210 protein-coding genes, 1 tRNA gene and 1 riboswitch (2 of these 212 cut by a window edge) are annotated in these 224574 nt (G+C 65.9%); of the genes, 115 read left to right on the forward strand and 96 right to left on the reverse strand.

From position 1 onward, the window contains the following. The 3 genes from AXYL_RS06320 to AXYL_RS06330 form a co-directional block, all read left to right on the forward strand. On the forward strand, window positions 1-818 hold the 3' portion of the coding sequence (locus AXYL_RS06320) for an alpha-hydroxy acid oxidase (protein ID WP_013391960.1). 358 nt of this gene lie to the left of the window's left edge; only the last 818 of its 1176 coding nucleotides appear in the window; its start codon lies beyond the left edge, outside the window; it ends in the stop codon at window positions 816-818. Between the two features lie 100 nt (window positions 819-918). Beyond that, on the forward strand, window positions 919-1908 hold the full coding sequence (locus AXYL_RS06325) for a Bug family tripartite tricarboxylate transporter substrate binding protein (RefSeq protein ID WP_013391961.1): 990 nt from the start codon (window positions 919-921) through the stop codon (window positions 1906-1908). A 157-nt stretch (window positions 1909-2065) separates the two neighbouring features. Then, window positions 2066-2150 (forward strand) — tRNA-Leu (locus tag AXYL_RS06330). 109 nt (window positions 2151-2259) lie between these two features. Here AXYL_RS06330 and AXYL_RS06335 read toward each other — a convergent pair. Both AXYL_RS06335 and AXYL_RS34835 read right to left on the reverse strand, forming a co-directional pair. After that, window positions 2260-3510: a flavin-containing monooxygenase gene (locus AXYL_RS06335; protein ID WP_013391962.1), complete on the reverse strand. Its 1251-nt coding sequence runs from the start codon at window positions 3508-3510 to the stop codon at window positions 2260-2262. 215 nt (window positions 3511-3725) lie between these two features. Beyond that, the gene (locus AXYL_RS34835) at window positions 3726-3920 is read right to left on the reverse strand and encodes a hypothetical protein (protein WP_148260584.1); all 195 of its coding nucleotides are present in this window, start codon (window positions 3918-3920) and stop codon (window positions 3726-3728) included. Between AXYL_RS34835 and AXYL_RS06340 the strand changes: the two genes are divergently transcribed. The 5 genes from AXYL_RS06340 (at window position 3919) to AXYL_RS06360 (ending at window position 8211) form a co-directional block, all read left to right on the forward strand. Then, window positions 3919-5040 (forward strand): ABC transporter ATP-binding protein, encoded by a 1122-nt coding sequence (locus tag AXYL_RS06340; RefSeq protein WP_041652541.1) that lies wholly within the window; start codon window positions 3919-3921, stop codon window positions 5038-5040. The genes AXYL_RS34835 and AXYL_RS06340 overlap by 2 nt on opposite strands. Window positions 5041-5129: 89 nt before the next feature. Next, entirely contained in the window at window positions 5130-6128 is a 999-nt protein-coding gene (locus tag AXYL_RS06345) for an NAD(P)H-quinone oxidoreductase (RefSeq protein ID WP_013391964.1), read from the forward strand. 15 nt (window positions 6129-6143) lie between these two features. After that, a complete protein-coding gene (locus AXYL_RS06350) occupies window positions 6144-6758 on the forward strand; it encodes a glutathione S-transferase (RefSeq protein WP_013391965.1) in 615 nt (204 codons plus the stop codon). Window positions 6759-6768: 10 nt separating this feature from the next. Further along, window positions 6769-7239: a type II 3-dehydroquinate dehydratase gene (locus AXYL_RS06355; RefSeq protein ID WP_013391966.1), complete on the forward strand. Its 471-nt coding sequence runs from the start codon at window positions 6769-6771 to the stop codon at window positions 7237-7239. A 12-nt stretch (window positions 7240-7251) separates the two neighbouring features. Beyond that, a complete protein-coding gene (locus tag AXYL_RS06360) occupies window positions 7252-8211 on the forward strand; it encodes a 2-hydroxyacid dehydrogenase (RefSeq protein WP_013391967.1) in 960 nt (319 codons plus the stop codon). A 578-nt stretch (window positions 8212-8789) separates the two neighbouring features. Here the strand turns inward: AXYL_RS06360 and AXYL_RS06365 are convergent. The 8 genes from AXYL_RS06365 to AXYL_RS06400 form a co-directional block, all read right to left on the reverse strand. After that, window positions 8790-9611: an ABC transporter permease gene (locus tag AXYL_RS06365; RefSeq protein WP_013391968.1), complete on the reverse strand. Its 822-nt coding sequence runs from the start codon at window positions 9609-9611 to the stop codon at window positions 8790-8792. A gap of 1 nt (window position 9612) precedes the next feature. Next, window positions 9613-10467, reverse strand: coding sequence for an ABC transporter permease (locus AXYL_RS06370; RefSeq protein WP_013391969.1), 855 nt, complete (start codon window positions 10465-10467; stop codon window positions 9613-9615). A gap of 72 nt (window positions 10468-10539) precedes the next feature. Beyond that, on the reverse strand, window positions 10540-11565 hold the full coding sequence (locus tag AXYL_RS06375) for an ABC transporter substrate-binding protein (RefSeq protein WP_013391970.1): 1026 nt from the start codon (window positions 11563-11565) through the stop codon (window positions 10540-10542). Window positions 11566-11590: 25 nt separating this feature from the next. Continuing rightward, a complete protein-coding gene (locus tag AXYL_RS06380; RefSeq protein WP_013391971.1) occupies window positions 11591-12376 on the reverse strand; it encodes an amino acid ABC transporter ATP-binding protein in 786 nt (261 codons plus the stop codon). Window positions 12377-12414: 38 nt separating this feature from the next. After that, window positions 12415-13104, reverse strand: coding sequence for an ABC transporter permease (locus tag AXYL_RS06385; protein ID WP_013391972.1), 690 nt, complete (start codon window positions 13102-13104; stop codon window positions 12415-12417). Continuing rightward, window positions 13094-13807, reverse strand: a complete 714-nt coding sequence (locus AXYL_RS06390; RefSeq protein WP_013391973.1) for an ABC transporter permease — start codon at window positions 13805-13807, stop codon at window positions 13094-13096. The genes AXYL_RS06385 and AXYL_RS06390 overlap by 11 nt, the downstream gene beginning before the upstream one ends. Window positions 13808-13893: 86 nt before the next feature. Further along, the gene (locus AXYL_RS06395) at window positions 13894-14685 is read right to left on the reverse strand and encodes a transporter substrate-binding domain-containing protein (RefSeq protein WP_013391974.1); all 792 of its coding nucleotides are present in this window, start codon (window positions 14683-14685) and stop codon (window positions 13894-13896) included. A 43-nt stretch (window positions 14686-14728) separates the two neighbouring features. Next, window positions 14729-15526 carry an Asp/Glu racemase gene (locus AXYL_RS06400; RefSeq protein ID WP_013391975.1) on the reverse strand — a complete coding sequence of 266 codons (798 nt, stop codon included), beginning with the start codon at window positions 15524-15526 and terminating at the stop codon, window positions 14729-14731. 373 nt (window positions 15527-15899) lie between these two features. Between AXYL_RS06400 and AXYL_RS06405 the strand changes: the two genes are divergently transcribed. The 6 genes from AXYL_RS06405 to AXYL_RS06430 all read left to right on the forward strand — a co-directional run bounded on the left by AXYL_RS06405 (window position 15900) and on the right by AXYL_RS06430 (window position 20370). Continuing rightward, complete coding sequence (locus tag AXYL_RS06405) at window positions 15900-16313, forward strand: RidA family protein (protein WP_013391976.1); 414 nt, start codon at window positions 15900-15902, stop codon at window positions 16311-16313. Window positions 16314-16333: 20 nt separating this feature from the next. Then, window positions 16334-17005: a DUF1028 domain-containing protein gene (locus AXYL_RS06410; protein ID WP_013391977.1), complete on the forward strand. Its 672-nt coding sequence runs from the start codon at window positions 16334-16336 to the stop codon at window positions 17003-17005. A 176-nt stretch (window positions 17006-17181) separates the two neighbouring features. Beyond that, the gene (locus tag AXYL_RS06415; RefSeq protein WP_013391978.1) at window positions 17182-18147 is read left to right on the forward strand and encodes a LysR substrate-binding domain-containing protein; all 966 of its coding nucleotides are present in this window, start codon (window positions 17182-17184) and stop codon (window positions 18145-18147) included. 46 nt (window positions 18148-18193) lie between these two features. After that, on the forward strand, window positions 18194-19369 hold the full coding sequence (gene argE, locus AXYL_RS06420; protein ID WP_013391979.1) for an acetylornithine deacetylase: 1176 nt from the start codon (window positions 18194-18196) through the stop codon (window positions 19367-19369). Window positions 19370-19495: 126 nt separating this feature from the next. Then, window positions 19496-19762: a hypothetical protein gene (locus AXYL_RS06425; RefSeq protein WP_013391980.1), complete on the forward strand. Its 267-nt coding sequence runs from the start codon at window positions 19496-19498 to the stop codon at window positions 19760-19762. Next, window positions 19759-20370 carry a GrpB family protein gene (locus AXYL_RS06430; RefSeq protein WP_013391981.1) on the forward strand — a complete coding sequence of 204 codons (612 nt, stop codon included), beginning with the start codon at window positions 19759-19761 and terminating at the stop codon, window positions 20368-20370. The genes AXYL_RS06425 and AXYL_RS06430 overlap by 4 nt, the downstream gene beginning before the upstream one ends. Before the next feature lie 31 nt (window positions 20371-20401). Here the strand turns inward: AXYL_RS06430 and AXYL_RS06435 are convergent, their stop codons facing one another. Beyond that, window positions 20402-21610 (reverse strand): NAD(P)/FAD-dependent oxidoreductase, encoded by a 1209-nt coding sequence (locus tag AXYL_RS06435; RefSeq protein WP_013391982.1) that lies wholly within the window; start codon window positions 21608-21610, stop codon window positions 20402-20404. A gap of 154 nt (window positions 21611-21764) precedes the next feature. Continuing rightward, window positions 21765-21944 (reverse strand): hypothetical protein, encoded by a 180-nt coding sequence (locus AXYL_RS06440; protein WP_013391983.1) that lies wholly within the window; start codon window positions 21942-21944, stop codon window positions 21765-21767. A 272-nt stretch (window positions 21945-22216) separates the two neighbouring features. Here AXYL_RS06440 and AXYL_RS06445 point away from each other — a divergent pair, with 272 nt between their 5' ends. From AXYL_RS06445 to AXYL_RS06475, 7 genes are all read left to right on the forward strand, one after another. After that, window positions 22217-23356, forward strand: a complete 1140-nt coding sequence (locus tag AXYL_RS06445; protein ID WP_013391984.1) for a CaiB/BaiF CoA transferase family protein — start codon at window positions 22217-22219, stop codon at window positions 23354-23356. Between the two features lie 41 nt (window positions 23357-23397). Beyond that, a complete protein-coding gene (locus AXYL_RS06450; protein WP_013391985.1) occupies window positions 23398-24039 on the forward strand; it encodes a TetR family transcriptional regulator in 642 nt (213 codons plus the stop codon). Between the two features lie 95 nt (window positions 24040-24134). After that, window positions 24135-24905, forward strand: coding sequence for a crotonase/enoyl-CoA hydratase family protein (locus AXYL_RS06455; RefSeq protein ID WP_013391986.1), 771 nt, complete (start codon window positions 24135-24137; stop codon window positions 24903-24905). A gap of 9 nt (window positions 24906-24914) precedes the next feature. Next, complete coding sequence (locus AXYL_RS06460) at window positions 24915-25925, forward strand: NADPH:quinone oxidoreductase family protein (protein WP_013391987.1); 1011 nt, start codon at window positions 24915-24917, stop codon at window positions 25923-25925. A 61-nt stretch (window positions 25926-25986) separates the two neighbouring features. After that, window positions 25987-26943 (forward strand): Bug family tripartite tricarboxylate transporter substrate binding protein, encoded by a 957-nt coding sequence (locus AXYL_RS06465; protein WP_013391988.1) that lies wholly within the window; start codon window positions 25987-25989, stop codon window positions 26941-26943. Window positions 26944-26973: 30 nt separating this feature from the next. Then, entirely contained in the window at window positions 26974-28215 is a 1242-nt protein-coding gene (locus tag AXYL_RS06470) for an acyl-CoA dehydrogenase family protein (RefSeq protein ID WP_013391989.1), read from the forward strand. Continuing rightward, window positions 28212-29351 carry a CaiB/BaiF CoA transferase family protein gene (locus AXYL_RS06475; RefSeq protein WP_013391990.1) on the forward strand — a complete coding sequence of 380 codons (1140 nt, stop codon included), beginning with the start codon at window positions 28212-28214 and terminating at the stop codon, window positions 29349-29351. The genes AXYL_RS06470 and AXYL_RS06475 overlap by 4 nt, the downstream gene beginning before the upstream one ends. A gap of 25 nt (window positions 29352-29376) precedes the next feature. Here AXYL_RS06475 and AXYL_RS06480 read toward each other — a convergent pair whose 3' ends face one another. From AXYL_RS06480 to AXYL_RS06530, 11 genes are all read right to left on the reverse strand, one after another. Then, window positions 29377-30012, reverse strand: coding sequence for a helix-turn-helix domain-containing protein (locus tag AXYL_RS06480; RefSeq protein WP_041652551.1), 636 nt, complete (start codon window positions 30010-30012; stop codon window positions 29377-29379). A gap of 84 nt (window positions 30013-30096) precedes the next feature. Continuing rightward, window positions 30097-31551, reverse strand: a complete 1455-nt coding sequence (locus AXYL_RS06485) for an N-acyl-D-amino-acid deacylase family protein (protein WP_013391992.1) — start codon at window positions 31549-31551, stop codon at window positions 30097-30099. Window positions 31552-31563: 12 nt separating this feature from the next. Further along, window positions 31564-32577, reverse strand: coding sequence for an ABC transporter ATP-binding protein (locus tag AXYL_RS06490; RefSeq protein ID WP_013391993.1), 1014 nt, complete (start codon window positions 32575-32577; stop codon window positions 31564-31566). A gap of 8 nt (window positions 32578-32585) precedes the next feature. Beyond that, a complete protein-coding gene (locus tag AXYL_RS06495; protein WP_013391994.1) occupies window positions 32586-33593 on the reverse strand; it encodes an ABC transporter ATP-binding protein in 1008 nt (335 codons plus the stop codon). A gap of 8 nt (window positions 33594-33601) precedes the next feature. Beyond that, window positions 33602-34477: an ABC transporter permease gene (locus AXYL_RS06500; protein ID WP_013391995.1), complete on the reverse strand. Its 876-nt coding sequence runs from the start codon at window positions 34475-34477 to the stop codon at window positions 33602-33604. A 13-nt stretch (window positions 34478-34490) separates the two neighbouring features. Further along, window positions 34491-35426, reverse strand: coding sequence for an ABC transporter permease (locus AXYL_RS06505; RefSeq protein WP_013391996.1), 936 nt, complete (start codon window positions 35424-35426; stop codon window positions 34491-34493). A 52-nt stretch (window positions 35427-35478) separates the two neighbouring features. Then, window positions 35479-37050 carry an ABC transporter substrate-binding protein gene (locus AXYL_RS06510; protein ID WP_013391997.1) on the reverse strand — a complete coding sequence of 524 codons (1572 nt, stop codon included), beginning with the start codon at window positions 37048-37050 and terminating at the stop codon, window positions 35479-35481. A 53-nt stretch (window positions 37051-37103) separates the two neighbouring features. Next, window positions 37104-38549, reverse strand: a complete 1446-nt coding sequence (locus AXYL_RS06515; protein WP_013391998.1) for a M81 family metallopeptidase — start codon at window positions 38547-38549, stop codon at window positions 37104-37106. A 125-nt stretch (window positions 38550-38674) separates the two neighbouring features. After that, a complete protein-coding gene (locus AXYL_RS06520; RefSeq protein ID WP_013391999.1) occupies window positions 38675-39091 on the reverse strand; it encodes a RidA family protein in 417 nt (138 codons plus the stop codon). A gap of 28 nt (window positions 39092-39119) precedes the next feature. Then, window positions 39120-40256: an NAD(P)/FAD-dependent oxidoreductase gene (locus AXYL_RS06525; protein ID WP_013392000.1), complete on the reverse strand. Its 1137-nt coding sequence runs from the start codon at window positions 40254-40256 to the stop codon at window positions 39120-39122. 104 nt (window positions 40257-40360) lie between these two features. Continuing rightward, a complete protein-coding gene (locus AXYL_RS06530) occupies window positions 40361-40732 on the reverse strand; it encodes a tRNA-binding protein (RefSeq protein WP_013392001.1) in 372 nt (123 codons plus the stop codon). Between the two features lie 181 nt (window positions 40733-40913). On the opposite strand from AXYL_RS06530, the gene AXYL_RS06535 reads away from it, so the two are divergent. Further along, window positions 40914-41513, forward strand: a complete 600-nt coding sequence (locus AXYL_RS06535; protein WP_013392002.1) for a nitroreductase family protein — start codon at window positions 40914-40916, stop codon at window positions 41511-41513. Between the two features lie 119 nt (window positions 41514-41632). Here the strand turns inward: AXYL_RS06535 and AXYL_RS06540 are convergent, their stop codons facing one another. The 4 genes from AXYL_RS06540 to AXYL_RS06555 form a co-directional block, all read right to left on the reverse strand. Continuing rightward, window positions 41633-42985 carry a curli production assembly/transport component CsgG family protein gene (locus AXYL_RS06540; RefSeq protein WP_013392003.1) on the reverse strand — a complete coding sequence of 451 codons (1353 nt, stop codon included), beginning with the start codon at window positions 42983-42985 and terminating at the stop codon, window positions 41633-41635. Window positions 42986-43046: 61 nt separating this feature from the next. Further along, window positions 43047-43661 (reverse strand): penicillin-binding protein activator LpoB, encoded by a 615-nt coding sequence (gene lpoB, locus AXYL_RS06545; protein ID WP_013392004.1) that lies wholly within the window; start codon window positions 43659-43661, stop codon window positions 43047-43049. An 18-nt stretch (window positions 43662-43679) separates the two neighbouring features. Next, complete coding sequence (locus AXYL_RS06550) at window positions 43680-45023, reverse strand: COG3014 family protein (protein ID WP_013392005.1); 1344 nt, start codon at window positions 45021-45023, stop codon at window positions 43680-43682. 330 nt (window positions 45024-45353) lie between these two features. Next, window positions 45354-46121: an extracellular solute-binding protein gene (locus AXYL_RS06555; RefSeq protein ID WP_013392006.1), complete on the reverse strand. Its 768-nt coding sequence runs from the start codon at window positions 46119-46121 to the stop codon at window positions 45354-45356. Window positions 46122-46404: 283 nt separating this feature from the next. Here AXYL_RS06555 and AXYL_RS06560 point away from each other — a divergent pair, with 283 nt between their 5' ends. The 6 genes from AXYL_RS06560 to AXYL_RS06585 all read left to right on the forward strand — a co-directional run bounded on the left by AXYL_RS06560 (window position 46405) and on the right by AXYL_RS06585 (window position 53095). Further along, complete coding sequence (locus AXYL_RS06560) at window positions 46405-47232, forward strand: lysozyme inhibitor LprI family protein (protein ID WP_013392007.1); 828 nt, start codon at window positions 46405-46407, stop codon at window positions 47230-47232. A 438-nt stretch (window positions 47233-47670) separates the two neighbouring features. Further along, the gene (locus AXYL_RS06565) at window positions 47671-48393 is read left to right on the forward strand and encodes a DUF4377 domain-containing protein (RefSeq protein WP_041652570.1); all 723 of its coding nucleotides are present in this window, start codon (window positions 47671-47673) and stop codon (window positions 48391-48393) included. 130 nt (window positions 48394-48523) lie between these two features. Further along, window positions 48524-49030 carry a sigma-70 family RNA polymerase sigma factor gene (locus AXYL_RS06570; protein WP_013392009.1) on the forward strand — a complete coding sequence of 169 codons (507 nt, stop codon included), beginning with the start codon at window positions 48524-48526 and terminating at the stop codon, window positions 49028-49030. Then, window positions 49027-50010 (forward strand): FecR domain-containing protein, encoded by a 984-nt coding sequence (locus AXYL_RS06575; protein ID WP_013392010.1) that lies wholly within the window; start codon window positions 49027-49029, stop codon window positions 50008-50010. The genes AXYL_RS06570 and AXYL_RS06575 overlap by 4 nt, the downstream gene beginning before the upstream one ends. A gap of 66 nt (window positions 50011-50076) precedes the next feature. Further along, on the forward strand, window positions 50077-52515 hold the full coding sequence (locus AXYL_RS06580) for a TonB-dependent siderophore receptor (RefSeq protein WP_013392011.1): 2439 nt from the start codon (window positions 50077-50079) through the stop codon (window positions 52513-52515). Between the two features lie 136 nt (window positions 52516-52651). Then, on the forward strand, window positions 52652-53095 hold the full coding sequence (locus tag AXYL_RS06585) for a CopD family copper resistance protein (RefSeq protein ID WP_013392012.1): 444 nt from the start codon (window positions 52652-52654) through the stop codon (window positions 53093-53095). Window positions 53096-53149: 54 nt separating this feature from the next. On the opposite strand, the gene AXYL_RS06590 is transcribed toward AXYL_RS06585, so the two are convergent. Together AXYL_RS06590 and AXYL_RS06595 are read right to left on the reverse strand one after the other, a co-directional pair. Beyond that, complete coding sequence (locus tag AXYL_RS06590; protein ID WP_013392013.1) at window positions 53150-53599, reverse strand: DUF6389 family protein; 450 nt, start codon at window positions 53597-53599, stop codon at window positions 53150-53152. 95 nt (window positions 53600-53694) lie between these two features. Next, on the reverse strand, window positions 53695-54600 hold the full coding sequence (locus tag AXYL_RS06595; RefSeq protein WP_013392014.1) for a LysR family transcriptional regulator: 906 nt from the start codon (window positions 54598-54600) through the stop codon (window positions 53695-53697). A 133-nt stretch (window positions 54601-54733) separates the two neighbouring features. Here AXYL_RS06595 and AXYL_RS06600 point away from each other — a divergent pair, with 133 nt between their 5' ends. The 3 genes from AXYL_RS06600 to mntP all read left to right on the forward strand — a co-directional run bounded on the left by AXYL_RS06600 (window position 54734) and on the right by mntP (window position 58127). Next, the gene (locus tag AXYL_RS06600) at window positions 54734-56317 is read left to right on the forward strand and encodes a sulfatase (protein WP_013392015.1); all 1584 of its coding nucleotides are present in this window, start codon (window positions 54734-54736) and stop codon (window positions 56315-56317) included. A gap of 49 nt (window positions 56318-56366) precedes the next feature. After that, complete coding sequence (locus AXYL_RS06605) at window positions 56367-57335, forward strand: Bug family tripartite tricarboxylate transporter substrate binding protein (RefSeq protein ID WP_013392016.1); 969 nt, start codon at window positions 56367-56369, stop codon at window positions 57333-57335. A 37-nt stretch (window positions 57336-57372) separates the two neighbouring features. Further along, a riboswitch (yybP-ykoY riboswitch) is annotated at window positions 57373-57547 on the forward strand. 7 nt (window positions 57548-57554) lie between these two features. Then, entirely contained in the window at window positions 57555-58127 is a 573-nt protein-coding gene (gene mntP / locus AXYL_RS06610) for a manganese efflux pump MntP (protein WP_041655105.1), read from the forward strand. Between the two features lie 54 nt (window positions 58128-58181). Here mntP and AXYL_RS34025 read toward each other — a convergent pair whose 3' ends face one another. Both AXYL_RS34025 and AXYL_RS06620 read right to left on the reverse strand, forming a co-directional pair. Then, complete coding sequence (locus AXYL_RS34025; RefSeq protein ID WP_013392018.1) at window positions 58182-58961, reverse strand: DUF1971 domain-containing protein; 780 nt, start codon at window positions 58959-58961, stop codon at window positions 58182-58184. A 61-nt stretch (window positions 58962-59022) separates the two neighbouring features. After that, window positions 59023-59742: a Crp/Fnr family transcriptional regulator gene (locus AXYL_RS06620; RefSeq protein ID WP_013392019.1), complete on the reverse strand. Its 720-nt coding sequence runs from the start codon at window positions 59740-59742 to the stop codon at window positions 59023-59025. A 61-nt stretch (window positions 59743-59803) separates the two neighbouring features. On the opposite strand from AXYL_RS06620, the gene AXYL_RS06625 reads away from it, so the two are divergent. From AXYL_RS06625 to AXYL_RS06645, 5 genes are read left to right on the forward strand one after another with little or no spacing between them, the layout of a single operon-like run. Further along, a complete protein-coding gene (locus AXYL_RS06625; protein ID WP_041652582.1) occupies window positions 59804-60808 on the forward strand; it encodes an ABC transporter substrate-binding protein in 1005 nt (334 codons plus the stop codon). 7 nt (window positions 60809-60815) lie between these two features. Next, on the forward strand, window positions 60816-61610 hold the full coding sequence (locus AXYL_RS06630) for an ABC transporter permease (protein WP_013392021.1): 795 nt from the start codon (window positions 60816-60818) through the stop codon (window positions 61608-61610). Then, window positions 61603-62322: an ABC transporter ATP-binding protein gene (locus AXYL_RS06635; RefSeq protein ID WP_013392022.1), complete on the forward strand. Its 720-nt coding sequence runs from the start codon at window positions 61603-61605 to the stop codon at window positions 62320-62322. Before AXYL_RS06630 ends, AXYL_RS06635 begins: the two co-directional genes overlap by 8 nt. A gap of 46 nt (window positions 62323-62368) precedes the next feature. Then, window positions 62369-62812 carry a CopD family copper resistance protein gene (locus tag AXYL_RS06640; RefSeq protein WP_013392023.1) on the forward strand — a complete coding sequence of 148 codons (444 nt, stop codon included), beginning with the start codon at window positions 62369-62371 and terminating at the stop codon, window positions 62810-62812. A gap of 34 nt (window positions 62813-62846) precedes the next feature. After that, a complete protein-coding gene (locus AXYL_RS06645; protein WP_013392024.1) occupies window positions 62847-64985 on the forward strand; it encodes a TonB-dependent receptor family protein in 2139 nt (712 codons plus the stop codon). A gap of 8 nt (window positions 64986-64993) precedes the next feature. Here the strand turns inward: AXYL_RS06645 and AXYL_RS06650 are convergent, their stop codons facing one another. Continuing rightward, on the reverse strand, window positions 64994-65944 hold the full coding sequence (locus AXYL_RS06650) for a LysR substrate-binding domain-containing protein (protein ID WP_013392025.1): 951 nt from the start codon (window positions 65942-65944) through the stop codon (window positions 64994-64996). Between the two features lie 94 nt (window positions 65945-66038). Here AXYL_RS06650 and AXYL_RS06655 point away from each other — a divergent pair, with 94 nt between their 5' ends. From AXYL_RS06655 to AXYL_RS06665, 3 genes are read left to right on the forward strand one after another with little or no spacing between them, the layout of a single operon-like run. Next, window positions 66039-67352, forward strand: a complete 1314-nt coding sequence (locus AXYL_RS06655; RefSeq protein WP_041652589.1) for a D-serine ammonia-lyase — start codon at window positions 66039-66041, stop codon at window positions 67350-67352. Window positions 67353-67391: 39 nt separating this feature from the next. Continuing rightward, window positions 67392-68711 carry an MFS transporter gene (locus tag AXYL_RS06660; RefSeq protein ID WP_013392027.1) on the forward strand — a complete coding sequence of 440 codons (1320 nt, stop codon included), beginning with the start codon at window positions 67392-67394 and terminating at the stop codon, window positions 68709-68711. 18 nt (window positions 68712-68729) lie between these two features. Then, on the forward strand, window positions 68730-70253 hold the full coding sequence (locus tag AXYL_RS06665; RefSeq protein ID WP_013392028.1) for a M81 family metallopeptidase: 1524 nt from the start codon (window positions 68730-68732) through the stop codon (window positions 70251-70253). A 21-nt stretch (window positions 70254-70274) separates the two neighbouring features. Here the strand turns inward: AXYL_RS06665 and AXYL_RS06670 are convergent, their stop codons facing one another. Continuing rightward, complete coding sequence (locus tag AXYL_RS06670) at window positions 70275-70613, reverse strand: hypothetical protein (protein ID WP_148260585.1); 339 nt, start codon at window positions 70611-70613, stop codon at window positions 70275-70277. 278 nt (window positions 70614-70891) lie between these two features. On the opposite strand from AXYL_RS06670, the gene AXYL_RS06675 reads away from it, so the two are divergent. Continuing rightward, window positions 70892-71254: a hypothetical protein gene (locus tag AXYL_RS06675; RefSeq protein WP_148260586.1), complete on the forward strand. Its 363-nt coding sequence runs from the start codon at window positions 70892-70894 to the stop codon at window positions 71252-71254. Window positions 71255-71310: 56 nt separating this feature from the next. On the opposite strand, the gene AXYL_RS06680 is transcribed toward AXYL_RS06675, so the two are convergent. From AXYL_RS06680 to rpiB, 4 genes are all read right to left on the reverse strand, one after another. Next, on the reverse strand, window positions 71311-72531 hold the full coding sequence (locus AXYL_RS06680) for a hypothetical protein (protein ID WP_013392031.1): 1221 nt from the start codon (window positions 72529-72531) through the stop codon (window positions 71311-71313). Window positions 72532-72602: 71 nt separating this feature from the next. Beyond that, window positions 72603-73082, reverse strand: a complete 480-nt coding sequence (locus AXYL_RS06685; protein ID WP_041655113.1) for a hypothetical protein — start codon at window positions 73080-73082, stop codon at window positions 72603-72605. Between the two features lie 14 nt (window positions 73083-73096). Then, window positions 73097-73972, reverse strand: coding sequence for a leucine-rich repeat domain-containing protein (locus AXYL_RS06690; protein ID WP_013392033.1), 876 nt, complete (start codon window positions 73970-73972; stop codon window positions 73097-73099). Window positions 73973-73999: 27 nt separating this feature from the next. Next, window positions 74000-74428 (reverse strand): ribose 5-phosphate isomerase B, encoded by a 429-nt coding sequence (gene rpiB / locus AXYL_RS06695; RefSeq protein WP_013392034.1) that lies wholly within the window; start codon window positions 74426-74428, stop codon window positions 74000-74002. 186 nt (window positions 74429-74614) lie between these two features. Here rpiB and AXYL_RS06700 point away from each other — a divergent pair, with 186 nt between their 5' ends. From AXYL_RS06700 to AXYL_RS06715, 4 genes are all read left to right on the forward strand, one after another. Then, window positions 74615-75196 (forward strand): CGNR zinc finger domain-containing protein, encoded by a 582-nt coding sequence (locus tag AXYL_RS06700; RefSeq protein WP_013392035.1) that lies wholly within the window; start codon window positions 74615-74617, stop codon window positions 75194-75196. 190 nt (window positions 75197-75386) lie between these two features. Continuing rightward, complete coding sequence (locus tag AXYL_RS06705; protein WP_041655116.1) at window positions 75387-76259, forward strand: alpha/beta fold hydrolase; 873 nt, start codon at window positions 75387-75389, stop codon at window positions 76257-76259. A 163-nt stretch (window positions 76260-76422) separates the two neighbouring features. Beyond that, entirely contained in the window at window positions 76423-77364 is a 942-nt protein-coding gene (locus tag AXYL_RS06710; protein WP_013392037.1) for a sensor domain-containing diguanylate cyclase, read from the forward strand. 103 nt (window positions 77365-77467) lie between these two features. After that, window positions 77468-77896 carry an SRPBCC family protein gene (locus tag AXYL_RS06715; protein ID WP_013392038.1) on the forward strand — a complete coding sequence of 143 codons (429 nt, stop codon included), beginning with the start codon at window positions 77468-77470 and terminating at the stop codon, window positions 77894-77896. Window positions 77897-77946: 50 nt separating this feature from the next. Here the strand turns inward: AXYL_RS06715 and AXYL_RS06720 are convergent, their stop codons facing one another. After that, complete coding sequence (locus AXYL_RS06720; protein ID WP_013392039.1) at window positions 77947-78807, reverse strand: DMT family transporter; 861 nt, start codon at window positions 78805-78807, stop codon at window positions 77947-77949. A 118-nt stretch (window positions 78808-78925) separates the two neighbouring features. On the opposite strand from AXYL_RS06720, the gene AXYL_RS06725 reads away from it, so the two are divergent. Continuing rightward, window positions 78926-80311, forward strand: coding sequence for a PLP-dependent aminotransferase family protein (locus AXYL_RS06725; protein WP_013392040.1), 1386 nt, complete (start codon window positions 78926-78928; stop codon window positions 80309-80311). A gap of 131 nt (window positions 80312-80442) precedes the next feature. Continuing rightward, on the forward strand, window positions 80443-82854 hold the full coding sequence (locus tag AXYL_RS06730) for a TonB-dependent siderophore receptor (RefSeq protein ID WP_013392041.1): 2412 nt from the start codon (window positions 80443-80445) through the stop codon (window positions 82852-82854). A 39-nt stretch (window positions 82855-82893) separates the two neighbouring features. Here AXYL_RS06730 and AXYL_RS06735 read toward each other — a convergent pair whose 3' ends face one another. The 5 genes from AXYL_RS06735 to AXYL_RS06755 all read right to left on the reverse strand — a co-directional run bounded on the left by AXYL_RS06735 (window position 82894) and on the right by AXYL_RS06755 (window position 86672). Further along, on the reverse strand, window positions 82894-83823 hold the full coding sequence (locus AXYL_RS06735) for a FecR domain-containing protein (RefSeq protein WP_013392042.1): 930 nt from the start codon (window positions 83821-83823) through the stop codon (window positions 82894-82896). A gap of 7 nt (window positions 83824-83830) precedes the next feature. Next, entirely contained in the window at window positions 83831-84337 is a 507-nt protein-coding gene (locus AXYL_RS06740) for a sigma-70 family RNA polymerase sigma factor (RefSeq protein WP_013392043.1), read from the reverse strand. 125 nt (window positions 84338-84462) lie between these two features. Continuing rightward, on the reverse strand, window positions 84463-84783 hold the full coding sequence (locus AXYL_RS06745; RefSeq protein ID WP_013392044.1) for a type 1 fimbrial protein: 321 nt from the start codon (window positions 84781-84783) through the stop codon (window positions 84463-84465). Between the two features lie 394 nt (window positions 84784-85177). Continuing rightward, complete coding sequence (locus tag AXYL_RS06750; protein WP_013392045.1) at window positions 85178-86140, reverse strand: FecR domain-containing protein; 963 nt, start codon at window positions 86138-86140, stop codon at window positions 85178-85180. After that, window positions 86133-86672 (reverse strand): sigma-70 family RNA polymerase sigma factor, encoded by a 540-nt coding sequence (locus AXYL_RS06755; protein ID WP_013392046.1) that lies wholly within the window; start codon window positions 86670-86672, stop codon window positions 86133-86135. The genes AXYL_RS06750 and AXYL_RS06755 overlap by 8 nt, the downstream gene beginning before the upstream one ends. Window positions 86673-86985: 313 nt before the next feature. Here AXYL_RS06755 and AXYL_RS06760 point away from each other — a divergent pair, with 313 nt between their 5' ends. The 4 genes from AXYL_RS06760 (at window position 86986) to AXYL_RS06775 (ending at window position 92052) form a co-directional block, all read left to right on the forward strand. Then, on the forward strand, window positions 86986-89922 hold the full coding sequence (locus tag AXYL_RS06760) for a TonB-dependent receptor (protein WP_041652608.1): 2937 nt from the start codon (window positions 86986-86988) through the stop codon (window positions 89920-89922). Window positions 89923-89937: 15 nt separating this feature from the next. Continuing rightward, window positions 89938-90525 carry a biliverdin-producing heme oxygenase gene (locus AXYL_RS06765; RefSeq protein WP_013392048.1) on the forward strand — a complete coding sequence of 196 codons (588 nt, stop codon included), beginning with the start codon at window positions 89938-89940 and terminating at the stop codon, window positions 90523-90525. Window positions 90526-90596: 71 nt separating this feature from the next. Continuing rightward, complete coding sequence (locus AXYL_RS06770; RefSeq protein ID WP_013392049.1) at window positions 90597-90944, forward strand: YbaN family protein; 348 nt, start codon at window positions 90597-90599, stop codon at window positions 90942-90944. Window positions 90945-90996: 52 nt separating this feature from the next. After that, entirely contained in the window at window positions 90997-92052 is a 1056-nt protein-coding gene (locus AXYL_RS06775; RefSeq protein WP_013392050.1) for a hypothetical protein, read from the forward strand. A 16-nt stretch (window positions 92053-92068) separates the two neighbouring features. Here the strand turns inward: AXYL_RS06775 and AXYL_RS06780 are convergent, their stop codons facing one another. The 9 genes from AXYL_RS06780 to AXYL_RS06820 are packed head-to-tail and all read right to left on the reverse strand — an operon-like array spanning window position 92069 to window position 101300. Further along, complete coding sequence (locus tag AXYL_RS06780) at window positions 92069-92773, reverse strand: ABC transporter ATP-binding protein (protein ID WP_013392051.1); 705 nt, start codon at window positions 92771-92773, stop codon at window positions 92069-92071. Then, on the reverse strand, window positions 92773-93489 hold the full coding sequence (locus AXYL_RS06785; protein WP_013392052.1) for an ABC transporter ATP-binding protein: 717 nt from the start codon (window positions 93487-93489) through the stop codon (window positions 92773-92775). The genes AXYL_RS06780 and AXYL_RS06785 overlap by 1 nt, the downstream gene beginning before the upstream one ends. Next, window positions 93486-94499: a branched-chain amino acid ABC transporter permease gene (locus tag AXYL_RS06790; RefSeq protein WP_013392053.1), complete on the reverse strand. Its 1014-nt coding sequence runs from the start codon at window positions 94497-94499 to the stop codon at window positions 93486-93488. Before AXYL_RS06790 ends, AXYL_RS06785 begins: the two co-directional genes overlap by 4 nt. After that, window positions 94496-95377 (reverse strand): branched-chain amino acid ABC transporter permease, encoded by an 882-nt coding sequence (locus AXYL_RS06795; protein ID WP_013392054.1) that lies wholly within the window; start codon window positions 95375-95377, stop codon window positions 94496-94498. Before AXYL_RS06795 ends, AXYL_RS06790 begins: the two co-directional genes overlap by 4 nt. A 44-nt stretch (window positions 95378-95421) precedes the next feature. Next, window positions 95422-96681 carry an ABC transporter substrate-binding protein gene (locus tag AXYL_RS06800; protein ID WP_013392055.1) on the reverse strand — a complete coding sequence of 420 codons (1260 nt, stop codon included), beginning with the start codon at window positions 96679-96681 and terminating at the stop codon, window positions 95422-95424. A gap of 48 nt (window positions 96682-96729) precedes the next feature. Continuing rightward, the gene (locus AXYL_RS06805; protein WP_013392056.1) at window positions 96730-97956 is read right to left on the reverse strand and encodes a serine hydrolase domain-containing protein; all 1227 of its coding nucleotides are present in this window, start codon (window positions 97954-97956) and stop codon (window positions 96730-96732) included. 2 nt (window positions 97957-97958) lie between these two features. Then, window positions 97959-98888: a phytanoyl-CoA dioxygenase family protein gene (locus AXYL_RS34030; RefSeq protein ID WP_013392057.1), complete on the reverse strand. Its 930-nt coding sequence runs from the start codon at window positions 98886-98888 to the stop codon at window positions 97959-97961. 22 nt (window positions 98889-98910) lie between these two features. Further along, a complete protein-coding gene (locus AXYL_RS06815; protein WP_013392058.1) occupies window positions 98911-100455 on the reverse strand; it encodes a class I adenylate-forming enzyme family protein in 1545 nt (514 codons plus the stop codon). Continuing rightward, the gene (locus tag AXYL_RS06820; protein ID WP_013392059.1) at window positions 100452-101300 is read right to left on the reverse strand and encodes a phytanoyl-CoA dioxygenase family protein; all 849 of its coding nucleotides are present in this window, start codon (window positions 101298-101300) and stop codon (window positions 100452-100454) included. Before AXYL_RS06820 ends, AXYL_RS06815 begins: the two co-directional genes overlap by 4 nt. A 165-nt stretch (window positions 101301-101465) precedes the next feature. Here AXYL_RS06820 and AXYL_RS06825 point away from each other — a divergent pair, with 165 nt between their 5' ends. Further along, a complete protein-coding gene (locus AXYL_RS06825; RefSeq protein WP_013392060.1) occupies window positions 101466-102431 on the forward strand; it encodes a helix-turn-helix domain-containing protein in 966 nt (321 codons plus the stop codon). 7 nt (window positions 102432-102438) lie between these two features. Here AXYL_RS06825 and AXYL_RS06830 read toward each other — a convergent pair whose 3' ends face one another. The 5 genes from AXYL_RS06830 to AXYL_RS06850 all read right to left on the reverse strand — a co-directional run bounded on the left by AXYL_RS06830 (window position 102439) and on the right by AXYL_RS06850 (window position 107280). Continuing rightward, window positions 102439-102759, reverse strand: a complete 321-nt coding sequence (locus AXYL_RS06830; RefSeq protein WP_013392061.1) for a DUF4148 domain-containing protein — start codon at window positions 102757-102759, stop codon at window positions 102439-102441. Window positions 102760-103063: 304 nt separating this feature from the next. Beyond that, window positions 103064-103756, reverse strand: a complete 693-nt coding sequence (locus AXYL_RS06835) for a helix-turn-helix transcriptional regulator (RefSeq protein ID WP_013392062.1) — start codon at window positions 103754-103756, stop codon at window positions 103064-103066. Between the two features lie 312 nt (window positions 103757-104068). Next, window positions 104069-105157 carry an ABC transporter substrate-binding protein gene (locus tag AXYL_RS06840; protein WP_013392063.1) on the reverse strand — a complete coding sequence of 363 codons (1089 nt, stop codon included), beginning with the start codon at window positions 105155-105157 and terminating at the stop codon, window positions 104069-104071. Beyond that, entirely contained in the window at window positions 105147-106616 is a 1470-nt protein-coding gene (locus AXYL_RS06845; protein WP_013392064.1) for a sensor histidine kinase, read from the reverse strand. The genes AXYL_RS06840 and AXYL_RS06845 overlap by 11 nt, the downstream gene beginning before the upstream one ends. Next, window positions 106573-107280, reverse strand: a complete 708-nt coding sequence (locus AXYL_RS06850; RefSeq protein WP_013392065.1) for a response regulator transcription factor — start codon at window positions 107278-107280, stop codon at window positions 106573-106575. The genes AXYL_RS06845 and AXYL_RS06850 overlap by 44 nt, the downstream gene beginning before the upstream one ends. A gap of 158 nt (window positions 107281-107438) precedes the next feature. Here AXYL_RS06850 and AXYL_RS06855 point away from each other — a divergent pair, with 158 nt between their 5' ends. Beyond that, window positions 107439-108779, forward strand: coding sequence for a CitMHS family transporter (locus AXYL_RS06855; RefSeq protein ID WP_013392066.1), 1341 nt, complete (start codon window positions 107439-107441; stop codon window positions 108777-108779). Window positions 108780-108817: 38 nt separating this feature from the next. Continuing rightward, on the forward strand, window positions 108818-109558 hold the full coding sequence (locus AXYL_RS06860; RefSeq protein WP_013392067.1) for an SDR family oxidoreductase: 741 nt from the start codon (window positions 108818-108820) through the stop codon (window positions 109556-109558). Between the two features lie 27 nt (window positions 109559-109585). Here the strand turns inward: AXYL_RS06860 and AXYL_RS06865 are convergent, their stop codons facing one another. From AXYL_RS06865 to AXYL_RS06880, 4 genes are all read right to left on the reverse strand, one after another. Beyond that, window positions 109586-109945, reverse strand: coding sequence for a helix-turn-helix transcriptional regulator (locus AXYL_RS06865; protein ID WP_013392068.1), 360 nt, complete (start codon window positions 109943-109945; stop codon window positions 109586-109588). 21 nt (window positions 109946-109966) lie between these two features. Continuing rightward, complete coding sequence (locus tag AXYL_RS06870) at window positions 109967-110221, reverse strand: type II toxin-antitoxin system RelE family toxin (protein WP_013392069.1); 255 nt, start codon at window positions 110219-110221, stop codon at window positions 109967-109969. Between the two features lie 164 nt (window positions 110222-110385). Continuing rightward, window positions 110386-111351, reverse strand: coding sequence for a Bug family tripartite tricarboxylate transporter substrate binding protein (locus AXYL_RS06875; protein ID WP_013392070.1), 966 nt, complete (start codon window positions 111349-111351; stop codon window positions 110386-110388). 41 nt (window positions 111352-111392) lie between these two features. After that, entirely contained in the window at window positions 111393-112724 is a 1332-nt protein-coding gene (locus AXYL_RS06880; RefSeq protein ID WP_013392071.1) for an arylsulfatase, read from the reverse strand. A gap of 100 nt (window positions 112725-112824) precedes the next feature. Between AXYL_RS06880 and AXYL_RS06885 the strand changes: the two genes are divergently transcribed. From AXYL_RS06885 to AXYL_RS06910, 6 genes are all read left to right on the forward strand, one after another. Further along, window positions 112825-113712 carry a LysR family transcriptional regulator gene (locus AXYL_RS06885; RefSeq protein ID WP_013392072.1) on the forward strand — a complete coding sequence of 296 codons (888 nt, stop codon included), beginning with the start codon at window positions 112825-112827 and terminating at the stop codon, window positions 113710-113712. Window positions 113713-114007: 295 nt separating this feature from the next. Beyond that, window positions 114008-114949, forward strand: a complete 942-nt coding sequence (locus tag AXYL_RS06890) for an ABC transporter permease (RefSeq protein WP_041652619.1) — start codon at window positions 114008-114010, stop codon at window positions 114947-114949. Further along, window positions 114949-115782, forward strand: a complete 834-nt coding sequence (locus tag AXYL_RS06895; protein ID WP_013392074.1) for an ABC transporter permease — start codon at window positions 114949-114951, stop codon at window positions 115780-115782. Before AXYL_RS06890 ends, AXYL_RS06895 begins: the two co-directional genes overlap by 1 nt. Before the next feature lie 3 nt (window positions 115783-115785). After that, window positions 115786-117633, forward strand: a complete 1848-nt coding sequence (locus tag AXYL_RS06900) for a dipeptide ABC transporter ATP-binding protein (protein WP_013392075.1) — start codon at window positions 115786-115788, stop codon at window positions 117631-117633. Between the two features lie 29 nt (window positions 117634-117662). Beyond that, a complete protein-coding gene (locus AXYL_RS06905) occupies window positions 117663-119255 on the forward strand; it encodes an ABC transporter substrate-binding protein (RefSeq protein ID WP_013392076.1) in 1593 nt (530 codons plus the stop codon). Between the two features lie 17 nt (window positions 119256-119272). Then, complete coding sequence (locus tag AXYL_RS06910; protein WP_013392077.1) at window positions 119273-120817, forward strand: M81 family metallopeptidase; 1545 nt, start codon at window positions 119273-119275, stop codon at window positions 120815-120817. Window positions 120818-120844: 27 nt separating this feature from the next. On the opposite strand, the gene AXYL_RS06915 is transcribed toward AXYL_RS06910, so the two are convergent. Genes AXYL_RS06915 through AXYL_RS06940 form a run of 6 tightly spaced genes read right to left on the reverse strand, consistent with a single transcriptional unit; the run spans window position 120845 to window position 126218 of the window. After that, entirely contained in the window at window positions 120845-121783 is a 939-nt protein-coding gene (locus tag AXYL_RS06915; protein ID WP_013392078.1) for a LysR family transcriptional regulator, read from the reverse strand. Between the two features lie 60 nt (window positions 121784-121843). Continuing rightward, a complete protein-coding gene (locus tag AXYL_RS06920) occupies window positions 121844-122638 on the reverse strand; it encodes an SDR family NAD(P)-dependent oxidoreductase (protein WP_013392079.1) in 795 nt (264 codons plus the stop codon). Continuing rightward, complete coding sequence (locus AXYL_RS06925) at window positions 122639-123433, reverse strand: ABC transporter permease (protein WP_013392080.1); 795 nt, start codon at window positions 123431-123433, stop codon at window positions 122639-122641. Beyond that, entirely contained in the window at window positions 123421-124230 is an 810-nt protein-coding gene (locus AXYL_RS06930; RefSeq protein WP_013392081.1) for an ABC transporter permease, read from the reverse strand. Before AXYL_RS06930 ends, AXYL_RS06925 begins: the two co-directional genes overlap by 13 nt. Next, complete coding sequence (locus tag AXYL_RS06935) at window positions 124223-125146, reverse strand: NAD(P)-dependent oxidoreductase (RefSeq protein ID WP_013392082.1); 924 nt, start codon at window positions 125144-125146, stop codon at window positions 124223-124225. The genes AXYL_RS06930 and AXYL_RS06935 overlap by 8 nt, the downstream gene beginning before the upstream one ends. Window positions 125147-125165: 19 nt before the next feature. Continuing rightward, window positions 125166-126218, reverse strand: coding sequence for a substrate-binding domain-containing protein (locus AXYL_RS06940; protein WP_013392083.1), 1053 nt, complete (start codon window positions 126216-126218; stop codon window positions 125166-125168). A gap of 223 nt (window positions 126219-126441) precedes the next feature. Here AXYL_RS06940 and AXYL_RS06945 point away from each other — a divergent pair, with 223 nt between their 5' ends. From AXYL_RS06945 to AXYL_RS06995, 11 genes are all read left to right on the forward strand, one after another. Then, entirely contained in the window at window positions 126442-127494 is a 1053-nt protein-coding gene (locus AXYL_RS06945) for an ABC transporter substrate-binding protein (RefSeq protein WP_013392084.1), read from the forward strand. A 29-nt stretch (window positions 127495-127523) separates the two neighbouring features. After that, window positions 127524-128837, forward strand: a complete 1314-nt coding sequence (hisD, locus tag AXYL_RS06950) for a histidinol dehydrogenase (protein WP_013392085.1) — start codon at window positions 127524-127526, stop codon at window positions 128835-128837. 7 nt (window positions 128838-128844) lie between these two features. Further along, on the forward strand, window positions 128845-129618 hold the full coding sequence (locus AXYL_RS06955; protein WP_013392086.1) for an SDR family NAD(P)-dependent oxidoreductase: 774 nt from the start codon (window positions 128845-128847) through the stop codon (window positions 129616-129618). 24 nt (window positions 129619-129642) lie between these two features. Beyond that, on the forward strand, window positions 129643-130632 hold the full coding sequence (locus tag AXYL_RS06960) for an alcohol dehydrogenase catalytic domain-containing protein (protein WP_013392087.1): 990 nt from the start codon (window positions 129643-129645) through the stop codon (window positions 130630-130632). A gap of 70 nt (window positions 130633-130702) precedes the next feature. Next, window positions 130703-131515, forward strand: a complete 813-nt coding sequence (locus AXYL_RS06965; RefSeq protein WP_013392088.1) for an ABC transporter permease — start codon at window positions 130703-130705, stop codon at window positions 131513-131515. Next, entirely contained in the window at window positions 131512-132321 is an 810-nt protein-coding gene (locus AXYL_RS06970) for an ABC transporter permease (RefSeq protein WP_148260588.1), read from the forward strand. Before AXYL_RS06965 ends, AXYL_RS06970 begins: the two co-directional genes overlap by 4 nt. Before the next feature lie 65 nt (window positions 132322-132386). After that, a complete protein-coding gene (locus tag AXYL_RS06975) occupies window positions 132387-133469 on the forward strand; it encodes an ABC transporter substrate-binding protein (protein WP_013392090.1) in 1083 nt (360 codons plus the stop codon). A 36-nt stretch (window positions 133470-133505) separates the two neighbouring features. Beyond that, window positions 133506-134324 (forward strand): ABC transporter ATP-binding protein, encoded by an 819-nt coding sequence (locus AXYL_RS06980; protein WP_013392091.1) that lies wholly within the window; start codon window positions 133506-133508, stop codon window positions 134322-134324. A gap of 12 nt (window positions 134325-134336) precedes the next feature. Then, window positions 134337-136565 carry a thiamine pyrophosphate-dependent enzyme gene (locus tag AXYL_RS06985; protein ID WP_013392092.1) on the forward strand — a complete coding sequence of 743 codons (2229 nt, stop codon included), beginning with the start codon at window positions 134337-134339 and terminating at the stop codon, window positions 136563-136565. A 28-nt stretch (window positions 136566-136593) separates the two neighbouring features. Further along, a complete protein-coding gene (locus AXYL_RS06990) occupies window positions 136594-137046 on the forward strand; it encodes a VOC family protein (RefSeq protein ID WP_013392093.1) in 453 nt (150 codons plus the stop codon). Window positions 137047-137109: 63 nt separating this feature from the next. Continuing rightward, the gene (locus AXYL_RS06995; RefSeq protein ID WP_013392094.1) at window positions 137110-138471 is read left to right on the forward strand and encodes an alpha/beta fold hydrolase; all 1362 of its coding nucleotides are present in this window, start codon (window positions 137110-137112) and stop codon (window positions 138469-138471) included. Window positions 138472-138494: 23 nt separating this feature from the next. Here the strand turns inward: AXYL_RS06995 and AXYL_RS07000 are convergent, their stop codons facing one another. After that, window positions 138495-138941, reverse strand: coding sequence for a hypothetical protein (locus AXYL_RS07000; protein WP_148260666.1), 447 nt, complete (start codon window positions 138939-138941; stop codon window positions 138495-138497). Window positions 138942-139361: 420 nt separating this feature from the next. On the opposite strand from AXYL_RS07000, the gene AXYL_RS07005 reads away from it, so the two are divergent. Both AXYL_RS07005 and AXYL_RS07010 read left to right on the forward strand, forming a co-directional pair. After that, window positions 139362-139565 (forward strand): cold-shock protein, encoded by a 204-nt coding sequence (locus AXYL_RS07005; protein ID WP_006217928.1) that lies wholly within the window; start codon window positions 139362-139364, stop codon window positions 139563-139565. 40 nt (window positions 139566-139605) lie between these two features. After that, window positions 139606-139863, forward strand: a complete 258-nt coding sequence (locus tag AXYL_RS07010; RefSeq protein WP_013392096.1) for a hypothetical protein — start codon at window positions 139606-139608, stop codon at window positions 139861-139863. Window positions 139864-139878: 15 nt separating this feature from the next. Here the strand turns inward: AXYL_RS07010 and norR are convergent, their stop codons facing one another. Then, the gene (gene norR / locus AXYL_RS07015; protein WP_013392097.1) at window positions 139879-141402 is read right to left on the reverse strand and encodes a nitric oxide reductase transcriptional regulator NorR; all 1524 of its coding nucleotides are present in this window, start codon (window positions 141400-141402) and stop codon (window positions 139879-139881) included. 152 nt (window positions 141403-141554) lie between these two features. On the opposite strand from norR, the gene ytfE reads away from it, so the two are divergent. Continuing rightward, window positions 141555-142235, forward strand: coding sequence for an iron-sulfur cluster repair protein YtfE (gene ytfE / locus AXYL_RS07020; RefSeq protein WP_013392098.1), 681 nt, complete (start codon window positions 141555-141557; stop codon window positions 142233-142235). 75 nt (window positions 142236-142310) lie between these two features. Next, complete coding sequence (locus tag AXYL_RS07025; protein WP_013392099.1) at window positions 142311-142721, forward strand: hemerythrin domain-containing protein; 411 nt, start codon at window positions 142311-142313, stop codon at window positions 142719-142721. A gap of 3 nt (window positions 142722-142724) precedes the next feature. Here AXYL_RS07025 and AXYL_RS07030 read toward each other — a convergent pair whose 3' ends face one another. After that, window positions 142725-143033, reverse strand: coding sequence for a DUF1272 domain-containing protein (locus tag AXYL_RS07030; protein WP_013392100.1), 309 nt, complete (start codon window positions 143031-143033; stop codon window positions 142725-142727). A gap of 171 nt (window positions 143034-143204) precedes the next feature. Here AXYL_RS07030 and AXYL_RS07035 point away from each other — a divergent pair, with 171 nt between their 5' ends. From AXYL_RS07035 to AXYL_RS07065, 7 genes are all read left to right on the forward strand, one after another. Continuing rightward, window positions 143205-144122, forward strand: coding sequence for a DUF808 domain-containing protein (locus tag AXYL_RS07035; protein WP_013392101.1), 918 nt, complete (start codon window positions 143205-143207; stop codon window positions 144120-144122). A gap of 222 nt (window positions 144123-144344) precedes the next feature. Further along, the gene (locus tag AXYL_RS07040) at window positions 144345-145214 is read left to right on the forward strand and encodes a hydrolase (RefSeq protein ID WP_013392102.1); all 870 of its coding nucleotides are present in this window, start codon (window positions 144345-144347) and stop codon (window positions 145212-145214) included. Between the two features lie 61 nt (window positions 145215-145275). Further along, window positions 145276-146220 (forward strand): ABC transporter permease, encoded by a 945-nt coding sequence (locus AXYL_RS07045; protein WP_013392103.1) that lies wholly within the window; start codon window positions 145276-145278, stop codon window positions 146218-146220. Continuing rightward, complete coding sequence (locus AXYL_RS07050) at window positions 146217-147038, forward strand: ABC transporter permease (RefSeq protein ID WP_013392104.1); 822 nt, start codon at window positions 146217-146219, stop codon at window positions 147036-147038. The genes AXYL_RS07045 and AXYL_RS07050 overlap by 4 nt, the downstream gene beginning before the upstream one ends. Then, window positions 147035-148690 carry an ABC transporter ATP-binding protein gene (locus AXYL_RS07055; RefSeq protein ID WP_013392105.1) on the forward strand — a complete coding sequence of 552 codons (1656 nt, stop codon included), beginning with the start codon at window positions 147035-147037 and terminating at the stop codon, window positions 148688-148690. Before AXYL_RS07050 ends, AXYL_RS07055 begins: the two co-directional genes overlap by 4 nt. A gap of 90 nt (window positions 148691-148780) precedes the next feature. Next, on the forward strand, window positions 148781-149401 hold the full coding sequence (locus AXYL_RS07060; RefSeq protein WP_013392106.1) for a GntR family transcriptional regulator: 621 nt from the start codon (window positions 148781-148783) through the stop codon (window positions 149399-149401). Window positions 149402-149587: 186 nt separating this feature from the next. Then, window positions 149588-151147 (forward strand): ABC transporter substrate-binding protein, encoded by a 1560-nt coding sequence (locus tag AXYL_RS07065; protein WP_013392107.1) that lies wholly within the window; start codon window positions 149588-149590, stop codon window positions 151145-151147. Between the two features lie 102 nt (window positions 151148-151249). Here AXYL_RS07065 and AXYL_RS07070 read toward each other — a convergent pair whose 3' ends face one another. From AXYL_RS07070 to AXYL_RS07115, 10 genes are all read right to left on the reverse strand, one after another. Continuing rightward, a complete protein-coding gene (locus tag AXYL_RS07070; RefSeq protein WP_013392108.1) occupies window positions 151250-152245 on the reverse strand; it encodes a Bug family tripartite tricarboxylate transporter substrate binding protein in 996 nt (331 codons plus the stop codon). A 43-nt stretch (window positions 152246-152288) separates the two neighbouring features. Then, window positions 152289-153215 (reverse strand): allantoinase PuuE, encoded by a 927-nt coding sequence (locus AXYL_RS07075; protein WP_013392109.1) that lies wholly within the window; start codon window positions 153213-153215, stop codon window positions 152289-152291. Window positions 153216-153240: 25 nt separating this feature from the next. Then, complete coding sequence (locus AXYL_RS07080) at window positions 153241-153750, reverse strand: ureidoglycolate lyase (RefSeq protein ID WP_148260589.1); 510 nt, start codon at window positions 153748-153750, stop codon at window positions 153241-153243. Next, window positions 153740-154378 carry a GntR family transcriptional regulator gene (locus AXYL_RS07085; protein ID WP_013392111.1) on the reverse strand — a complete coding sequence of 213 codons (639 nt, stop codon included), beginning with the start codon at window positions 154376-154378 and terminating at the stop codon, window positions 153740-153742. The genes AXYL_RS07080 and AXYL_RS07085 overlap by 11 nt, the downstream gene beginning before the upstream one ends. 723 nt (window positions 154379-155101) lie before the next feature. Continuing rightward, on the reverse strand, window positions 155102-156385 hold the full coding sequence (locus AXYL_RS07090) for an IS256 family transposase (protein WP_013391122.1): 1284 nt from the start codon (window positions 156383-156385) through the stop codon (window positions 155102-155104). A 69-nt stretch (window positions 156386-156454) separates the two neighbouring features. Beyond that, window positions 156455-158020, reverse strand: a complete 1566-nt coding sequence (locus tag AXYL_RS07095) for an ABC transporter substrate-binding protein (protein ID WP_013392112.1) — start codon at window positions 158018-158020, stop codon at window positions 156455-156457. A gap of 36 nt (window positions 158021-158056) precedes the next feature. Then, window positions 158057-159193 (reverse strand): C45 family autoproteolytic acyltransferase/hydolase, encoded by a 1137-nt coding sequence (locus tag AXYL_RS07100; protein ID WP_041655186.1) that lies wholly within the window; start codon window positions 159191-159193, stop codon window positions 158057-158059. Window positions 159194-159319: 126 nt separating this feature from the next. After that, window positions 159320-160087 carry a polysaccharide deacetylase family protein gene (locus AXYL_RS07105; RefSeq protein ID WP_013392114.1) on the reverse strand — a complete coding sequence of 256 codons (768 nt, stop codon included), beginning with the start codon at window positions 160085-160087 and terminating at the stop codon, window positions 159320-159322. Further along, window positions 160084-160968 (reverse strand): polysaccharide deacetylase family protein, encoded by an 885-nt coding sequence (locus AXYL_RS07110; protein ID WP_013392115.1) that lies wholly within the window; start codon window positions 160966-160968, stop codon window positions 160084-160086. The genes AXYL_RS07105 and AXYL_RS07110 overlap by 4 nt, the downstream gene beginning before the upstream one ends. Continuing rightward, a complete protein-coding gene (locus AXYL_RS07115; RefSeq protein WP_013392116.1) occupies window positions 160968-161981 on the reverse strand; it encodes a Bug family tripartite tricarboxylate transporter substrate binding protein in 1014 nt (337 codons plus the stop codon). Before AXYL_RS07115 ends, AXYL_RS07110 begins: the two co-directional genes overlap by 1 nt. A 255-nt stretch (window positions 161982-162236) precedes the next feature. On the opposite strand from AXYL_RS07115, the gene AXYL_RS07120 reads away from it, so the two are divergent. Then, window positions 162237-163007, forward strand: coding sequence for an IclR family transcriptional regulator (locus AXYL_RS07120; RefSeq protein ID WP_041652650.1), 771 nt, complete (start codon window positions 162237-162239; stop codon window positions 163005-163007). Between the two features lie 58 nt (window positions 163008-163065). On the opposite strand, the gene AXYL_RS07125 is transcribed toward AXYL_RS07120, so the two are convergent. The 3 genes from AXYL_RS07125 to AXYL_RS07135 are packed head-to-tail and all read right to left on the reverse strand — an operon-like array spanning window position 163066 to window position 168871. After that, complete coding sequence (locus AXYL_RS07125) at window positions 163066-164511, reverse strand: efflux transporter outer membrane subunit (protein ID WP_013392118.1); 1446 nt, start codon at window positions 164509-164511, stop codon at window positions 163066-163068. 2 nt (window positions 164512-164513) lie between these two features. Continuing rightward, window positions 164514-167687: an efflux RND transporter permease subunit gene (locus AXYL_RS07130; protein ID WP_013392119.1), complete on the reverse strand. Its 3174-nt coding sequence runs from the start codon at window positions 167685-167687 to the stop codon at window positions 164514-164516. Continuing rightward, window positions 167684-168871: an efflux RND transporter periplasmic adaptor subunit gene (locus tag AXYL_RS07135; protein WP_013392120.1), complete on the reverse strand. Its 1188-nt coding sequence runs from the start codon at window positions 168869-168871 to the stop codon at window positions 167684-167686. The genes AXYL_RS07130 and AXYL_RS07135 overlap by 4 nt, the downstream gene beginning before the upstream one ends. Before the next feature lie 130 nt (window positions 168872-169001). On the opposite strand from AXYL_RS07135, the gene AXYL_RS07140 reads away from it, so the two are divergent. Further along, entirely contained in the window at window positions 169002-169625 is a 624-nt protein-coding gene (locus tag AXYL_RS07140; protein WP_013392121.1) for a TetR/AcrR family transcriptional regulator, read from the forward strand. A gap of 18 nt (window positions 169626-169643) precedes the next feature. Here the strand turns inward: AXYL_RS07140 and AXYL_RS07145 are convergent, their stop codons facing one another. Next, window positions 169644-170024, reverse strand: a complete 381-nt coding sequence (locus tag AXYL_RS07145; RefSeq protein WP_013392122.1) for a VOC family protein — start codon at window positions 170022-170024, stop codon at window positions 169644-169646. A gap of 143 nt (window positions 170025-170167) precedes the next feature. Between AXYL_RS07145 and AXYL_RS07150 the strand changes: the two genes are divergently transcribed. From AXYL_RS07150 to AXYL_RS07170, 5 genes are all read left to right on the forward strand, one after another. Continuing rightward, a complete protein-coding gene (locus AXYL_RS07150) occupies window positions 170168-172138 on the forward strand; it encodes a BCCT family transporter (protein ID WP_013392123.1) in 1971 nt (656 codons plus the stop codon). Between the two features lie 193 nt (window positions 172139-172331). Further along, the gene (locus tag AXYL_RS07155) at window positions 172332-173462 is read left to right on the forward strand and encodes an efflux RND transporter periplasmic adaptor subunit (RefSeq protein ID WP_013392124.1); all 1131 of its coding nucleotides are present in this window, start codon (window positions 172332-172334) and stop codon (window positions 173460-173462) included. 16 nt (window positions 173463-173478) lie between these two features. After that, on the forward strand, window positions 173479-176583 hold the full coding sequence (locus AXYL_RS07160; RefSeq protein WP_013392125.1) for a MexW/MexI family multidrug efflux RND transporter permease subunit: 3105 nt from the start codon (window positions 173479-173481) through the stop codon (window positions 176581-176583). A gap of 15 nt (window positions 176584-176598) precedes the next feature. Continuing rightward, the gene (locus tag AXYL_RS07165) at window positions 176599-178044 is read left to right on the forward strand and encodes an efflux transporter outer membrane subunit (RefSeq protein WP_013392126.1); all 1446 of its coding nucleotides are present in this window, start codon (window positions 176599-176601) and stop codon (window positions 178042-178044) included. 53 nt (window positions 178045-178097) lie between these two features. Continuing rightward, a complete protein-coding gene (locus AXYL_RS07170; protein ID WP_013392127.1) occupies window positions 178098-178754 on the forward strand; it encodes a helix-turn-helix transcriptional regulator in 657 nt (218 codons plus the stop codon). A gap of 4 nt (window positions 178755-178758) precedes the next feature. Here AXYL_RS07170 and oprZ read toward each other — a convergent pair whose 3' ends face one another. Genes oprZ through AXYL_RS07185 form a run of 3 tightly spaced genes read right to left on the reverse strand, consistent with a single transcriptional unit; the run spans window position 178759 to window position 184493 of the window. After that, on the reverse strand, window positions 178759-180141 hold the full coding sequence (gene oprZ / locus AXYL_RS07175; protein ID WP_013392128.1) for a multidrug efflux RND transporter outer membrane subunit OprZ: 1383 nt from the start codon (window positions 180139-180141) through the stop codon (window positions 178759-178761). Beyond that, a complete protein-coding gene (locus tag AXYL_RS07180) occupies window positions 180138-183275 on the reverse strand; it encodes a multidrug efflux RND transporter permease subunit (RefSeq protein ID WP_013392129.1) in 3138 nt (1045 codons plus the stop codon). Before AXYL_RS07180 ends, oprZ begins: the two co-directional genes overlap by 4 nt. A 6-nt stretch (window positions 183276-183281) precedes the next feature. Then, window positions 183282-184493, reverse strand: a complete 1212-nt coding sequence (locus tag AXYL_RS07185) for a MexX/AxyX family multidrug efflux RND transporter periplasmic adaptor subunit (protein WP_013392130.1) — start codon at window positions 184491-184493, stop codon at window positions 183282-183284. A 225-nt stretch (window positions 184494-184718) separates the two neighbouring features. Here AXYL_RS07185 and axyZ point away from each other — a divergent pair, with 225 nt between their 5' ends. The 7 genes from axyZ (at window position 184719) to AXYL_RS07220 (ending at window position 192682) form a co-directional block, all read left to right on the forward strand. Then, on the forward strand, window positions 184719-185357 hold the full coding sequence (axyZ, locus tag AXYL_RS07190; RefSeq protein ID WP_013392131.1) for a multidrug efflux transcriptional repressor AxyZ: 639 nt from the start codon (window positions 184719-184721) through the stop codon (window positions 185355-185357). Between the two features lie 86 nt (window positions 185358-185443). Continuing rightward, the gene (locus AXYL_RS07195) at window positions 185444-186340 is read left to right on the forward strand and encodes a LysR family transcriptional regulator (protein WP_013392132.1); all 897 of its coding nucleotides are present in this window, start codon (window positions 185444-185446) and stop codon (window positions 186338-186340) included. Between the two features lie 212 nt (window positions 186341-186552). Further along, window positions 186553-188055, forward strand: coding sequence for an ABC transporter substrate-binding protein (locus AXYL_RS07200; RefSeq protein WP_013392133.1), 1503 nt, complete (start codon window positions 186553-186555; stop codon window positions 188053-188055). Window positions 188056-188240: 185 nt separating this feature from the next. Then, complete coding sequence (locus tag AXYL_RS07205) at window positions 188241-190040, forward strand: gamma-glutamyltransferase family protein (RefSeq protein WP_013392134.1); 1800 nt, start codon at window positions 188241-188243, stop codon at window positions 190038-190040. Between the two features lie 80 nt (window positions 190041-190120). After that, window positions 190121-191095, forward strand: coding sequence for a diacylglycerol/lipid kinase family protein (locus AXYL_RS07210; protein ID WP_013392135.1), 975 nt, complete (start codon window positions 190121-190123; stop codon window positions 191093-191095). After that, window positions 191092-191877 carry a metallophosphoesterase family protein gene (locus AXYL_RS07215; protein ID WP_013392136.1) on the forward strand — a complete coding sequence of 262 codons (786 nt, stop codon included), beginning with the start codon at window positions 191092-191094 and terminating at the stop codon, window positions 191875-191877. Before AXYL_RS07210 ends, AXYL_RS07215 begins: the two co-directional genes overlap by 4 nt. 37 nt (window positions 191878-191914) lie before the next feature. Then, window positions 191915-192682: a phosphatase PAP2 family protein gene (locus AXYL_RS07220; RefSeq protein ID WP_013392137.1), complete on the forward strand. Its 768-nt coding sequence runs from the start codon at window positions 191915-191917 to the stop codon at window positions 192680-192682. Here AXYL_RS07220 and AXYL_RS07225 read toward each other — a convergent pair. The 3 genes from AXYL_RS07225 to AXYL_RS07235 are packed head-to-tail and all read right to left on the reverse strand — an operon-like array spanning window position 192653 to window position 194141. Continuing rightward, window positions 192653-193090 (reverse strand): NAD(P)-binding domain-containing protein, encoded by a 438-nt coding sequence (locus AXYL_RS07225; protein ID WP_013392138.1) that lies wholly within the window; start codon window positions 193088-193090, stop codon window positions 192653-192655. The two genes, AXYL_RS07220 and AXYL_RS07225, sit on opposite strands and share 30 nt — an antisense overlap. Then, on the reverse strand, window positions 193087-193530 hold the full coding sequence (locus AXYL_RS07230; protein ID WP_013392139.1) for a PaaI family thioesterase: 444 nt from the start codon (window positions 193528-193530) through the stop codon (window positions 193087-193089). The genes AXYL_RS07225 and AXYL_RS07230 overlap by 4 nt, the downstream gene beginning before the upstream one ends. Further along, the gene (locus tag AXYL_RS07235) at window positions 193527-194141 is read right to left on the reverse strand and encodes a TetR/AcrR family transcriptional regulator (protein ID WP_041655203.1); all 615 of its coding nucleotides are present in this window, start codon (window positions 194139-194141) and stop codon (window positions 193527-193529) included. Before AXYL_RS07235 ends, AXYL_RS07230 begins: the two co-directional genes overlap by 4 nt. A gap of 468 nt (window positions 194142-194609) precedes the next feature. Between AXYL_RS07235 and AXYL_RS07240 the strand changes: the two genes are divergently transcribed. The 17 genes from AXYL_RS07240 (at window position 194610) to AXYL_RS07320 (ending at window position 213649) form a co-directional block, all read left to right on the forward strand. Then, window positions 194610-195719 (forward strand): porin, encoded by a 1110-nt coding sequence (locus AXYL_RS07240; RefSeq protein ID WP_013392141.1) that lies wholly within the window; start codon window positions 194610-194612, stop codon window positions 195717-195719. A gap of 291 nt (window positions 195720-196010) precedes the next feature. Beyond that, a complete protein-coding gene (locus tag AXYL_RS07245; RefSeq protein WP_013392142.1) occupies window positions 196011-196370 on the forward strand; it encodes an NADH-quinone oxidoreductase subunit A in 360 nt (119 codons plus the stop codon). Between the two features lie 39 nt (window positions 196371-196409). After that, window positions 196410-196886, forward strand: coding sequence for a NuoB/complex I 20 kDa subunit family protein (locus AXYL_RS07250; protein ID WP_006217960.1), 477 nt, complete (start codon window positions 196410-196412; stop codon window positions 196884-196886). Between the two features lie 76 nt (window positions 196887-196962). Next, window positions 196963-197589 (forward strand): NADH-quinone oxidoreductase subunit C, encoded by a 627-nt coding sequence (locus AXYL_RS07255; protein ID WP_013392143.1) that lies wholly within the window; start codon window positions 196963-196965, stop codon window positions 197587-197589. 3 nt (window positions 197590-197592) lie between these two features. Continuing rightward, the gene (locus tag AXYL_RS07260) at window positions 197593-198849 is read left to right on the forward strand and encodes an NADH-quinone oxidoreductase subunit D (protein ID WP_013392144.1); all 1257 of its coding nucleotides are present in this window, start codon (window positions 197593-197595) and stop codon (window positions 198847-198849) included. Window positions 198850-198896: 47 nt separating this feature from the next. Then, window positions 198897-199391 (forward strand): NADH-quinone oxidoreductase subunit NuoE, encoded by a 495-nt coding sequence (gene nuoE, locus AXYL_RS07265; protein WP_013392145.1) that lies wholly within the window; start codon window positions 198897-198899, stop codon window positions 199389-199391. Further along, window positions 199388-200755 carry an NADH-quinone oxidoreductase subunit NuoF gene (nuoF, locus tag AXYL_RS07270; RefSeq protein ID WP_013392146.1) on the forward strand — a complete coding sequence of 456 codons (1368 nt, stop codon included), beginning with the start codon at window positions 199388-199390 and terminating at the stop codon, window positions 200753-200755. The genes nuoE and nuoF overlap by 4 nt, the downstream gene beginning before the upstream one ends. A 15-nt stretch (window positions 200756-200770) precedes the next feature. Beyond that, window positions 200771-203098 carry an NADH-quinone oxidoreductase subunit NuoG gene (nuoG, locus tag AXYL_RS07275; RefSeq protein WP_013392147.1) on the forward strand — a complete coding sequence of 776 codons (2328 nt, stop codon included), beginning with the start codon at window positions 200771-200773 and terminating at the stop codon, window positions 203096-203098. Beyond that, window positions 203098-204171 (forward strand): NADH-quinone oxidoreductase subunit NuoH, encoded by a 1074-nt coding sequence (gene nuoH, locus AXYL_RS07280; RefSeq protein ID WP_013392148.1) that lies wholly within the window; start codon window positions 203098-203100, stop codon window positions 204169-204171. Before nuoG ends, nuoH begins: the two co-directional genes overlap by 1 nt. 21 nt (window positions 204172-204192) lie before the next feature. After that, a complete protein-coding gene (nuoI, locus tag AXYL_RS07285; protein WP_008161196.1) occupies window positions 204193-204681 on the forward strand; it encodes an NADH-quinone oxidoreductase subunit NuoI in 489 nt (162 codons plus the stop codon). Between the two features lie 17 nt (window positions 204682-204698). Next, complete coding sequence (locus AXYL_RS07290) at window positions 204699-205349, forward strand: NADH-quinone oxidoreductase subunit J (protein ID WP_013392149.1); 651 nt, start codon at window positions 204699-204701, stop codon at window positions 205347-205349. Further along, the gene (gene nuoK, locus AXYL_RS07295; RefSeq protein ID WP_006217969.1) at window positions 205346-205654 is read left to right on the forward strand and encodes an NADH-quinone oxidoreductase subunit NuoK; all 309 of its coding nucleotides are present in this window, start codon (window positions 205346-205348) and stop codon (window positions 205652-205654) included. Before AXYL_RS07290 ends, nuoK begins: the two co-directional genes overlap by 4 nt. Window positions 205655-205672: 18 nt before the next feature. Further along, entirely contained in the window at window positions 205673-207706 is a 2034-nt protein-coding gene (gene nuoL / locus AXYL_RS07300) for an NADH-quinone oxidoreductase subunit L (RefSeq protein WP_013392150.1), read from the forward strand. After that, window positions 207703-209205, forward strand: a complete 1503-nt coding sequence (locus AXYL_RS07305) for an NADH-quinone oxidoreductase subunit M (protein WP_013392151.1) — start codon at window positions 207703-207705, stop codon at window positions 209203-209205. Before nuoL ends, AXYL_RS07305 begins: the two co-directional genes overlap by 4 nt. Window positions 209206-209214: 9 nt before the next feature. Then, complete coding sequence (nuoN, locus tag AXYL_RS07310; protein ID WP_013392152.1) at window positions 209215-210699, forward strand: NADH-quinone oxidoreductase subunit NuoN; 1485 nt, start codon at window positions 209215-209217, stop codon at window positions 210697-210699. Between the two features lie 15 nt (window positions 210700-210714). After that, a complete protein-coding gene (locus AXYL_RS07315; RefSeq protein ID WP_013392153.1) occupies window positions 210715-211044 on the forward strand; it encodes a DUF2818 family protein in 330 nt (109 codons plus the stop codon). A gap of 328 nt (window positions 211045-211372) precedes the next feature. After that, window positions 211373-213649: a TonB-dependent receptor gene (locus tag AXYL_RS07320; protein WP_013392154.1), complete on the forward strand. Its 2277-nt coding sequence runs from the start codon at window positions 211373-211375 to the stop codon at window positions 213647-213649. A gap of 81 nt (window positions 213650-213730) precedes the next feature. On the opposite strand, the gene serB is transcribed toward AXYL_RS07320, so the two are convergent. Next, on the reverse strand, window positions 213731-214588 hold the full coding sequence (gene serB / locus AXYL_RS07325) for a phosphoserine phosphatase SerB (protein WP_013392155.1): 858 nt from the start codon (window positions 214586-214588) through the stop codon (window positions 213731-213733). A gap of 22 nt (window positions 214589-214610) precedes the next feature. Further along, window positions 214611-218093: a transcription-repair coupling factor gene (gene mfd / locus AXYL_RS07330; protein ID WP_041652672.1), complete on the reverse strand. Its 3483-nt coding sequence runs from the start codon at window positions 218091-218093 to the stop codon at window positions 214611-214613. A 29-nt stretch (window positions 218094-218122) separates the two neighbouring features. Here mfd and ispD point away from each other — a divergent pair, with 29 nt between their 5' ends. The 3 genes from ispD (at window position 218123) to AXYL_RS07345 (ending at window position 221529) form a co-directional block, all read left to right on the forward strand. Next, a complete protein-coding gene (gene ispD / locus AXYL_RS07335) occupies window positions 218123-218806 on the forward strand; it encodes a 2-C-methyl-D-erythritol 4-phosphate cytidylyltransferase (RefSeq protein WP_013392157.1) in 684 nt (227 codons plus the stop codon). Beyond that, window positions 218803-219294, forward strand: a complete 492-nt coding sequence (gene ispF, locus AXYL_RS07340) for a 2-C-methyl-D-erythritol 2,4-cyclodiphosphate synthase (protein ID WP_013392158.1) — start codon at window positions 218803-218805, stop codon at window positions 219292-219294. The genes ispD and ispF overlap by 4 nt, the downstream gene beginning before the upstream one ends. Before the next feature lie 144 nt (window positions 219295-219438). Next, window positions 219439-221529, forward strand: coding sequence for a DUF4344 domain-containing metallopeptidase (locus tag AXYL_RS07345; RefSeq protein ID WP_013392159.1), 2091 nt, complete (start codon window positions 219439-219441; stop codon window positions 221527-221529). 75 nt (window positions 221530-221604) lie between these two features. On the opposite strand, the gene AXYL_RS07350 is transcribed toward AXYL_RS07345, so the two are convergent. The 4 genes from AXYL_RS07350 to ompR form a co-directional block, all read right to left on the reverse strand. Beyond that, window positions 221605-222123, reverse strand: a complete 519-nt coding sequence (locus AXYL_RS07350) for a carboxymuconolactone decarboxylase family protein (RefSeq protein ID WP_013392160.1) — start codon at window positions 222121-222123, stop codon at window positions 221605-221607. A 74-nt stretch (window positions 222124-222197) separates the two neighbouring features. Next, on the reverse strand, window positions 222198-222746 hold the full coding sequence (locus AXYL_RS07355; protein ID WP_006389231.1) for a peroxiredoxin: 549 nt from the start codon (window positions 222744-222746) through the stop codon (window positions 222198-222200). 56 nt (window positions 222747-222802) lie between these two features. Then, window positions 222803-224197: an ATP-binding protein gene (locus AXYL_RS07360; RefSeq protein WP_013392161.1), complete on the reverse strand. Its 1395-nt coding sequence runs from the start codon at window positions 224195-224197 to the stop codon at window positions 222803-222805. A gap of 34 nt (window positions 224198-224231) precedes the next feature. Continuing rightward, window positions 224232-224574: the end of a two-component system response regulator OmpR gene (gene ompR / locus AXYL_RS07365; protein WP_013392162.1), read on the reverse strand. 392 nt of this gene lie beyond the right edge of the window; 343 of the gene's 735 nt are visible here — the last part of the coding sequence; its start codon lies off the right edge, out of view; the stop codon is at window positions 224232-224234.

Genomic DNA, 224574 nt, shown 5'->3' on the forward strand with positions numbered 1-224574 from the left:
TGCAGCAGGCCACCGGCAAGCGCTGCTGGTACCAGGCCTATCTGCCGGGCAACACCGAGCGCATCGGCAAGCTTATGGCGCGCTTGCGCCAGGCCGAGATCCCGGTGCTGGTGGTGACCATCGACACCTGCGTCGGCGCCAACCGCGAAAACCTGCAGAAGCTGTCCTTCACCGTGCCCTTCAAGATGAGCCCCAGCGTCATGCTGGACGGCATGCGGCATCCGCGCTGGAGCTTCAATGTCTTCCTGCGCACGCTGCTGGGCAACGGCATCCCCAGGTTCTCGAACCTGTACGAGGAAATCGGTCCGCCCATCACCCAGGACCCGCCCAACGGCTTTCGCGGCGAACGCGACAAGCTCTCGTGGGAACACATTCGCTGGATCCGCGAGAACTGGCCCGGCAAGCTGGTGCTCAAGGGCGTGATGCATCCCGACGATGCGAGGCTGGCCTGCGCGGCGGGCGCCGACGGCGTGATCGTGTCGAACCACGGCGGACGCCAGCTCGACGGCTGCATTTCGCCCTTGCAGGCGCTGCCCGATGTGGTGGCCGCGGTGCCGTCCGGTTTCCCAGTCATGGTGGACGGCGGCTTTCGCCGCGGTTCCGACGTACTCAAGGCCGTGGCCCTGGGCGCGCGCATGGTCTTCACCGGCCGGCCCCAGTTGTTCGGCGCGGCCGTGGCCGGCAGCGCCGGCATCCGCAAGGTCGCGGAGATATTCCGCAGCGAGATTTCGACCAACATGGCGCTGCTGGGCTGCGCCACGCTGGCCGACCTCACCCCGGACCTGATCGCACCCTTGCGGCCCGCAGGCTCCGCCTGACCTGGGCGGCGCCGCCGCGCCGGGCAGGGCTGCCCGCACAACAACAAAAAAGACGGTGCGCATGCCCATGCGCGCCCACTCGTTTTCGACAGGAGGAAACATGAAGAAGATCTATACCAAACTGGCCGGCGCGGCTGCGGTGCTGGCGTGCGTCGCCAGCGGCCCGGCGCAGGCCCAGGCCGGCGCCTATCCGACCAAGCCGGTGCGGCTGGTCGTGGGCTACGCCCCGGGCGGCACTACCGACATCAGCGCCCGCATGATCGCCGACGTGCTGGGCAAGGAATTCGGCCAGACCTTCGTGGTGGAGAACAAGCCTGGCGCCAACAGCAACATCGGCGCCGAGTCCGTCGCCCGTTCGGCGCCCGACGGCTACACCCTGTTCGTGGGATCGATTTCCACCGCGATCAACCAGTCGCTCTATTCCAAGATGTCCTATGACGCGCTCAAGGACCTGGACGCCGTCGCCTTGCTGAACGTGGTGCCCAACATCCTGGCCGTCAACGCCAGCGTGCCGGTCAAGTCGGTGCAGGAATACATCGCCTACGCCAAGAAGAATCCGGGCAAGCTGACTTGCGCCTCGCCCGGCAACGGCTCGTCCGCCCACCTGGGCTGCGAACTCTTCAAGATGAAGACCGGCATCGACATCCTGCACGTCCCGTACCGCGGTAGCGGCCCGGCCGTGGCCGACCTGCTGGGCGGACAAGTCGACTCCATCTTCGACAACCTGCCGCCGCTGTTGCCGCACGTGCGCGCCGGCAAGCTGACCGGCCTGGCCGTCACCACTGGCAGCCGCGTGCCGTTCGCCCCGGAGATTCCCACCATCGCCGAATCGGGCGTGGAAGGCTTCGACGTGGCGGCCTGGTTTGGCGTGTTTGCGCCCGCCGGCACGCCGCCGGAAATCGTCCAGAAGGTCAACGCCGCCATCAACAAGGCCCTGACCTCCGACGCCGCCCTGGCCGCCAGCTACCAGACCAACGGCTTCCTGATGCCCCCGCCGCCCAACACGCCGCAAGCGTTCAAGGCCTTCATGGAAAGCGAAACCCGCAAGTGGGGCGAAGTCGTCAAGGCGACCAACCTGCAGATCAACTGATAGGCGAGGGGAGGGGCGGTCCGCGGCCCCTTTGGAGCATTCTTGGGGACGGATTGGTGGCGTCGCGGCGACATAGCGGTACGGAACCACCCGATTCCCGATTTGCGTGATAGAATGTTCGACTTTCCAGGAAAGCACGCTTTTCTGGCTGAAGTTAGCCGACGTGGTGAAATTGGTAGACACGCTATCTTGAGGGGGTAGTGGCGAAAGCTGTGCGAGTTCGAGTCTCGCCGTCGGCACCAAGAATTCGATGCTCCAGCGTTATTGCGAGCATCTGCAAAAAAACCCGCATTCTCACCAGAGTTGCGGGTTTTTTGCATTCGGCCTGGGGCAAGCTGCCCGCCTATCCCGTCATTCCTTCTTGTACGCCAGGTAATCCAGATGGATGCCGATATGGTCGGCGATGTAGCGGGCGTCGTGCCAAACCCCCCAGATGAAGGAAGAGCTGCGGTTGGTGAGGTTGGGCAGGCCGAGGAAGTAGATGCCTTTTTCGGCCGAGATGCCACGCTTGTGGATGGGGTAGCCGTTTTCGTCGAAGGTGTCGACGTCGATCCAGCTGAAGTCGACCTTGAAGCCGGTCGCCCACAGGATGGTCTTGATGCCGGCCTCGGCCAGGTTCAGGCTCAGGATGGGGTAGGTAAGGCACTCCGGATCGGGCAGCAGTTTCCAGGCATCGGGCTCGAGCGGCAGGTCCAGGCCGTTCTGCTCGATGTAGGCGTCGGCTTCGCGCAGGACTTCGAAGTAGTCGGCGTCGCCCTGGGCGACGTCGCGGCCGAGGTTGTCGGCGAAGTGCAGCACGCCGTTTTCGTAGGAGGTCGTGATGCCGACGAGCTGGATGCCGTCGCGGGCCAGGCGCCGGAAGTCGACGGTCTTGCCGTTTTCATAGCCGCTCACGGCGAAGGCGACGTGTTCGCGCTTGGGCTTTTTCTTGACTTCATCCCACATGCCCAGCGCGCCCAGCCACCAGCAGTAGTCGCGTTCACGGTAGGAGCGCGGCGGACGGTAGTGTTCGCCCACCGACAGGTAGACGGTGCGGCCGGCCTGGCGCAGTTCTTCGGCGATCTGTGAGCCGGAGGCCCCGGCGCCGACCACGAGCACGGCGCCGTCGGCCAGTTGGCCCGGGTTCTTGTAGGCCGAGGAATGCAGCTGCTGGATGCCGGCGCTTTCCGGCACGATTTTCGGGAAGGTGGGGACCTGGAAGGGGCCGGTCGCGGCGACCACGTGCTGGGCCTCGATAGTGCCTTCGGAGGTGGTGACGGTGAAGCCTGGGCGCTTGTCATTGCGCTTGACGCGCAGGACTTCGACGCCGGTGCGCACCGGCGCCTTGAGCATCTTGGCGTAGTCCTCGAAGTACTGGGCCATGCGCTCCTTGGGCGGAAAGACGTCGGGCCCGACGTCATCGAATTTCAAGCCGGGAAAGCGGTCGTGCCAGGCGGGGCCGTTGGCGACCAGCGAGTCCCAGCGTTCGGAGCGCCAGCGTTCGGCGATCCGCTTGCGTTCCAGCACGATATGCGGAACCCCCATGGCGCCAAGGTGCTCGCTCATCGCGATGCCAGCCTGGCCGGCGCCGATCACCAGCGTATTGGTTTTTTCAATTGACATTGCAAGATCCTAAGAAATACCGAGACCCTGGTGCGTCTCGATGCTGACACGAAGATCAAGGACAAGAAGGCCGACGAACCGCGCGCAGGCTTCAGATGCGCACTGAACGATAGGCACGCAGTGTGATCTCGAAGCGCCGAGTTGATAACTTCGTTTTTCGGACGGCTGACTTAGGAAAAAGCAAAGGTGCTGGTTTACGTGGGCGGTGAGGGCCGTCACGCCTGCGCCATCGCGATTTCGTTTTTCCGATGGCCCCCATCAGCATCGGCAACGCACTGCAAAAAGGGCTTTGCCGTATTCTTGAATCCACCAAAACGCTGACGTTGCACCCTTGCGTGCCATGCGGCCACCGCCTGTTTTTCCCGGGATTTTTGCGTCGGGAGACTGAACTCCATGAGTGCAGCAGCCATGCCGAATCGCCCCTTTGCCTCCGATAGCTCCAGCGCGGTCAGCCTGGAGGGAGTGGTCAAGAAGTACCGTGATCACACGGTGCTGCAACAGGTGTCCCTGAACATCGAGCGCGGCGAGTTCCTGACGCTGCTGGGTCCGTCGGGCTGCGGCAAGACCACCTTGTTGAACCTGATCGCGGGCTTTGCCGACGCGGACGGCGGCGAGATCTTCATCGACGGCAGGCCGGTCACGGCACTGCCGCCGTATCAGCGCCAGATCGGCATCGTGTTCCAGAACTACGCGCTGTTCCCGCACATGACGGTGGAACGCAACATTGCTTATGGCCTGCGGATGCGGCGTGTGCCGGCCGCCGAGATCGAGCAGCGGGTGCGCGAAGCCATGGCCCTGGTCAAGCTGGACGGATTGGGCGAGCGCAAACCGCGCGAGCTGTCCGGCGGGCAGCAGCAGCGGGTGGCGCTGGCGCGGGCGCTGGTGATCCGTCCCAAGGTGCTGTTGCTCGACGAGCCGTTCTCCGCGCTGGACAAAGGCCTGCGCGGCGCCATGCAGGTGGAGATCCGCGATATCCAGCGCAAGTTGGGTGTCACGACGATATTCGTCACCCATGACCAGGGCGAAGCCCTGAGCATGTCGGACCGCATTGCGGTCATGAGCCAGGGAGTGATCCGGCAGGTCGCAGCCCCCGACGAGCTGTATCGCAATCCGCAGGATCCTTTCGTGGCGTCGTTCCTGGGCGACGTCAACATCCTGCCGGCGCACTATCACGGCTCCAGCGCCGAAACCATCCAGTTGCGCCTGGGCGGGGGGCTGACGCATATTCCCCGCCACCGCCTGGTGGGCGGCTCGCACGAGGGGCACCGGCTCGATCTCTACGTGCGGCCCGAACATATCAAGCTGGAAAACCTGCATAGCGGGTCGGTCCTGAGCGGCACGGTCGTCAATCACGTGTTCCAGGGCGACCACGTGGATCTGTACCTGGAGGTGCATATCCCCGTGGAAGGACGCCAGCACGTCATGGTGCGCACCTCCGATCTGAATTGCATCCATGAATGGCCCGTGGGCGCCGTGGCGGGGCTTGCGCTGCCCGGCCACGGGGTCAGCGTCTTCAAGGCATCGTCCTGAAGACAGGGTTATCGCACGAGGTTCCACCCTTCCTGGCGGCCGCGCCTGCGCGGCCGCCTAGTTTCCATTCGTCCGCGAGGCACCACGCCATGAATCAGATCCCTGTTGAAATGCAAGCCGTCATCGCCCGCGAGCCCGGCGATGCCACGGTGTTGACGCTGGCAGACCGGCCGGTACCCGCGCCGGGGCCTGGCGAAGTGCTGCTGCGCGTGCATTCGGCCGGCATCAACAGGCCCGACATCATGCAGCGCCAGGGCTTGAGCAAGCCGGCGCCGGGCGTGACCGACGTGCTCGGACTGGAGGCCTGCGGCGAGGTGGCCGCCTGCGGCCCCGGCGTGCCGGAGTCCTTGCGTGGGCAGCGTCTCATGAGCCTGCTGGCGGGCGGCGGCTATGCGCCGTGGTGCGTGGCGCGGGTGGATCATTCCCTGCCTGCGCCTCAGGGGCTGGACGACGCGGAGGCGAGCGCCCTGCCGGAAGGGCTGTTCACCGTCTGGCACAACCTGTTCGAGCTGGGCCGCTTGCGCATGGGCGAGACTGTGCTGATCCACGGCGGAGGCGGCGGCATCGGCACGCTGGCCATCCAGATGGCGCACGCCGCCGGCGCGCGGGTGGTCGTGACCGATGGCGAACGTGACCGCTTCGACGCCCTGCGCGAGCTCGGCGCCGCCGAGGTGATCTGCTTTCACGACACGGATTTTGTGGCGGCCTGCGACACCCTCACTGAAGGCCGTGGCGTCGACGTGGTGCTGGATATCGTCGGCGGCGACTATGTGCGGCGCAATCTGCAGGCGCTGGCATTTGGCGGACGTCACGTGAGCCTTTCCTTCCTGCAGGGATCGGCCGTCAACGTGGAACTGCTGACCCTGATGCAAAAGCAGTTGAGCCTGCATTCCTCGACCATGCGCCCGCAGACCGATGCCGAGAAAGCCCGCATGGCCGCCGCGCTCAGGCGTCACGTGCTGCCCTTGGTGGCCGCCGGCCGCATCCGACCCAAGATGTCGCAAAGCCTGCCCCTGGCCGATGCCGTGCGCGCGCACCAGTTGCTGGAGAGCGGCAAGGTGTTCGGCAAGCTGGTCCTCAAACCCTGACCTCCGGAGACTGGATTGAAACTACTCTATGCCCCGACGTCCCCCTTCGTGCGCAAGGTGATGGCTTGCGCGCACCTGACCGGCCAGGCTGAACGGATCGAATGGCTGGCCAGCGCTGCGCATCCGGTGAACCGCGATGCGCGCATCGCCGCCCACAATCCGCTGGCCAAGGTGCCGACCCTGATCCTGCCAGACGGCAGGGCGCTCTACGACAGCCGTGTGATCTGCGAATACCTGGCCGGTGCCGCCGGCGACACGCAGCTGTTTCCGGCTGGCGAGGCGCGCTGGCTGGCATTAACGCGCCAGGCCCTGGGCGACGGCCTGCTTGATGCCGCGCTGCTGGCGCGCTACGAACATACGGCCCGGCCGGCCGAAATCCAATGGCCGCAGTGGCGCGAGGCGCAGCTGGTCAAGGTGCAGGCCTGCCTGGCGGAAATCGAGGCGCAGGCCGACAGTCTGCCGCAAGCGCATCCGAGCATCGGCGACCTGACCATCGGCTGCGCCTTGGGATATCTGGATTTCCGCTTTCCCGAGCTGGACTGGCGCGCTGCGCATCCACGCGCCGCAGCGTGGTTCGCCGAGTTCAACCAATTGCCTGCCATGCAGGCGACCCTTCCCCACGAAACCTGAGACAGCCGCCATGACGACGCCGAGCGCGACCCCATCATCCTCCACCGTCTGGTTCCTCAACGGGCCGAACGCCAATCTCTACGGACTGGATGCCAACAAGACCTACGGTTCGGACAGCTTTCCCGTGTTGCAGCAACGCTGCGAAAGCAAGGCTGCCTCGTTGGGCATCCAGCTGAACTTCGTCCAGTCCAACCACGAAGGCCAGCTGGTCGACTGGATACAGGAAGCCCGCGGCAGCGCGCAGGGCGTCATCATCAACGCGGCCGGCCTGACCTATTCATCGGTGCCCATCCTCGATGCCTTGCTATCCTTCCCGGGCAGGATCATCGAGGTCCACATGAGCAATATCTGGCGGCGCGAGGCCTTCCGCCATCATTCGTATATTTCCAAGGCCGCCGATGGCGTCATCGCGGGGCTGGGCGGCGATGGCTATGAACTGGCCATCGAGGCCATGTCCCGCCTGATAAACCGCAGTACCTGAGGTAGACCGCCCATGCATGCATCCTCCCGCCCCACCGTGTCGGGCGCCATGATCTTCTACAGCGAATTCGACGACTACACGGCCTGGCGCGACGCCATGCAGGCGCGCCTGCCGGACCTGCGCATGGTGCATGGCAGCGAAGCGCATGATCCGGCCAGCATCCATTACGCGCTGGCCTGGAAGGCGCCGCAGGGCTTCTTCGATCGTATGAAGAACCTGCGCCTTATCGTGAATCTGGGCGCGGGCGTGGATTCGCTGGTGGGCCGCGAGGACCTGCCGGCCGGCGTGCCCATCACCCGCATCACCGATCCCAATATGGCGCGCATGATGGCGGGCTATGTGCTGTTCGCCGCGTTGCGCTATGCGCGCGACATTCCATATTTCGAAGCGGCGCAGCGCCGGGGCGAGTGGGCCTACCGCCATCCGCGTTCGCCCGAGGACGTGCGCGTGGCGGTGCTGGGCCTGGGCGAGCTGGGCGCCTGCGCGGCGCAGGAGCTGCGCCGCCAGGGGCTGACGGTGCTGGGCTGGTCGCGCAGTCCACGCAACATCGAGGGCATCGAGTGCCACAGCGGCATGGAATCGCTGGACACGGTGCTGTCGCGCGCCGACATACTGGTGGTGATGCTTCCGCTGACGCCGCAGACTCGCGGCCTGCTGGATCGCGAGCGCTTGCAGCGTCTGCCCCGCGGAGCGGCCCTGATCAATGTGGCCCGGGGCGCGCTGGTGGACCAGGCCGCCTTGACCGATCTGCTGCGCAGCGGTCATCTGGGCGGCGCGACGCTGGACGTGTTCGAGCGCGAGCCCCTGCCAGCTGGCGACCCGCTCTGGGCGATGGACAACGTGCTGATCACGCCGCACCTGGCTTCGGTGGCCATTCCAGCATCGGCCGCCGGACAGATTGCCGACAACATACTGCGCGTCAGCCAGGGCCTGGAGCCCGCCAATCGCGTCGATCCCGCGCGCGGCTATTAAGGTTGGGCCTTGCGGAGGTCAGGGTTCTTTAGCCGCCGAGGCTGCCCTGCGCCATTCCGATGCTCGCCCCGGTGGGGCTGCGCTTCGGATGGCTCCGGGGTCCTCGGCTGGCAGTCGCCCAATGCGTTGGTTTTGGATCTTGTTCATGGGCAGATGCCGTGAGCCGGTGGCCGGGCGGAGGGATCCGAAGCGCAGCCCCACTGGGGCGAGCATCGGAATCCCGCAGTCCGGACGGCGGCGGCTCAAGAGCGCTGCCTCCCAAAATCGAAGTGCAGGGGCGATAGGGCTTCGAGCTTGCGGATGTCAGGGTTCTTAAGCCGCCGAGGCTGCCCTGCGCCATTCCGATGCTCGCCCCAGTGGGGCTGCGCTTCGGATGGCTCCGGGGTCCTCGGCTGGTAGGCGCCTAATGCGTTGGTTTTGGAACCCGTTCATGGGTAGATGCCGTGAGCCGGTGGCCGGGCGGAGGGATCCGAAGCGCAGCCCCACCGGGGCGAGCATCGGAATCCCGCAGTCCGGACGCCGGCGGCCCAAGAACCTGACCTCACAAAGCCAATCGGCAACATTCCACCCAGAACTATCTAGTGGTTGTCCTCGATATTGAGGATCCTGCCCAGCCCCAGGAATCGATTGGCGAAGATCAACAGGGTGGCGGTCACCACGATGTACACCACCGACAGCGCGGCCAGGGTCGGATCGGCGAACTCGCGCACATAGTTGTACATGGTCACCGGCAGGGTCTGCGTGTTCTGGGTGGTCACGAACAGCGACGCGGTGAACTCGCTGAACGACATGATGGCCGCGAACAGCCACCCGCCGAACAGACCGGGCGCCAGCAAGGGCACCGTGATCGTGAACAGCACCCGCACCGGCGAGGCGCCCAGGCTGGCGGCGCTCTGCTCCAGGCGCTCATCCAGGTTCTCCATCGAAACATAGACGCTGCGCAGCACGAAAGGCAGGACGAGCATGACGTGGCACAGGATCACAATGCCGTAGCCGCGGTCCACGTTCAGCTGCGCCGCCAGGATCAGCAGGCCCAGCCCCACCGTGAAATGCGGAATCACCAGCGGCGAAAGCAGGATGGCTTGCAGGATGTTCTTGCCGGGGAACGCCATGCGCTTTACCGCGATCGCCAGGCCGGTCCCGATGATCAGCGCCAGCACCGATGACCAGAGCGTAACTACCATGCTGGCGTGAAAGCCGTCACGGAAATCGGAGTAGGTGAACACGCGCTCGAACCAGCGCCAGGACCAGGCCTGCGGCGGAAAGGTGAGCAAGGCCTTGTCATTGAACGAGGCCAGCACCACAACCACGACCGGCAGCAGCACGAAGGCAAGGATGAGCGTGATCAGGACGGGCGCCCCGACTCGCAGCCACAGGGGCAGGGATTTGCGGATACTCATGTCAGTGTCCTCCGATGGCCTTGAGGCGGCGCGTGACGCGGCCGAGCAGCATTAGCGAGATCGCCGTCAGGCCCAGGCCCATGACGCTCAGGCTGGCCGCCAAGGGAAAGTTCATGGATGAGAATCCCAACTGGTAGACCAGCGTGGAGACGGTCGGCACGCGGCCCCCGCCTATCATCTGCGGCGTGGCGAAGGCGCTGAAGGTCCAGGCGAAGGACGTAGTGATGCTGGCCAGGATGCCTGGCATGGACAGCGGCAGGGTAATGGTCAGGAAGGTGCGCACCGGCCCCGCGCCCAGGCTTTCGGCGGCCTTTTCGTAATCGCGGTCGATGTGCGAGATGGCGGTGGCCAGCATCAACACGACCACGGGGATGGTGACATGCACCAGCGCCACCAGCACGCCGAGGTGGCTGAACATCAGCGTCAGCGGCGTGTCTATCATGCCCAGCTTGAGCAGCATCGAATTGATGAATCCGGTGCTGCCCAGCACGATGATCCAGGAATAGGTGCGCACGATCTCGCCCAGGAAGAGCGGCGTGATGGAAACGATCAGGATGAAAGACTTGATATAGCGGTTGCGTACCCTGACCAGGGCGTACGCCAGCGGATAGGCCACGAGCAGGGAGCAGACCGTGGTTTCGACGCTCAGGCGCAGGGTGTTGGTAAAGGCGTCGAGATAGATCTGCTTCCCCAGGCCCGAGAAGTTATTCAGCGTCAGGCCGCCGACATCCAAGGAGCCGGGAATGAAGGTGCGCAAGCTGTACTGCAGCACGGCCGCCATGGCGACGCAGATGCACAGCGCGATGAAGCTTGCCGGGGAGATCAGCCATCCCCTCAGTGTGGAACGCGCATCCATGGTGTACCCATCCATCGTGTACGGTGAGAACGAGGGGGAGGCCGCGGACCGTGAGGCCGCGGCGTCCGGCAATCAGTTCATGATGTTCTCGGTGAACCACTTGCGCCACTCGGCGGTCTTCTCGGCGCGCAGCTTGTCGTCGATGACGATGGCTTGGGTATCCCATTGCTGCTTGGTCGTGAATACGCCCGGCAGCGCGGCGTCTTCGGGCGAGACCTTGGCGTCGTCGACCACCGGGCTGGCTTTCTTGGCGGCCACGATCTTGGCCTGCACCTCTGGCGACAGGGCGATGTTCATGAACTTGTAGGCGAGGTCGGTTTTGGCGCTGCCTTTCATGATGGCCATGGTGTCCACGCCCAGCACCGCGCCTTCCTTGGGCATCGCCACCTTGATCGGCACGCCTTGGCCGATCATGTAGTACGCATTCATGGACAGCACGATCTGCACCGGTGTCTCGCCGGCGGCGATCAGTTGCTGGCTGTTGGCGTCGTTGGTGTAGAAGGCCTTGAAGTTGGGTTTCAGGGCCTTGAGCTTGTCCTGGCCTTTTTCCCAAGTGCGGGCGTCGCCGCCAGAGAGCAAGGCTGAAATGTCGATGATGTGGCTGGGGTCGAAATCCGGCGCCGACAGCTTGTTTTTCAGAGCCGGATTCCAGAGGTCGTTCCAGCTGTTGAAGGTGATGCCGGGTGGAATCAGGTCGGGGCGATAGCCGATGGTGTACACATACGCCCAGCTGCCGATGTGGTACGGGCTGATCCTGGCCCGGTCGACCAGGTGCGAGTAATTGGGAATCTTGCTCAGGTCGAGCTTCTCGTACAGGCCGGCATTGACATAAAGCCAGCCGATGTGCGACGTGGTGAAGGTGATGTCGCTTTCCGGCTTGGTGGCGAGTTTGGCTTTGTTCAGGCGGTCTATGGTGCCGCCCGTGATGTACTTCACCGGCACGCCGGTCTGCCGTGTGAACTCCTTGCCGATGCTCTCGTCGATGAGATCGCGGAAGCTTCCGCCCCAGGTGCTTACCACCAGGGCATCCTGCGCTTGCGCCGTGCCGGCGAGAGCCGCGCCGGCAAGCATGCCCGCGCAAATGAGTCTTTTGATCATGACAACCCCTTGTCTATGTGGCCGACTACAAAACCTGCTCCAGGAAATTCCTCAGGCGCTCGCTCCTGGGCGAGGCAAAGAACTGTTCGGCGGGCGCCGTCTCGATGATTTCGCCCCGCTCCATGAAGACGCAGCGGTCAGCGACTTTGCGGGCGAAGCCGATCTCGTGGGTGACGCAGATCATGGTGATCCCGGTCTGCGCCAGGTCCTCCATGATGCGCAGCACGGAGCCGACCGATTCTGGATCGAGCGCCGATGTCGGTTCGTCGAAAAGCATGATGCGCGGACGCAGGCAAAGGGCGCGGGCGATGGCCACGCGCTGCTGCTGTCCGCCAGAAAGCTGGATCGGATACTTGTCGGCCTGTTCGATCACATTGACCTTGGCGAGGTACTCGCGTGCCGTCTGTTCGGCCTCGGGCGTGGACATCTTCAAGGCGACCTTCAGCGCGAAGGTGCAATTGGCCAGCACCGTCATGTGCGGAAAAAGATTGAAGTTCTGGAACACCATGCCCAGTTGGCGCCGGACTTTTTCCACGTCCTGGGGGTGGCGGGTCAGCGCGGTGCCATTGACGTGGATGTCGCCGGAGTCATGCTGCTCCAGATGGTTGATGCAGCGGATGAGCGATGACTTCCCGGATCCGGAAGGCCCGCAAAGAATGACGATTTCGCCATTGGACACCTCGAGGTGGATATCCCGCAGGGCGTGGAAGGCGCCGTAGAACTTGTTCACTCCCGAGATGGATACCGCGGGCGCGCAGTCGGCAAGGGCGGAGGAGTAAGACGGCGTGATGCTGGACAGGATGGCAGTCATGATGATTCGCGCTCTGGTGGACGGTCGGCCGGGGCGGTTCAGATTCTGACGAGATAGCGGTTCAGCCTGCGATCCGCGATCGAGAACCCAAGACGTATGCTGTTGGTGATGCACCAATAAATGGCCGCCGCCGTGATCAAGGGCGTGAACGGGTCATAGGTATAGTCGAATACGGTGTTGGCGGCCGCGGTAAGGTCGACCAGCGTGATGGCGCTGACGGCCGCCGTGCTCTTCACCATGATCAGCAACTCATTCTGATAGGCGCGCAGCACGTAGCGCGCGACGAGGGGGATGCGCAGGCGGAACAGGATTTGCGCAGGCTTCAGGCCCAGTGTCTGCGCGGCTTCGATGGTGCCCTTGGGAATCGCCGCCAGCCCGCCACGGATGATCTCGGCCATGAAGCCCGAGTGGGTCAGCGCCAGGCCCAGCCAGGCGCAGACATAGGCGTTGGAAAAGACGTTCCAAAGAAAGGTGTCGCGCACAATGGAGAACTGGGGCAGTCCGCTGTAGATCAGATACAGCAGCACCAGGCTGGGCACGCCGCGGAAGAAGCCGATGTAGCTGCTGGCGAAGAGGGCGCGCGGGCCTGGCCGGAAGCTCGCCAGGGCGACCGGCAGCGCCAGCAGCAGGCCGATGACCAGCACAGGCAGCAGCACGGCGAATGTGGTGCCGGCGCCAGCCAGCAATTTGGGCAAGCTGTCCCAGGCTACCTGGAAGTCAAAGTGCATGCGAGGCTCCCTTGGTCACGACGGGATGGAAGCCGCGCGCCGCCCATGTTTCGACGCGGCGGGCCACGTAATAGGTGAGCCAGGTCATCGTGAGGAAGAAGGCGGCGGCGAGCAGGTAGTAGACGAAGGGTTCCTTGGTCACGCCGGACGCGAGCTTGGCGTAGGCCATGATTTCCTTCAGGCCGATCAAGGAGATGAGGGCGGTGTCCTTGAGCACGACGATCCACATATTGGTCATGCCGGGCAGGGCCAGGCGCAGCATCTGCGGCAGGATCACCTTCAGCCAGATGGTGGTGCGCGGCACCAGCAGCACCCGTGCGGCTTCGAACTGTCCGTGGGGCACGTTCTGGATCGCGCTGCGTATCAGGTCGGCCAGGTAGGCGCCGTAGACCATGCCCAGCGCCGCCACCGCGGCCATGAAGGGCGTGATCTCGACACGCTGGCCGACGCCGAACGGCGCGAGCAGGCTGGCGACAATCTCCGAGCCGCCGTAGTAGAACAGGAAGCCGACCAGCAGCGAGGGCACGCCCGTGAAGATGGAGGCGTACGGAATCCAGATGATCCTGGCCAGCAGTGTTGGCCGCAGCGTGATCAGGGCAAAGAACGTTCCGATCGCGAGCGCCAGCAGATAGGCGCAGACGGCGACCTGGATCGTCATCAGCGCGCCGGTCGCGAGTTGCTGCACGAAACCCATCGAAGGCATGAGGCAGTCCTTGCAAGCGTATGAAGAATTCCGCCCAGGCCCCGGCGGTCTGACGCCGGAGGCCCTGGCGGTGTGCGCGGATCCGGCTAGCGGCAGGCCGCCTCTTCGGGCAGGAGCTCCACTTCCATGTAGGGTTTGCGCAGCTTGGTGAAGGTGCAGTCCTTGATGATGGCGTCGACCGTGGCGCTCATGCGGTTGAGCAGTTCGCCGCTGTCCTTGCGGGCGATCCAGCTCGAGCCGGCTTCGCCGCCGCCGGTCCACAGGTCGCCGCCGGCGAATTTCCAGCCCTTGCCCTGGGGCTTGGACAGGAACTCGTTGGTCCAGCTGATCTTGGGGCCGAGACTCATATCCAGCCGGCCATTGGCCAGGTCGAGCCGGATCTGGTCGGGGTTGTCGTAGAACACGATCTGCACCGCGTTGCCGAATGTCTCGCCCACGTACTTGGCTTGCGCCGATCCGCGTTGCAGGCCGATGCGCACACCTTTGAGGCCTTCAGGCGTGAAGGTGTAGTTCTTCGCTTCTGGCACCACATAGGAGTCCGGGTTGAACAGCACCGGACGTCCGAACAGCACTTTTTCCTTGCGCTCCGGCAACGGTTTGGTCTGGCTGACCACGGCATCCAGCTTCTTCTGCAGCAGCGCCGGGATCAGGGCCTTGAAGTCCATCACCACGATTTCGCAATCGGCTTTCATCCGCTTGCACATCTCGCGCGCCAGATCGGGTTCGAAGCCCGTCAGGCGGCCCGAGGGGTCGACCATGCTGAACGGCGGATAGCTCCCCTCGTTGCCCAGCACCAGTTTCTCGGCCTGGGCGGGCGCCAGGGCGAACAGCGAGGCGCCCGCGAGCGTCAGCACCGTGATGGTTTTTTGAAGATGCATTTTTATTCCCCTTGTTTATTGGTCATGCACTTCGGCGAAGTGCTTACATCGTGTTGTCCCTGGACAGGTTGGCGTTGAACAGTGACCCGTAGCCGGGCTTGGCGCCTGCCGCGCCGGTGAGATCCAGGCAGTGCCAGAACGAGGCCTGGATGGCCGAGATCACCGGCTTGCCGAGCTTCTGCTCCAGCGCCTCGATGGCCCCGACGGTCCTGAAGTTGGTGCACGAGACGAAGATGGCCGTCGCGTCGGGGTGGTCGACCGAGAGCACGTGGTCGTAGACTTTCTCCAGCGATACTTCGGCCAGCGCGTGGTCATCCGAGATGCCGAGGCAGGCGCTCTTGACGACCTCGTGGCCGTTTTCCTGCAGGAAGCGGATGGCGCGTTCGTGGATCTCCGGGAGGTAGGGCGTGGCCAGCGCAACCTTGCCGGCCTTGACCTTCTTCAACGCTGCGAGCGTGGCGGTGGAGGCCGTGGTGATCATCGGCCCCGGCACCCATTGCCGCAGCTTCTGGATCAGAGCCTGGTCGTAGGCCGTGCCATGCAGAAAGGAGGCGCTGGTCCCGCCGAACAGCAGCACGTCGATCGGGGCGGCGCCGGCCAGGCGAGCGGCCTGTTCGAGCTCGGGGGCGTTCATCATCTCCTCGATGCCCTGCACGGTGACCTTGGGCAGCTTGATGCGCGCCGTATGGGTGGACACGCCGCGGGCGGACATGGCCCACATTTCTTCTTCCATCACGACGCTGGAGGCGATGTAGATCAGCCCGATGCGGGCAAGGTCGCCAGAACCGTCGTAGCGGAATCGGGGATAGGCGGCTTGCGCGGGAGTTGAGGCGGTGTTCATCCGGATCCTCTGTAAGGTGAGGTTGCTTCAGATGGCGTCGGTCATCGATCCGGGGCCGGGCATCGCCGCGACTGCCGCACCGGCCGCGCCAGCGAAAGCCAATAATGAGAGAGACGATCCGAGGGACCAAGTCGCCTTTTCCGTTGGCATGAATAGATTTTCCTGATGGCCTGGTGAGGCCCCCGAAGGCATGGTGAGGCTCATCGTCGCGAGCGTCGCCCGCGTCAGGATTTCCGAGACGGGACACCAGAAAAAACAAATAGGCTGCGGCCCCGCTTGGGCAGACCATCAGCGGGCAGGTCAAGGCCTTGGGCCATGCTGTTAGCCAGGCAGGCGTGGGGTCTCCGGATAAACCCTAATACTGATACGAGCCATGAAGCATAAGCGCATACGCACCTTCAATACCAAGGCGACCTACCCCGAACAGAAACTCGACAACGATCTGTGCCAGGCCGTCGTCGCGCGCGGCAGCACTGTCTTCTTGCGCGGGCAGATCGGCCAGAACCTGGACACGTCCGAGAGCGTCTGCATCGGCGATGCCGCAGGCCAGACCGAGCAGGCGATGAAGAACATCGACATGTTGCTCAAGGAGGCCGGCGGCGAACTGCAGGACATCTGCAAGATCACGATCTACATCATCGACCCCCGTTATCGCGAGGAGGTCTATCGCGTGGTTGGAAAATGGCTCAAGGGCGTGTTCCCGGTATCCACCGGCATCGTGGTATCGGCGCTGGCGCGTCCCGAATGGCTGGTGGAAATCGACGCGACTGCCGTTATTCCGGATTGACGCCACAGGAGGCCCAGGTCATGACTTTCTCCATCATTGCCCGCTGTCCGGCCACCGGCCAATTCGGCGCGGCCGTTTCGTCCTCTTCGCCCGCGGTCGCGGCGCGCTGCATCCGCGCGCGAGCGGGAGTGGGCGCGGCGGTCAGCCAGAACATCACCGATCCCGCCCTGGGGCCGCTCATCCTTGATGCAATGGGCCAGGGCCACTCGCCCCAGCGCGCCTTGCAAGCCCTGGCCGAACGCCCCTTTATCAGCTACCGGCAATTGATGGCGATCGACGCCACGCAGGCGCCGGCCATCTTCACGGGCGCGAACGCGTTGGGCCGGCTGGCCAGTGCGCAGGGCGAGCACGCCGCGTGCGCCGGCAATATGCTGGCGTCGCTGGATGTGCCCGCTGCCATGCTGGCGGCATTCGAGCAAGCGTCGGGCTCGCTGGCCGAGCGCCTGATGCAGGCCATGTTGGCGGGCCAGGCTGCTGGCGGCGAAGAGGGGCCGGTGCATTCGGCCGGGCTGCTGGTGGTGGCGGACCTGGACTGGCCCATTGTCGACCTGCGCATGGACTGGGTGGAGCAATGTCCAGTCGAAACGCTTTACGAGGCCTGGAAGGTCTACGAGCCGCAGATCCAGGATTACATCACCCGCGCCAGGGACCCGCGCGCCGCGCCGAGTTTCGGCGTGCCAGGCAATCTGTGACCGCTTGCGCCAGCCGGCTAGTGCGAGAAAACCCGAGGAGCGCCATGCCCCCTTATCCGGGCATAGTGGATACACTTTTGCTCGGTGCGGCTGATGCCAGCGCCGGGCCACGGTGGCGGCCCGCAAGGCGGAACGCCACCTCCCTCCAGCCTGCTCCAGTTTTCTCACTTCGGACTATGCTCAATCGCATTTCGCTGCGCCAGATGGAGTACTTCGTTGCCACGGCCAAGCATGGCAGTATCGCCGCGGCATCCAGCCAGATCCACATCTCGGCGCCTTCGATTTCGGCCGCCATCGCGCATGTCGAAACCGAGCTGGACGTGCAGTTGTTCGTGCGGCATCCGTCCAAGGGCCTGGCCCTGACGGTGCTCGGCCAGCAGGTCATGAGCGAATGCGAAGACCTGCTCGAGCGCGCGTCGCGTCTCTACAAGATCGCGTCGGTCTCCAGCAATACCATCCAGGGCACCTTGCGCGTGGGCTGCTTCCAGTCGCTCACGGCCATGATCGCGCCCGAGGTGATCTTCGGCTTTTCGCGGGCATTCGCCAAAGTCGAGTTGCACATGACCGAAGGCGACCAGCAGTTGCTGATCGACAAGCTGCACTCGCTGGAGATCGACGTTGCGCTGAGTTACGACCTGAGGCTGGGCGACGAAATATCGTTCGAGGCGCTGGCGCGCCTGCCGCCGCATGTGGTGGTCAGCGAACTGCATCCGCTGTCGCAGCAGATCGCGGTGACGCTGGAAGAGCTGGCCCGCTTGCCCATGGTGTTGCTGGACCTGCCCTTGAGCCGCGACTACTTCATGTCGCTATTCGCGAAGTTCGGCCTGGAGCCGAACATCGTGGCGCGCTCACGCTCGGAGGAAGTGGTGCGGTCCATGGTCGCCAACGGAATCGGCTATGCCTTATTCAACGTGCGGCCGAAGTCCACGCAAGCGCTGGATGGCAAGCGGCTGGTGCGGCTGCGCCTGGTGGGTGAACACCGCCCCATGCTGCTGGGCCTCACCACTTACAAGCCGATGAAGCCGTCGCGCCTGACGGAGGTGTTCATGCAGCGCTGCCGCGCCTATATCTCCGATCAGTACATTCCAGGCATGAGCGAAGGCAGTTTCTTCGACCCTTACGTGCCTCCTGAAAGCAAATGAACCGGCGGCGCGCTCGTGCGCCGCCCGCCTCCTGCAGGTCCATGCCATGAGCACACCGACCCCCGACAACAGTCCAGACCTATTGCGCGAGCTGCTCGCGTTTCAATCCGTCACGTTGACGCCCAATATCGAACTGATCGAGCGCGTGCGGGAGCTGCTGGCGCAGGCCGGCATCGCGTCCACGCTGGCGGCGGACCCGCAGGACGCCCGGCGGAGCAATCTGTTCGCGTCCGTCGGCCCCTTGGATGTACCCGGCATCCTGCTCTCCGGCCACACCGACGTGGTCCCCGTGGCAGGCCAGCCCTGGACCTCGCCGCCTTTCGAGGCGACCGTGCGCGATGGGCGCATCTATGGGCGGGGCAGCGCGGATATGAAGGGCTTCGTGGCCTGCGCCGTGATGGCCATGATCCGCGCGGCCCATCAGCCTCTTGCGCGGCCCTTGCATCTGGCGCTGTCGTTCGATGAGGAAATCGGCTGCGTGGGGGTGCGCCATCTGCTGCGCGCGCTGGAACACATGAAGCCGGCTCCGCTGCTCTGCGTGGTGGGCGAGCCCACGCTGATGAAGATCGGCACCGGCAACAAAGGCAAGGCGGCCTATCGGGCCCTGTGCTGCGGCCAGGCGGGCCACTCCGGGCTGGCGCCGTTTTTCGTCAATGCCATCCATACGGCCAGCGATCTGATCGGCGCGCTGCGCGACGTGCAGCAGGACCTTGCCGAACACGGTCCGCGCGAAGCCGGCTATGACGTGCCGTACACGACGGTGCATGCAGGCACCATCAAGGGCGGCACGGCGCTCAACATCGTGCCGGCGGAATGCGAAGTCAATTTCGAGATCCGCAACGTCGCGCAGGATGACCCGAACCTGATCCTGGCGCGGGTGCTGGAGTTGACCAGGGCGAAAATGCGCGCCGCGGGCGCGCGGGCGGATGCCGCCCCGCCTCGGATCGAGCTGGTCAACAGCTATCCTGGCCTTGCCACGGCGGACGATTCGGCGGCCGTCGCGCTGCTGGCCTCATGGCTGCCGCCAGACACGCCGCTCACCAAGGCCGCCTTCGGCACCGAAGGCGGGCTGTTCCAGCAGCTATGGGCGCAAACTTCGGTGCTGATCTGTGGGCCTGGCAGCATCGAGGTGGCGCACAAGGCCGATGAGTACGTCGAGCTTTCGCAGCTGGAGGCCTGCGACGCCATGCTGGAGAAGTTGACGCAGTATCTGGCGATTTGATCCGCTTACAAATCACGACGCGGCTCGCACCTGGCGGCCGGCAACGTTTCGAAGCAATTGCCCGTGGAACCCTGAATTCAAGAGCCTGCTATAAAGTCGGCTACAGCTTTTCTGTAGGGCCAGGAAATGTCCATTCAAATGTTGAGCCGCTGGGGTGTGGCGATTTTTGCGGCTGCGCTGATGGCCGGCTGCTCTTCGAGCGGTCCCAAGACGTCGGATCAAGGTTCCAAATCGTATTCCTCCACCGCCCGCGCCGAAGGCGAGTGTGCGAAGCGCAGCAAGTGCATCTATAAAGGCGCGTACGAATCAGGCGAACGCAACTACGCCGAAGCGGAAGCCAAGCGCCTGAACATCGCCGAACTGGAGCGCCTGCGCCGCGCTTTCGGCAATTGAAGCTGGCAGAAAACCGGCGCGCGCCCACGCCCGAAGAAATCATGCGGCACTACGACGCGGACCCGGACGAGGATCCCTGGGTTCGGGGCAAGCCTGCGCCGGAACTGGTCGCGGTCGTACCCTATGACCCTGATTGGCCGGTCCGCTATGGCCGGCTTGAGTCGCAGGTGCGCGAGGCATTGGGACCGGTCGCGCTGGCGGTCGAGCATATGGGTTCGACGGCGGTGCCGGGCCTGCCGGCCAAGCCGGTGATAGATATCGATCTGACGGTAGCCGACCCCGTGCAGGAGGACGCTTATGTCCCCGCCCTGGAGGCGGCGGGTTACCTGCTGGTCTTGCGGGAGCCGTCCTGGCACCAGCACCGCGTGCTGCAGTTGGCCGCTCCGCGCGTGAACCTGCACGTGTTTGGTCCGGATTGCCCCGAGAACATCCGGCACCGGATGTTCCGCGACTGGCTGCGCCAGCATGATGCCGACCGCGATCTGTACGCCCAGGCCAAGCGCGAGGCGGCGGCCGGGGTGATGCAGGTCATGGAGTACAACAAGCGCAAGGAGGCGGTCCTGCGCCAGATCTACGAGCGCATGTTCCGCGCCGCCGGCTTCATCTGAGGCGCGGCGGCCCGGATCATCCCTGTCCGCTTCAGTAGTGGCTCTTGAGTGGTACGGCCGGGTCGGCCAGCACGTCACGGGGCGGGTTCAGCCCCAGTTCCAGCAACTTGCGCGCGGCCAGGTGGTCCATCGGCGCGTTGATCGATTCGACGCAGACCAGATGGCCGTCGGCGAAGTGCAGAATCGAGAAGCTGCCGGGCTTGGCGCCCGGACGCAGGACGCGTTCGGTATCCGGCGGCGCCAGGCCGGCGATCTGCAGGCGCAAAGCGCCTTGATCGGACCAGAACCAGGGCAGGGCGTGATATGGCGTCTTCGTGCCGAGCAGGACGCCGGCCAGGGTGCGGGCCTGGTCGTTGGCGTTCTGCACCGATTCCAGCCGCAGGGTCTTGCCCCAACGTGCATACGGAAAGGACGTGCAGTCGCCGATGGCGTAGATGCCCGGCGCCGAGGTCTGCATCAGTCCGTCGACCACGATGCCGTTCAGGCAGTCCAGGCCAGCGGCTTGCGCCAGCGTGATCTCGGGCACGGCGCCGATGCCGGCGACCAGCAGGTCCACGGGATGTTCCACGTCATTGACCACGACGCTGCGCACGCGGCCGTTTTCCGTGCGGATGTGTTGCAGGTCGGAGGATAGGCGCAGGTCGACGCCGGAATCGTGCAGCACGCGGGCGACGTGTTCCGAGGCTTCGGGCGATACGGAGCGCGCCAGCAGGCGCGGCGCGGATTCGAAGACGGTGACCGGGCGGCCCAGGGCACCGGCCGTGGCGGCGATTTCCAGGCCGATGAAACCACCGCCCACGACCGTGACCGAAGGCGCATCCGCGATCGCGGCGCGCAGGCGCGCGGCGTCGTCGGCGTTGCGCAGGTAGATCAGATTCTGCAGTTCGTCGGGGACGTCCGGCAGGCGCCGCGCGCGCGTGCCGGTGGCCAGCACCAGTGCGTCATAGTCGAGTTGCTTGCCTGAAGCCAGCGTCAGCCGGCGCGCGTCGCGGTCGATGCCGACCGCGGGGTCCGCCAGCAGGACTTGCACGCCGGCGTCGGCGTAGACCGCCTCGGCGCGCAGCAGCTGGATCGGAGCTTCCGGATCCTTGATGTAGGTCTTGGAGAGCGGCGGCCGGTGGTAGGGCAGCGAGGCCTCTTCGCACACCAGCGTCAGGCTGCCGGGAAAGCCGCCTTCTATCAGGCTGGCGCACAATTGCGCCGCCGCGTGGCCGCCGCCCACGATTACCACCTTCTCCATGCATGACTCCTGTTCTGCCTGGCCCGGTTTCGGGCCGAATCGGCAATCCTACCGCAGGTGGCGGCGGGAAGGGCTGCATGAAGGCGGAGGCGGGCGTTGCGTGTCTTGGGGAAGGATCAGGCCGTGGCGTTCGGCGCGGTTTTTGGGGACAGGATCAAGCGCCCGGGAACATGTAGCGGGCGGAAACAGCCAGGATGCGCTGGGCCGATTCGCGCAGCCTGCGGGCTTCGCGGTGGGCGTTGAGGGAAACCACGGCGTCATAGCGGCGCGCGCTGAGCGGACCGGCCAGCAGCACCGGACGGCGGGTAAGGATGGGGGATATCAAGCGTTGCATGTGGAGCATTCCTGCGGGCGCCAGGCCCAGTCGATGCCAGCTATCGTAAGGCGGCCAGGGGCGGCGGCCAACGAATTACCTTTTATATGAATATCCGGCGCGGTCCTGGAAGTCAGGCGGGCTGGCGGATATCCGAACGGCAGTATCGCCCGCGAGTGTGACAGCCATATGCCAATGCTCCGCCACGTTCCAGGCGCGGCCGGAGCCGGGGCTTGTCAGTTCTAATACTACGCGGTAGCATTAAAAAAACGAATGCTGGATCGGAGACAAAAATGGCATTGCCCCTGGAAGGTCTGCTGGTGATCGCTGTGGAGCAGGCAGCTGCAGCGCCGTATGCCTCGTCGCGGCTGGCTGATGCCGGCGCGCGCGTCATCAAGATCGAACGCGCGGCCGGCGATTTCGCGCGCGGCTATGACGGGGCGGTCATGGGCGACAGCACATATTTCGTCTGGCTCAATCGGGGCAAGGAATCAATCGTTCTCGATTTCTCGCAGCCTGAGGATCTGGCGCTGCTGCGCACGCTGATCTTGCAGGCTGACGTGCTGATCCAGAACCTGGGCCCGGGCGCGGCGGAACGCGCCGGCTTCGGCTGGAAGGAAATGCGGGCCGCCAATCCCCGGCTGATTACCTGCGACATCACGGGTTACGGCGAGTCGGGCCCCTATGCGGAGATGCGCGCCTACGACCTGCTGGTGCAGGCCGAATCGGGCATCGCGTCGGTGACTGGCACGCCGGAGGCCCCGGGCAGGGTGGGCATATCCGCCTGCGATATCGGCACCGGCATGTATGCGCACGCGGCCATCCTGGAGGCGCTGCTGCAGCGCGAGCGGACAGGGCAGGGCAGCGCCCTGCACGTGTCGCTGTTCGACGCCATGGCCGACTGGATGACCGTGCCCCTGCTGCACTACGACTACGCCGGCACGGTGTGGCCGCGCGTAGGCCTCGGACATCCGACCATCGCTCCCTATGGCGCCTTCGCCTGCCAGGGCGGCCAGTCGCTCCTGATCGGCGTGCAGAACGACGGCGAATGGCGCCGCTTCGCTTGCGATGTGCTGCTGAAGCCCGAATGGGTCGACGACGAGCGCTACCGCAGCAATCGCGACCGCGTGCTGCATGCCGAGGAATTGAAAGCCGCAATCGAAGCTGTGCTGAGTACGGTGGCGCTGGAGGAATTGCGGCGGCGTCTGACGCTGGCGAAGATTGCCTATGCGTCAGTCAACGGCGTCAAGGAATTGTCGGCGCATCCGCACCTGCGCCGCTCGGAGGTGCGCACCGCGCACGGGGTGGCGTCCATCGTGGCGCCGCCAGTCCAGATCCGGGGCGAGCCGCGCCGCTTGGGCGAAGTGCCCGCCATAGGCGCCCATACGCAGGCGGTCCGCGATGAGTTCGCGGGCGCCGGCCGGCAGGCCTGAGGGTAGAATTTCGCGTTTATTTCCGCCACAGCAAGGACATTATGGGACGGCCCAGCCTGATAGACAGCACGGAAGGGATCGAGAAGCGGCTCGCCATTCTCGATGCGGCCGCGTCCGTGTTCATGAACCTGGGCTTTTCAGCGGCGTCGCTGGACGACATCAGCGTGGCCTACGGCGCGACCAAAGGCATCATCTATTACTACTACCGCAATAAATCGGCGCTGTTCTTCGCCGTGCAGCGGCGCGCGATGGAACTGACCCGCGAAGCGATCGAGCCGCATGCGCTGTCGGCCGAACGGCCGGCCGTCAAGCTGCGGAAGATGGCGCATGACCATACCGTGCTGATGATGGAGCATCTGGCCTACCTGCGCGTCGCGGCGCAAGGGTTGGAACTGCATCTGACGGGGCGCACCACCGCGTCCGAACGTGCCGAACTGGAGGAAATCCTCAAGTTGCGGGCGGCGAATGAAGCCTTGTATATGCGTGTAATCGAGGAAGGCGTGCAGTGCGGCGATTTCCGCGCCATGGACGCCAAGCTGCTGGTCAAGCCGCTGCTGGGGGCTTTGAACTGGACTTCGCGCTGGTATCACCCGCGCAAGAACGAAACCGCCAAGGACCGCGAGCGCGTTGCCAGCGAACTGGCCGGCTTTGCGGTCAGCGCCTTGTTGCCGCATCCGCAGTAAAGCCGGGCCGCGCGAACGGACCGTTCCGCGCGGCTTTTTTTCTAATCATTTTAATACTGCTTGGTATTATTCAAACTACAGGACGACAGCGATTCATGGCTCCGAAAATCCTGGTGGAACGCGCCGGTTTTGTGACCACGGTAATCATCAACCGGCCCGAGGTGCGCAATGCGTTGGATCGCGAGGCGGCCTCCGAACTGGCGCGAGCGCTGCGCGAATTCGATGCGGACGAACAGGCCCGGGTGGCCGTGCTGTGCGGCGCCGGCGGCGCCTTCTGTTCAGGCGCTGATCTGAAGGAATTGGCGGGAGGCACCGACTACGAGCCCTGGGCAGGCAGCCCGGACGGCCCTTTGCATGCGCCGCTGTCCAAGCCCGTCATCGCGGCGGTGGCGGGACATGCCTGCGCGGGCGGGTTGGGCGTGGCGCTGTGGTGCGATCTGCGCGTCGCGGAGGAAAGCGCCTCGTTCGCCGTCCTGTCGCGCCGTTGGGGCGTGCCGATGAGCGATGGCACGACCGTGCGGCTGCCACGCCTGATAGGCATGAGCCGCGCCCTGGACATGTTGCTGACCGCCCGTATTGTGCTGGCTCCGGAAGCCGAGCGCTTCGGGCTGGTCAACCGAGTGGTGCCGGACGGACAAGCGCGTGCCGAGGCCGAGGCGTTGGCACGTCAGATGGCGCAATTCCCGCAGATCGCGATGCGCTCGGACCGGCAATCGGCCTATGCCCAGATCGCCTTGTCCGAGCGGGATGCGGTGGCTGCGGAGATGGCCTACGCCGCCGCCGCGCGAAAACTGGAGGCGCGCGCTGGCGCGCAACGTTTCGAGCAGGGTGCGGGGCGTCATGGCGCCTTGCCCGAAGCCGATTAGGAGAGAACCATGCGAGCCGTCATCTGCCGCGGGCTGGACGATCCCAGCCAAGTCAGCGTCGAGACCTGCGCCGCGCCGCCTTTGCCGGCGGACAGCGTGCGCATCGAAGTGCATTCCTGCGGCGTGAGCTTCGCCAACCTGCTGGTGTTGCAGGGCAAGCACCAGAACCGGCCGCCGCTACCCCTGACGCCAGGCACCGAGGTGGCGGGCATCGTGCGGGAATGCGCCGCGGGCGTGACGCTGTTCCGTCCGGGCGACCGGGTGGTGGCCGGCGTGCAATCGGGCGGCTTTGCCAGCGAAGTGGTGGCGCCGGTCGACACGACATTCGCTCTGCCCGACGGGGTGGATTTCGATAGCGCCGTACAGTTTCCAACCATCTACGCCACGGCCTATGGCGCGCTGCGCTGGCGCGCGCATCTGCAGCCGGGCGAGACGGTGCTGGTGCACGGGGCCAGCGGCGGCAGCGGGCTGGCGGCCATCGAGATCGCCAAGCGGCTGGGCGCGCGCGTGATCGCGTGCGCCAGCACCCAGGCCAAGCTCGACGCGGCGCGGGCGCACGGCGCCGACCACGGGCACAACTACCGGGAAGGCGGCTTCCGCGACGCGGTGCTGGCCCTGACCGATGGGCGCGGCGCCGATGTGATCTTCGATCCGGTGGGCGGCAAGGTGTTCGAGGAGTCGTTGCGTTGTGTCGCGCCTGAAGGGCGCTTGATTCCGATGGGATTCGCTGGCGGCGACATTCCGCAGATTCCCGCCAACATCCTGCTGGTCAAGAACGCCACCGCGATCGGCATCTATTGGGGCTACTACATGGGCTGGGGCAGGGTGCCCGTCCCGCCCGAGCGCAGGGCGGCGGTGCGCGCCGCCTTCGCCACGATGTTCGATTGGGTCGTCGAAGGGGCGCTGAAACCCTACACCCAGCAGACCTACCCGTTGGAGGCATACGCGGCAGCATTGGCCGCGCTGGCCTCCCGCGAGGTCATCGGACGGGTCGCCTTGCATCCGCAGTCATCTTCCTGACCGCGAAACGCTGGCGCCCGCAATTCCAAAAGACAACAGAGCACACAAAGGAGTTGGAGACATGAAGCGATTGACCACCTTGCTCGCAGGCGCCGTGCTGGCGCTGGGCGCCCAGATCAGCCATGCATTTCCAGACAAGCCGATCCGGCTGATCGTCCCGTATCCCCCCGGCACGGGTACCGATACGCTGGCGCGCTACACCGCGCGCCAGTTGGAGGCCAAGCTGGGCCAGCCCGTGATCGCCGAGAACCGCCCAGGCGCGAGCGGCATTATCGCGACCCAGGCCGTCGTGTCGGCGGCGCCCGATGGCTACACGCTGCTGCTGGCGGCCAATGCGCCCGTGGCGACCAACGTCGCGGCGTTCGCCAAGCTGCCCTATGACCCCTTGGTCGACCTGGCGCCGGTGGCGGTGCTGGCGCAGGCGCCCATGGGCTTTTATGTTTACCAGGATTCGCCCTACAAGACGGTCGCGGACCTGGTGGCGGCCGCCAGGAAGGACCCGAAGAAGCTGAACTACGGGGCGGGCAGCGCCACCTACCAGATTGCCAGCGAATGGTTCCTGTCGCTGGCGCAGGCCAGCGCCAACGGCATTTCCTACAAGGGCGCGGGGCCGGCCTTGAATGATCTGGCGGGCAAGCAAGTTGACTTCGTGATCGCTGAGTACAGCGGCGCGCAGGCCCTGGTGCAGGCGGGCAAGCTGCGCTTGCTGGCCGTGACGACCGATAAGCGATTGGCCAGCGCGCCGGACGTGCCTACCTTGCAGGAACTGGGCTACAAGGACTTCTTCAAGGTGGCGTGGTGGGCCATGTTCGCGCCGGCCAAGACGCCCGCGCCGGTCGTGAAGACCCTGCAGGACGCGCTGCTGGAGATCTACGCCGATCCCAAGACGCAAGCCTTCCTGGCGCAGAGCAATTTCATCTCCTTCATTGGCGACGCAGCCGCGCTGGCCAAGTTCCAGAGGAAAGAGATCGAGCTTGAGATTGCCACGGCCCAGAGCGCCAACATCCCCAAGCAATAGCGCCCAGCCCACACGACAGGACGCTTCTCCATGAACATGCAAGCTACGCTCGCGTGGCCGTTCTTCGAGCCCCGGCATCGGGACCTGCTGCGGCAGGCCGACGCCTGGCTGGAGGCAAGGCCCGCCTGGACCGCACCGCAAAGCCGGGCGGAGATGGACGAGCAATGCCGGCGCCTGGTGGCCGGCATGGGCCAGGCGGGCCTGCTGGCTCACGCCGTGCCCGACCCGTTCGACGCCAGCGCCCGCATCGACACGCGCGCGGTCTGCCTGCTGCGCGACCGGCTGGCGCAACATGGGGCGCTGTTCGACTTCGCGTTCGCGATGCAGGGCCTGGGTTCGGCCGCCATTGCGCTGGACGGTACGCCCGCGCAGCGGCAACGGTATCTGGCTCCCGCCCGGGCAGGTCGCCGCATTGCGGCGTTCGCGCTGTCGGAGGCGCAGGCGGGTTCCGACGTGGGCGCCTTGTCGTGCGCGGCCAGGCAGGATGGCGACGCCTATGTCCTGGACGGCGAGAAAACCTGGATTTCCAACGGCGGCATCGCCGACCATTACGTCGTCTTTGCGCGCGATCCGCGCAGCGCCGGCGCCAAGGGGATATCGGCTTTCATCGTGGACGCGGATACGCCGGGACTGGAGATCGCGGAGCGCATCGACGTCCTATCCCCGCATCCGCTGGCCACCCTGAAGTTCACCGCCTGCCGTGTCGCGGGCGGGCAATCGCTGGGCGAGCCGGGGCAGGGCTTCAAGCTCGCGATGCGCACGCTGGATATCTTCCGGACCTCGGTGGGCGCGGCGGCGCTGGGCTTTTCGCGCCGGGCGCTGCAAGAGGCCACGCAGCATGCGCTGCAACGCGAGATGTTCGGCAAGACGCTGGCCGATTTCCAGCTGACCCAGGCCAGGTTGAGCCAGATGGCAACCCAGACCGACGCCTCGGCGCTGCTGGTCTATCGCGCCGCCTGGGCCCGCGATGCGGGGCAGGGTTCGTCGCGCGATGCGGCCATGGCAAAGCTGGCCGCCACCGAGCATGCGCAGCAGGTGGTGGATGCCGCCTTGCAGATGCATGGCGGGTTGGGCGTGCGGACCGGGCACATCATAGAGCAGTTGTACCGCGACGTGCGGGCGCTGCGCATCTACGAAGGCGCGACCGAGGTCCAGCATCTGATCATTGGACGCGATCTGTTGCGCGAGGCGCGCGAGCGGTCCGCGCCGGCGGCAGCCCTCCCATCCACTCCAGGCCCGAACAGGGCAACCCCTAACCAGGAACGAGCATGACAGGCCCTTTGTCCGGTATGCGCGTCATAGACGCCAGTAACTTCGTGTTTGGACCGATGGCGACCCAGTTGCTTGCCGACATGGGCGCCGATGTGATCAAGGTCGAGCCGCCGCAGGGCGACCCGATGCGCATGGTCGGCAAGTCGCGCAACGCCAGGATGGGATCGTTCTTCCTGAACCTGAACCGCGGCAAGCGCAGCGTGGTCCTGGACCTGAAAAATGCCGCCGATGTGGCGCGGCTGGACACATTGCTGGCCAGCGCCGACGTCTTCGTGCACAACATGCGGCCCGCGGCCGCCAGGCGCCTGGGCATAGACTACAACAGCCTGGCGCAGCGCCATCCGCGGCTGGTCTATGCCGTGGCTCTCGGTTTTCACCAGGACGGCCGCTACGCCGAGCGCCCTGCGTATGACGACGTGATCCAGGGCATGAGCGGCGTGGCCGGCCTGCATGCCAGGATGTATGGCGAGCCGGGCTTCATTCCGATGCTGTTCACCGACAAGCTCTGCGGCGTCTATCTGGCGGGCGCCATCGCGTCGGCGCTGGTGGCGCGAGCCGCCAGCGGGAAAGGGCAGCAGGTGGAGGTTCCCATGTTCGAAACCATGGCCTCTTTCAATCTGGTCGAACATCTGGCCGACAGCATCTTCAGCGGCTCGGAGACGGCGGCCGCGCCGCGCGGCTATGAGCGGGTCTTCAGTCGCTACCACCGGCCCTTGAAGACCCGCGAGGGCCATGTCTGCCTGGTCGCCAACACGGACGCGCAGTGGCAGCGCCTGTTCGCCTTGCTGGATCGGCCTGATTTGGCCGCCGACCCGCGGTTCCTGACCATGGGGGACCGCATCCGCCACGCCGAACCCTTGTACGAGGAAGTCAGCCGCAGCCTGCTGGAACGCGACGCGGCGGAATGGCTGGCGCTGTTCCTGGCGCACGACATTCCTGCGGGACCGGCCAACAATCTGGACGACTTGCTGCGCGATCCGCATCTGGCTGACGTAGGCTTCTTCGAGACCGTCGAGCACCCGACGGAAGGGGCGCTGCTTTGCGCGGCCACGCCGCTGCGGTTTTCGGCGAGCCCCAGAGCGTCCGCCGGCGCCGCGCCCGGGCTGGGCGAGCACAGCGCCGAACTGCTGGGCTAGGGGCCGCGCAGCGCTAAATCACGGATCATTCGGGCGGCTTCAGCCGCGACGGCACCTCGCCCACGTCGCTGCAGACCGCCAGCACTTCCGCGGGCTTCCTGCTCATCGACAGGTACACATGGCCGATGCTGCTGTCGAAGTAGGCGGTCTCCAGCTTGCCCAGCACGACGCTGTCGCCGTTCTCGAACTGGATGCGGACCTTGCCCGACAGCACCACCGCGAATTCCTGGCCCGGATGCCGGATGTAGTCCTCGAACTCGACCACCTTGCGCGAGTCGATGAGCGCCAGCATGGGCGTCATCTTCTTGCCGGGGTACTCGCCCATCAGCAGGCGGTAGTGGTAGTTCTCGGTGACGTAGTCGCGGGCGTCGCTGAGCTTGTTCTTGACGAAGGTGGGGGCGACGGCGGCCTGCGAGGCGTCCGGCAGCATGAACATGCGGGTCATGTCTATGCCCAGCGCGCCCGCCAGCGCGGCGAATTTCTCGTAGCTCAGGGCGATCTGCCCGAGCTCTGCTTTCGACAGCGTCGACACCGCGATGCCGCTGGCGCGGGACAGCGCCTGCAAGGTCATCTTGCGCGCCTTGCGCTCGGCCCGCAGGCGAGCGCCCATTTCTTCCTTGCCCACGATCTCGGGCGGGGATGTAGTGCCGGGTAGGGCCATGTAGCGATCTGGCAGGTAGGAGTTGGTTGGGGGCAGGGCCCGCAAGCCCCGCCGCGTATGCCGGATTGTAAGGGCTGGCGGGGCTCAGGCTGCCGTCCGGTTGAGGACGCGGCCGGCGTGCTGGCCGGTGAAGGACTGGTCCTCCCAGACGGGCGCGCCGTTGACGTAGACCGAGTGGATGCCCGCGGCGCGCTCGGTGGGGCGCTCGAAGGTGGCCGAGTCGGCCACGGTGGCGGGGTCGAAGACCACCAGGTCGGCGTAGTAGCCGGGCTGCACCTGGCCGCGCTCGGCCAGGCCGAACTTGGCGGCGGTCAGGCCGGTCATCTTCCAAACCGCGGTCTCCAGCGGGAACAGGCCCAGGTCGCGCGAGTAGTGCCCAAGCACGCGGGGGAAGGTGCCCCACAGGCGCGGGTGGGGGCGTTCGTCGTGGGGCAGGCCGTCGGACCCGATCATGGTGGGGCCGAACGCCAGGATGCGCTGCACGTCGGGTTCGTCCATCATGAAGTAGATGGCGCCGGCGGGTTGCAGCTCCGGCACCACGTCGTACTTGGACTTGCCGCGTTCGGCGGCGATTTCTTCCAGGTCGCGTCCGCTCAGCTCGGGATAAGGCTTGCACCAGGTAATCAGCGTGCGGCCCGCCAGCAGCACGCGGTCCTGCTTGAGCATGGTGGAGCCGGCCACGTAGGGATAGGCGTCCAGCGACACGTCCTGGCTGGCCATGGCGGCCTCGATCAGGGCCAGCGTCTCTTTGGAGCGGCCGAAGTTGGGCTTACCCATGACCTTGTGGTGCGAAATCACGACCGGCACGTCCAGTTCGCGGCCGATGCGGAAGGTTTCTTCCAGCGCCTCCACGATGTGCTCGCCTTCATCGCGCATGTGGGTGGCGTAGACGCCGCCATGCGTGCCCAGCGGGCGGCAGACCTCGATGATTTCCTCGGTGCTGGCATGGGCGGCGGGCGGGTAGAACGCGCCGGTGGAGATGCCTATCGCGCCACTGGCCAAAGCGTCGTCGGCCAGCGCTTGCATGGCCTGGATCTCTTCGGCCGTGGCTTCCCGCTTCAGGTCGGGCATGACGGCGGCGCGCAGGGTGGAATGGCCCACCATGCAGGCGGCGTTGACGGCCGCCGGCGTGGTGCGCAAGGCTTCCAGGTAGTCGGAGAAGCGCCCGAAGCGGAACGAGCCGCCCTCGTCCAGCAGGTCCAGCGGCGCGGGCGGGCTGGCGTGCGCCAACGGCGCCAGGCTGATGCCGCAGTTGCCGGTGACCACGGTGGTGACGCCCTGCGAGATCTTGGGCGTCATGTCACGATGCCTGAGCAGATAGTTGTCGTCGTGCGTGTGCGAGTCGATGAAGCCCGGCGACACCACTTTGCCCGCCACGTCGATGCGGCGGCGGGTGCTGCTGGTGCTCAGGTTGCCGACGGCGGCGATCCGGTCGCCGCGCACGCCTACGTCGGCAAGCCGGCCCGGCGAGTTGGTGCCGTCGATGACGGTGCCGCCGGCAAGGATGTAGTCGAACGGGGTGGCGTCGGTCTGGGACATGGGTATCTCCGGCTAGGCGTGGATGGCGAAATGGCAGGCGACCTGCTGTTCGGGGGCGATCTGGCGGGGTTGCGGCGTCTCTTCGGCGCAGCGTGGCTGCGCCAGCGGGCAGCGGGTGCGGAAGGCGCAACCCGAGGGCGGCGACAGCGGGCTGGGGATCTCGCCCTTGAGGACTTCCACGGGCTTGCGTTCGCCCTGGCGGGCCGATGGCACCGCGGCCAGCAGGGCGCGGGTATAGGGGTGGGCGGGGCGTTCGAAGATGGCTTCGCGCGTGCCGGTCTCGACGATCTTGCCCAGGTACATCACGGCGACACGGTGGCTGATGTGCCGCACCACGCTCAGGTCGTGCGAAATGAACACGTAGGTCAGCCCCAGGTCGCGTTGCAGGTCCATCAGCAGGTTGATGACTTGCGCCTGCACCGACACGTCCAGCGCCGACACCGGTTCGTCGCAGACGATCAGGCCCGGGTCCAGCGCCAGTGCGCGGGCGATAACGATGCGCTGGCGCTGGCCGCCGGAGAACTCGTGGGGATAGCGGTCGGCGGCATCCGGGCGCAGGCTGACGCGCGCCAGCAGCTGCGCGACGCGGTCGCGGATGGCGGCGCGGCCGTGGCCGAAGGCACGCAGCGGCTCGCCGATGATGTCGCGTACCCGCATGCGCGGGTTCATCGACGAGAACGGATCCTGGAAGATGAACTGCATGCGTTGGCGCATGGCGCGCAGTTCGCGGCTGTTCATGGCGGCCAGGTCGCGGCCTTCCAGCAGGATGCGGCCCTCGGTGGGATCGGTCAGGCGGATCAGGCATTTGCCGGTGGTGGACTTGCCGCAGCCGGATTCGCCCACCAGGCTCAGCGTCTGGCCGCGCGGCACCGACAGGGACACGCCGTCGACCGCGCGCAGCACCTTGGCGCCGCTGCCGCTGTCCACGGGGTAGTGCTTCTTCAAGCCGATGACTTCCAGCATGGGCGCAGCCTCGGCGGCGGGCGCGGCTACGGCGCTCGAAAGAGGAATGTCGTGCAGGTTCATGGCGGGCCTCAGGCGGTCAGGGCGGCGGGGGCGGGTTCGGCCGCGCGGGCCCAGCACCAGACGCGGTGGCGGCTGCCGGCGTCGGCGGCGGGCGGCGCCTGCTCGGTGCAGCGCGGCTGCGCTTCCGGGCAGCGCGCCGCGAAGGCGCAACCACGCGACTCGGGCGTCATGACCGGCACGATGCCGGGCAACTCGGCCAGCCGCGCCGTGTGGTCCTGGCCTGCGGCAAAGTCGGGGAGGGAGCGGATCAGCGCCTGGGTGTAAGGATGCTGGGCGTGGTCCAGGATGTCGTCGACGCTGCCTTCCTCTACTTTGCGCCCGGCGTACATCACGATGACGCGCTGGCATATCTGCGCCACCACGCCCAGGTCATGGGTGATCAGCACGATGGAGGTGCCCAGCCGTTGCTGGATTTCCCGCAGCAGGTGCAGGATTTGAGCCTGAATGGTGACGTCCAGCGCGGTGGTGGGCTCGTCGGCGATCAGGACCTTGGGCTGGCACGCCAGCGCCATGGCGATCATGGCGCGTTGGCGCATGCCGCCGGACAGCTGATAGGGATACTCGCGCACGCGGCGCGCCGGGTCGGATATCTGCACCAGCTCCAGCAGCGATTCGGCCTGCGCCATGGCCTCGCGCCGCGACAGACCCTGGTGCAGCATGAGCGATTCGCTGATCTGCTTACCCACCGTGAACACGGGGTTCAGCGAGGTCATGGGTTCCTGGAAAATCATCGAGATCTGGTTGCCGCGGATCGCGCGCATGGCTTTTTCAGAAAGCCCCAGCAGATCCTGGCCGTCGAACTCGATGCGGCCGCCGGCCACGCGTCCGGGGGCGCGCAAGAGGCGCATGATGGACAGGGACGTGACGCTCTTGCCGCAGCCGGATTCGCCGACCAGGCCCAGGGTTTCGCCGGGCATCAGGTCGAAGGAGAGCCGGTCCACGGCGACTACCGTGGTTTCGTCGCCGTCGAAACAGGTGGTGAGGTCATGCACGCGCAAGACAGGTTGAGTTTGCATGTGCGCTCCTACAGTTTCTTGGCCAGGCGGGGATCGAGCATGTCGCGCAGCCCGTCGCCCACCAGATTGACGGCCAGGACGGCCACGCCCAGGAACAGGCCTGGATACAGGATGATGTGGAAGGCCACGGCCACGAAGTTGCGGCCTTCGGCCATGATGTTGCCCCAGCTGGGGATGTGGGGCGGTATGCCCACGCCCAGGAAGCTCAATACGGCTTCGGTCAGGATGGCGGATGCCGCGATGAAGGTGGCCTGCACCATCAGCGGCGCGAACAGGTTGGGCAGGATGTGGCGCAGCAGGATCGCGGGCACGCGCGTTCCGGACGAAATCGCGGCCTCGATATAAGGCTGCTCGCGTATCGTCAGCACCAGCGCCCGCACCAGCCGCACCACGCGCGGCACTTCCGGGATGACGATGGCAATGATCACGGTGCCCAGGCCGCCCTTCAGGGTGGCCATCAGGGCGATGGCCAGCAGTACCCCGGGTATGGCCATCAGGCCGTCCATGATGCGCATGATGAAGGCGTCGATGCGGCGGAAGTAGCCCGCCGCCATGCCCAGGGCCACGCCGGCGACGGTGGAGACCACCGCCACCACGATGCCGACCACCAGCGAGACGCGGGCGCCCCAGACGGTGCGGGAATAGACGTCGCGGCCCAGCGCGTCGGTGCCGAAGAAGTGTTCGGACGAAGGCGGCTTCATGCGCGCCAGCGGATTGATGTCCTGCGGGTCGACGGTGGCCAGCCAGGGCGCAGCCAGCGCGATCGCGGCCAGGGCCAGCAGGATGGCGCCGCCGATATACAGCATGGGATGGCGGCGCAGCGCGCGCAGGATGCGGCGGTGGCGCGGCCGCCGCGCGGGCAGGGACAGGGTATCGGTAGTCATGCGTAGCCCCGGTTCAATAGCGGATGCGCGGATCGAAGAGCCGGTAGCTCAGGTCGACCAGCAGGTTGATCAGGACATAGATGCCCGAGGCCACCAGCAGCACGCCCTGGATGACGGGGTAGTCATGGCGCAGCACGGCATCGATGGTGAGGCGGCCCAGGCCGGGAATCGCGAACACGGTTTCCGTGACCACCACGCCGCCGATCAGCAGGGCCACGCCCACGCCGATGGTCGTGACGATGGGATTGGCGGCATTCTTCAGCGCATGCCACACGATGGGGCCCGCCGCCAGGCCCTTGGCGCGGGCAGTGCGGATGTAGTCCTCGGACAGGGCTTCCAGCATGGTGGCGCGCGTCATGCGCGTGAGCAGCGCCATATAGACCAGGCCCAGGGACAGACAGGGCAGCACCAGATGGCGCAGGTAGGGCACCACGCCGTCCGCCAGCGGCTTGTAGCCCTGCACCGGCAGCCAGCCCAGCTTGATCGAAAACCCATAGACCAGGCTGTAGCCGATCAGGAACACTGGCACCGAGAACGCGCAGACCGCGCCTATCATGACCAGCCGGTCCAGCCAGCGCCCCGCGTGCCAGGCCGCCAGCACGCCCAGCGGAATCGCCACGATCACCGCGAACAGCATCGTGAAGATGGCGATGGACAGCGTCGGCCCCATGCGCTGGCCGATCAGCTGCGAGACCGGCATCTGCGTCGACATGGACGTACCCAGGTCACCGGTGGCGATGTGGCTGACCCAGATGCCGAACTGCTGAAGCAGCGGCTTGTCCAGCCCCAGGTTCTGGCGGATCTTCTCCACGTCGTCGGCGGTGGCGTTGTCGCCCGCGATCACGGCCGCGGGATCGCCCGGCGACAGATGGATCAGCAGGAACACCACGACCGCGACCACGGCCATGACAGGAATGACGGCCGCGATGCGGCGCAATATGTATTTCACGCTGGTTTCCCCCCGGCTTGCGGCCGGACGCAAGCGGCGTCCGGCCCCTGCCTTACGGCTTCTCGATGTTCCACATCACCGGGATGCCGGTCTTCAGCAGCTCGGTGTGCGTGAGGCCGCGGAACGCGGACACGGGCTTGAACTCGCCCCACATGACGTAGGGCACGCTTTGGTAGGCGCGCGCCTGCATCTGCGCGGCGATGTCCTTGCGCTTGGCCGGGTCCGTTTCGCGGATCCAGCTGGTGCGCAGCGCGTCGAGCTCCTTGTCGCAGGGCCAGCCGGGCAGGCTGTTGCCGCAAGCGGCCGACATCCAGGGGTTGGTCACCGGCGTGCTGGCGTCGTAATAGCCGCCCCAGGTCAGGAACACGTTCCAGCCGCCTTGCGCCGGCGGATCCTTCTTCAGGCGGCGTCCGGCCAGCGAGGCCCAGTCCATGGATTGCAGGTCGACGTTGATGCCGGCCTTCTTCATGTTCTGCGTCAGCACCATGACGGCGGGCGCGCTCAGGTGGTCCGTGGGATACAGGATCACGACCTTCTCGCCCTTGTAGCCGGCCTCCTGCAGCAACTGCTTGGCGCGCGCCGGATCGGTCTTGGCGTAGGGCGCCGCGCCCGCGTCGCTGGCCAGGGGCGAGCCGCAGACGAAGAGGCTGGGGCAATAGTCGACGCGGTATTTCTCCGGGTAACCCATGGCCGACAGCATTTCTTTCTGGTTCACCAGGTGGTACAGCGCCTGGCGCGCAAGCGGGTTGTCGAACGGCGGATGCAGCGAATTTAGGATGACCATGCCCTGCGTCGCGACAGACGTGTTCAGGGTGATGTCCTTATTGGTTTCCAGGACGGGCAGGAAGTCGGGCGTGGTCTGTTCGATCATGTCGACTTCGCCGTTCATCAGGGCGGCGGTGGCCGTGTTGCCGTCGGGGATGTAGACCCATTCGACCCGGTCCACCTTGACGTTCTTGCCGCCCGCCAGGCCGTCGGCCGGTTCGGCGCGCGGCACGTAGGCCGGGTTCTTCACGTACACGACCTTGTTGCCCGGCACCCATTCGTCGCGCTTGAAGAGGAAGGGACCCGAGCCGACCATTTCGGTGACCTGGGTGTTCGGGTCCGTCATGGCCAGGCGCTTGGGCATGATGAAGGGAGGCATGCCGGAAGGCTTGGACAAGGCGTCCAGCACCAGGCCGAACGGCTCCTTGAGCGTCAGGGTGAAGGTGTTGTCGCCGGTGGCGGCGAGTTCGGCGCCGGCGGCCATCATGGCTTGGCCCAGCGTGTCCTTCTTGGCCCAGCGCTGGATCGACGCCACGCAGTCCTCGGCCTTGACCGGCGTGCCGTCGTTGAACTTCAGGCCGGCACGCAAGGTGAAGGTCCAGGTCTTGCCGTCCTCGGACGTGGTCCAGCTATCCACCATCTGCGGCTTGACCTGGCCGCGGCTGTCCTGCGAGAACAGGGTGTCGAACACCATGTAGCCGTGGTTGCGCGTGATGTAGGCCGTATTGAACAGCGGGTCCAGCGTCTTGAGGTCCGCGTGCGGCACCAGGCGCAGGGTCTTGGTCTGCGCCAGCGCGCCGGTGGCGGCTCCCATGGCCAGCAGGGCGGCTGCGCCCAGCAAACTGAAACGTCTGATCATTGTTATCCCCTTGGTTATTCCTGCGCCCATGCCGGGCGGTGATGGATCGCGCCTCAGGCCGTGAACGGCCACTTCGGCAATTTGCGCTTGGTGTAGGGCAGCGCGTTGTAGTCGGTCGTGATGGCGCCCGGCGTCTCCACGTAGATGACGTGGCGGCCAACCTTCGAATACGAGGCGTAGAAGTGCTGCGACGATTTCACGATGACGAGCTTCATGGCCTGCAGGTCCACGCCGAACTGCGTGAACAGGTCGGTGCCCATGGCCTGGGTGCGGTTGGTGGTCAGCGCGAGGGTCACGCCCTGGCTGCGCACGATGGCGGTGTCGCCCAGCAGCGCGGGCGTGCCGGCCAGTCCAGTCATGACGGCATCGCGCTTGAGCGCCAGGATTTCGCAGTCCAGGTCCAGCGGCTGGCCGGACACTGGCGCGACCTTGCCGCCGATGCGCAGCTGGATGCGCGCGCCCGCGCCGGCCTCGAAACAGAGCTGCACGGCCACCGGGTCCCAGAACGGGCCGGTTGCGACGTCGCTGATGCCGCGCGCCAGCACGCGCTCCAGGATGAAGGTGGCGTCGCTGGGCGCGCCGCCGCCGGCGTTGTCGGCGGAATCCGCCAGCACCACCGGAAAGTCGTTCAGCGCCAGCGCCTGGTCCAGCGCTTCGTCGGCGCCGGGATAAGGCGGCGCCAATTGTTCGCGAAAGCCGATGATCTCTTCGCCCAGCGCGCGTGCCAGGGCTTCGGCCTGGGCCTGGTCGCCGTCGGTGTAGACCAGCACCTTGGAACCCATGTCGGGCGTGTCGCCCCAGGGGAAGCCATGCGCGATGGATACCGACAGCACGCCTTCCTTGCCCTCCATGGCGAGCAGGCGGTCCACGAAGCTGCGCATGGGTTCGCGGCTGGTGTGCATGATGGAAATCATCTCGCAGTCGTATACGGCGCGCGTGGGTTTGATGCGGCCTTCGGCCCGGGCCACGCACAGGTCCACTAGGTCGTAGGCGCGTTCCAGGATGTCGGTGTGCGGATACTCCTTGAAGCAGACCAGGAAGTCGGCGCTTTCCACCATGTCTGCCGTCATGTGGCAATGCGGATCCAGTTCGGCGCCGATCACGGCATCGGGACCGACGATCTCGCGCGCGCGGCGCAGCAGGTCGCCTTCGCAATCGTCATAGCCGTCGGCCACCATGGCGCCGTGCAGGCCGAACAGGGCGATGTCGACCTTGCCCGCGCGGCGCAAATCGTCCAGCAGTTCGTCGCGCAGGGTTTCGTAGGCGTGGCGGGTGGTGATGCCGGCTGGCGTCGCGCCCGCGGTCAGACCCTCTATCAGGGTCCAGTCCTTGCCCTGCGCGCGCTGGCGCGCCGCCCACAGCGGTCCCGAGAACATCTGCATGCGGTCCGGATGCTGGCCCGCGGGGTAATAGCCGCGAGCCCGGTAGGCGGACAGCCCGGTCGGGATGGGAGAGAAGGTGTTCGTCTCGGTCGCCAGGGACCCGGAAAATATTTTCATGCTGCCGCTCCGCGTAAGGGTGTGCTCAGGGGGGCGCAGGCGTTGCCGCGAGCGCGAGGGAAAGGCCGCACCGCCCGGCGTCGGCCCGGCGGCGTCAAGCAATCGAACCGGCCCGCGTTGCGGGCTCAGGCTTCGGACACTGGGCCCGGCGTGTAGCCGCCGTGGGTCGCCGCCGCGCCCAGCCAGGCCTGCACTTCGATCTCCACGTCCACGCCCATGGCCAGCTTGGCCTCGACCGTCGAGCGCGAGGGGAAGTCAGAGGAAAAATGGCTGCGGTAGGCGTCGTTGAACTGTGCGAACAGTTCCAGGTCCGTCAGCCACACCGTGACGCGCACCACGTCCTTGAGCGTGGCGCCGGCCAAGGCCAGCGTTTCCTTGATGCGCTCGATGGCGGCATGGGTCTGGACGGTGATGTCGCCGCGCACGACCTGGCCGTTGGCGTCCATCGGGATCTGGCCCGACAGGAACAAAAAGCCGCCGGCCTGGGTGGCGCGGGAGAACGGCAGGGGCAGGGGGCTGGGATAACGGGCTATGGTGGTCATGATGGACTCTCGCAGGCAAGGGGGAGGTTCAGCGCAGGCGCGCGGGACGCACGGCTTCGGCATCCACGCCGTGCGCATGCAGATGGGCCGGCAGCGGCTGGCGCGTGAGCAGCGCAGCGGCCAGTTCGGAGGTCGCCGCAGCCGTCTGGATACCATAGCCGCCTTGCGCCGCCAGCCAGAAGAAGGCGGGCGCATCGGCGTCCCAGCCGACCACGAAATCGCCGTCGCGCACAAAGGAGCGCAGGCCGGCCCAGGTGTGCTTGGGGCGGCGGATGGTGAGCGAGGTCGCGGTTTCGATGCGGTAGATGCCGGTGGCCACGTCCAGTTCTTCCGGCACCACGTCGTGCGCGGCGACCGGATCGGCGTTGGCCGGAGAACCCAGCAACTGGCCGGCGTCGGGCTTGAAGTAATAGCTTTCGTCGACCCCGACCACCGCCGGCCAATGGGCAAAGTCCACGTCCGGCGGACCGGAGAACGTAAAGGCGGTGCGCCGGCACGGCTGCAGGCCGACCGGCGAGGCGCCGCAGAGGGCCGCGGCGTGGTCCGCCCAGGCACCGGCGGCGTTGACCAGCGCCCGCGCCCGCAGGCTGCGGCCGTCGGACAAGGTCAGCGTCCAGACGCCGTCCGCGTGCGCGGCCGACACGACTTCGGCTTGGTTGTGCAGCACCGCGCCCTGGCGCGTCATGCCGCGCAGGAACCCCTGATGCAGGGCATGCACGTCGATGTCGCGGGCGTCCGGTTCCTCGATGGCGCCGCAGATCTGCTCGCCGCGCAGGCAGGGCACGCGTTCGACGGCCTGGGCGGCGTCGATCAGCGTCACATTGGGCGATTGGCTGCGGAAATCGTCGTACACCTCGCGTAGCAGGTCCTGCTGCTCGGGCGTGGCGATGTACAGCACGCCGCGCGGGCTGAGCAGCGGATGCTCGCTGAAGCCCTGCGGCGGATTTTCATAGAAGGCGCGGCTGGCGCGGGTGAGCGCCTTGATCTGGGCCGTGCCGTAGGTTTCCATGAACATGGCCGCGGACCGGCCGGTGGAGTGGTAGCCCGGCTGGGCCTCGCGTTCCAACACGGCGACCGAGGCCGTGGCGCTCAGGCGGTAGGCCACGGAAGCGCCGGCGATGCCGGCGCCGATCACGGCGTAATCGTATAGGGGTTCTGCTGTCATTTTGTCGGAAGCGAGAATTCTCTTATTTGATAATTCTCGAATACGATAGTTTTTTGACGGCAGACAAGTAATAGGGGAAAGCCCCGATAGAGGAGCTCAGGGGGTCAGGTCAAGCGCGTGCCATTGGGAACCTGGTCGTCCGGCACCGCCAGCACGATGCCGCCGGTTTCGTCCGCGAAACCCAGCACCAGCACCTCGGATTTCATTGGCCCGATCTGGCGCGGCGGGAAATTCACCACCGCCATGACCCGCTTGCCGGCCAGTTCTTCCAACGTGTAGCGCGCCGTGATCTGCGCCGAACTTTTCCGGATGCCCACGCCCGCGCCGAAATCTATCGTCAGTTTGTAGGCGGGTTTGCGCGCCTCGGGAAAGGCCTGCGCCGATTGGATGGTGCCGATGCGGATGTCGACCTTGAGGAAGTCGTCAAAGCCGATGTCCGCGGCGGCTGGGCTGTTCGGGTCCTGGATGTAGTGCACGCTGAGTCCTTTATTTGGGCTGTCTCTTGTCTGGCACCGAGCCGATTTGGTTCATGAACAGAACAGTTTGTTCTGCTTGATAGGGTGTTTTTTTGGCTCTGGTACGTATTCGGAACAATCGTGGGTCGTTAGAATTCCTCAAGCATTTTCCCCTATCTACTCGTCGGAAGGCCATATCGCCATGAGCAACGCTTATCTGGACGCCCTCAAGCAGCGTCGCACGCAGTATTCGCTGGGCCGCAACCTGTCGATCTCCAAGGAGGAACTGACCTCCCTGATCCAGGACGCAATCAAGCACAGCCCCTCGTCGTTCAATTCGCAAAGCTCGCGCGCCGTGATCCTGTTCGGCGCCGAGAGCGAAAAGCTCTGGAACATCGCCATCGAAGAAGTGCGCAAGGTTGCGCCGGCCGAGAGCTTTGCCCAGACCGAAGCCAAGCTCAAGAGCTTCGCCGCGGGCGTGGGTACCGTGCTGTTCTACGAAGACCAGGGCGTGGTGCAGGGCCTGCAGGAAAAATTCGCGTTGTACGCGGACAACTTCCCGGTCTGGTCCGAGCAGGCGGGCGGCATGGCCCAACTGTCGGTCTGGAGCACCCTGGCCAACGCCGGCGTGGGCGCCAGCCTGCAGCACTACAACCCGCTGATCGACGGCCCTGTCGCGCGTGAATGGAACGTTCCGGCCTACTGGAAGCTGCGCGCGCAGATGCCGTTCGGCTCCAACGAAAACGGCTTCGGCGAAAAGGCGTTCATGGACGACGCCGAGCGTTTCCGCGTAGCCGGCTGAGGTGTTGGCGCGCCCTCAACGGCGCCCAAATGAAAAGCCCGCATTTCCCATCGGGAAATGCGGGCTTTGTTTTTCGGCGCGCCTGCAGCCGGGTTCGTCCGCAGGAGCGATGGAGGACGTCAGAGAATGACGCCTCCCGCCGAATCTATCTTCTGATCGGACTTCGGCGGCGCGGCTCGTTTGGGCGGTGTTTTCTTGGCCGGCTGGGCGGGCGGGGCGGCCATGCGGGCAATCGAGCCCTTGGCAATGGATTCCAATTGGCCGTTTACCACGGCGCCATAGGCCACTTTCGCCTTGATTTCGCCGATCTTGATCGAGGCCACCTTTTCTTCGGTTGCGCCGAGTTTCTCGCCGGTGTCGGGATCGACCAGTTCCTCGCCAGTGGCGTAGATGTCGTAGACCTGACCTTCGTTCACGCTGCCCATGCCGCGGTTGATGATCACGCGGCCGTTCTGCACTGCCACGACTTTGGCCGGGTTCACGATCTCAATGATGTCGCCAACCATCTTGCCTTGGAATTGTTCCATTGCCGCGCTGATCTTGTTGCCGCCCGAGGCAAACGAGGCCGAGTCCGACCACTTCACGGCGCGGGTCGCAGCCTCGACCAGGGTGTAGCGTACTGAGGCGCGCGTGGCTTGCGAGACTTCGCGGGTGGATTCGCCGGTGAGCTCGACGTTGTTTTCCTGGACCCGCGTCGAAACGCTGGCTTGCGTCAGGTCGATGATCAACAGGAAATCCGCCCCTGCCGCCTGGCCCAGACGGGCGCGCTGCTGGTCGGATACGTTGTCGCTGGCCAGGAAGTCGTTTTCCTTTTCGAAGGCGGCGTCATTGCTGCGGTCCAGAACGGTGAAGCGTCCGCTCTTGACCAGCTTGTCGGTAACCGATTGGCGCATGTCCGCCGACAGGGCGCTGCGGCGCAACTTGCCGGTCGTGACGATGGCGATGCTGTCGCGTTCCAGCTTGGGAGATTTTGCCTGGTACTCGAACTTCTCGATCGTTACCGACAATTCGACCATGCAGCCTTTGCTGCCGCCGCACTCCTGCTTGGTCACCGAGTAACCTTTCACCTTGCCCTGCGCGCGCACGTCATTCGTGCTGCCGACGCCTGCCTCGACCGTCGTCTTGCTGGACGCCTGGGCTTGCGCCGAGGCGCTGGCATTCAGGGTCTGCTCGTTGTTGGTGACCGTATCCTTGATCAAGCCGCTGTCCGTGTTCTGCTCGGTGCGCTTGGCGTCGAGTTCAGCCGAGGCTTGGCCTTCGGCATCCCGTTTGACCTGTACGTAGGCTTTCGGGCTGGCCGAGCGCGTTGCAACGGCGGCGCCATTGACTTGCTTGATGGCATTGCCCAGGGCCGATTCGACGGCCTGCTCGAAGGTGTCGCCGTACCCGACCGCGGGCACCGTGACATCTTCGGCGCTTGCCGCGTGGGCGACGCAGAACACTGCCGCGCCCAAAATCCATTTCTTCATCATGAATCTGCTCTTGAAAAAAAGACCGCCTGCTGCAGGCAGGCGGCCTATTCGTCCATGACCCTTACCAGGTCACCGTGCGGTTGTCGCCGCGCTTGATGATTGCTTCTTCGCCTTCCCAGTAAGCCAGACCGTTGTCCAGGTTGGTGAGCGTCAGCTGGAAGTAGTAATCGACTTGCTGCGTGCGGCTATCGACGCGGTTGTTGCGCTGCAGGATCTTGCCCGACAGCGAAAAGTCCGGGGCGACCACGCGGCCGTCCTTCTTCACGGTGGCCTGATTGACCATCTTCGAGCCCTTCAACGCGCGCGATTTTGCGGTCATTGCGTCTTCGGGACCGTTCAGGCCGACAGCCGTCGTGATGACGAAGCGGCCAGAGTTGAGCAGGCTCACGCGAATCTTCTTGGTCAACTGGTCGGTGTCGATGCGTTGCGCCGTGTCGTTGGTGAGATTGGACATCGCGATCACGAAACGTCCGCCCTGGGCAGCCTTCGGGTGCACCATCAATGGCGAGTTCAGCATGTCGTTGACCATCTTGTTGGCCGCCGATTCGAAGTCCTTGTAGTCCAGCCCCATCACCGCGACGTTATCGGTCTTCTGGTTGACGTATTGGGTCGTGGGTGCGCAGCCCGCCAGCGTTGCCGCCAGCAAGGCGGCCGTAAGAGAAAGCTTTACGCTCATGGTGTTCCTAGTAGATCGTTATTTGGAGGCCAGAATGTCGACGCGAGGCGGAATAGCGGCATTCAGGGCTCGCACATACACGACTACCGGTCTTTTTTCCTGGGGTAGATCGACCACGATGTCTTCATGGCCGGGGACGCCCAGCGTCAGCTGGTTCGACTGGGGATAAGGCACGTTCATCAGCTGGAAGTTGTGCGGCAGCGTCGACCACGAACGCAGGTCGGCTTGCGTCGAAATAGCCTGCGCTATCCCGGCCAACGTCCCCAGTAGCGGGCTGGAGTCGTTCAGCTGCTTCTGCAGCACGGTCTTGGCCGTGGCGCGCGCGATTTCCTTGATCAGGATGGCGTTGAAACGGGTCTTGAATTCGCCGCGGATGATGGTGTCCATGTCCGCCAGGACTTGCGTTTGTTGACGTCCAGCGCTCAGGTAAGGGTAGGCGGGCGTGCCTTCGCGCATGACCGGAAGGGCAATGCCGGTGTACTTGATGTTGCCGCTTACCAGGAACAGGGGCAGGTCGATCCGCAATTGCTCCTTGTGCGCAGCCGTGCCGTTCTCGAAGACGATCCAGACCGCGGGCTTGAGCTTGCCGCCCTTGGACTGGGCTGCCGCAGCGTCGATCTTGACCTGCGTATTCTTGGTCAGCGCATACGCGCGCTCCAGGCTGGTGCGTGCCTTATCGGCATCAGCCTGCCCTTCGCCGTTGATCAGAAAGTACAGGCCATGCAGGTAGAGCGCGGCCGGGTTGACGTAACCGGCGTAAGGCGTCCACTGGGACAAGTCGACGCCGGCCTTGAGCAGGGTCTCGTCCGTGCCGGACAGGCTGCGGTTGACCAGGTCGGAGTTTTCGCCCTCTTTCAGCTCATCGCGCTGCTTGCTGATTTCGGCCTCGAAATGTTCAGCTGCGCGACGCTGGCGGTCATCGCTGCGGTTCCATTCGACACGCGCGTTGGCATGGTCGCCCAACTGCCAGAAATTCAAAGCCTTGTAGGTATTGAGCATGACCGTGTCGTACACGGCCGGAGCGTAGGGCAGTACGTTGTCATTGGCCACGAGCGACAGGGCATGATTGCCGACACTGGCCGCCACATTGCGCGTGTCGTCGTCCTTCATCAACTCTTCGGCGCCGTCCAGCATTTGCGTGGACCGCTCGGGCAGGCCGCTTTGCCGCAAGAGGGTTCCGGCTTCCAGGGCCCAAGGCAGATCCGTCGGAGCGGCGCCTTCGGGACCTGCCGCCAGCACCGCGTTACTGGTGGCTGCAGGCAGATTGCCGCCAGCCAGATCCCGTGAAAAGTCCTTTCGTGCTTGAGGGTTGGCGCAACCCGCCAACACCACGGCCAAGCCTGCAACAGCAGCCCACTTCATTGCTTCTCCACAAGTGTGATTAAATATTATTAGTTGTGAAATTGTTATTCATTTATTCACATTTAATCACAATGTAAACATATTAGCAATTTTGTGACTATTTTTGTTTTATTTTGTCTTATTTTTGGGCGTCATTATCAATAGTCGTCGTAGTTCCAACGCCGACGGCGGTTTAGCCGGTAGTGCGATCGATGAAGGCAAGCAAGGAGAGTCCGCTCCCAGGCGATCAAGGCGATGCGGGAGCGGATTATCTAGAGATTCGGAAGGCCGCGGTTTCCGGGAGACCGAAGGACGCGGTGCCTTATGTATTTGCCGTCAGGCAGTCCGGCCTCAATCCGTTTTCCAACCCCACTTCTTGAAGATCGCCCGGCCTTCGGGCGCGGTCAGGAAGTCGACAAAGGCCTGCGCCTGGGCATTGCCCTTGCCTTTTTTGGTGACGACGGCGCCCGCGTCGCGATAGATGCGGTATGGCTCTTCCACCTCGACCACGCCGGCCAGTTCCGGGTTCGACACTTGCCAGATGTTCCAGATCAGCCAGGCGTCTATGGTCTTGTCCTCGGTCCATTGGGTACGCGCCTGGGCGCTGTTGCCGGCTTCGGGCAGCACCAGGTTGGCGCGGAAGGCACGCACGGTCTCGATGTCGCCCAACCGGCCCGCCACGTCTTCCCATAGTCCGGTCTGTCCCGCACCGGACACAGCCATGACCTTGACGCCCGGTTTGAGCAGATCCTTGAAGCCCTTGATGGCCTTGGGATTGCCCGGGCGCACCAGGATGGCCGAGGGCCTCAGGTACAGCGTGCGGGCCTCGCGCAATTCGAACACGCCCGGCAGCGCCGTTGCGAAGCCGCTCATCATGTTCTCGGCGCCGCTGTAGATCACGTCGGCGTCCTGCTTGGCCTTGTCGGCCCAGGCGGGCGTCGGGCCTGCGGTGACGGCAACGTCGATGCCGTGCAGCTTGCCGAACGCCGCAGCCGCTTCCTTCATCGCTGGTGCGGGCCCGCCCGGTCCGTACACGTTCAGGCCGGGAGCGGCCCAGGCACTGCCGGCCGCGGTGCAAGCCAGGGCAATGCCGCAGGCAAGGGATCTGATCGACTTCATATCAATACTTCCGTTCTGCGCCGTGAGGCCGGTTGCGATAACCGGCGTGATCGGCTGGTTGATCCATAGCGCGCCGCGAGGTTTCCAATGCGGCTCGCCACCCGGTAGACGCGCAACAGAAGGGGAATATTCCGGCGAGGACGTTGCAGAGGGTAGAACTCTGTTTCCAGTCTGTTAAAAAGTCCCGTGCAAAATTGCAGCCTTGCCGCCGCCTCGCGATGGACGACGACACAGTCTTCAGGCATCAAGACAATGCGAGGCGCATCCTCACGAGAAACTTCACATGAAATCTGGAATCACCGCAGGCCGCTTGTTGTGCGTGGCGGGGCTGTTCGCGCTTGCCGCGCCCGCATACGCGATCGATTGCGCGAAAGCCGCAAGCGCCGTGGAAAAGCTGATCTGCTCGGACCGTAAGACCGTGTCGGCGGATGCCGAGCTGAACCGCGCTTACGCCGCCCTACTGAAGCAGGCGCCTGATGGCGATATCCGCGCCATGCTGGCGCACAACCAGAAGCGCTGGATCGCGGCGCGCGACGAGGCGCTCGCGAACCTGATCCAGGATCCGGGCGCGGTTCCAGAGGGCAAGACGGCTGCCGCAGTCGCCCGCGAGCTGATCCGTGACCGCACGGCCGAACTCCAGACCACGCGCAAGGGCGCTGCGCTGCCGGACCTCATCAGCCGCGCGGTCAGCCAGCAGCAGTTCCAGGCGCAATTCACCGGCGGCGCTTACGCCGGCTACTCGACTTCATGCGACTTCTTGCCGGGCGAACACGCCTACTATGGCTGCTTCGCGACGCGGCATTACCAGAACAAGGACCGCATCTGCTCCGTCGACGAGTACTGGGCCACGGGCAGCGTCTATACCAAGCGCTATGTCGCCAACGTGGTGGATGGCAAGCCCCAGTTGGCGGCGTCGTGCTCGTTCAGCAGCTCGGACGAGGCATGCTCCGATACCATGGGCGAGACCAAATGGAACATGAAGCCGCAACAGCCGGACTTTTCCTATCCCGCCAAGCCGCTGCCCAAGATCGATGGAGAGATCATGGGCGACGACGATTACGAATGGGCCCGGGCGTGCCTGACCGGCGCGGCCTATCCGCAAGCCAATTAAGCGCGGAGTGCCTCGCAAGGGCGGCAGGCCGGATGCCGGCGAGATTTCATGATGATTTCCGCACTTTGCCGGCAGGAAGGGGTGGTGTTCGCAATACTTGCAGTATTTTGCGGGTAATGTGTCGAATGGTAATGTCTGGGTGAGGGCCGCGGACACCCGCCTGCGGGCCGCAGCCGCGCCTGTTGCAGGAGAGGAAATCCGGTCGTGCGCGCGTCGTTTATCGCGTTTTTCAGGCCGGATCTACCGCAAGATTTTGAAACCGACTGGACGGCGCCGAGTCCAAAACGTCCATTCTGCGAACGTAGAATCCGCTTTTCATCAGTGCCATCCGGCTGACAGGAACGAATCATGAAGAAAACCATCCTCCTTGCGTCCGTATGCGCCGCGCTGCTGCAAGCTTGCGCTCCGACCTCCTCTCCCCGTGAAGGATCGTCCTCCATGCCCACTACCGCCACTACGCCCGCCAGTTCCGACGTGAATCTGCCCGCCTATTACTGGCGCCTGGCTTCCGCCACCGACGCGGCTGGCAAGCCCATTGCCGCGCTCCAGGCCGGCGTCGAACACCAGTTGCGCCTGTCGTTCTCGCAGGACGCCCTGAACATCCGCGGCGGCTGCAATGCGCAGTTTGGCGGCTACACCTACAAGAACGGCGTGCTGCAGGTGGCCAACCTTGCGTCGACCATGAAGGCCTGCGACCAAAGCTTGATGCGCCTGGACGCCGAAATCGGCCAGCGCATGAAGGGCGAATTGCGCGCCACGTTCAGTGGACACGCCTCCGAACCCGGGTTGGAGCTGGTCGCGCAGGACGGCAGCGTCCTGAAGTTTGTCGGTGAACCCACGCCCGAGACCCTGTACGGCAGCGCTGGCGAAATCATGTTCCTGGAAGTGGCCGCGAAGAAGACCGAGTGCAGCCATCCGCTGATTCCCAACTATCAATGCCTGATGGTGCGCGAACGCCGCTACAACGAAGCCGGCGTGCAGCAGCCGACCAAGGACAAGTGGCATCCGCTGTATCAGTCCATCGAAGGCTTCCAGCACCAGGACGGCGTGCGCACCGTGCTGCGCGTGAAGCGCTACGACTGGAAGAACCCGCCGGCGGACGCGCCCAAGCAGGTGTATGTGCTGGACATGGTGGTGGAGCAGGACGCGTCGAAGAAGTAAGACGCCAGCTCCACCTGGATAGCCCGATTGCGCCCGGCCCCTGGAGACAGCGGCCGGGCGCAGTCATTTCACCCGGCGCGGGCACAATATTGTAAATTATAGTTATTCTCATTTATAACCGTGCGTCTTCATGGCCGCCTCCGACCCCTCTCCGCGGCACCCCCTGCACACGCTGTACCAGGAACATCAAGGCTGGCTGCAGGGCTGGCTGCGTAAAAAGTTGGGATGCGCCTTCGACGCCGCCGACCTGGTGCACGACACCTACCTGCGTGTACTGGCCCGCCGTGAACCTGGCGACATCCGCGAGCCGCGCTCCTATCTGGCGACCATCGCGCACGGCCTCATGGTCAACCACCTGCGGCGCAGGGATCTCGAACGCGCCTATCTGGAAACGCTGGCGCACCTGCCCGAAGCGCAGTCGCCGTCGCCCGAGTCGCGCGCCATGGCGCTTGAAGCCTTGTGCGAGATCGATGCCATGCTGGACGGCTTGCCCGTCGCGGTGCGGCGCGCATTTCTGCTTTGCCAGCTTGAAGGCCTGACACACGCGGACATCGCCAAGACCTTGGGGGTGTCGGTCGGCTCGGTGCGGCTGTACATCGCCCGCGCCCTGAGGCAATGCCTGGAATTCGCGCCATGAGCGCCGGCGAAGCAGGGCGCATCGACCCGCAAGCGCTGGACGGCGCGGTGGAATGGTTTCTGCGGCTGACCTCGGGCGCCGTCAGCCAGGCAGACCGGGAAGCATGGCAGGCCTGGCGCCAGGCCGATCCCGAACACGAGCGCGCCTGGCAGCGCACCGAAGCCTTGACGCGCCGTTTCGAGGCGTTGCCCAAGGGCATGCTGCCGGTGCTGGGGCGACCGCGCTCATCCGCCCGCCGGGCTGCGCTGGGCAAGCTGCTGGTGCTGATCGGCGCCGGGGGGGCTATCGGTTACGCCCAGGTCGATGAGGCCTGGCGCGGCTGGGTGGCGCAGTACCGCACGCCGGTCGGCGCGCGGCGCGAGGTGCTGTTGGCGGACCATAGCCGCGTAGTGCTCAATGCCGCCACGGCCATGGACGTGCTGTTCGATGCGCAGCAGCGGCTGATTGCCTTGCACGGCGGCGAAATCCTGATCGAAACGTCTCCAGACCCGCAGCAGGTTGCGCGGCCCTTCATCGTGCGTACCCGCGAAGGCAGCATCACCGCGCTGGGCACGCGCTTCGTGGTCAGACGCGACGACGGCGTATCGGCGGTGCAGGTGCTGGAAGGCGCCGTGCGCGTGGCGCTGCCAGGGGCGCCAGCGGATGCGGCGCGCATCGTGCCGGCGGGCATGGGCTTGCGCTTCACCAGCGGGCATATCGACGGCGCCGAAGCGCTGGTTGGCGATCCCTCGGCTTGGCAGCGCGGCATGCTGCAGGTCGACAGCATGCCCTTGAGTGAATTCCTGCGCGAATTGCAACGCTACCGCAAGGGCTGGATCGATTGCGCGCCCGAAGTGGCGCATCTGCCCATTTCCGGCGCTTTCCCGCTGGCCGAACCCGACCGGGTGCTGGCCACGGTGGCTGACACCCTGCAGCTCGGCCTGCGCTATCGCACCCGTTACTGGGTGTCGCTAGTGCCGCGCGGCGAGACTATTTTGTAACGGCGACTAGCACTTTCTGCGTCTTATCTGGCTACGAGGATAAGACCAATATCTGGAGTGCATGTCATGCCCCGTCAGCTTCCCCCGTTGCGCACAAGCGTTTCCCTTCCTGCACTGCTCGCGGCTGGCGCGTTCGCGCTGCCGTTGGCCGGGGTAGTGTCGCCTGCTCATGCGCAGGCGCCTGCCGGGCAGATCAGCGTGGCCATCGAGCCCGGACCGCTCAGCGCGGCGCTTTCGGCCTACGCCGCCCAGGCCGGCGTCCTGCTGTCGTTCGATCCCGCCCTGACGCGCGACCTGCAATCGCCCGGACTGCGCGGCAGCTATGGCTTCGAGGACGGGCTGCGCCAGTTGCTGGCCGGCAGCGGCCTGGAGCCGGCGCGCCGCGCCGACGGCGGCTATACCCTGCGCAAACTGCCGCAGAGCGAGGTCACGGCCTTGCCCGCCGTGACCGTCACCGGCGCGGGCGACGAAGGTCCCTCCGAAGGCACGGGCTCCTACACGGTGCCGGCGACCAGCGCCGCCACCCGCATGCCGCTGTCGCTGCGCGAAACCCCGCAATCCATCAGCGTCGTCACGCGCCAGCAGATGGACGACCAGAACCTGAACACGCTGGACGAGGTGCTGCGCCAGACGCCCGGCATCGCCGTCGACCGGCTGGATGAGCGCGTGCAATTCACTTCGCGCGGCTTCGCGTTGAACACCATGCTCGATGGCGTACCCACGCTGTCGTTCAAAACGCCGTCCGCCGAAGCGGGCATGATCAACACCGCCATCTATGACCGGGTGGAAGTCGTGCGCGGCGCGGCGGGCCTGCTCAACGGCGTGGGCGAGCCTGGCGGTTCGGTGAATCTGGTGCGCAAGCGCCCCACATCGGAATTCGCGGGGCATGTCACCGCCGGCGTCGGCCGCTGGAACAGCTACAACGCGGAAGTGGACCTGGGCGGCCCGCTGAACAGCGCCGGCACGCTGCGCGCCAGGGTAGTTGCCGCCCGCACTGCGGGCGACAGCTTCATCGACTACAAGAAGCGGTCCGACGATGTCTTCTATGGCATTCTGGAAGCCGACATCCTGCCGGGCACCACGGTCAGCCTGGGCTACGAGCACCAGAAGACCGCCATCGACGGCGCCAATTTCGGCCAGGCGCCACTGTTCTACAGCGACGGCACGCGCACCAACCTTCCCCGGTCCTTCAATCCCGTGACGCCCTGGAGCCAATGGGACATGTACACGGACCGGATATTCGCCACCCTGGACCATCGCTTCAGCAGCGGCTGGCACATCAAGATGGATGCCAGCCGCTTGAAGAATGAAAGAAGAGCGGCCTGGGGCTATCTGCTGGCGTACCGGCCCATAGATCCGTCGGGTGCCTCCACCATCGAACTGCGCGACAACCCGGCAGACTCGACCAACAAATCCTTCGACATCTACGCCGAAGGGCCATTCCAGGCGTTTGGCAGGGAACACCGCGCCGTGTTGGGGATGAGCTACAACCGCTACACCAGCGAACTCAATCTGAATTCGGCAAACCCTGCCGGCTGGGACCGCCGCCCCGTGAATTTCTACGAGCTGCGCGACGTCCCCAAGCCGTCCATGCCCTACACCTTCTTCAACACTTTCCTGGATGCGAAGGAAACCGCCATCTATGGTTCGGCGCGGCTGAAGGTTGCGGACCCGGTGTCGGTGATACTCGGCGCCCGGACTACGTGGTACGAAGAAAATTCATCGTCCTACAACGGCCCCGCCAATCTCTGGACCACCAACCCGACCGCCAAGGAAAACGGCGTCTTCACGCCCTATGCCGGCGTGGTCGTGGACGTAAGCAAGGACTTCTCCGCCTACGCCAGCTATACCCGGATCTTCATTCCCACCACGTCGCGGGACGCCAGCAATGTGGTGCTGCCGCCGCAGACCGGGCAGAACTATGAAATCGGCCTGAAGGGCGAACACCTGGACGGCAAACTGAACTCCAGCTTCGCGATCTTCCGTACCCAGGAGGAAAACGTCGCGGTCGAGGACCCGTCGAGCCCACCGCTGCCGGACGGGAGCACGCCCTACCGCGCGGTCAAGGGCGCGCGCAGCAAGGGTTTCGAGCTGACCTTGGCCGGCGAAGTGGCGCCCGGCTTGCAGCTGATGGGCGGCTATACCTACTTTGCCAAGCGCGACGCCGAAGGCGGCTTGCTGCTGCCCAGCACGCCCCAGCGGCTGTTCCGCCTTGCTGCCAGCTACCGGCTGCCGGGCGAGTGGAACAAGCTTACGGTCGGCGGCAACGTCAGCTACCAGAGCAGCATCTACTACGACGAGGCCAGCGGCCTGGGACGCGCCACCCAGGGCGGCGTCACCTTGTTTGGCCTGATGGCGCGCTATGACTTCAATAAGCATGTTTCCGCTTCCGTCAACGTGGAAAACCTGACCGACAAGTACTACTACAGTGGCTTGGGGGGCTACAACGGCTACAACTACGGGACGCCCCGCAACGTCTGGATGAAGGTGAGCTACAAGTTCTGAACGGGGCTGCGGGGGCGGTGAGAGTCAGGCGTCGGGGGAGCGTCCCGTGCCAGCAGGGGACGTTTGATGTTTGTCATGTTGCAGCGAACGGCGCGGATGAGACAATCCTGACTGATGGTCTTTCCCACACGCAGCCATGAACACCTACCCCTTGCTGCTCATTCTGCACCTGCTCGCCGCCTTCCTGTTTGTCGGCACCGTCACCTTCGAGGTGCTGTTCCTGGAGCCCGTGCACAAGCGCCTGTCGCCTGACGTGCGCCGTGCGCTGGGCAGCCAGTTGGCGCCGCGCGTGCGTGCCGTGCTGCCTTGGTCGGTGGTGGTGCTGTATCTGGCCGGCCTGGGCCTGGCCTGGCAGTATCGCAGCGCGCTGGCCGATCCGTTCGCCTCGTCCTTCGGCCTCTTGCTGTCGCTGAAGATCGCGCTGGCCTTGAGCGTGCTGGTCCATGTCGCCACCGCCCTGACGCTGGCGCGGCGCCAGCGCCTTACCGGGGCCTTGAGCCGGCGCATGCATGTCAGCGTGTTCTGCCACATGGTGCTGATCGTGGTGCTGGCCAAGGCCATGTTCTATGTGACCTGGTGAGCGCGGTTCGCGCTGGCGACGAGCTGTACGCCCGATAAGGGCAGCCGACGCAGCCTATGCCGGCAATACCAGCGGCTCGCGCGTTCCGTAGCCTTCTTCCCCATACGCCAGCCCGGGCAGCGGCGAACGGCCCTGGCCGCTGGCTGCCCACAGTTCCGCCACCCACTGCATCGCCGTGTCGACGATGACGTCCTGCACGTTGAAGCCAGCTTCGTCCGACGCGAACAGGGGCACCTCGGGTTCGATGCCGTCTTCCGTATGGCGGACGTCGAACAGGTAGCGGTGACCTTCGATGGCCTTGTTGAGCACGAACAGGTCCGGACCTTCCAGACTGGCAACCACGGAAAACGTGCCTTCGCCGTCCTGGTCTGGGAACACCACGAAGTGGATCTCGCGCGCTTTGGGCGGCAGGGCGGCGATCAGCGCCGCCAGCGTGGCGTTGGCCGCGGCGCCGTGGGCGCGCAGGATGCGCAGCAGTTCGATCTGGTATTCGGATTGGGTCATGGAAATTTCCGTTCAGGGCCGGCCGTGCGCCGGCGCGTCCGCCATTGGATCCGCGGCGGCGAGTCCCGTGAATTATCTGCCATTTTCCATGACGGTCACCGCGCCAGCCGCATGCACTCCATGAAGTACGCCGCATGCTCCGATGCCAGCGCGGCATCGCGCCACACCATGCCTGTGATCCCCCGGCTGCGCATCGGCAGCGGCAGTACCTTGATCATGTGCTGCTTCGCGAAATGCCGTGCCAGCCGCTCCGAGATCGGCAGCACCAGGTCCGATCCCTCCAGCAGCGCCACATTGACCAGTACCGACGACGATTCCACCTGATGCCAGGGCGTGGGCTGGCCGGCCAGCGCCAGTTCGTAATCGATGCGGATCCGCATGGGCGTCGAGTCGCCGGGCGCGATCCAGGGATACTCCTGCACATCCTGCCAAGTCACTTTGCGCCTTTTCGCCAGCGGGTGCGCTGTACCCACGGCCAGGCAGATGGGCTCGCCGTACAGCTCTTCGTAGTGCAGGTTGCGCGGCAGCGAGTGCTGCTCCAGACGCCCCACCAGTACATCGAAGGTGCCTTCCTGCATCAAGGGCAGCAGGTAGTCCAGCGTGTTCTCTGCCAGGCGCAGCAGCACACGGGGATAGCGTTCGCGGAAGCGCTGGATGCTGGGCGGCAGCAGCACCGGCGCGATGTTGGGCGTGACGCCGACCGCCAGCGTGCCGGTGGCGCCGCGGGCCAATTGCGCCATGGTGTCCTGGGCGCGTCCCAGCTTGCCCAGGATCTCGCGTGCGTGAGTGCGCAATTCCAGGCCGTAGTGCGTGGGCTCGATGCCGCGTGCGTGACGGTCGAACAGCGTCAGGCCGATGTCTTCTTCCAGGTCCTTGAGCCACTTCGACAACGCGGGCTGCGTGATGTTGAGTTCCGCGGCGACCTGGCTCAGGTTGCGGGTTTCGCACAGGCGCACCAGGATGGCCAGGTGGCGCAGGCGGATGCGGTGGGTCCAGTCCATGCGTGCGTCCTTTAGACATAAATTCACGGTTATGGCTCGGTAATATTAATTCATTATCAATTTATGTCTCCCCTGCACATAATGGCCTGACAACAGAGCCAAGCCGGCGCAAAGCCGGCGGCGAGGAGACACGATGCAGCCGAATTTCCTGCTATTCATCACGGATCAGCAGCGCGCGGACCATCTGGGCAGCTATGGCAATGCCATGCTGCGCACGCCGGAACTGGACGCGCTGGCGGGGCAGGGCTGGTCAGCGGACCGCTTCTATGTGGCGTCGCCCATCTGCATGCCCAACCGCGCCACCCTGATGACCGGCCGCATGCCCTCGGTGCATGGCGTGCGCCACAACGGCATTCCGCTGTCGCAGCGCGCCACCACCTTCGTTGACCGCCTGCGCGGCGCGGGCTATGCCACCGCGCTGATCGGCAAGTCGCATTTGCAGAACATGACCGGCAAGCCCGCCATCTGGCCGCCGGCGGGTGATGGCGCTCGCGGCGAGGCCTGGACCGCCGAGCCCGGCAACTACGACCAGGAATGGGGGCCGCTATGGCGCACGGATCCCAGGCATGACCTTGACATGCCGTTCTATGGCTTCGAGCGCGTGGCGCTGGCGGTGGACCACGGTGACCAGGTTTGGGGCCACTACGAGCGCTGGCTGGCGTGGGAACACCCCGAAGCGCGGCGTCTGTGGGGCCCTGAACACGCCTTGCCCGCACCTGGCTTTGTGCTGACGGAACATCACCAGGCCTGGCGCACCCGCGTGCCTGAGGAATGCTCCACCACCGCGTACGTCGGCGACCAGACCATCGCGCAACTGCGCGAGCATGCCGCCAGCGGCAAGCCTTTCTTCATTCAGTGCTCATTTCCCGATCCGCACCATCCCTACACGCCCCACGGCAAATACTGGGACATGTACCAGCCTGACGACGTGATCCTGCCGGAGTCCTTCCATGCCAGCGCCGCGCCGGGCCATCATCCGCCGCCGCACGTGGCCTGGATGCACCAGCAGCGCGACCAGGGCAAGGCCGTCAAGCACACGCCTGCGATCTTTGCCTGCACCGAGCGCGAGGCGCGCGAGGCGATTGCGCTGAACTACGGTTCCATCAGCCATATCGACGCCACGATAGGCCGCGTTATGCAGGCGCTGCGCGAGAACGGGCTGGACGACAACACCGTCGTCATCTTCACCAGCGACCATGGCGATTACTTCGGCGACCACCAATTGCTGCTCAAGGGGCCGATCCACTATCAGAGCCTGATACGCACGCCGTTCATCTGGCGCGATCCGCAGGCAGCTCCGGTCTCGCCGCGCAGCCAGGCGCTGTGCTCCACGGCCGACATCGCTGCCACCGTGCTGGCGCGCGCCGGCCTGCCGGCCTACAACGGCATGCAGGGCGCGTCCCTGCTGCCCCTCATGTCTGGCGAGGCCGACACCGTGCGCGATGCGGTGCTGATCGAGGAAGAAGGCCAGCGCACCATGTTCGGCTTTCCCGGCCGCACCCGCATGCGCACCTTGCAGACCGCGCGCCACCGTCTCAGCGTCTATGCCGATGCGGCCTGGGGCGAACTCTATGACCTGAGCGAAGATCCCCACGAGCTGCGCAATCTGTGGGACGACCCCGCCGCCAGCGCGCTGCGCGCCGAATTGCTGCTGGAGCTGTCGCGCAGCATGATCCGCCACGCCGAGACCAGTCCGCATCCCAGCGCCATTGCCTGATGCCCCGCAACGGTGCCGGCCTCGGGGTCGGCGCCACCCAGGAGAAAGCATGATCAAGTCCTTGCTGTTCTGTACGGCGCTGCTTGCGGCCGGAACCTCGGTTGCCATGGCGTCCGACTACCCCGCGCGTCCCGTCCGCCTCATTGTCAACTTCCCGCCCGCCGGTCCGCTGGACCTCGAAGCCCGCGCCATCGCCCAGCACGCGGGCAAGATCCTGGGCCAGACCATCGTCGTGGAAAACCGCTCTGGCGCTTCCGGCAATATTGGCGCCCAGTCCGTGGCCCAGGCAGCACCAGACGGCTACACGCTGCTGATGACGCTGGACACGCTGATGACCGTCAATCCCTACATCTTCAAGGGCCTGGACAAGGACGTCACCCAACGGCTGGAACCGCTGAGCCTGGCCGGCTCCTTTGGCCTGGCCCTGGCGGTTCGTCCCGAGCTCGGCATCAACACGCTGGACGAATTCCTGCGCTACGCCAAAGCCAATCGCATCACCTATGCCTCCGCCGGCTATGGCAGTCCCGGCAACCTCGCCTTCGAAAAGCTCAGGCTCGCAGCTGGCATGGAAGTCGCGCACGTGCCGTATCGCGGCAACGCTCCGGCTGTGAATGCCTTGCTGGGCGACCAGATACAGGCCGCCTTTCTCGCCACGCCAGGGGTTCTGCCGCATGTGCGGGCGGGCAAGCTGAAAGCGCTGGCGGTATCGGGCAAGGAACGCGACGCCGACCTGCCTGAAGTCCCCACCGCGGCGCAATCGGGCGTGGCCGGGCTGAAGAACTATGACGTGTCGTTTGCATTCCTGGTGATGGCGCCCAAGGGGACGTCCAAGGAAATCGCGCGGGTCTGGGAAGATACGCTGGCCAAGGTCTATGCCATGCCGGAGTTCCAGCAGAGCATGGCCGTGCTGGGCATGCGCGGACCGTTCGCGGGCAAGGCGCAGGCCGCGGCGTGGGTGGACAGAGAGGCGAAAGGTTGGAAGGAGGTGATCGAGAAGGCGGGGATACGCGGGGAATAGCGCTGTAACACACCGGTCGGCAGGCTCTGCTAGACTGCCTTTACTCTTTGGGGAGTAGCCTCCCCGCGGCCAGTTCCGCGGGGGCTTGCGTCAACATTCTTGGCTACTCCGGCCATGGCGCAAGCGGCATTCACGCTTGGCGAGACCACGGATTTTTCGCGCGACGCTGGGCGGCGCGGAGGATCCGTGCCGTTTCCGCCCAGTTGGATCTTTCCTCAAATGAATGCCATCGCCATCATCGTTCTCGCGTTCGCCATGTCCACGGACGCCTTCGCCGCGGCCATCAGCAAAGGCGCCGCGCTGCATAAACCCCGATTTCCGGAAGCCCTGCGCACCGGGCTGATCTTCGGTGTGATCGAAGCCATCACGCCAGTGATAGGCTGGGCGCTGGGCTCCGTTGCGGCCAGGTATGTGGTTGCCTGGGACCATTGGATCGCCTTCGCGATGCTCTGTATTCTGGGCTTGCTGATGATACGCAACGGCCTCAAGCAAGAGGACGAAGATGCCGAACCCGTCACCCGCCATTCTTTCTGGCTGCTTGCCGCAACCGGCTTCGCCACCAGCATCGACGCCATGGCCGTGGGCGTGGGGCTGGCATTCGTCGACGTGAACATCGTGGTCGCAGCCATTGCCATCGGACTGGCCACTACCCTGATGGTGACGATAGGCGTGATGCTGGGACGCGTGCTGGGCAGCGTCGCGGGCAAGCGGGCCGAGATCCTGGGCGGGATGGCGCTGATGGGGATAGGGGCGGCGATTCTCTATGAACATTTGAGCGCCGCAGCCGCCTGAAGAAAAGGGAGCCCGGAAGAGTGCGGCGCGGTGGCGCCGCCTCTGCGATTCCGGTCAGGCGGCGTCTTCCGGGCCGTCCGCTCGGCAGAACGTGATCTGAAAGCTGCCCGGTAGTTCGAACGCCACATGGTGCCGCACCTGCGGCTCTATCAGCACTTGCTGCCCGGCCGTCAGCACCGCTACGGCGTGCGGCGGATCATCCAGCGTATAGCGCAGCACGCCGGCGTGCACCTTCAACAAGCCCCACGTGCCGGCCTTGGTCGTGTGCGCGGTGCGCAAGCCGGCCGGCAGGTTGTCGGGCGTGAACACCGGACTGTCGCGGTAGGGCCGCACGCCTTCAGGCAGCGAGTCGGGCAGGCTCGGCAGATCTTGGCGCTGCTGCCACACGCTCCACAGCTTGGCCGCGATGCGTTCGGCCATGGCGTCGGCCTGGGCTTGCAAGGCCGGCCGGCCGAGCCCGCCGGTGACTCCATGGAACAGGGCCAGCCAGCGCTGGAACAGAGGCCATGAAAGATCCGGGATGCGCGCATGCGCGGGAATAGGCGCGCCCTTGAAGCGGCGCGTGCCCAGCAGCAGCGCCGACCAGAAATCGCACAACAGGTCCAGGTGGTGGTCCCAGTCCGCCACGCGGGAATTGAATATCGGACCCAGCGTTTGGTCCCGGCGCACTTGCGCATAGAAGCGGTGCACCAGTTGCCGGATGTCTGCTTCGGTGATCGGGGGGGCAGCCGGAACAGGCGCAGGGGGAGGAACGGATTCGGACATGGGAGCAGGGGAGAGGATCTGCCCGCATTGTCCGACGCGCACCGCCGCGGCGCCGATGACGAAAGTCATTGGCGCCGCGGCTGGAATCATCACAGGCCACTGCGCGGCGCCGGCCCAGCCCGGCCAACCGTTAGAACGGCCGCTTCGCCGTCGTCGCCAGCCTGGCCAGAGGCGCTGAGTCATGCACTGCCCATTGGCGGCGCTTGCCGCTGATGTAGCCCTGCGTCTGCCAGTCGTTGAGCAGGCGGCTCAAGGTTTCGGCGCGGATGCCCAGGTGAGCGGCAAGCTGGCGTTGGTTCAGCGGCAGCGTCAGCGCGGCGCCCTGGCGCTCATGCAGGCCCATGAGGTAGTTGGCCAGCCGCTCGGGCGCCGAGCTGGAAGTCATCCAGTCGACCTTGTTCACCTGGTCGTACAGGCTCTTGCTGAGCGCGGCCAGCAGCTTGAGCGCCAGATCCGGCCAGCGGCGGCAAGCATCGTGCAACTGTCGCCGGCCCAGGCGCCAACCCAGCAGGGCGCTGCGGGCGCGAGCCTGCATGGGGTAGCGGCCGTGAGGCATGAACATGGCCGCTTCCGCCATCAACTGGCCCGGCTCGAAGACCCGGAATACGCGTTCGTCGCCGTTGTAGCTGTAGCGCATGACCTCGGCCTGGCCGCTTTCTATCAGCACGTAGCTGGAGGCTTCGTCGCCTTCGCCAAACAGGATCTGCCCTGCCTCGGCCCGCAGCGGACTGGCGCCGCGCAGCAGGTCGGCCGCGACTTCCTGGTCCATGCCTGGGGGCAGGCCGTGCAGCAGCGGATGTCTTGCCAGCAATGCCACTACGGCCGCGCCGGCCAGATTGATATTTGTCATTCTGGGTCTTTCAGTGTGAATGGGAGAATCTTAAACGATAACAATTCTTATTTGAAACTCAATGAACGACTTGCACATGCGCCGCCGCTTCTGCGCGGCTGCCCTGGGAACTGCGCTTTTGCCCGCGACGGGAACCCTGCGTGCGGCATTGCCGGATCGCCGCACCGTCCTGACGCTGGCAGGCCCCGGCGCCGTGGTCAGCTATCCCCTGATGCACATGGCGGCCACCGGCGCGCTGGCGGATCACGCCGGGCAGCTACGTTTCCGCCTGTGGCAGACGCCGGATCAACTGCGCACGCTGCTGGTGAACGGCGAGCTGGACTTCAGCGCCGCTCCCAGCACGCTGCCGGCCTTGCTGCACAACCGCGGCATGCCTGTGCGCCTGTTGAATATCTCCGTATGGGGCATTCTGTGGCTGGTCAGCCGCGATCCGGCCGTGCGGACCTTCGACGATCTGGCCGGCCGCGAACTGGTGGCGCCGTTTCAACGCGATCTGCCGGCCGTACTGCTGGATACTCTGCTGGAAGCGCATGCCGCGCGCGGCCTGGCGCCGGTCGCCTTGCGCCGTACCCGCGATGGACAGGACGCCATCGCGCTGATGCTCAATGGCCAGGCAGGGCAGGCGCTGCTGGTCGAGCCCATGGCCTCGCTGCTGTTGTGGCGGGCTGAACAGACCGCAGGGGCGCCGGCGCTGCATCGCGGCCAAAGCCTGGAACAGGCTTGGAGCGCCGCCTTTCCCGCGCAGCCCACGCTGCCGCAGGCCGGCGTCATGGCGGCGGCCCGCGTGGCGGGCGATGCGGCTTTATGCCGCGCCGTGGACCAGGCCTACGCGGCCTCCGCGCGCTGGTGCGTCGAGCATCCCGCCGACTGCGCCGCGCTGGTGCGCGAGCATCTGCCGCATCTGCCCCTGGCGGCGATCGAGACCGCCATTCGCGGCACGCGCCTGCAGAGCCGCAGCGCCCGCGACGCGCGCCCCGAACTGGAGGCACTGTACCGCCTGCTGGCCGGCCGTTTTCCGCAAGCCATCGGGGGTGGCCTGCCACCCGTTGGCTTCTACGGACCATGAGGGTCCGATGACAACCTATTCCAAAGGTCCCGCCGCCGGTGCATCTGCGCGGACCTCGCGCGCTTGGAGCGCGGCCGGCGTGCTGCTGCTTTTACTCGCCTGGCACGTGGCTGCACGGCAGCTCGGTCCGCTGCTCATGGCCACGCCATGGGAAGCGCTGCGCGCTGTCGTTCCGCTGGTGCGCAGCCCACAGTTCTTCGCCAACGCAGGCGTCAGCCTGATACGCATCGGCATAGGAGTGCTGGCGGGTGCGTCCATCGGCTTCGCGCTGGGCGTGCTGGCCGGACATAGCGCGCGCTTGCGCGGTTTGATTGAACCGCTGCGCTGGCTGCTGATGGCCATGCCGCCGGTGGTGGTCGTGGTGCTGGCCATGCTGTGGTTCGGCCTGGGGTCGCCCATGGTGATCTTCATTACGACGCTGATGATGGCGCCCGGCATGTACGTCAATACGGTCAAGGGCATGCTGCACGTGGACCGCAAGCTGATCGAGATGACCCACGTCTACCGTTATGGCCCCTGGCTGCGCCTGCGCCATCTGTATCTGCCGGCGCTCAGCGCGCCGCTGCTGGCGGCTCTGCTGATCGCTGCCTGCGGCGGCGTGCGGCTGGTGGTGATGGCCGAAGTGCTGGGCGCGGAGAATGGCGTGGGCTATGCGCTGGCCAACGCCCGCAGCACCTTCGACACCGCTGAACTGTTCGCCTGGGTCCTGCTGATCCTGGGCCTGGTGGCCTTGCTGGAATTCGCCTTCCTGCAACCCTTGCAGCGCCGGTTGGGCCGCTGGATGGAGCCTAGCCATGCTTGAGATGCAATCGCTGTCGCTGCGCTACGGCGCGCAGACCGTGCTGCAGGACGTGAACCTGCGCCTGCGCCCCGGCGAACGGTTGGGGCTGATCGGCCCCAGCGGCGCCGGCAAGAGCAGCCTGCTGCGCCTGGCGGCCGGCCTGGTCCGGCCCAGCGGCGGAACCTTGCGCAATGGCTTTCGCCATCCCCTGCTGATGTTCCAGGAACCGCGCCTGTTGCCGTGGCGGCACGCGCTGGACAACGTCGCCTTGCCGCTGCGCGGGGCCGGACACGCGCCGCGCCAGGCTCGCGCCCTGGCCGCGCAATGGCTGGCTCGGGTGGGGCTGGACGCCGCCATGCAGTCCTGGCCGGGCGAGCTGTCCGGCGGCATGGCGCAGCGCGTCGCGCTGGCCCGCGCCCTGGCGCTGACCCCAGACCTGCTGATGCTGGACGAGCCCTTCAGCGCGCTGGACCCGGCGTTGCGCCGCCAGCTCGCCGCTTGCTGCGGCGAGGAACTGGCCCGCAGCGGCGCGGCCTTGCTGTGCATCAGCCACGACCCAGGGGAACTGCTGGGGCTGGTCGACCGTTGCGTCATGGTGCATCGGGGGAACGTCACGCCCATCGCTTTGGAGAGTCCGCTGGAGTCTTCCGGCAATGGCGCGCCGGGCGGCATTCCCAACACCGACGCGGAACGCTTGCGCGAGCTGCTGCTGGCGGCGGGCGGGCAGCCCTGAAGCATGCGTCCAACCCGATTTCCTGTTTTTCGATAGCGGACTCTCCATGAATACCTATCCTTTTCTGCTCGTCTTGCACCTGTGCGCCGCCTTCGTCTTCGTGGGCACCGTGACCTTCGAGGTGCTGTTTCTGGAACCGGTGCAAAAGCGCCTGCCTGCCGACGTGCGCCGCGCGCTGGGCGGCCAGCTTGGCCCGCGCGTGCGCGCCGTGGTGCCCTGGGCGGTAGCCGTGCTGTACCTGGCTGGCCTGGGCATGGCCTGGCAGTACCGCGGCGCGCTTGCCAGCCCCGGTAGTTCGCCCTTCGGCCTGCTGTTGTCGATCAAGATCGCGCTCGCCGCCAGCGTGCTGGTCCATGTGGTCACGGCCATGACGCTGGCGCGGCGCCAGCGTCTGCACAGCGCGCTGCGCCGGCGCGTGCACCTCAGCGTCTTCTGTCACATGGCCGGCATCGTCTTGCTGGCCAAAGCCATGTTCCATCTGTCCTGGTAACCCAGCCCATTCAGCTCTACGCGGAAGTACTCCCATGACGTCCCCCGTCCTGCGCCAACTGGCGTCCAGCCTCACTCTCAGCGCCCTCGGCCTGTCCACCGCCCTTGGCCAGGAAGCCGGCCAGCTCCGCGTGGCCCCGGCCAACCAAGTCGTCCCCTCGCTGGCGCCTGTGGTTGTATCGGGACAATCCCTGACGCGCGCCCTCGACCCCGGTCCGCAGCAGGCCGAGGCCGAACTGCAGACCGTGCCCGGCGGCACCAATCTGGCCCAGCCGCAGCAGGAGGTACGCCTGATTACCCTGCGCGACGCGCTGGACTATCAGCCCGGCGTCATCGTGCAGGAATTCTTCGGCGGGCTGGATCAGCCGCGCCTGAACATCCGCGGTTCGGGCATCCAGAGCAATCCCTTGAGTCGCGGCATCCTGTTGATGCAGGACAGCCTGCCGCTCAACGATGCCGACGGTTCCTTCATCATCAGCCTGCTGGAACCGCGCAACGCCGCCCTGGTCACGGTGCGGCGCGGCGCCAACGCGCTGTCGCCGGGCGCGACCACGCTGGGCGGGGAGGTCGATTTCCAGTCTCTCACCGGCACCCAGAGCGACGTCATCCGCCTGGGAACCGGCAGCTTCGGCACCCGCAATCTCACGCTATCCAAGGGCTTTGAAGGCGAGCGCATGGATGGCCGCTTCAGTTTCGGCTATGACAAGTCCGACGGCTACCGCCACCATTCTTCGTCCGAGCGCTCAAGCTTCCAGGGCAACCTGGGCTTTCGCCGCGGCACCTTTGAAAACCGCACCTACCTGTCCTACACGGACCTCAAGTTCGATATTCCCCAACCCGTGCCCAAGGCCCGCATGCTTCAGGATCCGCGCAGCGTGCTGGGCGACGGCACTACGCCGCTGGACCTGGCCAACAATGTGTACAAGCGCGATCCGCACCGCGACACCAGCCAGTTCCGCATCGCCAACCGCAGCTATTGGGGCACGGACGCGCTCAACCAGACCGCGGGCATCTATTGGCAACGCACCAACGATGACTTCACCAATCCCCAGGTCGCCAACGTCACGGACGGCGATACCTACGGCCTGGTTTGGCAATTGGCCGGCAAGGCCGGCAGCGTGGATTACCGCGTCGCGCTCGATTGGCAGCGCAGCGACATGGACCGCGACTTCTACGCCATACGACCCGCCGACGGCCGCCGTCTGCAACGCTTCGGCGCCTATGACCTCAAGGCCGAGAACCGCAGCGCGCTGGTTGGCCTGGATTGGCATGTGACCGAACAGTTGAGCCTGATCGGCGACCTCAAGTACACCCAGGCCGTGCGCGACGCGCGCGAACGCAACAGCGGCAAGACCCTGGATCAGGACTGGAACTACGCCACGCCGCGCCTGGGCATTATCTGGCAGCCTGCCGCCGCCCAGCGCTGGTACGCCAACATCAGCCGCAGCAACGAAGCTCCCACCTTCTGGGAAATCGTCAATGGCGAAGTGCCCGCGCCCATGAACCCGGCCACCGCGGTCACGTCCATGAGCAAGCTCGACCTGCAGCGCGCGCTGACCTATGAAATCGGCGGAGACGGCACGGTCCTCGTCGCTGGCCGCGACCTGAACTGGACCGTGTCCCTGTACCGCAGCAACGTCGAAGACGAACTCATGTCCGTCACCAACGCCAACGGCACGCCGGCAGGCACTTACAACTACGCCGGCCGCACCCGCCACCAGGGCATCGAAGCCGGCATCAACGGCAGTTTGCCCGCGCCGGGCGAAGGCCTGTTCGATTACCGCATCGCCTACACCTTCAGCGACTTCCGCTTCCGCAGTGGCGAGTACCAGGGCAACCGCATCGCCGGCGTGCCGCGTCACCTGCTCAGCGCGGAGGTGATGTACCGTCTGGGCGGCTGGCGCTTCGGTCCCAATCTGCGCTGGTTGATGAGCGACACCGAAACCAATCACGCCAATGCGCCGGGCACGCAGCAGAACGCCTACGCGCTGTTGGGCTTCAAGGTCGCCTACGAGCACGATGCGCACTGGAGCGGGTACGTGCAGGCCGACAATCTGACGGACAAGACCTATGCCAGCAGCTACGCCATCCGCAATACGGCGACGCCCGCGATGCCGATCTTCCTGCCCGGCAACGGCAGGTCGTTCAGCGCAGGCGTGGCGTATCGCTTCTGAGCGGAGAGCTACCCGCGGGCGCACCCGATCAGCGCCGAGCGCTGGTCGTCGAAGTTGCGGCACTCGGATTTGAGCCAGTCGGAAAAGATCCGGGTGCGCCGCTCTTCAGGCCGGCGCGACAGCAGCACATAGCGCGCCGGCGCGTGCGCGTGCTTGCCGAACACGTCGACCAGCCGTCCGCTGCGGATCTCGTCGTAGACCATTGCGCTGCGCCCGATAGCCACGCCCTGATGATTCAGCGCGGCGCCGATGGCCAGGCTGGCCAGGTTGAACTGAGGGCCCTCCAGGTGGCGGATCCATCCGGGCCGGTGCGCCTGCATCCAGGTGCGCCACTCGATGAACTCCGCAGCCCCGACCCAAGGCGAGGCGTCGTGCAGGAACTCGACGCCATCGATGGACTTGCCGGCGCGAAACGCCGGGTGCGCGGCCAGGTACTCGGGCGTCGCGACCACCAGCAGATACTCGTCCAGCAAGGCATCCGCTTGCACATGGCTGTAGTGCGCCGGGTCATAGCGGATGGCGATGTCTATGTCTTCCTCCTCCATCAGCTTGCGGTCCAGCGGCTGGAACTCCGCCTTCAGCCGCACCGACACATCCGGCTGCAATCGATGAAATTCCGTCAGGCGCGGCATCAACCATTGCAGCGCGAAGGACGGCAGGCAATTGACCTGCAGCGCGGACGCCGGCAGGCCCAGCCGCTCGATTTCCTGCTGGATATCGGCAAGCGCGCGGCTGACCGTCGCGAATAGCGTTTCGCCCTTGGACGTGAACTTCAGCCCGCGCTGCTGGCGCACGAACAGCAGGTAGCCCAGGCGGTCTTCCAACTGACGGATCTGCTGGCTCACCGCGCTTTGCGTGAGATTCATGGCCGCCGCCGCCCGGGTGAAGCTGAGATGGCGGCCGGCCATGTCAAAGCAGCGCAGGGCGCCCAGCAGCGTGGAGTCGAAATGGGCAGGCATAAGTCAAGCTAATGGCTGAATTAGAAATGATCGCTATTCTTGCACGCCTGCGGAATCTACGATTTGCGCCGAACCATCAACCCGCAAGTCCACGATGACCGCCGATTTCGATCCCCAGCTATTAGAAAATCTTCAATCAAGAACGCCTTTGCTATGGCTCAACCCCGCAAGGGGCGGGCCGTTGCCCGCATCGGCGCCATCGCTGGACCTGATCGACGAGGCGGAAAGCCGCCTGGCGCGTTGCGCGCCGCTGCTGGCCGCGCTGTTTCCCGAGCTGGCCGCATCAGGCGGGCAGATCGAGTCCCGGCTGATGTCCGCCCAGCCGCTGCAACAGGCGCTGGGCGGCGCTGCCGCGTCGGGCAGCTGGTATCTCAAGCGTGATGACGAGCTGCCTGTCGCCGGATCGATCAAGGCGCGTGGCGGTTTTCACGAGGTATTGGCCATTGCCGAATCCATTGCGCTGGAGCATGGCTTGCTCAAGGACGCGGCGACGGACCGGCGCGTCCTGGCGACGCCGCAGGCCCGCGCGGTGTTCAGCCAGTATGCCGTGACCGTGGGCAGCACCGGCAACCTGGGCATGAGCATCGGCGTCATGGCGGCCGCGCTGGGATTCGATGCCGTGGTCCACATGTCCGCCGATGCGAAGGAATGGAAGAAAGATCGGCTGCGCAAGCGCGGCGTGCGCGTGGTGGAACACGCTGGCGACTACGCCGAGGCGGTCGCGGCAGGGCGGGCGCAGGCATTGGCCGCGCCGCGCAGCCATTTCGTCGACGACGAACAATCCGAGCTGCTGTTCTTCGGCTATGCCGCCGCGGCTCGCGGATTGGCCAGACAATTGGCCGAAGCGGGCCGCGAGGTCGACGCCGAACACCCGCTGTTCGTATACATCCCCTGCGGCGTGGGCGGCGCGCCCGGCGGCATCAGTCATGGCCTGAAGGCTTTGCTCGGGTCTCACGTGCATTGCTTCTTTGCCGAGCCTGTCGCGTCGCCTTGCTTTCTGGTGCAGCTTGCGTCGGAAGCGGACGGCCCCGTGTCGGTGTACGACATCGGCCTGGACAACCGCACCGAAGCCGACGGCCTGGCTGTCGGCCAGGCATCGGAATTGGTGGCTTCGCTGATGCGGCCCCAGCTCGGCGGCGTCTTCACCGTGTCGGATGACGAACTCTACCTGAACCTGCTTGCGCTCAAGGACACCCTGGGCGTCGAGGTCGAACCGTCGGCCGCCGCCGCGGTTTCAGGACCAGGCTGGCTCGACGGCTCCGCCGCTGGACGGGCCTATGCCCAAGGCATCGACATGTCTGGAGCCACGCACGTGATCTGGGCCACCGGCGGATCGCTGGTGCCGCCTGAAGCGCTGCGCGGCTTCCAGAACCACGCCAGGCTGCTGAGCCAGCGTCGCGCGGCCTGAGCCGCAGCACACAAAAACCAAATACCGAGGAGAAAACCTGTGAGCGGAAGTGCAACCATCCACGCCGGCCGCGCCGCGCGCCCGGACCAGCAAGCCTTTGAAGACGCGACCTACAGAAAGGTCGCGCTGCGGTTCATACCCTTTCTGATGCTCTGCTACGTGGTCGCGTACCTGGACCGCATCAACATCGGCATCGCCAAGCTGAACATGCTGGCCGATCTGCAGTTCAGCGAGGCCGCCTATGGCCTGGGCGCGGGATTGTTCTTCATAGGCTACATGTTGTTCGAAGTGCCCAGCAACCTGATCATGCACCGCGTGGGCGCGCGCCTCTGGATCGCGCGGATCATGATTTCCTGGGGCATCCTGTCCGGCATCATGGCCTTCGTCACCGCGCCCTGGCAGTTCTATACGGTGCGCTTTCTGCTGGGCGTGGCCGAAGCCGGTTTCTACCCCGGCGTGATCCTCTACCTGACCTACTGGTTTCCCAATCGCCGCCGCGCCAAGATGACGGCCATTTTCCAGGCCGGCATTCCGGTGGCCGGCCTCATCGGCAACCCGCTGTCGGGCTGGATCATGGAGCGATTCCATCTGGTCGGCGGGCACCCCGGCTGGCAATGGCTGTTCGTGCTGGAAGCCTTGCCCACCATTCCGCTGGCCATCGGGGTGCTGCTGATCCTGACCAACCGCGTCCAGGATGCCGCGTGGCTCACGCCGGAACAGCGCAAGCTGATCGAACACGACATCGCCGCCGACAACGCGGGCCGCGAGCACATGCCGCTGTTGCAGGCGCTGCGCGACGCGCGCATCTGGAAAATCGTTGCCATGACCTTTCCGGCAATGATGGCGCTATACACCCTGGGCTTCTATCTGCCCACCTTGATCAAGGACGCCGGCGCCGAAGGCGGCCTGCGCATCGGCCTGCTGAGCGCGATTCCCTATCTGGTCGCCATGGTGGCCATGATCCTGGTCGGGCGCAGCTCGGACCTGCGCCGCGAACGCCGCTGGCACCTGGTCTTCATCCTGGTCCTGGGCGCGGCGGGACTGGTCGCCAGCGTATCCGCGGGCACCAACTTGACGCTGGCCGTCATCTCGCTTTCTGTGGCCGCCGCCGGGATCATCAGCTTCTCGCCGATCATGTGGACGCTGCCCACCGCCTTCCTGGGCGGCGCCACCGCGGCCGCCTCGATCGGCATCATCAACAGCCTGGCCAATCTGGGCGGTTTCGTCAGTCCCTACCTGATAGGCTGGATCCGCGATATCTATCACAGCACCGCGCCCGCCATCTACATCATCGCCGGCTCGCTCCTGGTCAGCGCCCTGATCGCGCTGAGCTTCGACCCCAAGAAAGTCAATCGCTGAAGGCAAGGCACACATACCATGGCACGCACTCAAGCCACTGCGCCGCGACTCGCCGTCGCCGGCCTGATCCATGAAACCAACACCTATGCCGCCGAGTTCGCCGGCCAGACGCCATTGCGCGCGTTTGAGCAATACGGCAAGGACGAGATACTGCAAGCCTTCGACAAATCGAATCACCAGGTCGGCGGCTTCATCGAAGGCGCCAGGCAGACCGGCGCCGAGCTGGTCTACACCTTCGTCGGCCAGGCCACGCCCTCGGGCACGATCGAGGCCCAGGCCTATGCCGAGATGAAACGCAGGATCCTGGACGGCATCCACGCCGTCTTGCCGGTGGACGGCGTGCTGCTGGCGCTGCACGGCGCCGGCGTTGCCGACGGCATCGAGGATATCGAGGGCGACCTGTGCCTGGCGGTCCGCCGACTGGTCGGCGCCGATGTGCCCATCGCCGCCGTCTACGACCTGCATGGCAACATGACCGAGGCCATGCGGCAGGCGTGCGACCTGACCTTGCCCTGCAAACTGTATCCGCATACCGACTTTCACGACCGGGCGGTCGAAGCGGTGGGGCTGCTGCTCGATATCATCGGCGGCCGGCTGAAGCCGGTAACCGTCATGCGCCGCCTGCCCATGCTGCCCTACATCGTCACGACGCAGGAAGGCTTTATTCCGGCCGAGGTCAACGCCGTCTGCGCCAGGCTGGCCGCGCTACCGGGCGTCATCGACTGTTCGTGGTTCCACGGCTTTCCCCTTGCGGATATCGCCGCGCCGTGCCCGGCCGTGGTCTGCACCACGGCGGGCGACCAGGAACTGGCCGAGCGCTGCGCGGACGAAGTCGCGCAATGGATCTGGGAGCACCGGGAGGCGTTCCGGCCATCGTTTCCAAGCCCGGAGCAGGGCGTCGCCATGGCGCTGGCCGCCGGACGCGGTCCCGTCGTCGTCAACGAGTATGCGGACAACCCAGGCGGCGGCACGCCTGGCGACGGCACCTATCTGTTGCGCGCCATCCTGGACGCCAAACCCACGCCCGGCACCTGCTGCTTCGCGTCCATCAACGATGCGTCCGTGGTCGAGCAAGCCCGCCAGGCCGGCGTCGGCGCGACCATCAGCGTGTCATTGGGCGCCAAGCAGGGCCGCTTCCAAGGACAGCCGCTGCGCGTGCATGCCTATGTAAAGGCTATCACCGACGGCCGCTTCGTCAATCGCGCGGGCTCGATGTTCGAAGGCGTGAAGTTTGACCTGGGCGCCATGTGCCGCCTGGTCATCCAGGGCGTGGACGTGATCGTCGCCTCGCGTGCCGAACAGATCTACGACGAAGAGCCATTCTTTTTGCATGGTGTCGACGTGACTGCGTACAAGCTGATCGCCATCAAGGGCGCCAACCATTTCCGCGCGGGCTATCGCCGGCTTGCGACGCAGATCATTTCTGTGGATAGCGTGGGCCTGAGCACTGCCGACATCACCTCGTTTCCGCGGGAGCGGTTGGCAGGCGAATACTGGCCGCTGGCGGACATTGCCGGCTACGCGCCGTATTCCAGCGCGTAGCGGCTCTGCACGAAGCCGAAATTACCTGCCGAAGTACTTCTTGAACCATGGCTGCTCTTCGTATGGCGATTGCTGGCCGCTGCTTATCCGGCAAAGCTTCGAGGGGTTGGCATCGCCGGCCCTGCTCTTGCCAACCAGCGTCCAGCTCTTCGATTCGGGATTGTTGAAGACCTCCATCTCCCATTGGGCATTTGTTGCTGTGAGACCCGTCGGCACTTGCTTTGCGATATTGACGAGAGCGCTCTTGACGCGAAAGCCATAGTCGCACACCGGTTCCTTGTAGAAGCCGATCTCATCGCGTTCGCGTTCCCATTCAGCGGCAAGGGCGGAGTTCCCGGCGACAAGAGTGCTGAGCGTCATGGCGAACGCGGCGGATCTGCAGAGTGGTATCGGCATCGCTATGCACTCCTGGCGTTGCAATCGTCGTGTGATTCTTGCCACCGGGCGCGCCGGTGGTCAAGAATCCTTAGGGATGAATCCAAAGGATTGAACTGTTGGCTTTGACTGTCGGCCAAGGGAGAGCGCGGGCTTGCGCGTGTGGCGCTGGCATGCATACGATGGTTCAGGCCGGCGGGGGGCTCGCGGCACGGTAGTAGTGCCCTCTCTTTGCCGCCCGACTGATATCCGGACGTCCGCCCATGAATACCTGTTGCCGACTCATCACGTCCCTTATGGCCGCGGCGCTCGCCGTGCCAGCTTTCGGCGCTTCTCCCGGGAAGCCCAACCTGGACGAGTACGGACTGGAGAGGGAGCCTCTCTGCAGCTACGCCTTGCCTGAATCGCTGAAGGCGCTACAAAAGGAATTGCCGTCGGGCGAATACGTGCAGACGGCGGGTTGGAAGGCCGAGATATATGTCAATCGGGACAGGCGAACCTGGACGCTGGTTGGAACACGGCTGGGACCGGATGAGGACCCAGACGAGATGTGCCCTCTCGCGCGTGGCGTGGGGGACTACAGGACGCAGAAGTGGTATCAGGCGTACTTCGCGCAGCGCAAGTAGGGCGGTCCAGCCGTGTTTGATCCGAGGCTGGGCAAGCGCACCAGCCTCCGTCCCATTCAGTCGGAAACCAGATACGCCTGTCCGCCCGGCTTCAGATAAGGCGCCAAGGCCTTGAACGGCAGGCTGGCGTGCGTGCCCAGGCAAGCGCCCGCCGAGTGTCCGACTCCGGACACGGACAGGCTCAGCGCACCGGGCGCCTGGACTCCCAGCGCCAGATAGTCGGGCCAGAGGTCCGCGCAGTCTTCCAGATTGGGATGGTCCTCGGACTGTGGGGCCTCCGTTCCCGCCTTGACGGCCTGTTGCACCAGCCCGAGCAGGGCAGCACTCTTTTCCCCGCCAAAGCTGCGCTTGCCCGGCACATAGGCGTCGAACACGCGATTCCAGTCCAGGTACTCGCCGCGCAGCAGATCGAAGGTATAGGGCTCGAAATGGTTGTAGGGATGCGCTCCGCCGCAGTCCAGGCTGCCCGACTCGGTCACCGTCATCAGCGCGGCGGACAGCCAGGTGACGTTCACCGCTTCCTCATCGAAGCCGCCCAGCGTGCCAGCGCCGGGATTGCCGCTGGTGTAGGCCGACGCCATGCAGTCCAGCGCGCCCAGGCTCTTCTGCCAATGGCGCTGTTCCAGCAGATAGTTGGTGCGTTGCAGGACCTGCGCGTCGGGATGGCGCGTCAGCCGGGGATACGTGAACTTGGTGCGCGGGTCGCGCCACATGCGATAGGCCACTACGCCGTGGCCGATTTCCTTGCCAACGGGCTGGGCGTGTCCCGCCAGCTTCAGCGTTTCGTACGGCGCGCGAACGGCATTGATGCCTGCCTGGACATCGACATCGCCAAGATTGAACTGACTGGCGCGGGCCTGCTTTCGGTCCTTCTCCAGTTGCGTCGTGTCGTATTGGGCGACCTGCTTCAGGTCGAAGCGGCGTTGCTTGCCGGTGTGGACGTCGGTCCAGAGACCGCGGTAGCCGTCGGCGTCGCGCGTGCCTTGCCAGCTTGCGGCTTGATCCGCTGGCTTGGAAGCCGACGTGCCTCCTTGGAGGGGCTTGGGCTCGAAGAGTTCCTCGCTTTTGCCTTGCAGAGGGATGTCCACGCCGCGTTTTGCGTAGAAGTAGCGGCCGGTCAATTCGCCATTGGCCGCCGCGTCGGTGTCCAGCTCCAGCACGATGTCGCCAGCGCCTTGCAGTGTTCCGGCGTAGACGGTGCGGGGCGTGGCGGCGGCCTGGGTGGCCGAAAGGGACAGGACGGCAAGCGCAAGCACGGCGCGGCAGTTACGGTGCATACGAAACGGTGAGCGAAGCATCGAGGGGCCTGGGAACCAAGGGAGGGAGTCGGCTGAATATACCGGAACTGTCAGCCCAGCAGTGCAGCCGCCTCGCCGTCCGCAAGCATCTGTTCAAACAGGTCATCAAGACTGCTGGCCACCTCGCTGACCGCCTCGAACTCCGGTTCGACTCCATGTACGATCCGGCCCGAGATCCGGTCGATCGCGAGAAACTCGTAATCGTCGCCCACGCTCATGAAGATTGGCACATGGCGCGCCCAGAAAACGTCGATCTCTTGCCGGTCGGCATCGCCGAGGGCGGCCTCCAGGCTCATCTGGCGAAAGGCGTCTTGCCCGAAGGCGCTGTCGGTGGTTCCGGCATAGTCGGCCGCGCTCAGGAACCAGCGCGTGTCGTCCGCGCTGCTCAGCTGTGTGTACAAAGACAGGAACAGCGCGTGTTCAGTGCTGCCAGCCGGCGCAGCCATGGGAGCGGAGACAGACTCGGAAGGCAATACGGTCCAGCCGCGCGCGGCAAGGAAGTCCAGGAAACGTCTGTGCAGGATGCTCATCAGGCCCGCCATTGCTATCGCGTCGCCGCGATGTTGGCGCGCCGCAAGCGCCCATTCAAGGTTTGCGCCAACTCGCCCAAGCCCACATCGCCGCAGCCGACCAGCGTCAGCTCCTGCAAGCGGGTCAGCTCTTCCAGCACGCCGATGTCCGCAATCCGCTTGCAGTACTGAATATCCAGCTGCTCCAAGCCTGCAAGTGCGGCAATCGGACCTATCGTCTCCAGCGCACCCTGGTTCTTCAACCGCAAGGAGCGCAATCCGGCGAGTTGCTCGATACCGGACAGGGTCTTCAATCCGCGACCCGCCAGCAGCCCTAACGCTAAAAGCGGCAGCCCCGCGATGCGATCGAACACCGACGAATCGAACGGCACGTTCCACAGATTCAGCTCCTGGAGCGGCAGGCTCAAGACGCGGTCCAGCAGCGCGCCGCGCCGGTCTGGGACCATGGACAGCGACATCAATGCCGGGAAGTCTTCCGGATCGAACCGCAGTGTGGCGCCCACCGTCAGCGCTTCCAGCCTGGGCAGCGGGCCGGCCTGCCAGGTGTACGTGCCGGGTTCGGGATGGATGGAAAGATGGCGCAGGCTGTCTGGGAGCATGTCGGCGCGCAATCCGGTAAGAACGCTGCCTGGGACGGCGCCGGGACCGACGGACAGATGGAGCAGCGACGGCAGCCGGGCGATGAGCTCGGGCAACTCGTGCAGCGGGTCGCCATGAGGCGCCCATAGATGCGCGTCTTCGATCTTGGCCAGGGTGGCTTCGTCCGGCGGGGCATCGTAAAACACAATGCGTTCATCCGAGCCTGCGAATTGCGAGCGCTGGCGGCTGTGCATGAAGCGCCAGATCTGGGCGCGGGCGGGGAGGGGGGCCGAAAACGGGACGAAGGACATGTGGCTTGCCGACAGGCCGTTGGGAGGTCAGCTTGCTGCGCTCAACATGTCGATTCGACGCTGATGGCGCGATCCGTCAAAGGGAGTGTCCAGGAAAGCGCTGACACATTCGCGCGCGACCTCGATTCCTATGATTCTGCTTCCAAGCGCCAATACGTTCGCGTCGTTGTGTTGGCGGCTCAAGCGAGCCATGGTGGCGTTTGTGCACAAGGCGGCTCTTGCGGCAGGGAAACGATTGACGGCAATCGAAATGCCTATGCCCGAGCCGCAAATCACGACGCCTTTTTGGACTCGGCCGTCCGTGATGGCTTGTCCCATTGCAAAACCAAAAGCGGGGTAGTCAACCGAGTCTGCGCTGTGGGTTCCGAGGTCTAGCCACTCTACATTCTCGAAGGCCTTCTTCAGTATTTCCTTGAGTTCGAATCCGGCGTGGTCGGAGGCAATGGCGATTTGCATGCTATTTCACTTATGCGGAATGGTCGGCGCGAGGCTTGGGACGGATCGGAGAAATGGCGTCGCAGTGAAAACTGTCGAGCGGAATTGTAGTTTGCCAACAAGCCGCACAGCATAGTTGTCCCGGAGTAGCCTCTTCGTAACTTGATAGATGAAAATTAAGTGGTTACATTGTGGGTGGAGAATCTCATGACTGCCACTACGCTCAAGCCCGACTTCCGCCTGCTCGGCGATGACGTGGCGCTGGATCTGATCAACACCATCGAGCAATCCGACGATGGCCCTCGGGACCGCCTGCAATCGGACGACGATGTGCGGGCGTGGCTGGACGCCGCGGGCTTTGCGCCGGCCCAGCGCAAGGCGCCCAAGGGCCTGCTCGATTCCGCGCGAACATTGCGCGAGACCGTGCGCGCTTTGGTAGCCCAACGAAAGGCAGGGTTGCCGCTCAAGCTAAGTGCGCTCAACCAGGCGCTCGCAGCCGGCGGCAGTCATCTCGAGCTTACCGTTGTGGCGGGCGCGCCCAGCTTGGCACGCCGCTATGACGCGGCCACCCCCGATCAATGGCTGCTTCCCGCCGCGGAGGCCGCCGCGGAGTTGCTCGTGCACGGCGACTTCGAGCTGGTGCGCAAATGCGAAAGCCCGCTCTGTTCCCTCTGGTTCTACGATCGCACGCGATCGCATCGTCGCAGGTGGTGCAGCATGTCGCTTTGCGGCAATCGGCACAAGGTGGCGGCCTTTCGCCAAAGGGAAGCCCAGGACGCGGCTTCGTGAGCGCTTGCTTGCTCACCCATCCGGCCGCTTGGCCGGATTTTTTTTGGATGAACCTCTCCTGGCAATAGTCCCTCTCTATTTGAGTAACCGTTAAAACTTAAATTGACAGGTTACTTAAAACGAGAAAAAATGGCGTAAAAGGCCTGTAGGAATCCGGCCGTTGATCCAGTCCCTGACCACGGAGATCGTCATGTCCAGTACCCCTGAAAGCCAGATCCAAACGCGTCGCGTGCAAGCCGATGGCCTGAATTTTTTCTATCGTGCAGCAGGCGATCCCAATGCGCCCGTGCTGCTGCTTCTGCATGGGTTCCCCAGTTCCTCTCATCAATTCCGCAACCTGATCCCGCTTCTGGCCACGCGCTTTCACGTGATTGCCCCGGATCTGCCCGGCTTTGGCTTCACGGAAGTTCCCGAGGAGCGCCGGTACCGGTACACGTTCGACGACCTGGCCGTATCGCTCGGCGCTTTCGTCGATGCGCTGGGCCTGAAGCGCTATGCGATGTTCGTCTTCGACTATGGCGCGCCCGTCGGGCTGCGCCTGGCGCTTGCCCACCCAGAGCGGGTGACCGGCCTGGTCTCGCAGAATGGCAACGCTTATCTCGAAGGCCTGGGCGATGCCTGGGCGCCAGTCCGTGCCTACTGGGCGGAGCCGACCGCGGCCAACCGGCAGGTTATCGCGGATGCCGTGCTGAACTTCGAGGGGACCAAATGGCAATACGTGCATGGCGTCGCCAATCCGGACGACGTGGCGCCGGAAAGCTACACGCTCGATGCCGCGCTGCTTGAGCGGCCGGGTAACAAGGACATCCAGCTCGATCTATTTCTGGACTATGCCAATAACCTGAAGCGGTATCCGGATTTCCAGGCCTTCTTCCGCGCGGCGAAAATCCCGACGCTGGCCATCTGGGGCCGCAACGATCCATTCTTCATTCCGCCTGGGGCCGAGGCGTACAAGCGGGACAATCCGGACGCGCAGGTTGAGTTGCTGGATACCGGGCACTTTGCGCTTGAGACGCATGCGGCGTATATCGGGCGCCGGATCATCGAGGTGCTGGCGCCTTGATGGGTTTCGATAGGGGCGCGTCGAGTGCGGCCTTGTCATTCGGCGCATCTCTTGGCTCCCACCACATAAACCACCGCAGCCGGAGTCATATCAGCATCGTCTAGAGTCGCTGACGGGTTCAGGCTAAAGTGGCTGGTTCATGTGGATCAAGGGTGGATTGAGTATGTCCGACGAAAGCACGCTTCTTGATGGCAACGCGGTGTACAGGACCTTGCTGGAGTCGACCAAGGCGATTCCCTGGAAGATCGATTGGGCCACGAAGAAGTTCGCCTATATCGGTCCGCAGATCGAGGCGTTGCTGGGCTGGACCGTAGCAAGCTGGGTGAGCGTGGAGGACTGGGCCATGCGTATGCACCCGGACGACCGCGATTCCGTGGTGAATTTTTGCGTCAGCCAATCCCAGGCCGGCGTCGACCATGAGGCAGACTACCGGGCCTTGACCAAGGACAATGGCTATGTGTGGATCCGCGACGTCGTGCACGTCATGCGCGATGACAGAGGCGAAGTTCAAGCGCTGATTGGCTTCATGTTCGACATCACCGAACGCAAGAAGACCGAGGAAAAGCTGCTGACCTTGCAAAAGGAGTTGGAGGCGCTGTCCTTCAAGGACGGCTTGACGAATATTGCCAACCGGCGTCGCTTCGACAGTGGTTTCGAACTGGAATGGGCGCGCGCGGACAGCGAACGAAAACCCCTGTCCGTATTGTTGCTCGACGTTGACTTTTTCAAGCAGTACAACGATTTGTATGGCCACACCCAGGGCGACCAGTGCCTGGTGGATATCGCGCAGACCTTGAACCTTGCGCTGGACGGCCCGCGCGATCTGGTTGCGCGATACGGCGGGGAAGAGTTTGTCGTGCTGCTGCCCGAAGCCGATGCCGAAGTCGCGCGGAAGGTTGCTGACCGTTGCCAGCGGTTGCTTCAGAAGAAGGCTATCGTGCACGCGCTGTCACCGCATGGCAGGCGCGTTACCGTCAGCATCGGAGCAGGCACGGTGGTGCCAGACGGGAAGACAGACCGTGCTGGTTTCGTCAAGGCCGTTGATCAGCAACTGTACGCGGCCAAGAACAACGGGCGAAACCGCATTGAGCACGTGGATCTATGACCCGTCCGTGTGTAGGAAATAGGTGCCCGGCTACAATTTGCCTGCCCAGACGCTGCGAAATTGTAGTCTGACACCGTTATCCTGCCGAGGAATCAGCCCGTTCATGCATATCGAAGAACGTATCCAAATCGCAGTGCCTCCCATGGTCATCGACCATATTTGGAGCGAAGTCGACCGATGGCACCTTTGGGACCCGGACACCAAGCAAGCCCAATTGAACGGGCCATTCGTAGTTGGAACAAGGGGCCGGATAGTTCCCCGCAAGGGCATGGGCGTGCCCATGGTTGTCACAGAGCGATCAGAGGGCCGATCGTTCACCGTAGAGGGCTACATCCCTCTGTTCCGCATGCACTTCGAGCACACCGTTTCGCCGGTGGATGGCGGCTCGGAAGTCGCTCACCGCGTATGGTTCTCTGGCGCCCTTGCTGTTATTTTCGGGCCACGTGTTGCCAAGCAGATTCGGGAGGGGCTTCCTCAAACCATGCAATCACTTAAAGCATACGCTGAGCAACGCCAAGCGCCTCGTCACTAACCATGGGTCAGTCAGGGATATGGCGTCAGCTTCACACTTATCCGCCAGCCCTACGCGTACCGCTTTGCACCCGCCACGCAAACCACCGCCGCCAGCGTCACGACCAGCATCGTCCAGCTGACATTCTCATGCAGTAGCAGCGCCGCCAAGCCCAGGCCCATGAACGGTTGGAACAGTTGCAGCTGTCCCACGGCTGCAATTCCGCCCTGCGCCAGTCCGCGATACCAGAACACGAACCCGATAAGCATGCTGAACAGCGACACATAGGCGAAGCCTATCCACGCAGGCGTGCTGACGTGTTCGAACGAAGCGGGCATGGTCAGCAGCGCGATGGGCAGCATGACGGGCAGGGACAGCGCCAGCGCCCAGCTGATGACCTGCCAGCCGCCCAGCTTGCGGGATAGCTTGGCGCCTTCGGCGTAGCCCAGGCCGCAGACGATGATGGCGGCGAGCATGAGCAGATCGCCCGTGGGCGAGGCCTCCAGGCCGCCCCAGGCGGTATAGCCTGCAACACAGGCGGCTCCGACGATGGAGAACATCCAGAACGGCGGGCGCGGGCGTTCGCCGCCGCGTATCACCGCGAAGATGGCGGTGCTGAGCGGCAGCAGGCCCAGGAAGACGATGGAATGGGCCGAGGTGACGTGCTGCAGAGCCAGGGCCGTCAGCAGGGGGAAGCCGACGACCACGCCCAATGCGGTCAGCGCCAGGGAGGGGGTGTCGGACAGAGAGGGCCGGGGTTGGCGCAGCAGCATCAGGAGCGCCAGACCGAGCAGACCGGCGATGGCGGCCCGCGCGCAGGTCAGGAAGATGGGATCCAGGTCCGCCACGGCGACCCGGGTGGCGGGCAGGGAGCCCGCGAAGATCACTACACCGATAAAACCGTTTACCCAGCCGCTGGTGGCCTTGTCCATCTGAAGCTCCTTGATACCGGGCGTCAGTACAGCACGGCGACTGCGACGAGTCCACGCACAATCCAGTACAATTTTTAGAAACTGTTATGTATTGAAAGCCAGTACGGTGGAGAATTTCATGGCGCGCGACGGTACTCTCATCAAGCAGGTCATGGGCGAGATCCAGGGGCGGATTGCGGCGCGCACGGCTTTGCCTGGCGCTCGCCTGCCCTCAGTGAGAGTGCAGGCCAAGGCGCTGGATGTGTCGGTGTCCACGGTGGTGGAAGCCTACGAGCGGCTGGCGGCCGAGGGTGTGCTGCTGTCGCGTCCCGGATCGGGGTTCTATGTGGCCGGGCCCGTGGCGCCGTTGGCGCTGACCGAGATGGGGCCGAAGCTGGACCGGGAAGTCGATCCGCTCTGGGTATCGCGCCAGTCGCTGGCGGCGGATGCGGACAGCCTGCGGCCGGGCTGCGGGTGGCTGCCGGTCAGCTGGATGTACGAGGAAGGGCTGCGGCGCGCCATGCGCGGCATGGCGCGGGCCGAAGCCGCGGAACTGACCGAGTATGGGACGCCCTTGGGCCACGCGCCCTTGAGGCAACTGCTGGCGCGGCGGATGGCGGGCATGGGGATAGAGGCCGGGCCGGAGCAGATCATGCTGACCGATTCCGGAACCCAGTCGATCGACCTGATCCTGCGCTTTCTGCTGGAACCGGGAGACACGGTGCTGGTGGACGATCCTTGCTATTTCAATTTCCATGCGCTGTTGAAGGCGCATCGCGTCAAGGCGGTGGGGGTGCCCTATACGCCGAACGGTCCGGACGTCCGGGCGTTTGAAGTGGCGCTGCGCGAGCATTCTCCGCGGCTCTACATCACGAATTCCGGCATACACAATCCGACGGGGGCAACGTTGTCGCCCTTGGTCGCGCATCGTCTGTTGAAGCTGGCGGACGATTCGGAGCTGGTGATCGTCGAGGACGACATCTTCGCCGACTTCGAGAACACGCCTGCGCCGCGCCTGGCGGCGTTCGACGGGCTGTCCCGGGTCATACACATCGGCAGCTTTTCGAAGACGGTGTCGGCGTCGGTGCGCTGTGGATACATCGCGCTGAGGTCCGACTGGGTGGAAAGCCTGACCGACCTGAAAGTCGCCACGACCTTTGGCGGCAGCCGGCTGGCGGCCGACATCGTTTTCCGGACGCTGACGGGCAGCGGCTACCGCAGGCACATGGAGGCCACCCGGCTGCGCCTGGCACAACAGATGGAAAAGACCGCCTCCAGGCTTCAGAAGCTGGGCATCAAGCCCTGGCTGACGCCCCGCGCGGGGATGTTCCTGTGGTGCCGTTTGCCGGAGGGCAAGGATGCCGCCACCGTCGCCCGGTCATGCCTCAAGGAGGGCGTGGTGGTGGCGCCTGGCAACGCGTTCAGCCAATCCCTGGCTGCCGGGGACTTTCTGCGGTTCAACGTTGCGCAATCCACGGACGAGCGGGTATTCACGGTGCTGGCGAAGGCCTTGAGCGCCGCTTGATCATGGTGCGATGCTGGTTGCGGCAAACCGCAGCCAGTCTGCATTCCAAAAAATCTTTTCCTGCCCCCTGATACCTTTTGCTTTCTCAACTGGCATAGCAACTATCCACCCCAGTTCGAGAGGCTATTTGCATGCGTTCCCCCTCCATCAGGCGCCGCCGCGCGATTTCCATGGCTGTGCTGGCCGGCACCTTGACCGCGGGCGCGGTCCACGGGCAGGGCGCTCCCGCAGCCGCCGCTGTACAGGCGCGCCAGGTTTATGACATTCCGCCCGGTCCGCTGGGCAAGACCATTGCAAGCTTCGCGCTGGCGTCGGGGATTTCGCTGGCGTTCGAGCCGTCCTGGACGGATGGCCTGCAAAGCCCCGGCGTCTCCGGGGATTTGAGCCGGGCCGAGGCGGCGCGGCGCGTGTTGGCCGGCAGCGGGCTGGAGATGGTGCCGCGCGCCGATGGCAGCTACACCTTGCGCAAGGCGGTGTCGGACGCGGCGACGTTGCCGGCGATCACGGTGACGGGCGCGGCGGGTTACTCGGGCGCGAATCCGTATCTGGTCGGCAATGCGACTTCCGCGACCAAGACGGCGACGCCCTTGATGGAGACGACGCAGTCGATTTCCGTGGTGACGCAGGAGCGCATGGCGGTGCAGGGCGTGCAGACGGTGAGCGATGCGCTGAGCTACACGGCGGGCGTCTATGCCAACGTGGCGGGGGACAACCCCACCGACAATACGCTGATGGTGCGCGGCTTCCAGCAGATTTCGACCAATGCCTACACGGACGGCTTGCGCAACAGCAATACCGGGTATTTCGCGCCGGAGCCTTATGGAATGGACCGTATCGAGGTACTGAAGGGACCCTCGTCGGTGATGTACGGGCAGGGCTCGCCGGGCGGCATCATCAATTTCGTGTCGAAGCGCCCCTTGTTCGAATCGCATCGGGAAGTCGGACTGTCCACGGGCAGCCATGACCGGGTCCAGGGTTCGATGGACATCGGCGACGTGATCGATGAGCCGGGCACGCTGGCTTACCGGCTGGTCGCCCTGGGCCGCAACGCCGACAGCAGTATCGACGGCGTGCCGGACGACCGCATATACGTGGCGCCCAGCCTGACCTGGGCGCCCAGCGCGCGCACCTCGGTGACGCTGCTGGCTTCGTACCAGCGCAACCGCAACCTGTTCACCAGCAACCTGCCTTATTCGTTGCTGGACGGCTCCAACCCCAATGGCCGGGTGCCGCGGCATCGCTCGCTGAACCAGCCCGGCTTCGACAAGGAGCAGGGCGAACTCACCAATATCGGTTACGAGCTCAGCCACGCGTTTTCCGACACGTGGACCTTCCAGCAGAATTTCCGCTATGGCCATTTCAAGGGCTACGAGGATCAGCTGTTCCGCAACAGCGGCGTGATCAATGGCACGGACATTGCGCGCTACTACCAGCTGCGCGACTACGACAGCGACACGTACTCGGCGGACAACCGGCTGGTGGGCAAGTTCGCGACGGGCGCGCTGGACCATACCTTGCTGGTCGGACTGGATTATCAGTACAGCAAACGCACCGCGGATACGCAAACGGGCAATGCGCCGCCGATCAATATCTATCACCCGGTGCGGGTCAGCATCGACACCTCGCGCTATACCTCGCTGCTCAGCACGGACGAGAGCAGCCGCCAGTTGGGCGTGTACCTGCAGGACCAGGTCAAGCTGGACCAGTGGGTAGCCACGCTGGCCGGCCGCTATGACTGGGTCAACCAGCGCACCACCGATGTGCTGCGGGACGTGCGCAAGGATACGGCGGCGGAGGACTTCACGGGCCGCGCCGGCTTGGGCTATGCCTTCGAGAGCGGCTTCTTTCCCTATGTGAGCTATAGCGAGTCGTTCTCACCGCTGACGGGCACGGACATCAGCGGCGCCCAGTTCAAGCCCGAGAAGGCCAAGCAGTACGAAGTAGGCGTGAAGTACCAGGCGCCGGGCTCGGACAGCTATGTGACGCTGGCGGCGTTCGATCTGCGGCGCCAGAATGTGCTGACGACCAATCCGCAGAACACCTCGTTCAGCGTGCAGGAAGGGGAGGTGACGTCGCGCGGCATCGAACTGGAGGGCGTGCTGCGCCCGGTGCGCGGGCTGAACGTGATCGCCTCCTACACCTACAACGACGTGGAAGTGACCAAGGACAATCCCAATTTCGCGGGCCTGAGCAACAAGGGCAAGGCCCCGGTGCGCGTGCCCAGGCATCTGTTGTCCTTGTGGACCGACTACACCTTGTCCAGCGGCGCGCTCGAAGGCCTGACGTTGGGGGCAGGGGTGCGCTATACGGGTTCCAGCTATGGCGACGCGCAGAACACCTTCAAGGTGCCGGCCTACACCCTGGTGGACGCCATGGTGGGCTACGACTTCGGCCGCGCCAATCCGTCCTTGAGGGGTTTGAGCGCGTCGGTCAATGTGCGGAACCTGACGGACAAGTACTACGTGGCGGGCTGCTTCCTGAACAATGCCTGCTTGCTGGGTGCAGGGCGCAGCGTGATTGCCAACGTGTCGTACAAGTGGTGAAGGGCCAAGCGGCGGGACGCGTTCTGCGTCCCGTCGGTCTCAGGCCGGACCTACCGTGATCCAGTAGCCGCCCAGCCGCGAGGCGATTGCCACCGGATAGGTGGCGGCCAGCATGGCCAGTGAGCGGTCGGTGTCTGCTAGCGGGAAGGTGCCGGACACGCGCAAGGCGGCGACGGCTGGATCGCACCGCGTCACGCCCTTGTGGTAGCGCGCCAGTTCGGCCACCAGCAGGCCCAGCGGCATGCCGTCGGCCAAAAGCATGCCGCGCGTCCAGGCGATGGCGCCTGGATCCAGCTGGGTAGCGGCGTCGATGCGGCGCGCCGAGAAGGTAGTCTGCTGGCCGGCGTTCAGGACCAGCGTGTCGTGTCCAGTGGCGATGCGCACCGCGCCTTCCTGTACTGCAAGGCGCGTCCCGTCCTGCTGCAGCCGCACCGTGTAGCGGGTGCCCAGCGCCCGCAGTCTGCCATCGCGCGTGTGGACCTCGAAGGGGCGTGGATCGGCGGCTGTCTCGATGTAGATATCCCCGGCGCGCAGCAGGACGATGCGCTGGTTGGCGTCATAGCGCACGTCGACCGCGGAGACGGTGTTCAGTGTCAGCCGCGTGCCGTCATCGAGGCGGATCTCGCGGCGTTCGCCGGTGGCGCTGCGGTAGTCGGCGGTCCAGCCCTCGGCTTCCGACCAGCGCCAGGCGCCCCAGGCTGCGGGCGCCACCGCCAGCAGGGCGGCCAGCTTGGCCAGGGCCGCGCGGCGGGAGCCAGGACGGTCCAGCGCCGGCATGGCCAGCGCGGGGGGCAGGTCGCCTAGCGTGCCCAGCAGCCGCTCGGCGCGCAGCCAGGCTTGTTCATGCGCGGCACTGCGCGCACGCCAGTCCATCCAGGCGCGGCGGTCGTCGGCCGACACGGCGCCGGCGTGCATGACGACCAGCCATTCGGCGGCCTGGTCGAGGATGGAGTCGTCCACGGCGCTCATCGGCGATTCACTCCATGCACGCCAGGCATAGGCGGAAGGCGCGCGCCATATAGCGCTTCACGGTGATGAGCGATACCCCGATCCTGTCGGCGATCGCTTCGTACGTCAGTCCTTCTATCTGCGACAGCAGGAAAGCGCGCCGCACCGGCGTCGGCAAGGCGTCCAGCATGGCGTCGATTTCGTGCAGGGTCTGCAGGACGATCAACTGGCGTTCCGGCGAGGGCGCTTGGTCCTCGGGCAGTTGCGCCAATGCCTCCAGATAGGCCTGCTCCAGCGCGCGGCGCTGATACCAGTTGACCAGGATGCCGCGGGCCACCGTGGTCAGATAGGCGCGAGGTTCATGCAGCACCGCGGGCAGGCGCGAATCGAGGATGCGCGCGAAGGTGTCATGCGCCAGGTCTGCGGCGTCGCCCACATTGCCCAGCCGGCGGCGCAGCCAATGCTGCAACCATGCGTGATGGTCGCGGTACAGCGTGCCGACTTGCTGGCGCGGATCGCAGTTGTCAGCCTCCATGGGCTTCTCCCCTGGGCTGACGGTAGCAGCCTAAATGCAAATAAGATTGTTTCGCATTTTATGGCAAGGGTGAAGCGCAGGCAATCCGGCAGCGCGCACGGCCGCCAGATTGCGGGCACTGATGACTACAGGTAGGCGAGCGTGACGATGTAGCCCTGGGCATCTTTCTGCCCAGGCTGCGACGCCTTGAGGGACACGGGCTGCACGTCGACCTGCACGCGGCTGGCGCTTACGCGGTCGCGGGCAGGCTTGCCGGCGGCGCGGGCGCGTTCGGCATCGCATTCCAGGCGGACCGCTACTTTTCGGGATTGAACCTGCGGCATGCACGAAGCCGCCTCGACGATGGCTCCCTGGAAGTGGATGGTTCCATCCGCGGCGTGGGCAGCGGGGAGGATGCTGGAGGCGGACAGCAAAAGCAGGGAAAGGCGATATTGGAGCTTGGACATGACAGCAACTCCTTGCGACTGGGAACGGAGGGGATAGCTATGTCTGTCTTCACTTCATTTACGGCATCCGACGGCGAAAATTAACCGCAAGCCGTCGGTGGCCGTGTTCGAGTGCGCGAGCCGATGCCGGCTTGCAGCCGTGACGCAGGCGCGTCAGTCCACTCGGCGAAATGCCGGGGCGGCCGAAACTCGGCGTATGGACTACTACCTGGTGCGGGGGAAGGACCGGCTCGCTACGCGAACGGAGGGGAGGAGTATCGGCGGCATCGTGGGCTCCTTTGAGCGCGCGTTGGAAGGCGCGGAGGCGGTCAGGGACCAGGAACGGATTGTCGGCCAAGAGGTAATACGGTAATGCGTGATTTCATTGTGGCAGGTCGTTGAGAAAAATCAATACCTAGCGGCTGATGTTTATGCGGGGTCCATCGCGGCGCGTGCGCAGGCCGTAGGTCTGGGCCAGCATGCCGACGGCCAGTGGCAGGTCGTTGATGGGGAAGGCGCCAGAGACCCGCAGGGGGCGCAGAGACGTATCGCATTCGATGCGCTCGTCGCCGTAGCGCATCAGTTCTTCCGCCCATTGCCGCACGGGCATGTCGTCCGCCACCAGCAGCCCCTTGCGCCAGGCCAGGGCGTTGGCGTTCGCTGCTTCGATTGCGCCCAGACTATCGCGGTCGAACCGGACCTGATGGCCGGATTCGATGATGCTGGCGCCGGGTCTGGCGCCGGCGCCGTCCAGGTGAATCTGCACGGCGCCTTGGTACACGGTCAGGAGCGTGCAGTCCGTGAACTGGCGCACGGTGAAGCGCGTTCCCAGCGCCAGCATCAGGCCATGATCGCTCTGCACCAGGAAGGGGCGCGGCGGACGCTGTGTGTCTGTCGCGGTGGCGATATGGATTTCACCCCGGCGCAGGCGTAGCAGCCGTTGCCGCTCGTCGTAGCGTATGTCCAGCGCGGTGTCGGTGTTCAGTGCGATCTGCGCGCCGTCCTCCAGCTTGATGTCCAGACGTTCGCCCACCGCCGTGACGTAGTCGGCCGCCAACCATTCGCGCCAGGCTTGATGCCGCCACGCCAGCCAGCCCATGGGCGCCGCCGCCAGCAGGACGACCAGGCTGCGCAGCATGGCGCGCCTGCCCGCGTGCGCGGGGCGCTGCAGCGTGGGTTTCGCCAGGACGGGCGGCAGGGCGCCCATGCGGACAAGGAGCCGTTCGGCGCGCTTCCAGGCGCGCTGATGATCGCTGCTGCTGCCGCGCCAGCGTTCGAATTCGGCCTGCTGGGCGGGCGCGAGCGGCGCGTCCTGCATCAGCAGCAGCCAAGTGGCGGCTTCCTCGAGGATGTGCGGAGCGAGGGCGGCGTCATTCATCGGGGATCAGGCTCAGGCACGCCAGATAGGCTTTGTGGATGTAGCCCTTGACGGTGGGTACGGCCACCTTCAGCGCCCGCGCGATCTCCTGCTGCTTCATGCCATCCAGCGTCGCCATCAGGAAAGCCTGTTTGATGCGGGGCTTGAGCGTGTCGAGCATGGCGTCGATCTCGTGCAGGGCCTCCAGGATGATGCTCTGCCGTTCGGGCGATGGGTGCTGCGGCTGGGGCAGCGCGGCCAGCGCTTCCAGCCAGGCGCGTTCCAGCGTCTGGCGGCGCATCCAGCTGAACAACACGCCCTTGGCCACGGTGGTGAGGTAGGCGCGCGGCTGCTGGATGGACTCGCGCCGCGCATCGCTGCGGCTGGCCAGGATGCGGACGAAGGTGTCGTGAGCCAGGTCGTCCGCCATGCCCGCGCCCCAGGAGTGCAGCCGGTAGGCCAGCCAGTTGCGCAGCCAGGCGTGGTTCTCGATGTATAGGGCGGCGATGCTGTCGCGCTGTGGGGCGGCGAACGATGGACTTGGGGTGGTCATCACGGGGACGGGCGATTCAGGCAGCGCCAGGAAGGGACCTGACCGAATGCAGTATTGGCAATTGAATAAAAACAATTATCATTCAGGTTTTGGCGCTTCGCAATATTCAGGGGGCGATGTGAAGTCAGCAAGCAACAGCGCAAGCCCTGTTTCCATGGCTGGATCAGACGATTTCGATGGCGGCGATCCGCGCGGTCGGCTACGCGCGAAAAATAATTCCGCAAAAAACATATCCCTTTTCCGATCTCGTGCGGCAAGGGGTCTGAGAACTCGCGCCAGGCGCGGGACCCAGACCCCACGAGTTAGGAAAAGCATGCATCGAGTACGCCGTTCTTCCCCCGGACCTCAATCCCCATGGCGCTTGCGCCCGGCTGCGTTTGCGCTGCGTTGCGCACTGATCGGCCTGCCTGCTGCTACCGTCGCCGCTCCCGTGCAGAAAGCGCAGGCAGCCGCTCCCGCCGCGCCGGCAAGCGCCGCCGCGAGGTTGGACGATCCCACGCCGCGCAATTACGACATTGCCGCTGGATCGCTGGGCGCGGCGCTGGGCAGTTTCGCCAGCCAGTCGGGACTGCTCTTGTCGTTCGACCCGGCGTTGACGCGCGGCTTGACGGCGCCTGCCTTGGCGGGGCGCTACACGGTGCGCAGCGCCTTGCAATCGCTGCTGGCGGGCACGCAGTTGCGGCTAGTGCCGCGGCAGGACGGCAGCTACGCGCTGGCGCCTGCGCAGGGGGCGTCCGCCGGTGCATTCGCCTTGCCTTCGGTGCTGATAGCCGCCGACGCCCTGCCCGAGAAAGAGGTCTACCTCGCACCGCGTTCCTCCGTGTACCTGTCGAGCGAAGACATCGACCGCTTTGGCCGCGTTTCGGCTGGGGACCTGTTGAAAGGCGTGCCCGGCGTGCAGGTGGGCGACAGCCGCAACGGCGGCGGGCTGGACGTGAACATCCGGGGCATCCAGGGGCAAAGCCGCGTGGCGGTGCGGGTGGACGGTTCGGAACAGGCGCTGGACGTGTACCGGGGCTATGCGGGTACGCAGCAGCGCAGTTACATCGACGCCGACCTCATCAGCAGCGTCACGATCAACAAGGGCCCCTCGATCAAGTCCGGCGCCATAGGCGGTTCGGTGGAGATGCAGACCATCGGGATCCAGGACATCCTGGTGGATGGCAATACGTTCGGCGTGCGCCTGACGGGCGATGCGTGGAACAACGGCGTCGCGCCCGCCTATCGCGACCCGAACGCCCGCAAGGGGAGCCTGGCGTCTCCGCCGCACGACAGCCGGGGCAGCCTGTTAGGGTCGCGGGCGGAGTCCGGCAGCATCGCGTTGGGGTACACGAATGACAAGCTGGATCTGGTTGCCGCCTATGCGCGCCGCAACCAGGGCAATTACTTCAGCGGCAAGAACGGGCAGGACCGCTATCGCGTCTACGACAAATATGGCGACGAGCAGGACAGCGTCGCCACCGTGTACAACGCGGGGGAAGAAATACTGAATTCCTCGGCCGACACCGAGTCGATCTTGCTGAAGGCGACGATACGCCCGGCCGACGGCCATACGCTGAAGCTGGGCTATCGCAGCTTCGACGGACGCATGGGTGAGATCATGCCGTCGGACATCTTTCGCATGGGGACCGCGGGCATCTATCAGTACCCCTTGAGCGACACCAAGATCGATACCTACACGGCGCGCTACGACTTTCAACCGGCGGGCAATCCACTGGTCGACCTGACGGCCAACCTGTGGATGACCGATGCCAAGACCAGCCAACTGACTTCGGTGCTTGCGCCGGCTTCGCAGGCGTACCGTTCGGACCGCAACTGGACCCGGCAGGCAGACCGCCGCATAGGCGGCGACCTGGGCAATACCTCGCGGTTCCAGACAGGCGTGGGCGACTTCAAGCTGGCTCTGGGCGGATCGTTCCAGATCGAAGACATCCGCCCGCAGAAAGGCGTGGTCACCACGCAGCACGATATCAACTCCAACCGCATGCTGCGCGACGCCTCCAGGCAGGAGTTCAGCTTCAGCGGGCAGCTGGACTACAAGCCGACCGACAAGTTGACCCTGTGGGGCGGCGGCCGCTACAGCCACTACACCAACAAGGACAATGGCGTTTACGCGAGCGCGCGGCGCGAGGAGCGCGAGCTGCGCTACGTGTCCGTGTCCAAGCCGGGAGGCTGGGGCAACATGATGTGGTTCCCTGACCAGAACGGGCAGTACACCGACGCCACGGATCCCCGGCTCAATAACGGAATCGTATTCGGCAACACCAACAATCCTTATGAAGGCGTGCGGTTCGACGAATTCGGCGCGACCGAGACCCGCGCCTACCCGTCGCAAATCTCGGAGGTGGTCACGGGCTTCGGCTATTCCGGCAAGCAGCGCAGTAGCGGCGGCGGCTTTGCGCCGTCGGCGGGCTTCAATTTCGAGCTGGTGCCGGATACCTTCGTCTATGCGTCCTACACGCAGGGCCTGCGCCTGCCGTCCTTGTTCGAGACGAGCCGCGGAGTGCTGCAGACCGATCCGGGCAAGGGCCTGAAGCCCGAACGCTCGAACAGCTGGGAGGTCGGCGCCAGCACGCTGCGCGGCAATGTGCTGACGGACGGCGATTCGGCGGCCGTCAAGCTGGCGTACTTCAACAACAATATCAAGAACTACATCACCCGCTACTACGATCCCTCGCCAGGCATGAACGGCCTGATGCGGTTCAGCAACGCCGATAGCTACAAGACCAGCGGCCTGGAGCTGCAATCGCGCTACGACGCCGGACGCGTGTTTGCAGACCTGTCGGCCACTTACTACCTGAAGACCGAGACCTGCGATGCGGCGTTCGCGGCGCGCCTGCGGGCAGCTGCGAACAGATACCAGAAGACCGGCGATACGCCGAACTGCACGCCCGGCAGCTTCATGGGTTCCTATACGAACACGCAGAACCCGCCGAGACTGGCGGTGAACCTGACGACCGGCCTGCGCTTTTTCAATGAAACGCTGACCGTGGGCGGCCGCATGACCTACACCTCGGGCCCCACAGCCAAGGCCGATAAACCCTGGCAGACGGGAGCAACCACGCCGCAATTGGTCTACCACCAGGTCACGCTGTTCGACCTGTTCCTGAACTACAAGCTGCGCGAGCACACCGTTGTGAATGTCTCGCTGCAGAACCTGACCGACCGCTACTACCTGGATCCGCTGGCCATGAGCTTCATGCCCGCGCCCGGCCGCACGCTGCGCGTGGGGCTGCAGACCAGGTTCTAACCCGAGGAGCCAGCCATGACACAAGCATCCCCCACCCTTGCCGACCGGGCCCGGCGCCTGAAGGCGCTCACGACGTCCACGCACGATACCTTGGACCGCCGCATCATGGACGCCGGCATCTTCGACAGCCGCGAGCGGTATGCAGGTTTCTTGCGCGTGCAGTACCGGTTCATGCGCGATGTCGACGCGCTTTATGCGCGGGCCGACCTGGCGGCGTTGCTGCCCGATCTGAGCGAGCGGCGCCGCCTGGATCGGGTCGCACAGGACCTGGCGGACCTGGGCGCCGCCGCGCCGTCCGCGCCATCAGTCACCGGCGCCGCCACGCCCCTGCCGCATGCGCTGGGATGGTTGTACGTGTCCGAAGGCTCGACCTTGGGCGCGGCCGTTCTTTACAAGCTGGCCGGTAGCCGGCTGGGTCTGGACCGGGATTTTGGCGCGCGCCATCTGGACGGACATGCCGAAGGCGTGGCCCGGCATTGGCGCGGGTTCGCGGCGGCCCTGGACGCGGTGCCGCTGACGCCGGAACAGGAGCAACTCGTCGTAACGGGCGCCCAGGCTGCATTCGGGACAGTGCGCGGCTATGTCGAGCAGGAATTCGCGTGAGCCGCGCCTGGGCGCGTTGCGGCGCGCGCCCGCAGCGCGTCAGCCGTAGCGGGCCGGTGCGCGCCGCGTGGATGCTGCTGGGATTCCTGATGGTGGCGCTGGGCGTGATCGGCGCCCTGTTGCCCGTCATGCCGACGACCATCTTCCTGATCCTGGCGGCGGCATGCTTTGCGCGGTCCTCGCCGCGGCTGGAACGCTGGCTGCTGACGCATCCGCGCTTCGGCGCCACGCTCAGGCTATGGCGTGAACAAGGCGCGATCAGCCGCAAGGGCAAGCGCTACGCGGTGGCCGGCATGGCGCTGGGCTACGCCGGCTTTGCCTGGGGCGCGCATCCCGCCTGGTGGCTGGCCTTGGGCGTGGGGCTGGGCATGCTGGCGTGCGCCGGCTGGGTGCTGTCGCGTCCGGAGCCGCTTCAGTAAACTCCGGGCTGCCGCAAGGCGAACGCCGCTATTTTCATGCCTGCCCATCTCCATGCCCGCTTCCGACACGACATTCTCCGCTGCGCTTTGCACTCCGGTCACCGCCGCCGATGATCTGGACCCTCTGGAGCAGTTTTTCCAGCGCCCCGAAGTCAGCGCCTTTCTTGCCCAGGCCCGCAGGCCGGGGCAGGCTACCGCCAGCCTGCGGACCTGCGCCGGTCTGTTGCCCGCGCTGCACCCCGGCCGCGCTGCCGCCGTGGCCTTGATGTGCGGTTCGCTGGTGGAAGACGGCGCCGACCCGGCGATTCTCTTTCCCGTCCTGCAAGACCTGTTGCGGCAGTGGCTGCAAACGCTGAGCCCATATTGCGCACAGGAAGTCGAGGATGACGACGATGAGGTGGAGGAGGCCGACCGCAGGGCCTGGCTGGACGCCCGGTCAAGAATGGCCGATGTGCCGGCGGACCGGCGCTGGGAAGTGGAAGCCCTGCATCAGGCGGCGGACCTGCTGGTGCTGCCGATGATGACCATGGCGCTGCGCGACCGGGGCAATCACGCCGGCTTGGTGTCCGACACGGACCTGATGGCGCTGTTGCATCCCATGGCCACCAGCAACGACAGCCTGCCGTTCGAGAACCTGCACTATCTATGGCTGGCCTCGCAGCTGGGCTACGAGGACGAACTGGTGGTGCTGCTGCCGGCTTCCATGACGGGCTTTGTCGCGCGGGCGCATGCCGTCAACAACAACTTCCACGCGTTCACGCTGCTGCAGATCATCATCGGCGAGCACGCGCAGGCGCTGGGCGTGCAGCGCGAGATCGCGGCGCGCGAGCCGGACCAGGACGGCGATACCGCGGATTTCCAATGGCTGCAGGCCGATGCCTACGCCAATGGCGAACTGGTCGACGCCATGCGCTTTGCCTGGGGTGAGGCGTCGCTGCGCCACAACGCATCGCGCCATGGCAAGCGGGTGCTGATCGCGCTGGAGACGGATCAAGGCATGAAGCGCAACTGGTCGGGCTTCAACGGCGCCATGCACGAGGCGCAGCAGCCGTCCATGACGTTCACGCGCTATCTCACGCGTGCCGAGGTCGCGTCATACCTGGCCTGACGGCGCGACTGCCGCATCAAACCCCAAGATAGGCGCGGCGCAGCCCTTCATCGGCCAGGAGTTCGGCGCCAGGCCCCGACATGACGATCTCGCCATGCTCCAGCACATAGCCGCGCGCGGCCATGCTGAGCGAACGGTGCACGTCCTGTTCCACCAGCAGAATGGTGATGCCGCGCGCGTTGATCAGCGGCAGCTTGTCGAAGATGTCCTTGACCATGATGGGCGCCAGTCCGATGGACGGCTCGTCCAGCAGCAGGAGCTTGGGCGAAGTCATCAGCGCGCGGCCGATGGCCAGCATCTGCTGTTCGCCGCCGCTGAATGAGCGCGCGAGCTGCCGGCGCCGTTCGCGCAGGCGCGGGAACAGTTGATAGACCCAATCCAGATTGTCGCGGCTGCGGCGTTTGTCGCGGAGTACGTCCGCGCCGACCAGCAGGTTGTCCTCGACGTCCATGTGGCCGAACAGGCGGCGGCCTTCCATGACCTGGGCCATGCCCAGGCGCGCCACCATATGCGCGGGCAGGCCGCTGATGCGCTCGCCCAGGAAACGGACTTCGCCGGCCAGCGCGGGCAGGGATCCCATGACGGTGCGGATCAGCGTGCTCTTGCCGGCGCCATTGGCGCCGACCAGGCTGACGATTTCGCCTTCGCCCACGTCCATGTCCACGCCGCGCAGCACTTGCACATCGCCGTAGCCGGCGTCCAGTTGACGGATTTCCAGCATCAGGCGGCCTCCCCCAGATAGGCGCGCACCACCAGCGGATCGTTGGCGACCGCTAGCGGCAGGCCGTCGGCGATCTTGCGCCCCTGCTGGATGACAACGATCCGATCGGAGAGCTGCATGATGGCCTTCATATTGTGTTCGATCACCAAGACGCTGATACCGTCGCCGCGCAGCGACAGGATCAGCGCCACCATTTCCGCGGTCTCCACCGGCGTCAGGCCCGCCATCACCTCGTCCAGCAGCAGCAGGCGAGGCTGGGTGGCCAGGGCCTTGGCGACTTCGAGCCGCTTGCGGCCCGACAGGGTGAGCGTGCGGGCGACCTGATGCTCGCGTCCGGCCAGGCCGACGCGGGCCAGCACCGCTTGCGCGATTTTCTCGGCCTGGGCCGGGGCGCGGTGACGCAGGAAGGCGCCGATCATGGCGTTCTCCAGCACGGTCATATCGCCGAAGGGCTTGACGATCTGGAAAGTGCGCGCGAGCCCGGCGGCGCAGATGCGTGCGGGACCCTGGCCGTTGATGCGGGCGCCGTTGAAGCGGATCTCGCCGCTGCTGGGCGGTACGAAGCCGGAGGCCATGGCAAACAGGGTGGTCTTGCCGGCGCCATTGGGGCCGATCAGACCGACGATTTCGTCGGCGCCGACCGTGAAGCTGACCTCGTCCGAGGCGCGCACGCCGCCGAAGTTGCGACTGACACTGTGGAATTCGAGCAGGTTCATGGCGTGCCTCCCATGGCGGGGCCGGCAGCTTTCACTGGCGGGTCGGCACGGCGCCGCGGCGCACGGGCGCGGGCCAGTATCGCCATCAGGCCGCGCGGCTCCAGTCGGATGACGATCATCAGCAGGAGGCCGTACAACATCATGTCGGCCCCCACCATGCCGCCGGTCAGGGAGCGCGCCAGTTCTTCGCCGGGCAGGAGCAACAGGGCTCCCAGAACCGGACCCCATAGCGTTCCGCGTCCGCCGATGATGCAGACCACGGCGATGATGACGCTGAGGTTGGCGCCGAAGACCTTGTCCGGGCTGATGTAGAGCACGAACTGGGCATAGAAGGTGCCGCCCAGCGCGGTCATGGCCGCGCTCAGCATGGCGGCCGTGAGCTTGTAGCGTCGCACCGGCACGCCCAGCGCCATCGCTGCGTCCTGGTCATTGCGCACCGCCGTCAGACAGTAGCCGAAGCGGCTGCGCAGCACGTGGCGGTTGACCAGCAGCGCGGCGACGGTGAACGCCAGCGCCACCAGGTAATAGAAGGCCTTGCCGGTGTGCTGGAAGTACAGCGGCGCGTCGCGCAGCAGCGTGACTTCCATGCCGCGCGGTCCGCCCAGCAGGGTGTCGGCGTTCTCCACCAGGGTCTTGAGCACCATGCAGGAGGCAATCGTGGCCAGCGCGAAGTAAGCGCCGCGCAGTTGCAGGCAGGACAGCCCCACGACCAGCGCGGCGCCCATGGCCACGACGGCGCCCGCCCACATGCCCAGCCAGGGACTGATGCCCAGGTTCACGAACAGCCAGGTCGAGGTGTAGGCGCCTAGCCCGAAGTAGGCGGCGTGGCCGAGCGAAAGCTGGCCGGCGATGCCGCCCAGGATGTTCCACGACAGCGCCAGGTAGGCATACAGCAGCGTCATGGCGCCTACCGACAACAGGTACTGGTTGCCGCTGGCCAGCGGCAGCAGCGCCAGCACGCCCAGGGCGGCGATGGCGGCTGCCGAAGTCATTTTTTTCTTGGCCATCATTCGTTCTCCACGCCGAACAGCCCGCTGGGCCGGAAATACATGGTGGCGAGAAACAGCAGGAAGATGAGCGCCTCGGCATAGGTGATGGGGATCAGCTGGCTGCCGACCGATTCCAGCACCCCGACCAGGATGCCGCCCCAGAACGCGCCCGCCACCGAGCCTATGCCGCCTAGCACCACGATGACGAAGGCGCGCAGGCCGAAGATGTCGCCAACGAAGGGGTTGACCGGATAGAGCGGCAGCAGTAGCGCGCCGGCCGCGCCCAGCACCAGGAGGCCGATGGCGAACGAAAGCCGGTAGACGCGGGTGCTGTCTATGCCCAGCACGCTGGCGGCCTCGCGGTCCTGGCCGGTGGCGCGGATGGCGCGGCCGGTGCGGGTGTGGCGCAGGAACAGCACCAAGGCCGCCGTGATCAGGCAGGCGAAGAACAGGCCGGCGATCTGCGGATAGGTGAAGATCAGATCGCCAGGCATCCACACCTCGTTGGCCCAAGGCGCATCGATGGTGCGGCTGTCGGGTCCGGCCAGCGCCAGGAAGGCATTGTCCAGGAATATCCACAGGCCGGTGGTGAAGATCAGCACGCCGATCGGCTCGCGCGAGCTTTCCTTGCGGTAGATGCCGTCGATCAGCCAGCGCTGGCAGGCATAACCGACCGCGAACAGCGCCAGGGCCGTCAGCGGCATGGCGGCCAGCGGGTGCAGGCCAAAGTGGCTGGTCAGCGCGAAGCAGACGTACATGGACATCATCAGGAAGGCGCCATGGGCGAAGTTGATGATCTTCATGACGCCGAACTGCAGGCTCAGGCCCAGCGCGATCAGGCCGTAGACGGCGCCGCTGGCGATACCGCCCAGCAGCGCCTGGAGTAGGGTAGTGGTCAAGGAAGAGCTCCTAGCGATAACGGGGCGCCGCCGCGCCGGGTCGGTCAGGGCTGGGCGGCGGGCCAGACCATCTTGTACGACTTGGAAGCCAGGTTCTCCGGCCATACGGTGCGGTATTGGCCGTCGGGCGTGATCTGCTGCATGACGTAGCGCTTTTCGGGGTTCTGGCCCTTGGCGTCGATCACGATGTCGTAGCCCACCAGCTTGTTCAGATCGGTGCCTTGCAGCTTGGTCCGGGCCAGGGCGTCGCGGATGGCTTCGGGATCGGCGCGGCCGGCGCGTTCCAGCGCATCCTTGATGACCCAGACCGCGGCGTAGGCGCTGACCGAAAGCTCGTTGGGATCGACCTTGTAGGCGGCGACAAAGTCATCCCAGAATTTCTTGGCGAACGGGGTGGTGATGGACGACTCGTAGCCAGCCCAGCCGTTGGTGGTGTAGACATTACCCGCGATGTCCTTGCCGACCAGCGGGATGAAGGTGCTGTCGATCTGGCCGGCCGCGCTGCCCACGTAGGTCGAGCCGACCCGCATCTGCGCCAGCAGCTTGTGCAGTTGCACGGCATCGGCGCCGTAGGAGGTCACGGTGACGACGTCGGGCTTCTTGCCCTTGATCTTGAGCACCAGCGGACGCAGGTCCGGCGAGTTGGGCGGATAGCCCTCGTCCAGCACCAAGTCGATGCCAGCCGCCTTGAACTTGGCGCGCAGCGTATTGGCCATGTCCTGGCCCCAGTCGGTGTTCTCGTAGACCATGGCCACCGTCTTGGCGGGTTTGCCGGTGGTCTTGCCGGCATAGTCGATGAAGTCCGCCATGCTCTCTGCATTGCCCGAGGCGGGAATCTGCGTGGGGCGGAACACATACTTGAAGCCGCGCTCGGTGATGTCGGCCTTGGCGGCCAGGTCCACCACCCATGGCACGCGGTTCTTTTCCGCGACGGCGGTAGCGGGGAAGGTCACTCCGCTCTGGAAGGCGCCCAGCAACACCGGCGTTTTCTCGCGCGTGATGAGGCGTTCGACTTCGGTCATGGCGACCTTGGCGTCGCCGCGGGTGTCCACTTCGACCAGTTGCAGTTGCGCGCCGCCCAGCGCCTGGATGCCGCCGGCGTCGTTGATGTGCTTGACGGCGAGATGCGTGGCGCGCGACATGTCCTTGCCGATGGAGGCGGTCGCGCTGCCCGAGAGCGGAATCAGGTAGCCGATCTTGACGGGCTCCGCGGCTATGGCCGCGCCATGGACCAGCAGGGTGGCGCCGGCCGCGGCGAACAGGTGCCGCAGGGCGGCCGGGCGATAGGGAAAGTTCGTGCTCATGAGGATTTGTCTCCAGTATTTTTGTGATTTGTTTGTGCCGCGTCGCAATCAGCCAGGCGAACCGCCGATTGCGGCATGCGTCGCACGCACCAGGCGGTGCGCGCGTTCATCGAGCAGCACCGTGCGGCCCATGCGGTTCATGGTGTAGGCAAATGAAAGCCGGCGCTGCGGCCAGGCGAAAGCCAGCGATCCGCCAGCGCCCGTATGGCCATAGGCCTGGTCGCCGAAGCAGGCGCTGTCCAGGCCTAGCGCGCGGTTGTCCATCTGGCGCATGAAGCCGCAGGCATAGCGCGAGGGCACGCGCAGGCAGGCGTCGTCATCGGTCCGCGCTGACAGGGCGGTGGCCGTGACCAGGGTGTCCTCGCGCAGCAGGCGCACGCCGTCGCGCGCGCCGCCCAGCGCCAGCGTGCCGTACAAGCGCGCCAGGCTGCGCCCGTTGCCAATACCGCCTGCGGCGCACAGCCCGGCGGCGTGGCCGGCGCGGCTATTGAAGCCGGACGGACGCCAGCCGCCAGTGTTCTTGGCGTACAGCGCGGTAGGGCTGTCGGGCTCGTCCTTCAGCGACTGCTCGAAGGGGCTGAACGGCGCTTGCGGTGCGGGCGGCGGCACGATCGGCGCGACCCGCGCTTCCTCGGCTTCCGGCAAGCCTATCCAGAAGTCCAGGTCCAGCGGCTGCGCGATGTGGCGGCGGAAGAAATCGCCTGGCATGCAGCCCCCCAATCTGCGTATCAGCTCGCCAACCAGCCAGCCGTAGGTCAGGCCGTGGTACGCCACGCGTTCGCCCGGGGTCCAGAAGGGCGCGGCGGCGGCCAGCCGGCCGGTCATGCCCTCCCAGTCGAAAGCGGCATCCGCGGGCAAGGGCTCGCGCAGCGCAGGCAGGCCCGCGGTGTGGTTGAGCAGCATGCGCGGGGTGGTGTCGCCCTTGCCGGCCGCGGCATATTCGGGCCAGTAACGGGAAACCGGCGCGTCCAGGTCCAGTTCGCCTGCTTCGGCCAGCATATGGGCGCACAACGCTGTGGCCGGCTTGGTGTTGGAGAACACGATACAGACCGTGTCGCGTTGCCAAGGTCGATTGCGCTCCGGGTCCGTCCATCCGGCCCACAGATCGACCACCGGATAACCGTCGACCTCGATGGCGACGGAGGCGCCCAGTTCGCCGTCATCCTGAAAGTTGCGCGCGAAGGCCTCGCGCACCGGCTCGAACGCGGGATCGCAATAGCCGTGGATGGCCGGGGCCACGCCGTCTGGCGCTTGGGGCAAGGTGGCGGTGGCCATGTTCAGCGCGTCAACGGCGCGCGCGCGCCGTAGCCCAGCAGGTAGCGCGCCTCGTTGGATAGGGTGGCGGCGACGCCTGCTGGCAGCGTGCTGGTGAAATCCGCGAAGCCGCGCAGCCAGGAAACGTTGTAGTTGCAGAGTATGGCGCGACGCTCGCGGCCGGTATGGTTCGGGCCGGAGCGGTGCCAGGTATTGGACAGCCAGATCGCGACCGAGCCGGCGGGAGCAGTCAGCGTGACTTCGCCGTCCAGCGGGCCGCTGCCCCAGGGCGGCGACTTGCGCAGCTTGTGGCTGCGCGGCATGACGCGGGTGGCGCCGTTGTCGGCGGTGAAGTCGTCCAGCATCCAGACGTTCTGCAGGGTCAGCGGGAATTCCGGCAGCGGCTCGGCGATCTGGCCCAGCGGCGCGTCCACGTGCCAGGCGCCGCCGCCCGTGCCGGGGCCGATGCTGGTGGCCTGGAAATCGTGCAGGTTGCAGTCCTGGCCCATCACGCTGCGCACCATGGGCAGCACCACCGGGTGCTCGATCAGCGGAATCATGTCGGGCGCCTTGTTCAACAGGTTCCAGACGCGTTGCGACTTGTCGTCGTCGAACAGGGTGGGCAAGTGCAGGAAGTTCTTCGACACTTTGTTGATGGGAACCGGCCAGCGCGTGTTTTCGTTATCGCGGCGGTACTGGTGCACGCGCGCCACCATGCGCCGCGCTTCCATGTCGCTCACCGTGTAGTGGCGCTTATAGTAGGCCAGGATGTCGTCGTCGTCTTCGTGCCGTTCATCGTCCAGCGGGAATGGATCGGCGCGTTCGGCGGCCATCAGGCTGGCTACGCGTTCGCGCGCCTGTTCCAGCTGTCCGGCGTCCAGCACGTTTTCAATGACGGCATAGCCTTCTTCGGCGAGCTGGTGTTGCAGCGCCTGCATATCGAGTTGCTTCATGTTCCTCCCCTTGTGTTGGATGTCACTGCGAAATCGGGCTGGGCGCGGCCACGGGGGCCAATGCGCTGCGCGCGAGCTTGCCCACGCTGGTGCGCGGCAAGGCTTGCGCCGCGCCGATGCAGCGCGGCACCTTGTAGCCGGCCAGATGCGTGGCGCAATGGGCCTGCAGGGCGTTCGTGTCCAGGCTCTGGCCGGGTGCGGGCGTGACCCAGGCGTGCACCACCTGTCCCAGCCGCTCGTCGGGCACGCCGAAGGCGGCGGCTTCGCCAACCTCGGGACGCGACAACAGCACTTGCTCCACTTCCAGCGGATAGACCTTGAAGCCGCCCACGTTGATGCAGTCGTGCCGTCTGCCTTGCAGATGGAGATAGCCTTCGTCGTCCAGAACCGCGACATCGCCGGTGTAGAACCAGCCTTCGCACAGGGCTCGCGCTGCGTCCGGAGCGGGCTGGCGGTAGCCCGCCATCACATGGGGACCGCGTACGCGGATTTCGCCGGGCTGGCCGGGCGGCAGCAGCCGCTCGCCGTGGTCCAGGTCCACGATCTGCAGTTCGCCGCCCGGCACGGGCAGGCCCACTGAACCCGGTTTGCGTGGGCGGTGCATGGGATTGAACGCCAGGCATGGACCGGCTTCGCTCATGCCGTAGCCTTCGTAGATGGGGCAGCCGGCGCGCTGCTCGAAGCGTGCCAGGGTCTCGCGCGGCAGCGGCGCGGCGCCGGAGAAACAGGCGCGCAGGCTGGCCAGGCGTTCCAGGCTCAGGGCCGGGCTCAGCAGCAGATCATGGAAAATGGCGGGCGCGCCCGGCAGCAGCGTGACACGGTGCGTGGCGATGGCCTCTATGGTGCGGGCGGCGTCGAAGCGCCGCATCACCACCAGCTCACCGCGGGCGTGCAGACTGAGGTAGAGCGACATCGAGACTGCCGACACATGGAACAGGGGCATCACGCAGAGCACCACTTCGGCCTCGCGCCGCGTTGGCAGCCAGGCTTCGCGCTGTGCGATGTTGTACGCGATCTGCCGGTGCAGGATATTCACGCCCTTGGGGCGGCCGGTCGTGCCGCCGGTGTATTGCAGCGTGGCCAAGTCCTCGTGCCGCGGCAGGTCTGCGGGCAGCGCGCAGGCTTGCGGCAACATGCCGAGCAGGCCGGCGCCGTTGCCGGTGCAGAGGATGGCGCCGGCATCCAGGGCGGGACACAGGGCGCCCGGGTCCAGCTTCACGCTGTCGTCATGCAGCAGCATGCGGGGCGCGGCGTCTTCCAGCATATAGGCCAGTTCGCGTTCGCGGTAGCCGGGGTTGAGTGGCACCGCCTGGGCGCGCAGCGCATGCACGGCGAAGGTGGCGACCGCCAGGTCCAGAGAGTTCTGCATCAGCAGCGCGACCCGGTCGCCGGGCCGGACGCGTTCGCCCAGACGGCGCGCCAGCGCTCCGGCCAGGCCGGCGTATTGCGCGTAGTTCAGGCGCGAGCCTTCGAAGGACAGGGCGGGAAGATCGGGCGTTTCGCGGGCGGCGTCGCGCAGCAAGTGGACCACCGAATCCGGGACCGCGGGCAGGGAGGGAACGTTCATGTCTTGCGCTCTGCGGCCTTGCGGGCGGCCTTGGCATCGCTGGCCTGCCACACAGTGGGCCGGCCTTCGCCGCCCAGCAGGGTGATGGGATCGGCGTTGTCGATATGGCCGTACTGCCCTTTGTAGATGCTGTAGCCGCACAGTTCCTGCAGACGGCGCGGGAATCGCCGCACCATGTCGGCCGGGATGCCGAGCTGCAGGTTTTCCTGCTGGCGTATCCAGCCGGCGCAGTAGTAGCAAGACAGCGCGTAGCGGCGCGCATTGCTGTTGTTGGCGCCGCCTTTGTGCCACAGGGCGCTGTCAAACAGCATGACGCTACCGGCCTTCATGGTGGCCTGCGCGGTCTCTATGTCCTGCGCGCCGTAGGGCGGTGAAGAGTCGTAGCGATGGCTGCCGGGCACGATGTGGGTGGCGCCGTTTTCTGCGGTGAAATCGCTCAGCGCCCAGATGGCGTTGACCGCCAGCGGCGGGCGCGGCCGCGGCAGGGCCAGCTGCTGGGTGTCTTCGTGCAGGGGCTGGGCGCCTTGCCCGGGCGCCAGCGTCAACGAGCACAGCGAGGACAGCAGCAGTTCGCGGTCCAGCAGACGTTCGGCCAGGGCCAGCACCTCGGGTTGCAGCGGCACGTCCCAGAAGCACGGATCGTAGACCAGCAGGTTATTGATGCGCACCGTCTTGCGGCCTTCGAACGAGGTCTGGGCGTAGCCGAGGTTGTGCTCGGCTTCGATCCGGATCAGGGCTTCCTGCAACTGGCTGACCTGCTCGGGTGGAATGATCCCGGGCAACACCACGAAGCCGTCGCGTTCAAAGGCTGCGATCCGCTCGTCGAGCGGTTCGGGCGTGGTCATCTTTTGTCTCCTGATGGGGCCTGGATTCGAGTCCGGCGATATAGGTCTGTGCGTATAATCGGCCGGTAGTCTTCGCCCTGCCAGCGCGTAGCGTCCACGGCAGTGGCGCAAAGCGTCCATCCCCTAGAAGATGGCGGCCCCCGTCGGCATGATCCGGTACTCAAGATGAGCGCGCAGGCCTACCACCACACCACCGATGTCATAGCGCCGCAGGACCAGTTCGCGTATTGGCGCGACGCGATCTGCGATGCCTACGTGCCGCTCGAACCCGAGCGCGATGCCGCGCGCAGTTTCCGCGGCCAGATCGACGGCCTGCTGCTGCCGGACCTTCATGGCTCGACCGTCACGGCGCAATCCCATGTGGTCAGATTGTCCGCGGCCGGCCTTTCGGCCCGCACGCAATCGCCTTTTTTCGCCAACCTGCTGTGTGCCGGCGAGGCCATGGTCTCGCAGGACGGAAGCGCCATGCGCGCGCGCGCCGGTGACGTCTACGTGGTGGATTGCGCTTCGCCCTGGGAAGTCGACTTTCGCACCGATTTCCGCATGTTCTGCATAGAAATTCCGGAAGGCCTGCTGCGGCCGCAGCTGGGGCGGCGCGGACGGCTGGCCACGCCGGTGCTGGACGGGAGTTCAGGGGCAGGACGGGTGTTGGCTAGCTACATGCGGCTGGTGAGCGAATTGCCGGCGAATGAACTGCAGCAGGTGCAGGCGCTGATGGTCAGGCATTGCAGCGAACTGCTATCGCGGACCCAGCTCGAAGGAACGGACGCCGGCGCGCAGGCCGCCGAACGGGTGAGGCATGACGTCCTGGATCGCATCCTGGCGCTGGTGCAGCGCCGTCTGGCCGACCGCGGCTTGACGCCGGCCTCGGCCAGCGAGGAACTCGGCATTTCGCGCAGTTATCTGTTCAAGATCCTGGCCGAGCACGGCTTGAGCTTCAGCGCCTACGTGCGGCAGTGCCGGTTGGAGAAATGCCGGCAGGCTATCGAAACCCAGCCTGGCCGCTCCATCGCGGATATCGCCGCCAGCTGGGGATTCGAGGAAGTTTCCACATTCAATCGGGCGTACCGCACGCACTATGGCCGCTCGCCAGGCAGCGGGCGCGGCGGTGCGCCCTCGCGGGCAGGGTAGCGGCGCATCACCACTTGCTCTGGCCCTGCGACTGCTGCATCTGCGGGGCGTTGGCAGGCCTGACTGTGTCCACGTACTTCTTGTAGGCGGCAACATACTCTGGGCTGCTAATGTCCGGGGTGCTGTCGCTGTCCCAGTTTCTTTCAACGCCGGATTGCTTCCAGGCAGCGAGATCCCGTTCGACCTGATCGCGGCTGAGCTGGACGTCGGACGGGGGCGCCGCGGTGGTGGGCGCGGCGGACATTTGCGCGACGGCGGGGCCGGAGAGCAGGGCGCAGGCTGCCAGGACGAGGGGAATCGCGGCGCGGACGGTTAGGGCAGTGTTCATGAAATGCTCCTGATGACGTGAGTGACCGCAGCATTGGAAACCGGTGTCCCTGGGGGCTTGCGGCAATGCAGCCCGGGGCAGGAACAGCTGCGCGACCGGATTGGCGCATTGGTGTTTTTCTTGGGCAGACCGGCCCGGTCCGCGGCGGGCGCGAACACGCTCCCGGCGCGGAGCCACGCCGCCAGGTTTGCGACTCGGGCCGGATCGGGCGTCCGGGCCTCATGCCTTCGTGCTCATCGTAGGACGGCGCAGGTGGACGCCACATACTCAATATTGAGTACGTCATGCCAGCGGGGGAGCGCGCTTAGAGCAGCGAAGCCAGCCTGACGAGTTCGGACTGGCGGTTACATTCCATCTTGTTGAGCAGGGACGCCACCTGCTTGCGCACCGTCAGCACGGAGGCATGGCGCAGGGTGGCGACCTCCTCCACGCTATGGCCCATTGCGAGTCCGGCCAGCACCGCCGCTTCGGCGCGGGTGATGGCGAATACGGCTTCCAGCCGGTCGACGTCGGGTTGGGCGAAGGCGCTCTTGCGCCGCATGCGCACCAACAGCATGCGGTTGCCGATCAGGCTCAGCGCTTGCGGGGCCGCGCTGATGTCGATCCAGGTCAATTCGCCCCAGCCGGCGGCCGCCGCCAGCGATCGCGCCTTGCCGTCGCGCGCAACCGCCTGGCAATAGGCGTCGAACAGAGCCTGTATTTTTGCGTCCGGATGGAGCAGCTTGCCGCCCCGCACGTTCCAGCCGCGCGCGTCGTCCAGATACCGCACGGCGAGCGCGGACATCTTGTCCACGATTGCATCGCGGCTGACCAGCAGCACCGCTTCGCCGACATCGGTGAGCGCGCTTTCGATGGCTGTCCAACCGATGGCGAGCGTTTTTTCGCGCTGAGCCAGCTCGCGGGCGCTCGGCAGGACGTCATGCCAGTGCGGATCGGGACTGGCCAGGTGGTCCAGCGCTTCGATCGCGCTCTGGACGGCAATCTGGTGTTCAGCCATTTGGTGCCTCCAACTCTGGTTCAGACGCAAACGCTGTCACGCATCACAGATCGTTGTAGAGGTGGCTCCGGCCAGATTGGGAGGAGCGCTGCGCGGCCGTGGTCTGGCGGCGCTTAGGCAAGACGGGGCCGGTCTGATTGCCGGCGCGGTTTTTCCCTAAGGAAATTATCCTCGCAAAATCCCGGGCCAGATGAAAAAAATGGGTACTGGGCGGGCATGAAAAGGGTCCGGATCCATAACCGCGCGCCCCATGGTCCGGGAAGGGGTGCGAGCGCACCGGGCCATGCTTACCAGCGCGCCGGGAAACAGGGGTCAGGGCTGTGCGCTGCCGCCGGGCGGATGGACCGCCGCGCGCCACAGGTCGAGGAAATGCCGCTTCTTGAGCGGGTCCAGATACACCAGCAGTCCCACGCCCAGTCCCACCGGCCGCACGCCTGCTTCCGGATTGACCGAAGCGCTCACCGGCCGCATGCCGGACTGGCGGGCGACCATTTCCTGGCCGCGCGGCGACAACAGGTAGTCCAGGAACATCGCGCCCAAGTCTGCGCGCGGCGCCTGCCTGGGAATGATGGCGGAGCGCGACAGCATCAGCGTGTAGTCCTGAGGGTATACGATGGCCAGCGCCGCGCCCTGGTCGATGCGGTGCCGGGTATAGGACTCCAGCAGGTTATAGGCCAGCGTGATCTCGCCGCGTTCGAGCTTGTCCAGCGCGTCTTCCGTGGATGCGTGCACGGTGACGCGGTTGCGGCCCAGCTCGGCCAGCAGGGCGCCGGCCATGCTGTCCAGGCGCGTGTCTTGTGTCGCCGCCAGGTAGCCGATGCCGCTGCCTTCGACATCGTAGGTGGAGATGGCGCCAGCCAGGGGCTGGTCCGGCGCCTGCAGCAGCGACAGCAGCTCGCGCCGGGTGCGCGGCGCCCGTGCGGGGGCAAGCTTGCCGGTGTTGTAGACCATGACGATAGGGTCGGTGCCGATGCTGAAGACTTCATCGCGCCAGTTGGCCCAGGCGGGCAGGGCGCGGGTCTCTGGCGAGATGTGGGCTTGCGCGTAGCCGTCGTTGACCAGCTTGGTTTGCAGGTCCATGGCGCTGCTGATGACGATGTCCGGGCCGGACCTGGACGCTGGCGTCCGCGCGGCGCGGGCGACGGTCTCGGCGTATAGCTCCTGTGTGGAAAGTTCGGTGTATTCCAGGCGCAGACCAGGGTTGAGCCTGCTGAAGTCCTCCAGGACGCCGCGGAACACTTGCACGCTGTTGGAGGCGTGCACGACCAGCACGTTCTTGCTGTCGGCAGGCCCCAGCGTCAGGCCCTCGGCGCTGGTTTCCGCGGCATGACCGGCCACGGCCGGCAGCAGGGCGGCCAGCGCCGCCAGCAGGCGCAGGGGTCTCAGGAGATCAAGCTTCATGGGGGCGGGCCGGCAGCGTGACCACGGCGTCCAGGCCGCCGCCGACGCGGTTGCTCAGGGCCAATCGGCCCTGATGGATGTCGACCACGCGCTTGATGATGGACAGGCCCAGGCCGGCGCCGGGCGCGCGCGGATTCGGTCCACGCACGAAGCGCTCGAAGGCGGCGTTGGCCAGCGCCGGCGGAATGCCTGGCCCCTGGTCGGATACGGCAATGCGCCAGCCATCGTCCTGCGGCTCCAGCCGTACGTCGATGTGGCCGTCTTCCGTGGCGCCGTGGCGCAGGGCGTTGTCGATGAGATTCTTGAAGGCTTCGCGCAGCATCAGGCTGTCGCCCAGAATGGTGGGGGGACTGCCAGGCGCATGGGCAGGCAGGTGCAGGCGGACGTCGGGTTGGGGATCGGCTTGCGGGACCGTGTCGTACACCGCCTGGCGCAACAGTTCGGCCAGATCCACCGGCTGGAACTGGCGCACGTTGCTGCGGTGGATGACGCTGGCGTCGCTCAACAACTGGTTGACCAGGCGCGAGAGCTTTTCGGCGTTGCGCAGCACGGCCAGCAGGCTGCGGCGCTGTTCGGCGGGATCTTCTTCGTCCAGCGCGACTTCCATCTGCGCATGCAGCGCGGCCAGCGGCGTGCGCAGCTGGTGCGCGGCCTCGGCGATGAAGAGGCGCAGGGTGTCCAGGTTTTCCGACAGGCGCGCCATGAAGCCGTCCAGCGAGTGCACCAGCGTGTCGAGTTCCTCGGGTACCGGGGCGGCGATGGGATGCAGATCGGATGCGCTGCGGGCCGCCAGTTCGCGTTCGATGCGGCGTATGGGGGAGAGCGAACGCAGCAGGCCCCAATAGGCCAGCGCCAGCGCCGCGGCGGTGAAGCCGATCAGCGCCAGCGTGCCTTGCCAGAGGATGCCCGCCGCCAGCGCATTGCGAGCTTCGCGAGTTTGCGCGACCTGGATGAGCGCGGTCTCGGCGTTGCGGGGGCCGGCGATCTTGCGCTCCATCCAGGCGATGCGTACCGGCTCGCCTTGGTAGCTGGCGTCGTACAGGCGGGGCGTGTACGCCGGCCCGTCCTTACCGCGGCTGGGCGGCGCGGGAAGGTCCGCGTAGCCGGAGATCAGCGCGCCGCCGGCGTCGCCGACACGGTAGAACACGCGGTCGCGCGGCGCCTGCTCCAGCAGCGCCAGCGAGGCATAGGGCATGTCCATGCGCCATTCGCCCTGCACCAACTGCAGGCTGTCGGCGATGGACAGCACCGAGGAGCGCAGCAGCTGGTCGTAGGTGGTGTCGGCAGTCTGATTCGCATAGCCGCGCACCAGCAGGTAGAGCGTGGCCAAGGCGACGACGAACAGCGCCAGCAGCATGGCCAGCAGGCGGCGCTTGATCGAGATGCGGCCCTGCGCGGCGGCGGGCCGGGCGGGTTCAGTCCCGGCCGGAGCCGGACGCGGCGGGGCTGTCGTGGTCATCGGTGGCGGTCAGGAGGTAGCCAGTGCCGCGCTGCGTTTCGATGCGCAGGGGCGAGCCTTCGAGCTTGCGGCGCAGCCGGGCGATATAGACCTCGATGGCGTTGGGAGCCGCATCGTCGTCGAAGGCGAACAGCTTGTGGGCGATTTCGGTCTTGCTGACGGCGCGGTTCATGCCGGCCAGCAGGATCTCCAGCAGGCTGTATTCGCGCTTGGGCAATTCGATGCGCTGGCCGGCCAGCGTGACCTGGCGCGCCGCGCTGTCGATGACCAGTTCGCCAAAGCGCAGCACGCCGGCGGCCTGGGCGCTGGGGCGTCGCAGCAGGGCGCGGCAGCGGGCTTCCAGTTCGCGGAAATCGAAGGGTTTGGCCAGGTAGTCGTCGGCGCCGGTATCCAGGGCGTGGACGCGGTCTTCGATGTCGATGCGGGCGGTCAGCGCCAGCACCGGCGTCTTGCTGCCGCGGTCGCGCAGCCGATGCAGGATGTCGAAGCCCGACATACGGGGCAGGCCGATGTCCAGGATGACGAGGTCGAAGGTTTCGTACTGCAGCACGCCGTCGGCGCTGAGGCCGTCGTTCTGGCAGTCGACGGCATGGCCGAGACGGCGCAGCCGGCGCACGAGTGCGTCGGCAAGGTCCGCGTCGTCTTCGATCACCAGTATGCGCATGGGGCGATTGTCGCATGGCTGGACCAGCCTCCCCACGCCGCACTCGCATTCAAAAAACGACAGGTTGCCGACAGCTTTTATTTCTAGTCTTGCGGTCGCGCTTCCCCCAGCCGGAGGCGCGACACACGCATAACAACGACTAGCCGGAGATAACCCTCATGCTTCTGACCCTGCTTGGCTTCGGCATGGTGATCACGTTCATGACGCTGATCATGACCAAGCGCCTGTCGCCGTTGGTGGCGCTGATCCTTGTCCCCATTATTTTCGCCCTGCTGGGCGGGTTCGGCTCGGGCATCGACAAGATGATGCTGGACGGCATCCGCAAGATCGCGCCTACCGGCGTGATGCTGATGTTCGCCATCCTGTACTTCGGGGTCATGATCGACGCCGGCCTGTTCGATCCCATCGTGGGCCGCATCCTGCGCGCGGTGAAGGGCGATCCGCTGAAGATCGTGGTGGGCACGACCGTGCTGGCGCTGGTGATCTCGCTGGACGGCGACGGTTCGACCACCTACATGATCGTGGTGGCGTCGATGCTGCCGCTGTACCGTCGCCTGAAGATGAACGCGCTGTCGATGACCTGTCTGGCGATGCTGGCCAGCGGCGTCATGAACCTGACGCCCTGGGGCGGCCCGACGGCGCGCGCCGCAAGCGCCTTGCACGTGGACGCGGGCGATATCTTCGTGCCGCTGGTGCCGGTGATGGGCGTGGCCATCGTGTCGATTCTGATCCTGGCCTTCTTCCTGGGCCTGCGCGAACGCCGCCGCCTGGGCGTGCTGTCGCTGCCGGACGGCGCCTCGCTGCACGCGGGCTACGACGAGGACGGTCCCAAGAACCTGCCCGAGATCGAGGTCGACCAGGACCTGCGCCGCCCCAAGCTGCTGTGGGTGAACGCCGGCCTGACGCTGGCGCTGATGGTGAGCCTGGTGCTGGGCGTGCTGCCGCTGCCGGTGTTGTTCATGATTGCCTTCGCGATTGCGCTGGTCATCAACTATCCCGACCTGGCCGAACAGCGCCGCCGCGTCGCGCAGCACGCGGGCAATGTGTTGTCGGTGGTGTCGCTGATTTTCGCCGCGGGGATCTTTACCGGCATCCTGTCTGGCACCGGCATGGTCGAGGCCATGTCGCGCAGCCTGCTGGCCGTGATTCCGGATGCCATGGGTCCGTACCTGGCCGGCATTACCGCGCTGGTCAGTCTGCCGTTCACCTTCTTCATGTCCAACGACGCCTTCTACTTCGGCGTGCTGCCCATCCTGAGCGAAGCGGCCCAGGGCTACGGCATTTCGCCCGTCGAGATGGCGCGCGCCTCGCTGATCGGCCAGCCGGTGCATTTGCTGAGTCCGCTGGTGCCGTCGACCTACCTGCTGGTCGGCCTGGCCGGCGTGGATTTTGGCGACCACCAGCGCTATGCGCTGAAGTGGGCCACGATGGTCTGCCTGGTGATGCTGGCCGCGGCGCTGGCGTTCGGCTTGTTCCCGCTGGTCGGCCAGGTGGCCTGAGCGGCGGCGCGATACCGTCTTTTCAAAAGGGGAAGTACATGGCTTTGCGCATTGCTTACGTCACCAGCGGAATGGGCCACACGGGCACCGCGATCTGCCAGGCGTTGCACAACGCGGGACACCGCGTGGTGGCAGGCTGCGGGCCGCGCTCCTCGCGCAAGGACCACTGGCTGAAGGAACAGAAGTCCCTGGGCTACGACTTCATCGCGTCCGAGGGCGACGCCACGGATTGGGCCTCGACCGAGGCGGCCTTCGCCAAGGTGCGGCGCGAAGTCGGCGAGATCGACGTGCTGGTCAACAATGCCGGCGCCATGCTGGACATGCGGTTCCGCCAGATGAGCCACGCGGACTGGTCGGCGGTGCTGCGCAGCAATCTGGACACGCTGTTCAACACCACCAAGCAGGTGGTCGACAGCATGGCCGACCGCGGCTGGGGTCGCATCATCAACATCGGCTCCGTCGCGGCGGAGAAAGGCCAGATCGGCCAGATCAACTACGCCACCGCCAAGGGCGCGGTGATCGGCTTCACGCGTTCACTGGCGCAGGAAGTGGCGGCGCGCGGCGTGACCGTCAACCTGGCGTCGCCGGGCTTCATCGCCGACGATACCGTGAAGGCGTTTCCGCCGGCCCTGCTGGACCGCATCATTGAAAGCGTGCCGGTGGGCCGTCTCGGCACGGCCAAGGATCTGGCGGGGCTGTGCGCCTGGCTGGCATCGGACGAGGCGGCGTTCGTGACGGGGGCGAACTACGCGATCAATGGCGGCGTGTATATGAGTTGAGGGCGGGGCGGCGAGGCCGCCTCGCACTTACACGTCGATCTGGTCGAAATGCACGCCCAGGGCGGCCGCAATGCGCTCGCGAGTGCTTCTCCTGGGATTTGCATCGGCGGACTCCATCGCCGCGTAACTAGGCTGACGTATGCCTAGGCGTGCCGCCATGTCGACCTGGGTGATCCCCAGATATTCGCGCCATGCGCGCACGATGCTCCAGCCGTTGCTGGTCATCAGCGTGACGACTTCATGTGGAATCGCGCCATCGGCGGGAATGCGCGGCGGCCGCCGGGAAATGGCTGCCGGTGCTCCAGTCAAGGCGAGATACTCCGAATAGGGCAAGACGACGAATGCGGGCTTGCCGTCCGATTCGAGTATGGTGGGATGCAGGCGCATGGGGGCGTTTTCTGGCTCAGCTCAATAGGTATGGTCGTCGCGCCGTTTCACTTCCTGGATCTCGATGATACGGACGACCGCAGCAACGTCGAACAGCACCCGATACTGGCCTATACGTAGACGAAACCCATATTGGTGATTGGTCAGTGCTTTGACATTGCGCGACGCGGGAAACATCTCCAGTTCAGCGACCTCCTCAACGATCCGGCTTTGGTCGACGGGAGAGATTTTCCTTAACTGCTTGACCGCTGTTTTGGTCCAGTTGATCGAGAACATTCGGCATTCGCATACGGTTATAGCTTAAGCTATATAGCTTTTCAAGCCTTCCCATTGCTTTGCAAGAAGAAATGATCAGGCGCCCTCTCCCTTCTAAGATTTTTGATGAGGGCCGATCAAGCTCTTGAGGCTACTTCAGGACGAATGCCGATTTATTGCCGCGCTCAATTCGCCAGCTTCACCGCCCCGCTATCAATCAGCTTCTGCCACTTGGCGCTGTCCGCCTGGATGAACGACTGCAATTCATCCCGCGAGCCGCCGCCGGCGATCATGCCGGCGTTCTCAAGGGCGGCCTTGAACTCCGGCGTGGCCACGGCGGCGCGTAGCGCGGCGTTGACCTGATCCAGCTGCGCGGCCGGGATGTCCTTGCTGGCCGCGACCGAGAACCACTGAGTGGCGGCGTAACCCTTGAAGCCGGTTTCTTCCACCGTGGGTACGTCGGGCAGGCTGTCCAGGCGGTAGGGCGTGGTGACGGCGTAGGCCTTGAGCACGCCGGCCTTGATCTGCGGCATGACCGGCGCCGAGCCCAGGATGGCCAGGGGGATCTGGCCGCCGGCCACGTCGGCCACCGCCTGGCCGCCGCCCTTGTAGGGCACGTGCACGATGCGGGTGCCGGCATACTGGTTGAGCAGTTCACCCGCCAGGTTCTGGGACGTGCCGTTGCCGGAGCTGCCGTAGCTCCAGGCTTCGGGCCGTTGGCGGGCGTCGGCCAGCACCTCCTGCAAGGACGGCTTGGCGCCCTTGGCGGGGCCGACGATGACCATGGGGCCTTGGGCCATCAGGATGACGGGCGCCAGTTCACGGCCGATTTCGGGCTGGGGCGTGGGGTAGATCAACGGACCGGGCACCGTCAGCAGATAGCCGTCGCTGGCCTTGCTGCGCGCCACCAGTTGCAGCGCGATGGCGCCTGCCGCGCCGGGGCGGTTTTCGACGATGACGTTCAGGCCGCTGCGCCGGGCCAGTTCCTGGGCGGCGAGGCGGGTCAGTACGTCGGCGGTGCCGCCTGGGACGAAGCCGATCACCCAGGTGATCTGCTTGCCGGGCCATTCCAGCTTGGCGTCCGCCGCGCTGGCGGTGGCGGTCAGCGCGGCGCCCAGCAGCAGCGCGCAGCAGCGGATAGCGAATTTCATGTTTTCCCCTTGATGTTCTTTTGCTCAGGCCGCCGCGCGTTTCAGCTCGGGTCCGGCTTGCCGGGCGGCGTATTCGGATGCGCGGCGCAGGATTGGTTGAAGGACTGCACCATTTTCAGGATAGGGCCCAGCACCCAGGTATTGAAGATGAGGATGTCGCTTTCTTCCTTGGGGTCCTGCTTCAGGTTGAACAGGTACGGCGACTCCAGTTTGCCCTTGCCTTCGTTGACCTCGGGCTCCCAGTAGAAATGCAGCTTCCAGTCGCGCCATTTGACTGCGCGCAGGTCGTTCTTGATGTAGAACAGGAAGCCCTCGCGCGCCGACGCCGGACTGGCGCCGGTGAAAAAGTCGGTCTGGTCGATGCCGTCGATGGGGCGGTCCTGCGGAATGGACGCGCCGCCGATGCGTGACAGCGTGGTGTACAGGTCGGTGACGTGCACGATCTCGTTCGAGACCCGGCCAGGCTGGACCTGACCGGGCCAGCGGATCATGAAGGGCACGCGCAGGCTGCCTTCCATGGCGGTGTGGTAGGTGCCCGTCCAGGGGCCGGCCGTGCCGCGGTAGGGCTTGCGGAATTCCGGGCCGTTGTCGCTGCAGAAGATGAACACGGTGTCATCGCGCAGATTCAGCTCGTCCACCGCCTGCACGATCTGGCCGACGCGGTGGTCCATTTCCACCATGGAGTCGGCGAAGTCGCCGGCGCCGGTGCGCCCCGAGAAGTCTGGGTGCGGCAATGTGGGAAAGTGCAGGTGCACCAGCGGCAGGTACAGGAAGAAGGGGCGGCTGGCCTCGGCGTGCTTGCGCATGAAGCCGATGGACCGGTCGACCAGTTCGGCGTCGATGCCGCGGCGGGTCTCCAGATCGTAGACCTTGACGTTTTCGGAAGGCGCACCGGCCTGGCCCTGCATGATGTGCGGGATGTCGGCGACCGAGGGATCGAAGCCGATGGACGAGGTGAACTGGCTTTCGTCGGTGGTGCGCGGAATGCCGTACCACTCGTCGAAGCCGCGATCGGACGGATAGCGGCCGGGGATGTCGCCCAGATGCCATTTGCCGTAATGCGCCGTGGCGTAGCCCTGGCCCGACAACTGCTGGGCCAGGGTGATTTCGTCACGCGCCAGTCCTTGCGGCAGGCCGGGAGGCACGGATTGCAGGCAGCCGGTGCGGATGGGGTGGCGGCCGCTCATCAGCGCCGAGCGTGTGGGCACGCAATCGCTTTCCACGTTGAAGTTCTGTAGCAGCAATCCTTCGGAGGCCAACCGATCGATATTGGGGGTGGGCGCGCCGCGCAAGGCGCCGCCGCCGTAGCAGCCCAACTCGCCCCATCCCAGGTTGTCGGCCACGATCAATACGATATTGGGCTTCTTGTCCACGTGCTGCGTCTCCTGTCGGTCCTCGGGTTTATCCAGGGATTCTAGGAGCGCGGGCTCGGCTTAATATTCCTGAAGCTGAGTCTATGCATAACCATTGATTATGAATTTGTCGCTGCGTGACATCGAATACTTCCTGGCCGTGGTGGAGCACGGCAACCTGGACCGCGCGGCGGCCGCCTGCGGCGTCAGCCAGCCGGCGCTGTCGAAGTCATTGCAGCGGCTGGAAGCCGATACCGGGCTGGCCCTGCTGGACCGAGGTGGTCGCGGATTGCGCCTGACTTCGGCGGGCCTGGCGTTTCGCGAGCATGCGCAGCGGCTGTGGGCGGAATACCGCGACGCCGTGCGCAATGCGATGGAGCTGCGCCTGGGCGAGGCCGGGCTGCTGCGCATCGGCGCCACCGGCGCCACGGTCGACAGCGTGGTGATGCCGGCGCTGCGCCGCCTGTTGCCGCGCCGGCCGGCGCTACGGGTGCAGCTGACCCAAGGGCAATCGGACGATCTCAACGATCAGGTCGCGGGCGGCAAGCTGGACCTGGCGGTGACGCCGATCTATGCCGACGTGCCGGGTTCACTGCACCAGGAACCGATCCGCGAGGACGGATTGTGCGTGGCCGCCAGCCGCAAGCATGCGCTGGCCTCGCGGCGCAAGCTGGCCTTGCGCGACCTGGCAGGCCAGCGTTGGATTCTGCCGATGCCGGGTTCGGTGGCGCGCCATGCGTTGGAGGCCCGCTATGCCGAGGCAGGCCTGGCACAGCCTTCGGCGGCGCTGGAGGTGCAGCATTTTTCCGGAGGCGCGTTGGCGCTGTTGGCGGCCTCGGACCTGTTGGCGCTGATGCCGCAGAGCGCGCTGGGTCCGGACATCGCGGAGTTGCCGGTGGCGCTGGGCCGGCCCCTGCGGCGCAGCATGGCGCTGGTCACGCGCCATGGCACTACCTGGTCGCCGCTGATGCAGGAGTTCCGCGCGGCGGTGCTGGACGCCGCCGCTTAGCGCTCCGATTCCACCTGCCTGTTGATCCGCCGTATCGGCGGTTCTTACCCCTCGCAGCCCCTAGGGGAATTCCCTAGCGGGCGATCCTGAGCGTCAAACGCAAACGCAGCCAGGGCAACGCTTTCCTCGATGATTCTAATTAAGGCAATGGTTTTTTAAGAATATTGATATGGTTGGAATGCTCCCTGCTATCTAGAATCCGCCGCTAGTCGCCCTGCGCCCACGCGCGGCGCGGCGTTCGGGATCACGGCCAGGCATCGCACCGGGCCGCGGCATCACTAGACAAGGGGAATCAATGCTCTCGTACACATTGCGACGGCTGCTCATGACGCTGCCCGTCATGCTGTTCGTCGCGCTGTTCGTATTCGGCCTGCTGGATCTGGCGCCGGGCGACCCGGCAGCGCTGCTGGCCGGCGAAGACGCCACGCCGCAGGACATCGCGCGCATCCGCGCCACGCTGGGCCTGGACCAGCCGTTCCTGCATCGCTTCGGCGAATGGGGCTGGAACGTACTGCATGGCGACCTGGGCACGTCGCTGTTCACCGGCCTGCCGGTCAGCCACATGATCGGCCAGCGGCTGGTGCCGACGTTTTCGCTGATGGTGATGACGCTGATCGTGTCGGTGGCCGTGGCCATCCCGATCGGCGCGCTGGCGGCCTGGAAGCACAACCGCTTGCAGGACCGCGGCATCATGGTCCTGGCGGTGTTCAGCTTCTCCGTGCCTTCCTTTGCGGTGGGTTATCTGCTGGCCTGGATCTTCGGCCTGCAACTGCGCTGGTTCCCGGTGCAGGGCTATGTGCCGCTCGCCACCGGCTTCTGGGCCTCGGTGCATACGCTGGTGCTGCCGGCGCTGGCGCTGGGCAGCGTCTACGTGGCGCTGATCACGCGCATCACGCGCGCCACGCTGCTGGAAACGCTGAGCCAGGACTATGTGCGCACCGCGCGCGCCAAGGGCGTGGGCAACCGCGGCCTGCTGTTCCGCCATGCCTTGAAGAACGCGGCGGTGCCCATCATCACCGTCATCGGCAGCGGCGTGGCCCTGTTGATCAGCGGCACGGTCGTGACCGAGACGGTGTTCTCCATCCCCGGCCTGGGCCGCCTGGTGGTCGACGCCATCCTGCGGCGCGACTACCCCGTCATCCAGGGCGTGATCCTGCTGTTCAGCTTCATGTACGTGCTGGTCAACCTTCTGGTCGATCTGCTTTATCGCGCCTTTGACCCGAGGATCAAGTACTGATGAATACCTTTACCGGCTTTCTCAAGCGGCATCCGACGACCGCCGTGGGCGGCGCGCTGTTGCTCCTGTTGTTCCTGGTGGCGCTGTGCGCGCCCTGGCTGGGCACCGTGGATCCGACCGCGCTGTCTCCCATACACCGCACGCGCTCGCCGAATGCGCAGTTCTGGTTCGGCACCGACCTGCTGGGGCGCGACGTCTACTCGCGGGTGATTTACGGCGCGCGCGTTTCGCTGATCGTGGGCTTCACCGTGGCCGCGCTGTCCACTGTGATCGGCGTGCTGATCGGGCTGGCGGCGGGCTTTGTGCGCTGGGTGGATGCGGTGGTGATGCGGATCATGGACGGCTTCATGTCCATTCCCACCATCCTGCTGGCCATCGCGCTGATCGCGCTGACCCGCGCATCGCTGCAGAACGTGATCATCGCGATCACCATCGCCGAGGTGCCGCGCGTGGTGCGCCTGGTGCGCGGCCTGGTGCTGTCGCTGCGCGAACAGCCCTATGTGGAGGCGGCCGTGGCGGCCGGCGCCAGCCGCTTGCGCATCGTCCTGCGGCATATTTTCCCGAACACGCTGGCGGCGCTGATGGTGCAGGCCACCTACATCTGCGGCGTGGCCATCCTGGCCGAGGCCAGCCTGTCGTTCATCGGCGCGGGCGTGCCGCCGTCGGTGCCGTCGTGGGGCAACATCATGGCCGAAGGGCGCGCGCTGTGGCAGATCAAGCCGCACCTGATCGCCTTCCCGGCAGTGTTCCTGTCCATCACGATCCTGGCAATCAACATGCTGGGCGACGGTTTGCGCGACGCGGTGGATCCGCGCATGGCCAAGAGGATCTGATCCATGAATACGACGATACAGAACCGGCGCGTGCTGGAAATCGAAGACCTGTCGATCGCCTTCGGCCGTGGCGAAAATACGTTCCGCGCAGTGAAGTCGCTGAGCCTGCACGTGGACCGCGGCGAGACGCTGGCCATCGTGGGCGAATCCGGATCGGGCAAGTCGGTGACCTCGCTGGCCGTCATGCGGCTGGTGGAGTTCGGCGGCGGCCGGATCGAAAGCGGACGCATGACCTTCCATCGCGGGGCTGGTCAGACCGTGGACCTGATTGCGGCCTCCGAGGACAGCATGCGCGCCATGCGCGGCAACGACCTGGGCATGATCTTCCAGGAACCCATGACCTCGCTGAACCCGGTGTTCACGGTGGGGTCGCAGATCGTCGAAGCGATCCGGCTGCACCAGCCGGGCGACGCCAGGTCGGCGCAAGCCGCCGCCCGGCGCATCCTCGACCAGGTGCGCATCCCGGACGCTGGCGCCATCATGGGTCGCTATCCGCATGAGCTGTCGGGCGGCATGCGCCAGCGCGTGATGATCGCGATGGCGCTGGCCTGCAAGCCGGCGCTGCTGATAGCGGATGAGCCCACCACGGCGCTGGACGTCACCATCCAGGCGCAGATCCTGCAACTGATCCGCGAGCTGCAGCACGAGATGGACATGGGCGTCATCTTCATCACGCACGACATGGGCGTGGTGGCAGAGGTGGCGGACCGCGTCATGGTCATGCGCAAGGGCGACGTGGTCGAGCACAACGACGTGCAGGGGCTATTCAAGGCGCCACAGCATCCGTATACCCAGGCCTTGATGGCCGCCGTGCCCCGCTTGGGTGCGATGCGGGGCACCACGCTGCCGGCGCGCTTCCCCTTGCTGTCGGACAGCGCGGCGGGACAGGCGGCCGAGCCTGCGGCGGTGCCCGCCCAGGACGAGGTGGTGCTGAGCGTGCGCGGCCTGGTCACGCGCTTTGACGTGCGCGGCGGCGTGTTTGCCCGGGTCAAGAAGCGGGTGCACGCGGTGGAACAGGTCAGTTTCGATTTGCACGCGGGCGAAACCCTGGCGCTGGTGGGCGAGTCGGGTTGCGGCAAGACTTCGACGGGGCGTTCGCTGCTGCGGCTGGCCAAGACCACGCGCGGCACCATCGCGTTCCAGGGCAAGCCGGTAAGCCAGGATGATCCCGCGTCACTGCTGGCGCTGCGCAGGAACATGCAGTTCGTGTTCCAGGACCCGTTCGCCTCGCTGAATCCGCGCATGCGGGTGGGGGAATGCGTCAAGGAGCCGATGCTGATCCACAGCTTGCATAGCGGCGCGGCGGCCGATCGGCGCGCGGCGGAACTGTTTGAGCGGGTGGGGCTGGATGCGTCGATGATGCGGCGCTGGCCGCACGAGTTTTCCGGCGGCCAACGCCAGCGCATCTGCATCGCGCGGGCGCTCTCGGTGGATCCCAAGGTGCTGATTGCCGACGAGTCGGTGTCCGCGCTGGACGTGTCGATCCAGGCGCAGATCGTGAACCTGCTGATCGACCTGCAACGCGACCTGGGCGTGAGCTACCTGTTCATCTCGCACGACATGGCGGTGGTGGAGCGCATCAGCCACCGGGTCGCGGTGATGTACCTGGGCCAGATCGTGGAGATCGGCCCGCGCCAGGCGATTTTCGAGAATCCGCAGCACGCCTACACCCGCAAGCTGATGCAGGCCGTGCCTATCGCGGATCCTGCGGCGCGACGCCGCGCCGCACTGGAATTGAGTGAATTGCCCAGTCCGGCGCGCGCGGTGGGCGATGAGCCCGTGGTACAGCCGCTGGTGCAGGTGGGTGATGGGCATTTCGTGGCGCGGCATCGTATCGGCGGCGCGTACTGAGTTTTTCCTTTTTATCCCGGAGATAGAAAATGGATCGTAGGAATTTCCTGTTGGCTTCTTCCGCTTCGGCGGCCGCCTGGGCCTTGCCCGGCATGTCCTGGGCCGCGCCCGCCAAGACCTCGTTCCGCTGGGTACCCCAGGCGGACCTGACCTTGCTGGACCCCATGTTCACCACCGTGGCCATGACCCAGGTCCACGCCCAATTGGTGTTCGACACGCTGTACGGGCTGGACGAGCAATACCAGCCCAGCCCGCAGATGGCCGCCGGCCACGTCAGCGAGAACGACGGACTGCTGTGGAAGATCACCCTGCGCGACGGTCTGGCGTTCCATGACGGCGCGCCGGTGCGCGCGCAGGACGCGGTCGCCAGCATCCAGCGCTGGGCCAAGAAAGACCTGATGGGCCGGTCGCTGATGCAGGCCACGGAATCGCTCTCCGCACCGGACGACAAGACCATCCAGTTCCAGCTCAAGAAGCCGTTCCCGCTGATCCTGCACGCACTGGGCCGCCAATCCGGCAACATGGCCTGCATCATGCCCGAGCGTCTGGCCAAACAGCCCGAGACCGAGGCCGTGAAGGAAATGGTCGGCAGCGGCCCGTTCACCTTCGCCGCCAGCAAGTGGGTGTCCGGCTCGCGCGTGGTGTACGAGAAGTTCGCCGGCTATGCGCCGCGCAAGGAAGACCGCAAGCCGGTCTTCACCGCCGGTCCCAAACTGGCGCACGTGGACGAAGTGCATTGGCACATCATCCCGGACCGCGCCACCGCGATCGCGGCGTTGCAGGCCAACGAGGTCGACGGCGTCGAGATGGTGGACAGCGACTTCCTGCCCATCCTGAGCCAGGACCCGAACATCAAGCTGGTCAAGCGCAGCCTGCCCACCATCGGCGTGATGCGCTTCAACCATCTGCACGCGCCGTTCGACAACCCGGCCATCCGCCGCGCGGTGCTCAGCGCCGTCAACCAGACCGAATACATGACGGCCATGAACGGCGCCGACTTCCCGGAATACTGGAGCGACCGCTGCGGCGTGTTCGTGCCGGGTTCGCCCATGGACAGCGATGCCGGCATGGACAAGCTGACCGGCAAGCGCGACATCGACGCGGCGCGCGCGGCGATCAAGGCGGCCGGCTACAAGGGCGAAACCGTGGTGCTGCTGGATCCGGTGGACTTCCCGACCTGGCACGCCGCGGCCCTGGTGACAGCGGACCTGTTCAAGCGCCTAGGCTTCAAGGTGGACCTGCAGACCATGGACTGGGGCACCGCCGTGCAGCGCCGCAACAACCAGGAAGCCCCCACCGCGGGCGGCTGGAGCGTGGCGTTCACCGGCAACACCGGCCCCAACAACCTGGACCCGGCCGGCCATCTGGCGCTGCGCGGCAACGGCAAGCAGGCCTGGTTCGGCTGGCCCACCAGTGAACGCCTGGAACAGCTGCGGCTGGACTGGTTCAACGCCGCCGACCTGGACGCGCAGAAGAAGATCTGCCGCGAGATCCAGCTGCAGGTGTTCGAGGACGTGCCCTACATTCCGCTGGGCGCGAGCTATCCGGTCAGTGCGCTGCGCAGCAACTGGAAGGATTTCCAGCCGCAGATGTCGCTGTTCTACACGTTGCACAAAGCCTGAGGATTGGGGAGTTCCGTATGAGCAGCAAGGCCCCAAAGGTCGCCATTCTTGGCTTTCACCTGGAATCCAATGCGTTCTGCCCGCCCTCGGTGGAAGCGGACTTCCTGGCGCAGTGCTGGGAAGCCGGCGACACCATCAGCGAATTGGTGCGCGGCCCCAGCCGCCTGCCCAGCGAGGTGGCCGGTTTTTATGACCGCATGAACCAGCTGGGCAACTGGACCCCCGCGCCGCTGATCGTGATCGGCGCGCCGCCCGGCGGCCCGGCCAGCGCCGGCGTCTGGGCCGCCTTCCTGGCCGAGGCGGAGCAGCGCCTGCGTGCCGCCATGCCGGTGGACGCGATCTACGTGGCCAACCATGGGGCCTCGTCCGCGGAAGGCGAGAACGATACCGAAGGGGCGCTGATGCGCCTGCTGCGGGCGATGGTCGGCCCCGACGTGCCCATCGTGGCCACGCACGACCTGCACTGCAATGTGTCGGCCGAAACCGTGGATGCGCTGGACGGCCTGATCGCCTACCGCACCAATCCGCACGTGGATCAGCGCGAGCGCGCCGCCGAGGCCGCCGACATGATCCGCGAGATCCTGGACGGCACGCGCATGGTGACCGCCTACGTTCGCCTGCCGCTGACGCCGCCCTCCGTGACGCTGTCGACCGCCAGCGGACCTTATGCGGATCTGGTGGCGTTGGGGGCGTCGCTGACGCAGCGGCGCGGCGCAGGGCCGATTGCCAATGTGGCGGTGTGCGCGGGCTTCGTATTCTCCGACCTGCCCAAGTGCGGCGTGACCATCACGGTGACCGCGCGCGGCGATCTGCAGGCGGCGCGCCGCACGGCCTTGCAGGTGGCGCGCGCCGGCTGGGCCGATCGCGCACGCTACGTGGCCAATACCGTCGACGTGGCGCGCGCGGTGGCGCTGGCGCGCGAGGCCAGTCAGCCGTTGCTGTTCGCCGACGTTGCCGACAATCCTGGCGGCGGCGGCCGGGGCAACACCACCTGGCTGCTCAAGGCGTTTGACGAGGCGCGCATTGCGGGCGTGGTGATGGGGGTGTTCGTCGATCCGGACCTGGTCGCGCAGGCCGCGCAACTGGGAGTAGGCGCGGAATTCGAGGCGGTCTTCAACCGGGTAGAGAGCGAGTATTCGCGGCGCTATGCGGCAAGAGCCCGGGTGCTGAAGCTGACGGATGGCGAAGGCATGGGCCGGCGCGGCATTCTGCGCGGGCGCAAGTTCTCGATGGGCGCGACCTGCCTGCTGGAGCTTGCGGAGTCGGGCATGAAAGTGGTGGTGGGCAGCCTGCGCCGCCAGTTGGCCGAGCCGGCCATGCTGGAGATGCACGGCATCGACATCGCCCAGGCGGGCCACGTGATCGTCAAGAGCCGCGGCCACTACCGCGCGGGCTTCGACGAGTTCTTCCCGAACGAGCGGATCCACGACGTGGACAGCCCGGGCCTGACCACGCCGAACCTGCGGCAGATCGCGTTCAAGGGCCTGCCACGGCCCGTCTGCCCGCTGGACGCCGACGCTGCCTGGCGTGAGCCCGACTGGGCTGCGGACCTGGCTGCCTAGGGCGGCAGGCCCGCCAGCGGACCCGCCCTAGCGGGCGGCGTCCGGCCCCGCCGCCATCCACGCGGGGTGGGCATAGGCGGCGTTGATCTGCGCGCCCAGCGCTTCCACGAAGCGGGTGACGCTGGCCGGCAGTTGGCGGCCGGCCATGGTCTGGATGTGCATGTTGCGCTGGTGCAGTTCGGGGTTGGACATGGGGATGGTGATCAGCTCGCCGCGTTCGGTCGAGGTCATGACCGTGAGGTCGCCGGAAAAGCTGATCGCGCCCCAGCGCTGGCAACTGGTCTGGATCGCGCCCTGGTTATTGCAGGTCATCGCCACGTTGAGTTCGATCTTCTCGTGCATGCAGCACAGGTCGATGATGAAGCGGATCGTGCTGCCCGGCCCCATCAGCGCCACGGGATACTGGCCAATGTCGCGCATGGAAAGCGTCTTGCGGTCCGCCAGCGGATGGTCGGGCGCCATCACGGCAAACACCGGCATGCGGCGCGCATACTGCACGTGCACCCCTTGGGGCGGCGACAGGTTGTAGCTCATGCCGATGTCGTCCTCGCCTTCGCGCACGCGGCGGTTGATTTCCGAGGACTGCAGGATGTTCAGTTCGAACCGCAGCGAGGGCTCGACCGCGAGGAATTCACCGATCACGCGCGGCAGCAACTCGCGTCCGAAGGCCTGGTTGGCCGAAATGCGGATCAGCTTCTGGCCGATCTGGCTCAGGTCGCGGATTTCGGCGCGGGCGCGCTCGGCCTCCAGCGAGGCGCGGCGCGCGTAGGCCTTCAGCAACTGGCCTGCTTCGGTCAGGACCATGCCGCGGGCATGGCGGTCGAACAGCAGGGTCTGGTGTTCTTCCTCCAGCTTGCGCACCATCCGACTGACCGCCGACGGCGCCACGTGCAGCTTCTGCGCGGCGACCGTGAGCGAGCCCGAATCCACGACTTCCAGGAAATAGCGCAAGGCGGTGTTGAGCATGACGGCGGGTAGTGTTGCGGCGCGCTCAATACTAACGGAAAACCGCGGCGATGCCGGCCCTCAAGTGGCTTGCGGAAAGCCCCCGTAGGGCGCCCACCCCGATCCCGCGATGACGCCGCCGTCGCACGGGATGGTGGCGCCGGTGACTACCGCGGCCGCGGGGGAAAGCAGGAAGAACACGACTTCGGCGATCTCTCGCGGCTGCATCAGGCGGCCCAGCGGCGTGGCGTTCAGGATCGGCGTCATGTCGCGCTCCCCCTGCCGCTCCTTGGGCTTGAGAAAGGGCGTGTCGGTCCAGCCCGGCGCGATGGCGTTGACGCGCACTCCGCGCCGCGCCCAGTGCACGGCAAGAGCCTCGGTCAGGTTCACGACCGCGGCCTTGGCCGGGCCGTAGGCCAGCACCGGTCCGGGACGGAACGACAGCACGGACGCCACGTTGACGACCGCCCCGCAGCCGCGCGCGGCCATGGCGCTGCCGAACACGCGGCAGGATGTGTAGGTGCCCTTCAGATGGGAATCCACCACCCGTTCCCAGGCCTCGACCGGATAGTCCTCGATGGCGGTGGGAACCTGGGCGATGCCGGCGCAGTTCACCAGTCCCGTGACCGGCGGCAGGAGGGCGGCCAGCTGTTCCTCCGCAGTCCGCAGCCCGGCCTCGTCCAGCACGTCGCCCGGGGCCGCCACGGCGCGCGGGCCGAGTTCCTGCGCCAGCGCCTGCGCGGCTTCCAGGTTCAGGTCCAGGATGGCGACGTGGCCGCCCGCCTGCACCACGCGCCTGCACACCGCCGCGCCGATGCCGCTGGCGCCGCCGGTAACGATGACCGACAGGGTCGGGTCCGTTGTGGAATCATCCATTCATCTTCCCCAGCGCGCCTTCAGGCGCTGTTCGAACAGGCGCAGGGCAAGGTCGATGCCTATGCCGACGATGCCGATGGCGATCATGCCGGCCATGACGATATTGGTGGCGACGTTGAGCTGCCCCTGCACCATCATGTAGCCGATGCCGTTGCCCACCACGATCAGTTCCGCGCCCACCAGCGATTGCCAGCCGATGCCGGCGCTGACCCGCAGGCCGGCCAGGATGGACGGCAGAGAGGCCGGCAGCAGCACTTCGGCGACGATGCGCGGGCCGCTCGCGCCCAGCGTGCGCGAGGCTTCGAGCAGGCGCGTGTCGACGAACTTGGCGCCGCGGTAGGCACTGATCAGGCAGGGCGGGAAGGCGCCCGCGAAGATGATCAGGGTGGGGCCGCCTATGCCGGTGCCGAACCACAGGCCGGCGAAGGGCACCCAGGCGATCGGCGCCACGAAGCGCAGCGCATCGAAGAACGGGCTGACCACGTCGTCCAGCCAGCGGTACCAGCCCATCAGCAGGCCTAGCGGAATGCCTACCGCCGCGGCCAGCAGGAAGCCGCAGGCGAAGCGGTAGAGGCTGGCGCCCAGGTGCGTCCACAGCGTGGCGCCGGAATAGGGCTCGTTGCTGTAATGCACGATGGTCCGCAGCACGGTCAGCGGGCCAGGCAGGTAGTTGGGCGGAAAGACCCCGCCCACGCTCAACAGGTGCCAGGCCATGAAGAATCCGGCCAGCCCCAGGCACGACAGGCCGAAGGTGAAGGCGGGCGAGTCGCCCGAGGCGCGTGTCAGCGTAGCCATGGCAATGCCCTCTTTTCGATCCATTCCAGTCCCCGGGTCATCACCGCGCCCAGCAGGCCCACCCAGACCATGGCGTAGAGGATCATGCCGGGCCGGATGTCCAGCGCCGCGGTGTCCAGCACCTTGCCCAGTCCGATGAAGGCGCCGATGAGTTCCGCTGCCACCAGGGTCATCCACGCGGTCTGCAGCGACAGGCGCAGGCCGGTGAAGATCATGGGCATGGAACCGGGGATCAGCACGTCGCGCAGCATGCGCAGCGGATTGCCCGCGCCATGCACGCGCGCGGCTTCGATCAGCGTGGGATCGATGTTGCGCACGCCGGCATAGGTGTTGATCACGGCCGGCGTGAACGAGGACACCCAGATCAGGAAGATCTTCGCCGGGTCGCCCAGCCCCAGCCAAAGGATGGCCAGCGGAATCCAGGCCAGCGGCGGAATCGGGCGCAGCAGCGAGAACACCGGCCCGACCAGCGCGTCGATGCGTTTGCTGAATCCCATCAGCAGGCCCAGCGGCACGCCGGTGCCGATGGCGACCAGAAAGCCCAGGAACACCAGCCGCAGGCTGTGGCCGATGTGCTGGAACAGCGTGCCGCCGGCGTAGCCGGAGTCGCGCGACAGCTGCACGGCGGCCTGCCAGGTCGTCAGCGGCGTGGGAAAGCGCGCGCCGTTGACCAGACCCAGCGCCGACACGATCCACCAGGCGGCGAAGGCCACGGCGACGGCGGCCACGCCCACGGTAATTCTGCGGCGCGAGGCGCGCGGCCGCCGCGCGGGCAGGGTGGCGATGTGTTCACTCATGGCCGGACCTCGCGGCGTCGCGCTCCAGATGGGCCACGTCTTCCAGCAGCAGCAACATGGCGGTGCAGTCCTGCTCCTGCCGGCCCCAGGATTTGGCCAGCGCGAACATCTCGCGGGCGTAGCCGCCCAGGCCCAGCGGCGCGCCCACCGAGGCGGCCAGGTTCATGGCCAGGTTGATGTCCTTGTAGCCCATGCGCATGGGGAAGTCGGGACTGATGTCGCCCGCCAGCACCTTGCCGGGGAAATTGGTCAGGAGCTGTCCGCGTCCGGCAGTGGTGTTGGACAACACCTTGACGACGGTGGCGCGGTCCAGCCCGAGCTTGGCGGCGAACATCAGCGCTTCGCCCGTCAGCACCATGCCGACCATGGACATGTAGTTGTTGACCAGCTTGAGCCGGATGCCCGAACCGAAAGGACCGACATGCACGATCTCGTCGGCCATGGCGGCGAAGATGGGCGCGGCCTGGTCGAAGTCGGCCTGCGCGCCGCCAGCCATGATCAGCGCCTTGCCCTGCGCCGCCTCGCGCGGCGTGCGCCCCACGGGGGCGTCGATGCAGCGCAGGCCCAGGCCCGCGAGGTCGGCGGCGATGCGGTCTGTCTCGACCGCGTCGCCCGTGCTCATTTCGATGACCAGGGCGCCCGGATTCAAGCCCGCGGCCGCGCCGTCGGCGCCGAAGAGGGCATCGCGGACATGCGCGGAAGTGGGCAGCATGGTGATCGCCACGTCGCAGCCGCGGGCGGCGTCCAGCGGCGTGGCGGCGCGCCGGAAACCCGTGTCGGCCAAGCGCTCCATGGCCGCGGGCACGACGTCGTAGCCTGATACTTCATACCCCTGCGCGGCCAGGTTGCGCAGCATCGCGCTCCCCATGACGCCCAGGCCCAGGAATGCGATGCGGGGTGATTCGGTGTGTTCCATGGGGCTTGCTCCGGTGTGGTCAGCTGCCTAGCCGCGCACTGGTGCTGCTGCGCGGCGGCGCGGTGGTGTCGCGGACGATCAGTTCCAGTTCGATGCAGACGTTCTCGGGCGGCGTGTCGGCGTCGGCCGCCAGCAGAATGCTGGCAGCGCGCTGGCCCAGCTCGAAGGCCGGCACGTTCAGGGTGGTGATGCCTGGCCGGCAATGGGCGGCCATTTCGATGTTGTCGAAGCCCGTGATCGAAATCTGCTCGGGCACGCGCAGGTTTTGCCACAGGCACTCCTGCAGCGCGCCGTAGGCCAGGATGTCGTTGCCGCACATGACCGCGGTGGGCGGCTCGGGCAGGCGCAGTAGCGCGGCCATGGCGCGCCGCGCTTCCGGCACGGTGTAGGGCTTTTCGATGACGTACTGCGGCGGCAGGTCGATGCCGCGGCGCTTGAGCGCGCGCGTGAAGCCGGCCACGCGGTCGGCGGCGCGGTCGTTGTCCTTGGAAATACCGGCGATCACGCCGAGGCGGCGGTGGCCGATGTCCAGCAAGTAGTCGGCGATGCGCTGCGCCGCGGCGGCGTTGTCCCAGCCCACCATCGGCCAGGCGTCGGCGGCGTCGTAATGGCAGGTGGTGACGAAGGGGATGCCCTTGGACTGCAGCAGTTCGTAGATCTCGGGGTCGCGGCTGCGACCGACCAGCATCATGGCGTCCACGCCGCGCTCGATCAGCGCCCGCACTTCGCCGGCTTCGCGCGCCGGGCTGTAGTTGGTGCTGGCCAGCAGCAGCTGGTAGCCGTGTTCATGGATGGTCTGCTGCATGCCGTCGACCAGCTTGGCGAACAGCGCACTGTCCACGGTGGGAATGATGGCGCCCATGGTGCGGGTCTTGCGCGACGCCAGCGAACGGGCAGCGCCGTGCGGCACGTAGCCAGCTTCCGCCAGCAGCGCCATGGCGCGGGCGCGCAGGTCCGGCCGCACTTGTTCGGGGTGGTTCAGCACCCGCGACAAGGTGGCCGAGGAGATGCCGCCGCTGGCGGCAATCGACTTCAGAGTGTCCCCGGATAGGGGCGCGGACTTTCGCTTCATTTTTTGAAAGCGCTTTCAGAAATTGGATGATGTAAATATACAGTTATTGAAACGCTGTGGGCGATTTCTAGGGTTTTCTCGGGGTTGAATGAGATGGCTGCGAGCTTATTCTCTGTATGCGCTTTCAAAAAACCGAGCCCAGACGCAGATCCGGGCCTGCTATCCGGGGAATGCCGCGGCAGCTCGCGCATGCAGACCGGAATCCACTATCTGGAGACTAAGCATGTCGAGAATCCCCCGCATCCTGGGTCTGTGCCTGGCGCCGCTGGGCGCCTTGCTGTTGAGCCCGTCCGTGTCGGCCCAGGCGCCGACGCCCATCAAGGTCAGCTACCAGATCGCCTATTGGGCGCTGCCGATCTACATCGCCACGGAAAAAAACTGGTGGGCCGAAGCGGGCCTGAAGCCGGAATTCGTGGTGTATCCCGCGGGCGCGCAGCAGATCGCCGGCTCCGCCTCAAAGTCCTGGGACGTGGGCGGCACGGGGTCGCCGCCGGCGGTGCTGGGCGCGCAGCGCTACGGCATCGTGACGCTGGGCGTCACCAATGATGAATCCACCGCCAACGGCGTCATGGCGCGCAAAGAGAACGCCGCGGCCGTGCGCAGCAATGCGGCCAAGGAAGTGAAGGGCAAGCAGATCCTGCTCAGCCCCAACTCCACGGGCGAGTACGCGACCATGGCCTGCCTGAAGAAGTGGGGCATGCAGCGCAGCGACGTCAGCGTGGTGACGCTTGCTCCGGCGCAATTGGTGTCCGCCTTCACCGGCGGCAACGGCATGCTGGCCGGCACCTGGGCGCCCAACTTCTACACGCTCAATGAGCAGATCGGCGCCGAAGTCGTATGCAGCGGCAAGGACGCCGGAGTGATGATCCCGGGCGCGCTGGTGGCGCGCGGCGAATTCGCGCAGCAGAATCCGGACGCGGTCGCCAAGTTCCTGGCGGTGTACCTGCGAGCCGTCAGCTTCGAGAAGAACAACAAGGCGGAAGCCATGGGCTACCTGCGCAAGTTGTTCCAGGCCAACGGCATCAAGCTCAACGACGGCTATCTGGGGCAGGAATTGGATCGGCCGATCTTCACGCTGGACGAGCAGCTCAAGCTGATGTCGCGCGCCGGCGGCAAGTCCACGCTGGACAACGCCTATGAAGCCCTGTCGGGCTACCTGAAGGGCGTGGGCACCATCACCGAGGTGCCGGATCCCAAGACCTATATCACGGACGACTACATGAAGCGCGTCGACCAGACCCCGGCGCTCAAGACCTTCGCCAACAAGACCAACTGAGCTTCATCCTTCTTCCGCGAGGCCACACCATGGCAGTAAGCAAGCTCAAATCCGCGGCCAAACAGCCCCAGGGCAATGAGGCCGCCGCACGCGAAGTCGCCGCCGAGATGCTGGCGAACATCAAGTCCGGCGGCGAGGCCGCGGTGCGCGACTACGCCCGTCGGCTGGACAAATGGGAGGGGGATATCCTGGTCGGCGCCGCCGAAATCGAACGGCGTACCGCAGCCATACCCGACGGCATCAAGCGCGACATCGAGTTCGCCGCCGGCCAGGTGCGCAAGTTCGCGCAGGCGCAGATGGCTTCAGTGCGCGAGTTCGAACTGGAGCTGGCGCCGGGCCTGGTCGCCGGGCAGCGGCTGATACCTGTCAACGTGGCGGGTTGCTACGTGCCCACGGGGCGTTATGCGCACATCGCGTCGGCCTACATGAGCATCGCTACCGCCAAGGCGGCCGGGGTGCCCACGGTCATCGCCTGCTCCACGCCCTACCGCGGCGAGGGCATACATCCGCAGGTGCTGTACGCCATGAAGGTGGCAGGGGTGGACGCCGTGATGACGCTGGGGGGCGTACAGGCGATCGCCGCCATGGCCTACGGCCTGTTCACCGGCAAGCCGGCCGACATCATTGTCGGGCCGGGCAACAAATTCGTGGCGGAGGCCAAGCGTATGCTGTTCGGCAGCGTAGGCATCGACGTCTTCGCCGGCCCGTCGGAGGTCTGCATCATCGCCGACGCCTCGGCGGATCCGGCTATCGTCGCCTCCGACCTGGTGGGGCAGGCCGAGCACGGACACGAGTCGCCGGCCTGGCTGATTACCACCGACCGTGCCCTAGCCGAATCCGTGCTGCAGCGGGTGCCCGCGCTGATCGAGTCCTTGCCGCCCACCGCGCGGGACGCGGCCGGCGCCGCCTGGCGCGACTATGGCGAGGTGGTGCTGTGCGATACCCGCGAAGAGGCAGTGGCGGTCTCGGACCGCTACGCCAGCGAACACCTGGAGGTCCATTGCGAGGATCTGGACTGGTGGTTCCGGCACCTGACCTGCTATGGCTCGCTGTTCCTGGGCGAGGAAACCACGGTGGCGTTCGGCGACAAGGCCAGCGGCACCAACCACATCCTGCCTACCAAGGGCGCGGCGCGCTATTCGGGCGGCCTGTCGGTGCATAAGTTCATCAAGACGGTCACCTGGCAGCGCATGACGCGCCAGGCCAGCCGCGATACCGCCCAGGTGACTGCACGGATCTCGCGCCTGGAAGGCATGGAGGCGCATGCGCGCACGGCGGACGACCGCCTGGCCAAGTACTTCCCCCAGGAATCCTTCGAACTGGGCGAACCCGTGCGGGAGTGAGGCCATCATGCAGAACGACATGTCCCGCCTGTTCGACCTGGATGGCCGCGTCGCCTTGGTAAGCGGCGGCAGTTCCGGCATCGGCAAGGCCATCGGCCTGGCGCTGGCGCGGGCCGGCGCCAGCGTGGTGCTGGTGGCGCGGCGCGAGCAGGAGCTGGCTTTTGCCGCAGGCGAGTTCGAAGACGAAGGGCTGCACGCGCGCGCCTTGCCCTGCGATCTGGCCGACCGTGATGCGCTAAGCGGTTTTGCCGCCCGCGCGGCCCGGCCGTTCGGCGCGCCCGACATCCTGGTCAACGCCTCGGGCATCAATGTGCGCAAGCCCTTCGAGGACACCGCCGACGAGGACTGGGACCGTTCGCTGGCGATCAACCTGACCGCGCCGTTCCTGCTGACCCGCGCGCTGGCGCCTGCCATGCGCGAGCGCGGCTGGGGCCGCATCATCAACATCACCTCGCTGCAGTGCGTGCGCGCCTTTCCGGACAGCGCGCCCTATGGCGCGTCCAAGGGCGGCCTGATGCAGCTGACCCGCGCCATCGCCGAGTACTGGTCGCGCCACGGCGTCACCTGCAATGCGATCGCCCCGGGCTTTTTCGAGACGCCGCTGACCGCGCCGGTAATGGGCGATCCGGCCCGCGTGCAGGCGCTGGCTGCCAGCACCATGATCGGACGCAACGGCCGGCTGGAGGACCTGCACGGCGCGGCCGTGTTCCTGGCGAGCGAGGCCTCGGCCTACATCACCGGGCAGACCCTGTTCATAGACGGCGGCTTTTCGGCCCGCTGACCGGCATCTCCGTGGAGTCCCGCCATGAAAGCCCTTGTCTACACCGCGCCCAGCCAGCTGACGTACCGCGAGGAACCCGATCCGGTGCAGGTGGACGGCGACGCGCTGCTGCGCATCGAGGCCGTGGGCATTTGCGGCTCCGACATGCACGCCTATCACGGGCATGACCCGCGCCGCAATCCGCCGCTGATCCTGGGGCACGAGTTCGTCGGCACGCGGGTGGGCGGCAGCCGCGCTGGCCAGCGGGTCACCGGCAACCCGCTGATCCATTGCGGCCACTGCGATTTCTGCGTGCAGGGCCGCAACAATCTGTGCCGCAACCGCGGCATGGTGGGCATGACGCGTCCCGGTGCGTTCGCCGAATTCATGGCCATCCCCGAACGCTGCCTGATTCCCGTGCCGCAGGACATGCCGGCCGCCGCCGCCGCGCTGACCGAGCCGGCGGCCACCGCCTTGCATGGCGTGGCGCTGGCGCAGCGGGCACTGTTCCGTCCGCTGGCCGAAGCCCGGGCGCTGGTCGTGGGCGGCGGCGCCATCGGCCTGCTGACGGCGCTGCTGCTGCGCAGCCAGGGTTGCCGCGTCAGCCTGGCCGAAACCAACCCGCTGCGGCGCGCCTCGGCGCAGCAGCATGCCGGCTGCATGGCCTTCGACCCGCGCCAGACTGCTCCGGCGCAGGGCGCCTATGAACTGGTGGTGGACGCCGTGGGCGGCAAGCTCACGCGTCCGGCCGCGCTGGCCGCGGTTCAACCAGGCGGCGTCATGCTGCACATCGGCCTGCAGGACTGGGCCAGCGAGATCGACATGCGGCGGCTGACGCTGGACGAGATCACCTTGATCGGCGCCTACACCTACACCAGCGCCGACCTGTGGGCGACCGTGGACGCGCTGCACCGGGGCGTCTTTGGCGATCTGTCCTGGGTCGAGGAGCGCGAGCTGGGCGTGGGCGCACAGGCCTTCTCCGACCTGGACGGCGGCCGCGCGGCGTCGGCCAAGATCGTGCTGAGGACGCATTGACATGGCCCGGCATCCCCTGTCCCCCCGCGCCGTCGCCGGCGCCCTGGCTCTGCTCGACCGGAGCGCTGCCATGACCGTCGTCAGCCCCCCCGCCCATCCACCCGCGCCGGTACGTCGGCGCCTGTCCCTGCGTTGGCTGGTCAGCGGCGCATCGGTTGCGGTGTTGCTGCTGGCCTGGTATCTGGCCACGGGTCCGCTGGAACTCCTGAGCGCGGTGCAACTGCCGTCACCCGTTGATGCCTGGGATGCCTTGCTGGAGATCGCCGGCGAGGGCTATGCCGATGGCACGCTGCTGCAGCACATCACGTCCAGCACCGGGCTGGTGCTGTACGGCTTCGCCGCGGCGGCGCTGACCGGCGTGCCACTAGGCATCCTGATGGGGCAGAGCCGGCTGGTCGAAGCCTACGTCAACCCGGTGTTCCAGATCGTCCGGCCGATCGCGCCGATTGCCTGGATTCCGCTGACCATCCTGTGGTTCGGACTGGGCACCAGCGCCAAGGTTTTCGTGATCTGGCTGGCGGCCTTCGCGCCCACCGTGATCAACACCTATACCGGCGTGCGCAACATCGACGACACGCTGATCCAGGCGGCGCGCGTCAATGGCGCCGTCGGCCGCCGCATGCTGCTGGATGTCATCGTGCCTGGCGCATTGCCCGCCATCTTCACGGGGCTGCGGACTTCGCTGCAGGCCTGCTGGATGGTGCTGGTGGCCGCGGAACTGGTCGGCTCTTTCATCGGTCTGGGCCATGTGCTGATCATCGCCACCCGCGACCTGAACTCGGGAATGATCGTGGTGGCCATGGCTGCCGTGGCCGGCATGGGCATGCTGATGTCGGCGCTGCTGGCGCAAATCGAACGCAGGGTGATGCCATGGAAAGCATGAACAGGGCACTCCGTGGCAGCGGCCACGCCATCGTCTCGCGCCGGGTGTTGGAACGCTGGCTGATGCCGGCTCTGGGCATCGCCACGCTGTTTGGCGGCTGGGCGCTGCTCTCCGGCCTGGGGCTGGTGTCGCCGGCCTTCCTGCCGGGGCCGCTGACGGTGTTGCGCAGCATGGCCGAACACACGCGCGAGCCCTATGCGGGTTCGGTGCTGCAGATGCATCTGCTGGCCAGCCTGGAGAAATTCCTGATCAGCTTCTCCCTCGCGGTCCTGTTGGGCGTGCCGCTGGGGCTGTTCATGGGGCGTTTCAAGGCCCTGGACTGGGCGGTGGCGCCGGTGTTCGAGGCGTTCCGCTTCATTCCTCCCATTGCCTGGGTGCCGTTCGCGATCTTCTGGTTCGGCACCGGCTTCCTGTCGCCCACGCTGGTGATCTTTGCCGGGGCTTTCGCGCCTTGCGTGCTGAACGCCTACCGCGGCGCCAAGCAGATCGATCGCGCCCTGATCGAGGCCGGCCAGATGCTGGGGGCCGGGCGCTGGGCGACGCTGACCGAGATCCTGCTGCCGGCATCGCTGGCGCACATCGTCGCCGGCATCCGGGTCGGCGCGGGGTTCGGCTGGCAGTCATTGATCGGCGCGGAACTCATCGTGGGGTCCACCGGGCTGGGCTACATGATCGTGCAGGGCGGCAGCAATCTGGAGCCCGCCATCGTGATCAGCGGAATGATCACCATCGGCCTGATAGGCGCGGGCATCGACTACGGCATGCGCGCCTTGCAGCGCCGGGTGCAGCGCAATTGGTCGCGGTGATCCACAAGAGGAGGGCGTAGAGGCAGGCGGTGCAGTTGGCGGCATTCCATACTGGAGAGAGACAGATGAAACACTACAAAGGCCTCAAGGCCTTGGCAGCGCTCGTGATCGGGTGCTGGCTGGGGGGACCCGGACAGGCGGCGGCCCAGGCCGCGCCCGCGGGCGCAGAGTTGTTCACCATCCGCATCGGCCAGCAGCCGCAGCGGTGGGCGCTGGAGTGGTACATCGCCAGCGAGAAAGGCTGGTGGCAAGAGGTGGGCCTGAAGCCGGAGATCTCGACCTTCGCCTCCGGCGCATTGGAGATCGCGGCGGGCGCGTCCGGATCATGGGACGTGGGCGGGGCGGGCAATATTCCGTCGCTGCTGGGGGCGTCGAAGTACGGCTTGCAGACCATAGGCATCGCCGACGGCGAGGCCGCCATCATCACGCTGATGGCCACCAAGGACCGGGCCGACGAATACCTGAAGAATCCGGCGCTGCTCAAGGGCAAGACCATTCCCGTCACCAGCAACTCCACCGGCCAGTGGGGCGCGGCGGAATGCCTGTCCAGGAAGTTCGGGCTCAAGCCCGAGGACTATCGCTTCGTCAATCTGTCTCCGCCCGACATCAACGCGGCGGTAATGAGCGGCAAGTACGACATTTCTTCGGTATGGGCGCCCAACACCTACATCCTGCAAGAGGCCATAGGCGCAAAAGTGATCTGCACCGGCGCCGAACTGAAGATGCCGATCCACAGCTACCTGTTCACGACGCCGGCATTCGCCAAGCAGCATCCGGACAAGGTTGCCCGCTTCCTGGCGGTCTACTTGCGCGCGGTGGCCTGGCAGCGGGCCCATCCCGAAGAGGCGAGGGCCTACCTGAAAGCCTTCTTCGGCAGCGTGGGCGTGAAGTTCCCGGACAAGTACCTGGAGCAGGAACTGCGCGACCGGCCCGCCTTCGACCTGGCGGAGCAGACCAAGCTGTTCGCGCCCGGCCCGGGCGGTACCTCGGAGATGGTCGGCTGGTGGAACAGCGTGGGGGAATTCATGGTGTCCGCGGGCGTGGTCAAGAAGATCCCCGATCCCAAGACCATGGTGACGGGCAAGTATCTGCAGATGATCCAGGACGATCCCAAGCTCAGGGCCTTCGTCGCCGATGTCGCGAAGTAGGCCTGCGGCCGCGGCTCTCAATAAAGGAACGCAAGCATGAGTCAGATTACTTTCGAACGGGTGCAGCGCACGTTCAGCCGTGGCGGGGAAAGCTTCCTGGCCCTGGATGACGTGAGTTTCGAGGTGGGCGAGCGGGAATTCGTTTCCATCGTCGGGCCGTCGGGCTGCGGCAAGACCACGCTGATGCGCATGGCGGCCGGCCTGGAGTTTCCCTCGGCCGGCAGCGTGCGTGTGGGCGGCAAGGAAGTCGAGGAACCTGGCCCGGACCGCGCCGTCGTGTTCCAGCAGTTCGCCTTGTTTCCCTGGAAGACCGTGACCGAGAACATCGGCTTCGGCCTGAAGTGCAAGGGCGCTACGCGCGAGGCGCGGGCCAAGACGGTGGCGCGCTACATAGAACTGATGGGCCTGTCGGGTTATGAGCAGGCCTATCCGCACCAGCTGTCCGGCGGCATGCAGCAACGCGTGGCCATCGCCCGCAGCTATGCCCTGGACCCCGACGTGCTGCTGATGGACGAGCCCTTCGGCGCGCTGGACGCCCAGACCCGCGTGGTCATGCAGGAAGAACTGGTCAAGCTGTCGCGGCTCAATCCGCGCACCGTGCTGTTCATCACCCACAGCGTGGAAGAAGCGGTGTACCTGTCCGACCGCGTGGTGGTGCTGACGGGCCGCCCCGGGCAGATCAAGGAAATCATCAACGTGGCCGACGTGCGCAAGCGCGAGGCCTGGGACAGCATGGAGCGCATCGAGGACGTGATGGACATGGAGGCGTTCGTGCATTTGCGCACGCACATCTGGAAGCTGCTGCGCGCGCAGGAGACCGAACCGCTGGACGCCGCCCTGGCCGCGGCCCACTGAAGGGAAGCATCGATGAAGCATATCAATGAAGGCGCGGCGCCCGCCGCGAAGACCTCGCGGCTTGCCGCCTTGCATACCGACACGCCCTGGTGGCGGCTAAGCGCCACCGCCGCGGACGCGCAGGCCATCGAGCCGCGCGAAATGGTCCGCATGCTGGAGCAGCTGATACTGATCCGGCGCTTCGAGGAAAAACTCTTGAAGCTGAGCGTGGCCGGCATCCTGCATGGTCCGGCGCATTCCAGCATCGGCCAGGATGGGGCGGCCGTGGGCGTCATGTCTATGCTGGAGTCGGCGGACAAGATCAACGGCACCCATCGCATGCACCACCAGTTCCTGGCCAAGGCGCTGAACCACGCCACGCCGGCGGATTATTCGCCGCTGGCCTCGGATACGCTGGACGCGCACCGCGACGTGGTTTATCGGACCTATGCCGAGATCCTGGGCCTGACGCCAGGCTATTGCGGCGGGCGCGGCGGCTCCATGCACCTGCGCTATCCCGAGGCGGGCATCTATGGCTCCAATGCCATCGTGGGCGGCAACCCTTCGCACGCGGTGGGCTACGCCTTCGCCGACAAGCTGCGCGGGCGCGATCACGTGTCCGTGGCCTTCTTCGGCGACGGCGCCATGCAGAGCGGCGCGGCCTACGAGGCCATGAACCTGGCGGCGCTCTACAACACGCCCACTATTTTCTTCGTGGAAAACAATCTGTACGCGGTGTCCACGCACGTGTCGGAGCAGACCCGCGAGACCCGCCTGTCGGCGCGCGGCCTGTCCCTGGGCGTGCCGGCCATCGAGTTCGACGGCATGGATGTCGTCGCGGCGCGCCTGGCCATGCAGGAGGCCCGCGCCATCATCCGCCGCGACCGCGGGCCGGTGTTGCTGGAAGCGCAGACCTACCGCTACCTGCACCAATCTGGCGCCCTGAAGGGCAGCGCTTTCCGCTACCGCGACAAGGACGAGGAAGAGGCCTGGGGCGCGCGTGATCCCATTTCGACTTTCCCGGCGCAGCTGAAGTCGCTCGGCCTGATCGACGACCCCGGCATGGCCCGCCTGGAACGCCGCGCCGACGAGTTGATAGACGGCGCGCTGGATCGGCTGCTGGAGAACTATGGCGACGAGGCCGCGCAGCGTATCCGCCCCGAGCTGTGGCCGGACCCGGCCAGCGTGGACAGCGGCATCCGCGGCGACCTGAGCGAGCTCAAGGGTCTGCGTGCCGTCGAGCTGGAGGAGCAGGCGCCGGCCGATCTGGCGGACGCCAAGTTCCAGGACGTGATCTCGCGCGCCATGCTGCTGAATATGCAGCGCGACGACGGCATCTTCATCCTGGGCGAGGACGTGCATCGCCTGAAAGGAGGCACGGCCGGCGCCACCAAGGATATCGGCGACCATTTTCCGGACCGCCTTATCGGCACGCCGATCTGCGAGAACGGCTTCACCGGCCTGGCGCTGGGGGCGGCCTTGAACGGCATGCGCCCGGTGGTGGAGATCATGTATCCCGACTTCGCGCTGGTGGCGGCGGACCAGTTGTTCAACCAGATCGCCAAGGTGCGGCACATGTTCGGCGGCAAGTTCGCGGTGCCCGTGCTGGTGCGCAGCCGGGTCACGGCCGGCACCGGTTACGGCTCGCAGCATTCCATGGACGCCAGCGGCTTGTTCGCGCAATACCCGGGATGGCGCATCCTGGCGCCGTCGCGGCCTTACGACTACATCGGGCTGCTCAACGCCGCGCTGCGCTGCGACGATCCGGTCCTGATGGTGGAATACAACGACCTGTTCAAGCAGGTGGACAAGGTGCCGGCCGCGGACTGGGACTACATCGTGCCCATCGGGCGGGCCCGCGTCGCGCGCGACGGCGCACGCTGCACCATCCTGACCTACGGCGTCATGGTAGATATCTGCTGCCAGGCCGCGGAGCGGACCGGCATCGATGCCCAGGTGATAGACCTGCGCACGCTGGATCCGCTAGGCATCGATTGGGAAACCATCGCGGCAGGCGTCAAGCGCACCCAGGCGCTGATGATCGTGGAGCAGACCACGCGCGGTACTTCGATCGGCTCGCGGGTGGCGAGCGAGGCGCAGTCCCGGCTGTTCGACTGGTTGGACCACGAGATCGTGCACGTCACGGGCGCCAATTCCTCGCCCGTGGTTTCCAAGGTGCTGGAGCGCGCGGCGCTGGCGGATGCGCAGGCCGTGGAGACGGCGCTGCGGTCCCTGGATAGCCGCCGCGGCGGCTCACGCTGAGGCAGGCGCCTGCGCCTGGGAGAGACAAATGCTCAAAGACAAATTGCTTGCCACGCACCATACGGCTGTCTGCGTCAATGATTTCGAGCGCGCGCGGAATTTCTACACCGGTTTCCTCGGTTTCGAGCTGGAGGGGGAAATGGACCACCGCTGCGAGCCCGCGCTGGGCGAAGTGGTCGGCCTGCCGGGCGCGACCATACGCTGGGCCATGCTGCGCCACGGCGGGTACCGGGTCGAGCTGTTCAAGTACTACACGCCCGACGGCGACAAGCAGCCGCGCCGCCAATGCGATTTCGGCTACAGCCACATGGCTTTCGAGGTGGCGGATGTGGATGCGGTGTATGAGCAGGCGACGCAGGCCGGCTACGAAAGCGTGTCCTCGCCGCGCGTCATGCGGCAAGGACGTACCAAGGTGTTCTATCTGATGGAGCCTGAAGGAGCCATTACCGAGTTCATCCAGTTCATGAACCCGGCCGCCTGACGCCGCGCTGGCACAAGGCGCTCCGAATACTTGAGGGGCGCATCGGATTTCGAAGGAACAAGCATGACGAGAACGCTGGATATGGTCGTCCCGCCGACGGGCGAGGCCCTGGACGCGGCCCGCCTGGTCGCCTGGATCGTGACGCCGGGCCAGGCCTTCAAGGCAGGCGACGTGTTGGTCGAGATCGAAACGGACAAGTCCATCATCGAGGTGCCCGCGCATGATGACGGGGTCATGGTGGAGCATCTCGTCGCCGTGGACGGCATCGTGAACGCGGATACGGTGATAGCAAGAATCCAGATGGAAGGCGAGGGGACGCCAGTGCCGGCTCCGCGTGCTGCCGTGGCGGCGCAGCCTACTTCCGCCAAGCCCGCAGGGGCTGCGCAGGCGGATGCGCCCGCTGCCACGCAGGTGCCGCCGGTGTCGAAACCAGCACCGCAGCCGGCGGAGGTCTCGCCGCCAGCAGCGCGCAAGTTTGCCACTCCCGCCGCCCGCCGCGTTGCGGCCGAGCGAGGCATCGCGCTGGACGGGGTGCAAGGGTCGGGCCCGAACGGCCGTGTGACCGTGGCGGACGTCGGGCAGGCAGGCATTGATGGACAGGACCGCATGCAGGCCCGAGGGGCGCCGGGAGAAAAGCGTGAGGTTTGGGCTTCCACACGCCACGGCGATGTTCGCGTGACCCTGTGGGAAGGAAGCCGTGCCGGCAGCCAGACCGCCGTGCTCATCCACGGCATGTTCGGCGACCGCGACGCCTGGGCCAGCCTGGCGCACGCGCTCAGCCGCGCCGGACTGCGGGTGCTGGCCATGGATCTGCCTTGCCACGGCGCCACGCGCTCGCAGGCGACGCGCTTCGAGCATGTGGTGGATGCAGTGGCCGATACGGTCACGGCCCAATGCAACGGTTCCGTGACGCTGATCGGCCATTCCTTCGGCGCCGCCGTGGCAGCCCGGGCCGCGTCCCGGCCCGGGATGGCCGTGGACGGCCTGATCCTGATCGCGCCGGTCGGACTGGGCACGGAGATCGATCAGAGCTTTCTCACGGGCATGACGCATGCCGGCACCAACGAGGCCGCGCAGCGCGAACTGCAGAAGCTCACCGTCTCCGGCATGACGCCCTCGGGCAACTTCATCGACGCCTTGCGGCAAAGCACCCAGGCGCGCCGCGAATCGCTGATCGAACTGTGCAGGGAAGTCGGCTGGAACGGCGTGCAGCAACTGAGCATCGTCGCGGACCTGGCCAATCTCGCATGCCGCTGCACGCTGATTCACGGCCGGCGCGACGCCGTCATTCCGTGGCGTCACGCCCTCAACGCGCCGCCGAGGACCGCGCTGCATCTGCTGCCGGACGCCGGCCACATGCCGCAATGGGAAGCCGGCAAGCTGGTGGCGGATATCGTGTTGGATGCGGTGGCGGCGACGCGCTGAACCGCCGCGCTGGTCTTCCCGGCCTAGCGCGCGAACTTCAGCGACACGTCGACATGCGTGCCGCGGTCCAGATCGGCTCCAGGGGAGAAAGTGGATTCCGGCAGGCTCATCAGTTCCTGCCCGGTGTCCCCGGCCTCTATCCGCCGCGCGATGTCGTCCAGCAGAAGCGTGCGCGTGGCAAAGCCGTGGCCTCGCAGGTTCCTCGCGTACAACCGGTAAGTCAGGTTGGGCTCGGACCCTTTCATCACGCCCAGGTCGAGCACCGCGCCCTGTTCGTCACGCAGCAGCAAGCGTCCCGGCCGGGCGTAAATGCGGTAAATGCGCCAAGGCGATGAGATGGCTGCGCGCGAGGGTTGGAAATCCGTGTGCGCATTGTTTTTGCGTCCCCCTCTAGCCGGCGCCGAACTGTGGGGAAGAAACTTGACGCATGCATGGGCCAGGCGTGCGAAGGTTTTTTTTACTGCGCTCACGCGCTGCATGCCGGTTGAACTTTCATAGCCGTACTCCATTATGGCGATACGGCGAGGCGACGCGCGTTCAAAGCACCATTCGCGCAGCATACGCGTTCAATCCTTGACGGCGTGGGAAAAAGGCAAAGGCGTTACGTAATTGGGATGCTCGTTACGTATCAGCGGGAAATAGGCGGAAAGCCGGAAGTTAATGCTGCTGAAAATACCCGGAGTATCGGCCTATGTGTTAACGGGGTGGTAATTGGAAACGCGCATTGACTTTCGCCGACCCTGCACCCATAGTGGGTTTGAAGCTTTTCGAGCATCGAGATTTTCGTCCGGTCTTGCTCCCTTTCCGGGGCGCTTCATTGTTCGCGGTCCTTTCCTTGACTGGCTTATCCACCGTCGCGGGCGCAGCCCCGCATTTAAAAGGAAGGACTCATGGAAACCGGCATAGTCAAATGGTTCAACGACGCCAAGGGCTTCGGCTTCATCATGCCCGAAAACGGCGGCAAGGATCTGTTCGCGCATTTCTCCGAAATCGTCAGCGACGGCCACAAGGTGCTGGTCGAGAATCAGCGCGTCAGTTATGTGACCGCGCAGGGCGCCAAAGGGCCTCACGCCACGCAGATCCGCGCTTTATGAGTAAAGGGCCGCAAGGCCCTTTTATCAAGTAGGGGGTTTCATGTTTCACAACAATATGGTCTACAAGGGCTATCGGCTGACAGCCAGCGTGTCGCGGATTTCAGTCGGAGGCTCTGGCCGGCCTGCGTTTACCGCCACGGTGGCCGTGGAGCTCGCGGGCAACCAGGACAAAACGGGCGTATCCCACGCCGTGCCTTTGTTTGCTTCGGGCGGCTTCGTTTCCAGTCCGGGCATGGCGGTGGACGCCGCGATCCATCATGGCCGCGTCGTCGTTGACGCGCACGCCCGGCCTGCGTGAGCCGCCAGCCGCGCCTCAGCCCTTCAGCCCGATGCGCCGCGCCAGCTTGTGCAGGTTGCTGGCATCCACGCCCAGCGCGCGCGCGGCGTGGGCCCAATTACCTTGATGCGACTCCAACGCCCGGCGGATGGCCTGCCGTTGGCAGGCATCGACCGCTTCCCGTAGCGTCTGGTCTGGCCCGACGGACGCGTCGGCATTGTCCTGCGGCGCCGCCACGGGCATGTCGCCATCGGACAAGTCCAGCAGCTTGGCGCCCAGCGTCACGATCTCGTTGCGCGTGGCGCCATGGCTGACGGCCTTGATGGCGGCGCGGCTGATGACGTGTTCCAGTTCGCGCACATTGCCGGGCCAGCGGTAGCGGCGCAGCATGTCCTCGGCTTCGGGCGACAGCCGGAGGCTGCGCAGGCCCAGGCGCGCGCGGTTCAGTTCCAGGTAGCGGCCGGCCAGCAGCAGCACGTCGTTGCCGCGGTCGCGCAGCGGCGGGATGGGGATGGGATAGACGGACAGCCGGTGATAGAGGTCGGCGCGGAAATCGCCCGCGCGCACCAGGTCGCGCAAGCTGCGGTTGGTGGCGGCCAGGATGCGCACGTCCACGCGGCGCGGGCGGTCGTCGCCCAGGCGCTGGATTTCGCCGTTCTGCAGGGTGCGCAACAGCTTGGCCTGCACCAGCAGCGGCAGTTCGCCCACTTCGTCCAGGAACAGCGTGCCGCCGTTGGCGGCCTCGAAGCGGCCTGGGCGGTCCGCGACCGCGCCTGAGAACGCGCCCTTGGCGTGGCCGAACAATTCGCTTTCGGCCAGCGATTCGGGCAGGGCGGCGCAGTTCACATGCACCAGCGGCTTGTCGCGGCGGCGTGACAGGCGGTGCACGCGATGCGCGAACAGTTCCTTGCCCACGCCGGTTTCCCCCAGCAGCAGGATAGGCAGTTCCGAGTCCGCCACCACCTGGATTTCGTGCAGCAGGCGGCCGATGGCTTCGCTTTGCCCCAGGATCTCGTTGTTGTCGGCGACGGCGCTGTCGGCCGGTTCGGCGCCGCGCGCCACGCGCAGCGCCCGGATTTCCGCTTCCAGGCGAGTGGTGCGCAAGGCGGCTTCCAGCAGCACGATGTAATCGCGCAGATCGGACTGGGCCTCGGCGTCGAAGGTGCCCACTTCCAGCGCGTCCAGCGTCAGCACGCCCCAGGGCCGGCCCTCGATGTGCAGGCTGGTGCCCATGCAATCGTGCACCGGCAGCGGTTCGCCGGCCATGCCGTTGATCAGGCCGTCATAGGGATCGGGCAGGGTGCTGTCGTGGTGAAAACAGGTGACGCCGCGCCGCGCCAGGATGGCCGCCAGCCGTGGATGCTGCTGCACGGCGAAGCGGCGGCCCAGGGCGTCCTGCGTCAGGCCGTCCACCGCGATGGGGCGCAAGTGGTCTTCTTCCAGTTGCAGCAGGGCCACGGCGCCGCAGCGGAAGTGGGTGCGCAGGCTGGACACCAGCCGCTGCAGACGGACTGCGGGAGGGAGATCGGCGACCAGATCGGCAAGCAGCAGGTTTTGCATGGGTGAATTTTACCGTCCCGGGGTGGTTTGAACCGTGGCTTTCCAGGGTCATATTCACCCTTTAATTTGCAATTCATTGATAAATAGCAAGTTTTTCCTGGCACGGTTTTCGCATTAGCTCCAGTACCCGTCACGAACTATGGAGAGACGCGATGAGCATGGTTGAGCAATCCTTGGGGCAATTGGCCCGCAGCATCCCTGGCGCCACGCAGGTATTTCATGAGTACCAGCTGGATTTCTGCTGTGGCGGCAAGAAGAGCCTGGCCGAGGCGGCAGCCCAGCGTTCGCTGGACGCGGCGCAGATCGAGGCGCGCCTGATGGAACTGGCGCGCACTCCGTCGCAGGAAACGGATTGGGGCCTGGCTACGCCGGCCGAACTGGTGGACCACATCCTGGCGCGCTACCACGAGGTGCATCGCCAGCAATTGCCCGAATTGATCCGGCTGGCGCTGAAGGTGGAGCAGGTGCACGCCGACAGCCCCGACTGCCCGACCGGCCTGGCCGACCACCTGCGCGTGATGCAGCAGGAACTGGAAAGCCATATGCAGAAAGAGGAACAGGTGCTGTTCCCGATGCTGGCCCGCGGCCATGGCGCCATGGCGACCATGCCCATCATGGTCATGCGCACGGAGCATGACGACCATGGCGTGGCGCTGGAACGGCTGCTGGCGCTGACCAACGACATCACGCTGCCGCGCGCCGCCTGCAACACCTGGCGGGCGCTATACCTGGGCCTGCGCACCTTCAAGGAAGACTTGATGGCGCACATCCACCTGGAAAACAACATCCTGTTCGAGAACGCGGCCAATCCCACGGCGCATGCGCGCAATTGAACGGGGCTGCGGACGATTCCGCAGCAAACCGCGAGCGGGGCGTCGGCCCCGCTGCTTCCGTACGGAAATCCAGGCATGAACATCGATAAATTCAAGCAGCAGCATGTGGACATCCTGCAGGGCATTGCGTCCCTGCGCCGGTTGGCGCATGCGGGCGTGGCCCGCAACGCGGCCGAAATCGCGCGCGGCATTGTGTCCATGAGCGCCACGATCAAGCTGCACCTGGCGGTCGAGGACCGGGCGCTGTATCCGGCGCTGGCGCGCAGCGACGATACTGACCTGGCACAAGCGGGCCGCGCATTCCAGCAGGAAATGGATGCGATCGCGCGCAGCTACGAGGCATTTGCGCGGCGCTGGAACAATGCCGGCAGCCTGGAGCTGGACGAAGCCGGCTTCCGGGCTGACGCCAATACGGTGCTGCGCCGCGTCCATGAACGCATGCAGCGCGAGAACCGCGATCTCTATCCCCGCATCGAGGCGCTGTAGCGGCTAGCGGCGTTCCGGCGGAATGCCGTCCAGGCTGCGCCGCAGCGCCTCGTGCGCGGCCAGGTCGACCGGGCGATGCTTGCGCTCCGCGCTGGCCGGGTACTTGCCCAGGAAATTCCCGCCCTTGCGGTCGCTGGCGGGACGGACCGGGCGGGGCGTGAAGCCGCCGCCGCAATTGGGGCAGACGTTGCCCAGCAGCCCCTCGGCGCAAGCGGCGCAGAAGGTGCATTCAAGGCTGCATATCCGGGCGGCGGCGGAGTCTGGCGGCAGCGCCGTATCACAGTGTTCGCAACTGGGTCGCAAGGCAAGCATATGGGCTCCTGGGGCAAGAGACGGGTCCAGGCGCCAGGGTAGGCCGGGACGTCCGGCGGCGCCATCGGGGTTACGGACAGAAAAGAAGTGAAAACGGCCAGGCGCACAGCGTTTGGCGGACGGTGGCCGCCTGTACACTCGAAAATCCTTTTGAGGGACAGGGGATACTTGATGGCCGGAAGCAGCTTCTTCGCACTGTTCGACGATATCGCGACCATATTGGACGACGTGTCCGTGATGACCAAGGTGGCGGCCAAGAAAACGGCCGGCGTGCTGGGCGACGACCTGGCGTTGAACGCCCAGCAGGTCAGCGGCGTGCCGGTCAACCGGGAACTGCCCGTCGTCTGGGCGGTGGCCAAGGGCTCCTTCATCAATAAGCTGATCCTGGTGCCGGCGGCGCTGCTGATCAGCGTGTTCGCGCCTTGGGCGGTGACGCCCTTGCTGATGCTGGGGGGCGCATTCCTTTGCTATGAGGGCGTCGAGAAGCTGGCGCATAAGTTCCTGCCGCACGGCGATTCGGACGAGGGCAATCACGCGGCGCGCGCCGAAGCCCTGCAGGATGCGTCGGTGGACATGGTGGCCTTCGAGCGCGACAAGATCAAAGGCGCGATACGCACGGACTTCATCCTGTCGGCGGAAATCATCGTCATCAGCATGGAGGCGGTAGCTGACGCGGATTTCACCCGCCAGGTGCTGGTGCTGTCGATCATCGCCATCGCGATGACGGTCGGGGTCTACGGCCTGGTGGCCGGCATCGTCAAGCTGGACGACCTGGGCCTCTACCTCAGCCAGAAGTCGTCCCAGGCCACGGCCTGGCTGGGCCGGCGCATCGTGGGCGCGGCGCCCTATCTGATGAAGACGCTGTCGGTGGTGGGCACCGCCGCCATGTTCATGGTGGGCGGCGCCATCCTGACCCACGGCATCCCGCCGGTGCAGGCCGCCGTCGACCAGGCCGCCGCCGCAGTGGGCGGGGGCGGGGTGGTGCAGGCGCTGACGGCCACGCTGCTCAACGCCTTGTTCGGCATCGTGGCCGGGGCCGTGGTGCTGGGGGTGGTCAGTCTGGCCAAGCGGCTGTTCAAGAAGGGCTGAAGCGAGGAAAGGTTGAAACGCGCAGGCGCCGCCCCGCAGAGCGGGCCGTGCCTGCGGCATCCAGGGAGCGCCGAGGCGCTCTTTTTTACGCCCCTAGGGAATCCCCTGCCTTGTTGCGCCGGAATACGTGCGCCTAAAATTGGCGCCAATTTATGTGATCATTATTTCGACCACCGGCATAAACCATGCGTCCGCCCGCGCGGCCATGGAAACGAGGAAACCATGCAGTCCAACGCAGCACTCGCCATCCAGCCCGACGCCGCCCGCGCGCGGGCCATGTACGACCTGGGCCACAGCACCGTCTTTGCCGCCCGCTCCGACCCGCGCTTTTCCTATTGCACCTATGTGCCGCCGCACATCGACAGCGCCAGGCATCCGATGCAGCTGGTGGTGATCATGCACGGCACCGGCCGCGCCTTCGTGGAATACCGCGACGCGTTCGCGGAGTTCGCCCGCTGGAACGACTGCATCGTGCTGTGCCCGCTGTTCCCCGTGAGCCCGCTGGGCGACGGCAACCGCGACGGCTTCAAGCAATTGCGCGAAGGCGACATCCGCTATGACGAGATCCTGCTCGACATGGTGGCGGAAGTGGGCGAGAAGTTCGGCTGCGATTTCTCGCGCTTCGGCTTGTTCGGCTACTCGGGCGGCGGCCAGTTCGTGAACCGTTACGCCTACCTGCACCCGGAAAGCCTGTGGGCGGTGTCGATCGGCGCGCCGGGCTCGGTCACGCTGCTGGATCCCAGCCAGGATTGGTGGGTGGGCGTGCGCGACGCGGAGGCCCGTTTCGGCAAACGCATCGACATCGAAGCGCTCAAGCAGGTGGCGGTGCACATGATCGTGGGCAAGGCCGACCTGGAAACCTGGGAAATCACCCATCGCGAAGGCGGCAAGTTCTTCATGCCCGGCGCGAACTCGGCGGGCAACACGCGCCCTGAGCGTCTTGAGTCGCTGCGCCGTTCGTTCGAAGCCCAGGGCGTGAACGCGGTGCTGGACGTGGTGGAAAACGTGCCGCACGACGGCTTGAAATGCGTGGGCCAGGTGCAGGACTTCCTGGCCGCCGCCTTGCGCAAGCTGCGACATGAAGGCAACTGAGACCGGCGGACGCGGCGCTTGCGGGCATCCGCGGGTCCGCGACCAGGAATAGGAGAGGGGCATGCTGCGTTTCGCGCTATCCCGTATCGTCATGGCCATACCGACACTGCTGATCGTGGCGGTGGCGGTGTTCGTGATGATCCGGCTCATACCGGGCGATCCTGCCCAACTGCTGCTGGGAGACCTGGCAACGCCGGCCGCGCTGGCCGACCTGCGGGCGCGGCTGGGGCTGGACCAGACCTGGCTGACCCAGTTCGGCATCTGGTTCGGCAATATGCTGCACGGGGATCTGGGTTCGTCCATCAACACCGGCCAGCCGGTGTTGCCGCTGGTGTGGGACCGCTTCCTGATCAGCGGCCGCGTGGTGCTGGTAGCGGTGCTGTTCGCCGCGCTGGTAGCGGTACCGGCCGGCATGATCGCCGCCTGGAAGCAGAACAAGGCGCCGGACCTGTTCCTGGTGGGCGCGGCCACGCTGCTGGTGTCCATTCCGACCTTCTGGCTGGGCCTGCTGCTGCTGATCTTCTTCGGCCTCAAGCTGCAATGGCTGCCGGTGGTGGGCTATGTCTCCATCGGCGAGGACTGGAAGGCCGGCCTGCTGTACCTGGCCATGCCCATCCTGACCCTGTTCCTGCATGAGATCGGCGTGCTGATGCGCATGGCGCGGGCCAGCACGCTGGAAGTGCTGCGGCTGGACTACATCACCCATGCGCGCGCCAAGGGCCTGTCGGAATCCGCGGTGCTGATGCGCCATGCGTTCCGCAACGCCTTCGGCCCGACCTGGACGCTGATCGGCCTGGTGCTGGGCAACCTGCTGGGCGGCATTGCGGTGGTGGAGACCGTGTTCACCATTCCCGGGCTGGGACGCCTGCTGGTGGACTCCATCTTTGCCCGCGATTACCCCGTGATCCAGGGCTGTCTGTTGTTCGTGGGCGTGGTCTACGTGATCGTGAACCTGTTCATCGACCTTTGCTATCCCCTCTTTGACCCGAGAGTGACCGCCGAATGAAAAAGCGAATTGCAGCCAACGCGCTACTGGGCGGCGCGATCGTGGCGCTGATGATAGTGGCGGCCGTCATGGGCGCTTTCTGGACGCCGCATGATCCGCTCAAGATCAACTTCGTGGCGCGGCTCAAGCCGCCCGGAGGCGAATTCCTGCTGGGCACGGACGAGTTCGGGCGCGACGAGCTGTCTCGCCTGCTGGCTGGGGCGTCCAGCAGCGTCTGGATCAGCCTGCTGACCGTGACCTTCGCCATCGTCGCGGGCACCCTCATCGGCACGCTCACGGGCTTTGTGCGGGGCTGGACCGACCGCATCATCATGGCCTTCAACAATGCGCTGCTGGCATTCCCGGGGCTGCTGCTGGCCTTGGGCCTGCTGGCGGTGGTGGGCGCCAACAAGTACGGCATCATCCTGGCGCTGGGCCTGGCTTACACGCCTTCGGTGACGCGCATCGTGCGCGGCACGGTGCTGTCGCTGCGCGAGAAGGAGTTCATCGAATCCTCGCGCGTGCTGGGCAATTCCGAGCTCTACACCATGTTCCGCCACGTGCTGCCGAATTGCGTGGCGCCGCTGACGGTGCTGGCGACCTCCATGTTCGGCTGGGTCATCCTGGCGGAAAGCGCGCTGTCCTTCCTGGGCCTGGGCGTGCCGCCTCCCGCACCCACCTGGGGCAATATGCTGGCCGCCGCCCGGCCGTTCATGGCGCAGGCTTCCTATCTTTCCATTCTTCCCGGCCTGGCCATCGCGCTCGCGCTGCTGGGAATCAATCTGCTGGGCGATGCGGTGCGAGACCGTTTCGATCCCCGCATGAGGGGCGTGCAATGAGCGCACTGGTATCGGTATCGAATCTGTCGCTGACCGTCGGCCACGGCGGCCGCGAGATCGTCAGCGGGGTGTCCTTCGAGGTGGCTCCCGGCGAGATGGTCGGCATCGTCGGCGAATCCGGCAGCGGCAAGACCCAGGCCGCCCGCGCCATCATGGGCCTGACGCCATCGCCGCTAGTAGTGGCGGGCGGCTCCATCAAGTTCGAAGGCGTGGAGGTGACCCAGGCGTCGCCCGCTGCGCTGCGCAAGCTGCGCGGCGCGCGCATCGGCATGGTGTTCCAGGAGCCGATGACTTCGCTGAATCCGTCCATGCCCATCGGCCGGCAACTGGACGAGGGCTTGAGGCTGCACCGCAAGGACCTTTCTACCGCAGCACGCCGCGAACGCATCCTGGAAATGCTGCGCCGGGTTGGCATCCGCGACCCCAAGGGTGCGATGGAAGCTTGGCCGCACGAGTTCTCCGGCGGCATGCGCCAGCGCATGATGCTGGCCTCCGTGATGCTGCTGGAGCCGGCGCTGCTGATCGCGGACGAGCCCACCACGGCGCTGGACGCGGTGGTGCAGCGCGACGTGCTGGAACTGATGGTGGACCTGACGCGCGAACACCATACCGCGGTGCTGATGATCAGCCACGACCTGCCGATGGTGGCGCGCTACACCGAACGCATGGTGGTGATGCAGCACGGCAAGGTGCTGGAAACCGGCGCCACGGCCGCCATCCTGGAACGGCCGCAACATCCCTACACGCGCAAGCTGCTGGACGCCATGCCGCGCCGGTTGCCGGCGCGACAGCTGGGCAAGGAGGCGCCCATCGTCGAGGTCAAGAACCTGGTGGTGGACTACGCCGGGCACCAGCGCTTGTTCTCGCGCACCGGCGCCAAGCGCGCGCTCAACGGCATCGACCTGCACGTCAAGCCGCGCGAAGTGGTGGCGGTGGTGGGCGGTTCGGGTTCGGGCAAGACCACGCTGGGCCGGGCCATTGCCGGATTGCTGGCGCCTACCTCCGGTCAGATCCTGTTCCGCGGCCAGCCCGTGAACCGCCGCTCGGCCTCCTGGCGCGACTACCGGCTGAATTGCCAGATGGTGTTCCAGGACCCGTACTCCTCGCTGGACCCGCGCATGACCATCGGCCAGCTGGTGGGCGAGGGCCTGCGCATGCTGGACGACATGCCCGCGGCAGACAAGCGCCGCCGGGTGGACGAGGTGCTGGCCGAAGTGGGCCTGGGCTCCGAATACGCCAAGCGCTATCCCCACGAAATGTCGGGCGGGCAGCGCCAGCGCGTGGCGATCGCCCGCGCCATCGTGCGCCGTCCGGCCTTCGTCATTGCCGACGAACCGGTGTCCGCGCTGGACGTGACTGTGCGCGCGCAGGTGCTGGACCTGTTCGCCGACCTGCAGGAGCGCCACGGCTTTTCCTGCCTGTTCATCAGCCATGACCTGGGCGTGGTGGAGCAGGTGGCCGATCGCGTGGTGGTGATGCGCGACGGCGGCATCGTCGAGCAGGGCTCGCGCGACGCCGTGTTCGACCAGCCGCAGGAGGAATACACCCGCAGCCTGCTGTCGGCGATTCCGGCGCTGGAATCCACCGAAACCGGTGGCGTGCGGCTGCGTTGGCGGCTGGACCAGCAGGAGCCGTTGCGGGCCAGTGCCTGAGGGGCGGGTTTCCCAGGGGGCGCTGGCGCCGACCCCCGGGATACTTACGCATAAAATACGCGCTTCGGATTTGATAGACGGGAGTGGTCCATGCCGAAATCGGCAACGGCACAGCCCGGCCTGGTTGATCGCATCGCCCACGATATTCAGGCGGGTGTGTACGGTCCCGGCGCCTGGCTGAAACAGATCGACCTGCAGGAACGCTACGACGCCAAGCGTCTGGACGTCCGGCGGGCGCTAGACCAATTGGCCGCCAAGCGGCTGATCGCGCACATCCCGAACCGGGGCTATCACGTCTACGCCATGGATCCGGACCAGCACTTGCAGATCCGCGACATCCGCATCCTGCTGGAAACGGGCGCGGCGGCGGACCTGATGCCCAACGTCACGGCGGCCAAGGTGCGGGCCTTGCGCACCCTGGCCGAACGCTTCGCCAAGCTGCTGCAGGATGGCACGCTGCTGGAGCAGTACGAGGTCAACCTGGCTTTCCATGCGGGCATGTATGACATGTGCCGCAACCGGGAATTGACCGCGCTGATCCAGGAAACCCGGGCCCGCGGCCCCGCGGCGCCGGCCAAGGAATGGGTGACGCGCTCGCGCATCGAGATTTCCGCGCGCGAGCACTTCGACATGGTCGACGCGCTGGAAGCGCGCGACGTCAAGCGCCTGCAGAAAATCATTGCCCAGCACGTGGGGCAGGACATCTCCTGAGACGTTTTCCGCGACTCGCGCTACGCACATGCGGCGGCCTCTTGAAACAGGGCCGCCGTTTTTCATTCCGGCGGCGCTTTCAGGGATACCCCCGATAGCGGCGTGGCGCATTCCGCCCATAATGAGCAGCTAATTTTGGCGCCAATATATGCGTGAATTTTGCGCCGCACGCCGGGGAGTCTTTGCATGCACCACGTTTTCGTACCCAGAGCGCTCGCGCTCAGCCTGGCGCTGGCCGCCGCCGGTTCGGCCCAGGCCGCGCTGCTCACCATTGCCCAGCCGGCCGACATCCGCTCGACCAACCCCGGCGTCAACCGCGACAACACCACCGACGGCGTGGTGCTGAACATCGTGGAAGGTCTGGTCGGCTACCGCGAAAACGGCACCGTGGGCCCCTTGCTGGCCAAATCCGTGGATCTGTCGGAAGACGGCCTGACCTATACCTTCAAGCTGCGCGACGGCGTCAAGTTCCACAACGGCGCCACGCTGACCTCGGCCGACGTGATCTGGAACTGGCAGCGCTACATGGATCCCAAGACGGATTGGCGCTGCCGCAGCGACTTCGACGGCCGCAACGGTCTGAAGGTGACGGACGTCTCCGCGCCCGACGCGCAGACCGTGGTGATGAAGGTGGACCGCAAGTCGGCCGTGTTCCTGGATTCGCTGGCCCGTACCGACTGCGGCATGACGGCCATCATCTCCAAGGATTCGGTGGCGGCCGACGGTTCCTGGATCAAGCCGGTGGGTACGGGCCCCTACATGTTCAAGGACTGGAAGCGCGGCGAATACACCTTGCTGTCCGCCTTCAAGGATTACGCCTCGCCTGGGGGCGACAAGCCGGACGGCTACGTCGGCTCCAAGCGTCCGCTGGTGGAGGAAGTGAAGTTCCTGGTCGTTCCCGATCCTTCGACCTCGAAGGCCGGCCTGCTGTCGGGCGCCATCGACGCCGCGCAGATCACCAACACCGACGTGGGCGAACTGAAAAGCGCGAAGAACCTGGCGGTGTTCAGCCCGCATGACGCCGTCAAGCACGTGCTGCTGTTCCAGACCGAGGATCCGGTGCTGAAGAACGTCAAGATCCGCCAGGCCATCGCCGCGTCGCTGGATATCCCCCAGGTTGTGGCCGCGGCTTCCGAAGGCCTGGGCCAGCTGAACAACTCCGCCGTCTACGCGGGTTCGGCCTATTACAAGGATGCGGAAAAACGCGGCTACAAATACGATCCGGCGCGCGCGCAGCAATTGCTGAAGGAAGCCGGCTATAAGGGCGAGCCCGTGGTCATCTACGCGAACAAGCGCGCCCACGTGCCCAGCTACCAGGTGGCGGTGATCGCGCAGGCCATGATGCAGTCCGTGGGCATCAACGCCAAGATCGAGGTGCTGGAATGGGCCACGCAGCTGGACCGCTACAACACCGGCAAGTACCAGATCAGCTCGTTCTCGTTCTCGTCGCGCCTGGACCCCTCGCTGAGCTTCGAGCAGTTCTCGGGCGACAAGGCCAAGCAGCCGCGCAAGGTCTGGGACGATCCCGCGGCGCAGAAGCTGATCGATGAGAGCTTCCTGGAATCCGATCCGGCCAAGCGCCAGGCGCTGTTCGACCAGCTGCATGCCCTGATGCTGGAACAGACGCCGATGCTGATGCTGTACAACGGCGCGGACGCCTGGGCTTCCAGCAAGCGCGTCGAAGGATTCTCGGTCTGGGAAGGCAAGCCGCGGGCCTGGGAGACCAAGGTCCGGGACGGCAAGTAAGGCGATTGTCCGCAAGGAGGAACGATATCGGCCCTGAGCGTGAACTCAGGGCCGATGTCATGCGGACGGCGCGCGCGGATCTGGATTCCGCGGGGACTGCCCTCAGTCGAGCTTGACGCCCGCCTGCTTGATCACGGCGGCCCAATCCCGGACTTCGGCGCCCAGGAACGTGCTCAGCTCGGCCTGCGTGGACGGCGCCAGGATCAGGCCCTCGTCGGCAAAGCGCTTGCGCAGCTCGGCGTTGGTCAGCACTTTCTCCAGCGCGGGTTGCAGGCGCTGCACCACTTCCGCGGGCACGCCCGCAGGCGCCATCAGGCTGTACCAGGTGGTGGCTTCCAGCCCCTTCACGCCCTGCGAGGCCGCGGTCGTCACTTCAGGCAGGGCCGGCGACTTTTCCTTGCCCGTCACTGCGGCGGCGCCGACCCGGCCGCCCTTGTACTGCGGCAGCATTTCCACCACCTGCGTCACGCCCATGCTCAATTCGCCCGAGGCCACCGCCAGCAGCACCGGCGCGCTGCCCTTGTAGGGCACGTGCACCAGCTTGCCGCCCGTGGCCAGGTTCAAGACTTCGCCCGTCAGGTGGGTGATGCTGCCCGCGCCGGAAGAACCGAAGGTCAGCTTGCCCGGATCCTTGTTCGCCAGCGCGATCAGCTCTGGCAGGTTCTTCGCCTGCAGGCCCGGATTGACCGCGAACACCAGCGGACTCTTGCCCACCAGCGTGATGGGCGTGAAATCCTTCACCGGGTCGTAGTTCAGGTTCGGATACAGGCTGGGCGCGATCGCCAGCGTCGACACGTTGCCCAGCAGCAGCGTGTAGCCGTCCGGCTCCGCGCGCGCCACCGCATTGGTGCCGATGGTGCCGCCCGCGCCGGCGCGGTTTTCCACGATGACCTGCTTGCCCAGCGTGTCGTTCAGCTGCTGCGACAGCGCGCGCGCCAAGGTGTCGGCCGCGCCGCCGGGCGGGAAGGGCACGACGATGCGGATGGGTTTGCTGGGATAGGCCTCGGCTTGCGCTGCCGGGCTCAGGCCCAGCGCCAGCAACCCGGCCAGGGCCGTGGCCAGCAGGCCGCGGCGATTGATTTTCTGGTACTTCGACATGCTGCTCTCCTGATGAGAAAACGGGGGCGATGCAGAAAACGAATCAGCGCGCGGCGCCTTGGGCGGCCGGATGGTGCGCATGCCAGTGGCGCGCGATGTCGGCGCGGCGGCAGACCCAGACGTCGCTGTGCGCCGCCACGTGGTCCAGGAAGCGCGCCAGGCCTGCCGCGCGTCCGGGCTGGCCGACCAGCCGCAGATGCAGTCCCACGGACATCATCTTGGGAGCCGTGGCGCCTTCCTCGTACAGCATGTCGAAAGCATCGCGCAGGTACTCGAACAGGTCCTGCCCCGTGGCCATGCCGCCGCGGATGAACTTGGCGTCGTTGTTGGCCAGGCCGTAAGGCACCAGCAGGTGGGGCTTGCCGCCGACCTGGGTCCAGTAGGGCAGCTCGTCGTTGTAGGTATCGGAGTCGTAGAGGAAACCGCCTTCCTCGGCCAGCAGCGCGCGGGTGTTCAGGCTGGGGCCGTAGCGGCAATACCAGCCCAGCGGCCTGGAACCGACCGTGCGGGTCATCGATTCCACCGTGCGGCGGATGCGCTCGCGTTCCTCTTCCAGCGTCAGGTTCTGGTGCCGTTCCCAGCGCCAGCCGTGCGCACAGACGTCATAGTCCGCTGCCTTGATGGCCTCGCAGACTTCGGGATTGCGCTCCAGCGCCAGGCCGCAGCCCAGTATCGTGGCCGCCATGCCGCGTTCCTGCAGCAGGCGGTGCACGCGCCAGAAGCCGATCCGGCTGCCGTACTCGAACATCGATTCGGCCGCCAGGTCGCGCCCCGCGAAGCCGCCCGCGCCGCCCTCGGTCAGCCCGGTTTCGGATTCAGCATCGCCGTCCGGCACCGAAGGCTCGCCGCCTTCCTCGTAGTTGATGCACAGGTTCAGCGCCAGGCGCGCGCCGCCCGGCCATTTGGGATCGGGCGGGTTAGCGCCGTAGCCGACAAAGTCGCGGCGCAAGTGCGGATGATCGGTAGTCATAGCGGGGCTAGCCATCGGTGAGGAATCAATCGGAAAGCGAAACCAGGGCGTGCGGAGCCGGCGCCTGCCAGAACTCGTCGTCATCGCCGCGGCCGGTCTGGCCCATCAGGACCAGGAACTCCGCCGGCCCCTGCAACACGGTCAGGCCGTGATGCCAGGCACCCACGCGGTAGCACACGCCCTGGCTGCCGGTCGCGAGAAACGCTTCCAGCCGCGCCATGTCGGGCAGATCGTCGGCCCCGGTAGGCGCCACCACCACCAGATAGGGCGAGTCCGTCAACGGCACGAAACTCTGCGCCGCATAGCGATGGCGTTCCATCAGCCGGATCTCGACCGGCCCCGGCGGCGCCGCCTGCACCCGGCTGACCCAGCTTGCGTGCCGCACGACCTCGGGTCCATGCCGCATCGGCTCGGTCAGATAGTGACGACGCTCCGCGCCCTGATGCGCAATTACCTCCCCATACGGCGCGAACGCCTCGGGCGTCAGCCGCCGCGGGCGGATCATGCGCGGCGAACCGCCAAGGTCAGGCGCCATGGCTCAGATACCCCAGCGAATTCACATAGCTGCGCCGCACGTTCTCCAGATGCGCCGCCATCGCCTGCCGCGCGCGGGCCGATTCGCCCGACAACAGCGCCTGCACGATCGCCAGATGTTCTTCCCGCGCCTGCACCTGCCGCTGCGGCAAGCGCTCCACATCGCACATCCGCACCTGCCGCCGCGTCGCCGTGATCATGGTCGCCAGATTCCGGTTGCCGCAATACGCCGCCACCAGATCGTGCAGCGCGTTATCGACCTCCCAATCCGACTTCTCATCCGCCGTCTTCGCATCCAGCAAGGCCTGCAGCCGCGCCCGCAGCCCCTCCAGAGGCTCCGCCGGAATCCGCCCGGTCGCCATCGCCGCCGCTTCGCTCTCCAGCAGGCTGCGGATCTGCAGCAGTTCCAGCAGATCCGTCACGCCGAACGAGCGCACCACGATGGACCCGTTGGACAGCCGCTCCAGCATCCCTTCGCCCAGCAGCCGGTTCATGGCCGCGCGCAAAGGCGTACGCGACACCTCCAGCTCATCCGCCAGCCGCCTTTCCTCCAACACTTCCCCCGCCGGAATCCGGCGCGAAACGATCTGGTCCAGCAGGGTTTGATAGGTACGTTGTGTAGCGTTCATGTGGGTTGCAGCGTAAGAAAAAGGCGCGAACGACAGAGACTCCCAATTGCCGTCCCGCGCAATGGATGAGAAGGTACCCCACTGGTATCCCAAAGAGATACCAGTAGTATCCCTAATGGTTATTACCAGCCGGCCGGCGCTAGCCCAGGTGGCGACGGAGTCGAAAAGCGGGACAGGGAAGGAAGAACTGCCCAGGGTAGAGGGCAGGCCGCGCGTGAATGCGCGAATGGCAAATGCGAACGGAAGTCCGAGGGAGGTACAACGAAGAGGAACAACGAACGCGGAATGACGAAGAACGGGAAAAAGACAGAATCAACACCCGCGCGCAAGCGCAAATCACCACGACGCCCCACCACCACGTAAGCTGCTTGCGGCCGCCTGCGCGGCCGCAAGCAGCGGGCCCCGCAAATCTCTCCACCACCCACCGGCCTGACGGCGCGACAAGCCAAGATGAAGGCAGCCCGGCGGCGCGGGCCCTGAGGCTGCGAGCAACCTCGATGCGCCCGAGGGAATCGGAAGGAGCCGCCGCAGGCGGTGACGACGATGACGACGGGGCAGTCCGGAGCGAAGGCTCCGGACCGCAATCGTGGGCGCGAGCAGCCTCAGGGCCCGCGCCGCCGGGCGACCTACGAAGACAACACCTGCCGCAGCAAAAACAGCAAAGACAACGAAGGGGAATGTCAGAAATTTTGTGTTTTAGGCATTGTTCTGACATTGCATTGTTTACTGGCTGCCCAGTTGCGGGTCGATACGGTTCCGGGTAAATCGGTCTTCGTAGAGGATGGCGAACTGCTGCATAGCCTCGGTCCAATGATGTGTGGCCGAACCCCATTTAACGGTGATGTTTCGCAGCGCCAACCAGAGCAGCTTAATCGCCGCGTCGTCGGTGGGGAAGTGGCCGCGTGTCTTGATGATTTTGCGTAGCTGCGCGTTCACGCTCTCTATCGCGTTCGTCGTGTAGATCACGCGTCGGATCGCAGGTGGGAACACGAAGAATGGGATGACGTGTTCCCAGGCGCCTTTCCAGGCCTTGACGATCAAGGGGTACTTCACGCCCCACGGGCTCTTGGCAAACTCATCGAGAGCCTGTTGTGCGGCCTCGGTGCTGACCGCAGCGTAGATCGGGCGCAACGCCGTGGCGATTGTCCGGCGTTCTTTCCAGCCTGCATAACCCAAGCTATTGCGGATCAGATGCACGATGCACGTCTGCAACGTGGTGGCCGGGAACACGACCTCCAGCGCCTGGGGCATCCCCTTTAAACCGTCAGTCACCGCGATCAGGATGTCCTGGACGCCTCGCGTTTTTAGGTCGTTGAACACCCGCATCCAGAACCTCGCGCCTTCGGTGGTCTCGATCCACAGGCCCAGAATCTCGCGTGTGCCATCGGGTAGCACACCCAACGCCAGATAGACGGCCTTGTTCTGCACCAAGCCCTCGTCGCGGATCTTGACCCGTAGCGCGTCGAAGAACACCACGGGGAACATCGGCTCCAGCGGCCGGTTCTGCCAGGTCTGCACTTCTTCCATGACCTCTTCGGTCACCGAACTGATGAACTCCGGCGACACGTCGGTGCCGTACTGTTCGTCCAGAAACGCCCGGATCTCGCGCACGCTCATGCCACGGGCGTACATCGCGATGATCTTGTCATCAAAACCGGTAAACCGGCGTGCGTGCTTGGGGATCAGGATCGGCGCAAAGGTGCCGTCCCGATCCCGGGGAATATCCAGCTTCAGCGGGCCGTCATCGGTCAGCACCGTCTTGCTGCTCTTGCCGTTGCGCTGGTTGGTCGACGCCTGCGGTCGAGTCTGGCCCGCCGGGTAGCCCAGGTGTCGGCCCAGTTCGGCACCCAGAGCTCTCTCGATCAGCGCCTTCTTCAACAGCATGAACGTGTCCTGCACCGCCTCGGCTGTCATCGGCCCGGTTACAAGTTCATCGAGCAACTGCTCTGCACTGGCCGGTAGCGCCGGCGGGCTGGACTGCTTCGCGGACTTCGGATTGCGTGCCATGAGCGGTCTCCTTGAAAACCATCATAGGCCTGCACACAAAAATCCTGACACTCCCCAACGAAGACAATATCAAGGCGCCGCCACCCGCTCCACCTCCCATGCCCGCGGCTTCTTAACCGCCCAAGGCTGATACCCCCTGATATCCGCCCGATAAGCCCCAATATCCAACCCGTTATACAAAGGAATACTAGGCACATCCGCCAGGAACAGCTTATGCAGCTGGTCAAACGAAGCCTGCCGCTTCGCATGATCCGTATCCGACGCCGCCGCCTCGATCAGCTTCTGCGCCTCCGGGTTGTCCCAAACCTTGCGCGGCTGCTTCGCCTTATCCCCCGTCACCATCTCGTAATTCAGCGCCGCATCCAGCCGCGCAGAATAAGGGAAGGTCATCATCTGGTAAGTGCCCGCGTTATAGCGGTCCAGCTGTGTCGCCCACTCCACCACCGACAACTGCGCATTGATGCCAACCGCCTGCAGCATCGCCTGAATGATGACCGCGGAGTTATACGACTGCGGATAGCGCTTGGTCGTCAGGATCGCAAGTTCCTGCCCCTTGTATCCGGCTTCCTTCAGCAGCTTCTGCGACTGGGCCGGATCGTAATTCCAGCCCTGCTTCTGCGCCGCGTCGTAGTAGGGCGACACCAGCGGCACAATCGAATTGTTCGGCTGCGCCAGGCCTTCCGTCACCGCCGCCGCCAACTGCTGGTAATCGATCGCGTGGGCCAACGCCTGGCGCATCTTGGGATTGGCCAGCACCGGATCCTTGGTCTGCATCAGCAGCGCCGTCATGCTCATCACCGGCGCATGCGCCACCTTGACGTTCGGCGTGCCTTGCAACACCGGCACGTCGCTATTGGACACGTCCTCGATGATGTCGATATTGCCCCGCTGCAAGGCCGCCTTGGCGGTGGAATCGTCCGGCACGATCAGGAAGCGTACCTCGTCCACCAGCGGCCGCTTCGATCCCGTGTAGCCGTCGCGCTTGCCGTCCAGGTTTGAATAGCCCGCGAACTTGGTCAGGCGTATGTACTCGCCGCGCTTCCATTCCGCCAGCTCGAACGGACCGGTGCCGATGGGCTTGTCCCAAGCGCCGTCCGCGCGCACCGAATCCTTGGACAGGATGCCGGTGCCGCCGCAGTCGGCGCGCGCCAGCGTCGCCAGGAACAGGCTGCTGGGCTTTTCGATGTGGTAGACCACCGTCTGCGCGTCCGGCGCTTCCACGCCCGTGACCTTGACCGTGCCACGTCCGTCGAATTCGCTGGCGCAGCGCCAGCCCGAATTGGCCGCGGTGTAGTGCTGCCAGGTCCACAGCACGTCGGCCGAGGTCATGGGCTTGCCGTTATGGAACTTGATGCCTTCGCGCAGCTTGAAGGTATAGGTCTTGCCGTCCGGGCTGATGTCCACCGACTTGGCCAGCAGCGGGCGGACCTCGGCGTCCTCGCCATAGGCCACCAGGCCCTCGACGATGTGCAGCACCACCGCGTCGCTATTGCTGTCGCGGTTGACGCCGGGTTCGGTGGAGCGGATGTCGGCCGTGAGCGAGATGCGCAGCGGCGGGGCGGATTGCGCCCAGGCCGCGCCGGCCACGGCGCCCAGCGCCAGCGCAACCGCGGCGCTCAATAGATTTTTATTCATCGATACGTCTTCCTGGGGTTGCGCGGGCGCGCCGCGTCAGGCGGCAGCCAGCAGTTCGGGTTCGGCGCTCAGGCTGTAGCGGGTGAAGCTGCGGTTCAGCGCCGGCAGCGGCGCGACTTCCATCAGGCCGGCCTCGGGCTCCATGATCACCATCGCCACCGTGGCCGACAGGTTGTCGTGGCTGCCGGGGCGCGGCGGACGGCAGACGGAATAGGGTGCGCCGAAGTCGTCGAACAGCGCGCGCTTCAAGTCTTCGCGCGTCAGCTTGGACTGCTCGTTCAGCAGCCGGCGCACGCGCCAGTCGCGATAGGCGCTTTCCGGCGTGCTGGCGCGGCCGGTGTCGCGCAGCTTGGTCAGGGCCACGTCGCTGACCCAGTGGTTGGCGTGGACGATCAGATCGTCGCTACCCGGGTAGATGGGGAAGGCTTCGTCGGTGGTGCATTCATAGTCCACGCCGAAGCCCGCGGCCATGCCGATCATGATGTTGTTGGAGCAGGACTTGGGCGTGGTCGCCACGGCCTTGATCGCCAGCGCGAAGTGTTCCTGTTCCAGCACCTTGCGGCGGATCAGCGACAGCGGCACGCCCAGCTGGCGGAAGTCGCGGTCGGATTCCAGGTAGTTGGCGGTGATTGATACGCCGGCGCTGTTCAGGCCGCTGCGCGCCAGGCCGCCGGCTTCGACGAAGGTCAGGATGTCGGGGCCGTTGTCGTTCCGCACGCGAAGCACGATGGCGGTCTCGGCGCATTCCGCGCGCCAGTCCCAGTTCTGCCCATGGATCAGGCGGCCATTGGCCGAACGCGTCGGCAGGATCAGCGCGCCGGTGCAGCCGTCGCCCGGCTCCAGTTCGGCGGCCTTCTTCTTTTCGGCGCGGGCCTTGGCGATGACTTCCGTGCGCGCGTTCACCATCACGATGTCTTCGAAAGGCACGTCGGCGCCTGCCGCAATGCCGCGCATTTCTTCCAGGTAATGCGGCGCGAAGTTCTCGATCTCGCGGGCGAAGCCGTTGATCAGCTGGGTGCGCGCCATGGCGTCATAGCCCAGGTCGACCAGGGTCTGGCCGTACATCTTGGCGCTCTTGCGCACGCGATCAGCGGCTTGCTGGCCGTAGGAGCGGCCGCGGGCCTCGGGCGCGCCCGAAACCGATACGAAGGGAAATTGGGTGATCTGGGTCATGGACATAGGGCGGCGCGCCGCGCCGCAATCTGGGGTGGGAATTGGATGGCGAAAAAATGTTAGCTTATTTTGGCGCCAATATTGCTCAGGGTTTACCAGTGCAAGGACGCCATGGGCGTCCTGCGTTCAGCGCGTATGGGGGGAGGCGGCGGCCAGGTCGGCGCAGGTCTTGAAGTTTGCGCCCGCGGCGCGGAAGCGCTCCAGCAGTTGCTCGACTTTCAGCAGCCTTGCCGCGCGGCCGACGCCGTTGTCGGCGCGCGGATGCAGGGTCAGGCAGGCATAGCCTTCGGCCGCAAGCAGCGCGTCGCCCTGTTCCACCCAGTGCGCGTAGGCCCGGTCCTGCGTCACGCGGCGGCTGAAATGGGTGGCGTCGCACAGGCCTTCGCTCCAGGGCAGCTCCACCATGCCGGGCCCGCCGTCCGCGTCCAGCATGTAGGGGGCGTCGTCGTCGATCGCGCTGCTGTCGTAGCGGTAGCCGAGCTGGTGCAAGAGCGGCACGGTGTTGGCGGTGAACCCGCTGGCGTAGCGGAAGCCTTGCGGCGCCGAGCCGGTCAGTGCGGCCAGCCGGTCTCGGGCCCGTTCCAGCACTTCGCCTTCGCGTTCGCCCAGCGCCGGCAGGTCTTCGTAGGCATTGCCCTGCGAGGCCGCTTCGTGGCCGTCGCGCAGGCTTTGCTCCAGCAGGCCGCGGCAGCGCTCGGCTTCGAACACCGGCCAGAACAGCGTGGCGCGGATGCCCTGGCGGCGCAACATGTCCAGCACGCGCGCCAGGCCGCCGCCATAGGTGTAGCGGCCATGCGCATCGCGGCCGTGCAGCGAGGCTTCGGGCTGGGTCGCGGCTTCGGGGCCGATGCCCTGCACGTTGATGGTGACCAGCAAGGTTTTGTCGGCGCTCATGCGCTTCTCCAGGCGTCGGGGCGGGCAAGGCAGTGGCGCGCCAACGCTTCCAGCGTCATGACGTGCACATCGGGTTGGGCGGCCAGATAGGCCAGGAACCGGTCCAGCGCCGCGGCGCGGGCCGGGGTGCCCGAACCGCCGGCGGCCTTGGGATGCACGGTCAGGTGCACATAACCTTCGGCCTGACGCAGCGCCTCGAACTCCTGCACCCAGTTGTCGTAGGCTTCCGCCGCGAGGCTGTGGCCCGAGAAATAAAAGGGGTAGTCGTCCAGCGACACCGTGTTGTTGGGCAGCATGATGAAGTCCGCCGCGTCCGCCGGCAGGTAGGGGCGGTCCTGGTCCTTCTCGCTGGCGTCGTAGCAATAGCCCAGCCGCCGCAGCGCGGGCAGGGTGCGGTGGCTTTTGCGGCCCGAGGGCGAGCACCAGCCCACCGGCGTCACGCCCAGCTCGCGCTGGATGATGCGGTGGGTCTGCTCCAGCAGCGCGGGCTCGTCCTCGCCCAGGTCCCAGGCTTCATGCAGATAGCCATGCGCGGCGATCTCGTGGCCTGCTTGCAGGATGGCGTGGAAGGTGGTCGGGTAGCGCTCGACGTCGTAGCCGCAGGCGAAGAAGGTGGCGGGCATGCCATGGCGCGCCAGGATCTCCAGGTGCCGCGGCACGCCGCGGCGGATGGCATAGCGGCCGGCGGTGTGGGGACCGGCCGGGAACTGCTTGCGGCCGACCTCGACGGCCGGGCCGTCCACGTGGACGGTGACGCACACCACCGCGCGCACCGGTACTGCGCCCGCGGCGCGCAGGCCCTGCGCGCGCAGCTCGCGGTCCAGCGGTAGCCAGGGATTGGAGCGGGCGTCCAGCGGGACGCCATAAGGTATGCGTTGCATCAGGTGGCCTTGATGTTGGCGGTCTTGATCAGCGTGCGCCATTTCTCGCTTTCGGTGGCGACGAAGCGGCTCAATTCCTGCGGCGTGCTGCCGTGCAGTTCCAGTCCGTTCTGCGTCAGTTGCTCCATGGCGGGCTGCTTGAGCGCGCTTTGCACGGCGCCGTTCAGCGTCTGGATGATGGCGGCGGACGTGCCCGCGGGCGCGAACACGCCGTTCCAGCCTATGGCCTGATAGCCGGGAAAGCCCGACTCCGCCACGGTGGGCACGTCGGGCAGGGCCTGCGCGCGCTGCGCCGAGGTCACCGCCAGCGGCCGTGATTTACCGCCCCGGATGAATTGCTGCTGGTTGATCACCACGTCCATCAGGATGGGGAACTGCCCACCCAGGAAGTCGTTGACGGCTGCCGCCGCGCCCTTGTACGGCACGCCGGGCAGGTCCAGTCCGGCGGTGGCCTTGAGCAATTCCATGGCCAGATGCGCGGAGCTGCCGTTCTGCGTGATGCCATAGAAATACTTGCCCGGATTGGCTTTGATCAGGGCGACCAGCTCTTGCAGCGAGCGCGCAGGAAACGACGGATGTACCACCAGCACGTTGTTGTAGTAGCAGACCATGGACACTGGTTCGAAGTCCTTGACCGGGTCGTAGCCGATGTTCTCGTACAAGCTCTGGTTCACCGTATGGGTGCCAGTGGATCCCAGTGCGATGGTGTAGCCGTCGGGCGCCGAACGCGCGGCCTGCTGCGTGCCGATGTTGCCGGCCGCTCCGCCCTTGTTGATGACGACCACGCTTTGCTTGAGCGCCACGCCTATGCCCTGGGCCAGCGGGCGGGCCACCAGGTCGGTGCCGCCGCCGGCCGGGAAGGGCACGATGAACTGGAGGGCGCGTTCGGCCGGATAGCCGGCCGCCCAGGCGCGGCCGGGCCGGGCCAATGCCGCGCTGGCCAAGGTCGCGGCCGAAGCCCCCAGGAAATGCCGGCGGCTGATGCCGCCCTTGGTGCCGCAAGACTGCTTCATGGATATTCCCCTTGTGTTTTCCGCAGGCGCAGAAGCGTGCTGGTGCCGTCCTGTGCCTTGCTTGAATATCATTATTCGATAAAAAATAATTCAATCCAATTAGTTTTTATCTATAAATGATAAAAAATGGAAAAACGATAGTTTGGGCCTTGTTCGACTGCTGGCACCAATAGGCATCGCCAATGACACAGGCGCAGACCGCGTACCCCTGTGATACGCTGCGCCCGATCCCGCGTTGTTCCCTGCCCACCCGCCATGTCCACCCTGAAGCGAGCCCTAGCGATACTTGACCTCTTCAGCCTCGAAACCCCGGTGCTGTCGGCGGAAGAGATCATTTCGCGCCTGTCGTATTCGGCGCCCACGGGCTACCGCTACATCCGCGACCTGACGGACCTGGGCTATCTGCTGCGCGTGACCGGCGAGGGCTACAAGCTGGGGCCGCGCATCATCGAACTGGACCACCTCATCATCGACGGCGATCCGGTGCTGGGAGTGGCGCGGCCGATCATGCGCGAGGTGGTGGACCAGGTAGGCGGCGACGTGCTGCTCAGCGTGATCCATGGCCTGCGCATCCTCAACATCCATCACGAGCGCGGGCCGGACGAACTGGGCATTCCGCACGGCCGCGGCCGCGCCCATCCGCTGTTTCGCGGCGCCACGGCCAAGACCATCGTGGCATTCCTGCCGCGCAAGGACCAGCGCCGCTTGTACGAAGCGCATGCGGACGAGATCCGCCAGCTGGGCCTGGGGGAAACGCAGGCCGAGTTCACCGGCAAGCTGGATCAGATCCGGGTGCAGGGTTTTTATCTGGGAGTCGGCGAGATCTCGCCGGAGCGGGCGGGCATCGCGGTGCCGGTGTTCCAGGAAGACCGCCGCGTATTCGGCGCGCTGACCGTCACCTTCCTGGCGGCCCGGCTCAACACCATTGCGCAGGACAAGACCACGGCCTTGCTGCAGTCGGCCGCCCGCCGCATCGAGTCGCTGGCGCTGGCCACGCGCATGAAGGAACAAGCCCCCGCGCCGTGAGCGCGAGGGCTTGCGTGCCGGTCTGCCGCGGTCAGGACGGCATGCCGCCCGATTCAGGCTACTGCTGCGCGGCGCGCGTGGGCGACCCCATGGCCTGGAACAGCGCGGCCGTTTCGGTCAGGCGCGCATTGGCGTACTCGATCTCGCGCAGGCGGGCCGCCACGTAATGCTGCTCGGCGGCATATTCGGTGTAAGGCGCCAGCGCGCCCAGGCGCACGCGGCTGGCGGTGTTGCGGTAGGACTGCTCCGCGGCGCGGCGCGAGGCTTCGGCCGAGGCCAGCGCCTGCCCGTCGGCGTCCAGCCGCGACAGCGTGTCGGCCACGTCGCGGAAGGCCGTCAGCACGGTTTGCTTGTATTGCAGCAGTGCGGCCTCGTAGCGTTCCTTGGCCGCGCTGCGCTCGGCCAGCAGTGCGCCGCCATGGAAGATGGGTTGTGTGAGCGAGGCGCCGATCGCCCAGATGGCGCCGGCGCCCGACATCGCCGCCGGCCAGTTGAAGCCGCTCTTGCCCATGGACGCCGACAAGGACAAGCTGGGGAACAGCTGCGCGGTGGCCACGCCCACGTCGGCCGCGGCCGCCTGCACCACCGCATCGGCGAACAGGATGTCCGGGCGCGCCGCCAGCAGTTCGGACGGCACTACCACCGGCACCTGTTGCGGCACGGCCAGCATGCCGAAAGCCAGGTCGGGCGGAGCCTGGTCGGGATTGCGGCCCAGCAGCACCGCCAACGCATGGCGCGTGGCATGCCAGCTTGCGCGCAGGCCGGGCAGGGACGCTTCCAGCGTGGCGGCGTCCTGGTCCGCGTCCAGCGCATCGTTCTGCGAGGCCGAACCCAGTTCATAGCGACGCTGCGTATCGCGCGCCACCTGCCGCGCCAGCACCACCTGTTTTTCGGTCAGCGCCACGCGTTCCGCCAGCGCCGCCGCGGTGATGGCGCCGGTGACGATATTGCTGGCGAGCGAACGTCGGGCCGACTCCAGCTGGAAAGCCTGCTGTTCGACTTGGGCCGCCAGCGAGGCGTTGGCGAAGCGCGCCGCGCCGAACAGGTCCAGGTCGTATTTGGCGTGGACCTGGCCGGTGAAGACGTTGTATTGGGCGGTCGGCTCAGGCAGGTTCGGCATGGTCAGCGCGCGCCGCCGGGAGACGTCGGCGCCCGCGTCGACCGAGGGCAGCAAAGACGAATTCACCTGGCCGCGCAATTGCTCGCGCGCGCCGGCCAGATTGCGTTCGGCGGCGGCCAGGTCCGGGCTGTTGGCCAAACCTTCGGCCACCAACGCGTTCAGCGCTTCGGAGCCGTAGCGCTTCCACCATTCCGGCACGGGCCGCGCGCCTTGTTCGAAGCGCTGCGCCACGCCCTGGGCGGTAGCGCCCGCGGCGGGCGTGGCTTCGACGCCGTACTGCGCCGGTTGCGCAATGGCGGGCGGCTTGTTGCTGGGGGCGAAGGCGCAGGCGCCCAGCGCCAGCGTCAAGGGCAGGGCTGCCAGGCGTAAGGAAAGTCTGCTCATTGTCATGCTCCCCGTTCCACCGTGTCGCCGGCGTGGGCGCCGGGTGGCACGCCTTCGGGCTCGTCGCGTTCGTCGTGGCGCACGCGGAACCACGCCGCGTACAAGGCCGGCAGGAAGAACAGCGTCAGCACGGTGGCGATGGTGATGCCGCCCATCAGGGCGGTAGCCATGGGGCCGAAGAAATTGCTGCGCAATAGCGGGATCAGCGCCAGCACGGCGGCCGCGGCCGTCAGCGTGATGGGCCGGAAGCGCCGCACGGTGGCGCCGACGATGGCGTCCACGCGTTTGTGGCCGGCGCCGATGTCCTGCTCGATCTGGTCCACCAGGATCACCGAGTTGCGCATGATGATGCCGAACATCGCAATCACGCCCAGCATGGCCACGAAGCCGAACGGCTTGCCGAACAGCAGCAGCGCCGCGACCACGCCTATCAGTCCCAGCGGCGCGGTCAGCACCACCATCAGCACGCGGGCGAAGCTTTGCAGCTGCAGCATCAGCAGGGTCAGCACGGCCACCGCCATCAGCGGCATCTGCGCGTTGATGGAAGACTGGCCCTTGGCGCTTTCCTCTACCGGGCCGCCTACCTCGATGCGGTAGCCGACAGGCAATTCGGCGCGCAGGGCCTTGAGCTTGGCGTCGATGGCGTGGGTGACGTCTATGCCTTGCGCGCCGGCGTTGACGTCCGCCTGCACCGTGATGGTGGGCTGGCGGTCGCGTTCCCAGATGACCCCGTACTCCAGGCCGTAACGCACGTGGCCCAGGCTGCCCAGCGGCACCGCGCCGTTGGGCGTGGGCATGGCCAGGGTGGCCAGGCGCGCGGGATCGATCCGTTCTTCCTGCGGCGCGCGCAGGCTGACGGTGATGAGCTTGTCGCGTTCGCGGTACTGCGTGACCGCGTAGCCCGACAAGGTCATGGCCAGGAAGTCCGAAATGTCGTTGGAACTGACGCCCAGTTCGCGTGCCTTCTGCTGGTCGATCTCGAAGCGCACCGAACGTTCGGACGGCTCGTCCCAGTCGAACTGCACATTGGTCGAACGCGGATCGGCGCGGACCTCGGCGGCCACTTTCTCGGCCACCGCGCGCACCTCGGCAATCTTGTCGCCGCTGACGCGGAACTGCACCTGGAAGCCCACCGGCGGGCCGTTTTCCAGGCGCGACAATCGGCTGCGGATGGCCGGGAACTGCTCGCGCAGCACGGGCTGCAGCCACCGGGCCAGCTTTTCGCGGTCCTCGACGGAATGCGTGGTGATGACCAGCTGGGCGAAGTTCGGGGTGGCGAGCTGCTGGTCCAGCGGCAGGTAGAAGCGCGGCGCGCCGGTGCCGACGAAGCTGACCGAGTGGTCGATTTCGGGACGGCCTTCCAGCGCCTTTTCCAAACGTTCGACCTGGCGCAGCGTGGAGGCGAACGATGCGCCTTCCTGCAGGCGCACGTCCACCAGCAGTTCGCTGCGGTCGGAGCTGGGGAAGAATTGCTGCGGCACGAAGCGGAAGCAGGCCATGGCCACCACGAACACCAGCACCGTGCCGCCCAACACCAGATAGCGGCGGTCCACGCACCAGCCCACCCAGCCGCGCAGGCGCTGGTAGAAGCGGGTGTCGTAGATGTCGTGCTCATGGTCGTCGGGCAGATGGGCTTCGCGTTTGCGTTCCGGCAGCATGCGGTAGCCCAGCAGCGGAATCAGCACCACGGCGGCGAACCAGGAGGTGATCAGCGCGATGGCGGACACCTGGAAGATGGAACGCGTGTATTCGCCCGTGCTGGACTTGGCCAGCGCGATCGGCAGAAAGCCTGCCACCGTGACCAGGGTGCCGGTCAGCATGGGGAAAGCGGTACTGGTGTAGGCAAACGCCGCCGCGCGCGCCCGGCTCCAGCCCTGTTCCAGCTTCACGGCCATCATCTCGACCGCGATGATGGCGTCGTCCACCAGCAGGCCCAGCGCCAGCACCAGGGTGCCCAGCGAGACCTTGTGCAGGCCGATGCCGAACATGTCCATGAATAGCGCGGTGACCGCCAGCACCACCGGGATAGAGATGACCACCACCATGCCGGTGCGGAAACCGAGAGACACCAGGCTGACGGCCAGCACGATGGCGACGGCCTCGGCCACCGAGCGCAGGAAGTCGTCGACCGAGTGCGACACTGCCTTGGGCATGCTGGAGACTTCCTGCAGCGTCAGGCCGGCTGGCAACTGGGCCTTGAGCTCATCGAACTTGGCGCCCAAGGCGCGGCCCAGGTGCACCACGTCGCGCCCGGGCTGCATGGTGATGCCTATGCCCAGCACAGGGCCACCGCCCAGCCGCATCTGTTCGATCACCGGATCTTCGTAGCCACGGCGGATGGTGGCGATGTCGCCCAGCCGGATCGATTTGCCGTTGACCCGGATCAGCGTGTCCGCCAGGGCCCGGCTGTTGGCGTACTGGCCACTGGGCCGCACGAAGATGCGGTCGTCGGCGGTGGTCAGCGTGCCGGCGCCGGCCACGGCGTTCTGGCTGTTGATGGCCTGGGCGATCTGCTGGGGCGACACGCCCAGCCGCGTCAGCTGGGTGTTGGAGATTTCTACATAGATGTGCTCGGGCTGGTCGCCGAAGTAGTCCACCTTGGCCACGCCTGGCACGCGCAGCAGCACGGTGCGCAGCCTGTCGGCGTAGTCGTGCAGCTGGGCCGGCGAAAAGCCGTCGCCCTGCAGCGTGTAGATGTTGGTGTAGACGTCGCCGAACTCGTCGTTGAAGAAGGGACCCTGTACGCCGGGGGGCAGCGTGGCCGAGATGTCGCCGACCTTCTTGCGCACCTGGTACCACTGTTCGGCCACGGTGCTGGCGGGCGCGGAATCCTTCATGGTGTAGAAGATCAGCGATTCGCCGGGCCGCGAATAGCTGCGCATGAAGTCGGTGTTGGGGGCTTCCTGCAGCTTCTTGGCGATGCGGTCGGTGACCTGTTCCTGCACCTGCTGCGCGGTGGCGCCGGGCCAGAGGGTCTTGATGACCATGACGCGAAAGGTGAAGGGCGGATCTTCCGATTGCGCCAGCTTCGAGTACGACAGCACGCCGAACAGCGTGATCAGCGTGATGATGAAGATGACCAGGGGCTGGTGCCGCAACGCCCAGGCGGACAGGTTGAAGCGGCCTTCCTCGTGGCGCTGCGCCTGGGTCGGAGCGTCGTGTTGCGGGCCGTTCATGAGGCGAAATCCTCGGGATGCAGCGGCGGCACGGCGCGGACTTTCTCGCCGGCGGCCACGGTGTGCACGCCTTGCCACACCACGCGTTCGCCCGCCTGCAATCCCTTGGACAGGGTGACGGTGCGGGCGTCATAGCGCAGCACTTCGACGCGGCGCAGTTCCAGGGTGTCCGCGTCCGGCTTGACGATCCATACCGCGGGCGCGGGGCCGTCATGGAACAGCGCGGTGGCCGGCACGGTGTAGGTCGTCAGGCTTTCGGCTGCGCGGTTGTCGAAGCTGATGTTGGCCGTCATGCCCAGGCGCACATCCGCGCCCGGCGCCTCCAGCGTGAGCTTGGCGCGATAGGTGCGGCTTTGCGGATCCGCGGCCGGCGCGATCTCGCGCAGCACGGCGGCAAACGTCTGGCCGGGCAGGGGGCCGAGCGTGACGCTGGCGCGCTGGCCGATGGCCAGGCCCGCCAGCACGCTTTCCGGCACGTCGCAGATGGCGTCGATATCGCCCGACCAGGCCAGGTTGTAGACCGGATCGCCCGCGGCCACGTTCTGCCCGGTGTCCGCCTGCTCCGCGGTGATGACGCCGGCATGGTCGGCCTGCAGCGTGGTGTATTTGAGCTGGTCGGCCGCCAGCGCGGCCTGCTGCTGCGCCTGGTCGCGTTGCGCCAGCGCGGCGGCGTAGGCGTTGCGGGTTTGCTCCAGCTGAGTCGCGGCGATCAGGTTTTCGCGCGCCTGGGCGCGGTCGCGGTCCAGCTGCTGGCGGGCGTAGTCCAGCTGGTGCTGGGCCGCCGTCAACTGCGCGCGAGCGCTGGCCGCGTTCTTGGCGGCGTCGGCCGGATCCAGTTTGGCGACGATCTGTCCGGGGGTGACGGCATCGCCCAGTCGGACCTGGCGCTCGATGATCTTGCCGCCCACGCGGAACGACAGCGGCGTGCTGTAGCGCGCCTGCACTTCGCCCGGCAGGGTCCAGGCCGGCAGGCGCTCATCCGCCTGGGCGGGCATGGCGACCACGGGACGCGGCGCGGCCGGCGGCGCTTCGTTGCGGCCGCAGGCGGCGAGCAGCAAGGCAATGGCCGCGGCGGCCGGCAGCGACAGCAGGCGCGGCCATTGGCGGGAGCGGGGGGGAGGCGGCGCCGCGTCGGCGGCAAGGTTGTGCGCGGCAGGGCGCGCGCAAGGGCCAGGGCAATTCACGTAACACCTCGCGGCGCTGAAAGTGGCGGAAACGGGCCGGATCCGGCCCCGTACGGCCTGGATTCTAATACAGGTATGAATTCGGATTCAATGGTGAATCTGAAATGCCGGCCAGTGCTAAACTCGCGCCATGTCAAAAGTCCGCCTTACGCGAGAGCAAAGCCGTGATCAGACGCGTCAGCGTCTGCTCGACGCTGCGCAATCGATCTTTGTAGCGAAAGGGTTTGTGGCGACCAGCGTGGAGGACATCGCCGAGCAGGCGGGCTACACGCGCGGGGCCTTCTATTCCAACTTCAGCAGCAAGTCCGAACTGTTCCTGCAGTTGCTCAGACGCGACCACGAAACCGTGATGAACGACATGCGCGCCATCTTCGAGGAAGGGGCCTCGCGCCCGCAGATGGAAGCGCGCGTGCTCGAGCACTATTCCACGCACTTTCATCAGAACGACTGTTTCCTGCTGTGGATGGAAGGCAAGCTGCAAGCGGTGCGCGATCCCGATTTCCGTGTGGGCTTCCTGGCGTGCATGCGGGAATTGCGCGCCGCCGTCACGGACTACGTGCGGCAGTTCTCGGCCCGGGTCGGCACGCCGCTGCGCATGCCGGCCGAACAGATGGCGCTGGGCCTGCTGGCCTTGTCGGACGGCATGCAGTTCAACTATGCCTTCGATCCGCAGGCCGTCACGCCGGAAATGACCGAGGCGGTGCTGGCCGGTTTCTTCCGCAGCGTGGTCTTCGGCGAACCCAAGCCCGAATAACGCGGCCCGCGCCTGGCCTCAGGCCAGCAGTTCCGAGATTTCGATGAGATTCAGATCCGGGTCGCGCAGGTAGACCGAGCGGATCTTGCCGGTGGCGCCGGTGCGCGGCACTGGCCCTTCGATGATGCGGGCGCCTGCGCGGTTCAGCTGGGCGATCACTTCCTCCAGGGGACGGTCGGCGATGAAGCACAGGTCCAGCGCGCCCGGCACGGGCAGGTGGGCCTTGGGTTCGAACTCGCGCCCGCGCACGTGCAGATTGATCTTCTGGTTGCCGAAGCGCAGCGCCTGGCGGCCCTCGCCAAAGGTCTCCAGGCGCATGCCCAGGATCCGGGTGTAGAAGTCCACCGTGGCGTCGGGGTCGGTGCAGGTCAGGACCAGATGGTCCAGGTGATCGATCATGGGATATCTCTCCTGAGGCCGGCCCGGCTTGAGGTTTCAGATTGTCAGACGGCCCGTGGCCGTGATAGTAATACCTGCGGCGCGGCCGGACTGAGGGGGGCCGCCGCCGGAATTTCCAACCCTTGGGCGAAAGGAGAGGCAGCATGACTTCAGAAACCCGACCATCCACCATCAATCGCCCAGTGTTTATCCCAGCGGCCGTGTTCACGCTGCTGCTGGTCGGATTCGCGATCCTGGCGCCCAAGGCGGCGCAAAGCCTGTTCGAGTCCGTGCAGGGCTGGATACTGGGCAATGCCAGCTGGTTCTACATCCTGGTCGTGGCCATCATCCTGCTTGCAGTGGTGTTCCTGGCGGTCAGCCGCTACGGCGACATCAAGCTGGGGCCCGACCACAGCGAGCCCGACTACCGCAATTTCACCTGGTTCGCGATGCTGTTCTCCGCGGGCATGGGGATCGGCCTGATGTTCTTCGGCGTGGCCGAGCCCGTGATGCACTTCATGGCGCCGCCGGTGGGCGAGGGCGGCAGCGTCGCCGCGGCCCGCGAAGCCATGAAGATCACATTCTTCCACTGGGGCCTGCATGCCTGGGCCATCTATGCGGTGGTGGCGCTGATCCTGGCCTTTTTCAGCTATCGCCATGGCTTGCCGCTGACCCTGCGTTCGGCGCTTTATCCCCTGATCGGCAATCGCATCCATGGCCCCATCGGGCATGCCGTGGACATCTTCGCCATCATCGGCACGGTGCTGGGCGTGGCCACATCGCTGGGCCTGGGCGTGGCGCAGATCAACAGCGGGCTCAACCACCTGTTCGGCGTTCCGGTGGGCGTGACGGCGCAGATCATCCTGATTGTGGTGACCTGCGGCCTGGCGACCCTGTCGGTGGCCAGCGGCCTGGATAAGGGCATCCGCATCCTGTCCGAGACCAACCTGGTGCTGGCGGCGGTGCTGCTGCTGTTTGTGCTGGTGGTCGGTCCCACAGTGTTCCTGTTCCAGACCTTTGTGCAGAACACCGGCGCCTATCTGTCGGACATCGTCAACAAGACCTTCAATCTCTACGCCTACGAACCCACCGACTGGATCGGCGGCTGGACGCTGTTCTACTGGGGCTGGTGGATCGCCTGGTCGCCCTTCGTGGGCCTGTTCATCGCGCGCATCTCGCGCGGCCGCACCATCCGCGAATTCGTCACCGGCGTGCTGCTGGTGCCGGCCGGTTTCACCCTGTTCTGGATGACCGTGTTCGGCGATACCGCCATCCACATGATCCTGGTCGACAAGGTGCAGGGCTTCGCGGAGGTGGTACAGGCCGATTCCTCACTGGCGCTGTTCGCGTTCCTGGAGCAATTGCCCTGGAGCGGGGTGCTGTCCATCGTTGCGATCGCGATGGTGGCCGTGTTCTTCGTCACCTCGGCCGACTCGGGCGCGCTGGTGGTGGACTTGCTGGCGTCCGGCGGCTCGGACCGCACGCCCGTGTGGCAGCGCATCTTCTGGTCGCTGCTGATGGGCGCGGTGGCGATCGCGCTGCTGCTGGCCGATGGGCTGACCGCGCTGCAGACCGCCACCATCGCCAGCGCCTTGCCGTTCTCGGTGATCCTGCTGCTATCCCTGTGGGGCTTGTTCAAGGCGCTGAAGCTGGACGCCACCAAGCGTGGCATCCGCTACCAGTCGCTGACGCTGTCGCGCCCCACGCGCGGCGGGCAGTCATGGGAGCGGCGCTTGCGCAACATGGTCATGATGCCGCGTCGCGCCCATGTGCAGCGCTTCATCGGCGACGTGGTGCGGCCCGCGCTGGAAGACGTGGCTGACGAGCTGCGCAAGCAGGGTTATGAAGTGGCTGTGCGCGAGCACGGCAACGACGAGGGCGTGATCATGGAAGTCTCGCATGGCGAGCACCTGGATTTTTCCTATGCGGTGCAGCCTGAAGCCTTCGTGCGTCCCAGCCTGACGCCGGAAGAAGCCGCCGACGAGGAGGAGCGCAAGTACTTCCGCGCTGAAGTGCATCTGCGCGAAGGCGGGCAGGACTACGACATCATGGGCTGGAGCCGCGACGCCGTCATCGGCGACATCCTGGACCAGTACGAGCGCCACCGCCACTACCTGCATATGGTGCGGACCTAGCGCCCTGCCCCGCAGATACGCCCGCACCTCCCGAAACCGCCAGCCTGCTGGCGGTTTTTTCATGCCCACACGCCGCGCAGGGGCTTGTACGCCATAGTCCGGCGCTATGCCAGTAATTGGATTAACCCTTTTGACGAAATGCCCGATATCGTGGATTATCCAAGAACATTCTTTGATAAATAGCGAGTCGATCATGAAGGCGAATTCAGGAGCGTGGGCCGTTGGGGCCGTGGCGCTGGCGGTGGCGCTGGCGGGCGGCGGGCTGTACTGGAAGTACGGCGGCGCACAGCAACAGGGCGGCTGGGCCATGGCGCCGGCCAAAGTCGCGGTGGCCACCGCCCGGCAGGCGGATTTCCCCGTGACCCTGAGCGGCATCGGTTCGCTGGAGGCGGCCCGCCAGGTGCAGGTGGCGGCTGAAGTGGACGGCCGGGTCGATCGGATCCTGTTCGCGTCGGGCGCGCAGGTCCAGGCCGGTCAGTTGCTGGTGCAGCTGAACGATGCCCCCGAGCAGGGCGAACTGGCCAGGCTGCAGGCCCAGGCGCGCAACGCGCGCGCCTTGCTGGAGCGCACCCGCCGCCTGCTGCCGCAGCAGGCCGCCACGCGTGAACAGCTGGACCAGGCACAGGCCGACTACGACCAGGCCGCGGGCGACATCAAGCGGGTACAGGCGCTGATTGAACAGAAGCGCGTCAAGGCGCCGTTTGACGGCGTGCTGGGCGTGCGCCGGGTGAACCTGGGGCAGTTCGCCCGCGCCGGCGATGCGCTGGTGTCGTTGACCGACGCCTCCGCCGTGTACGCCAACATCACCCTGCCCGAGCAGGCCATGGGCGCGCTGCGCGCGGGCCAGCCGGTGACCGTAACGGTGGATGCCCATGCCGGACGCGTCTTCGAAGGCAAAATCACCACGGTGGAGCCGCAGGTCGACGCGGGTTCGCGCACCGTGCGTGTGCAGGCGACCTTGCCCAACGCCGACGGCGCCCTGGCGGCCGGCATGTACGCCCAGGGCCAGATCGGTCTGCCTGCGCGCCCGGGCGTGATCACCGTGCCGGAAACCGCGGTCAGCTACAGCGCCTACGGCGATTCGGTCTATGTGGTGACGCCGCCCAAAGAGGGCGGACAGGCCGGCACGACGGTGCGGCAAGCCTATGTGAAGACGGCGGAACGCGTGCGCGGCCGCGTCGTCGTGACCGAAGGACTGCAGGCGGGCGAGCAGGTCGTGACTTCGGGCCAGCTGCGCCTGCATAACGGCGCGGCGGTCGAGGTCGGCGCCGAGGACACCGTGGCGCTGGACGCCGCGCAGCAAACCCTGGCGCAGGTCCGGTGAGAGCGCGGAGCAGAACATGAAATTCACCGATCTCTTCGTGCGCCGGCCTGTGCTGGCGCTGGTGGTCAGCACCCTGATCCTGCTGCTGGGCATCAAGGCCCTGAGCGGCCTGCCGGTGCGGCAGTATCCGCTGACCGAAAGCACTACCATCACCATCACCACCCAATACCCGGGCGCCTCGCCCGACCTGATGCAGGGCTTCGTCACCCAACCCATCGCGCAATCCGTGGCCACGGTGGAAGGCATCGACTACCTGTCGTCCTCGTCGACCCAGGGCCGCAGCGTGATCACGGTGCGGATGAAGCTGAACGCCGATTCCAACAAGGCCATGACCGAGGTGATGGCCAAGGTCAACGAGGTCAAGTACCGCTTGCCGCAGGACGTCTACGACCCGGTGCTGGTCAAGTCCGCCGGCGAGGCGACGGCCGTGGCTTATGTGGGCTTCTCCAGCAGCACTTTGTCCCTGGCCGCCTTGACTGACTATCTGTCGCGGGTGGTGCAGCCGCAGCTGTCGTCCATCGACGGCGTGGCCAGCGTGGAACTCTACGGCGGGCAGAAGCTCGCCATGCGGGTATGGCTGGACCCCAACCGGATGGCGGCGCGCGGCATTTCCGCGGGCGAGCTGGCCGACGCGCTGCGCGACAACAACGTGCAGGCGGCGCCGGGACAGGCCAAGGGCCTGTACGTGGTGTCCAACATCCAGGTCAACACGGACTTGGTCAACGTCGCGGAATTCCGCGACATGGTGGTCAAGCGCGAGGGCGACGCGATCGTGCGCCTGGGCGACGTGGCCACGGTCGAACTGGGCGCCGCGTCCACCGATTCCAGCGGCCTGATGGATGGCGAGCCGGCGGTGTATTTCGGGCTGAACGCCACGCCGGTGGGCAATCCGCTGGTGATCGTCAAGCGCCTGAACGAGCTGCTGCCTAACATCAAGCAGAACCTGCCGCCGGGCACCAGCGTGCAGGTGCCGTTCGAACTGGCCCGCTTCATCAGCGCGTCCATCGACGGCGTGGTGCAGACGCTGATCGAGGCCATCGCCATCGTGGTGGTGGTGATCTTCCTGTGCCTGGGCTCCCTGCGCGCCGTGCTGATCCCGGTGCTGACCATTCCCCTGTCCATGCTGGGCGGGGCGGCCATCATGGCGCTGTTCGGCTTCAGCGTGAACCTGCTGACCTTGCTGGCCATGGTGCTGGCCATCGGCCTGGTGGTGGACGACGCCATCGTCGTGGTCGAAAACGTGCATCGCCACATCGAAGAGGGCAAATCGCCGGTGCGCGCGGCCCTCATCGGCGCGCGCGAAGTGGCGGGGCCGGTGATCGCGATGACCATCACGCTGGCGGCGGTCTACGCGCCCATCGGCCTGATGGGCGGGCTTACCGGTTCGCTCTTCAAGGAATTCGCCTTCACCCTGGCGGGCTCCGTGGTGGTGTCGGGCGTCATTGCGCTGACCTTGTCGCCCGTGATGAGCTCGTTCCTGCTGAATAGCCGCGTGTCCGAAGGCTGGATGGCGCGTCGCGCCGAGCATTTCTTTGAAGGCCTGGGGAACGCCTATGGCCGCGTGCTTGACGTATCGCTGCATCATCGCTGGGTGACCGGCCTGATCGCCGTGGCGGTACTCGCCAGCCTGCCGTTCCTGTACAACGCCGCGCAAAGCGAGCTGGCGCCGGTCGAGGACCAATCCACCGTGCTGACCGCGATCAAGTCGCCGCAGCACGCCAATATCGACTATGTGGAGAAGTTTGGCCGCAAATGGGACGACGTGATGAAGACCCTGCCTGAACAGCAGGGGCGCTGGCTGATCAACGGTTCCGACGGCGTGTCCAACAGCATTGGCGGCGTGGACTTCGTGTCCTGGGAAAAGCGCCACCGTTCGGCCGACCAGATCCAGGCCGACATGCAGGCCATGGCGAACCAGGTCGAAGGCAGCAACATCTTCGCCTTCCAGCTGCCGTCCCTGCCCGGTTCCACCGGCGGGCTGCCGGTGCAGATGACGCTCATGAGCGCCTCGGACTATCCGGTGGTCTACGAGGCCATGGAAGGCCTGAAGAAGGCCGCGCGCGAAAGCGGCTTGTTCATGGTGGTCGACAGCGACCTGGACTACAACAATCCGGTGGTGCAGCTGAAGGTGGACCGCGCCAAGGCCAACAGCCTGGGCGTCACCATGAAGGCCATCGGCGATACGCTGGCCGTGCTGGTGGGCGAGAACTACGTGAACCGCTTCGGCATGGACGGTCGCTCCTATGACGTGATTCCGCAGAGCCTGCGCGAACAGCGCATCTCGCCCGAATCGCTGGCGCGCTACTACGTCAAGAGCGCCAGCGGCGCGCAGGTGCCGCTGTCCAACCTCGTGACCGTGTCCATGGGCGTGGAGCCCAACAAGCTGACCCAGTTCAACCAGCTCAATGCCGCCACCTTCCAGGCCATACCGATGCCGGGCGTCACCATGGGCGACGCGGTGCAATTCCTGACCGAGCAGGCCAAGTTCCTGCCCGCCGGCTTCAGCTACGACTGGCAGTCGGATGCGCGTCAGTACAGCCAGGAAGGTTCGGCGCTGATGATCACCTTCATCTTCGCCATCATCGTGATCTACCTGGTGCTGGCGGCGCAATACGAGAGCCTGCGCGATCCCTTCATCATCCTGGTGAGCGTGCCCATGTCGATCTGCGGCGCGCTGATCCCGCTGGCGCTGGGCATGGCCACCGTCAACATCTATACCCAGATCGGGCTGGTGACGCTGATCGGCCTGATCAGCAAGCACGGCATCCTGATGGTGGAGTTCGCCAACGAAATGCAGCTCAGCCACGGGCTGGACCGGCGCGCCGCCATGGAGCAGGCCGCCCGCATCCGGTTGCGCCCCATCCTGATGACGACCGCCGCCATGGTCATGGGTCTGATCCCGCTGCTGTTCGCCACCGGCGCTGGCGCGCACAGCCGCTACAGCCTGGGCCTGGTCATTGTGGTGGGCCTGCTGGTCGGCACGCTGTTCACGCTGTTCGTGTTGCCCACCGTCTACACCGTATTCGCCCGCGATCACCGCGCGGCGCACGATACGCCGCGCGCCCGCGAGCTGGCGCTGGCCCAGGCCGAGGACGCCGCAGCGCCCGGTGTCTCGGCCTAGCCCAAGGAAACCATCATGAAGCATCCACAACTTTCCCTACGCTTGCGCCGCGGCGCGACCGTACTGCTGGCCGCGTTGGCCACCGCCGGCTGCGCCGTCGGTCCCGATTACCAGAAACCCCAGGTCGCGCCAGTGACGCTGGCCAGCCCCGAACAGGCCCTGTTCTCCACCGACCAGCTGCAGCGCGACTGGTGGAAGCAATTGCAGGATCCCCAGCTGGACCGGCTGATCGATCTGGCGCTGTCCCGCAACCTGGACATCCGCATCGCGCAGTCGCGCCTGGCCGAATCGCGCGCGGTGCTGGACGAGAAGGAACTGGACCAGCTGCCGGCCGTCACCCTGGGCGGCGGCTATGAGCGCAGCCTGTCGCAGGCCAATGCCGGCGCCAGCGGCCAGCGCAACCTGGCGCAGAGCTACCGGGCGGGCTTCGACGCCACCTGGGAGCTGGACCTGTTCGGGCGTCTGCGCCGGGCGGCCGAGGGCGCGGCCGCCCGCAGCGAGGCGCAGGCCGCGGATCTGGCCCAGACCCGCATCGTGGTGGCGGCCGAAGTGGCGCGCAATTACTTCGAACTGCGCGGCGCCGAACAGCGCCTGGCCGTGGCGCGCGCCAACCTGGAGAGCCAGCGCGACAGCCTGCGCGTGATCCAGGCCATGGTATCGGCGGGCCGCGGCGACGAAGGCGACCTGGCCAGCGCGCGCGCCGAACTGGAGACTGTGCAGGCCAGCGTCCCGGTGCAGATCGCCGCGCGGCGGCTGGCGCAGTACCGGATTGCGGTGCTGGCGGGCCTGCGCCCGGTGGAGCTGGGCGAATTGGACGCGGGCAAGGCGCTGGCCCCCCTGGACACTCGCCTGCCGATCGGCGACGTGAGCGCCTTGCTGTCGCGCCGCCCCGACGTGCTGGCGGCTGAACGCGGCATGGCTGCCGCCAACGCCGACGTGGGCGTGGCGACCGCGGAACTGTATCCGCGCATCGACCTGGGCGGATTCCTGGGTTTCGTCGCCTTGCGCGGCGCGGATTTCGGCTCATCGGCCAGCCGCGCTTTCAGCGTGGCGGCCAATGCCAACTGGCCCGCCTTCCACCTGCCCACGGCGCTGGCGCGCAAGCGCGGCGCGGTGGCGCGCGCGGACGGCGCGGTCGCGAGCTATGAGCTGACCGTGCTGCGTGCGGTCGAGGAACTGGAATCGGCGCTGACGGAATACGGCCAGACGCAGCAGCGCCTGGGCAGCCTGGCGCAGGCGGCCGCGCACAGCGGCAGGGCGGCGGAACTGGCGCAGCTGCGCTACCGGGAAGGCAGCACCCCGTATTTGACGGTGTTGGACGCCCAGCGTACGCTTTTGCGCGCCCAGGACGCCGTAGCCGTGGCCGAAACCGAGTCCTACACCCGTCTGATCGCGCTGTACAAGGCGCTGGGAGGCGGATGGGAAGCGCCAGCGGCGGACTCGCAGGTGGCTTCCGGCTGACCGCCAGGCGCGGTTCGTGGCACCATAGGCATACATCCGGAGAATCCACATCCATGTCTGACAGTCCGTCTCATCCCGTCGCCTGGGAGCATCAGCCCGCGGATCGCGTGCTCATGGCCTTGAAGACGCGCGGCCCGCAGTCCGTCGCCGTCATTGCCAAGGCCATGGACGTGACCGCCGAAGCCGTGCGCCAGCAGATGACCCGCTTGCATGCGGAAGGACTGGTGGATTCCGAAAGCCATAGCGCGGGCCGGGGCCGGCCCACGCAGATCTGGTTCCTGACCGCTGCCGGACATGGCCGATTTCCCGACACGCATGCCGAAATGACGGTGCAGATGATAGGCGCCATCCGCCAGGCGTTCGGCGAAGAGGGCGTCGAAAAGCTGATCGAAGTGCGCGAGGCCGCCATGCTCAGCGGCTATCGCCAGGCCATGCAGGGCGCCCGCAGCCTGAAGGAACGGCTGGAGCGGCTGGTGGAAGTCCGCTCCGCCGAAGGCTACATGGCCGAGTTGCGCAAGGACGGCCCGGACTACCTCTTCATCGAGAACCATTGCCCGATCTGTTCCGCGGCAAAGGCCTGTATGGGCTTTTGCCGCAGCGAGCTGGAACTCTTCAACAAGGTGCTGGGAGCAGAGGTCCGGGTGCGGCGCGAAGAGCACATCCTCACGGGCGCGCGCCGCTGCGCCTACCGCATCGACAAGGCCGGCTGACCGGTCATGAGCCGGGCTGCTCCCAGCCGCCCAGTGCCTTGTACAACTCCACCGCGTTGACCAGCCGGCGCTGTTGCAGCCGGATGAACTCCTGTTCGGATTCGAACAAGCTGCGCTGCGCCTCCAGCATCTCCAGGTAGCTGGCCACGCCGCGTTCGTAGCGCCTTTCGGTCAGGCGCTGGCGGTCGCGGTCGGCGTCGCGCACCTTGCGCTGGGCGTCGATCTGCGCGCGCAGCGTGTCGCGGGCGGACAGCGCGTCGGCCACTTCGCGGAAGGCCTGCTGGATGCTGCCTTCGTATTGGGCTACCGCGATGTCCTTGCGGGCCTCGGCCAGCGACAGGTTGGCGCTGTTGCGACCAGCATTGAAGATGGGCAGCGTCAGCTTGGGCGCGAAGGTCCAGGTGCCCGTGCCCGAACCGAACAGGTCCGAGAAACTGCCGGCCGTGGTGCCGATGTCGGTCGTCAGCTGCACCGACGGGAAGAACGCCGCGCGCGCCGCGCCGATATCGGCATTGGCGGCTCGCAGCGTGTCCTCGGCCTGGCGCAGGTCCGGACGACGGATCAGCAGGGCGGAAGGCAGGCCCGCGGCCAGCGGCGTCAGGCTCTGGCTTTCCAGCGTGACGGCATCGGTGTCGGGCGGCAGCGAAAAGTCGCCCGCCAGTAAGCCCAGCGTGTGGACGGACTGGCGGTATTCCCGGCTCAGTTCGGCGTGCGTGGCGCGCGAGGATTCCACCAGCATCTGCGCCGTGCGCAGTCCCACGGCCGTTTCCAGCCCTGCGTCGTAGCGGCGTTGGGTGAGTTTGAGCGAGGCCTCGCGCAACGCCAGCGTGCTCTCGGTCAGACGCAGCTGCTCCGCCAGTGAACGCTGGTTGAAGTAGGCCGCAGCGGTCTCCGACACCAGCGACAGCGTGGCGGCGCGGTGCGCCTCCTCGCTGGCCAGGTAGCGCGATAGCGCGGCGTCGCTCAGGCTTTTCACGCGGCCGAAGAAATCCAGTTCGAACGCGGCGATGCCGACGGCCGCGCGATAGCGGTCCGCCACCGGCATGCGCGGTTGGCCGGGCTCGGCGCCGCGTCCGCGGCTGAATTCGCCCGTGCCATCGATGGACGGCAGGCGGTCGGCCTGTTGCACGCCGTACAGCGCCCGGGCTTCCTGGATGCGCAGCGCCGCCACCCGCAGGTTGCGGTTGTTTTCCAGCGCGGCGGCGATCCAGGCCTGCAGCGCCGGGTCGTTGAAGTAGTCGCGCCAATCCTGCGGCACGGCGGCCTGCCCGTCGGCGGCCGGCGTGTCGTAGGCGTGCGGCACGGGCGCGGCAGGGCGTTCATAGGTAGGGGCCAGCGAGCAGCCGGCCAGGGCCAGCGCAAGCAGGGTCATGGCCATAGCCTTCATGGCGTGGTCTCCAGCGTTTCGCGGCCTTGCGGACGCGCGGGGCGCACGCGCATGCCCAGCACGCGGCCCACGATAAGAAAGAAAAGCGGCACCAGGAAGATGGCCAGCACCGTCGCGGTGATGATGCCGCCCAGCACGCCCGTGCCGATCGCGGCCTGGGCGCCCGAGGCCGCGCCGGTGGCCAGCGCCAGGGGCAGCACCCCCACGCCGAAGGCCAGCGAGGTCATCACGATGGGCCGCAGCCGGAGCCTGGCGGCCTCCAGCGTGGCGGACACGATGCCCTGGCCATCGCGCACCAGGTCCTTGGCCACTTCCACGATCAGGATCGCGTTCTTGGCCGACAGTCCGATGGTGGCGATGAGGCCGACCTTGAAGTAGATGTCGTTGGGCATGCCGCGCAGCGTCACGCCCAGCACCGCGCCGATCACGCCCAGCGGTACCACCAGGATCACCGCCAGCGGGATGGACCAGCTTTCGTACAGCGCGGCCAGCGCCAGGAACACGACCAGCACCGACAGCGCGAACAGGATGGGCGCCTGGTTGCCGGACAGCCGTTCCTCATAGGACTGTCCCGACCAGTCGAAGCCGATGCCGCGCGGCAGCTCCGCCGCCAGCGCTTCCATGGCGCGCATGGCCTCGCCGCTGCTGTGCCCGGGGGCCGCCGCGCCGTTGATGGTGAACGAGGGGAAGCCGTTGTAGCGGTTGAGCTGCGGCGGACCCATGGACCATTTCAGGGTGGTGAAGGCGGACAGCGGCACCATCTGGCCCTGCAGGTTGCGCACGTGCAGGCGCGATACGTCCGCCATGTCGACGCGGCTCTTGCCGTCGGCCTGCACGGTCACGCGCCGCACCTGGCCATTGAGCATGAAATCGCCGATGTAGTCCGATCCGTACATCACCGCCAGCGCGGTGTTGATCTCGTCCACCGATACGCCCATGGCCTGGGCCTTGTCGCGGTCGACGCGCAGCTCCAGCTGCGGCGCTTCTTCCTGGCCCGCGAACACCACTTCCGCCAGCGCGGGATGGCTCGAGGCCGCCGCCAGCAACTGCTGGCGCGCCTGGGCCAGGGCCTCATAGCCCAGTCCGCCGCGGTCTTGCAGGCGGAAGTCGAAGCCCGAGGTCGAGCCCAGGTCCGGCAGCGGCGGGGAATTCAGCGCGTGCACCATGACGTTCTTGCGGTCGGCGAACGCGGCGTTGATGCGTTCCACCACCGCGTTCACGTGCAGGTCGGCGGCGCCGCGCTGCTTCCAGTCCTTCAGCGTGACGAAGAACATGGCCGAGTTCGGTCCGCTGCCGTAGTTGCTGAAGCCGTTGACCGAATACACATATTCGACGGGCTCGTGCTCCAGCATGTAGCGTTCGACGTCCTTCACCATCGCCATGGTCTCGGCTTGCGGCGAGCCCTGGGGCAGGATGACCATGGCCATGAAGCTGCCCTGGTCTTCGTCCGGCAGGAAGGAAGAGGGCAGCCGCGCGAACAGCAATGCCACTGCGGCGATCACGGCTAGATAGGCCAGGCCGAAGCGCACCGGACGGGCCAGCACGCCGGACACCCGCGTGGTGTAGCGCGCGGTCAGGCGCGTGAAGGCCCGGTTGAACCAGCCGAAGAAGCCGCGCTTCTCGTGGTGGCCCGCGGCGATGGGCTTGAGCAGGCTGGCGCACAGCGCGGGCGTTAACGACAGCGCCAGGAAGGCCGAGAAGGCGATCGACACGGCCAGCGTCACGGCGAACTGGCGATAGATGTTGCCCACCGCGCCGTCGAAGAACGCCATGGGCACGAACACCGACACCAGCACCACCGTGATGCCGACGATGGCGCCGCTGATCTGGCCCATGGCCTTGACCGTGGCCTCGCGCGGCGGCAGGCCTTCCTCGGCCATGATGCGTTCGACGTTCTCCACCACCACGATGGCGTCGTCCACCAGGATGCCGATGGCCAGCACCATGCCGAACATCGTCAGCACGTTGATGGAATAGCCCAGCCACAGCATCACGCCCAGCGTGCCCAGCAGCGCCACCGGCACCACCAGCGTGGGGATCAGCGTGGCGCGGAAGTTCTGCATGAACAGGTACATCACGCAGAACACCAGGGCCACGGCTTCCAGCAGGGTCATCAGCACCTTCTTGATCGAGATTTCGACGAAGGTGGAGGTCTCGTACGGAATGTCCCAGGTCACGCCCGGCGGGAAATACTGGGCCAGCTCCTGCATGGTGGCGCGGATGCGTTTGGTGGTCTCGACTGCGTTCGATCCCGGCGCCAGCTTGATGCCCAGGCCCGTGCCGGTCATGCCGTTCACGCGCGACAGGTACATGTAGTCGGTGCCGCCCAGTTCGACCCGGGCCACGTCCTTCAGGCGCAGAGTGGCGCCGTCTGACTGCGCGCGCAGCGGAATGTTGCCGAACTGCTCGGGCGTGTGCAGGGATTCGCCGGCGACGATGCTGGCGTTCAGCGGGGCGTCCTTGGGCACGGCCTGGTTGCCCAGTTCGCCGATGGTGACCCGCGCGTTATGGCTGCGCAGGGCCGAGACGATGTCGCCCGGGGTCAGGGCCATGGCCGTCAGCTTGGCCGGATCCGGCCAGATGCGCATGGCGGCTTCGGCGCCGAAGGATTGCACCTTGCCCACGCCTTCCACGCGGCGCAGGGCCTGTAGCACGTTGGAGGCGGCCAGCTCGCCCAGTTGCATGTCGTCCAGGCCGCCGTCCGACTTCAGCGACACCACCAGCTGGATGTTGTCGGCCGCCTTTTCGACGCGCACGCCGTCGCGACGCACCGATTCGGGCAGGCGCGGCTCCACCGCCTTCAGGCGGTTCTGCACTTCCACGGCCGCCAGGTCGGGATTGGTGCCCTGCTTGAAGGTCAGGTTGATGCTGGCCCAGCCCGTCGAGTCGCTGCTGGACGAGGTATACATCAGCCCGGGGGCGCCGTTCATCTCGCGTTCGATGATGGCGGTGACGGCCTCTTCGACCACCTTGGCCGAGGCGCCGGGATAGCTGGCGCCGACGTTGACCACCGGCGGAGCGATGTCGGGATACTGCGCCACCGGCAGCGCGCGAATCGACAGAATGCCGACCAGCACGATCAGCAGCGAGATCACCCAGGCGAAGACCGGGCGATCAATAAAAAAACGCGCCATTGCGGTTTATCCTTTTTGGCCCGCGGCGGGCGTCCTTGCCTGGACGCCGGCCTCCGGGTTGCCGGCGGTGGGGGCCTGCGCGCTCGGCGCGGCCCGCTCCACCGGTTTGATTTTCTGGCCCGCCGCCAATTGGGCGGCGTTCTCGACGACGATGCGCTCGCCGCCCGCCAGTCCCTGCGTGACGATCCAGTACGGGCCTTGCAGCCGCTGCGCGGTGACGGCGATCTTCTTCAGCTCGCCGTCCGGGCCCGCGGCCAGCACGTGCGCGCCTTCGGCGTTGCGCAGCAGGGCGTTGCGCGGCACCAGGTAGGTGTCGCGGTTGATCGCCTGCTCCAGCCGCACGCGCACATACATGCCCGGCAGCAGGTCGCGGCCCGGATTCTCGAACAGCGCCCGCATGGTGACGTTGTCGGTGCCCGGATCCACCGCCAGGTCGGCGAACGACAGCGTTCCGCCGCGCCCGTACTCGGAACCGTCGGGCAGCAGCAGCCGCACCTGCACCTGGTCCGGCGCCACGCCTTCCAGGGCTCCGGCGCGGATCTGCTTCTGCAACTGCATCACCTCGGCGGCGGGCTGGGCGAAGTTCACATAGATCGGGTCGATCTGCTGTACCACGGTCAGCGGCGTGGCCTGGCCTTCGCCCACCAGCGCGCCTTCGGTGACCAGCGCGCGCCGCGCCCGGCCGTCGATGGGCGAGGTGACCCGCGCGTAGTCCAGCTTCAGCTTGGCGCTTTGCAGGTTGGCGCGGGCCAGGGCGACCTCGGCCCGGGCCTGGCGTTCTTGCGCCACGCTTTCGGCGTGGTCGCGTTCGCTGATGGCGCGGTCCGACACCAGGTCGGCGTAACGGCGCAGCTTGTCGGCGGCGGCGGACAGGTTCGCCTGCGCGCGCGCCAGGTTCGCGGCTTCGGAATCGTAGGCGGCCTGCAAGGGCGCGGGATCGATCTGGAACAGCGCGGCGCCGCGCGCCACGTCCTGGCCTTCCTCGTACAGGCGCGCGGTAACGATGCCGGCCACGCGCGCGCGCACCTCGGCCTCGCGGTAGGGCTCCAGCCGGCCCGGCAATTCGGTGGCGACGCTGGTGGGCGTGGCCGCCGCGACGATGACGCCGACTTCGGCGGGCGCCTCGGCGGCTGTTTGGGCTTCCGGTTTCGAGCAACCGGTAATAAGAATTACTACGGAAAAAAGGGCGAGCGTGCGTAGAGAGACTCTTTGCTTCATTTTTAAAGTTGTCTGATGGGGCCGCAGAGGGCTGAGGTGGGGAAAGGCGCCGACTTTCCCGCGTGGGGAAGCGAGTCTATCATTTAATCCGTCACGCTTGATTAATTATTTTGTTCGGAAGTATGCTCCCCGCTACACAATTATTCACAGTGTGTGGAGAGGGCGGCTTCCGGTGTGGAAGCCGCCGTTTTTTTGCCACCGTTTTTTTAAGTAGGAGGTCCCCGCATGGCCCGCAAGACGAAAGAAGAGTCCCAACGCACCCGCGACCGCATCCTGGACGCCGCGGAGCACGTGTTCCTGTCCAAAGGGGTGGCCGCCACCACCATGAGCGATATTGCGGACTATGCGGGCGTGTCCCGGGGCGCCGTCTACGGCCATTACAAGAACAAGATCGACGTCTGCATCGCCATGTGCGACCGCGCGCTGGGCGAGGCCGCGCCGCTGACCCAGGTGTCGACCGAGGGCGAGGCGCTGGAATCGCTCTACTCCTCCATGCGGCAGTACATCCAGATCTACGCGCAGGAAGGTTCGGTGCAGCGGGTGCTGGAGATCCTGTACCTGAAATGCGAACGCAGCGACGAGAACGCACCCTTGCTGCGCCGCCGCGACCTGTGGGAGCGCCATGCCTTGCGCACCTCGGAGAAACTGCTGCGCGCCGCCGTCAAGCGCGAAGATCTGCCGCGCGCGCTGGACGTGCGCCTGTCCAACCTCTATCTGCACGCCCTGGTCGACGGGGTGTTTGACAGCATCTGCTGGTCCGATCGCCTCAAGGGCGATATCTGGCCGCGCGTCGAGCGCATGCTCCGCGCCGCCATCGATACCCTCCGGTTTTCCGCGCACTTGCTGACGCCGAAAGCCGCTTGATTCAGCCGGGACCATATGCCGGGCGCCTCGGGACCGCGCGCCCCTGAGCCGCGCGCGGCTGAGCCGGGCGCCTCTACAATCCCGGCATGACCCTCAAGCAACTCGAAGCCTTCTACTGGGCCGCCACCTGCGCAAGTTTCGCCGTGGCGGCCGAGCGCCTGCACCTGTCGGTGTCGTCGCTGTCCAAGCGCATCACCGAGCTCGAGGAAGGCCTGGGCCTATCGCTCTTCGACCGCAGCGGCCACAAGGCGGTGCTGACCGACGCCGGCCAACGCCTGCTGCCGCAGGCGCGCGACCTGCTGGCCTCGGCCGAACAGATCCGGGCGTCGCTGGCGCAAAGCGCGGGCCTCAGCGGCCGTTGCCGCTTCGGCGTGGGCGAGTTGACCGCGCTGACCTGGTTGCCGCGGCTGATCAGGGGCGTGCGCGCCGCCTATCCGGACCTGGTGCTGGAACCCTATGTGGATATCGGCCAGGTGCTGGAGCAGCGCGTGGCCGACGGTGAATTGGACTTCGCCGTGATCGCCGGCCGTTCCTCGCGGCCCAATATCGCTTCCAGTTCCATAGGCCAGGCGGACTTCTCCTGGGCCGCCGCGCCTGCCGTGCTGGAGGGCGCCACGCGCATGACGCCCGCGCTGCTGGAACGCCTGCCGCTGGTCACGTTGCCGGCGGGGGCCGGCACCACGCGCATCATCGACGACTGGCTGGCGGGCCGCGAGGCCGGCGGAGAACGTCTCTGCTGCAACAACTGGGGGGCGGTGGTCGGCCTGCTCATAGAAGGCACCGGCGTGGGCCTCTTGCCCAGCCATTGGGCCAGCGCGCTGCAGGCCGAAGGCAGTCTGCGCGTGCTGGAAGGGGATAGGCCCCTGGCGGCCTTGCCCTACGCCTTCCAGCATCGCCGCGACGATACCCGGCCGCTGGTCGCCAAGCTGCGCGCCGAGGTCCAGGCCGCCGTGGATTTCGCGGCGCCTTGCCGCATTCCCTGAAAGCGCGTCCGCAAGGCGGCCGCCCGGCGGGCATTTAGGCTTACGACAGCCGCCGCTCTATACAATCGCCGCGCGCCTGGCGCAGAATCCAACAAGAACGTGCGCAGCGGGGGATGGACCCGGCGATGCAGCACGGCTCGGGTCTGTTCCCTCATGCCAGGCGGCGCGTCCGCGCGGGGAACCAGGCCGACCTGAACCGACGGAGATCTTTCATGCGTAAACTTTGCCTCGCCATGGCCATGGCGGGAATGCTGGCCAGCGGATTGGCGCAAGCCCAGTCCACCCTGCGTATCGGCCTGCAGGACGACCCCGATGTGCTGGACCCGGTGCGCGCGCGTACCTTCGTGGGCCGCATCGTCTTCGCTTCCCTGTGCGACAAGCTGGTCGAGATCACCCCGGACCTGAAGATCGTGCCGCAGCTGGCGCAATCCTGGACCATCAGCCCGGACCACAAGGTGCTGACCTTCAAACTGCGCACGGATGCCGTGTTCCATGACGGTACGCCGGTGGACGCCGCGGCCGTCAAGGCCAATCTGGACCGCGCCCGCACCTTGCCCGACAGCAACCGCAAGAGCGAACTGGCCACGGTCGCCAGCGTCGAGGCCCCGGACGCCAGCACCGTGGTGCTGAACCTGTCCGAACCCGACGCCTCGCTGCTGTCGCAACTGTCCGATCGTGCCGGGATGATGATGTCGCCCGCCAGCTTCGACAAGGACCCCGGCGGCAAGCCGGTATGCTCTGGGCCTTACCAGTTCAAGGAGCGCGTGCAGAACGACCGCATCGTGCTCGAGAAATTTCCCAAGTACTGGGATGCGGCCAACTATCACTTCGACCGCCTGGTCTACACCCCGATCCCCGACAACACCGTGCGCCTGAACAACCTGCGCGCGGGCGACCTGGACATCATCGAGCGCGTGGCGCCCAGCGATGCCAAGGCCGTGAAGGACGACAAGAACCTGACCCTGGCGCCGGTGACCGGCCTGGGCTTCCAGGCCATTTCGGTGAACCTGGCCAATGGCGCGCGCGCCAACAACCCGCTGGCCAAGGACAAGCGCGTGCGCCAGGCCTTGGATCTTGCGATCGACCGCGACGTGCTCAACCAGGTGATCGGCGAAGGCATGTTCCAGCCCGCCTATCAGCCGTTCCCGCCGGCCAGCTTCGCCTACAACACCGCCTTCGAGCACAAGGGCCGCGATCCCAAGAAAGCGCAGGCCCTGCTGAAGGAGGCGGGCTATGACCGCGTCAAATTCGAGATCACCTTCGGCAACAACACCACCATGCAGCAGGTGTTCGAGCTGGTGCAGGCCATGGGCGCCGAAGCGGGCTTCGACATCACCCTGCGTCCGGTGGAGTTCGCCTCCCTGCAATCCTCGCTTGCGCGCGGCGACTTCGAAGTAGGGCAGAGCGGCTGGTCGGGCCGGGTCGATCCCAGCGGCAACATCCATCAGTACCTGAGCTGCAAGGGCAACCTGAACGACGGCAAGTTCTGCGACGCCGGCGTCGACAAGCTGCTCAACGACGCTCGCGCCGAATCCGACACCGCCAAGCGCCGCGCCATGTATGACCAGGTGCTGGCGACCATGCAGGACCAGCGTCCCATCGTCTACCTGTTCTACCTGCCGTGGACCTTTGGCGTGCAGAAGAAGTTGGAAGGCTTCGTGCCTTACCCCGACGGCCTGATCCGTCTGAAGGGCGTCACTTTGGCCAAGAAGTAAGCTCCCCCCTACCCGCTGGCGCGGGTCCCCCAGGGGGCGGCGCTGGCGGACCGGCGGAGCCGGATCCGCGGCGCCCCGGCTGGCGGCGTCCGCGGGCCTCTCCAGCGTGCCTATTCTTTTGATCGCCAGGCGCCCGCCGTACAGGAATTGTTCCGCGTTTCAGCGGCAGCCCTATAGGAATCATCATGTTTACGACTCGCCCGGAAATCCTTGGCACCTTCGGTGTCGTGACCTCCACCCATTGGCTGGCCAGCGCGGCCGGCATGTCGCTGTTGGAGCGCGGCGGCAACGCTTTCGACGCCTGCGTCGCCTCGGCCTTCGTGCTGCAAGTGGTCGAACCCCATCTGGTCGGCCCCGCCGGCGAAGTGCCCGCGGTGTTCTACTCCGCGCGCACCGGCCGCGTCGAGGTGCTGTGCGGCCAGGGCACCACGCCCGCGGCCGCCACGCTCGAACGCTACCGCGCCGAAGGCCTCAAGCTCATCCCCGGCAACGGCTTGCTGGCTACCGTCATCCCGGGCGCCTTCGACGCCTGGATGCTGCTGCTGCGCGACCACGGCAGCATGCGCGTGCGCGACGTGCTGGAGCACGCCATCTATTACGCGGAGCACGGCCACGCGTTGATGCCGCGCATCTCCAACACCATCGCCGGCCTCAAGGATTTCTTCCAGACGCATTGGCCGACCACCGCCGAACTCTATGTGCCAGGCGGCAAGGTACCCGAGGCCCGCAAGCTGTTCCGCAATCCGGCGCTGGCTCGCACCTGGACCCGCGTGGTGCAGCAGGCCGAAAGCGCCGGCGCGGATCGCGAGCGCCAGATCGAGGCGGCGCGCGACGCCTTCTACCGTGGCTTCATTGCGGAGGAAATCGACAAGTTTGCGCGCAACACCGATGTCATGGACGAGAGCGGTTCCACCCACCGGGGTGTTATCACCGCCGACGACCTGGCGGGCTGGTCGGCTAGTTATGATAAGCCGGTCACCTACGACTACCACGGCTACACAGTGGCCAAGGCCGGTTCCTGGAGCCAGGGTCCTGTCTTCCTGCAGACCCTTGCCCTGCTCAAGGACATGGACCTGGCCGGCGTCAGCCCGACCAGCGCCGAATTCGTGCACCGCGTGACCGAGGCCATGAAGCTGGCCTTTGCCGACCGCGAGGCCTATTACGGCGATCCGGCTTTCGTCGATGTGCCGCTGGACCATCTGCTGTCCGACGCCTACAACGCCGAGCGCCGCGCGCTGATCGGCGAGTCGGCCTCGCAGGAGCTGCTGCCCGGCCAGGTGCCCGGTTTCGAGGCGCAGGTGAAGCGCGTCATGGACACGCTGGAACGCCTGTCCAAGGTCTCCGCGCCCGGCAGCGCCACCAACGAGCCCACGCTGGCCGACATGCGCGCCTCCGCCAAGCGCGGCGATACCACCCACGTGGACGTTATCGACCGTTGGGGCAACATGATCTCGGCCACGCCTTCGGGCGGCTGGTTCCAGTCCTCGCCAGTGATCCCGGAACTGGGCTTCGGGCTCAACACGCGCGCGCAGATGTTCTGGCTGGAGGAAGGACTGCCCGGCACGCTGGCGCCCGGCAAGCGTCCGCGCACCACGCTGACGCCTTCGCTGGCGCTGCGCGACGGCAAGCCCTATCTGGCCTTCGGCACCCCCGGCGGAGACCAGCAGGAGCAATGGCAATTGCTGTTCTTCCTGCGCCACGTGCATCACGGCCTGAACCTGCAGGAAGCGATCGACCTGCCCATGTCCCACACCATGCACTTCCCTACGTCCTTCTATCCGCGGGACCGCAAGCCGGGACATCTGGCGGTGGAGGCGAGCTTCGGCGCCGAGGTCATCGCGGCGCTGCGCCAGCGCGGGCACCAGATTGAGGAAGTGCCCGAGTGGTCGGTGGGCAGGTTGACCGCGGCTTCGCGCGATGCCGACGGCCTGCTGCATGCAGCGGCCACGCCGCGGCTGATGCAGGCCTACGCCATCGGCCGTTGAACGGCAGCGGCGGGCGCGCCTGGCGCCGCCCGCCGCCAGCCTTGTTGCGGCGTTTTGCCGGCATGGGGTATGTTTGTCGCATGACGCCTCCCCAGCAGAACCCGGCAGCCGCCGCTCATTCCCTGACGGGACAAGAACCCCTTTTCATCGTCCTCAACACCGGATCGGGACGCGGCGACGCGCAGATCCTGCAGGACATGATCCGCCGCATACTCGACGAGGCCGGGCGCCGCTACGAACTGATGCCCGTGCAGGATCCGTCGCGCCTGACCGATACGGCCGAGGCTGCCGTCAGGCGTGCACAAGAGCAGCAAGGCGTGGTCATCGCGGCGGGCGGCGACGGCACGCTCAACGCGGTTGCCGGCGTCGTGCTGGGCAAAGGGGTGCCGTTCGGCATCCTGCCCCAGGGCACATTCAACTACTTTGGACGCAGCTACGGCATCTCGCAGGACACGGAAGTGGCCTTGCGCGGTTTCCTGCAAGGCCAGCCCAGGCCGGTGCAGGTCGGCATGCTCAACGGCCGGCTGTTCCTGGTCAATGCCAGCCTGGGCCTGTATCCGCAACTGCTCGAAGACCGCGAAGCCTACAAGCAGAAGTACGGTCGCAGCCGATGGGTGGCGCTATGGTCGGGCCTGGTCACGCTGCTGCGCGCGCCGCGTCAGCTGAGCCTGCTGCTGGATCATGGCGGACAGGCCCGTAACCTGCGTTCGCCCACGCTGGTGGTGGGCAACAACAAGCTCCAGCTGGAGCACATCGGCATCGAGTCAGCGGAACTGGACCAGAACCGCCTGATCGCCATGGCGGCGCGGCCCGTCGGCACCCTGGCGCTCTACGGCCTGCTGCTGCGCGGCCTGTTCAGTCGGCTGGGGGAAGCCGAGCATGTGGTCAGCTTCGCCTTCGACCGCCTGACGGTGGCCGTGCGCGGACGCCGGCGCGTCAAGGTGGCGATGGACGGCGAAATTTCCTGGATGGATACGCCGCTGGAATTCAAAGTGGCCGACGAACGGCTGCCGCTGGTGGTGCCGGCGGACTCGCAATACCTGGACCGTTCATGACCCGTATCCTGCATTTTTCCGACACCCACTTCGGCACGGAACGCAAACCCGTGGTCGAAGCCGCGCTGGACCTGGCGTGCACCCTCGCGCCCGACCTGGTGGTGCTCAGCGGCGACATCACGCAACGCGCGCGGCGCGGCCAGTTCGCTGCCGCCCGCAAATTCATCGAACGCCTGTCGCTGCCGGTGCTGACCGTGCCGGGCAATCACGACATTCCGCTGTTCAACGTGTTTGCGCGCGCGCTGAATCCCTACGGCAACTACAAGCGGGCCTTGGGCCCCGTGCTGGAACCCGTGTTCGAGAACGCCGGCCTGCTTGCCATCGGCGTCAACACGACGCGCCCGCGCCGCCGCAAGGACGGCGAGATATCCGGCTCGCAGATCGCCCGGGTCGCCGAGCGGCTGCGCCAGGCCAAGCCGGGGCAGCTGCGCATCGTGGTCGCGCACCACCCCGTGCGCGCCAAGGTGGAGTCGGATCTCTCCAACCTCCTGATCGGGCGCGAGCGCGCGCTTGAAGCCTGGGCGCAGGCGGGCGTCGACCTGGTCCTGGGCGGGCATATCCACCTGCCTTATGTGCTGCCGCTGAATCCCGCGTCAGCTTCCGGCGGCTGGGTCGTGCAGGCCGGAACTACCTGTTCGCGCCGCGTGCGCGGCAATGTGCCCAATTCGGTCAATGTCATCACTAGCGACGGGCGGGGCGATTGCCAGATCGAACGTTGGGACTACGCCGCCGGGGCGCATGCGTTCGCACCGGTAGACAAGACCCTGGTCGCGTTGTATTGAAGGGAAGCGGAAATTTCATCGTGACGGGCGCCTATTCATGACGGATGCGTATGCGGCGTGGGCCGCGGCCCATGCCTTGCAGCTATTCATCGTATTGCCATTGCTGGCCGGCGGCGCGGCGCTCCTGTTTGCGCGCTGCGGTCTGAGCTTGCGTGGCCGCCGTCGCGCCGTTTTCTTTACGACGGGCGCCTGCGCCGCGCTGGCGGTCTTCCTGGTCCTGGCTTTCGCGATAGAAAGCGAGGGGGCGGTGGTGGCCTTTGACAGGGCCCTGGCCAGTTCCCTGAGCATGTCCATGTCCACGCCGCTGCTGTGGCTGCTGTCCTGGTTCACCTATCTGGGCGACCGGAAATTCCTGACCGGGATCAGCGTGCTGATGACGCTGTTCCTGCTGTGGCGCGGGGATTGGCGGCTGGCGCTGGTCTGCGCCGTTGCCACCGGTGTGGGTGGCGCGCTCAACTGGCTGCTCAAGCATGCCTTCCAACGGGTGCGGCCGGAGCACGATCATGGCTACGCCAGCGTGGCGGGGTGGAGCTTTCCCAGCGGCCATTCCTCGGCCGCGATGGCCGTCTACGGCATGGCCTGCTATCTGTTGTGGCGTCTGGCGCCGCCTGCCTGGCGCCTGCCCGGCATCGCGCTGCTGGCGGCGTTGATCATGGCGATCGGACTCAGCCGCATCCTGCTGCAGGTCCATTTCGCCAGCGACGTGCTGGCGGGCTTCGCGGTCAGCCTGGCCTGGCTGGCGCTGTGCGTGGCGGCGGCGCAGCGCCTGCGGCCGTCATCCGCCCAGGGCCAGGGCATTCAGTAGGCGCGCCTCCGCGCCTGGGGCGTCCGCCGTCGCGCGCAGGGGCGCGCAGGTGTAGCGGCCGCCCGCCGCGACGATGGCCTGATCCAGGCTGTGCGCACGCTCGGCGCACGGCGGTTCCAGGTCCACGATCAGCTTGCCCGCTACCGGTGCCGTCACGTTGCCGTCGCTGAAACGCTCCAGCGTGCGGTCGATCTCGCGCTCGCGCGGCAGGGCCAGCACGATGGTGTCGGATTCCTCCAGGGCCTCGCGCGCCGAGGTCGCCAGCGTGGCGCTGCCGCGGAAGTCCTCGCAACGCCCGGGCTCGATGTCGTAGAGGGTTAGCGCGATGTCCGGGTCGGCCGCCAGGAGGCGCTGCGCGGCCAGCGTGCCGGTCTTGCCCATGCCGACGATGCTGACGCGCATGCTCATGGCTTGGGCACGGACCACGTGCTCACGATATGGGCGAGAGGCTCGTCCGAGCCTTCGCCGGTCAGGATGACTTCGCCGGCCGACAGCCGGCCGACTTTCAGCAGCCGGGCGTCCGCATAGATGGCGCCCGCCGGGCTCTTGCGCAGGAAATTGATCGTCAGGCTGGCCGTCACCGCGTGCGCCTGACCGGTGGCGCCCACCACCGCGGCGTACATGGTCAGGTCGGCCAGGCCCATCAGCATCGGCCCGGCAACGATGCCGCCCAGCCGCTGGTGGGCGTCGCGCGCCGGCAGCACCGCGCGCGCCGTGCCGCGGCCGATGCGCAGCACGTCTATGCCCAGCAGCAGGGAAAAGGGATGCTGGTCGGCCAGCAGGATGTGGAAATCGGCCAGGCTGATCAGCGGGGCGTCGGCCGGGGTGTCCAGGTCGGTTGCGGTCATCGTTGCTCCAGGGCGAGGCAATAGTTGTCCAGCAGCGCTTGCGCGCGCTGGCCCAGGGATTTCAAGCGGCGGGTGTGCAGCAGCAGCAACAGTCCCATCAGATAAGTGAAGAGATTCATCTGTTCGACCGCGACCACGGCAGGCTCCCAGGATTTGGTCCGGGCCAGCGCGACGCCCAGCAGATCTATGCATTGGCGCAGGCGGGTGTTTAGCCGTTCGTCCATTTCCCGGCCCAGCCCGCGCGGCCCCAATCCCTGGAACAGGTACATGCCCAGGGAAAAATCGGTCCGCCGTTCGGCGTAGTAGCCGAAGAAGGCGTGGATGGCATCGCGCGCGGCGGCGGGGCCGGGCCCGGAGGTGGCTGCCTCGGCCAGGTGCGCGTGCAGGCGCTCCAGCGATTCCTCCAGCAGCGCGCCATAGATGGTTTCCTTGCCGGCGAACCAGGGATAGATGGCGCCGGTGGTGCAGCCAGCCTCCTTGGCGATCGCGCGGATCGTAGTCTTCTCCAGGCCGTCGCGTTCGAACACACGCTGCGCGGCGTCGAGCACCAGTTGGCGCCGCAACGCATTCAGTCGTTCGGAACGGTCGGCACGGGAGGAGGGTGGGAGCATGTGGTTCGGCTCAGAAATCGACGATTCGATCATATCGACGATTTTTAGAAATAACAATGTTATTGATAGTGGACGATAAGGCCTGTTTCTGCTGCGCGGGTCTCGATGGCTAATGCGGAGTTCCGGCGTCGGCATCCGGCCCCAACGGCGTCGGAAAGAGCCATGTATTAGGTGACGGGGATGGTATCCGGGGTAGTCGAATAATTAGGGGCAGGGCTGAAAGTCGCATGAATAGGTGCTCGGACTTAAAACCGAGGGTAAGCCCTAGTGCGACCGGCCAGGCTGCGCTGAGTTGTTGCAATATCCCAACAAGGCTGTCGTAAACCTGCACTTTTCTGGCGCCGACCATAGCCAGCCCCCCTGATTTTTGATGCAATAGCGTCAACTTCCCTTCGCGGAGTTAGGGGGGCGGCAGGCTGGTTTGCTGGATTGCTGCTCTTGTCACTCAAATCAACGGAGATTTCTTAAATGAAAAAGACTCTGCTCGCTGCCGCCCTGCTCGCCGGTTTTGCCGGTGTCGCCCAGGCAGAAACGTCTGTCACCCTGTACGGTATCATCGACACGGGTATCGGCTACAACAAGATCAGCGGTGGTCCCGATGCCATGAACGGCAGCCGTTTCGGCATGATCAACGGCGTCCAGAACGGTTCGCGCTGGGGTCTGCGTGGTTCGGAAGACCTGGGTGACGGCCTGCGCGCTGTTTTCCAGCTGGAATCCGGCTTTGATTCGGGTAACGGCAAGTCGGCCCAAGGTGGCCGCCTGTTCGGTCGTCAAGCCACCATCGGTCTGGCCAGCGACAGCTGGGGCCAACTGGACTTCGGTCGTCAAACCAACATCGCGTCGAAGTACTTCGGCTCGATCGATCCGTTCGGCGCTGGCTTCGGTCAAGCCAACATCGGCGTTTCGATGAGCGCTGCCAACACGCAACGCTACGACAACATGGTCATGTATCAGACCCCGTCGTTCAGCGGCTTCCAGTTCGGCATCGGCTACTCGTTCAACGCCGACGACAACAACGCGGATCAAACCGGCTGGCGCACGGCTGACAACACCCGCGCCATCACGACCGGTCTGCGTTACGTGAACGGCCCCCTGAACGTGGCCCTGACGTACGACCAGCTGAACGCTTCGAACAAGGCGCTGTTCGCTGATCAAGACGCTACCCCGCGTATGTACGCCATCGGCGGTTCGTACGACTTCGAAGTCGTGAAGCTGGCCTTGGCCTACGCTCGCACGACCGACGGCTGGTTCGCTGGCCAAGGCGTGAACACCGGTTCGGGCTCCCTGAGCATCGGCACCAACATCTTTGCTGACGGCTTCAAGGCCAACTCGTACATGGTCGGCCTGTCCGCCCCGATCGGCGGCGCAAGCAAGCTGTTCGGTTCGTGGCAAATGGTTGACCCCAGCAACGACCGTATCAACGGTGCTGAGACGATGAACGTCTTCTCGCTGGGCTACACCTACGACCTGTCCAAGCGCACCAACCTGTACGCTTACGGTTCGTACGCCAAGAACTACGCCTTCATGGAAGACGTCAAGTCGACCGCCGTCGGCGTCGGTATCCGTCACCGCTTCTAATCCTAAGCAGGGCGCAAGTCCTGCCTGGATTTAAAGTGCGCGAACGGGCTTCGGCCCGTTCGTATAAAACCACCCTTCGGGGTGGTTTTTTTCGTTTATGCGCCTGTGTTTTTGCGTGTGTTTGTGCGTGCATCGGCAGGCTGCTGTATGCTTGCGCACCGGTGCTGAAAACAGCCATTGTTCCATTTGAGGAATGCTGTCTTTCACCTGCTGTTCGAGCTACAGAGTTCAGCCAGAAGTAACCGCGCGAATGCTACAATCCTAAGGTTTGCGCATTTGACGGACGCCTGAATGAACCTGCAACAGTATTTTCCCGTCCTGCTGTTTATCGTAGTGGCCACCCTTATCGGGTTCGCGCTTCTAACGGCCGGCTCCCTCCTTGGTCCGCGGCGTCCCTACGCCGAGAAGCTCTCGCCGTACGAATGCGGTTTTGAGGCCTTCGAAGACGCCCGCATGAAGTTTGACGTGCGCTACTACCTCGTGGCGATCCTGTTCATTCTTTTCGACCTGGAAATCGCGTTCCTGTTCCCGTGGGCCATTGCCCAGGGCACGGTCGGCCTCCTCGGTTTCTGGACGGTCATGGTATTCCTGGCCGTGCTGACGGTCGGCTTCATCTACGAATGGAAAAAGGGCGCGCTGGACTGGGAATAACCCGCCGGGTTTTTCCACAGCACGCTATCAGAGACGAATATGGCTATAGACGGCATTCTCAAGCAAGGGTTCATCACAACCAGCGCGGACAAGTTCCTTAATTGGGCGAAGACCGGCTCCATGTGGCCCATGACCTTCGGTCTGGCCTGTTGCGCGGTTGAAATGATGCACGCGGGCGCGGCCCGCTACGACCTGGACCAATTCGGCATCATCTTCCGGCCCAGCCCGCGCCAGTCCGATCTGATGATCGTGGCCGGCACGCTGTGCAACAAGATGGCGCCGGCGCTGCGCAAGGTCTATGACCAGATGCCCGAGCCGCGTTGGGTGGTTTCCATGGGCTCCTGTGCCAACGGCGGCGGTTACTACCACTACTCGTATTCGGTGGTCCGCGGCTGCGATCGCATCGTACCGGTAGACGTCTACGTGCCGGGCTGCCCGCCCACGGCCGAGGCGCTGGTCTACGGCTTGCTGCAAATGCAGAACAAGATCCGTCTGACCAACACGATTGCGCGCTGAGCTTCGCCGCGCCAGGCAGCAGTCCGCTGCAGCCGGCCCCTCGAAACCAGCGTATCGGTTCACCTAAGCGTACAAGATGATGACCAGGCTCGAAACCCTGAAAAACAATTTGCAGACCACCCTCGGCGCGGATATCGCCCTGACCGAGGCGTTGGGCGAGCTGACGCTCGAAGTGCCCGCGCAGCAGTGGTTCTCCGTCTGCAACAAGCTGCGCACCGAAGCCGGCCTGCGCTTCGAAACCTGTATCGACCTGTGCGGCGTCGACTACCTGACCTGGGGCAACGGCACGCGCCAGATGCCCGAGGAAACCGCCGCCAAGATCCACCGCGCGCGCTTCGCCGTGGTGGTGCACCTGGTCTCGATCGAGCACAACTGGCGCCTGCGCGTGCGCACCTGGGCCGAGGATGACGAGTTCCCGATGGTCGCGTCGTTGATGGAATGCTGGCCGACCGTGGGCTGGTTCGAGCGCGAAGCCTTCGACCTGTACGGCATCGTCTTCGAAGGCCATCCGGACCTGCGCCGCATCCTCACTGATTACGGCTTCATCGGCCATCCCTTCCGCAAGGACTTCCCGCTGTCCGGCACCGTCGAAATGCGTTACGACCCGGAACAACGGCGCGTCATTTACCAGCCGGTCACGATCGATCCGCGCGAGATCACGCCGCGCGTGGTCCGCGAAGACTCCTACGGCTTGGGGCGTTAAATCATGGCAGAAATCAAGAACTACACGCTCAACTTCGGCCCCCAGCACCCGGCCGCGCACGGTGTGCTGCGCCTGGTGCTCGAGCTCGACGGCGAAGTGATCCAGCGCGCCGACCCGCACATCGGCCTGCTGCACCGCGCCACCGAAAAACTGGCCGAACACAAGACCTACATCCAGGCGCTGCCCTACATGGACCGCCTGGACTACGTGTCCATGATGTGCAACGAGCACGCCTATGTCATGGCCATCGAAAAGCTGCTGGGCGTGGAAGCCCCGCTGCGCGCGCAGTACATCCGCGTGATGTTCGACGAGATCACCCGTCTGCTGAACCACTTGATGTCGCTGGGTTCGCACGCGCTGGACGTGGGCGCCATGGCGGTGTTCCTGTACGCCTTCCGTGAACGCGAAGACCTGATGGACTGCTACGAAGCAGTCTCGGGCGCGCGCATGCACGCGGCCTACTACCGTCCGGGCGGCGTCTATCGCGACCTGCCGGACTCGATGCCGCAATACGGCGACACCAGCAAGTACCGCGGCGACAAGGAAATGCGCGTCATGAACGATGCGCGTTCGGGCTCGCTGCTGGATTTCATCGAAGACTTCACCAACCGCTTCCCGGGTTGCGTCGACGAGTACGAAACGCTCCTGACCGACAACCGCATCTGGAAGCAGCGTCTGGTCGGCATCGGCGTGGTCGACCCGGAACGCGCCAAGGCGCTGGGCTTCACCGGCCCGATGCTGCGCGGTTCGGGCGTGGCCTGGGACCTGCGCAAGATGCAGCCCTACGAAGTCTACGATCTGCTCGATTTCGACATCCCCGTGGGTGTCAACGGCGACTGCTATGACCGCTACCTGGTCCGTATCGCCGAAATGCGTGAAAGCAACCGCATCATCCGCCAGTGCGTGGAGTGGCTGCGCAACAACCCGGGCCCGGTCATGATCGAGAACCACAAGATCGCCCCGCCCAAGCGCACCGCCATGAAGACCAACATGGAAGAGCTGATCCATCACTTCAAGCTCTTCACTGAAGGTTTCCACGTGCCTCCCGGTGAAGCGTACGCCTCGGTGGAACACCCCAAGGGCGAATTCGGCATCTACGCGGTGTCGGACGGCGCCAACAAGCCTTACCGCCTGAAGATTCGGGCCCCCGGCTTTGTCCACCTGCAAGCGCTGGATGAAATGTCGCGCGGTCACATGATCGCCGACGCCGTCACCATCATTGGCACGCAGGACATCGTTTTCGGCGAAATCGATCGCTGATCCGCCCAGACAGTCACGAGCACGCCCGCATAACCCGGATTCAAACTATGCTGCTTTCCGAACAGGCCTACCAGAAAATCGACCGAGAACTCGCGAAGTTCCCGGCCGACCAGCGGCAGTCCGCCATCATGGCCTCGCTTGCCATCGCGCAAGAAGAGAAGGGCTGGTTGGCTACCGAAATCATTGAAGATGTGGCCAACTACATTGGCGTTCCGCCCATCGCGGTCCAGGAAGTCGCCACCTTCTACAACATGTTCGACGTCAAGCCCGTCGGCAAGAACAAGATCGCTGTCTGCACCAACTTGCCCTGTGCCTTGCGCGACGGCGAACGCGCCGGCGACTACCTCAAGCGCAAGCTGGGCGTCGACTACCGCGGCACCACTCCCGACGGCCAGTTCACCCTGGTGGAAGGCGAGTGCATGGGCGCCTGCGGCGACTCGCCCGTGCTGATCGTGAACAACAAGCATATGTGCGTGCGCATGACCGAAGAGAAGCTGGACGCGCTGGTCGCGGCCCTCAAGGTGCAAGGAGAGTCGGCATGAACGCGCCCGACCTGTACAAGCAGTTCGCGCAGGGGCTGGACCCCAATCCGCTGAACGACGTTTCCAATTCGATGTGCCTGCACGGCCGGCACATCCAGCCGCAGATCATGGCGGATGTCGACGGCGCCAACTGGCGCCTGGCCGACTACGTCAAGCGCGGTGGCTATGAAGCCCTGAAGAAGATCCTGACCACCGGCATGAAGCCGGAAGACGTGATCGCCGAGGTCAAGGCCTCGGGTCTGCGCGGCCGCGGCGGCGCGGGCTTCCCGACCGGCCTGAAGTGGAGCTTCATGCCGCGCGCCTTCCCCGGCCAGAAGTACCTGGTCTGCAACTCCGACGAAGGCGAGCCCGGCACGTTCAAGGACCGCGACATCCTGCGCTTCAATCCGCACATCGTGATTGAAGGCATGGCGATCGCGGCCTACGCCATGGGCATCAGCGTTGGCTACAACTATATCCACGGCGAAATCTTCGAAGTCTACGAGCGCTTCGAGGAAGCGCTGGAAGAGGCGCGCGCCGCCGGCTTCCTGGGCGACAAGATCCTGGGTTCGGATTACAGCTTCCAGCTGCACGCGTTCCATGGCTACGGCGCCTACATCTGCGGCGAAGAAACCGCGTTGCTGGAATCGCTGGAAGGCAAGAAGGGTCAGCCGCGCTTCAAGCCGCCGTTCCCGGCCAGCTTCGGCCTGTACGGCAAGCCCACCACCATCAACAACACCGAAACCTTCGCGGCGGTGCCCTGGATCATCCGCAACAGCGGCCAGGCCTACCTCGAAGTCGGCAAGCCGAACAACGGCGGCACCAAGCTATTCTCGATCACCGGCGACGTCGAGCGTCCCGGCAACTACGAGATCCCGCTGGGCACCCCGTTCTCGACCCTGCTGGAACTGGCGGGCGGCATGCGCGGCGGCAAGAAGCTGAAGGCCGTGATCCCTGGCGGATCTAGCGCCCCGGTGCTGCCGGCCGACGTCATCATGGAATGCACGATGGACTATGACTCCATCGCCAAGGCCGGCTCGATGCTGGGCTCCGGCGCCGTGATCGTCATGGACGAAACGCGCTGCATGGTGAAGTCGCTGTTGCGCCTGTCGTACTTCTATTTCGAGGAAAGCTGCGGCCAGTGCACGCCGTGCCGCGAAGGCACCGGCTGGCTCTACCGCATGGTGCATCGCATCGAAAACGGTCACGGCCGTCCGGAAGATCTGGACTTGCTGGACAACGTGGCGGGCAACATCATGGGCCGCACCATCTGCGCCCTGGGTGACGCCGCCGCCATGCCCGTCCGTGGCTTTCTCAAGCATTTTCGCGACGAATTCGCGCACCACATCGAGCATAAGTCTTGTGTGGTCCCGCAATATCTGTAGGTCTCAGGAACAGCAATGGTTGAACTAACCGTCGACGGCAACAAGGTCGAAGTGCCCGAAGGCAGCATGGTCATGCATGCCGCCCAGAAAGTCGGGCTTTACGTGCCGCATTTCTGCTACCACAAGAAACTGTCCATCGCGGCCAACTGCCGCATGTGCCTGGTTGAAGTGGAAAAAGCGCCCAAGGCGCTGCCCGCCTGCGCCACGCCCGTGACCAACGGCATGGTCGTCCACACCTGCTCCGAGAAGGCTCGCGCCGCTCAGAAGTCGGTGATGGAATTCTTGCTCATCAATCACCCGCTCGACTGCCCGATCTGCGATCAGGGCGGCGAATGCCAGTTGCAGGACCTGGCCGTGGGCTACGGCGGCTCTTCCTCGCGTTACCAGGAAGAAAAGCGCGTGGTCTTCCATAAGGACCTGGGTCCGCTGGTTTCCGCCGAGGAAATGAGCCGCTGCATCCACTGCACCCGCTGTGTGCGCTTCGGCCAGGAAATCGCCGGCGTCATGGAACTGGGCATGCTGGGCCGTGGCGAACACTCCGAGATCACGACCTTCGTCGGCCGCTCGATCGAGTCCGAACTGTCGGGCAACATGATCGACATCTGTCCGGTGGGCGCGCTGACCTCCAAGCCCTTCCGTTACAGCGCGCGCACCTGGGAACTGGCTCGCCGCCGTTCGGTCAGCCCGCACGACAGCCTGGGCGCCAACCTGGTGGTCCAGGTCAAGGGCGACCGCGTCATGCGCGTGGTTCCCTTCGAAGACGAAGCCGTCAACGAATGCTGGATCAGCGACCGCGACCGTTTCTCGTACGAAGGCCTGAACAGCGAAGACCGCCTGTCGGCCCCGATGATCAAGGGCACCGACGGCAAGTGGCAGGAAGCTTCCTGGAGCGACGCGCTTGCCGCCGTGGCCCAAGGCCTGTCCCGCGTGCGCGACAGCTTCGGCGCCGGCCAGATCGGCGCCCTGGCGTCCGAATACGCCACCACCGAGGAATACGCGCTGCTGGGCCGCCTGGTCCGTTCGCTGGGTTCCGAGAACATCGACTTCCGCCTGCGCCAGACGGATGCGGCCTTTGACGCCGCCCTGACCGGCGCGCCTTGGCTGGGCATGCCGATCGCCGAACTCGACAACCTGGACCGCGTTCTGGTGGTCGGTTCGTTCCTGCGCAAGGATCATCCGCTGATGGCGCAGCGTCTGCGTCAGGCCGCCAAGCGCGGCACCCAGATCCTGATGGTCGACAGCGCCGCTGACGATCCCCTGATGCCCATCGCTGCCCGCATTACCGTGGCGCCGTCCGAGCTGGCGCGCGCGCTCGCCGAAGTGGCAGTCGCCTTGGCCCAGGCCAAGGAACAGGCCGTGCCGGCCGAGTTCGCCTCGGTCACGCCTGGCGAAAACGCCAAGCTCATCGCCGCCAGCCTGGCTTCCGGCGCCAACACCGCCGTGCTGATGGGCAACCTGGCCGTGGCCAGCGCCCAGGCTTCGACCCTGGCCGCCAACGGCCGCGCCGTGGCGCAACTGGCCGGCGGCAAGTTCGGCTTCCTGACCTCCGGCGGCAATACCGTCGGCGGTTACCTGGCTGGCGCCATTCCGGGCAAGGGCGGCAAGAATGCCGCCGCCATGCTGGCCGAGCCGCTGAAGGCCTACGTGGTCCTGCACGCCGAACCGCTGCTGGACGCCGACAACGGCCAGCAAGCCATCGCCGCGCTGCGCGGCGCGCAGTTCGCGGTGGCCTTGACGCCTTACCGTTCGGCAGCCGCTGAATGGGCCGACGTCATGCTACCGGTGTCGCCGTTCACTGAAACCTCGGGTACCTACGTCAACGCGCAAGGCCTGGCCCAGAGCTTCAAGGGTACGGTCACGCCGTTCGGCCAGACCCGTCCGGGCTGGAAGGTCCTGCGCGTGCTGGGCAACGTCCTGCACTTGGCCGGCTTCGACGACGAGACCTCCGAGTCCGTGCGCGACGCCGCGCTGGCGGGCGGCATCGAAGGCCGCCTGTCCAACGAGATCAAGGCCCCGCTGGGCCTGGGCCAGGCCGGCACCGGCCTGGAGCGCGTCGCCGACGTGCCGATCTACCGCACCGACGCCATGGTCCGCCGTTCGGAGCCGCTGCAAGCGGCCCCGGCCTCGAAGAAGCCGGCTGCCGCCATGAACGGCCGCACGCTCACCAGCCTGGGCCTGACGGCCGGGGTCAAGGTGCGCGTGTCGGGCGCGCAGGGCGCCGTCGAACTCGAAACCGTGCAGGACGATGCCGTGGCCGACCGTGCCGTGCGCATCTCCGCAGCCTTTGAAAACACCGCAGCCCTGGGTGGCGCATTCGGTCAAATCAGCGTGGAGCGTGCCTGATGGAATGGCTTAATGTTCTTGAGAGCCAGGGTACGGCATTGCTGGGCCCGACGGTCTGGCTGGTCCTCTGGACCCTCATCAAGATTGTGGTCATCGCCGTGCCCATCATTCTGTGCGTGGCTTACCTGACCTACTGGGAACGCAAGATGATCGGCGCCATGCACGTGCGCATGGGTCCGAACCGCGTCGGCTTCAAGGGGCTGCTGCAGCCGTTCGCCGACGTGTTCAAGCTGCTGACCAAGGAAGTGGTGGTTCCGTCGCAGGCCAACAAGGTGCTGTTCATCGTGGCCCCCGTGGTCACGCTGATGCCCGCCCTGGCCGCCTGGGCGGTGGTGCCGTTCGGCCCCGACGTGGTCCTGGCCAACGTCAACGCCGGTCTGCTGTACATCATGGCCATCACGTCCATCGGCGTGTACGGCGTGATCGTGGCGGGTTGGGCGTCCAACTCCAAGTACGCCTTCCTGGGCGCGCTGCGCGCTTCGGCGCAGATGCTGTCGTATGAACTGGCCATCGGCTTCGTGCTGGTGACGGTGCTGCTGGTGTCGGGCAGCCTGAACATGTCCGAGATCGTGCATGTTCAGAACCGCGGCTGGTTTGCCGACAAGGGGCTGACGTTCATGTCGTGGAACTGGCTGCCGCTGTTGCCGCTGTTCGTGATCTACGTGATCTCGGCCGTGGCCGAAACCAACCGCCACCCGTTCGACGTGGTCGAAGGCGAATCCGAAATCGTGGCCGGCCACATGGTCGAATACTCGGGCATGGCGTTCGCGCTGTTCTTCCTGGGCGAATACGCCAACATGATTTTGCTGTCCTGCATGGCCTCGATCATGTTCCTGGGCGGCTGGGCTTCGCCGATCGACATCGCGCCGCTGACCTGGATTCCGGGTTGGATCTGGCTGGGTCTCAAGACGTTTTTCGTGGTCTCGTTGTTCGTGTGGTTCCGTGCGTCGTTCCCGCGCTACCGCTATGACCAGATCATGCGCTTGGGTTGGAAAATCTTCATCCCGCTGACCGGCGTTTGGCTGGTCGTGGTGGCGATCTGGATGCAGACGCCCTGGAACATTTGGCGCTAAGCCGCCAGGCAGAGGCAGGATATGGAAGCGATCAAGGATTTCTTCGGCAGCCTGATGCTGACCGAGTTGCTCAAGGGCATGCGCCTGACGGGCAAGTATTTCTTCAAGCGCAAGGTCACCTTGCGCTACCCCCAGGAAAAGACGCCTGCGTCGCCGCGTTTCCGCGGCCTGCACGCGCTGCGCCGCTACCCCAACGGGGAAGAGCGCTGCATCGCGTGCAAGCTGTGTGAAGCCGTGTGCCCCGCGCTGGCGATCACGATCGAGTCGGACCAGCGCGATGACGGCACCCGCCGCACCACGCGCTACGACATCGACCTGACCAAGTGCATTTTCTGCGGCTTCTGTGAGGAAAGCTGCCCCGTGGACTCCATCGTGGAAACGCATATCCACGAATACCACGGCGAAAAGCGCGGCGACCTGTATTTCACCAAAGACATGCTGCTCGCCGTGGGCGACCGCTATGAAGCCGATATCGCCCGCCGCCGGGCCGAAGACGCTCCCTACCGTTGAAGCCCAGGACCTGATCCATGACTTTTACTACTGTCCTGTTCTACATACTGGCCGCCGTGCTGGTGATCGCGGCGTTCCGCGTGATCACCGCGCGCAGCCCGGTCACCGCCGTCCTGCACCTGATCCTGGCGTTCTCCAACGCGGCCATGCTGTGGATGCTGCTGGGCGCCGAGTTCCTCGCGCTGCTGCTGGTGCTGGTGTACGTGGGCGCCGTGATGGTGCTCTTCCTCTTCGTCGTGATGATGCTGGACATCCGCATGGATGCCCTGCGCCAAGGCATGAAGACCTACCTGCCGCTGGGCCTGATCATCGGCCTGGTGATGGTGCTGGAAATGGCCTTCGTGCTGGGTTCGACCTGGTACGGCGCGGGCCCGCAAGCCCCGGTTGCCGGCGACTACAACAACGCCCGCGCGCTGGGCGAAGCCATGTACACGCAGTACGTCTACGCCATTGAAGTGGGCGCCGCGCTGCTGCTGGTGGGCATGGTCGCCGCCATCGCGCTGACCCTGCGCCGCCGCCGCGACGTGAAGTACAACGACCCGGTGGCCGCCGTCCGCGTGCGTGCGAAGGACCGTTTCCGTCTGGTGAGCATGCCCGCCCAGAGCGAGCGCGCCCAGGCGCACAACGGCACCCCGACCGCCGCCGCGCCCCAAGGAGAACAAAAATGACGCTGACGCTGGCCCACTACCTGATCCTCGGGGCGATCCTGTTCGCCATCGGGATCTTCGGCATCTTCCTGAACCGCCGCAACCTGATCATTCTCCTGATGTCCATCGAGCTGGTGCTCCTGGCCGTCAACATGAACTTCGTGGCGTTCTCCAGCTGGTTCGGCGACACCGCCGGCCAGGTGTTCGTGTTCTTCATCCTGACCGTGGCCGCCGCTGAAGCGGCGATCGGCCTGGCCATCCTGGTGCTGCTGTTCCGCAACCTGAACACGATCAACGTTGACGAACTCGATCGCCTGAAGGGCTGAACGGGGTATTGGAAGAAAATGTCTAGCTCACCCAATCTCTACTTGCTCATCGCGCTGGCTCCGCTGGCCGGGGCAATTCTCGCGGGCCTCTTCGGCACCGGGTTCCTGGGCCGTCCCATCGGCCGCCGTGCGTCGCACATGATCACCATCCTGGGCGTGCTCATCTCCACCATCGGTTCGGTGGTGGTGCTGAACGACGTGCTCAACGGCCTGCGCTTTGACGGCGCGGTCTACACCTGGAGCCTGATCGGCCAGACCAAGCTGGAAATCGGCTTCCTGATCGATCCGCTGTCGGCCATGATGATGGTCGTGGTGACTTCGGTGTCGCTGATGGTGCACATCTACACCATCGGCTACATGGCGGATGATCCCGGCTACCAGCGCTTCTTCTCCTACATCTCGCTGTTCACGTTCTCCATGCTGATGCTGGTGATGTCGAACAACATGGTGCAGCTGTTCTTCGGCTGGGAAGCGGTGGGCCTGGTGTCGTACCTGCTGATCGGCTTCTGGTACACCCGTCCCACGGCGATCTTCGCCAACATGAAGGCGTTCCTGATCAACCGCGTCGGCGACTTCGGCTTCGTGCTGGGCATCGGCCTGCTGTTCGCCTACGCTGGCACCATGCACTACGGCGAAGTCTTCGCCCAGGCCGACAAGCTGGCCACCCTGACGCTGCCCGGTTCCGACTGGATGCTGCTGACGGTCGCCTGCATCTGCCTGTTCATCGGCGCCATGGGCAAATCGGCCCAGGTTCCGCTGCACGCCTGGTTGCCCGACTCGATGGAAGGCCCGACCCCGATCTCCGCGCTGATCCACGCCGCCACCATGGTGACGGCCGGCATCTTCATGGTTGCCCGCTTCTCGCCGCTGTTCGAACTGTCCGACGTGGCGCTGTCCTTCATCATCGTGATCGGCGCCATCGGCGCGCTGTTCCTGGGCATCCTGGGCATCATCCAGAACGACATCAAGCGCGTGGTCGCGTACTCCACGCTGTCGCAGCTGGGCTACATGACGGTCGCGCTGGGCGCGTCGGCCTATTCGGTCGCGATCTTCCACCTGATGACGCACGCGTTCTTCAAGGCGCTGCTGTTCCTGGGCGCGGGCTCCGTCATCATCGGCATGCACCATGACCAGGACATCCGCAACATGGGCGGCCTGCGCAAGTACATGCCCATCACCTGGATCACCTTCCTGCTGGGCACGCTGGCCCTGGTCGGCACGCCGTTCTTCTCGGGCTTCTACTCGAAGGAACACATCATCGAGGCCGCCGGCGCCGCGAACGTCTGGGGCGCGAACTTCGCGTACTACTCGACGCTGATCGGCGTGTTCGTGACCTCGCTGTACTCGTTCCGCGTGTACTTCCTGGTCTTCCACGGCAAGGAACGCTTCGATACCACCGGTCATGGCCACGGCCACGATGATCATCACGCAGCCGACGTCGACCACGAGCCGGACGGCCATGGCCATCATGGCACGCCTCACGAGTCGCCCTGGGTGGTCACGCTGCCGCTGGTGCTGCTGGCGATCCCGTCGGTCATCATCGGCGCCCTGGTGGTCGACCCGATGCTGTTCGGCAAGTTCTTCGACGGCGTCATCAAGGTCCTGCCGCAGCATCCGGCGATGCACGAGCTGCACGAAGAGTGGCACGGTTGGGTGGCCTTCGGCCTGCACGCCTTCCAGACGGTTCCGTTCTGGCTGGTCGTGGCTGGCGCCGTCACCGCCTGGTACTGCTACCTGATCAATCCCAAGGTTCCGGCCAAGATCAAGTCCAGCCTGTCCGGCATCAACAAGGTGCTTGAGAACAAGTACTACGTGGATTGGGTCAACGAGCAGATCATCGCCCGCGGCCTGCGCTGCCTGGGCCGTGGCCTGTGGCAGACCGGCGACCGCGGCATCATCGATGGCCTGTTGATCAACGGCAGCGCCCGTGTGGTGGGCTGGGTGGCAGCGGTCAGCCGTCACCTGCAGTCCGGCTTCATCTATCACTACGCGTTCGCGATGATCATCGGCATCATGGCGCTGGTGACTTTCTTTGTGCTGATTCCCCAATGATGGCAAGCGAGATGGCATCCAACACTTTCCCCTGGCTCACGCTTGCGATCTTTGTCCCGATCGTATTCGGCCTGCTGGTGCTGGCGGTGGGCCGTGACGACCGTCCCGGCCTGACGCGCGGCCTGTCGCTCGTCGGCGCAATCGCCGGTTTCCTCGTCACTATCCCGCTCTACACCGGTTTCGACTCCACCACGGCCAAGATGCAGTTCGTGGAGAAGACCTCCTGGATCGAGGCTTTCAACGTCAACTACCACCTGGGTATCGACGGCATCTCGATGTGGTTCGTGCTGCTGACGGCCTTCATCACCATCATCGTGGTGCTGGCCGGCTGGGAAGTCATCACCAGCCGCGTCGCCCAGTACATGGCCGCCTTCCTGATCCTGTCGGGTCTGATGGTGGGCGTGTTCTGCGCGCTGGACGGCATGCTGTTCTACGTGTTCTTCGAAGCCACGCTGATCCCGATGTACATCATCATCGGCGTCTGGGGCGGCCCGAACCGCGTTTACGCAGCGTTCAAGTTCTTCCTGTACACGCTGATGGGCTCGCTGCTGACGCTGGTCGCCTTCGTGTACCTGTGGAACGTGTCGGGCGGTTCGTTCGACATCCTGACCTGGCAGCAGACCAAGCTGGGCTACACCCCGCAGATCCTGATCTTCGTGGCCTTGCTGGCGGCCTTCGCCGTCAAGGTGCCGATGTGGCCGGTCCACACGTGGTTGCCCGACGCCCACGTCGAAGCCCCCACGGGCGGCTCCATCGTGCTGGCCGCGATCATGCTGAAGCTGGGCGCGTACGGCTTCCTGCGCTTCTCGCTGCCGATCGCTCCTGACGCCTCGCACAGCCTGGCCGGCATGATGATCACGCTGTCGCTGATTGCCGTGATCTACATCGGCCTGGTCGCTATCGTCCAGGACGACATGAAGAAGCTGGTGGCCTATTCGTCGGTGGCCCACATGGGCTTCGTGACGCTGGGCTTCTTCATCTTCAACACGGCCGGCGTCGAAGGCGCCATCGTGCAGATGATTTCGCACGGCTTCGTGTCGGGCGCCATGTTCATGTGTATTGGCGTGCTCTATGACCGCATGCACTCGCGCCGCATCGCCGATTACGGCGGCGTGGTCAACGTCATGCCGCGTTTCGCCACCTTCTTCATCCTGTTCTCGATGGCCAACAGCGGCCTGCCGGCCACCAGCGGTTTCGTCGGCGAGTTCATGGTGATCATGGGCGCGGTCGAGCACAACTTCTGGATCGGCCTGCTGGCGGCTACCGCCCTGATCCTGGGCGCTTCGTATTCGCTGTGGATGGTCAAGCGCGTGGTCCTGGGCGACGTCGCCAACGACCACGTGCGCGAGCTGACCGATATCAACCGCCGCGAGTTTGTGATTCTTGGCGTGATGGCGATCGCCGTGTTGTACATGGGGATCTATCCCAAGCCCTTTACCGACGTGATGCACGTTTCGGTGGAGGCCCTGCTGCAACACGTTGCCGTCTCGAAACTGTAAGACAAGACAATGATGCAATCCCAAATCGATTTCGCCCTGGCGACACCGGAAATCCTCCTGCTGGTTTTCGGCCTGGCTATCCTGCTCGTCGACGCGGTCAGCAATCACCCCGAGCGCAAGCCGACGTTCTTGCTGACCATGCTTGCATTGGGCGTGCTGACCGTCGTGTCGGCCCTGCAATGGAAGAACGGCGTTGTTGGTTCGACCTTCAACGGCCTGTACGTCACCGACGAACTGTCGCATCTGCTCAAGATCGCGTCCTATATCGCTGTCGCCGCGACGCTTGTGTACGGCCGTGTCTACGCGCAAGTACGTGACATGATGCGGGGCGGCGAACTCTACGTCCTGACGCTGTTCGCGCTGCTGGGCCAGATGGTCATGATCTCCTCCGGGAACCTGATCTCCATCTACCTGGGTCTGGAACTGATGTCGCTGGCGCTCTACGCGCTGATCGCGCTGCGCCGCGACGATGTCGTCGCCACCGAAGCCGCCATGAAGTACTTCGTGCTGGGCGCGCTGGCTTCGGGCTTCCTGCTGTACGGCATGTCGATGATCTACGGCGCCACGGGCCACCTGGATCTGGCCGAAGTGTCCAAGGTCATCGCCGCGGGCAAGGCCGAGAAGCTGGCCCTGGTGTTCGGCATCGTGTTCCTGGTGTCGGGTCTGGCGTTCAAGCTCGGCGCCGTGCCGTTCCACATGTGGGTTCCCGACGTCTACCAGGGTTCGCCCACCGCCGTGACGCTGATCCTGGGCGCCGCGCCCAAGCTGGCTGCCTTCGCCATCACGCTGCGCCTGCTGGTCGACGGCCTGCACGGCTTGGCCGCCGACTGGCAGCCGATGCTGATGATCCTGGCGGTGCTGTCGCTGGCCATCGGTAACCTGACCGCCATCGCGCAGACCAACTTCAAGCGCATGCTGGCCTACTCGACCATCTCGCACATGGGCTTCGTGCTGCTGGGCCTGATGTCGGGTTCGGTCGCGGGCAAGCCGGAACTGTCGTCCGCCGCCTACGGCGCCTCGCTGTTCTACATGCTGACCTACGTGCTGACCACGCTGGCCAGCTTCGGCATCGTGCTGCTGCTGTCGCGCCAGGGCTTCGAGTGCGAGCACATCGACGACCTGAAGGGCCTGAACCGCCGCAGCCCGTGGCACGCCGCCATCGTCCTGCTGCTGATGTTCTCGCTGGCCGGCATTCCGCCGCTGGTGGGCTTCTACGCCAAGCTGGCCGTGTTGCAGGCGCTGATCAGCGCCGGCCACGTGACGCTGGCCGTGATCGCGGTGCTGTTCTCGCTGATCGGCGCGTTCTACTACCTGCGCGTGGTCAAGGTCGTGTACTTCGACGAGCCGGCCGCCGATGCCGCCCCGATGGTCGCCACCTGCGGCCAGCGCGGCGTGCTGTCGGTCAACGGCGCGCTGATCCTGATCCTGGGCATCCTGCCGGGCGGCCTGATGGCCCTGTGCGTGCAGGCCATCCGCAGCTCGCTCAGCCTGTAAGCGGAAAACGGGGCCATGAACCAGACTCTGGCGGTATGGCTGTTGATCGCGCTGGCCCTGGTCAGCGCGAATCTCCCGTTCCTGACGGAGCGGGTCTTTGCCGTCATGCCCTGGAAACAGGGCGGGGTGGCTGCGGTCAAGCCGTTCTGGATGCGCCTGATCGAAGTGCTGGTGTTCTACGCCATCGTCGGCGCCTTGGGTTTCGCGTTCGAATCGACCCTGGGCAACCGCTTTTCCCAGACTTGGGAGTTCTACGCGATCACCTTGAGCCTGTATCTGGTGCTGGCTTATCCGGGGTTCGTGTACCGTTATCTGTTCAAGCGGCATCCCCGGCTGCGCGCCTGAAGGCAGTCCGGAAGCTTGAAGAACGCCCCTTTGGGGCGTTTTTTTTACGGGCACACGCAAGTGCCTGCTAGCGTAATCGAAGCTCCCTGACGGTCCTGCTGGCCCTTGCTTGGGCATGCGGAGCGGGGGACCTCCAGCGCTGCCGTTCAGGGAATTTGTCCGAGAGCGCGAGTGTGGCGCGGCCTGGGGATAACCCGCCTATGGTGTTGTTTTTTCATCTTTTAGATGAGTTTGGGTCTTTCATTCAGGTTTCATTCAGGCCCTGAGTTCAGAATCGCAAACGTTAAAAAAACAAGAATCGTTGCTATTCACATTCGGAGAAGCTGGTTTGAAGCCCCAAGATACGTATTCGCTGAATACGCTCACGACCTCCCTGGCCGCCGCTATTGCGGTCCCCGCGCTGTTTATCAGCCCTTACGCCGCCGCCCAATCCGCGGATTCGGGCGTGACGCAACTTGCGCCCGTGCGCGTGGAGGGTGAGGGGTCGTCGTACCAGACCTCTACGGCACAGTCGCCCAAGTTCACGGCGCCTTTGCTGGACACTCCGCGCACCGTCCAAGTCGTGCCCAAGCAAGTGATCCAGGACCAGGCTGCGTCCACGCTGCAGGATGTGCTGCGCAACTCCCCCGGCATCACGTTCGGCGCGGGCGAAGGCGGCCGGCCGGGCGGCGACCTGCCCATCATCCGCGGCCAGAACTCCGCCGGCAGCATTTTCCTGGACGGCATCCGCGACTCCAGCACGCAGGTGCGCGATACCTTCAACCTGGAACAGGTCGAAGTCATCAAGGGGCCGGACTCGGTCTATTCCGGCCGCGGCGGCGCGGGCGGCAGCATCAACATGGTCAGCAAGACGCCCAAGGCCACCGACTTCACTGAAGCCACGGCGCAGATCGGCACGGACAACAACTACCGCGCGACGATCGACAGCAACTGGCGCCTGGCCGACAAGGCCGCTTTCCGCCTGAATGTCATGGGCAACAAGGGCGACGCGCCCGGCCGTGACGACGCGGTGGACTTCGAGCGTTGGGGCGTGGCGCCGTCGCTGACGCTGGGCGTGGGTACGCCGACCCGCATCACGCTGAGCTACTACCACTACCAAGACGACAGCATGCCGGATTACTCCATCCCGTATGACCCGAAGACGGGCCAGCCGGTGACGGAGACCATGGGTGTAAGCCGCAAGAGCTTCTACGGGCTGACCGGCCGCGACTTCATGAAGACGCGCGACGACGTGGCGACCGTGGATTTCCAGCACGACTTCTCGGACAAGCTGCAGCTGCGCAACGTCACCCGTTATGGCCGCGGCACGACCGACTTTGCCGCTACCAACCCTGACGACAGCAAGGGCAACATCCCGAACGGCTTGGTGTACCGGGCGCTCAAGTCGGGCTACTACGTCACCAAGAGCTTTGCCAACCAGACCAACCTGACCGGCGAATTCGATACCGGTAGCCTGAAGCACTCGTTCGACCTGGGCTTCGAGTACAGCAACATCAAGCAGGACAAGGACAGCTACACCGAGTCGGGCGTTCCTGCCGGAACCAGCGGTTGCGTGACCGGCACGGCGAACGGCAAGAATACCTACGCCAACCCGGCGCTCTGCGCCTCGTTGTGGGATCCGGATCCGGGTACCTACTACCCTGGCCATCTGCAACGCAACAACAATCCGGCTCGCTACAACACGGATACGGTCGCGCTCTACGGCTTCGACACGATCAAGTTCAACGAGCAATGGCAGGCCAGCCTGGGCCTGCGCTGGGATAACTACCGCACCAGCGGCAGCAACATCGCCAAGGGCCGCAACGACCCGGCCAGCACGCCGGCGTTCTACAGCACCAGCCGCGAGGACAATCTCTTCAACTACCAGGTCGGCCTGGCCTACAAGCCGGCGCCCAATGGCACGATCTACGCCACCTACGGCACCTCTTCCACGCCGTCGGCCATCGCCTCCAGCGCGATCAGCGACGCCGTGTCGGTCACGAGCCAGTCGCTCGAGCCGGAAAAGAGCCGCACGGTGGAACTGGGCACGAAGTGGCAGGTGTTCGATGACCGCCTGACGCTGTCGGCGGCGGCCTTCCAGGACATCCGCAAGAACACCAGCGTCGCCGTTTCGGCCACCGAGACCGCGCAGGTCGGCGAAGCCAAGGTGCGCGGCATCGAACTGGGCTTCTCGGGCAGCATCACGCCCAAGTGGAACGTGTTCGGCGGCTACACCTTCATGAACAGCGAGATGACCAAGGGCGCCTACAACAGCGGCGCCGTGGGCCAGGACTTGCCCAACACCCCGCGCAATGCCTTCAGCCTGTGGACCACCTACAAGGTGCTGCCCAAGCTGACGGTCGGTGGCGGCGCGTACTACGTGGACAAGGTGTACGGCAACTCGGACGCGACCAAGAACGCGGACGGCACCCCCAAGGCGCGCTGGGTGCCTTCCTACTGGCGCTTCGACGCCATGGCGGCGTACGAATTCAACGACCACATGTCGGCGCAGTTGAACGTGCTGAACATTTTCGACGAAACGTATTACACCAAGGCCTATGCCGCGCACTACGCGGCGCTGGGCACGGGCCGGGCTGCGCTGCTCTCGCTGCGCGTGCGGTACTGATACCTTGCTGCAATGAAGAAAGCCACCGCGAGGTGGCTTTTTTCATGTCTGGGTCCGGGGCTGGCGCCCGGTGTGGTCTGATCAGCTTTCGAACCAGTTCAGCACCCCATCCAACCCAGACACATTGAGCGCGTAGCGCGTCTGTTGACGGACCAGCGGCTTGGCGTGGTAGGCGACCGGGAAGCCGGCGATGCCCAGCATCTTCAGGTCGTTGGCGCCGTCGCCCATGGCGATGATCTGTTCCTGGGAGGCGCCGTGCTGGCGGGCGAACTCGCGCAGATGGGCTTCCTTGGCGTCGGCGTCCAGGATGTCGCCCAAGACTTTGCCGGTCAGCACGCCGTTGGCGATTTCCAGGGTGTTGGCGTGCGCGCTGTCGAGGTTCAGGCGTTGGCGCAGGCGTTCGGTGAAGAAAGTGAAGCCGCCAGAGACCAGCAGCACCTTGATGCCGGCCGCCTGGGCCGTGGTGATCAGGCGTTCGGCGCCGGGGTTCAGACGCAGTTTGTCCGCATAGACCTGTTCCAGCGCATCGGCCGGCACGCCTTCGAGCAGGGCGACGCGGCGGCGCAGGCTTTCCGAGAAGTCCTTGATCTCGCCGCGCATGGCGGCTTCGGTGATTTCGGAGACCTTGTCCTTCAGGCCCGCGACGCCGGCGATCTCGTCGATGCATTCGATGTTGATCAGCGTGGAATCCATGTCCATGGCCAACACCTTGCAGCTCGACAGCTTCAGGCCCGCGGGCAGGAAGGCAGAGTCGACGCCGTGGCGCTCGGCCCAGCCGACGACTTCGGCGCGGGTGGCATCGTCGTGCTGCACGTCGAGCAGGCGGGCGGCGGTGGCGCTGATGCGGGCCACGCCCTGCGCCTGGGCCAGGGCCGCCAGCTGTTCCGCGTGTTCCACGGTCAGGCCGGGGGATTGGACGACAAGGTGATGGGTAGTCATAAAAATCAGTGTGGTTGGACGGTTACTTCAGGGCGCGCAGCACGGCGCGGACGGCGTCGGCGCGGGCCGGGATCTGCGCGGCCTTGATCTCAACCCGCAATTTATCCTGTCCCGCCAGTTTGATGTGGCGTTGGCGCTGCACCAGTTCGATGATCTTGGCCGGATCGACCGAGGTCTTGGGGCCGAATTGCAGCAGCGCCTGGGTTTCGCTGGCGTCGATCTTGACGATGCCCAGGGGCTGGGCGGCCAGGCGCAAGCGGTGCGTGGCCAGCAGCGTCTGCGCGGCTTCGGGCAGCTTGCCGAAGCGGTCGATCAGTTCTTCCTGGATGTGGATCAGGTCGTCTTCGTCCGCGGCGTGCGCCAGGCGCTTGTAGATGCCCAGGCGGGCGTGGACATCGGCGCAATAGTCGGACGGCAGCAGCGCCGGGGCGTGCAGGTTGACTTCGCAGGCCAGGTTGAAGGGGGCATCCAGGTCGGGCTCTTCGCCGGCGCGCAGTGCGCGGACGGCTTCGTTGAGCATCTCGTTGTACATCGAGAAACCCACTTCCTGGATGTTGCCCGACTGCGAATCCCCCAGCACCTCGCCCGTGCCCCGGATCTCCAGGTCGTGCATGGCCAGGTAGAAGCCGGAGCCCAGCTCTTCCATGGCCTGGATGGCTTCCAGGCGCTTCTTGGCGTTGTTGGTGATGGCGTCTTCGCCCGGCGTCAGCAAGTAGGCATAGGCCTGGTGATGGGAGCGCCCGACCCGGCCGCGCAACTGGTGCAGCTGGGCCAGCCCGAAGCGGTCCGCCCGGTGGATCACGATGGTGTTGGCGCTGGGCACGTCGATGCCGGTTTCGATGATGGTGGTGCACAACAGCACGTTGTAGCGCTGCTGATAGAAGCCCTTCATCACCTGTTCCAGCTCGCGCTCGGGCATCTGGCCGTGCGCCACCGCGATGCGGGCCTCGGGCACCAGTTCTTCCAGTCGGGCGCGGCGGTTGTGGATGGTCTCGACTTCGTTGTGCAGGAAGTAGCACTGGCCGCCGCGCTTGAGTTCGCGCAAGAGCGCTTCGCGCAGGGTGCTGCCGTCTTCGCGCCGCACGAAAGTCTTGATGGCCAGGCGCTTCTGCGGCGCGGTGGCGATGACGGAGAAGTCGCGTATGCCTTCCAGCGACATGCCCAGCGTGCGCGGGATGGGCGTGGCGGTCAGGGTCAGCACGTCGACCTCGGCCCGCAGCGCCTTCAGCGCTTCCTTCTGGCGCACGCCGAAGCGGTGTTCCTCGTCGATGATGACCAGGCCCAGGCGCTTGAACTTCACGTCCTTGGACAGGATCTTGTGGGTGCCGATGACGATGTCCACGCGGCCGTCGTTGATGCCTTCGACGGCGGCGGACACTTCCTTGGCCGAGCGGAAGCGCGACAGCTCCACCACCTTCACGGGCCAGTCGGCGAAGCGGTCGGAGAAGGTCTGGGCGTGCTGCTCGGCCAGCAGCGTGGTGGGGCAGAGCAGGGCGACCTGCTTGCCGTTGGCCACGGCCAGGAAGGCGGCGCGCAGGGCGACCTCGGTCTTGCCGAAGCCCACGTCGCCGCAGACCAGGCGGTCCATGGGGCGGCCGGAGGTCATGTCGGCGATGACGGCTTCGATGGCGGCGGCCTGGTCGACCGTTTCCTCGAAGCCGAAGCCTTCGGCGAAAGCCTGGTAGTCGTTGAGCGGCAGATTGAAGGCGTAGCCCTCGCGCGCGGCGCGCTGGGCATACAGGGCCAGCAGTTCGGCCGCGGTGTCGCGGACCTGGCGGGCGGCCTTGCGGCGCGCCTTGTCCCATTGGCCGGAGCCCAGCTGGTGCAGGGGCGCGGCCTCCGGATCGGCGCCGCTGTAGCGGGCGATCACGTGCAGCTGCGACACCGGCACGTACAGGGTGCTGCCGTTGGCGTATTCGAGATGGAGGAATTCCATCCCGCCTTCGCCCATGTCCATGTTGACCAGGCCGTGGTAGCGGCCGATGCCGTGCTGCGCATGAACCACGGGGTCGCCCGCGCGCAGCTCGGACAGGTCGCGCACCATGGCTTCGACGTTGCTGGCGCGTTCCTGGTCGCGCTTGCCGCGGCGGCCGGTGGTGGCCAGGCCGGGGTACAGGTCGTTTTCGGTGAGGAAGGCCAGATTGGCCTGGGGCAGTCCGAAGCCGGTGGACAGCGGCGCGGCGACGATGCCGAAATGGGCGTCCGAGGCCAGGAAGGCTTCGATGCTGTCGGGCTGCGCGTCCGGGGTGACGCCGAACTCGTTCAGCATCTGCACCAGGGTCTCGCGCCGGCCGGCGGAGTCGGCGCACAGCAGCACGCGCGTCTGGCCGCCTTGCACCAGCGCGCGCAGCTTGGCGATGGGATCCTCGGAGCGGCGCGCCACGCTCACGTCGGGCGCGGCGCGGAAGTCGGGGTGCGGCTGGCCGGCAGTGAGCGACAGCCGGCGGAAGTCCTTCAGCCGGGCGTAGAGCGTCTCGTTGTCCAGGAACAGCTCGGACGGCGGCAGCACCGGCCGTTCGCGGTCGCTTTTCAGGAAGCCGTAGCGGCTCGAAGTGTCCTGGTTGAAGCGCTGGATGGCGTCGTCGATGTCGCCCACGGTGACGGTGACCGTGCCTTGTGTCAGGTAGTCGAACAGGGTCGCCGTTTCTTCGAAGAAGAGCGGCAGGTAGTACTCGACGCCGGCGAACGGGATGCCGTTGCCGATGTCCTTGTAGGGCAGGGCGCGCGACGGATCGCCCTCGAAGACCTCGCGGAAGCGCGCCCGGAAACGGTTGCGCGCGTCCTCGTCCATGGGGAACTCGCGGCCGGGCAGGAGCTGCACTTCGCGCACCGGATACAGGCTGCGCTGCGTGTCCACATCGAAGCTGCGGATGGTCTCGATTTCGTCGTCGAACAGGTCCAGGCGGTAGGGCACTACCGAACCCATGGGGAACAGGTCGATCAGTCCGCCGCGCAGGCAGAACTCGCCCGGCGCGGTCACCTGAGTGACATGGTTGTAGTTGGCCAGCGTCAACTGGGCGCGCAGTGCGGCTTCGTTGAGCTTGTCCTTCTGCTTGAAGGAAAAGGTGTAGGCCGCCAGGAACGAGGGCGGCGCCAGCCGGTACAGCGCTGTGGTAACCGGCACCGTCAGCACGTCCACCGACTTCGTCATCAGTGAGTGCAGTGTGTGCAGGCGCTCCGAAATCAGGTCCTGGTGCGGCGAGAAAGCGTCGTAGGGCAGCGTTTCCCAGTCGGGCAACTGGCGCACCCGCAGGTCCGGGGCGAACAGCTGGATTTCCTCGGCCAGACGCTGGGCCTCGACGGGCTCGGCCGTCAGGATCACCAGCGGCGCCGACGCTTGCCGCGCCAGGTCCGCCAGCAGCCAGGCGTCGCCGGAGCCCGGCGGGCGCGGCTGGGCATAGCGCGCGCCGGCCTTCAGCGCGGACAGGGTAGGGGCCGTCGCGGGGACGGGAGGCGCGGCTGGGGCGGAGGTAGAGGGGGCGGGCATCAGGCTGGAAGCAGGCATCAAGCGGAAGATTATAAAATCACCGCACCATGTCTGCCTCTCTCATTGCAATCGTGCCCGCTGCGGGCGTAGGGGCCCGCGCCAGCCGGCCCGGGCATGAAACCGTGCCCAAGCAATACCGTCCGCTGGCCGGACAGCCCATGCTGCGCCACGCGGTATGTGCGCTGCTGGCCGACGAGCGCATCTCGCAGGTGCGCGTGGCCGTGACGCCCGGCGACGGCTGGGTGGATGCGGCCCTGGCCGGCCTGCCGCGCACCGTGTGGCGAGCCTGCGGTGGGGCGACCCGCGCGGATACCGTGGCCGGCGCGCTGGCCGACAGCGGCGTGGCCGACGACGCCTGGGTGCTGGTGCACGACGCCGCGCGCCCCGGCTTGCCGATGGCTGCCCTGGGCCGGCTGATCGACGCCTGCCTGGCTGATCCCGTGGGCGGCCTGTTGGCGCTGCCCGTGGCGGACACCGTCAAGGGCGGCCATGAGCGCGTAGAGCGCACGTTGGACCGCAATGGCCTGTGGCTGGCGCAGACCCCGCAGATGTTCCGAGCCGGCGTGCTGCGCGATGCGCTGACGGCAGCTTCCGTGAGCGGCGCGGCGGTCACCGACGAGGCCTCGGCCATCGAGGCCGCCGGCTACGCACCACTGCTGGTGCCCGGCGCCATGCGCAATTTCAAGGTGACATGGCCGGACGATTTCGAACTGATGGAAAAATGGCTATGAGTATTCCTTTCCGCGTCGGCCAGGGTTTCGACGTGCATGCGCTGGTCGAGGGCCGTCCGCTGATCATCGGCGGCGTCACGATTCCCCACTCGCATGGCCTGCTTGGGCATTCGGATGCGGACGTGCTGCTGCACGCCATTACCGATGCGTTGCTGGGCGCCGCCGGCCTGGGCGACATCGGCCGCCACTTTCCGGATACCGATCCGGCCTTCAAGGGCGCAGACAGCCGCGTGCTGCTGCGCGAGGCCATGGCGCGCGTGCGCGCCGCGGGCTGGGAACCGGTGAACATCGACGCCACGCTGCACGCGCAGGCGCCCAAGATCGGTCCGCACGCGCCGGCCATGGTGAAGAACATCGCCGCCGACACCGGCCTGGCCGAAACCGAGGTCAACATCAAGGCCAAGACCAATGAGGGCCTGGGCTACCTGGGCCGCAAGGAAGGCATTGCGGCGACGGTAGTGGCCTTGCTGGCGCGCGCGGCTTCCTAGTTTGCGCGAGGGCTCCGCGCAACACGACCGAAGGCGCTTTTCCGCTGCTCATTTAGTTTGGATACATCTTTAACAAATGAATAAGCGGGTCGAATTGATCTGGCATATTCTGCGCTACTTCAATTCGACTACTGAGACATTCGGATGCATTTACGTGGCATCGCCCTGGCTTCCATCTTCAGCGCGGTAAGCCTGCCCGCGCATGCGCAGTACGAGCAGCAGCTGGGCCCGCTGGCCGGCGCGGTCAAGCAGCAGATGCTGGAGGGCTGGACCGCTGGCGTGCAGGATGGCTGGTTCACCCTGCACAATGCGAACAAGGCCGACAGCGAACAGACCCTGTACATGAATGTCGGGCCGGCGCCGGAATCGGGCCGGGTGACCGACGTCAATGTGGTCGTCAAGTCTCCGAATCCGAAAGCGTCCATCGGTGTGGCGCTGAGCAACCGCGCCAACAAGAGCCTGTGCCTGCTCGAACTCACGGCCGACAAGAACACGCTGCTGTTCTGTCTGCAGGGCCAGAATCGCCGCGACATCGCGTCGCTGCCCAACATAGCGAAGCTGGACGGTACCGACCGCATCAGAGTGGTCGAACTGCCCGGCGCGGCCCGTTTCATCGTGAACGGCCAGCAGATCGGCGATGTCAGCAATGAGCCCGCCACGGGCGCCGAGTTGGGCATCATGGCCTACGACGTAGGCACCTTCGGCGTTGCCGACTTCAAGGTCACGATGACCGGCGGCCAATCCGGCGCGGCGCCGGCGGCCGGCACCTTGCCCGCGCGCGGCGGCAACGCAGGCGGGGGCACGGCGCAAAAACCCCAGGCGCCGGCTCCGGCCGCTGGACAGGGCGGCGGCGACTACAACCCGGCCTTGCCGGGGGAAGGCCCCTATCCGCGTTTTGGCGGCGACACCATGCGCATCGTGTCGGTGTACATCGGCATCATGCGCAGCATCTTCATGCACGAGTTCGGGCACGCGCTGATCGGCGAGCTGGAGCTGCCCTCGACGGGGGCGGAAGAGGACGCGGTCGACATCTACTCGGCGCTGCAGATCGTCGAGCCGACCATGTATCCGTCGGACAACAAGGAAGTGAACACGATGGCGCAGGACGCGGCGAAGTACGCGGCCTTGCAGTGGTACTACAGCGGCAAAGTGGCCGAACGCAGGGGGGCCGACGCCTCCTCGGCCTGGCAAGACGAGCACACTGGCGACCTGAAGCGCTTTCGCAACATGCTCTGCATCATGTACGGCGGCAACCCTGCCGTGTTCGAGTCCATTGCCAAACACGTCGGGCTGGAGGACCGGACCCGGGCGCGTTGCGCGGATGAATTCAACAAGCAGAATCGCGCCTGGAACAAGATCCTGGCGCCTCACACACGCGTGGGCACCTGGACGCCCGAAGGCCAGCAGCCGGCGAATGCGCCCGGTGCGCCGGTGAAGGTGGTGTTCCAGCCGTCCAAGCGCAAGATCGGCAACTTGTTTGCGAATAATCTGTCCGAAGCGATCTCGAACAACATCAAGCTGCTGGGCGAACGCTACGTGCTGCCGCGCCCGATCAACGTGGTGTTCAAGGACTGTGGCCAGCTCAATGCCTGGTACAGCCCGCGCGAAGGCTCGATCACCATGTGCTATGAGCTGATCGAAAACATCGCGGTGATGATTTCCGACATCGAGATGGGCACCGTGGGCGGCGAGGTCGCGGCCCAGGGCGGCGGCGCCCCAGGCTCGGCCGCGCCGCGTCAGCAGCCAGCGGCGGCGCCGGGGCAGGGCCTGCCTGCCAGCGCCATCGACGAACTGAAAGACTTTGGCGTGCCTGCCACGACCATGCTGTTCACCGCGCCGTACAAGGGTCCGACGCCTAACAAGATCTACCGCGCCCAGGTGATCACGACCGCCGATCTGGTCGGGATGATCAAGAAGGACAAGAACCTCCTGATCGTCGACACCAGCGGGCTGCGCGACACGGTGCCCATCGGCTATCCGCTGGCGGATGCGGGTTCGGATGGCAGCGTCACGGATCACCTGCAACAAGGCTTCGACGCTTGGCTGTTGAAGAACAACGGCGGCGATCGCAAGGCGCCCGTCGTGATCCTGGGCGCGGGCATGAACGATCGTTCCGCCTACAACGCGGCGCTGCGCGCCGGCACGCTGGGCTGGACCGTGTACTGGTACCGCGGCGGCGTCGAGGCCTGGGCCGCGAACGGCCTGCCCACCACGTCGAGCATGCCGAAGAAATAAGCGATCGACGGTCCTGCATAACAAAAACCCGCCTGCGCATGTATCGCAGGCGGGTTTTTTATTGCGCGAGGCTGTTTACTTGCCTTGGGCCGCCAGCGCCAGGGCGGCGGCGTTGACCACGGCGGCGATGCGGCCGGCGTCACGCAGCTGTTCGGTCGACAGGCCGTCGTTCTTCAGGTTCTCGTAGTGCGAAGCCACGCAGAAATGGCACTTGCCGATGATGGAGGCCACCAGCGCGAACAGCTCAAAGCGCTTCTTGTCCACGCCGCCGTGGGTGGCGTAGGCGTTCATGCGCAGCTGGGCCGGCAGGCTCTTCAATTGGGCGTCGCCGGTCATTTCGACGTAGGGATACCAGGTGTTGTTCATGCCCATGAGGGCCGAGGCCGTCAGCGCGGCGTTGGCGTCGCCTTCCGACAGGCCGCTCTTGAAGGCTTCGACCAGCACCGGGCTGCGCGCGGCGTAGGCGGCGGACAGGGCGGCGCCGACGGCATCTTCGGGAGCCAGGGTCGAACGGGCGATCACGGCGTCCAGATTCAGGCGGATATCCTTGGCCCAATCCGGCAGTTGTTCCTTAATGGTCGTAAGAAATTCCATAGCTTTTACCTATAATCTAGAGCAGTTAAAGCCCAGCGCAGGACCCGCTAGCGGGTCCCGGGCCGGGCTGGAAATTACAGCGTAGCGCCGCCAACCGTACGGTTGCACGGGCACAGCTCGTCGGTTTGCAGACCGTCGAGCAGACGCAGAACTTCTTCCGGGTTACGGCCGACGTTCAGGTTGTTCACCGAAACGTGCTGGATCGTGTTGTCCGGATCAACGATGAAGGTGGCGCGCAGGGCAACGCCAGCACCCTTTTCACGCACGCCCAGCTGGTCGATCAGGGCGCCGGTGGTGTCGCCGAATTGGTAGTGACCCAGCTTGTTCAGGTCCGGGTGCTCACGGCGCCAAGCCAGCTTGACGAATTCGTTGTCGCTCGAACCGCCCAGCAGGACGGCGTCGCGGTCTTCGAAATCCTTGGCCAGCTTGTTGAAGCCGACGATTTCGGTCGGGCAAACAAACGTGAAGTCTTTCGGGTAGAAGTAGATGACCTTCCACTTGCCGGGGAACGAGCTTTCGGTGATGTCTTCAAACGCCGACACGCCGTTTTCTTCGTGCTGGTTGAAGCCGGGCTTGACGCCGGTGACCTTGAAGGGCTCGAGTTTGTCGCCAACAGTTTTCATGTTTACTCCCAGTTGTTGGTGGAATTAAGGCTGTGCCTCAAACCATAAATTCTACGCTATGGATTATCGTTGTCTAATTGATAATTCCTAAACTTCGCTTTGGGCAACTCTATCCTTGCGGTCAGGCCGCCGCCTTCGCGGGGCAGCATCCGCAGTGAGCCGCCCACGTGCTTGAGCAGGCGTTCGACGATGGCCAGGCCCAGTCCCGCGCCGCTGACGCCGGTGCGTGCCGCCTCGCCGCGCGAGAACGGCCGCAGCAGGCGATCGACGTCCTCGGGGGCGATGCCGGGACCGCGGTCGGATACCTCGATCGCGATCATGGAGCCTTCAGCTTGCAGTGTCATGACGAGATGCGCCATGCCGTCGCTGGAACGGCCGTAGCGGCGGGCGTTCTCGATCAGATTGCTGACCACGCGCTTGAGGTCCAGCGCCGTGATGCGGGCGCGCAGGCCAGGTTCAAGCGTGGCGTCCAGCTCTCCGCCCAGCGATGCGGTATGGCTGCGTTCACGTTCGTAGAGTTCCGCCAGCACCGCGGAGATGTCCGTGGCCAGTTGCGGCAGCGTGCCGGCGGGGCGCGCGTACTCCATCAATTGGCCGATGCTGTGGTCGATCTGGCCCAGATCTTCGTCGATGGCCTGGCGGGCGTCCTCGGACACCCCGCTCAGCTCGATTTCCAGCCGCATGCGCGCCAGCGGCGTGCGCAGATCGTGCGAGATCCCCGCCAGCATCAGTTCGCGGTCGGCCTCGGCCTGCCTCAGGTCCTTGGCCATGCGGTTGAACGAGGCGTTCAGGTCGCGGATCTCCAGCGGCCCCTGTTCCGGCAGGGGCGCGGGGTTTTCGCCCCGCGACAGCACCTGGGCGGCCCGGGCCAGCCGCGACAGCGGCCGGTTGACGAAGCCCACGCTGACCGCGGCTCCCACCAGGGACAGCAGCAGCGCCGTGGCGCCCCAGCCCAGCCATTCGATCCCGCCCGTGAGGCCGATCTGCTCGCGCTCGAACACCAGCCAGTAGAGGTCTTTTTCTATCTGGAAACTGACCCAGAAGCCGGGCACCTGGTTGACGCCCCAGGCGATCTGCGTTTCCGGGCCGAAGCGCGTGCGGATGTGCTGGGCAACGCGTTGCCAGTAATCGTCGTCGGGGAGAGCTTCGGCGAAGTCGGTGACCTCGCGCGGATAGACCTGGATGCCTTCGTTGGTGGCCAGGTCCAGCAGGAGCTTGCTGCGTTCGTCGTTATGCGAATAGATCAGCGCGGTGCGCGTGATATTGACGGCCGTGATCACCCGCTGCGCCATTTGATTGGCGCGCGGTCCCAGCTCCATGCTGAAAAATACTTGTAGCCACGCGCCCAGGGAGACGAGCATCAGCGCGGCGAGCAACAGGAACGTGCGGCCGAACAAGCCGAGCCGCAAACGTGATGTCAGGTTCCTGAAGGTTCTGCGCAAGCGGGGCACGAGGCTGCGCTCCTGCCCGGGGCGGGCGAGTCGGTCAGCTACCACCGTCCGGCACAAACACGTATCCGAGACCCCAGACGGTCTGGATGAATACGGGCTTGGACGGGTTCGGCTCGATCAGCTTGCGCAGGCGCGAGATTTGCACGTCCAGGCTGCGATCGAAGGCTTCGTATTCGCGGCCGCGCGCCAGTTCCATGAGCTTGTCGCGCGACAGCGGGATCTTGGGATGGCGGGCGAACACCTTCAGCACCGAGAATTCGCCGGTGGTGATCGGCACCTGTTCGCCGTTGCGCGTGAGCGTGCGGGTGGACAGGTTCAGCGTGTAGGGGCCGAAGGCGATGGATTCGTTTTCCTGGCTGGGGGCGCCGGGATGTTCC

This window comes from Achromobacter xylosoxidans A8 (assembly GCF_000165835.1).
GTDB lineage: Bacteria > Pseudomonadota > Gammaproteobacteria > Burkholderiales > Burkholderiaceae_B > Achromobacter > Achromobacter xylosoxidans_B.

What these genes read in the sequence shown, in the direction of transcription:
- AXYL_RS06690 (WP_013392033.1), bottom strand. Translation starts at nt 73,972, where the DNA reads ATGTCCTTCGTCCCGTTTTCGGCCCCCCTCCCCGCCCGCGCCCAGATC.
- AXYL_RS07035 (WP_013392101.1), top strand. Translation starts at nt 143,205, where the DNA reads ATGGCCGGAAGCAGCTTCTTCGCACTGTTCGACGATATCGCGACCATA.
- AXYL_RS07225 (WP_013392138.1), bottom strand. Translation starts at nt 193,090, where the DNA reads ATGAGCATGCGCGTCAGCATCGTCGGCATGGGCAAGACCGGCACGCTG.
- AXYL_RS06400 (WP_013391975.1), bottom strand. Translation starts at nt 15,526, where the DNA reads ATGAACACCGCCTCAACTCCCGCGCAAGCCGCCTATCCCCGATTCCGC.
- AXYL_RS06825 (WP_013392060.1), top strand. Translation starts at nt 101,466, where the DNA reads ATGAGCGCGCAGGCCTACCACCACACCACCGATGTCATAGCGCCGCAG.
- AXYL_RS07065 (WP_013392107.1), top strand. Translation starts at nt 149,588, where the DNA reads ATGCACCACGTTTTCGTACCCAGAGCGCTCGCGCTCAGCCTGGCGCTG.
- AXYL_RS06785 (WP_013392052.1), bottom strand. Translation starts at nt 93,489, where the DNA reads ATGAACCTGCTCGAATTCCACAGTGTCAGTCGCAACTTCGGCGGCGTG.
- norR (WP_013392097.1), bottom strand. Translation starts at nt 141,402, where the DNA reads ATGCAAAACCTGCTGCTTGCCGATCTGGTCGCCGATCTCCCTCCCGCA.
- AXYL_RS06635 (WP_013392022.1), top strand. Translation starts at nt 61,603, where the DNA reads ATGCTTGAGATGCAATCGCTGTCGCTGCGCTACGGCGCGCAGACCGTG.
- AXYL_RS06755 (WP_013392046.1), bottom strand. Translation starts at nt 86,672, where the DNA reads ATGACCACCCCAAGTCCATCGTTCGCCGCCCCACAGCGCGACAGCATC.
- AXYL_RS07205 (WP_013392134.1), top strand. Translation starts at nt 188,241, where the DNA reads ATGTTTACGACTCGCCCGGAAATCCTTGGCACCTTCGGTGTCGTGACC.
- AXYL_RS06385 (WP_013391972.1), bottom strand. Translation starts at nt 13,104, where the DNA reads ATGCACTTTGACTTCCAGGTAGCCTGGGACAGCTTGCCCAAATTGCTG.
- AXYL_RS07180 (WP_013392129.1), bottom strand. Translation starts at nt 183,275, where the DNA reads ATGGCGCGTTTTTTTATTGATCGCCCGGTCTTCGCCTGGGTGATCTCG.
- AXYL_RS07215 (WP_013392136.1), top strand. Translation starts at nt 191,092, where the DNA reads ATGACCCGTATCCTGCATTTTTCCGACACCCACTTCGGCACGGAACGC.
- AXYL_RS06930 (WP_013392081.1), bottom strand. Translation starts at nt 124,230, where the DNA reads ATGAGTGAACACATCGCCACCCTGCCCGCGCGGCGGCCGCGCGCCTCG.
- AXYL_RS06415 (WP_013391978.1), top strand. Translation starts at nt 17,182, where the DNA reads ATGCTCAATCGCATTTCGCTGCGCCAGATGGAGTACTTCGTTGCCACG.
- AXYL_RS07290 (WP_013392149.1), top strand. Translation starts at nt 204,699, where the DNA reads ATGACTTTTACTACTGTCCTGTTCTACATACTGGCCGCCGTGCTGGTG.
- AXYL_RS06995 (WP_013392094.1), top strand. Translation starts at nt 137,110, where the DNA reads ATGACGAGAACGCTGGATATGGTCGTCCCGCCGACGGGCGAGGCCCTG.
- AXYL_RS07145 (WP_013392122.1), bottom strand. Translation starts at nt 170,024, where the DNA reads ATGATCGATCACCTGGACCATCTGGTCCTGACCTGCACCGACCCCGAC.
- AXYL_RS06750 (WP_013392045.1), bottom strand. Translation starts at nt 86,140, where the DNA reads ATGAATGACGCCGCCCTCGCTCCGCACATCCTCGAGGAAGCCGCCACT.
- AXYL_RS06770 (WP_013392049.1), top strand. Translation starts at nt 90,597, where the DNA reads ATGCTGCTGGGATTCCTGATGGTGGCGCTGGGCGTGATCGGCGCCCTG.
- AXYL_RS07110 (WP_013392115.1), bottom strand. Translation starts at nt 160,968, where the DNA reads ATGCAACGCATACCTTATGGCGTCCCGCTGGACGCCCGCTCCAATCCC.
- AXYL_RS06355 (WP_013391966.1), top strand. Translation starts at nt 6,769, where the DNA reads ATGACGACGCCGAGCGCGACCCCATCATCCTCCACCGTCTGGTTCCTC.
- AXYL_RS07125 (WP_013392118.1), bottom strand. Translation starts at nt 164,511, where the DNA reads ATGAGCAGACTTTCCTTACGCCTGGCAGCCCTGCCCTTGACGCTGGCG.
- AXYL_RS07150 (WP_013392123.1), top strand. Translation starts at nt 170,168, where the DNA reads ATGACTTCAGAAACCCGACCATCCACCATCAATCGCCCAGTGTTTATC.
- AXYL_RS06625 (WP_041652582.1), top strand. Translation starts at nt 59,804, where the DNA reads ATGAACGACTTGCACATGCGCCGCCGCTTCTGCGCGGCTGCCCTGGGA.
- AXYL_RS06985 (WP_013392092.1), top strand. Translation starts at nt 134,337, where the DNA reads ATGAAGCATATCAATGAAGGCGCGGCGCCCGCCGCGAAGACCTCGCGG.
- AXYL_RS06765 (WP_013392048.1), top strand. Translation starts at nt 89,938, where the DNA reads ATGACACAAGCATCCCCCACCCTTGCCGACCGGGCCCGGCGCCTGAAG.
- AXYL_RS06510 (WP_013391997.1), bottom strand. Translation starts at nt 37,050, where the DNA reads ATGATCAGACGTTTCAGTTTGCTGGGCGCAGCCGCCCTGCTGGCCATG.
- AXYL_RS06725 (WP_013392040.1), top strand. Translation starts at nt 78,926, where the DNA reads ATGGCGCGCGACGGTACTCTCATCAAGCAGGTCATGGGCGAGATCCAG.
- AXYL_RS06775 (WP_013392050.1), top strand. Translation starts at nt 90,997, where the DNA reads ATGCCCGCTTCCGACACGACATTCTCCGCTGCGCTTTGCACTCCGGTC.
- AXYL_RS06710 (WP_013392037.1), top strand. Translation starts at nt 76,423, where the DNA reads ATGTCCGACGAAAGCACGCTTCTTGATGGCAACGCGGTGTACAGGACC.
- AXYL_RS07070 (WP_013392108.1), bottom strand. Translation starts at nt 152,245, where the DNA reads ATGTCGAAGTACCAGAAAATCAATCGCCGCGGCCTGCTGGCCACGGCC.
- AXYL_RS07005 (WP_006217928.1), top strand. Translation starts at nt 139,362, where the DNA reads ATGGAAACCGGCATAGTCAAATGGTTCAACGACGCCAAGGGCTTCGGC.
- AXYL_RS07055 (WP_013392105.1), top strand. Translation starts at nt 147,035, where the DNA reads ATGAGCGCACTGGTATCGGTATCGAATCTGTCGCTGACCGTCGGCCAC.
- AXYL_RS07315 (WP_013392153.1), top strand. Translation starts at nt 210,715, where the DNA reads ATGAACCAGACTCTGGCGGTATGGCTGTTGATCGCGCTGGCCCTGGTC.
- AXYL_RS06345 (WP_013391964.1), top strand. Translation starts at nt 5,130, where the DNA reads ATGAATCAGATCCCTGTTGAAATGCAAGCCGTCATCGCCCGCGAGCCC.
- AXYL_RS06705 (WP_041655116.1), top strand. Translation starts at nt 75,387, where the DNA reads ATGTCCAGTACCCCTGAAAGCCAGATCCAAACGCGTCGCGTGCAAGCC.
- AXYL_RS06760 (WP_041652608.1), top strand. Translation starts at nt 86,986, where the DNA reads ATGCATCGAGTACGCCGTTCTTCCCCCGGACCTCAATCCCCATGGCGC.
- AXYL_RS07255 (WP_013392143.1), top strand. Translation starts at nt 196,963, where the DNA reads ATGATGACCAGGCTCGAAACCCTGAAAAACAATTTGCAGACCACCCTC.
- AXYL_RS07140 (WP_013392121.1), top strand. Translation starts at nt 169,002, where the DNA reads ATGTCAAAAGTCCGCCTTACGCGAGAGCAAAGCCGTGATCAGACGCGT.
- AXYL_RS07195 (WP_013392132.1), top strand. Translation starts at nt 185,444, where the DNA reads ATGACCCTCAAGCAACTCGAAGCCTTCTACTGGGCCGCCACCTGCGCA.
- AXYL_RS07095 (WP_013392112.1), bottom strand. Translation starts at nt 158,020, where the DNA reads ATGAATAAAAATCTATTGAGCGCCGCGGTTGCGCTGGCGCTGGGCGCC.
- AXYL_RS06935 (WP_013392082.1), bottom strand. Translation starts at nt 125,146, where the DNA reads ATGGAACACACCGAATCACCCCGCATCGCATTCCTGGGCCTGGGCGTC.
- AXYL_RS07230 (WP_013392139.1), bottom strand. Translation starts at nt 193,530, where the DNA reads ATGACCGCAACCGACCTGGACACCCCGGCCGACGCCCCGCTGATCAGC.
- serB (WP_013392155.1), bottom strand. Translation starts at nt 214,588, where the DNA reads ATGACTACCCATCACCTTGTCGTCCAATCCCCCGGCCTGACCGTGGAA.
- AXYL_RS06815 (WP_013392058.1), bottom strand. Translation starts at nt 100,455, where the DNA reads ATGAACGTTCCCTCCCTGCCCGCGGTCCCGGATTCGGTGGTCCACTTG.
- AXYL_RS06595 (WP_013392014.1), bottom strand. Translation starts at nt 54,600, where the DNA reads ATGGACTGGACCCACCGCATCCGCCTGCGCCACCTGGCCATCCTGGTG.
- AXYL_RS07250 (WP_006217960.1), top strand. Translation starts at nt 196,410, where the DNA reads ATGGCTATAGACGGCATTCTCAAGCAAGGGTTCATCACAACCAGCGCG.
- AXYL_RS06920 (WP_013392079.1), bottom strand. Translation starts at nt 122,638, where the DNA reads ATGGATGATTCCACAACGGACCCGACCCTGTCGGTCATCGTTACCGGC.
- ispF (WP_013392158.1), top strand. Translation starts at nt 218,803, where the DNA reads ATGAGTATTCCTTTCCGCGTCGGCCAGGGTTTCGACGTGCATGCGCTG.
- AXYL_RS07130 (WP_013392119.1), bottom strand. Translation starts at nt 167,687, where the DNA reads ATGAACGGCCCGCAACACGACGCTCCGACCCAGGCGCAGCGCCACGAG.
- AXYL_RS06780 (WP_013392051.1), bottom strand. Translation starts at nt 92,773, where the DNA reads ATGCTGGAAATCCGTCAACTGGACGCCGGCTACGGCGATGTGCAAGTG.
- AXYL_RS06450 (WP_013391985.1), top strand. Translation starts at nt 23,398, where the DNA reads ATGGGACGGCCCAGCCTGATAGACAGCACGGAAGGGATCGAGAAGCGG.
- AXYL_RS06840 (WP_013392063.1), bottom strand. Translation starts at nt 105,157, where the DNA reads ATGAAGCTTGATCTCCTGAGACCCCTGCGCCTGCTGGCGGCGCTGGCC.
- AXYL_RS07030 (WP_013392100.1), bottom strand. Translation starts at nt 143,033, where the DNA reads ATGCTTGCCTTGCGACCCAGTTGCGAACACTGTGATACGGCGCTGCCG.
- AXYL_RS06370 (WP_013391969.1), bottom strand. Translation starts at nt 10,467, where the DNA reads ATGGATGCGCGTTCCACACTGAGGGGATGGCTGATCTCCCCGGCAAGC.
- AXYL_RS06685 (WP_041655113.1), bottom strand. Translation starts at nt 73,082, where the DNA reads ATGAGCATCCTGCACAGACGTTTCCTGGACTTCCTTGCCGCGCGCGGC.
- AXYL_RS06445 (WP_013391984.1), top strand. Translation starts at nt 22,217, where the DNA reads ATGGCATTGCCCCTGGAAGGTCTGCTGGTGATCGCTGTGGAGCAGGCA.
- rpiB (WP_013392034.1), bottom strand. Translation starts at nt 74,428, where the DNA reads ATGCAAATCGCCATTGCCTCCGACCACGCCGGATTCGAACTCAAGGAA.
- AXYL_RS06440 (WP_013391983.1), bottom strand. Translation starts at nt 21,944, where the DNA reads ATGCAACGCTTGATATCCCCCATCCTTACCCGCCGTCCGGTGCTGCTG.
- AXYL_RS06700 (WP_013392035.1), top strand. Translation starts at nt 74,615, where the DNA reads ATGACTGCCACTACGCTCAAGCCCGACTTCCGCCTGCTCGGCGATGAC.
- AXYL_RS07040 (WP_013392102.1), top strand. Translation starts at nt 144,345, where the DNA reads ATGCAGTCCAACGCAGCACTCGCCATCCAGCCCGACGCCGCCCGCGCG.
- AXYL_RS06675 (WP_148260586.1), top strand. Translation starts at nt 70,892, where the DNA reads ATGAATACCTGTTGCCGACTCATCACGTCCCTTATGGCCGCGGCGCTC.
- AXYL_RS06970 (WP_148260588.1), top strand. Translation starts at nt 131,512, where the DNA reads ATGAACAGGGCACTCCGTGGCAGCGGCCACGCCATCGTCTCGCGCCGG.
- AXYL_RS07350 (WP_013392160.1), bottom strand. Translation starts at nt 222,123, where the DNA reads ATGGAATTTCTTACGACCATTAAGGAACAACTGCCGGATTGGGCCAAG.
- AXYL_RS07120 (WP_041652650.1), top strand. Translation starts at nt 162,237, where the DNA reads ATGTCCACCCTGAAGCGAGCCCTAGCGATACTTGACCTCTTCAGCCTC.
- AXYL_RS06550 (WP_013392005.1), bottom strand. Translation starts at nt 45,023, where the DNA reads ATGAAGTGGGCTGCTGTTGCAGGCTTGGCCGTGGTGTTGGCGGGTTGC.
- AXYL_RS06620 (WP_013392019.1), bottom strand. Translation starts at nt 59,742, where the DNA reads ATGACAAATATCAATCTGGCCGGCGCGGCCGTAGTGGCATTGCTGGCA.
- nuoL (WP_013392150.1), top strand. Translation starts at nt 205,673, where the DNA reads ATGTCTAGCTCACCCAATCTCTACTTGCTCATCGCGCTGGCTCCGCTG.
- AXYL_RS06495 (WP_013391994.1), bottom strand. Translation starts at nt 33,593, where the DNA reads ATGCAAACTCAACCTGTCTTGCGCGTGCATGACCTCACCACCTGTTTC.
- nuoI (WP_008161196.1), top strand. Translation starts at nt 204,193, where the DNA reads ATGGAAGCGATCAAGGATTTCTTCGGCAGCCTGATGCTGACCGAGTTG.
- AXYL_RS06555 (WP_013392006.1), bottom strand. Translation starts at nt 46,121, where the DNA reads ATGAAGTCGATCAGATCCCTTGCCTGCGGCATTGCCCTGGCTTGCACC.
- AXYL_RS06630 (WP_013392021.1), top strand. Translation starts at nt 60,816, where the DNA reads ATGACAACCTATTCCAAAGGTCCCGCCGCCGGTGCATCTGCGCGGACC.
- AXYL_RS06480 (WP_041652551.1), bottom strand. Translation starts at nt 30,012, where the DNA reads ATGGCCCTACCCGGCACTACATCCCCGCCCGAGATCGTGGGCAAGGAA.
- AXYL_RS07060 (WP_013392106.1), top strand. Translation starts at nt 148,781, where the DNA reads ATGCCGAAATCGGCAACGGCACAGCCCGGCCTGGTTGATCGCATCGCC.
- AXYL_RS06375 (WP_013391970.1), bottom strand. Translation starts at nt 11,565, where the DNA reads ATGATCAAAAGACTCATTTGCGCGGGCATGCTTGCCGGCGCGGCTCTC.
- hisD (WP_013392085.1), top strand. Translation starts at nt 127,524, where the DNA reads ATGGCAGTAAGCAAGCTCAAATCCGCGGCCAAACAGCCCCAGGGCAAT.
- lpoB (WP_013392004.1), bottom strand. Translation starts at nt 43,661, where the DNA reads ATGAGCGTAAAGCTTTCTCTTACGGCCGCCTTGCTGGCGGCAACGCTG.
- AXYL_RS07045 (WP_013392103.1), top strand. Translation starts at nt 145,276, where the DNA reads ATGCTGCGTTTCGCGCTATCCCGTATCGTCATGGCCATACCGACACTG.
- AXYL_RS06535 (WP_013392002.1), top strand. Translation starts at nt 40,914, where the DNA reads ATGAGCAACGCTTATCTGGACGCCCTCAAGCAGCGTCGCACGCAGTAT.
- AXYL_RS06890 (WP_041652619.1), top strand. Translation starts at nt 114,008, where the DNA reads ATGCTCTCGTACACATTGCGACGGCTGCTCATGACGCTGCCCGTCATG.
- AXYL_RS06465 (WP_013391988.1), top strand. Translation starts at nt 25,987, where the DNA reads ATGAAGCGATTGACCACCTTGCTCGCAGGCGCCGTGCTGGCGCTGGGC.
- axyZ (WP_013392131.1), top strand. Translation starts at nt 184,719, where the DNA reads ATGGCCCGCAAGACGAAAGAAGAGTCCCAACGCACCCGCGACCGCATC.
- AXYL_RS06515 (WP_013391998.1), bottom strand. Translation starts at nt 38,549, where the DNA reads ATGAAAATATTTTCCGGGTCCCTGGCGACCGAGACGAACACCTTCTCT.
- AXYL_RS06885 (WP_013392072.1), top strand. Translation starts at nt 112,825, where the DNA reads ATGAATTTGTCGCTGCGTGACATCGAATACTTCCTGGCCGTGGTGGAG.
- argE (WP_013391979.1), top strand. Translation starts at nt 18,194, where the DNA reads ATGAGCACACCGACCCCCGACAACAGTCCAGACCTATTGCGCGAGCTG.
- AXYL_RS06865 (WP_013392068.1), bottom strand. Translation starts at nt 109,945, where the DNA reads ATGCGCCTGCATCCCACCATACTCGAATCGGACGGCAAGCCCGCATTC.
- AXYL_RS06900 (WP_013392075.1), top strand. Translation starts at nt 115,786, where the DNA reads ATGAATACGACGATACAGAACCGGCGCGTGCTGGAAATCGAAGACCTG.
- nuoK (WP_006217969.1), top strand. Translation starts at nt 205,346, where the DNA reads ATGACGCTGACGCTGGCCCACTACCTGATCCTCGGGGCGATCCTGTTC.
- AXYL_RS06575 (WP_013392010.1), top strand. Translation starts at nt 49,027, where the DNA reads ATGAGCGCCGGCGAAGCAGGGCGCATCGACCCGCAAGCGCTGGACGGC.
- AXYL_RS06715 (WP_013392038.1), top strand. Translation starts at nt 77,468, where the DNA reads ATGCATATCGAAGAACGTATCCAAATCGCAGTGCCTCCCATGGTCATC.
- AXYL_RS06910 (WP_013392077.1), top strand. Translation starts at nt 119,273, where the DNA reads ATGAGCAGCAAGGCCCCAAAGGTCGCCATTCTTGGCTTTCACCTGGAA.
- AXYL_RS06590 (WP_013392013.1), bottom strand. Translation starts at nt 53,599, where the DNA reads ATGACCCAATCCGAATACCAGATCGAACTGCTGCGCATCCTGCGCGCC.
- AXYL_RS06565 (WP_041652570.1), top strand. Translation starts at nt 47,671, where the DNA reads ATGCCCACTACCGCCACTACGCCCGCCAGTTCCGACGTGAATCTGCCC.
- AXYL_RS06860 (WP_013392067.1), top strand. Translation starts at nt 108,818, where the DNA reads ATGGCTTTGCGCATTGCTTACGTCACCAGCGGAATGGGCCACACGGGC.
- AXYL_RS34835 (WP_148260584.1), bottom strand. Translation starts at nt 3,920, where the DNA reads ATGGCTGCTGCACTCATGGAGTTCAGTCTCCCGACGCAAAAATCCCGG.
- AXYL_RS06560 (WP_013392007.1), top strand. Translation starts at nt 46,405, where the DNA reads ATGAAATCTGGAATCACCGCAGGCCGCTTGTTGTGCGTGGCGGGGCTG.
- AXYL_RS06670 (WP_148260585.1), bottom strand. Translation starts at nt 70,613, where the DNA reads ATGACGCTCAGCACTCTTGTCGCCGGGAACTCCGCCCTTGCCGCTGAA.
- AXYL_RS06580 (WP_013392011.1), top strand. Translation starts at nt 50,077, where the DNA reads ATGCCCCGTCAGCTTCCCCCGTTGCGCACAAGCGTTTCCCTTCCTGCA.
- AXYL_RS06490 (WP_013391993.1), bottom strand. Translation starts at nt 32,577, where the DNA reads ATGAACCTGCACGACATTCCTCTTTCGAGCGCCGTAGCCGCGCCCGCC.
- nuoF (WP_013392146.1), top strand. Translation starts at nt 199,388, where the DNA reads ATGAACGCGCCCGACCTGTACAAGCAGTTCGCGCAGGGGCTGGACCCC.
- AXYL_RS06500 (WP_013391995.1), bottom strand. Translation starts at nt 34,477, where the DNA reads ATGACTACCGATACCCTGTCCCTGCCCGCGCGGCGGCCGCGCCACCGC.
- AXYL_RS06870 (WP_013392069.1), bottom strand. Translation starts at nt 110,221, where the DNA reads ATGTTCTCGATCAACTGGACCAAAACAGCGGTCAAGCAGTTAAGGAAA.
- oprZ (WP_013392128.1), bottom strand. Translation starts at nt 180,141, where the DNA reads ATGAAGGCTATGGCCATGACCCTGCTTGCGCTGGCCCTGGCCGGCTGC.
- AXYL_RS07260 (WP_013392144.1), top strand. Translation starts at nt 197,593, where the DNA reads ATGGCAGAAATCAAGAACTACACGCTCAACTTCGGCCCCCAGCACCCG.
- AXYL_RS06925 (WP_013392080.1), bottom strand. Translation starts at nt 123,433, where the DNA reads ATGGCTACGCTGACACGCGCCTCGGGCGACTCGCCCGCCTTCACCTTC.
- AXYL_RS06800 (WP_013392055.1), bottom strand. Translation starts at nt 96,681, where the DNA reads ATGAGCACGAACTTTCCCTATCGCCCGGCCGCCCTGCGGCACCTGTTC.
- AXYL_RS06835 (WP_013392062.1), bottom strand. Translation starts at nt 103,756, where the DNA reads ATGGCTGAACACCAGATTGCCGTCCAGAGCGCGATCGAAGCGCTGGAC.
- AXYL_RS06360 (WP_013391967.1), top strand. Translation starts at nt 7,252, where the DNA reads ATGCATGCATCCTCCCGCCCCACCGTGTCGGGCGCCATGATCTTCTAC.
- AXYL_RS06905 (WP_013392076.1), top strand. Translation starts at nt 117,663, where the DNA reads ATGGATCGTAGGAATTTCCTGTTGGCTTCTTCCGCTTCGGCGGCCGCC.
- AXYL_RS06830 (WP_013392061.1), bottom strand. Translation starts at nt 102,759, where the DNA reads ATGAACACTGCCCTAACCGTCCGCGCCGCGATTCCCCTCGTCCTGGCA.
- AXYL_RS07170 (WP_013392127.1), top strand. Translation starts at nt 178,098, where the DNA reads ATGTCTGACAGTCCGTCTCATCCCGTCGCCTGGGAGCATCAGCCCGCG.
- AXYL_RS06470 (WP_013391989.1), top strand. Translation starts at nt 26,974, where the DNA reads ATGAACATGCAAGCTACGCTCGCGTGGCCGTTCTTCGAGCCCCGGCAT.
- mfd (WP_041652672.1), bottom strand. Translation starts at nt 218,093, where the DNA reads ATGCCTGCTTCCAGCCTGATGCCCGCCCCCTCTACCTCCGCCCCAGCC.
- AXYL_RS06915 (WP_013392078.1), bottom strand. Translation starts at nt 121,783, where the DNA reads ATGCTCAACACCGCCTTGCGCTATTTCCTGGAAGTCGTGGATTCGGGC.
- AXYL_RS06895 (WP_013392074.1), top strand. Translation starts at nt 114,949, where the DNA reads ATGAATACCTTTACCGGCTTTCTCAAGCGGCATCCGACGACCGCCGTG.
- AXYL_RS06655 (WP_041652589.1), top strand. Translation starts at nt 66,039, where the DNA reads ATGACCGCCGATTTCGATCCCCAGCTATTAGAAAATCTTCAATCAAGA.
- AXYL_RS07200 (WP_013392133.1), top strand. Translation starts at nt 186,553, where the DNA reads ATGCGTAAACTTTGCCTCGCCATGGCCATGGCGGGAATGCTGGCCAGC.
- AXYL_RS06405 (WP_013391976.1), top strand. Translation starts at nt 15,900, where the DNA reads ATGAAGCATAAGCGCATACGCACCTTCAATACCAAGGCGACCTACCCC.
- AXYL_RS07075 (WP_013392109.1), bottom strand. Translation starts at nt 153,215, where the DNA reads ATGACTACCGATCATCCGCACTTGCGCCGCGACTTTGTCGGCTACGGC.
- AXYL_RS07355 (WP_006389231.1), bottom strand. Translation starts at nt 222,746, where the DNA reads ATGAAAACTGTTGGCGACAAACTCGAGCCCTTCAAGGTCACCGGCGTC.
- AXYL_RS07245 (WP_013392142.1), top strand. Translation starts at nt 196,011, where the DNA reads ATGAACCTGCAACAGTATTTTCCCGTCCTGCTGTTTATCGTAGTGGCC.
- AXYL_RS07080 (WP_148260589.1), bottom strand. Translation starts at nt 153,750, where the DNA reads ATGGCGCCTGACCTTGGCGGTTCGCCGCGCATGATCCGCCCGCGGCGG.
- AXYL_RS06570 (WP_013392009.1), top strand. Translation starts at nt 48,524, where the DNA reads ATGGCCGCCTCCGACCCCTCTCCGCGGCACCCCCTGCACACGCTGTAC.
- AXYL_RS07305 (WP_013392151.1), top strand. Translation starts at nt 207,703, where the DNA reads ATGATGGCAAGCGAGATGGCATCCAACACTTTCCCCTGGCTCACGCTT.
- AXYL_RS06940 (WP_013392083.1), bottom strand. Translation starts at nt 126,218, where the DNA reads ATGAAGCGAAAGTCCGCGCCCCTATCCGGGGACACTCTGAAGTCGATT.
- AXYL_RS34025 (WP_013392018.1), bottom strand. Translation starts at nt 58,961, where the DNA reads ATGACTTTCGTCATCGGCGCCGCGGCGGTGCGCGTCGGACAATGCGGG.
- AXYL_RS07185 (WP_013392130.1), bottom strand. Translation starts at nt 184,493, where the DNA reads ATGAAGCAAAGAGTCTCTCTACGCACGCTCGCCCTTTTTTCCGTAGTA.
- nuoG (WP_013392147.1), top strand. Translation starts at nt 200,771, where the DNA reads ATGGTTGAACTAACCGTCGACGGCAACAAGGTCGAAGTGCCCGAAGGC.
- AXYL_RS06650 (WP_013392025.1), bottom strand. Translation starts at nt 65,944, where the DNA reads ATGCCTGCCCATTTCGACTCCACGCTGCTGGGCGCCCTGCGCTGCTTT.
- AXYL_RS06975 (WP_013392090.1), top strand. Translation starts at nt 132,387, where the DNA reads ATGAAACACTACAAAGGCCTCAAGGCCTTGGCAGCGCTCGTGATCGGG.
- AXYL_RS06945 (WP_013392084.1), top strand. Translation starts at nt 126,442, where the DNA reads ATGTCGAGAATCCCCCGCATCCTGGGTCTGTGCCTGGCGCCGCTGGGC.
- AXYL_RS06680 (WP_013392031.1), bottom strand. Translation starts at nt 72,531, where the DNA reads ATGCACCGTAACTGCCGCGCCGTGCTTGCGCTTGCCGTCCTGTCCCTT.
- AXYL_RS06745 (WP_013392044.1), bottom strand. Translation starts at nt 84,783, where the DNA reads ATGTCCAAGCTCCAATATCGCCTTTCCCTGCTTTTGCTGTCCGCCTCC.
- AXYL_RS07240 (WP_013392141.1), top strand. Translation starts at nt 194,610, where the DNA reads ATGAAAAAGACTCTGCTCGCTGCCGCCCTGCTCGCCGGTTTTGCCGGT.
- nuoE (WP_013392145.1), top strand. Translation starts at nt 198,897, where the DNA reads ATGCTGCTTTCCGAACAGGCCTACCAGAAAATCGACCGAGAACTCGCG.
- AXYL_RS06805 (WP_013392056.1), bottom strand. Translation starts at nt 97,956, where the DNA reads ATGGCCACCGCCACCTTGCCCCAAGCGCCAGACGGCGTGGCCCCGGCC.
- AXYL_RS06820 (WP_013392059.1), bottom strand. Translation starts at nt 101,300, where the DNA reads ATGACCACGCCCGAACCGCTCGACGAGCGGATCGCAGCCTTTGAACGC.
- ytfE (WP_013392098.1), top strand. Translation starts at nt 141,555, where the DNA reads ATGAGCATGGTTGAGCAATCCTTGGGGCAATTGGCCCGCAGCATCCCT.
- AXYL_RS06720 (WP_013392039.1), bottom strand. Translation starts at nt 78,807, where the DNA reads ATGGACAAGGCCACCAGCGGCTGGGTAAACGGTTTTATCGGTGTAGTG.
- AXYL_RS06640 (WP_013392023.1), top strand. Translation starts at nt 62,369, where the DNA reads ATGAATACCTATCCTTTTCTGCTCGTCTTGCACCTGTGCGCCGCCTTC.
- AXYL_RS06955 (WP_013392086.1), top strand. Translation starts at nt 128,845, where the DNA reads ATGCAGAACGACATGTCCCGCCTGTTCGACCTGGATGGCCGCGTCGCC.
- AXYL_RS06425 (WP_013391980.1), top strand. Translation starts at nt 19,496, where the DNA reads ATGTCCATTCAAATGTTGAGCCGCTGGGGTGTGGCGATTTTTGCGGCT.
- AXYL_RS07235 (WP_041655203.1), bottom strand. Translation starts at nt 194,141, where the DNA reads ATGCTCCCACCCTCCTCCCGTGCCGACCGTTCCGAACGACTGAATGCG.
- AXYL_RS07220 (WP_013392137.1), top strand. Translation starts at nt 191,915, where the DNA reads ATGACGGATGCGTATGCGGCGTGGGCCGCGGCCCATGCCTTGCAGCTA.
- AXYL_RS06435 (WP_013391982.1), bottom strand. Translation starts at nt 21,610, where the DNA reads ATGGAGAAGGTGGTAATCGTGGGCGGCGGCCACGCGGCGGCGCAATTG.
- AXYL_RS06665 (WP_013392028.1), top strand. Translation starts at nt 68,730, where the DNA reads ATGGCACGCACTCAAGCCACTGCGCCGCGACTCGCCGTCGCCGGCCTG.
- AXYL_RS06475 (WP_013391990.1), top strand. Translation starts at nt 28,212, where the DNA reads ATGACAGGCCCTTTGTCCGGTATGCGCGTCATAGACGCCAGTAACTTC.
- AXYL_RS06340 (WP_041652541.1), top strand. Translation starts at nt 3,919, where the DNA reads ATGCCGAATCGCCCCTTTGCCTCCGATAGCTCCAGCGCGGTCAGCCTG.
- AXYL_RS07010 (WP_013392096.1), top strand. Translation starts at nt 139,606, where the DNA reads ATGTTTCACAACAATATGGTCTACAAGGGCTATCGGCTGACAGCCAGC.
- AXYL_RS06540 (WP_013392003.1), bottom strand. Translation starts at nt 42,985, where the DNA reads ATGATGAAGAAATGGATTTTGGGCGCGGCAGTGTTCTGCGTCGCCCAC.
- AXYL_RS07090 (WP_013391122.1), bottom strand. Translation starts at nt 156,385, where the DNA reads ATGGCACGCAATCCGAAGTCCGCGAAGCAGTCCAGCCCGCCGGCGCTA.
- AXYL_RS06325 (WP_013391961.1), top strand. Translation starts at nt 919, where the DNA reads ATGAAGAAGATCTATACCAAACTGGCCGGCGCGGCTGCGGTGCTGGCG.
- AXYL_RS07210 (WP_013392135.1), top strand. Translation starts at nt 190,121, where the DNA reads ATGACGCCTCCCCAGCAGAACCCGGCAGCCGCCGCTCATTCCCTGACG.
- AXYL_RS06850 (WP_013392065.1), bottom strand. Translation starts at nt 107,280, where the DNA reads ATGCGCATACTGGTGATCGAAGACGACGCGGACCTTGCCGACGCACTC.
- mntP (WP_041655105.1), top strand. Translation starts at nt 57,555, where the DNA reads ATGAATGCCATCGCCATCATCGTTCTCGCGTTCGCCATGTCCACGGAC.
- AXYL_RS34030 (WP_013392057.1), bottom strand. Translation starts at nt 98,888, where the DNA reads ATGAAGCAACTCGATATGCAGGCGCTGCAACACCAGCTCGCCGAAGAA.
- nuoN (WP_013392152.1), top strand. Translation starts at nt 209,215, where the DNA reads ATGATGCAATCCCAAATCGATTTCGCCCTGGCGACACCGGAAATCCTC.
- AXYL_RS06730 (WP_013392041.1), top strand. Translation starts at nt 80,443, where the DNA reads ATGCGTTCCCCCTCCATCAGGCGCCGCCGCGCGATTTCCATGGCTGTG.
- AXYL_RS06845 (WP_013392064.1), bottom strand. Translation starts at nt 106,616, where the DNA reads ATGACCACGACAGCCCCGCCGCGTCCGGCTCCGGCCGGGACTGAACCC.
- AXYL_RS06335 (WP_013391962.1), bottom strand. Translation starts at nt 3,510, where the DNA reads ATGTCAATTGAAAAAACCAATACGCTGGTGATCGGCGCCGGCCAGGCT.
- AXYL_RS06410 (WP_013391977.1), top strand. Translation starts at nt 16,334, where the DNA reads ATGACTTTCTCCATCATTGCCCGCTGTCCGGCCACCGGCCAATTCGGC.
- nuoH (WP_013392148.1), top strand. Translation starts at nt 203,098, where the DNA reads ATGGAATGGCTTAATGTTCTTGAGAGCCAGGGTACGGCATTGCTGGGC.
- AXYL_RS07085 (WP_013392111.1), bottom strand. Translation starts at nt 154,378, where the DNA reads ATGAACGCTACACAACGTACCTATCAAACCCTGCTGGACCAGATCGTT.
- AXYL_RS06365 (WP_013391968.1), bottom strand. Translation starts at nt 9,611, where the DNA reads ATGAGTATCCGCAAATCCCTGCCCCTGTGGCTGCGAGTCGGGGCGCCC.
- AXYL_RS06395 (WP_013391974.1), bottom strand. Translation starts at nt 14,685, where the DNA reads ATGCATCTTCAAAAAACCATCACGGTGCTGACGCTCGCGGGCGCCTCG.
- AXYL_RS07165 (WP_013392126.1), top strand. Translation starts at nt 176,599, where the DNA reads ATGAAGCATCCACAACTTTCCCTACGCTTGCGCCGCGGCGCGACCGTA.
- AXYL_RS06875 (WP_013392070.1), bottom strand. Translation starts at nt 111,351, where the DNA reads ATGAAATTCGCTATCCGCTGCTGCGCGCTGCTGCTGGGCGCCGCGCTG.
- AXYL_RS07115 (WP_013392116.1), bottom strand. Translation starts at nt 161,981, where the DNA reads ATGAAGCAGTCTTGCGGCACCAAGGGCGGCATCAGCCGCCGGCATTTC.
- AXYL_RS06380 (WP_013391971.1), bottom strand. Translation starts at nt 12,376, where the DNA reads ATGACTGCCATCCTGTCCAGCATCACGCCGTCTTACTCCTCCGCCCTT.
- AXYL_RS07155 (WP_013392124.1), top strand. Translation starts at nt 172,332, where the DNA reads ATGAAGGCGAATTCAGGAGCGTGGGCCGTTGGGGCCGTGGCGCTGGCG.
- AXYL_RS06520 (WP_013391999.1), bottom strand. Translation starts at nt 39,091, where the DNA reads ATGACCACCATAGCCCGTTATCCCAGCCCCCTGCCCCTGCCGTTCTCC.
- AXYL_RS06485 (WP_013391992.1), bottom strand. Translation starts at nt 31,551, where the DNA reads ATGTCCCAGACCGACGCCACCCCGTTCGACTACATCCTTGCCGGCGGC.
- AXYL_RS06390 (WP_013391973.1), bottom strand. Translation starts at nt 13,807, where the DNA reads ATGCCTTCGATGGGTTTCGTGCAGCAACTCGCGACCGGCGCGCTGATG.
- AXYL_RS06960 (WP_013392087.1), top strand. Translation starts at nt 129,643, where the DNA reads ATGAAAGCCCTTGTCTACACCGCGCCCAGCCAGCTGACGTACCGCGAG.
- AXYL_RS06460 (WP_013391987.1), top strand. Translation starts at nt 24,915, where the DNA reads ATGCGAGCCGTCATCTGCCGCGGGCTGGACGATCCCAGCCAAGTCAGC.
- AXYL_RS06965 (WP_013392088.1), top strand. Translation starts at nt 130,703, where the DNA reads ATGACCGTCGTCAGCCCCCCCGCCCATCCACCCGCGCCGGTACGTCGG.
- AXYL_RS07160 (WP_013392125.1), top strand. Translation starts at nt 173,479, where the DNA reads ATGAAATTCACCGATCTCTTCGTGCGCCGGCCTGTGCTGGCGCTGGTG.
- AXYL_RS06600 (WP_013392015.1), top strand. Translation starts at nt 54,734, where the DNA reads ATGCAGCCGAATTTCCTGCTATTCATCACGGATCAGCAGCGCGCGGAC.
- AXYL_RS06855 (WP_013392066.1), top strand. Translation starts at nt 107,439, where the DNA reads ATGCTTCTGACCCTGCTTGGCTTCGGCATGGTGATCACGTTCATGACG.
- AXYL_RS06585 (WP_013392012.1), top strand. Translation starts at nt 52,652, where the DNA reads ATGAACACCTACCCCTTGCTGCTCATTCTGCACCTGCTCGCCGCCTTC.
- AXYL_RS06735 (WP_013392042.1), bottom strand. Translation starts at nt 83,823, where the DNA reads ATGAGCGCCGTGGACGACTCCATCCTCGACCAGGCCGCCGAATGGCTG.
- AXYL_RS06980 (WP_013392091.1), top strand. Translation starts at nt 133,506, where the DNA reads ATGAGTCAGATTACTTTCGAACGGGTGCAGCGCACGTTCAGCCGTGGC.
- AXYL_RS06525 (WP_013392000.1), bottom strand. Translation starts at nt 40,256, where the DNA reads ATGACAGCAGAACCCCTATACGATTACGCCGTGATCGGCGCCGGCATC.
- AXYL_RS07100 (WP_041655186.1), bottom strand. Translation starts at nt 159,193, where the DNA reads ATGACCCAGATCACCCAATTTCCCTTCGTATCGGTTTCGGGCGCGCCC.
- AXYL_RS06740 (WP_013392043.1), bottom strand. Translation starts at nt 84,337, where the DNA reads ATGGAGGCTGACAACTGCGATCCGCGCCAGCAAGTCGGCACGCTGTAC.
- AXYL_RS06605 (WP_013392016.1), top strand. Translation starts at nt 56,367, where the DNA reads ATGATCAAGTCCTTGCTGTTCTGTACGGCGCTGCTTGCGGCCGGAACC.
- AXYL_RS07025 (WP_013392099.1), top strand. Translation starts at nt 142,311, where the DNA reads ATGAACATCGATAAATTCAAGCAGCAGCATGTGGACATCCTGCAGGGC.
- AXYL_RS07105 (WP_013392114.1), bottom strand. Translation starts at nt 160,087, where the DNA reads ATGAGCGCCGACAAAACCTTGCTGGTCACCATCAACGTGCAGGGCATC.
- AXYL_RS06455 (WP_013391986.1), top strand. Translation starts at nt 24,135, where the DNA reads ATGGCTCCGAAAATCCTGGTGGAACGCGCCGGTTTTGTGACCACGGTA.
- AXYL_RS06990 (WP_013392093.1), top strand. Translation starts at nt 136,594, where the DNA reads ATGCTCAAAGACAAATTGCTTGCCACGCACCATACGGCTGTCTGCGTC.
- ispD (WP_013392157.1), top strand. Translation starts at nt 218,123, where the DNA reads ATGTCTGCCTCTCTCATTGCAATCGTGCCCGCTGCGGGCGTAGGGGCC.
- AXYL_RS06790 (WP_013392053.1), bottom strand. Translation starts at nt 94,499, where the DNA reads ATGATGGCCAAGAAAAAAATGACTTCGGCAGCCGCCATCGCCGCCCTG.
- AXYL_RS06645 (WP_013392024.1), top strand. Translation starts at nt 62,847, where the DNA reads ATGACGTCCCCCGTCCTGCGCCAACTGGCGTCCAGCCTCACTCTCAGC.
- AXYL_RS07345 (WP_013392159.1), top strand. Translation starts at nt 219,439, where the DNA reads ATGCATTTACGTGGCATCGCCCTGGCTTCCATCTTCAGCGCGGTAAGC.
- AXYL_RS07050 (WP_013392104.1), top strand. Translation starts at nt 146,217, where the DNA reads ATGAAAAAGCGAATTGCAGCCAACGCGCTACTGGGCGGCGCGATCGTG.